The organism is Streptomyces sp. NBC_01317 (genome assembly GCF_035961655.1).
Lineage (GTDB): Bacteria > Actinomycetota > Actinomycetes > Streptomycetales > Streptomycetaceae > Streptomyces.
In genome coordinates this window covers 6,284,230-6,462,500 of sequence record NZ_CP108393.1, presented here as the reverse complement: position 1 = coordinate 6,462,500, position 178,271 = coordinate 6,284,230, and the positions used below count along the sequence as shown (strand labels likewise).

Annotated in this window: 167 protein-coding genes, 4 pseudogenes and 1 riboswitch (1 of these 172 running past the window's edge); of the genes and pseudogenes, 56 read left to right on the top strand and 115 right to left on the bottom strand. The window is 71.4% G+C overall.

The features are described from left to right. Positions 1-455 precede the first annotated feature (455 nt). A complete protein-coding gene (locus OG349_RS28145; protein ID WP_327237246.1) occupies positions 456-1,097 on the bottom strand; it encodes a DNA-3-methyladenine glycosylase in 642 nt (213 codons plus the stop codon). 78 nt (positions 1,098-1,175) lie between these two features. Between OG349_RS28145 and OG349_RS28140 the strand changes: the two genes are divergently transcribed. The 3 genes from OG349_RS28140 to OG349_RS28130 all read left to right on the top strand — a co-directional run bounded on the left by OG349_RS28140 (position 1,176) and on the right by OG349_RS28130 (position 3,217). Beyond that, complete coding sequence (locus OG349_RS28140; RefSeq protein ID WP_161309471.1) at positions 1,176-1,958, top strand: sporulation protein; 783 nt, start codon at positions 1,176-1,178, stop codon at positions 1,956-1,958. Positions 1,959-2,022: 64 nt separating this feature from the next. Further along, the gene (locus OG349_RS28135) at positions 2,023-2,562 is read left to right on the top strand and encodes a YbhB/YbcL family Raf kinase inhibitor-like protein (protein WP_327237245.1); all 540 of its coding nucleotides are present in this window, start codon (positions 2,023-2,025) and stop codon (positions 2,560-2,562) included. A 142-nt stretch (positions 2,563-2,704) separates the two neighbouring features. Then, positions 2,705-3,217, top strand: a complete 513-nt coding sequence (locus tag OG349_RS28130; RefSeq protein ID WP_327237244.1) for an HNH endonuclease — start codon at positions 2,705-2,707, stop codon at positions 3,215-3,217. Between the two features lie 20 nt (positions 3,218-3,237). On the opposite strand, the gene OG349_RS28125 is transcribed toward OG349_RS28130, so the two are convergent. From OG349_RS28125 to OG349_RS28110, 4 genes are all read right to left on the bottom strand, one after another. Then, positions 3,238-4,005: a sulfite exporter TauE/SafE family protein gene (locus OG349_RS28125; protein ID WP_327238757.1), complete on the bottom strand. Its 768-nt coding sequence runs from the start codon at positions 4,003-4,005 to the stop codon at positions 3,238-3,240. A gap of 62 nt (positions 4,006-4,067) precedes the next feature. Next, positions 4,068-5,000, bottom strand: a complete 933-nt coding sequence (locus OG349_RS28120) for an SPFH domain-containing protein (protein ID WP_327237243.1) — start codon at positions 4,998-5,000, stop codon at positions 4,068-4,070. Positions 5,001-5,085: 85 nt separating this feature from the next. After that, positions 5,086-5,514, bottom strand: coding sequence for an NfeD family protein (locus OG349_RS28115; RefSeq protein WP_161309466.1), 429 nt, complete (start codon positions 5,512-5,514; stop codon positions 5,086-5,088). Positions 5,515-5,596: 82 nt separating this feature from the next. Beyond that, positions 5,597-6,388 carry an ABC transporter ATP-binding protein gene (locus OG349_RS28110; RefSeq protein WP_327237242.1) on the bottom strand — a complete coding sequence of 264 codons (792 nt, stop codon included), beginning with the start codon at positions 6,386-6,388 and terminating at the stop codon, positions 5,597-5,599. Positions 6,389-6,513: 125 nt separating this feature from the next. Here OG349_RS28110 and OG349_RS28105 point away from each other — a divergent pair, with 125 nt between their 5' ends. Beyond that, entirely contained in the window at positions 6,514-7,311 is a 798-nt protein-coding gene (locus tag OG349_RS28105) for a hypothetical protein (RefSeq protein WP_327237241.1), read from the top strand. 173 nt (positions 7,312-7,484) lie between these two features. Here OG349_RS28105 and OG349_RS28100 read toward each other — a convergent pair whose 3' ends face one another. The 4 genes from OG349_RS28100 to OG349_RS28085 all read right to left on the bottom strand — a co-directional run bounded on the left by OG349_RS28100 (position 7,485) and on the right by OG349_RS28085 (position 9,978). Continuing rightward, a complete protein-coding gene (locus OG349_RS28100; protein ID WP_161309463.1) occupies positions 7,485-7,739 on the bottom strand; it encodes a chaplin in 255 nt (84 codons plus the stop codon). A gap of 59 nt (positions 7,740-7,798) precedes the next feature. After that, entirely contained in the window at positions 7,799-8,044 is a 246-nt protein-coding gene (locus OG349_RS28095) for a chaplin (RefSeq protein ID WP_327237240.1), read from the bottom strand. A gap of 151 nt (positions 8,045-8,195) precedes the next feature. Then, positions 8,196-8,840: a response regulator transcription factor gene (locus OG349_RS28090; protein ID WP_327237239.1), complete on the bottom strand. Its 645-nt coding sequence runs from the start codon at positions 8,838-8,840 to the stop codon at positions 8,196-8,198. Then, positions 8,833-9,978 carry a GAF domain-containing sensor histidine kinase gene (locus OG349_RS28085; RefSeq protein ID WP_327237238.1) on the bottom strand — a complete coding sequence of 382 codons (1,146 nt, stop codon included), beginning with the start codon at positions 9,976-9,978 and terminating at the stop codon, positions 8,833-8,835. The genes OG349_RS28090 and OG349_RS28085 overlap by 8 nt, the downstream gene beginning before the upstream one ends. A gap of 447 nt (positions 9,979-10,425) precedes the next feature. On the opposite strand from OG349_RS28085, the gene OG349_RS28080 reads away from it, so the two are divergent. After that, on the top strand, positions 10,426-11,250 hold the full coding sequence (locus tag OG349_RS28080; RefSeq protein ID WP_327237237.1) for a transglycosylase SLT domain-containing protein: 825 nt from the start codon (positions 10,426-10,428) through the stop codon (positions 11,248-11,250). Positions 11,251-11,358: 108 nt separating this feature from the next. Here the strand turns inward: OG349_RS28080 and OG349_RS28075 are convergent, their stop codons facing one another. Next, entirely contained in the window at positions 11,359-13,911 is a 2,553-nt protein-coding gene (locus tag OG349_RS28075) for an ABC transporter ATP-binding protein/permease (RefSeq protein ID WP_327237236.1), read from the bottom strand. A 266-nt stretch (positions 13,912-14,177) separates the two neighbouring features. Between OG349_RS28075 and serB the strand changes: the two genes are divergently transcribed. Beyond that, positions 14,178-15,473: a phosphoserine phosphatase SerB gene (serB, locus tag OG349_RS28070; protein ID WP_327237235.1), complete on the top strand. Its 1,296-nt coding sequence runs from the start codon at positions 14,178-14,180 to the stop codon at positions 15,471-15,473. A gap of 44 nt (positions 15,474-15,517) precedes the next feature. Here serB and OG349_RS28065 read toward each other — a convergent pair whose 3' ends face one another. From OG349_RS28065 to OG349_RS28050, 4 genes are all read right to left on the bottom strand, one after another. Continuing rightward, positions 15,518-16,036 (bottom strand): SixA phosphatase family protein, encoded by a 519-nt coding sequence (locus OG349_RS28065; RefSeq protein WP_327237234.1) that lies wholly within the window; start codon positions 16,034-16,036, stop codon positions 15,518-15,520. Between the two features lie 118 nt (positions 16,037-16,154). Continuing rightward, the gene (locus OG349_RS28060; protein WP_327237233.1) at positions 16,155-16,361 is read right to left on the bottom strand and encodes a hypothetical protein; all 207 of its coding nucleotides are present in this window, start codon (positions 16,359-16,361) and stop codon (positions 16,155-16,157) included. A gap of 172 nt (positions 16,362-16,533) precedes the next feature. Then, positions 16,534-16,650, bottom strand: coding sequence for an SGM_5486 family transporter-associated protein (locus OG349_RS28055; protein ID WP_327237232.1), 117 nt, complete (start codon positions 16,648-16,650; stop codon positions 16,534-16,536). A 4-nt stretch (positions 16,651-16,654) separates the two neighbouring features. After that, complete coding sequence (locus tag OG349_RS28050) at positions 16,655-17,932, bottom strand: CynX/NimT family MFS transporter (protein ID WP_327237231.1); 1,278 nt, start codon at positions 17,930-17,932, stop codon at positions 16,655-16,657. Positions 17,933-18,016: 84 nt separating this feature from the next. Between OG349_RS28050 and OG349_RS28045 the strand changes: the two genes are divergently transcribed. Continuing rightward, entirely contained in the window at positions 18,017-18,691 is a 675-nt protein-coding gene (locus OG349_RS28045; protein WP_327237230.1) for a FadR/GntR family transcriptional regulator, read from the top strand. 27 nt (positions 18,692-18,718) lie between these two features. Here the strand turns inward: OG349_RS28045 and OG349_RS28040 are convergent, their stop codons facing one another. From OG349_RS28040 to fabG, 3 genes are all read right to left on the bottom strand, one after another. After that, a complete protein-coding gene (locus OG349_RS28040) occupies positions 18,719-19,153 on the bottom strand; it encodes a hypothetical protein (RefSeq protein ID WP_327237229.1) in 435 nt (144 codons plus the stop codon). Between the two features lie 194 nt (positions 19,154-19,347). Further along, on the bottom strand, positions 19,348-20,118 hold the full coding sequence (fabI, locus tag OG349_RS28035; protein ID WP_327237228.1) for an enoyl-ACP reductase FabI: 771 nt from the start codon (positions 20,116-20,118) through the stop codon (positions 19,348-19,350). Between the two features lie 4 nt (positions 20,119-20,122). Continuing rightward, entirely contained in the window at positions 20,123-20,842 is a 720-nt protein-coding gene (gene fabG, locus OG349_RS28030; protein WP_327237227.1) for a 3-oxoacyl-[acyl-carrier-protein] reductase, read from the bottom strand. 249 nt (positions 20,843-21,091) lie between these two features. Here fabG and OG349_RS28025 point away from each other — a divergent pair, with 249 nt between their 5' ends. The 5 genes from OG349_RS28025 to OG349_RS28005 all read left to right on the top strand — a co-directional run bounded on the left by OG349_RS28025 (position 21,092) and on the right by OG349_RS28005 (position 26,459). Next, positions 21,092-22,615: a TldD/PmbA family protein gene (locus OG349_RS28025; protein ID WP_327237226.1), complete on the top strand. Its 1,524-nt coding sequence runs from the start codon at positions 21,092-21,094 to the stop codon at positions 22,613-22,615. Further along, positions 22,612-24,039 carry a metallopeptidase TldD-related protein gene (locus OG349_RS28020; protein ID WP_327237225.1) on the top strand — a complete coding sequence of 476 codons (1,428 nt, stop codon included), beginning with the start codon at positions 22,612-22,614 and terminating at the stop codon, positions 24,037-24,039. Before OG349_RS28025 ends, OG349_RS28020 begins: the two co-directional genes overlap by 4 nt. A gap of 72 nt (positions 24,040-24,111) precedes the next feature. Then, positions 24,112-25,380: a tyrosine--tRNA ligase gene (gene tyrS, locus OG349_RS28015; protein WP_327237224.1), complete on the top strand. Its 1,269-nt coding sequence runs from the start codon at positions 24,112-24,114 to the stop codon at positions 25,378-25,380. Between the two features lie 188 nt (positions 25,381-25,568). Beyond that, positions 25,569-25,910 carry a DUF3099 domain-containing protein gene (locus OG349_RS28010; protein WP_327237223.1) on the top strand — a complete coding sequence of 114 codons (342 nt, stop codon included), beginning with the start codon at positions 25,569-25,571 and terminating at the stop codon, positions 25,908-25,910. 261 nt (positions 25,911-26,171) lie between these two features. Next, a complete protein-coding gene (locus OG349_RS28005) occupies positions 26,172-26,459 on the top strand; it encodes a hypothetical protein (RefSeq protein WP_327237222.1) in 288 nt (95 codons plus the stop codon). Here OG349_RS28005 and moaA read toward each other — a convergent pair. The 3 genes from moaA to OG349_RS27990 form a co-directional block, all read right to left on the bottom strand. Beyond that, the gene (gene moaA, locus OG349_RS28000) at positions 26,442-27,431 is read right to left on the bottom strand and encodes a GTP 3',8-cyclase MoaA (protein WP_327237221.1); all 990 of its coding nucleotides are present in this window, start codon (positions 27,429-27,431) and stop codon (positions 26,442-26,444) included. The two genes, OG349_RS28005 and moaA, sit on opposite strands and share 18 nt — an antisense overlap. 221 nt (positions 27,432-27,652) lie before the next feature. Next, entirely contained in the window at positions 27,653-29,284 is a 1,632-nt protein-coding gene (locus OG349_RS27995; protein ID WP_327237220.1) for a solute symporter family protein, read from the bottom strand. Further along, positions 29,281-29,673, bottom strand: a complete 393-nt coding sequence (locus OG349_RS27990; protein WP_327237219.1) for a DUF485 domain-containing protein — start codon at positions 29,671-29,673, stop codon at positions 29,281-29,283. The genes OG349_RS27995 and OG349_RS27990 overlap by 4 nt, the downstream gene beginning before the upstream one ends. Positions 29,674-29,959: 286 nt before the next feature. On the opposite strand from OG349_RS27990, the gene OG349_RS27985 reads away from it, so the two are divergent. Continuing rightward, complete coding sequence (locus OG349_RS27985) at positions 29,960-31,498, top strand: S8 family peptidase (RefSeq protein WP_327237218.1); 1,539 nt, start codon at positions 29,960-29,962, stop codon at positions 31,496-31,498. Between the two features lie 93 nt (positions 31,499-31,591). On the opposite strand, the pseudogene OG349_RS27980 reads toward OG349_RS27985, so the two are convergent. Further along, positions 31,592-32,518 (bottom strand): annotated as a pseudogene (locus OG349_RS27980) (zinc-binding dehydrogenase); the annotation flags it as partial. A 19-nt stretch (positions 32,519-32,537) separates the two neighbouring features. Continuing rightward, positions 32,538-33,254 (bottom strand): VIT1/CCC1 transporter family protein, encoded by a 717-nt coding sequence (locus OG349_RS27975; protein WP_327237217.1) that lies wholly within the window; start codon positions 33,252-33,254, stop codon positions 32,538-32,540. A gap of 131 nt (positions 33,255-33,385) precedes the next feature. Here OG349_RS27975 and OG349_RS27970 point away from each other — a divergent pair, with 131 nt between their 5' ends. The 4 genes from OG349_RS27970 (at position 33,386) to OG349_RS27955 (ending at position 37,924) form a co-directional block, all read left to right on the top strand. Continuing rightward, positions 33,386-34,393 (top strand): DEDDh family exonuclease, encoded by a 1,008-nt coding sequence (locus OG349_RS27970; RefSeq protein ID WP_327237216.1) that lies wholly within the window; start codon positions 33,386-33,388, stop codon positions 34,391-34,393. 78 nt (positions 34,394-34,471) lie between these two features. Next, positions 34,472-35,287, top strand: a complete 816-nt coding sequence (locus OG349_RS27965) for an SURF1 family cytochrome oxidase biogenesis protein (protein WP_327238756.1) — start codon at positions 34,472-34,474, stop codon at positions 35,285-35,287. 91 nt (positions 35,288-35,378) lie between these two features. Beyond that, positions 35,379-37,163 carry a glycoside hydrolase family 15 protein gene (locus OG349_RS27960; RefSeq protein ID WP_327237215.1) on the top strand — a complete coding sequence of 595 codons (1,785 nt, stop codon included), beginning with the start codon at positions 35,379-35,381 and terminating at the stop codon, positions 37,161-37,163. 5 nt (positions 37,164-37,168) lie between these two features. Further along, positions 37,169-37,924: an SDR family oxidoreductase gene (locus tag OG349_RS27955; protein WP_327237214.1), complete on the top strand. Its 756-nt coding sequence runs from the start codon at positions 37,169-37,171 to the stop codon at positions 37,922-37,924. A 163-nt stretch (positions 37,925-38,087) separates the two neighbouring features. Here OG349_RS27955 and OG349_RS27950 read toward each other — a convergent pair whose 3' ends face one another. The 10 genes from OG349_RS27950 to OG349_RS27905 form a co-directional block, all read right to left on the bottom strand. Further along, positions 38,088-39,332 (bottom strand): cytochrome P450, encoded by a 1,245-nt coding sequence (locus OG349_RS27950; RefSeq protein WP_327237213.1) that lies wholly within the window; start codon positions 39,330-39,332, stop codon positions 38,088-38,090. After that, on the bottom strand, positions 39,329-39,946 hold the full coding sequence (locus tag OG349_RS27945) for a GTP-binding protein (protein ID WP_442806324.1): 618 nt from the start codon (positions 39,944-39,946) through the stop codon (positions 39,329-39,331). The genes OG349_RS27950 and OG349_RS27945 overlap by 4 nt, the downstream gene beginning before the upstream one ends. Next, the gene (locus OG349_RS27940; protein ID WP_327237212.1) at positions 39,915-40,280 is read right to left on the bottom strand and encodes a DUF742 domain-containing protein; all 366 of its coding nucleotides are present in this window, start codon (positions 40,278-40,280) and stop codon (positions 39,915-39,917) included. The genes OG349_RS27945 and OG349_RS27940 overlap by 32 nt, the downstream gene beginning before the upstream one ends. After that, positions 40,277-40,735: a roadblock/LC7 domain-containing protein gene (locus OG349_RS27935; RefSeq protein ID WP_237530489.1), complete on the bottom strand. Its 459-nt coding sequence runs from the start codon at positions 40,733-40,735 to the stop codon at positions 40,277-40,279. The genes OG349_RS27940 and OG349_RS27935 overlap by 4 nt, the downstream gene beginning before the upstream one ends. After that, entirely contained in the window at positions 40,732-42,105 is a 1,374-nt protein-coding gene (locus OG349_RS27930; RefSeq protein ID WP_327237211.1) for an ATP-binding protein, read from the bottom strand. Before OG349_RS27930 ends, OG349_RS27935 begins: the two co-directional genes overlap by 4 nt. A 270-nt stretch (positions 42,106-42,375) precedes the next feature. Further along, positions 42,376-42,954, bottom strand: a complete 579-nt coding sequence (gene amaP / locus OG349_RS27925) for an alkaline shock response membrane anchor protein AmaP (RefSeq protein WP_327238754.1) — start codon at positions 42,952-42,954, stop codon at positions 42,376-42,378. 172 nt (positions 42,955-43,126) lie between these two features. Then, positions 43,127-43,891 carry a DUF6286 domain-containing protein gene (locus OG349_RS27920; RefSeq protein WP_327237210.1) on the bottom strand — a complete coding sequence of 255 codons (765 nt, stop codon included), beginning with the start codon at positions 43,889-43,891 and terminating at the stop codon, positions 43,127-43,129. After that, the gene (locus tag OG349_RS27915; RefSeq protein WP_327237209.1) at positions 43,888-44,235 is read right to left on the bottom strand and encodes a hypothetical protein; all 348 of its coding nucleotides are present in this window, start codon (positions 44,233-44,235) and stop codon (positions 43,888-43,890) included. Before OG349_RS27915 ends, OG349_RS27920 begins: the two co-directional genes overlap by 4 nt. A 6-nt stretch (positions 44,236-44,241) precedes the next feature. Next, positions 44,242-44,433, bottom strand: a complete 192-nt coding sequence (locus OG349_RS27910; RefSeq protein ID WP_161308280.1) for a hypothetical protein — start codon at positions 44,431-44,433, stop codon at positions 44,242-44,244. 41 nt (positions 44,434-44,474) lie between these two features. After that, complete coding sequence (locus tag OG349_RS27905) at positions 44,475-44,972, bottom strand: Asp23/Gls24 family envelope stress response protein (RefSeq protein WP_327237208.1); 498 nt, start codon at positions 44,970-44,972, stop codon at positions 44,475-44,477. Positions 44,973-45,065: 93 nt separating this feature from the next. Between OG349_RS27905 and OG349_RS27900 the strand changes: the two genes are divergently transcribed. After that, the gene (locus tag OG349_RS27900) at positions 45,066-45,848 is read left to right on the top strand and encodes a hypothetical protein (protein ID WP_327237207.1); all 783 of its coding nucleotides are present in this window, start codon (positions 45,066-45,068) and stop codon (positions 45,846-45,848) included. Positions 45,849-45,937: 89 nt separating this feature from the next. Here OG349_RS27900 and OG349_RS27895 read toward each other — a convergent pair whose 3' ends face one another. The 6 genes from OG349_RS27895 to OG349_RS27870 form a co-directional block, all read right to left on the bottom strand. Further along, entirely contained in the window at positions 45,938-46,729 is a 792-nt protein-coding gene (locus OG349_RS27895; protein WP_327237206.1) for an enoyl-CoA hydratase/isomerase family protein, read from the bottom strand. 128 nt (positions 46,730-46,857) lie between these two features. Continuing rightward, entirely contained in the window at positions 46,858-47,079 is a 222-nt protein-coding gene (locus OG349_RS27890) for a helix-turn-helix domain-containing protein (protein ID WP_208298717.1), read from the bottom strand. A gap of 399 nt (positions 47,080-47,478) precedes the next feature. Further along, positions 47,479-49,077 (bottom strand): ribosomal protection-like ABC-F family protein, encoded by a 1,599-nt coding sequence (abc-f, locus tag OG349_RS27885; protein ID WP_161309822.1) that lies wholly within the window; start codon positions 49,075-49,077, stop codon positions 47,479-47,481. 189 nt (positions 49,078-49,266) lie between these two features. Beyond that, on the bottom strand, positions 49,267-50,658 hold the full coding sequence (locus tag OG349_RS27880; RefSeq protein ID WP_327237205.1) for a hypothetical protein: 1,392 nt from the start codon (positions 50,656-50,658) through the stop codon (positions 49,267-49,269). Between the two features lie 271 nt (positions 50,659-50,929). Further along, positions 50,930-52,057: an alpha/beta hydrolase gene (locus tag OG349_RS27875; protein ID WP_327237204.1), complete on the bottom strand. Its 1,128-nt coding sequence runs from the start codon at positions 52,055-52,057 to the stop codon at positions 50,930-50,932. Positions 52,058-52,158: 101 nt separating this feature from the next. After that, positions 52,159-52,821 (bottom strand): class II aldolase/adducin family protein, encoded by a 663-nt coding sequence (locus OG349_RS27870; RefSeq protein WP_327237203.1) that lies wholly within the window; start codon positions 52,819-52,821, stop codon positions 52,159-52,161. Between the two features lie 168 nt (positions 52,822-52,989). Here OG349_RS27870 and OG349_RS27865 point away from each other — a divergent pair, with 168 nt between their 5' ends. From OG349_RS27865 to OG349_RS27835, 7 genes are all read left to right on the top strand, one after another. Next, positions 52,990-54,261 (top strand): inorganic phosphate transporter, encoded by a 1,272-nt coding sequence (locus tag OG349_RS27865; RefSeq protein WP_327237202.1) that lies wholly within the window; start codon positions 52,990-52,992, stop codon positions 54,259-54,261. 27 nt (positions 54,262-54,288) lie between these two features. Continuing rightward, on the top strand, positions 54,289-54,525 hold the full coding sequence (locus OG349_RS27860; RefSeq protein ID WP_327237201.1) for a hypothetical protein: 237 nt from the start codon (positions 54,289-54,291) through the stop codon (positions 54,523-54,525). Between the two features lie 95 nt (positions 54,526-54,620). After that, positions 54,621-54,779: riboswitch (cobalamin riboswitch) on the top strand. Between the two features lie 35 nt (positions 54,780-54,814). Beyond that, positions 54,815-56,068 carry a cobalamin biosynthesis protein gene (locus OG349_RS27855; protein WP_327237200.1) on the top strand — a complete coding sequence of 418 codons (1,254 nt, stop codon included), beginning with the start codon at positions 54,815-54,817 and terminating at the stop codon, positions 56,066-56,068. Between the two features lie 11 nt (positions 56,069-56,079). Next, a complete protein-coding gene (locus OG349_RS27850) occupies positions 56,080-57,609 on the top strand; it encodes a cobyric acid synthase (protein WP_327238753.1) in 1,530 nt (509 codons plus the stop codon). Between the two features lie 247 nt (positions 57,610-57,856). Further along, entirely contained in the window at positions 57,857-59,845 is a 1,989-nt protein-coding gene (locus tag OG349_RS27845) for a putative cobaltochelatase (RefSeq protein WP_327237199.1), read from the top strand. Continuing rightward, positions 59,845-60,444 carry a cob(I)yrinic acid a,c-diamide adenosyltransferase gene (gene cobO / locus OG349_RS27840; protein ID WP_161309302.1) on the top strand — a complete coding sequence of 200 codons (600 nt, stop codon included), beginning with the start codon at positions 59,845-59,847 and terminating at the stop codon, positions 60,442-60,444. The genes OG349_RS27845 and cobO overlap by 1 nt, the downstream gene beginning before the upstream one ends. Further along, positions 60,438-61,805: a cobyrinate a,c-diamide synthase gene (locus OG349_RS27835; protein ID WP_327237198.1), complete on the top strand. Its 1,368-nt coding sequence runs from the start codon at positions 60,438-60,440 to the stop codon at positions 61,803-61,805. Before cobO ends, OG349_RS27835 begins: the two co-directional genes overlap by 7 nt. Before the next feature lie 8 nt (positions 61,806-61,813). Here the strand turns inward: OG349_RS27835 and OG349_RS27830 are convergent, their stop codons facing one another. Continuing rightward, a complete protein-coding gene (locus OG349_RS27830; RefSeq protein WP_327237197.1) occupies positions 61,814-62,578 on the bottom strand; it encodes a ZIP family metal transporter in 765 nt (254 codons plus the stop codon). A gap of 51 nt (positions 62,579-62,629) precedes the next feature. Here OG349_RS27830 and OG349_RS27825 point away from each other — a divergent pair. Together OG349_RS27825 and cobC are read left to right on the top strand one after the other, a co-directional pair. Next, positions 62,630-63,010 (top strand): annotated as a pseudogene (locus tag OG349_RS27825) (cobalamin biosynthesis protein); the annotation flags it as partial. 177 nt (positions 63,011-63,187) lie between these two features. Further along, positions 63,188-64,249: an Rv2231c family pyridoxal phosphate-dependent protein CobC gene (cobC, locus tag OG349_RS27820; RefSeq protein ID WP_327237196.1), complete on the top strand. Its 1,062-nt coding sequence runs from the start codon at positions 63,188-63,190 to the stop codon at positions 64,247-64,249. 802 nt (positions 64,250-65,051) lie between these two features. On the opposite strand, the gene OG349_RS27815 is transcribed toward cobC, so the two are convergent. Further along, positions 65,052-65,495, bottom strand: a complete 444-nt coding sequence (locus OG349_RS27815; RefSeq protein ID WP_327237195.1) for a MarR family winged helix-turn-helix transcriptional regulator — start codon at positions 65,493-65,495, stop codon at positions 65,052-65,054. 280 nt (positions 65,496-65,775) lie between these two features. Between OG349_RS27815 and OG349_RS27810 the strand changes: the two genes are divergently transcribed. Next, positions 65,776-66,843, top strand: a complete 1,068-nt coding sequence (locus tag OG349_RS27810) for an alkene reductase (RefSeq protein ID WP_327237194.1) — start codon at positions 65,776-65,778, stop codon at positions 66,841-66,843. A 58-nt stretch (positions 66,844-66,901) separates the two neighbouring features. On the opposite strand, the pseudogene OG349_RS27805 reads toward OG349_RS27810, so the two are convergent. After that, a pseudogene (locus OG349_RS27805) lies at positions 66,902-68,000 on the bottom strand (pyridoxal-phosphate-dependent aminotransferase family protein). Positions 68,001-68,101: 101 nt separating this feature from the next. On the opposite strand from OG349_RS27805, the gene OG349_RS27800 reads away from it, so the two are divergent. Next, complete coding sequence (locus OG349_RS27800) at positions 68,102-69,193, top strand: amidohydrolase family protein (RefSeq protein WP_327237193.1); 1,092 nt, start codon at positions 68,102-68,104, stop codon at positions 69,191-69,193. A 307-nt stretch (positions 69,194-69,500) separates the two neighbouring features. Next, positions 69,501-70,406, top strand: a complete 906-nt coding sequence (locus tag OG349_RS27795) for an SCO1860 family LAETG-anchored protein (protein ID WP_327237192.1) — start codon at positions 69,501-69,503, stop codon at positions 70,404-70,406. 767 nt (positions 70,407-71,173) lie between these two features. Here the strand turns inward: OG349_RS27795 and OG349_RS27790 are convergent. The 7 genes from OG349_RS27790 to OG349_RS27760 form a co-directional block, all read right to left on the bottom strand. Beyond that, a complete protein-coding gene (locus OG349_RS27790; RefSeq protein WP_327237191.1) occupies positions 71,174-72,232 on the bottom strand; it encodes an aminotransferase class V-fold PLP-dependent enzyme in 1,059 nt (352 codons plus the stop codon). A gap of 93 nt (positions 72,233-72,325) precedes the next feature. After that, positions 72,326-73,063, bottom strand: coding sequence for a DsbA family oxidoreductase (locus OG349_RS27785; RefSeq protein ID WP_327237190.1), 738 nt, complete (start codon positions 73,061-73,063; stop codon positions 72,326-72,328). 163 nt (positions 73,064-73,226) lie between these two features. Next, positions 73,227-73,943: an alpha/beta fold hydrolase gene (locus OG349_RS27780; protein WP_327237189.1), complete on the bottom strand. Its 717-nt coding sequence runs from the start codon at positions 73,941-73,943 to the stop codon at positions 73,227-73,229. Positions 73,944-73,990: 47 nt separating this feature from the next. Then, positions 73,991-74,623 (bottom strand): TetR/AcrR family transcriptional regulator, encoded by a 633-nt coding sequence (locus OG349_RS27775; protein ID WP_327237188.1) that lies wholly within the window; start codon positions 74,621-74,623, stop codon positions 73,991-73,993. Between the two features lie 175 nt (positions 74,624-74,798). Beyond that, positions 74,799-75,659, bottom strand: coding sequence for an SDR family NAD(P)-dependent oxidoreductase (locus OG349_RS27770; RefSeq protein WP_327237187.1), 861 nt, complete (start codon positions 75,657-75,659; stop codon positions 74,799-74,801). A 115-nt stretch (positions 75,660-75,774) separates the two neighbouring features. Next, the gene (locus tag OG349_RS27765; RefSeq protein ID WP_327237186.1) at positions 75,775-76,005 is read right to left on the bottom strand and encodes a DUF397 domain-containing protein; all 231 of its coding nucleotides are present in this window, start codon (positions 76,003-76,005) and stop codon (positions 75,775-75,777) included. Further along, positions 76,002-76,835, bottom strand: a complete 834-nt coding sequence (locus OG349_RS27760; RefSeq protein ID WP_327237185.1) for a helix-turn-helix domain-containing protein — start codon at positions 76,833-76,835, stop codon at positions 76,002-76,004. The genes OG349_RS27765 and OG349_RS27760 overlap by 4 nt, the downstream gene beginning before the upstream one ends. Positions 76,836-76,963: 128 nt before the next feature. Between OG349_RS27760 and OG349_RS27755 the strand changes: the two genes are divergently transcribed. Beyond that, positions 76,964-77,521 (top strand): YdeI/OmpD-associated family protein, encoded by a 558-nt coding sequence (locus OG349_RS27755; protein ID WP_327237184.1) that lies wholly within the window; start codon positions 76,964-76,966, stop codon positions 77,519-77,521. Here the strand turns inward: OG349_RS27755 and OG349_RS27750 are convergent. Both OG349_RS27750 and OG349_RS27745 read right to left on the bottom strand, forming a co-directional pair. Next, positions 77,512-78,015, bottom strand: coding sequence for a GNAT family N-acetyltransferase (locus OG349_RS27750; protein ID WP_327237183.1), 504 nt, complete (start codon positions 78,013-78,015; stop codon positions 77,512-77,514). The two genes, OG349_RS27755 and OG349_RS27750, sit on opposite strands and share 10 nt — an antisense overlap. Positions 78,016-78,294: 279 nt before the next feature. Beyond that, positions 78,295-79,830: an aldehyde dehydrogenase (NADP(+)) gene (locus tag OG349_RS27745; protein ID WP_327237182.1), complete on the bottom strand. Its 1,536-nt coding sequence runs from the start codon at positions 79,828-79,830 to the stop codon at positions 78,295-78,297. A gap of 170 nt (positions 79,831-80,000) precedes the next feature. Between OG349_RS27745 and OG349_RS27740 the strand changes: the two genes are divergently transcribed. Both OG349_RS27740 and OG349_RS27735 read left to right on the top strand, forming a co-directional pair. After that, a complete protein-coding gene (locus OG349_RS27740) occupies positions 80,001-80,771 on the top strand; it encodes an IclR family transcriptional regulator (RefSeq protein WP_161312948.1) in 771 nt (256 codons plus the stop codon). A gap of 111 nt (positions 80,772-80,882) precedes the next feature. Next, entirely contained in the window at positions 80,883-82,331 is a 1,449-nt protein-coding gene (locus tag OG349_RS27735; protein ID WP_327237181.1) for a penicillin-binding transpeptidase domain-containing protein, read from the top strand. Between the two features lie 59 nt (positions 82,332-82,390). Here the strand turns inward: OG349_RS27735 and OG349_RS27730 are convergent, their stop codons facing one another. From OG349_RS27730 to OG349_RS27720, 3 genes are all read right to left on the bottom strand, one after another. Beyond that, the gene (locus tag OG349_RS27730; RefSeq protein WP_327237180.1) at positions 82,391-83,968 is read right to left on the bottom strand and encodes an amidase; all 1,578 of its coding nucleotides are present in this window, start codon (positions 83,966-83,968) and stop codon (positions 82,391-82,393) included. Next, positions 83,965-84,267 (bottom strand): hypothetical protein, encoded by a 303-nt coding sequence (locus tag OG349_RS27725; RefSeq protein ID WP_327237179.1) that lies wholly within the window; start codon positions 84,265-84,267, stop codon positions 83,965-83,967. The genes OG349_RS27730 and OG349_RS27725 overlap by 4 nt, the downstream gene beginning before the upstream one ends. A 166-nt stretch (positions 84,268-84,433) precedes the next feature. Beyond that, positions 84,434-85,858: an NCS2 family permease gene (locus tag OG349_RS27720; RefSeq protein WP_327237178.1), complete on the bottom strand. Its 1,425-nt coding sequence runs from the start codon at positions 85,856-85,858 to the stop codon at positions 84,434-84,436. Positions 85,859-86,053: 195 nt separating this feature from the next. Between OG349_RS27720 and OG349_RS27715 the strand changes: the two genes are divergently transcribed. Then, the gene (locus OG349_RS27715; RefSeq protein ID WP_327237177.1) at positions 86,054-87,271 is read left to right on the top strand and encodes an MFS transporter; all 1,218 of its coding nucleotides are present in this window, start codon (positions 86,054-86,056) and stop codon (positions 87,269-87,271) included. A 688-nt stretch (positions 87,272-87,959) separates the two neighbouring features. Here the strand turns inward: OG349_RS27715 and OG349_RS27710 are convergent. Next, the gene (locus OG349_RS27710; RefSeq protein ID WP_327237176.1) at positions 87,960-88,739 is read right to left on the bottom strand and encodes an SDR family NAD(P)-dependent oxidoreductase; all 780 of its coding nucleotides are present in this window, start codon (positions 88,737-88,739) and stop codon (positions 87,960-87,962) included. A 99-nt stretch (positions 88,740-88,838) separates the two neighbouring features. On the opposite strand from OG349_RS27710, the gene OG349_RS27705 reads away from it, so the two are divergent. Together OG349_RS27705 and OG349_RS27700 are read left to right on the top strand one after the other, a co-directional pair. Beyond that, the gene (locus OG349_RS27705; protein WP_327238752.1) at positions 88,839-90,257 is read left to right on the top strand and encodes an alkaline phosphatase PhoX; all 1,419 of its coding nucleotides are present in this window, start codon (positions 88,839-88,841) and stop codon (positions 90,255-90,257) included. 119 nt (positions 90,258-90,376) lie between these two features. Then, positions 90,377-90,604 (top strand): hypothetical protein, encoded by a 228-nt coding sequence (locus OG349_RS27700; RefSeq protein ID WP_161311713.1) that lies wholly within the window; start codon positions 90,377-90,379, stop codon positions 90,602-90,604. A 112-nt stretch (positions 90,605-90,716) separates the two neighbouring features. On the opposite strand, the gene OG349_RS27695 is transcribed toward OG349_RS27700, so the two are convergent. The 3 genes from OG349_RS27695 to OG349_RS27685 form a co-directional block, all read right to left on the bottom strand. Further along, positions 90,717-91,913: a TerD family protein gene (locus tag OG349_RS27695; protein ID WP_327238751.1), complete on the bottom strand. Its 1,197-nt coding sequence runs from the start codon at positions 91,911-91,913 to the stop codon at positions 90,717-90,719. 44 nt (positions 91,914-91,957) lie between these two features. Then, positions 91,958-92,182 carry a hypothetical protein gene (locus OG349_RS27690; RefSeq protein ID WP_327237175.1) on the bottom strand — a complete coding sequence of 75 codons (225 nt, stop codon included), beginning with the start codon at positions 92,180-92,182 and terminating at the stop codon, positions 91,958-91,960. A gap of 82 nt (positions 92,183-92,264) precedes the next feature. Further along, positions 92,265-93,074: an NAD-dependent epimerase/dehydratase family protein gene (locus tag OG349_RS27685; protein WP_327237174.1), complete on the bottom strand. Its 810-nt coding sequence runs from the start codon at positions 93,072-93,074 to the stop codon at positions 92,265-92,267. Positions 93,075-93,340: 266 nt separating this feature from the next. On the opposite strand from OG349_RS27685, the gene OG349_RS27680 reads away from it, so the two are divergent. Both OG349_RS27680 and OG349_RS27675 read left to right on the top strand, forming a co-directional pair. Continuing rightward, entirely contained in the window at positions 93,341-94,324 is a 984-nt protein-coding gene (locus tag OG349_RS27680) for a 5-dehydro-4-deoxyglucarate dehydratase (RefSeq protein ID WP_327237173.1), read from the top strand. Next, entirely contained in the window at positions 94,321-95,535 is a 1,215-nt protein-coding gene (locus OG349_RS27675; protein WP_327237172.1) for a hypothetical protein, read from the top strand. Before OG349_RS27680 ends, OG349_RS27675 begins: the two co-directional genes overlap by 4 nt. A gap of 525 nt (positions 95,536-96,060) precedes the next feature. On the opposite strand, the gene OG349_RS27670 is transcribed toward OG349_RS27675, so the two are convergent. The 3 genes from OG349_RS27670 to OG349_RS27660 form a co-directional block, all read right to left on the bottom strand. Then, positions 96,061-97,566 carry a hypothetical protein gene (locus OG349_RS27670; RefSeq protein WP_327237171.1) on the bottom strand — a complete coding sequence of 502 codons (1,506 nt, stop codon included), beginning with the start codon at positions 97,564-97,566 and terminating at the stop codon, positions 96,061-96,063. A 300-nt stretch (positions 97,567-97,866) separates the two neighbouring features. Continuing rightward, entirely contained in the window at positions 97,867-98,442 is a 576-nt protein-coding gene (locus tag OG349_RS27665) for an SMI1/KNR4 family protein (RefSeq protein WP_442806323.1), read from the bottom strand. Positions 98,443-98,491: 49 nt separating this feature from the next. Then, on the bottom strand, positions 98,492-99,172 hold the full coding sequence (locus tag OG349_RS27660; RefSeq protein ID WP_327237170.1) for a hypothetical protein: 681 nt from the start codon (positions 99,170-99,172) through the stop codon (positions 98,492-98,494). Between the two features lie 143 nt (positions 99,173-99,315). On the opposite strand from OG349_RS27660, the gene dapA reads away from it, so the two are divergent. After that, positions 99,316-100,215, top strand: a complete 900-nt coding sequence (gene dapA, locus OG349_RS27655; RefSeq protein ID WP_327237169.1) for a 4-hydroxy-tetrahydrodipicolinate synthase — start codon at positions 99,316-99,318, stop codon at positions 100,213-100,215. A 69-nt stretch (positions 100,216-100,284) separates the two neighbouring features. Here dapA and dapD read toward each other — a convergent pair whose 3' ends face one another. The 4 genes from dapD to OG349_RS27635 form a co-directional block, all read right to left on the bottom strand. Then, positions 100,285-101,283: a 2,3,4,5-tetrahydropyridine-2,6-dicarboxylate N-succinyltransferase gene (gene dapD, locus OG349_RS27650; RefSeq protein WP_327237168.1), complete on the bottom strand. Its 999-nt coding sequence runs from the start codon at positions 101,281-101,283 to the stop codon at positions 100,285-100,287. A 102-nt stretch (positions 101,284-101,385) separates the two neighbouring features. Next, positions 101,386-101,589 (bottom strand): hypothetical protein, encoded by a 204-nt coding sequence (locus OG349_RS27645; RefSeq protein WP_327237167.1) that lies wholly within the window; start codon positions 101,587-101,589, stop codon positions 101,386-101,388. 83 nt (positions 101,590-101,672) lie between these two features. Next, the gene (locus OG349_RS27640; RefSeq protein WP_327237166.1) at positions 101,673-102,209 is read right to left on the bottom strand and encodes a TetR/AcrR family transcriptional regulator; all 537 of its coding nucleotides are present in this window, start codon (positions 102,207-102,209) and stop codon (positions 101,673-101,675) included. Between the two features lie 28 nt (positions 102,210-102,237). Continuing rightward, entirely contained in the window at positions 102,238-102,558 is a 321-nt protein-coding gene (locus OG349_RS27635) for a DMT family transporter (RefSeq protein ID WP_161310765.1), read from the bottom strand. A 106-nt stretch (positions 102,559-102,664) separates the two neighbouring features. Here OG349_RS27635 and OG349_RS27630 point away from each other — a divergent pair, with 106 nt between their 5' ends. Beyond that, positions 102,665-102,853, top strand: a complete 189-nt coding sequence (locus tag OG349_RS27630) for a hypothetical protein (protein WP_327237164.1) — start codon at positions 102,665-102,667, stop codon at positions 102,851-102,853. A 191-nt stretch (positions 102,854-103,044) separates the two neighbouring features. On the opposite strand, the gene OG349_RS27625 is transcribed toward OG349_RS27630, so the two are convergent. From OG349_RS27625 to OG349_RS27590, 8 genes are all read right to left on the bottom strand, one after another. After that, complete coding sequence (locus tag OG349_RS27625) at positions 103,045-103,383, bottom strand: metal-sulfur cluster assembly factor (RefSeq protein ID WP_161310764.1); 339 nt, start codon at positions 103,381-103,383, stop codon at positions 103,045-103,047. Next, positions 103,380-103,880, bottom strand: coding sequence for a Fe-S cluster assembly sulfur transfer protein SufU (gene sufU / locus OG349_RS27620; protein ID WP_327237163.1), 501 nt, complete (start codon positions 103,878-103,880; stop codon positions 103,380-103,382). The genes OG349_RS27625 and sufU overlap by 4 nt, the downstream gene beginning before the upstream one ends. A gap of 10 nt (positions 103,881-103,890) precedes the next feature. After that, the gene (locus OG349_RS27615; protein ID WP_442806322.1) at positions 103,891-105,177 is read right to left on the bottom strand and encodes a cysteine desulfurase; all 1,287 of its coding nucleotides are present in this window, start codon (positions 105,175-105,177) and stop codon (positions 103,891-103,893) included. Beyond that, entirely contained in the window at positions 105,174-105,938 is a 765-nt protein-coding gene (sufC, locus tag OG349_RS27610) for a Fe-S cluster assembly ATPase SufC (RefSeq protein WP_327237162.1), read from the bottom strand. Before sufC ends, OG349_RS27615 begins: the two co-directional genes overlap by 4 nt. A gap of 6 nt (positions 105,939-105,944) precedes the next feature. Next, a complete protein-coding gene (locus OG349_RS27605) occupies positions 105,945-106,268 on the bottom strand; it encodes a non-heme iron oxygenase ferredoxin subunit (protein ID WP_161310761.1) in 324 nt (107 codons plus the stop codon). A gap of 2 nt (positions 106,269-106,270) precedes the next feature. Continuing rightward, a complete protein-coding gene (sufD, locus tag OG349_RS27600) occupies positions 106,271-107,452 on the bottom strand; it encodes a Fe-S cluster assembly protein SufD (protein ID WP_327237161.1) in 1,182 nt (393 codons plus the stop codon). A gap of 85 nt (positions 107,453-107,537) precedes the next feature. Next, the gene (sufB, locus tag OG349_RS27595; protein WP_161310759.1) at positions 107,538-108,959 is read right to left on the bottom strand and encodes a Fe-S cluster assembly protein SufB; all 1,422 of its coding nucleotides are present in this window, start codon (positions 108,957-108,959) and stop codon (positions 107,538-107,540) included. After that, positions 108,956-109,756: a helix-turn-helix transcriptional regulator gene (locus OG349_RS27590; RefSeq protein WP_327237159.1), complete on the bottom strand. Its 801-nt coding sequence runs from the start codon at positions 109,754-109,756 to the stop codon at positions 108,956-108,958. Before OG349_RS27590 ends, sufB begins: the two co-directional genes overlap by 4 nt. A 178-nt stretch (positions 109,757-109,934) precedes the next feature. Here OG349_RS27590 and OG349_RS27585 point away from each other — a divergent pair, with 178 nt between their 5' ends. The 3 genes from OG349_RS27585 (at position 109,935) to OG349_RS27575 (ending at position 112,732) form a co-directional block, all read left to right on the top strand. Next, positions 109,935-110,870, top strand: coding sequence for an ABC transporter ATP-binding protein (locus OG349_RS27585; protein ID WP_327237158.1), 936 nt, complete (start codon positions 109,935-109,937; stop codon positions 110,868-110,870). Continuing rightward, positions 110,867-111,670 carry an ABC transporter permease gene (locus tag OG349_RS27580; protein ID WP_327237157.1) on the top strand — a complete coding sequence of 268 codons (804 nt, stop codon included), beginning with the start codon at positions 110,867-110,869 and terminating at the stop codon, positions 111,668-111,670. The genes OG349_RS27585 and OG349_RS27580 overlap by 4 nt, the downstream gene beginning before the upstream one ends. A gap of 90 nt (positions 111,671-111,760) precedes the next feature. Further along, positions 111,761-112,732 carry a COX15/CtaA family protein gene (locus tag OG349_RS27575; protein ID WP_327237156.1) on the top strand — a complete coding sequence of 324 codons (972 nt, stop codon included), beginning with the start codon at positions 111,761-111,763 and terminating at the stop codon, positions 112,730-112,732. Here the strand turns inward: OG349_RS27575 and OG349_RS27570 are convergent. From OG349_RS27570 to OG349_RS27560, 3 genes are all read right to left on the bottom strand, one after another. Next, a complete protein-coding gene (locus OG349_RS27570) occupies positions 112,709-113,836 on the bottom strand; it encodes an amidohydrolase (protein WP_327237155.1) in 1,128 nt (375 codons plus the stop codon). The genes OG349_RS27575 and OG349_RS27570 overlap by 24 nt on opposite strands. Positions 113,837-113,912: 76 nt before the next feature. Further along, the gene (locus tag OG349_RS27565) at positions 113,913-114,278 is read right to left on the bottom strand and encodes a hypothetical protein (RefSeq protein ID WP_327237154.1); all 366 of its coding nucleotides are present in this window, start codon (positions 114,276-114,278) and stop codon (positions 113,913-113,915) included. 81 nt (positions 114,279-114,359) lie between these two features. After that, positions 114,360-115,307, bottom strand: a complete 948-nt coding sequence (locus tag OG349_RS27560; protein WP_327237153.1) for a heme o synthase — start codon at positions 115,305-115,307, stop codon at positions 114,360-114,362. Positions 115,308-115,602: 295 nt separating this feature from the next. Here OG349_RS27560 and tkt point away from each other — a divergent pair, with 295 nt between their 5' ends. The 5 genes from tkt to pgl are packed head-to-tail and all read left to right on the top strand — an operon-like array spanning position 115,603 to position 122,152. Further along, positions 115,603-117,678 (top strand): transketolase, encoded by a 2,076-nt coding sequence (gene tkt, locus OG349_RS27555; protein ID WP_327237152.1) that lies wholly within the window; start codon positions 115,603-115,605, stop codon positions 117,676-117,678. Between the two features lie 34 nt (positions 117,679-117,712). After that, positions 117,713-118,831: a transaldolase gene (tal, locus tag OG349_RS27550; protein ID WP_327237151.1), complete on the top strand. Its 1,119-nt coding sequence runs from the start codon at positions 117,713-117,715 to the stop codon at positions 118,829-118,831. Between the two features lie 5 nt (positions 118,832-118,836). Beyond that, positions 118,837-120,369, top strand: a complete 1,533-nt coding sequence (zwf, locus tag OG349_RS27545; RefSeq protein ID WP_161308958.1) for a glucose-6-phosphate dehydrogenase — start codon at positions 118,837-118,839, stop codon at positions 120,367-120,369. Beyond that, positions 120,366-121,373, top strand: coding sequence for a glucose-6-phosphate dehydrogenase assembly protein OpcA (opcA, locus tag OG349_RS27540; protein WP_327237150.1), 1,008 nt, complete (start codon positions 120,366-120,368; stop codon positions 121,371-121,373). Before zwf ends, opcA begins: the two co-directional genes overlap by 4 nt. Next, complete coding sequence (gene pgl, locus OG349_RS27535) at positions 121,370-122,152, top strand: 6-phosphogluconolactonase (protein ID WP_327237149.1); 783 nt, start codon at positions 121,370-121,372, stop codon at positions 122,150-122,152. Before opcA ends, pgl begins: the two co-directional genes overlap by 4 nt. Before the next feature lie 79 nt (positions 122,153-122,231). On the opposite strand, the gene OG349_RS27530 is transcribed toward pgl, so the two are convergent. The 16 genes from OG349_RS27530 to OG349_RS27455 form a co-directional block, all read right to left on the bottom strand. Beyond that, positions 122,232-123,071 (bottom strand): poly-gamma-glutamate hydrolase family protein, encoded by an 840-nt coding sequence (locus tag OG349_RS27530; RefSeq protein WP_327237148.1) that lies wholly within the window; start codon positions 123,069-123,071, stop codon positions 122,232-122,234. A gap of 31 nt (positions 123,072-123,102) precedes the next feature. Then, positions 123,103-124,704 (bottom strand): PH domain-containing protein, encoded by a 1,602-nt coding sequence (locus OG349_RS27525; RefSeq protein WP_327237147.1) that lies wholly within the window; start codon positions 124,702-124,704, stop codon positions 123,103-123,105. Then, positions 124,701-125,219 (bottom strand): PH domain-containing protein, encoded by a 519-nt coding sequence (locus OG349_RS27520; RefSeq protein WP_327237146.1) that lies wholly within the window; start codon positions 125,217-125,219, stop codon positions 124,701-124,703. Before OG349_RS27520 ends, OG349_RS27525 begins: the two co-directional genes overlap by 4 nt. Positions 125,220-125,222: 3 nt before the next feature. Then, positions 125,223-126,875: a glucose-6-phosphate isomerase gene (gene pgi, locus OG349_RS27515; protein ID WP_327237145.1), complete on the bottom strand. Its 1,653-nt coding sequence runs from the start codon at positions 126,873-126,875 to the stop codon at positions 125,223-125,225. A gap of 57 nt (positions 126,876-126,932) precedes the next feature. Beyond that, complete coding sequence (locus tag OG349_RS27510) at positions 126,933-128,183, bottom strand: MFS transporter (protein WP_442806321.1); 1,251 nt, start codon at positions 128,181-128,183, stop codon at positions 126,933-126,935. A 168-nt stretch (positions 128,184-128,351) separates the two neighbouring features. Further along, complete coding sequence (locus OG349_RS27505) at positions 128,352-128,687, bottom strand: RNA polymerase-binding protein RbpA (RefSeq protein ID WP_078615979.1); 336 nt, start codon at positions 128,685-128,687, stop codon at positions 128,352-128,354. Between the two features lie 203 nt (positions 128,688-128,890). Next, on the bottom strand, positions 128,891-129,121 hold the full coding sequence (gene secG / locus OG349_RS27500; protein ID WP_327238748.1) for a preprotein translocase subunit SecG: 231 nt from the start codon (positions 129,119-129,121) through the stop codon (positions 128,891-128,893). A 125-nt stretch (positions 129,122-129,246) separates the two neighbouring features. Next, positions 129,247-130,050, bottom strand: a complete 804-nt coding sequence (tpiA, locus tag OG349_RS27495) for a triose-phosphate isomerase (protein ID WP_327237143.1) — start codon at positions 130,048-130,050, stop codon at positions 129,247-129,249. Between the two features lie 7 nt (positions 130,051-130,057). Continuing rightward, the gene (locus OG349_RS27490; RefSeq protein ID WP_327237142.1) at positions 130,058-131,269 is read right to left on the bottom strand and encodes a phosphoglycerate kinase; all 1,212 of its coding nucleotides are present in this window, start codon (positions 131,267-131,269) and stop codon (positions 130,058-130,060) included. A 114-nt stretch (positions 131,270-131,383) separates the two neighbouring features. Then, entirely contained in the window at positions 131,384-132,388 is a 1,005-nt protein-coding gene (gene gap / locus OG349_RS27485) for a type I glyceraldehyde-3-phosphate dehydrogenase (RefSeq protein ID WP_327237141.1), read from the bottom strand. Positions 132,389-132,599: 211 nt separating this feature from the next. Continuing rightward, positions 132,600-135,551, bottom strand: a complete 2,952-nt coding sequence (locus OG349_RS27480) for a M14 family metallopeptidase (protein WP_327237140.1) — start codon at positions 135,549-135,551, stop codon at positions 132,600-132,602. A 176-nt stretch (positions 135,552-135,727) separates the two neighbouring features. Beyond that, positions 135,728-136,717: a DNA-binding protein WhiA gene (gene whiA, locus OG349_RS27475; RefSeq protein ID WP_041990916.1), complete on the bottom strand. Its 990-nt coding sequence runs from the start codon at positions 136,715-136,717 to the stop codon at positions 135,728-135,730. After that, positions 136,708-137,742, bottom strand: coding sequence for a gluconeogenesis factor YvcK family protein (locus tag OG349_RS27470; protein WP_442806320.1), 1,035 nt, complete (start codon positions 137,740-137,742; stop codon positions 136,708-136,710). Before OG349_RS27470 ends, whiA begins: the two co-directional genes overlap by 10 nt. Beyond that, positions 137,739-138,677 carry an RNase adapter RapZ gene (gene rapZ, locus OG349_RS27465; RefSeq protein ID WP_327237139.1) on the bottom strand — a complete coding sequence of 313 codons (939 nt, stop codon included), beginning with the start codon at positions 138,675-138,677 and terminating at the stop codon, positions 137,739-137,741. The genes OG349_RS27470 and rapZ overlap by 4 nt, the downstream gene beginning before the upstream one ends. Further along, positions 138,670-140,715 (bottom strand): excinuclease ABC subunit UvrC, encoded by a 2,046-nt coding sequence (gene uvrC / locus OG349_RS27460; protein ID WP_327237138.1) that lies wholly within the window; start codon positions 140,713-140,715, stop codon positions 138,670-138,672. Before uvrC ends, rapZ begins: the two co-directional genes overlap by 8 nt. 75 nt (positions 140,716-140,790) lie before the next feature. Continuing rightward, positions 140,791-141,210, bottom strand: coding sequence for a Rieske (2Fe-2S) protein (locus tag OG349_RS27455; protein WP_327237137.1), 420 nt, complete (start codon positions 141,208-141,210; stop codon positions 140,791-140,793). 181 nt (positions 141,211-141,391) lie between these two features. On the opposite strand from OG349_RS27455, the gene OG349_RS27450 reads away from it, so the two are divergent. Then, a complete protein-coding gene (locus tag OG349_RS27450) occupies positions 141,392-142,303 on the top strand; it encodes a carbohydrate kinase family protein (protein WP_327237136.1) in 912 nt (303 codons plus the stop codon). Positions 142,304-143,070: 767 nt separating this feature from the next. Here OG349_RS27450 and uvrA read toward each other — a convergent pair. After that, positions 143,071-145,977, bottom strand: a complete 2,907-nt coding sequence (gene uvrA, locus OG349_RS27445; protein ID WP_327237135.1) for an excinuclease ABC subunit UvrA — start codon at positions 145,975-145,977, stop codon at positions 143,071-143,073. Between the two features lie 251 nt (positions 145,978-146,228). Between uvrA and OG349_RS27440 the strand changes: the two genes are divergently transcribed. Both OG349_RS27440 and OG349_RS27435 read left to right on the top strand, forming a co-directional pair. After that, entirely contained in the window at positions 146,229-146,924 is a 696-nt protein-coding gene (locus OG349_RS27440; protein ID WP_327237134.1) for a maleylpyruvate isomerase family mycothiol-dependent enzyme, read from the top strand. Positions 146,925-146,934: 10 nt separating this feature from the next. After that, positions 146,935-147,588: an MBL fold metallo-hydrolase gene (locus OG349_RS27435; protein WP_327237133.1), complete on the top strand. Its 654-nt coding sequence runs from the start codon at positions 146,935-146,937 to the stop codon at positions 147,586-147,588. Positions 147,589-147,612: 24 nt separating this feature from the next. Here OG349_RS27435 and OG349_RS27430 read toward each other — a convergent pair whose 3' ends face one another. From OG349_RS27430 to OG349_RS27405, 6 genes are all read right to left on the bottom strand, one after another. After that, positions 147,613-148,560, bottom strand: a complete 948-nt coding sequence (locus OG349_RS27430) for a cytochrome c oxidase assembly protein (RefSeq protein ID WP_327237132.1) — start codon at positions 148,558-148,560, stop codon at positions 147,613-147,615. 89 nt (positions 148,561-148,649) lie between these two features. Next, positions 148,650-149,645 carry a TerC family protein gene (locus tag OG349_RS27425; protein ID WP_327237131.1) on the bottom strand — a complete coding sequence of 332 codons (996 nt, stop codon included), beginning with the start codon at positions 149,643-149,645 and terminating at the stop codon, positions 148,650-148,652. A 225-nt stretch (positions 149,646-149,870) separates the two neighbouring features. Next, entirely contained in the window at positions 149,871-151,793 is a 1,923-nt protein-coding gene (locus tag OG349_RS27420; protein WP_327238746.1) for a TerD family protein, read from the bottom strand. Positions 151,794-151,974: 181 nt separating this feature from the next. Beyond that, positions 151,975-152,541: a TerD family protein gene (locus OG349_RS27415; RefSeq protein WP_161312108.1), complete on the bottom strand. Its 567-nt coding sequence runs from the start codon at positions 152,539-152,541 to the stop codon at positions 151,975-151,977. Positions 152,542-152,736: 195 nt separating this feature from the next. Then, on the bottom strand, positions 152,737-154,884 hold the full coding sequence (gene uvrB / locus OG349_RS27410) for an excinuclease ABC subunit UvrB (RefSeq protein WP_327237130.1): 2,148 nt from the start codon (positions 154,882-154,884) through the stop codon (positions 152,737-152,739). Between the two features lie 83 nt (positions 154,885-154,967). Further along, positions 154,968-155,897 (bottom strand): MHYT domain-containing protein, encoded by a 930-nt coding sequence (locus tag OG349_RS27405; protein WP_327237129.1) that lies wholly within the window; start codon positions 155,895-155,897, stop codon positions 154,968-154,970. Positions 155,898-156,180: 283 nt separating this feature from the next. Here OG349_RS27405 and OG349_RS27400 point away from each other — a divergent pair, with 283 nt between their 5' ends. The 4 genes from OG349_RS27400 (at position 156,181) to OG349_RS27385 (ending at position 160,499) form a co-directional block, all read left to right on the top strand. After that, positions 156,181-157,152 (top strand): glycerophosphodiester phosphodiesterase, encoded by a 972-nt coding sequence (locus OG349_RS27400; protein WP_327237128.1) that lies wholly within the window; start codon positions 156,181-156,183, stop codon positions 157,150-157,152. 137 nt (positions 157,153-157,289) lie between these two features. Further along, the gene (fdhA, locus tag OG349_RS27395) at positions 157,290-158,519 is read left to right on the top strand and encodes a formaldehyde dehydrogenase, glutathione-independent (protein ID WP_327237127.1); all 1,230 of its coding nucleotides are present in this window, start codon (positions 157,290-157,292) and stop codon (positions 158,517-158,519) included. A 112-nt stretch (positions 158,520-158,631) separates the two neighbouring features. After that, positions 158,632-159,540: a pseudouridine-5'-phosphate glycosidase gene (locus tag OG349_RS27390; RefSeq protein ID WP_327237126.1), complete on the top strand. Its 909-nt coding sequence runs from the start codon at positions 158,632-158,634 to the stop codon at positions 159,538-159,540. A 68-nt stretch (positions 159,541-159,608) separates the two neighbouring features. Beyond that, on the top strand, positions 159,609-160,499 hold the full coding sequence (locus tag OG349_RS27385; RefSeq protein WP_442806319.1) for a carbohydrate kinase family protein: 891 nt from the start codon (positions 159,609-159,611) through the stop codon (positions 160,497-160,499). A 285-nt stretch (positions 160,500-160,784) separates the two neighbouring features. Here the strand turns inward: OG349_RS27385 and OG349_RS27380 are convergent, their stop codons facing one another. The 3 genes from OG349_RS27380 to OG349_RS27370 all read right to left on the bottom strand — a co-directional run bounded on the left by OG349_RS27380 (position 160,785) and on the right by OG349_RS27370 (position 162,824). Further along, positions 160,785-161,423 carry a uridine kinase gene (locus tag OG349_RS27380; RefSeq protein WP_327237125.1) on the bottom strand — a complete coding sequence of 213 codons (639 nt, stop codon included), beginning with the start codon at positions 161,421-161,423 and terminating at the stop codon, positions 160,785-160,787. A 29-nt stretch (positions 161,424-161,452) separates the two neighbouring features. Beyond that, positions 161,453-161,968, bottom strand: coding sequence for a cupin domain-containing protein (locus OG349_RS27375; protein WP_327237124.1), 516 nt, complete (start codon positions 161,966-161,968; stop codon positions 161,453-161,455). A gap of 154 nt (positions 161,969-162,122) precedes the next feature. Continuing rightward, positions 162,123-162,824 (bottom strand): winged helix-turn-helix transcriptional regulator, encoded by a 702-nt coding sequence (locus OG349_RS27370; protein WP_327237123.1) that lies wholly within the window; start codon positions 162,822-162,824, stop codon positions 162,123-162,125. 87 nt (positions 162,825-162,911) lie between these two features. Between OG349_RS27370 and OG349_RS27365 the strand changes: the two genes are divergently transcribed. After that, on the top strand, positions 162,912-164,123 hold the full coding sequence (locus tag OG349_RS27365) for a pyridoxal phosphate-dependent aminotransferase (RefSeq protein ID WP_327237122.1): 1,212 nt from the start codon (positions 162,912-162,914) through the stop codon (positions 164,121-164,123). 437 nt (positions 164,124-164,560) lie between these two features. Here the strand turns inward: OG349_RS27365 and OG349_RS27360 are convergent, their stop codons facing one another. From OG349_RS27360 to OG349_RS27295, 14 genes and pseudogenes are all read right to left on the bottom strand, one after another. Then, positions 164,561-165,292: a DUF7873 family protein gene (locus OG349_RS27360; protein WP_161313156.1), complete on the bottom strand. Its 732-nt coding sequence runs from the start codon at positions 165,290-165,292 to the stop codon at positions 164,561-164,563. Between the two features lie 60 nt (positions 165,293-165,352). Continuing rightward, positions 165,353-166,093 carry a TetR/AcrR family transcriptional regulator gene (locus OG349_RS27355; RefSeq protein WP_327237121.1) on the bottom strand — a complete coding sequence of 247 codons (741 nt, stop codon included), beginning with the start codon at positions 166,091-166,093 and terminating at the stop codon, positions 165,353-165,355. Positions 166,094-166,153: 60 nt separating this feature from the next. Further along, entirely contained in the window at positions 166,154-166,900 is a 747-nt protein-coding gene (locus OG349_RS27350; protein ID WP_327237120.1) for a hypothetical protein, read from the bottom strand. Between the two features lie 37 nt (positions 166,901-166,937). Beyond that, complete coding sequence (locus OG349_RS27345) at positions 166,938-168,083, bottom strand: hypothetical protein (protein ID WP_327237119.1); 1,146 nt, start codon at positions 168,081-168,083, stop codon at positions 166,938-166,940. A 294-nt stretch (positions 168,084-168,377) separates the two neighbouring features. Then, positions 168,378-169,478, bottom strand: coding sequence for an MBL fold metallo-hydrolase (locus tag OG349_RS27340; protein ID WP_327237118.1), 1,101 nt, complete (start codon positions 169,476-169,478; stop codon positions 168,378-168,380). Positions 169,479-169,625: 147 nt separating this feature from the next. Next, positions 169,626-170,024: a YciI family protein gene (locus OG349_RS27335; protein ID WP_327237117.1), complete on the bottom strand. Its 399-nt coding sequence runs from the start codon at positions 170,022-170,024 to the stop codon at positions 169,626-169,628. Positions 170,025-170,056: 32 nt separating this feature from the next. Next, positions 170,057-170,353 (bottom strand): putative quinol monooxygenase, encoded by a 297-nt coding sequence (locus OG349_RS27330; protein WP_327237116.1) that lies wholly within the window; start codon positions 170,351-170,353, stop codon positions 170,057-170,059. A gap of 149 nt (positions 170,354-170,502) precedes the next feature. Continuing rightward, positions 170,503-170,783, bottom strand: a pseudogene (locus OG349_RS27325) (IS5/IS1182 family transposase); the annotation flags it as partial. Between the two features lie 105 nt (positions 170,784-170,888). Continuing rightward, positions 170,889-171,473, bottom strand: coding sequence for a TetR/AcrR family transcriptional regulator (locus tag OG349_RS27320; protein WP_327237115.1), 585 nt, complete (start codon positions 171,471-171,473; stop codon positions 170,889-170,891). 74 nt (positions 171,474-171,547) lie between these two features. Further along, positions 171,548-172,414, bottom strand: coding sequence for an SDR family NAD(P)-dependent oxidoreductase (locus OG349_RS27315; RefSeq protein ID WP_327237114.1), 867 nt, complete (start codon positions 172,412-172,414; stop codon positions 171,548-171,550). Positions 172,415-172,529: 115 nt separating this feature from the next. Beyond that, complete coding sequence (locus tag OG349_RS27310) at positions 172,530-172,988, bottom strand: hypothetical protein (RefSeq protein ID WP_327237113.1); 459 nt, start codon at positions 172,986-172,988, stop codon at positions 172,530-172,532. 44 nt (positions 172,989-173,032) lie between these two features. Further along, positions 173,033-174,298 carry an SWIM zinc finger family protein gene (locus OG349_RS27305; protein ID WP_327237112.1) on the bottom strand — a complete coding sequence of 422 codons (1,266 nt, stop codon included), beginning with the start codon at positions 174,296-174,298 and terminating at the stop codon, positions 173,033-173,035. After that, positions 174,295-177,513 carry a DEAD/DEAH box helicase gene (locus OG349_RS27300; protein ID WP_327237111.1) on the bottom strand — a complete coding sequence of 1,073 codons (3,219 nt, stop codon included), beginning with the start codon at positions 177,511-177,513 and terminating at the stop codon, positions 174,295-174,297. The genes OG349_RS27305 and OG349_RS27300 overlap by 4 nt, the downstream gene beginning before the upstream one ends. Positions 177,514-177,636: 123 nt before the next feature. After that, positions 177,637-178,271 carry the final stretch of a carboxylesterase/lipase family protein gene (locus OG349_RS27295; RefSeq protein WP_327237110.1) on the bottom strand. Its footprint extends 832 nt past the window's final position, so the window shows 635 of its 1,467 coding nt (coding positions 833-1,467); its start codon lies beyond the right edge, outside the window — the gene reads right to left on this strand; the stop codon is at positions 177,637-177,639.

Sequence of the window (178,271 nt, the reverse complement as noted above, 5' to 3'; positions counted from 1 at the left end):
AGCGTCCTCGCTGTGTTTCATTCAAAGGAACCACCAACCCACCAACCACAAGGGTTGAGTAGGCCGGGGTATCAACATATCTGGCGTTGACTTTTGGCACGCTGTTGAGTTCTCAAGGAACGGACGCTTCCTTCGGTCCCGTCTCCGGGGCCCTCCGGGCGCTTCCCTTCGGCATTTCGTGTTTCCAACCTTACCAGATTCATTTGGCTGTTCTTGCCGCTTGAATTCCGGTGGCCTTTGGATGGGCCTTTGTTTCTTTGCCTCTCGGCTGTCCACTACTTTAACCGATTCCCCGTCCGGCTCATAATCGAGCCGCAGGGTCAGAATTTCGGCATGCCGAAATCCATACCCGTTGGGGTTGGATCGTAGGTAGAGGATGGCCGCTCCGGGGGCTGCTGAACAGCAGGACCCGTGTCAAGCGGCTCGGGCTACGTTAGGCGGATGAACGGGACGAGTCAAGTTCGTCTGCGCCGCGGCACGTGGGCGCGGTAAGGGCTGACCGAGGGGTCCCCGTCGATCCAGAAGCGCCACGGGTGGACCGCGCCGTCGCCGCCGACCCCGGTGCGGGGGCCGCTGCGGACCAGGTCATCCGCCACGGGGGTGCCCGCCAGGATCGCCAGGTCGGCGTCGACGTCGTCGCACACGTCCGTACCGTTCAGGGCGCGGTCGACGCTCAGGGCTGTGGCCAGCCGGGCCGGGCCTTTGGCCAGTTCTCTGTCATGACGGGCCGAGAGTCGACGTTTGCGGGTGAGTTCAGCACCGACAGTGACCTGTCCCGCCCGGAGCAGGACCCCGCTCGCGGTGCCTTCGGGGCCGCACACCAGGTTGAGGCAGTGCCACATCCCGTACGTGAAGTAGACGTACGCGTGTCCGGGCGGACCGAACATCACATCATTACGGGCCGTGCGCCCGCGGAAGGCGTGCGAGCCCGGGTCGATCGCGCCCGCGTACGCCTCCACCTCGGTGAGGAGCAGTTCCATCGTCCCGTCGTCGGTGTTCCGTACCAGCGTGCGGCCGAGCAGATCGGGCGCCACCTCCAGGACCGGGCGGTCGAAGAAGTCCCGTGGCAGCGGCGTACGGTCGGGGGTCTCGATCATGACGTCCGAGGGTACCCGTGGAACCGGCTACGGTCGTCGCGCGTATGTAGGGGTCAGGACTAGGAGGAGTGAACACACATGGGTTTCAAGAAGCTGCTCGCGAGCATGGGCGCCGGCGGTGCGTCCGTCGAGACGGAACTGACCGAGTCGAACGTCGTCCCCGGTGGGGTCGTCCAGGGCGAGGTACGGCTCCAGGGCGGTTCGGTGAACCAGCAGATCCAGGGCCTGAACGTCGGTCTCCAGGCGCGGGTCGAGGTCGAGGGGAACGACCAGGAGATCAAGCAGGACATCGAGTTCACCAAGCAGAGCATCGGCGGTGCCTTCGAGGTGCAGGCCGGGGCGACACACGTGGTGCCGTTCGGTCTGGAGATCCCCTGGGAGACCCCGATCACGATCATCGACGGGCAGCCGCTGCGCGGCATGAACATCGGGGTGACCACGGAGCTGGACATCGCGCGGGCGCTGGACTCCGGTGACCTGGACCCGATCAACGTGCACCCGCTGCCGGCGCAGCAGGCGATCCTCGACGCCTTCATCCAGCTGGGCTTCCGTTTCAAGGCGGCGGACATGGAGCGGGGTCACATCCGGGGGACGCGCCAGCGGCTGCCGTTCTACCAGGAGATCGAGTTCTTCGCGCCGTCGCAGTACCGCGGGCTGAACCAGGTCGAGCTGTCGTTCGTCGCGGACGACCGTGAGATGGACGTGATCCTGGAGATGGACAAGAAGCCGGGTCTCTTCGGCGAGGGCAGTGACTCGTTCCGGGCGTTCAAGGTCGGTCTCGGGGACTTCCAGGGCACGGACTGGTCGGCGTACCTCAACCAGTGGCTCGCCGAGGTGGGTGGCCGTCGCAACTGGTTCTAGTCCGAGACCTAAGCTCGGGATCGCAAGGCAGATCAGCCGGAACAGCGTATTCGGAGGTTCGAACGTGACCGAGGCAAAGAGGGCTCCGCTTCCTCATGACTTCCATCCGGAGGTGCCGTCGTTCAGCGTGGTGAGCGACGACGTCGCACCGGGCGCGGTGTTGAAGGACGCCCAGGTCTACGCCGCGGGGAACGTGTCGCCGCAGCTGCGGTGGGCGGGTTTCCCGGCGGAGACCAAGAGTTTCGCCGTGACGTGCTTCGATCCCGACGCGCCGACCGGCAGTGGGTTCTGGCACTGGGTGCTGTTCGACATCCCGGCCTCGGTCACCGAGCTGCCGGCGGGTGCGGCCAGTGGGGGTTTCGAGGGGCTGCCGAAGGGCGCCGTGCATGCCCGTAACGACTACGGGACGAAGAATTTCGGTGGCGCGGCGCCGCCCGCCGGGGATCCGGCGCACCGTTATGTGTTCACCGTGTACGCGGTGGACACGGAGGTGCTGGGGGCCGACGAGGACGCGTCTCCGGCGTTTGTCGGTTTCAATCTGCGATTCCACACGCTGGCTCGCGCGCAGCTCATCGGGGAGTACGCGGCCCCTGACGCAAGCTGACCGTTAGCCTGTTGTTTGCCCTGCCCTGGTCTTGGAGAGATCAGGGCAGGGCATTTTTTATTGTGTTGTCCCTCTCGGCGTGCCCGGCCAGAGTTGATCCAAGCCCGCCGGACGGCGGGCCGGCACACGGGAGGTGGGCGGGATGCGGGACACGCTGGTACTGAATGCGAGCTTCGAGCCGCTGTCGACGGTGACTCTCAACCGTGCGGTGGTGCTGGTGCTCCAGGACAAGGCCGTGGTCGAGCAGGCCCATCCCGGTCTCCGTGTGCGGGCGGCCACGGTGGTGCTGCCGGTGCCCCGGGTGATCAGGCTCTGCCGGTACGTACGGGTGCCCTTCCGAAGACAGGCACCGTGGTCCAGACGGGGTGTGCTGATACGGGACCAGCACCGGTGCGCGTACTGCGGCCGGCGCGCGACGACGGTGGACCATGTGGTGCCGAGGTCGCGGGGCGGTGCGGACAGCTGGCTGAATACGGTCGCTTCGTGCGCCGAGGACAACCATCGCAAGGCGGACCGTACGCCGGAGCAGGCGGGGATGCCGCTGCTGCGGCAGCCGTTCGTGCCGTCCCCGGCGGACGCGATGCTGCTCTCGCTGCGGGCGGGCGAGCGGACGGAGCTGCCGGGCTGGCTGGCCGGCGTGCAGCCCGCGGCGTAGGGCCTGCCTGTCCGATGGGGTCAGCGCAGGATCAGCTGGACCAGCGCGCATCCGCCGACGGCCACGATGATTCCCCGCATGAGCGCGGGTGACAGGCGGCGTCCTGCCTTCGCGCCGAGCTGGCCCCCGAGGGCCGAGCCGACCGCGATGAGCAGGACCGCCGTCCAGTCGAAGTCGGCGACGAAGAGGAAGAAGAGCGCGGCGACGCTGTTCACGACGGCCGCGAGGATGTTCTTCACGGCGTTGAGCCGTTGCATGGTGTCGTCGAGCAGCATGCCCATCAGGGAGAGGTAGATGATTCCCTGGGCCGCGGTGAAGTAGCCGCCGTAGACGCTGGCGAGCAGCAGTCCGGTGAAGAGGAGCGGGCCGCCGTCCTGGCGGATGAGGGTGCCCTTCTCGGCGCGGCGTTTCTGGACGGCGGCGGAGAGCCTGGGCTGGAGGATGACCAGCAGCAGGGCGAGGGTGACGAGGACGGGCACGATCGTCTCGAACGCCGTGGACGGCAGGAGCAGCAGGAGTACGGCTCCGGTGAGGCCGCCGACGAGAGCGGCGGCGCTCAGGCGCAGGATGCGGCGGCGCTGTCCGGCGAGTTCGGCGCGGTAGCCGATGGCTCCGCTGATCGAGCCGGATATGAGGCCCAGCGCGTTGGAGACGGTGGCGGTCACGGGTGGCAGGCCGGTGGCGAGCAGGACCGGGAAGGTGATCAGGGTGCCCGATCCGACGATGGTGTTGATGGTGCCGGCGCAGATGCCCGCGACGAGAACGGCGAGCATCTCCCAGATGGTCACGGTGTAGCGGCCCTCCATGATCGGTGCATAACGCACCGATCATGCACGAAGGGGGGCGTGGGTCATTCCACCGGGGGGGCCTGTTTGCGTTCCTTGCCGGTGTTGAAGCCGGGTCCGCCGCCGGAGCCGAAGTTGTCGAAGGCTCCGCTGAGTCCCTTGAGGGCGTCGCCGATCTCGCTGGGCACGATCCAGAGCTTGTTGGCGTCGCCCTCGGCGATCTTGGGGAGCATCTGGAGGTACTGGTAGGCGAGGAGTTTCTGGTCGGGGTCGCCGGCGTGGATGGACTCGAAGACCGTACGGATCGCCTGGGCCTCGCCCTCGGCGCGCAGGGCGGCGGCCTTGGCCTCACCTTCGGCGCGGAGGATCGCGGACTGCTTCTCGCCCTCGGCGGTGAGGATCTGGGACTGGCGGATGCCCTCGGCGGTGAGGATCGCGGCGCGCTTGTCGCGGTCGGCGCGCATCTGCTTCTCCATCGAGTCCTGGATGGAGGTCGGGGGCTCGATGGCCTTCAGCTCGACGCGGTTGACGCGGATGCCCCACTTGCCGGTGGCTTCGTCGAGGACGCCGCGCAGGGCCGCGTTGATCTCCTCGCGGGAGGTGAGGGTGCGCTCCAGGTCCATGCCGCCGATGATGTTGCGCAGCGTGGTGACGGTGAGTTGTTCGATCGCCTGGATGTAGCTGGCGACCTCGTAGGTCGCGGCGCGGGCGTCGGTCACCTGGTAGTAGATGACGGTGTCGATGTTGACGACCAGGTTGTCCTGGGTGATCACCGGCTGGGGCGGGAAGGGCACGACCTGTTCGCGGAGGTCGATGCGGTTGCGGATGGAGTCGATGAACGGGACGACGATGTTGAGACCCGCGTTGAGCGTGCGGGTGTAACGGCCGAACCGTTCGACGATGGCGGCGCTTGCCTGCGGGATGACCTGGATCGTCTTGATCAGGGCGATGAATACAAGCACCACCAGGATGACCAGGACGATGATGATTGATGGCATCGCGTTCCTCGGGCCCTTCGCTGCCGGATGTTCCGATGATCGAGTTTGTCAGACCAGGGGTGTGCGTGGGGGGTGTTCGGCCGGTCTACATGACGACGGCCGTCGCGCCGTCGATGTCGACGACGTCCACCTGCTGTCCCGGTTCGAACGACTGGCCCGCGTCGAGGGTCCGTGCGGACCAGACCTCACCGGCCAGTTTGACGCGGCCTCCGTTGCCGTCCACCCGTTCCAGGACGACGGCTTGACGGCCTTTCAGCGCGTCGATGCCGCTCGCGTGCACCGGGCGGCGCGCGTTCTGCCGCGCCGCGAGGGGCCGTACGACGGCGATGAGTGCCACCGACACCGCGGCGAAGACCAGGACTTGGGCCACGACCCCGCCGCCGAGGGACGCGACGATCGCTCCGGCGACGGCTCCGGCGGAGAACATGCCGAACTCCGGCATCGCCGTCAGGACGAGCGGAATGCCCAGGCCGACCGCGCCGATCAGCCACCACACCCATGCGTCGATTTCCACTTGTGCATGGTAGGTCCGGCGAACCCCCTCCGGACAGGGGCGATATCAGGTCATCCGGTCGACAGACGCCTTGCGGGGGTGGTCACTTGAGCGGGAGGCCCTGCGCGGTCCAGCGGTCCCCGGTGCGCTCCACGACGAGCGGGAGGCCGAAGCAGAGGGAGAGGTTACGGGAGGACAGCTCGGTCTCCATGGGTCCCGCGGCGAGCACCTTGCCCTGGCGGATCATGAGGACGTGCGTGAAGCCGGGGGCGATCTCCTCGACATGGTGGGTGACCATGATCATGGAAGGCGCGTACGGGTCGCGGGCGAGGCGGCCGAGGCGCCGTACGAGATCCTCGCGGCCTCCGAGGTCCAGTCCCGCGGCGGGCTCGTCGAGGAGCAGCAGCTCGGGGTCGGTCATCATGGCGCGGGCGATGAGGGTGCGCTTGCGCTCGCCCTCGGAGAGCGTGCCGAACCTGCGGTCCAGGAACTCCGTCATGCCGAGGCGGTCGAGGAAGGCGCGGGCGCGCTGCTCGTCGACCTCGTCGTACTGCTCCTGCCAGGTGGCGGTCATGCCGTACGCGGCCGTGAGGACGGTCTCCAGGACCGTCTGGCGCTTGGGCAGCTTCTCCGACATGGCGACACCGGCGATGCCGATGCGCGGTCGGAGGTCGAAGACGTCGACCTTGCCGAGGGTCTCGCCGAGGATCCGGGCGCTGCCGGTGGTCGGGAAGAGGTAGCTGGACGCGAGGTTGAGCAGGGTGGTCTTGCCGGCGCCGTTCGGCCCGAGGATCACCCAGCGCTCGCCCTCCTTGACCGACCAGGAGACATCGTCCACCAGAGCGCGTCCGTCGCGGACCACGGATACGTCCACCAGCTCCAGTACATCGCTCATGAGCGCGTTGTCTCCCCATGCAATCGTCTCGAGTTCCGGGTGCGCCTGTGGGCGCGGTTCCCAGGGAAAACCTACGCCACCTATGGAGTGGTCCGGCCCTGAGGTCCGTTCCCTAGGCTGGGGCCATGCTTTCGCAACCACGCTCAGGATTGCTGGCCGCATGGGGAAACGCCCTCTTGGCCGGGTTTGTGTCGCCGGACGACGCCGTGCACGCCATCGTCGGCGAGGACGCTGTGCACCGGGTGGAGGGGCTGCCGGGCGAGGCGGGGCCTGTCGGGCTCACGCTGGCGCTGGGGCGGCTGCGGACGCTCGGGGTGACCGGGTACCGGGTCGCGCTGCCCGCGCCGGGCCATCCGCTGGGGCTCAGCGGCCCCCCGGACTTCAACGCCCGCGCGCTGGAGGCGGAGGAGGCGGTGGTCGCCACGGGCGCGCCGTACGGTCTGGTGCCCGAGGTGACCGCGGTGGGCCCGGCCGGGGACCAGCACGTCGAGGTGGTCTGGCACTGTCTGCCGGTACGGGAGGCGCCCCCGGCGGACGTGCCGTCGCTCGGGGAGGCGGAGCGGGAGCTGGCGGAGGCCCTGCGGGAGGCGACGGACGTGCTGTCGCGGCTGGACGTGGCGGCGTCGGGGCCGATGGCGGAGGCGGCGCTGGACGCGTACCGGGCGCGTGCGGAGCGGGGCCGGGAGGTGCTGGCTCCCGGGTATCCGCCGCGCGCGGTGCGGGTGCTGGAGCTGGCGCAGCGGGTGGGGCTGCTGGTGGCGCTGGCATACGAGCACGGGGACGGCGGCGCCGTGAGCGCGTCGGAGATGTCGGCGCGGGGCGCGGCGCTGCGGCCGGTGGAGCGGGTGGCGCGGCGGGCGCAGGTGGCCTCGTACAACGCGTATGTGGAGGAGCGGGAGCGGGGACTGCCGCCTGTGGTCTGAATCACGTGGGCGGGGGCCGGGCCGGAGACGTACGGACGAACCACACCGAGTCTCGTACGTGGCGCGTGTCACGTACGAGACCCCGGGACCGCCGGGGGATGACGGCGGGTCTCGGGGCCTCGTACGTACGTCACACGCGGGGCGTCAGCACGTCACACGCGGGCGTGGGTGGTTCAGCGGTTCACGGAGTGGTTGCCGAACGCCGGGTTCAGCAGGCCGATCACGTTCACGGTGTTGCCGGTCAGGTTGACCGGGACGTGCACCGGGACCTGGACCGCGTTGCCGGAGGCGATGCCCGGGGAGTGCTGGGCCAGGCCGTCGGCCTGCGCGCCGGAGCCGCCACCGGTGGCGAACGCCGCGCCGGCGGAGGCACTCGCGGCGAGACCGGCGGTGACGATGACCAGGGCGGCCTTCTTGGCGACCTTCATGGGGTGTTCCTCAATCGAGAATCGGTAAGGGTGTGAAAGGGCGGAGCGGCGGGGCGCGGTCAGTGGTTGACGGCGGCGTTGCCGAAGGCCGGGTTCAGTACGCCGATGACGTTGACGCTGTTGCCGACGGCGTTGACCGGGACGTGCACGGGGGCCTGGATCAGGTTGCCGGAGGCGATGCCCGGGGACTTGAGGGCGGCGCCCTCGGCCTGCGCGCCGCCGTGGGCGGACGCGACGCCGGACGCGGCGGCGACGATGCCACCGGCGACGAGGGTGAGGGTGGCGGCCTTCTTCAGGTTCTTCATATCGGGTTTCCTCCTCGGGGCGGCCGCGGCGGTGCGCCGCGGCATGCCATGGAGAACGCCCGGGGGACGATCAGGATGCGCCGTGTGGGTGACATACACCCGACGGTATGAATCTCAGACCGGACGACGAGGATGCCCGTGGGCCGTCCGATCAGCCGGTAATCCCATGTCGGACCGCCCAGAGGGCGGCCTGGGTGCGGTCCGCGAGATCCAGTTTCATCAGGATGTTCGAGACGTGTGTCTTGACGGTCTTCTCGGAGAGCACCAGGGCGCGGGCGATCTCCCGGTTGGAGCGCCCGTCGGCGATGAGGGTGAGCACTTCGCGTTCCCGCTCGGTGAGGGTGGTCCCCCGGCCCTGGCCGCCGCCGGGGTTGTCCTGGGCCAGCAGGGCGCCCGCCACCTCGGGCTGGAGCAGGACGTGCCCCGCGTGTACGGAGCGGATCGCGCCGGCCAGCGCCTCGGGGTCGACGTCCTTGTACACGTAGCCGGACGCGCCGGCGCGCAGGGCGGGGACGACGGTGCGCTGTTCGGTGAAGCTGGTGACGATCAGCACCCTGGCCGGGTTCTGGAGGTCCCGGAGGGTGCGCAGGGCCTCGATGCCGTCGGTGCCGGGCATCTTGATGTCCATCAGGACGACGTCGGGCCGCAGTTCCTCGGCGCGGGCGACCCCCTCGGCGCCGTCGGACGCCTCCCCCACGACCTCGATGTCGTCCTGGACCTCCAGGAACGTCCGCAGGCCGCGGCGGACCACCTGGTGGTCGTCCACCAGCAGGACACGAATGGTCTTGTCACCCACCGGGCACCTCCATCTCGATCGTGGTGCCCCGTCCGGGCGCCGACCGCACGCTGAGTCTGCCGCCGACGCCACCGGCCCGGTCGCGCATCGAGACCAGCCCCAGGTGCCGGCCGGCCCGGCGGACCGCGCGCGGGTCGAAGCCCGTGCCGTTGTCCGTGACGCTGAGGACCACGCCGGGGTCCCGGCGGGCGAGGGTGACGTCGACCCGGTCGGCGCCGGAGTGCCGCAGCGCGTTGTGCAGGGCCTCCTGGGCGACCCGCAGCAGCGCTTCCTCCTGGGCGGCGGGCAGGGCCCGTACGGAGAAGCTGCCGAAGGTGACCCGGGCGGAGTGGGCGCGGTCCAGGACGTGGATCTGGGTACGGAGGGTGTGGACGAGGCCGTCCTCGTCGAGGGCGGCGGGCCGCAGCTCGACGACGGCGGCGCGCAGCTCCTCGGCGGCCTCGGCGGCGAGTGCGGTGACCTGCTGGAGTTCGTCCTTGGCGCGGGCCGGGTCACGGTCGACCAGGGCGGCGGCGGCCTGGGCGGTCAGGCGCAGGGAGAAGAGTTTCTGGCTGACGGCGTCGTGGAGTTCGTGGGCGAGGCGTGAGCGTTCCTCGGCGATGGTCAGCTCGCGGCTGCGTTCGTGGAGCCGGGCGTTGGTGAGGGCGATGGCGGCGTGCTGGGCGAGTATGCCGAGGAGTTCCTCGTCCTCCTCGGTGAAGCCGCAGCCCCCGCCGGGCCTGGGGCAGCGCTTGTTGGCGAGGAAGAGCGCGGCGAGGGTCTCGTCGCCGTCCCTGACGGGCAGCCCCAGGAAGTCGGACATGTCGGGGTGGGAGGCGGGCCAGCCCTCGAAGCGGGGGTCCTGGCGTACGTCGGTCAGGCGCTGGGGCGTCCGGTCCCTGAGCATCGCGGCGAGGATGCCGTGCTGGCGCGGGAGCGGCCCGATGGCCTTCCACTGGTCGTCGCTCACGCCGTCGACCACGAACTGGGCGAAGCCGCCGTGGTCGTCGGGGACGCCGAGCGCCGCGTACTCGGCGTCCAGCAGTTCGCGGGCGGAGGCGACGATCGTCTTGAGGACGTCCCGTACCTCCAGGTGCCGGCTCATCGCCAGCAACGCGGTGCTCACCGCCGCGAGGCCGGATCTGGGTCGGTGGCTCATGGCTTCACCGTACCGGCGGGCCGGCCCCGTGTGATGAGGCCTAAGAGGGGGGTGACCAGGGCGTACGGCCTAGGCCGGAAGACCCTGGCGGGCCGGGCACGGACACGGGCGGGAGAGCGGCGGAGACCGGAAACGACCGCCGCGAGACCGCTCACCGTATGCATTGCTTGAGCAACGCGGGGTGAGGCCACCCTGCCCCCGATGTGAGCCCTCACATAGGACGTACGTCACTTACGAAGACCTCTAGTCGACAAATAAGGGGGCTGTGAGCTTGCTACATGGGGAAAACGCACCATTCGCCCCCCTCCCCGTCCCACTACCCGGGGTCGTACGTCACACCTTTGCCACAGCATTTTGCGGCCGCTAAGAATTGCGTCCGTCGCCGCCGAGCAGGCTGTCGGCCACCCGGCCCCCGCGACTCCCCGCTATTCGAAGAGGTACGTCTCTATGTTCTCGTCACGCACCCCTGGCCTTGACCGTCTCAACCGGGCGCACAAGGCTTCGATCGCCGGCGTCGCCGCCGCCGGAGTCGCCGCCATCACCCTCACGCTCGTTCCGGGCGCCTCGGCCGACTCCAAGCCCTCGCAGGCGGTCACCGCCTCGCAGGCCGCCTTCACGGCGACCCCGGACACCGCTGCCCAGGCCGCGTCGCTGCACGCGAGCGTCTTCAAGCAGCAGGCCTCCGCCGAGAACACGGCGAAGGTCCAGGCCGCGACGAAGGTCAAGGCCGCCGCGCAGGAGAAGGCCGACAAGGCCGAGAAGGCGAAGAAGGCCGCCGAGGCCAAGGCGAAGGCCGAGAAGAAGGCCGAGCAGAAGGCCAAGGCGGAGAAGGCCGCGAAGGCCAAGGCCAAGGCCGCCGCCGACGCCAAGAAGCGCGTGAAGGCCGCCGACGACGCGAAGAAGCGTGCCAAGGCCGCCGCCAGCCGGTCCGCCGCGCGCACCCCGGTCTACGCGAACAACCTGGACGGCTGGATCAAGGAATCGCTGTCCATCATGAAGAAGCACGGCATCCCGGGCTCGTACGAGGGACTGCACCGCAACATCATGCGCGAGTCGAGCGGGAACCCGAACGCGATCAACAACTGGGACATCAACGCCCAGAACGGCATCCCGTCGAAGGGCCTGCTCCAGGTCATCCCCCCGACCTTCGCCACGTACCACGTCAACGGCACGTCGAAGAACATCTACGACCCCGTCGCCAACATCGTCGCCGCGGCCAACTACGCCGCCGACAGGTACGGCTCGATGGACAACGTCAACAGCGCCTACTGAGCGCGGTAGGCATCTGAGCGCCGTGGACACCGGTCACCCACGCCGGAGGGCGGCACCCCTGTGCGGGGTGCCGCCCTCCGGCGCGGTGCTCTCACATCCGTACGACCGCTACTTCCGCATGACCTCCGGCTCGTGGCGGCGCAGCAGGCGCGCGACCACGAAGCCGCAGAGCACACCGATCACGACCAGCACGATCATGTCGACGGACCACTGGGCGGCGGTGTGCTGCCACAGCGGGTCCAGGTCGCCGGGCTTCTCCGGGTCCCACGGCGCCATCAGGTGCGACAGGTCGAGCGTCGAGCCCGCCGCGCCCAGGGCCCAGCGGGACGGCATCAGCCAGGCGAACTGTTCCAGTCCGGGCTTGCCGAAGATCTGGAAGAGGGTGCCGGTGAAGACGAGCTGCACGATCGCGAACATCACGAGCAGCGGCATGGTCTTCTCGGCGGTCTTGACCAGCGCGGAGATGACCAGTCCGAGCATCATCGCGGTGAAGCCCATGGCGATGATCGCGAGGCAGATCTCGACGGCCGGGTGGGTGATCACGCCCTTCTCGGGGAGTTCACGGACCGGCAGGGCGATGGCGCAGATGATGACGGCCTGGAAAGCCGTGATCACCCCCAGCACGATCACCTTGGACATCAGGTAGGCCGAACGGGACAGGCCGGTGGCCCGTTCCCGTTCGTAGATGACCCGTTCCTTGATCAGTTCTCGTACGGAGTTGGCCGAGCCGGCGAAGCACATCCCGACCACGAGGATCATCATGATGATCCCGGCGGTGCTGTTGAAGCGGGAGGGCGGTGTGGGCGGTACGAGGCCGAACTTGGCCGGTATGACGGCGCTCACCCCGCCGAGGATCGCCGGCAGCAGCACCATCAGGCCCATGAAGCCCCGGTCGGACGCGATCACCGACACATAGCGCCGGACCAGGGTCCACAGCTGGGACCCCCAGCTCTGCGGCTTCGGCGGGCGCATCTGCTGCGCGGAGGGCATGGCCACGGACTGCGCGGCGATGGCGTCGATGTCGGCGGCGTACATCTGGTAGTGCTGCGAGCCGCGCCAGCGGCCCGCCCAGTCGTACTCGCGGTAGTTCTCGAAGGCCGAGAAGACGTCGGCCCACGAGGTGTAGCCGAAGAAGTTGAGCGCCTCCTCGGGCGGGCCGAAGTACGCCACCGAGCCGCCGGGGGCCATGACGAGGAGCTTGTCGCAGATCGCCAGCTCGGCGACGGAGTGCGTGACCACCAGGACCGTACGGCCGTCGTCGGCGAGGTCGCGCAGGAGCTTCATCACATCGCGGTCCATGCCCGGGTCGAGGCCGGAGGTCGGCTCGTCCAGGAAGATCAGCGAGGGCTTGGTGAGCAGTTCCAGGGCGACCGAGACCCGCTTGCGCTGGCCGCCGGAGAGCGCGGTGATCTTCTTGTCCTTGTGGATGTCGAGCTTCAGCTCGCCCAGCACCTCGTCGATCCTGGCCTCGCGCTCGGCGGGCTTGGTGTCGCCGGGGAAGCGGAGCTTCGCCGCGTACCTGAGCGCCTTCCTGACGGTCAGTTCCTTGTGCAGGATGTCGTCCTGCGGGACCAGGCCGATGCGCTGGCGCAGCTCGGCGAACTGCTTGTACAGGTTCCGGTTGTCGTAGAGGACGTCGCCCTCGTTGGCCGGGCGATAGCCGGTGAGCGCCTTGAGCAGCGTGGACTTTCCGGAGCCGGACGGGCCGATGACCGCGATGAGCGACTTCTCCGGGACCCCGAAGGAGACGTCCTTGAGGATCTGCTTGCCGCCGTCGACCGTCACGGTGAGGTGGCGGGCCGAGAAGGAGACCTCACCGGTGTCGACGAACTCTTCGAGCCGGTCGCCGACGAGGCGGAAGGTCGAGTGGCCGACGCCGACGATGTCGTGGGGGCCGATGGGCACGGTGCCGGACTTGGCTATCGGCTGGCCGTTGACGTACGTGCCGTTGTGGGATCCGAGGTCGCGGATCTCGTAGCGGCCGTCGGGGGTGGCGGTGAACTCGGCGTGGTGGCGGGAGACCTGGAGGTCGGAGACGACCAGTTCGTTCTCCAGCGCGCGGCCGATGCGCATGACACGGCCGAGGGAGAGCTGGTGGAACGTGGTCGGGTTGCGGTCACCGTAGAACGGCGAGGCTCCCTCGCCCGGCGCCTGCCCCTGCCCCTGCCCCTGCCCCTGCCCCTGCCCCGCGAACGGGCCGCCGGGACCGCCCTGTTGGGGCACCTGCGGCTGCTGGGGCTGCTGGGGCTGCTGGGGCTGCTGCCAGCCCTGCTGGGGAACGGCCGGCCGCACCGGTGCCTGCGCCGCCTGCTGCTGGTACGGCGCCTGCTGCGGCGCGGCCGCCTGCGGGCTGTAGGCGGCGGCGGAGAGGCTCAGCCGGGGCCCGTCCGTCGCGTTGCCGAGATGCACGGCGGAACCGGCCGCGATATCCGTCTGATGGACCCGCTGCCCTCGTACGTACGTACCGTTGGTGCTTCCGTGATCTTCGATGACCCAGCCCCGGCCCCCCCAGCTGATGGTGGCGTGACGCCACGAGACCCGGGCGTCGTCGACTACGAGGTCGCCCTGCGGATCACGTCCCAGGGTGTACGACCTGGCCGGATCGAGCGCCCAGGTCCTTCCGTTCAATTCCAGTACGAGTTCGTGCACTCCATGCCCCACTAGTTGTCCCCCGAAGTTCCCCCATCGCTGGGGAGTCTAGGGATGGCGAACATCGGGGGGAACTATTTCAGGCGGGCTGCCTCCCGTGAAAACCGGGCCTCTTGAATACCCAGGTACGAAGGGGTCCATGCGGCCGGCTCCGTGACGCTTGTGATCATGGAATGTGTCCGCCGTGATCACGGGAGGTGTCCGCCGGGTGACCATGCTGTCCGCTGTACGGGACACCCGGCCGGTCCCGGGTCCGCGCCCGCTACGGTGGGATCACCATGAGCGCACCGCAGCCCCGCCAGATCCCTGAGACCCCTGATGTCCCGACCGACGTCCCGGCCGAGGTCCCGGTCACCGAGGTCCCGGTCACCGAGGTCCCGACCCTTCTCGTCAAGATCTTCGGGAAGGACCGCCCCGGGATCACCGCGGGGCTCTTCGACACCCTCGCCGCCTACGCCGTCGATGTCATCGACATCGAGCAGGTCGTCACCCGTGGCCGTATCGTCCTGTGCGCGCTGATCACCGCGCCGGCGGCGGGCGGCGCCACCGAGGGCGAGCTGCGGGCCACCGTCCACAGCTGGACGGAGTCCCTCAAGCTCCAGGCCGAGATCATCTCCGGCAAGGGCGACAACCGGCCGCGCGGCAGCGGCCGTTCGCACGTCACCGTGCTCGGCAACCCGCTCACCGCGGAGTCGACGGCCGCCATAGCGGCGAGCATCACCTCGACCGGCGGCAACATCGACCGTATCTTCCGGCTCGCCAAGTACCCCGTCACAGCGGTGGAGTTCGCGGTGTCCGGTGTGGAGACCGCGCCGCTGCGCACCGCGCTGGCGACCTCGGCGGCGGGGATCGGGGTGGATGTCGCGGTCGTCTCGGCCGGGCTGGCCCGCCGGGCCCAGCGCCTGGTGGTGATGGACGTCGACTCGACGCTGATCCAGGACGAGGTCATCGAACTCTTCGCGGCGCACGCGGGCTGTGAGGCGGAGGTCGCCGAGGTGACCGCCCGTGCCATGGCGGGAGAGCTGGACTTCGAGCAGTCCCTGCACGCGCGGGTGGCGCTGCTGGCCGGGCTCGACGCGTCGGTGGTGGACAAGGTACGGGCGGAGGTACGGCTCACTCCCGGGGCCCGCACCCTGATCCGTACGCTCAAACGGCTCGGCTACCAAGTGGGCGTCGTGTCCGGCGGGTTCACCCAGGTCACCGACGCGCTCAAGGACCGTCTCGGGCTGGACTTCGCCGCCGCCAACACCCTGGAGATCGTGGACGGGAAGCTCACCGGGCGGGTGACCGGGGAGATCGTGGACCGCGCGGGCAAGGCCAGGCTGCTGCGGCGGTTCGCCGCCGAGGCCGGGGTGCCGCTGGCGCAGACGGTGGCGATCGGGGACGGCGCCAACGATCTCGACATGCTGAACGCGGCCGGGCTCGGAGTGGCCTTCAACGCGAAGCCGGTGGTCCGCAAGGCGGCGCACGCGGCGGTGAACGTACCGTTCCTGGACACCGTCCTCTATCTGCTGGGGATCACCCGCGAAGAGGTCGAGGAGGCGTCGGAGGACGACGACCGCTCACAGGAGTGAGAGCCACTCCTGTGAGCCGGACAGTCCTTGGGCGTGAATACGGCTCAGTCGTGCGGGGCCCAGAACTCCTGGAGCGTGCCCACTCCCAGCTCCACCGACTTCCAGCCCCGGTCGATCCCGATGACGGCGAAGGCGGCCGTCGGGAACCCGCTGCGGGTCATCCGGGCGATGTCGTCGCCCGAGTCCGGGCCGGCCATCGCGTCGGCGAGGGCGTGCATGCTCGGGTTGTGGCCGACGAGGAGCAGGTTGTCCACGTCGTCGGGAGTCTCGTTGATCAGGGCGAGCAGCTCGCCGAGGGTCGCGTCGTACAGCCGGTCCTCGTAGACGGTCCTCGGACGCTGCGGCAGCTCGTGCACGGCCAGCTTCCAGGTCTCACGGGTCCGCGCCGCGGTGGAGCAGAGGGCGAGATCGATGGCGATACCGGTCTCGGCGAGGCGGCGGCCCGCGACGGAGGAATCCGCACGGCCCCGGTCGGCGAGTGGCCTCTCGTGGTCGGCCACCTCCGGCCAGTCGGCCTTGGCGTGCCGGAGTAGGACGATCCTGCGGGACGTATCGGCGCTCATGCCATCCAGCTTCGCATGAAATGCGCCCGCGGGCGCAGGGTGTTGGAACGGGCCCCCGGCACGGGTGAACAGTGCTAGGGCGTGACCGCGCGCTCTGGCGTACGCCCTGGGACAGGCCCTAGCGCGCGAGCACCTGGCGCATCAGGTCCAGGATCCGGGCGATCCCCGGGTCGGTGGTCGCGGCCTGCGCCTGGCCGGGGCCCGCCATCAGGACGAGCAGGACGGCGAAGGCGACGGCGGGCAGGGCCAGGGCCCACCACGGGAGCCGGACCGCGAGGGCGTCCGCGGGCGTGGGGCGGGTGCGGGGGTACGTTCTGGCCGGCATGTCCGCCTCCGTGGGTCCGTGGTGTCCGACACCTCAGAACCTACGGATCGCGGGCGCTCCGGCCCATCCGGTGACCCACCCACTCACCCCTGACCCTGGCCCCCTAGGGGAAGGTGGTGCCAGCCCCACCACAGAAACGGGCAGAGCGGGCAGAGCGGGCAGGGGCCCTCCGTCACGGGCTGGCGATCGAGGCGATGATGCCGATGATCACCAGGATGCCGATGATCGTGCCGAACACGATGAGCAGCTTCTGCTGGCCGTTCTGGGGATTCGGGTCAAGGACTGGCATGCGCTCAGTCTCGCATCCTGGTTTCGTCCTCTATCGTCCGGTCCCGCCCGGCGATGACACCCGCCACCATCTGCGGCACGAGGAACCCGCCCATGATCGCCAGCGGCAGCCCCCACCCGCCGGTGTTCTGGTAGAGCACCCCGATCAGCAGCGGGCCGGGGATCGACATCAGATAGCCCGTGGACTGCGCGAAGGCGGAGAGCCGTACGACTCCGGCGCCGCTCCTCGACCGCATGCCGATCATGGTGAGGGCGAGCGGGAACGAGCAGTTCGAGATGCCGAGGAGCACGGCCCAGAGCCAGGCGCCGGACGCGGGGGCGAGGGAGAGGCCCGCGTAGGCCGTCAGACCGCACAGGCCCAGCGCCACGGCGATCGGGCCCTGGTTCCTCAGCCGGGTGGCGAGCCGGGGGATCACGAAGGCGAGCGGGACGCCCATCACCATCGTCACGGCGAGCAGCAGCCCCGCCGTGCCCGCGGAGAGGCCGGCGTCCCGGAAGACCTGCGGCATCCAGCCCATGGTGATGTACGCGCCGGAGGCCTGGATGCCGAAGTAGCAGGCGAGCGCCCAGGCGGTACGGCTCCGGACGAGGCTCAGCCCGCGCGCCCCGGGGGTGCCCGCCGGGGAGACGGTGGCAGCGCCGCTGCGGTCCCGTACGAGAGCGGTCCAGGGCAGCACCGCGAGGGCGGCGAGCACGGCCCAGACCCCGAGCCCCACGCGCCAACTGCCGCCGAGCGCCTCGGTCATGGGGACGGTCGCGGCGGCGGCGAAGGCGGTGCCGAGCGCGAGGGCCATCGAGTAGAGGCCGGTCATGGTGCCGACGCGGTCGGGGAAGTACCGCTTGACGATCACCGGCATCAGGACGTTGCTGACCGCGATGCCCATGAGCGCGAGGGCGCTCGCCGCCAGGAAGGCGGGCGTACCGGACGTGAAGGGCCGGATCAGCAGCCCCGCCGTGATGGCCGCCATGCCGGCGCAGACGACCGCGCCGGGGCCGAAGCGGCGGGCCAGGCGGGGCGCCGTGAAACCGAAGACGGCGAAGCAGAAAGGCGGTACGGAGGTGAGGACACCGGCCACCGTGCCGCTCATGCGCAGCCCGCCCCGTACGTCCTCCAGCAGGGGGCCCAGGCTGGTGATGGCGGGACGGAGGTTGAGAGCGGCGAGGACCAGTCCGGTCACGACAACCGGTATCACCCACGCGACGGGGCGTGGTGCCGGAGCGTCGCCGGGCACACTCGGGGTGGTGGCGGGCAGCCGGGTGTCGGTCCGGGTCTCGTCAGGCATGGGGCCATCATAGAATCATGGGATGATTGGTTGTCCAATCTCCTTCCGGTCAGAAATCTCCTTCCAGACAGAGTTGGGAGCACCATGGCGCTGACCTCTCCCCGGCGTTCCGCCCTCTCGGACCAGGTGATCACCGAGTTGCGGAACCAGATCACCTCGGGCGCGTGGCCGGTGGGATCCCGTATCCCCACCGAACCCGAGCTGGTCGAGCAGCTGGGCGTGGCACGCAACACCGTCCGTGAGGCGGTCCGTGCCCTGGCGCACAACGGCCTGCTGGACATCCGGCAGGGCTCGGGGACGTACGTCGTCGCGACGAGCGAGCTGGCGGGCGTGATGCGGCGCAGGTTCGCGGACGCCGACCACCGGCACATCGCCGAGCTGCGCTCCACGCTGGAGTCGTCGGCCGCCCGGCTCGCGGCGGAGCGCCGTACGGCCAAGGACCTGCGCCTGCTGGACACGCTGCTGGCGCGGCGCGAGGAGGCCTGGGCGGCGGGTGACGCGGAGCGGTTCGTCACGGCGGACGCGACGCTGCACCTGGCGGTGGTGTCGGCCTCGCACAACGACGTGATGGTCACGCTCTACGCGGACCTGGGGCATCTGCTGCGGGACCGGCTGCGGACGGATGTGGGGGCGGTGCTGCGGCCGGAGAACCACATGGACCACGCGCGGCTGGTGACCGCGATCCGGGCGGGGGACGGGGAGGCGGCGGGCGCGGAGGCGGCGAGCCACGCGCTGCACTGCTTGGTCGAGCGGGTCTGAACGGGCTCCGAACGGGCCCTCGCGTCCTCAGCTCACGCTCTCATGGCTGACCCACACCGACCTGACCTCTTTCCAGCAGCGGTCCGAGAGCTGGACGTAACCGGCCGGGTGGATCTCCGCCGGGGCGCTGTCGACGTCGATGTCCCACCAGCGGGCGCATTCGACGTGCAGGCGGACGCGGTCGGTCTCCGGGTACGGGTTGTGGCAGAAGGCGGTGGCGCGGGAGCCCGTGATCCGCGTACGGCAGGCCGCCCGGTCCCGGTCCCGGCCCTTCTCGCGGTCCCGGCCCTTCTCGCGGTCGCGGCCCTTCTCCCGGTCGTGATCGGGGCCGGGCCGCGCCGTCGCGGCGGGCGGCACGGCGGGCGGCGCGGGGCGCTCCCGTACCTCCGAGAAGACCGTCAGCCCCAGCGGGATCAGCGGGGCGGCCAGGAACGCGACCAGCACACGACGCACTCTGCGCATCGCCGTACCTCCTCCCCCGCCACGACTGTCACAACCGGAGCGATCTGGTCCGTTCCGCCCAGTGTGCGGGGAAGTGCCGCTCTTTTCGACTCGGACGGACACGCTCCGTGACATACGGAAGCCGCGTGGCCGTCCCGGGGGACGATCACGCGGCTTCCGTAGGAGGTGGCGCGGAAGGAGGTGGTGCGGAAGGGTCAGGCGCCCATCATGTGCACGCCGCCGTCGACGTGGACGATCTCCCCCGTCGTCCTTGGGAAGAAGTCCGACAGCAGAGCGACGACGCCCCGGCCCGCCGGCTCCGGGTCGGACATGTCCCACTTCATCGGAGCCCGGTGGTTCCACACGTCCGCGAGCGACTCGAAGCCCGGGATGGACTTGGCGGCCATCGACTTGAGCGGGCCGGCCGAGATCAGGTTGCAGCGGACGTTCCGCTCGCCCAGGTCACGGGCGAGGTAGCGGCTGGTGGACTCCAGCGCGGCCTTCGCCACGCCCATCCAGTCGTACTTCGGCCAGGCGACCTGAGCGTCGAAGGTGAGGCCGACGACCGAGCCGCCGTGCTCCATCAGCGGCAGGCAGGCCATGGTCAGGGACTTGAGCGAGTACGCGGAGACCTGGACGGCCGTCGCGACGTCCTCCCACTGGGCCTCCAGGAAGTTGAACGCGGCCTGCGGGCCGAAGGCGATCGAGTGCACGATGCCGTCGAGGCGCGCGTCGGCGCCCTGGTGCTCGCGGATCCGGTCCGCCAGACCGTCCAGGTGCTCCTGGTTGGTCACGTCCAGCTCGATGACCGGGGCCGGCTCGGGCAGTCGCTTGGCGATGCGCTCGACGAGGCTCAGCCGGCCGAAACCGGTGAGGACGACCTCGGCGCCCTGCTGCTGCGCCACCTTGGCGGCGTGGAAGGCGATGGAGGACTCGGTGAGGACCCCCGTGACGAGGATGCGCTTGCCGGCCAGGATTCCACTCATGTGATCAGTGACCCATGCCCAATCCGCCGTCAACGGGAATGACGGCTCCAGTGATGTACGAGGCGTCGTCGGAGGTGAGGAACCGCACCACTGCGGCGATCTCCTCCGGCTGCGCGTAACGGCCGAGCGGGACCTGCGAGACGATGCCCGCGCGCTGCGCGTCGGTGAGCACGCGTGTCATGTCGCTCTCCGTGAAGCCGGGGGCGACGACGTTGAAGGTGATGTTCCGCGAGCCGAGTTCGCGGGCGAGCGAGCGGGCGAAGCCCACCAGGCCGGCCTTGGACGCGGCGTAGTTCGCCTGTCCCGCCTGGCCGGTCAGCCCGACCACCGAGGAGATCAGGACGACCCGGCCCTTCTTGGCGCGGAGCATGGCGCGGTTGGCCCGCTTCACGACGCGGAACGTGCCGGTGAGGTTGGTGTCGAGGACGGACGTGAAGTCGTCCTCGGACATCCGCATCAGCAACTGGTCCTTGGTGATGCCGGCGTTGGCCACCAGCACCTCCACGGGACCGTGCTTCTCCTCGATCTCCTTGTAGGCCTGCTCCACCTGTTCGGTGTCGGTGATGTCGCAGCGAACGGCCAGGCAGCCCAGGTCCGTCAGGGCCTGCGGCGGCTCGCCGGAGCGGTAGGTGTAAGCGACCTTGTCGCCGTTGTCCGCGAAGGCGCGGGCGGTGGCGAGGCCGATGCCCCGGTTTCCTCCGGTGACGAGAACCGAGCGGCTCATCGGATCACCCTTTCCTCAGCGGTCTGGTCTGCCGAAAACCTATCGGTACTGCCCTGCTCGCGGAGAATCGCCTCTGACAGTGCCGGACGGCCAACCCTGTTGGTTCCCTACAGAACCCCGGGCCGGGCGCGAGCGAATTCCCGTGGCGCGCCGGGTCCGATGGGGCGTAGTACGGGTGTCCGTAACCAGACCGGTGACGCGTGATTCACTGCCGGTAACGTGCCGAGTGTGAGTTGAGGAGAGGCCGCCGTGCCCCATGATGTAGATCAGACGTTCTTGGCGTTGCCCTTGCGGGCACTCGCCGACGCCGCGCTCGCGAGGGCGCGCGCGCTCGGTGCCGACCACGCGGATTTCCGCTTCGAGCGGGTGCGCGGCGCGGCGCGGCGGCTGCGGGACGCCAGGCCCGCCGGTTCTTCGGACAGTACGGACCTCGGGTACGCGGTCCGGGTCGTGCACGGCGGGGCCTGGGGGTTCGCCTCCGGGGTCGACCTGACGATGGACGCGGCGGCGCGGGTCGCCGGGCAGGCCGTGGCCATGGCCAAGCTCTCCGCGAAGGTGATCGCGGCGGCCGGGTCCGACGAGCGGGTGGAGCTGGCCGAGGAGCCGGTGCACGCGGAGAAGACCTGGGTGTCGGCGTACGAGATCGACCCGTTCGACGTACCGGACGAGGAGAAGAGCGGGCTGCTCGCGGAGTGGAGCGCGCGGCTGCTGCGGGCGGAGGGCGTGGCGCATGTGGACGCGTCGCTGCTCACCGTCCACGAGAACAAGTTCTACGCGGACACCTCCGGCACGGTCACCACGCAGCAGCGGGTCAGGCTGCACCCGCAGCTGACCGCCGTCGCGGTCGACTCGGACTCCGGCGAGTTCGACTCCATGCGGACGATCGCGCCGCCGGCCGGGCGGGGCTGGGAGTATCTGACGGGAACGGGCTGGGACTGGGACGCCGAGCTGGAGCGCGTCCCGGGGCTGCTCGCCGAGAAGATGCGGGCGCCGAGCGTCGAGGCGGGCACGTACGACCTGGTGGTCGACCCGTCCAACCTGTGGCTGACGATCCACGAGTCGATCGGCCACGCCACGGAGCTGGACCGGGCGCTGGGGTACGAGGCGGCGTACGCGGGCACCTCGTTCGCCACCTTCGACCAGCTCGGGAAGCTGGCGTACGGCTCGTCGGTGATGAACGTGACCGGCGACAGGACCGCGGAGCACGGGCTCGCCACCATCGGGTACGACGACGAGGGTGTCGAGGCCCAGTCGTGGGACCTGGTGAAGGACGGCACGCTCGTCGGGTACCAGCTGGACCGCAGGATCGCGAAGCTGACGGGTCTGGGCCGGTCCAACGGGTGCGCGTACGCGGACTCGCCGGGCCATGTGCCGGTGCAGCGGATGGCGAACGTGTCGCTGCGGCCCGATCCGGGCGGGCTCGCCACGGAGGATCTGATCGGCGGGGTGGAGCGCGGGATCTACGTGGTCGGCGACCGGTCGTGGTCGATCGACATGCAGCGCCACAACTTCCAGTTCACCGGGCAGCGCTTCTTCCGTATCGAGAACGGCAAGCTCGCGGGCCAGTTGCGCGACGTCGCCTACCAGGCGACCACCACGGACTTCTGGGGGTCCATGGAGGCCGTCGGCGGCCCGCAGACGTATGTCCTGGGCGGTGCCTTCAACTGCGGCAAGGCCCAGCCGGGCCAGGTCGCGGCGGTCTCGCACGGCTGCCCGTCCGCGCTCTTCCGCGGAGTGAACATCCTCAACACGACGCAGGAGGCGGGCCGATGAGCGGCGCGAAGAGCGGGACGACGACGGGCCGTACGGCCAGGCCGCACGAGATCGTCGAGCGCGCGCTGGAGCTGTCCACCGCCGACGGCTGTGTGGTCATCGCCGACGAGCAGTCGTCGGCGAACCTCCGCTGGGCGGGCAACGCGCTGACCACCAACGGGGTCACCCGGGGCCGTACGCTCACCGTCATCGCGACGGTCGACGGCGCGCAGGGCACCGCGTCCGGGGTGGTGTCGCGGTCCGCGGTCACCGCCGACGACCTGGAGCCGCTGGTACGGGCCGCCGAGGCGGCCGCCCGGGGCGCCGGGCCCGCCGAGGACGCCCGGCCGCTGGCGGCGGGCGGTCCGGTGTCCGGGGACTTCACGGACGCGCCGGCGGAGACGACCTCCGCCGTCTTCACGGACTTCGCGCCGGCGCTCGGCGAGTCCTTCGCCCGCGCCCGGGCCGGCGGCCGTGAGTTGTACGGCTTCGCCAACCACGAGGTGACGTCGACGTACCTGGGCACGTCCACGGGGGTACGGCTGCGCCACGACCAGCCGAGCGGCACGCTGGAGCTGAACGCCAAGTCGCCCGACCGCACCCGCTCCGCCTGGGCGGGCCGGGCCACCCGCGACTTCAAGGACGTCGACCCGGCGGTTCTCGACGCGGAGCTGGCCCAGCGCCTGGCGTGGGCCGAGCGGAAGATCGACCTGCCCGCCGGGCGGTACGAGACGCTGCTGCCGCCCAGCGCCGTGGCCGACCTGCTGATCTACCAGCTGTGGTCCTCCGCGGCCCGCGACGCCGCGGAGGGCCGTACGGTCTTCTCCCGCCCCGGCGGCGGCACCCGTGTCGGCGAGACGCTCTCCGAGCTGCCGCTGACGCTGCGCAGCGCGCCCGGTGAACCGGGTCTGGAGTGCGCGCCGTTCGTGATCGCCCACTCCTCGGGGGACGACGCGTCCGTCTTCGACAACGGTCTGCCGCTGACGGCGACCGACTGGGTACGGGAGGGCAAGCTGGAGCACCTGCTCACCACCCGGCACAGCGCGGAGCTGACCGGCCTGCCCGTCGCGCCCAGCATCGGCAACCTGGTCCTGGACGGGGGCGGCGAGCGGACACTGGAGGAGATGGTCGCGGCCACCGGGCACGACGGCCCGGGTCTGCTCCTGACGTGCCTCTGGTACATCCGGGAGGTCGACCCGGCGACGCTGCTGCTCACCGGCCTCACCAGGGACGGGGTGTATCTCGTGGAGAAGGGCGAGGTCGTCGGCGAGGTGAACAACTTCCGGTTCAACGAGTCGCCGGTCGACCTGCTGTCGCGGGCCACCGAGGCCGGGATCACGGAGAAGACGCTGCCGCGCGAGTGGGGCGACTGGTTCACCCGGGCCGCGATGCCCGCCCTGCGCGTCCCCGACTTCAACATGAGCTCGGTCAGCCGCGGGGTGTGACCGATCTAGACTGACCGCTGCCGGATCCGCTCATCACCTGTACCCATCACCTGTTCGAGGAGAGAAGAGACCGTGACGGACATCGTCGACGAGCTCCAGTGGCGCGGGCTGTTCGCCCAGTCCACCGATGAGGACGCCTTGCGCAAGGCGCTCGCGGACGGTCCCGTCACGTTCTATTGCGGCTTCGACCCGACCGCCGCCAGCCTGCACGTGGGACACCTCGTGCAGGTACTCACCGTGCGCCGGCTCCAGCAGGCCGGGCACCGGCCGCTGGCGCTGGTGGGCGGGGCCACCGGACAGATCGGCGACCCCCGGCCGACCGCCGAGCGGACGCTGAACGATCCGGAGACGGTCGCGGGGTGGGTGGGGCGGCTGCGGTCGCAGATCGAGCCGTTCCTGTCCTTCGAGGGGCCGAACGCGGCCACGATGGTCAACAACCTGGACTGGACCGCGGGCCTGTCCGCGATCGAGTTCCTGCGGGACATCGGCAAGCACTTCCGGGTCAACCGGATGCTCGCCAAGGAGTCCATCGCCCGGCGGCTGGAGTCCGACGAGGGCATCAGCTACACCGAGTTCAGCTACCAGCTGCTCCAGTCCATGGACTTCCTGGAGCTGTACCGGCGCTACGGCTGTGTCCTCCAGCAGGGTGGCAGCGACCAGTGGGGCAACCTCACCGCCGGTCTCGACCTGATCCACCGCCTGGAGCCGGGTGCCACCGTGCACGCGCTGGCCACGCCCCTGATGACCAAGGCGGACGGCACCAAGTTCGGCAAGACCGAGGGCGGGGCCGTCTGGCTGGACCCCGAAATGACGACGCCGTACGCCTTCTACCAGTTCTGGCTGAACGTGGACGACCGTGACATCTCCACGTACAGCAGGATTCTCAGCTTCAAGGACCGCGCGGAGCTGGAGGAGCTGGAGCGGGCCACCGCGGAGCGGCCGCAGGCGCGGGCCGCGCAGCGCGCGCTGGCGGAGGAGCTGACGACGCTGGTGCACGGCGCCGACCAGTGCGCGGCGGTCGTCGCCGCGTCCCGGGCGCTCTTCGGCCAGGGCGAGCTGACCGACCTCGACGAGGCGACGCTGGGCGCCGCGCTCTCCGAGGTGCCCCACGCGCGGTTCTCCGAACTGGGCCCGGTGGTCGACCTGTTCACCGAGGCGGGGCTCGCGCCGAGCAAGTCGGCGGCGCGGCGCACGGTCAAGGAGGGCGGGGCGTACGTGAACAACGTCAAGGTCACGGACGCGGAGAGCGTGCCCGCGGTGGGCGACCTGCTGCACGGCCGCTGGCTGGTGCTGCGCCGGGGCAAGAAGAATCTGGCCGCGATCGAGGTCACGGCCGGCTGACACGCGTCGGGCGGCACTCGCCGGCCGGCACGCACCGGCTGACACGCGGGGGCGCCTGCGTCACAGGGCGGGGCACATCGGCCAGGATGGCCGGTGCCCCGCCCTCGTGCGTGCGGGTGGCCCGGCGTACCGTGGATGCGGTCCGGTCCGGGGTAGGGACCGGCGTGGGAATCGGGTGGTGAAGTGTGATGCGGAAGCGGAGCAGCACCGAGGTCTTCCGGATCACCGGGGCCAGGCAGAGTCTCGCCGACGACGTACGCGGCCGGCAGCGCCGCTACATCATCTCCATGTCCGTCAGGACCCTGTCGGTGATCCTGACCGTCGTCCTGTGGAACGTCGAGCGGCCGGTCGCCCTCGTCACCCTGGTCCTCGGCGTGCTGCTGCCGTACGTGGCCGTGGTGATCGCCAACGCGGGCCGGGAGAACGCTCCCTCGCTGCCCTCGACGTTCGTCCCGGCACCGGTACGGCCGGCGATCGCGCCCGCGCCGGCGCCGGTGGCGACGGAATCCGCACGCCCGACCGGTGAGTAGACCCGTCGGTAGAACCGGTGGGTAACAGCTCACTCCGGGGGCGGGAAGCGGAGCGCAAAGCTCAAGAAAAGCTCAGATCAATCGTGAAGTTCCGGTGCACCGGACCCCGTTGCCCGTGACATACTTCGTAGGCGCTCCGCATCCCCCGTCGGAGCGACGGACCGACGCCGGGCAGCTCCCCCCGTGGCTGCTCGGCGTCGCCTTTTCGGGCTGCCGGACGTGCCTTTCGGGCAGTGTGACCACAGCGCCTAGGGTGGATGGGTGAACTCCCCCGACGCTCCCGATGTCCCGCCCCGTACCACGGATCCCGCCACGGATGCCGCACCGGTGTGCTCCGCCAAGGCGTGCCGTACCCCCGCCGTGTGGGTGCTCGCCTGGAACAACCCGAAGCTGCACACGCCGGAGCGCCGTAAGACCTGGCTGGCCTGCGAGGAGCATCGCGAGCACCTGTCCTCGTTCCTCGGTGTGCGGGGGTTCCTCAAGGACGTGGTGACACTGGCGGAGTGGGAGCGGGGGTCGGCCGCCGGGGGCTCAGCCGCCGATCGCTGACATCGGCCGGTCGGGCTGGAGGAAGGCCGGGTCGTCCAGGCCGGAGCCGGGCTTCTTGCCCCACATGGCGCCCTTCCAGAGCGCGGCGATCTCGTCGTCCGGGGCGTCGGAGCGCAGGGCCGCCCGCAGGTCCGTCTCCTCCTGGGCGAAGAGGCAGTTGCGGACCTGTCCGTCGGCGGTGAGCCTGGTGCGGTCACAGGCGTGGCAGAACGGGCGAGTGACGGAGCCGATGACCCCGACGCGGTGCGGGCCGCCGTCCACGGTCCAGCGCTCGGCGGGGGCGGAGCCGCGCTCGGTGCCGCCCTCCTCGGTGAGGGTGAAGCGCGTACGGAGCGAGGTCAGGATGTCACCGGCCGTTATCATGCCGTCGCGCTTCCAGCCGTGCTGGGCGTCGAGGGGCATCTGCTCGATGAAGCGCAGCTCGTAGTCGTGCGCGACGGCCCAGGCGAGCAGCTCGGGGGCCTCGTCGTCGTTGAGGCCCGGCATCAGCACTGTATTGATCTTGACGGGGGTCAGTCCCGCCTCGTGGGCCGCGCTCAGGCCGTCCAGCACGTCCTGGTGCCGGTCGCGGCGGGTGAGGGTCTTGAAGACGTCGGGACGCAGGGTGTCGAGCGACACGTTGACCCGGTCCAGGCCCGCGCTCCTGAGGGCGGCGGCGGTGCGCTTGAGGCCGATGCCGTTGGTGGTCACGGACATGCGGGGGCGCGGTTCCAGCGCGGCGCAGCGCTCCACGATCCCCACCAGTCCCGGCCTGAGCAGCGGCTCCCCGCCGGTGAAGCGGACCTCGGTGACACCGAGGTCGGTCACGGCGATACGGATGAGCCGGACGATCTCGTCGTCGCTGAGCAGCTCGGACTTGCCGAGCCACTGGAGGCCCTCCTCCGGCATGCAGTACGTGCACCGGAGGTTGCACTTGTCCGTCAGCGAGACGCGCAGGTCGGTGGCCACCCGGCCATAGGTGTCGATGAGCACGTGGGGCCCCCTTGCCTCGGGACCGCGATGCGGCCGTCCCGTTCCGTCGCGAACCGTGTATGCAATCCGACAGGTCGAGCCTACGTCAGACCACCGACAACAGCAGATTCCCAGGGGTCACGGGAGACGCCGCGGCCGCGTCGCGGAGTTCCGCGCCGCGGCCGCGGGGAGGCCCGCCCACCCGGTGCGGGGTGTCCGGACGGGGTGAGGGACGTGCGGGATCAGTGCGCCCCGGTGCCGGTCAGGGACTTGACCTCCAGCTCCGCGTACTTGCCCGTGTCCGGCTCCTCCTTGGAGACGAGCGTGCCCACCCAGCCGAGCAGGAAGCCCAGCGGGATGGAGATCAGGCCGGGGTTCTCCAGCGGGAAGAAGTGGAAGTCCACGCCGGGGAACATCGAGGTGGGCTTGCCCGAGACGACCGGTGAGAACAGCACCAGCAGGACGGACGAGGCCAGGCCGCCGTAGATCGACCAGAGGGCGCCCGCGGTCGTGAACCTCTTCCAGAAGAGGCTGTAGAGCAGGGTCGGCAGGTTCGCGGAGGCGGCCACGGCGAACGCGAGCGCGACCAGTCCGGCCACGTTCAGGTCGCGGGCGAGGGCGCCCAGCGCGATGGAGACGATCCCGATGGCGACGGTGGCCCAGCGGGCCGCCCGTACCTCTTCCTTCTCGGTCGCCTGGCCGCGGCGGATCACGTTGGCGTAGATGTCGTGCGCGAACGACGACGAGGACGCCAGGGTGAGGCCCGCGACCACCGCGAGGATGGTGGCGAAGGCCACCGCGGAGATGACGGCGAGCAGGATGGCGCCGCCGGTCGAGCCGGCTCCGCCACCGATCTCCAGGGCGGCGAGCGGGGCCGCCGTGTTGCCCGCCTTGTTGGAGGCGATGATGTCGCCGGGCTTGAGCAGGGCGGCGGCGCCGAAGCCGAGGACGATGGTCATCAGGTAGAAGGCGCCGATGATGCCGATCGCCCAGATCACCGACTTACGGGCGGCCTTGGCGGTGGGCACGGTGTAGAAGCGGATCAGGATGTGCGGCAGGCCCGCGGTGCCGAGCACCAGGGCGATGCCCAGCGAGAGGAAGTCCAGCTTGGAGACCTCCGTGGCCCCGTACTTGAGCCCCGGCTCCAGGAAGGCGGAGCCCTTGCCGCTGTTGGAGGCGGCCGTGCCCAGCAGGTCGGAGACGTTGAAGTGGAACTTCAGCAGGATCAGGAAGGTGATCAGGATGGTGCCCGCGATCAGCAGGACCGCCTTGACCATCTGGACCCAGGTGGTGCCCTTCATCCCGCCGATGGTGACGTACACGATCATCAGCAGGCCGACCAGCGCGACGATGGCGATCTTGCCCGCGTCGCTGGTGATGCCGAGCAGCAGGGAGACCAGCACGCCCGCGCCGGCCATCTGCGCGAGCAGGTAGAAGATCGAGACGACGATGGTCGAGGCGCCCGCGGCGGTACGGACCGGGCGCTGACGCATGCGGTACGCGAGGACGTCGCCCATCGTGTACCGGCCGGAGTTGCGCAGCGGTTCCGCGACGAGCAGCAGCGCGACGAGCCAGGCGACCAGGAAGCCGATCGAGTAGAGGAAGCCGTCGTAGCCGAAGAGGGCGATGGCGCCGGCGATACCGAGGAAGGACGCGGCGGACATGTAGTCGCCGGAGACCGCGAGCCCGTTCTGGAATCCGGTGAACTGGCGCCCGCCCGCGTAGAAGTCGGAGGCGCTCTTGGTCTGGCGGCCGGCCCAGACGGTGATGACGAGGGTCGCGACGACGAACAGAGCGAAGAGCGTGATGATCAGCGGCCGGTGTTCGCTGGCGTCCGAGGTGGCCGCGAGCTGGAGCGGGAGTGGGTGGCTCATGCGTCCGCCTCCATACGGGACTTGATGACGTCCGCCTTCGGGTCGAGCTTCTGCGCCGCGTACCGCGCGTAGAACCAGGCGATCAGGAACGTCGTCAGGAACTGGGCGAGGCCGAGGACGAGCGCGACGTTGATGTTGCCGAAGAGCTTGGTGCCCATGAAGCCGCCCGCGTAGTTGGACAGCAGGACGTACAGCAGGTACCAGGCGATGAAGGCGACGGTCAGCGGGAACGCGAAGGAGCGGTAGGTGCGGCGCAGTTCGCCGAACTCGGCGCTCTCCTGCACCTCGGCGTACTGGGCGGTGGTGGGCTGGTGCGCGGGCCGGTCCTGGGTGGGCCGGGCGGGGCTGGTGTCCGTTCCGCCCGGGGGCGGCGGTGCATCGGAAGCCACGGAATCTCCTCGTGACGGGGGCACGGTGGGGACTGACATGAGGGACCTCGCACGGGTAGGCGTGTGATGTTGCGCGTCCCTCTGACAACGGCACGGAAGGCGTGGCGAAGCGGTTCAACGGGGCGGATTTTCTTGTTGAACGGGGCGGATTTTCTTCTTGACCGGTGGCTCGCCGTCCCTGAAGTCATTGATACGCGGGGGTGGTCGACGGTAGTTTTCGCTGATCATGCACCTGTCCACGCGCGTCATGCGCGTGGGCGGCTCTCACGGATGATGTGGAGAACCCATGGCTCATCTGGGATCCAGACGCAGACGCGTACTCGCGCTGCCCGCAGGTCTGGCGCTCACCGCTTCGCTCGGTTTCCTCCCGAGCGCCACGGCGACGGCCGCCCCGGCGGCACCGGCCGCCCCGGCGCCGGTCGTCACGGACGGCCCCAAGCTGTCGTACGTCGTCAACACGCACGGCGGGCGTTCCACGCTCAAGTCGGTGGAGAAGGCCATCGGCCGGGCCGGTGGCACGGTCGTGACCTCCTACGACCGCATAGGCGTCATAGTCGCGTCCTCGCAGAACCCCGACTTCGCGAAGTCCGTGCGCAAGGTCAGGGGCGTCGACTCGGCCGGTGCCACCCGCACCGCGCCGCTGCCGGCGCAGTCCACCACGGACGAGGGCGCGCCCCGCGCGCTCACCTCCGCGGAGCTCGCCGCGGCGACCTCGGACAAGACCGCCGCGCAGGACCCGCTGGAGCCGTTGCAGTGGGACCTGCCCGCCATCAAGGCGGACAAGGCGCACGAGAAGACCCTCGGCAGCCGGAAGGTCACGGTCGCCGTCATCGACACGGGCGTCGACGACACGCACCCCGACCTCGCGCCGAACTTCGACCGCGCCGCGTCGGTCAACTGCGTGACGGGCAAGCCCGACACGACGGACGGCGCCTGGCGTCCGCAGGCCGGGGAGAGCTCGCACGGCACGCACGTGGCGGGTGAGATCGCGGCCGCGAAGAACGGCATCGGCATGACGGGGGTCGCCCCGGGCGTGAAGGTGGCCGGCATCAAGGTCTCGACGCCGGCCGGGTTCTTCTACACCGAGGCGGTCGTCTGTGGCTTCGTCTGGGCCGCCGACCACGGTGTCGACGTGACCAACAACAGCTATTACACCGACCCGTGGTACTTCAACTGCAAGAACGACCCGGACCAGAAGGCGCTCGTCGACGCCATCACCCGGGCCTCGAAGTACGCGGAGAGCAAGGGCGCGGTCAACGTGGCGGCGGCGGGCAACGAGGCGTACGACCTCGCGTCCGACTCGATCACCGACTCGTCCAGCCCGAACGACACCATCCCCGGCGACCGGGTGATCGACCCGTCCGAGTGCCTGGACATACCGACCCAGCTCCCGGGTGTCGTGACGGTCGCGGCCACGGGTTCGAAGGCGGGCAAGTCCTCGTACTCGAACTACGGTCTGGGCATCATCGACATCGCGGCGCCGGGCGGCGACCGTTACCAGGTCCCGGACGCGCCGGCCACCAGCGGCTCCATCCTGGGCACGCTGCCGGGCGGCTCGTGGGGCTACCTGTCCGGTACGTCGATGGCCTCCCCGCACGTCGCGGGTGTGGCGGCGCTCCTGAAGTCGACCTACCCGCACGCCTCGGCCGCGGTGATCAAGTCGCTGCTGATCGCCCAGGCCGACGACACGGCCTGCCCGGCGGCGTACGACTACAACAACGACGGCAGGATCGACGCGACCTGCACCGGGAGCAAGCGGTACAACAGCTTCTACGGTGCCGGTATCACCAACGCGCTGGACGCGGTGAGCCGCTTCAAGCACTGACATCCGGTCATCCGCACGGATGAGAGCCACACCTCACGACGCGGGCCGTCCCTCCGGGGGCGGCCCGCGGTCGTCGCTCACCGCGGGACCGGGTCACATCGTGATGAGCACCTTGACTGCCGTACGGGTGTCCATGGCCTTGTAGCCCTCCGCCACGTCGTCCAGAGACACCGTCAGGTCGAAGACGGGCGACGGGTCGAGGGAACCGTCCAGCACGTCGGGCAGCAGCTCGGGGAGGTACGCGCCGACCGGCGCGAGGCCGCCGCGCAGGGCGATGTTCCGGTCGAACATGTGCCGCAGGTCCAGGCCCGTACCGCTGCCGTGGGGCGCGCCGACATAGCCGATCGCCCCGCCGTCGCGGGTGATCCTCAGGGCCGTACGCATCGACTGCTCGGTACCGACCGCCTCGACGACGGCGTGGGCGCCCTGACCCCGGGTCAGCTCGCGTACGGCCGCCACGGCCGCGTCGCCGCGCTCCGCGACCACGTCGGTGGCGCCGAAGGTCCTGGCGAGGTCCGTACGGGCCTGGTGGCGGCCCAGCGCGATGATGCGCCCGGCGCCCAGCCGCCGGGCGGCCAGCACCGCGCACAGCCCCACGGCGCCGTCCCCGACGACGGCGACCGTGCTGCCGGGCCGCACCCCGGCGCCGACCGCCGCGTGGTGTCCGGTGCCCATCACGTCGGAGAGGGCGAGCAGCGCGGTCAGCAGCCGGCCGTCGGAGAGCGCGTCGGCCGGGAGTCCGACGAGCGTGCCGTCGGCGAAGGGCACGCGGACGGCCTCGCCCTGGCCGCCGTCGGTGCCGTCCCCGCCCCAGAAGCCGCCGCGCACGCAGGACGTGGGCAGCCCTTCGTGGCAGAAGTCACAGGTCCCGTCTGCCCACATGAAGGGCGCGACGACCAGATCACCGGCCGCGAAGCCCGCCACCCCGGAGCCGGTCTCCTCGACGACCCCGAGGAACTCGTGCCCGATGCGTGCGCCGGCCTCCCGGGGCGACTCACCCCGGTAGGGCCACAGGTCGCTGTCGCCGGAAGGGAGCGCCTCACACGCCCGCCGCCCCGAGCAGCGCGCCCGCGCCGTACGTCACCCCCATGGCCACCGCTCCCCCGCCCATGTTCCGCAGCACCGCGCGTGTCCTCGGGGCCGCGCCCAGCTTCGCGCTGCCCCAGCCCGTCAGGGCGAGGGCCACCAGGACCGCCAGGACCGTGACCGGCACCCGGAACGCCGTCGGGAGCAGGACGATCACGAGGAGCGGCAGCAGGGCGCCCGCCGTGAACGACAGGAAGCTCGCCCCCGCCGCGTGCCACGGGTTGGTCAGGGCGTCGGGGTTGATGCCCAGCTCCTCGCTCGCGTGGGCGCGCAGCGCGTCACGCGCCGTCAGCTGCTCCGCCGCCTCGCGCGCCACCTCCGCCGACAGGCCGCGCTCCGCCAACAGCCCGGTCAGCTCTTCGAGTTCGGCCTCCGGCTGCTCCCGCAGCTCGCGGCGTTCCACGGCCAGCGCGGCCCGCTCCGAGTCGCGCTGGGTGGAGACCGACACGTACTCCCCCGTCGCCATCGACATCGACCCGGCCAACAGGCCCGCCAGACCCGCCGTCAGCAGCGTGCCCCTGGCGTCGGTGGCGCCGGCCACGCCGACCACCAGGCCCGCGGTCGAGACGATCCCGTCGTTGGCGCCGAGGACGGCCGCGCGCAGCCAGTTGAGGCGGGTGCCGAGGGCGTCGCCGTGGGGCTCGGCGTGGGCGGTGGTGGAGTCGGTCATCCGGCGAGAGTCTCACCCGGGCCGTCACCGGCGCGACAGCGACCCGCACTTGACGGACCGCCCGGCGGCGGGGCGCGCGTCTTCGCGGGCCGCCCGGGCGAGCACACTGTCAGTCGCGGCCCGTATTCTCTGTGACCATGCTCGACGACCAGACGACAGCGACGATGTGGCCGGCCGCCTACCCGCAGGGGTACGCGGTCGTCGACGTGGAGACCACCGGCCTCGCCCGCGACGACCGGATAGTGTCCGCCGCCGTCTACCGCCTGGACGTCCGGGGCGAGGTCGAGGACCACTGGTACACACTCGTCAACCCGGAGCGCGATCCGGGACCCGTCTGGATCCATGGACTGACGAGCGACGTCCTGGAGAGCGCCCCGCTCTTCCCGGACATCGCCGCCGAGTTCGCCGAGCGCCTGGAGGGCCGGGTGCTGGTGGCGCACAACGCGATCTTCGACTGGTCGATGATCGCCCGGGAGTACGCCCGCGCGGGCGGCGCGGCGCCCACCCGCCAGCGGCTGTGCACGATCGCGCTGTCCAAGGAACTGGCCCTGCCCCTGCCCAACCACAAACTGGAGTCGCTGGCCGCGCACTTCGGCGTGGTGCAGCAGCGCGCGCACCACGCGCTGGACGACGCGCGGGTGCTGGCCGAGGCGTTCCGGCCGAGTCTGCACGCGGCGGCGCGGGACGGCGTACGGCTGCCGCTCCTCGAATGCCTGCCGCTCACGGAGTGGTCGGACACACCCGCGCGCCCCCGGATCGGCCACCAGTCGTCGTACCGTCCGGCGGGCCAGTCGACCTGGCGGCCCTCGCGGAAGCGCCCGTCCTGCCCGTATCCGAACCCGGGGCGTTACGAGACGGGCAAGTCGCTCGTGCAGGGGATGCGCGTGGCGTTCTCGGGCGACACGTCCGTGGACCGTGAACTGCTGGAGGACCGGGCGGTGGAGGCGGGGCTGCACGTCGCGACGAGTGTGTCCCGGCTGACCAGCCTGCTGGTGACCAACGACCCGGAGTCCTCGACGTCCAAGACCGTCAAGGCGGTGTCGTACGGCACACCGGTCATCGACGAGGCCGCCTTCACCCAGCTGCTGCGGGACGTCACGCCCGCCGGTGGTGACGCCCCCGCTTCCACGGAGAGGTGACGGGTCCGTACGCGCCCACGGGTGACCGATTCGTACCCGCCGTCCGGCGCCCGGCCCCCGGCGGGTACCGTCGAAGGCGTGTACCGCTTCCTGTTCACCCGGCAGTGGGTGATTCTCGCCCTGCTCTCGCTCGCCCTCATCCCGACGATGATCGAGCTGGGTTTCTGGCAGCTTCACCGGCACGAGCACAAGGTCGCCCAGAACACGCTGATCTCGGACAACCTCAAGGCGAAGCCCGTCCCGGTCACCGAGCTGACCTCCCCCGGGCACACCGTCCCGTACTCCGACTACTGGCGCCGGGTCACCGCCACGGGCCGCTTCGACACCGCCCACGAGGTGGTCGTCCGCCGCCGTACGTCCAGTGACGAACAGGTCGGCTACCACGTCCTGATCCCGCTCGTCCTCGACGACGGCCGCGCGCTGATCGTCAACCGGGGCTGGATCCCGTCCGGCGACGACCAGCGGGCCTTCCCGAAGATCCCGGCCCCGCCCTCGGGCGAGGTCACGATCACGGGCCGGCTCAAGGCCGACGAGACGACGAAGGGCAGCGGCATCCGCGACCTGCGGGACCTGCCGCCCCGCCAGGTCATGCTGATCAACAGCGAGGAACAGGCCGCGTACCTGGACCGCACGGTCCTCGGCGGTTACGTCGAGCTGACCTCACCGGTCCCGGCCGGCCGCTCCCCCCAGCAGATCCCGGACCCCGACGACGGCTCGATCGGCCCGCACATGGCGTACGCGGTCCAGTGGTGGCTGTTCGCCGCCGGGGTGCCGGTCGGCTTCGTGGTACTCGTACGCCGGGAGAAGCGCGACCGCGCGGCGGCGGCCGACGCGGACTCCGGGTCGGACGCGGAACAGCAGGGCGCCCCCGAGCCGTCCCCGGCGTCCGTCTGAGGCGCGAAGATCCGTCCGACCCGCGAAGATTCGGACGGACAGGGCCTCCGGGCAGGGCCTAACCCCCCGTTGACGTGGGAACAGGCCCAGAGTGACTCCACGCATCGAGGACTACGCGCTCATCGGCGATCTCCAGACCGCCGCCCTGGTCGGCAGGAACGGCTCCATCGACTGGCTGTGCCTTCCTCGCTTCGACTCGGCGGCCTGCTTCGCGGCGCTGCTCGGCGACGAGGACAACGGCCACTGGCGGATCGCCCCCAAGGACGCCGGTGACAGCACCCGGCGTTCGTACGTGGGCGACACGCTCGTCCTGGAGTCCGTCTGGGAGACGCGTACCGGCTCGGTGAAGGTCACCGACTTCATGCCGCAGCGCGACACCGCACCCGACATCGTGCGGATCGTGGAGGGCCTCAGCGGCTCGGTGGAGATGCGGTCCACCCTGCGGCTGCGCTTCGACTACGGCTCGGTCGTGCCCTGGATGCGGCGCTCGGACGGCCACCGGGTCGCCGTCGCGGGGCCGGACTCCGTGTGGCTGCGCAGCGAGCCGCACGTCAAGACGTGGGGCCAGCACTTCACCACCTTCTCGTCGTTCACCGTCGGCGCCGGCGAGCAGGTGGCGTTCGTCCTCACCTGGCATCCCTCCCACAAGGAGCGCCCCGAGCGGATCGATCCGTACGAGGCGCTGGAACAGAGCCTGGAGGACTGGCGCGAGTGGTCCGCGCGCTGCCGGTACGACGGGCCGCACCGGGACGCCGTCATGCGCTCACTGATCACCCTCAAGGCGCTCATCTACGCCCCGACGGGCGGGATCATCGCCGCGCCCACCACCTCGCTGCCCGAGGAGATCGGCGGGGTACGGAACTGGGACTACCGCTACTGCTGGCTGCGCGACTCGACGCTGGTGCTGGGCGCCCTGCTGTCGGCCGGCTACCTGGACGAGGCGGCGGCCTGGCGCGACTGGCTGCTGCGCGCGGTCGCCGGCGATCCGGCGGACCTCCAGATCATGTACGGGGTCGGGGGCGAGCGCCGGCTGCCGGAGACCGAACTGTCCTGGCTGCGGGGGTACGAGGGGTCCTCCCCCGTCCGTACCGGCAACGAGGCCGTCGAGCAGCTCCAGCTCGACGTGTACGGCGAGGTCATGGACTCCCTGCACCTGGCGCGCGCCTCGGGTCTGCCCGCGACCTCGCACGCGTGGAAGCTCCAGCTCAGCCTGCTCGGGTTCCTGGAGTCGCGGTGGCGCGAACCGGACGAGGGGCTGTGGGAGGTGCGCGGCCCCCGCAGGCACTTCGTGCACTCGAAGGTGATGGCCTGGGTGGCCGCCGACCGTGCCGTACGGACCCTGGAGGACGACCCGTCGCTGCCCGGGGACGTGGCGCGGTGGCGGGCGATGCGGGACGAGGTGCACGACGAGGTCTGCGCGAAGGGGTACGACCCGGTACGGAACACCTTCACGCAGTCGTACGGCTCCGCGGAGCTGGACGCGGCGGCGCTGCTGATCCCGCAGGTCGGCTTCCTGCCGGCGGACGATCCCCGGGTCGTGGGCACGGTCGACGCGGTCAGGGAGGAGCTGATGCAGGGCGGGTTCGTCCGGCGCTACAGCACCGAGGGCCCGCTGGTGGACGGACTGCCGGGCGGCGAGGGCACGTTCCTCGTCTGCTCGTTCTGGCTGGCCGACGCGCTGCGGATGACCGGGCGCCACGACGAGGCGGAGGAGTTGTTCGCCCGGCTGCTGGAGCTGCGCAACGACGTGGGGCTGCTGTCGGAGGAGTACGACCCGGTGGCGGGGCGCCAACTGGGCAACTTCCCGCAGGCGTTCAGTCACATCGGGCTGGTGGGGACCGCCGTGCTGCTGGCCAAGGACGGCACGGCGCGATAGGGCGCATGGATCTTGGGCTGAAGGACCGCGTCTATGTTGTCACCGGTGCCTCACGGGGCCTTGGCCGCGCGGCGGCGGAGGCGCTGGTCGCGGACGGCGCGCGGGTGGTGATCACCGGGCGGGACGCGGCGGGGGTGGCCGGGGCGGCGCGGGAGCTGGGCCCCGGCGCGCACGGGGTGGCCGCCGACAACGCGGACCCGGAGGTGGCGGGGCGGCTGACGGCCGCCGCCCGGGAGCGGTTCGGGCGGTTCGACGGGATGCTGATCAGTGTCGGCGGTCCGCCGGCCGGGACGGCCACGGGCCACACGGACGAGCAGTGGCGGACGGCGTTCGAGTCGGTGTTCCTCGGGGCGGTACGGCTGGCGCGGGCCGCGGCGGCGGAGCTGGGTGAGGGCGGGGTGATCGGGCTGGTGCTGTCCGGGTCGGTCCACGAGCCGATACCGGGCCTGACGCTGTCGAACGGGCTGCGGCCGGGGCTTGCGGGCTTCGCGAAGTCCCTGGCGGCGGAGGTGGGTCCGCGGGGGATACGGGTGCTGGGCCTGCTGCCGTCCCGCATCGACACGGACCGCGTCCGCGAACTGGACGCCCTGTCGGGCGACGCGGAGGCCGCGCGGGCGCGGCAGGAGGCCCGTATCCCGCTGCGGCGGTACGGGACGCCGGCGGAGTTCGGCAGAACGGCGGCGTTTCTGCTCTCGCCCGCGGCGTCGTACCTGACGGGGGTGATGGTGCCGGTGGACGGGGGTGCGCGGCACGGCTTCTAGGTGCGGGCGCGTTTCGCGGCCTCCGGCCGCACCGTGTCCTCAATCGCCGGACGGGCTTGACAGGCCCGTCGGCGCTCGGGGACGCAGCCGCCGGCGCCTCGGGGTGGGCTATTCAGCCCGTCCGGCGATTGAGGACACCCCGCAGCTGCCCGCGCCTCAAGGGCTACGCCGACGCCGGGGACGTCCACGGGGTGGTTCCCTCCTGGTCCGGGTGGATCGGGGTGAAGCGGACCGGTAGGCGGGTGAGGGCGCGGAGGAAGCCTGTGGGGCGCCAGACGATCTCCGCGGCGGGGACGGCCAGTTCCAGCGTGGGGAGCCACGACGTGAGGCGTTCCACGGCCGTCACCGCGATCTGCACGCTCGGGTCCTTCGCCGGACAGGCATGCGGCCCCGCCGAGAACGCCAGATGCGAACGGCCCCCGTTCCCCGCCTCCTCGGGCCGCTCGGGCGCCAGCCCGTCGTTGATCGCCGCGAAGGAGATCAGGACCAGGCTGTGCGCCGGGACCGGCACCCCCGCCAGCACGGTGTCCTGACGGGGGTAGTGGGCCCCGTAGTTGGCCACCGGCGCCTGCTTCCAGAGCACGACCCGCAGCGCGTCGTGCACGGTCAGCGCCCCGTCCGTGAGCGTGCTGTAGTACCGGTCCTCGGTCAGCATGCGGTGCAGGCTGTTGGCGATCAGCCCGCTCGTGGGCTCGTAGGCCGCGCCGACGAAGAGGAGCAGCTCCTCCACGACCTCCTGCGTGGTGAGCCGCGCCGGATGGGACAGCAGCCAGGACGTCAGATCCTGGCCCGGCTCGCGCACCCGGAGGTCGACCAGCTCGCCGATGTAGCCGAGATAGGCGTCCCAGGCGACCTTGGCCTGCTCCTGGTGCGCGCTCGTGAACGCGGCGATCGAGGTGGCGAGCCGCGTGCTCTCCCGGTCGGGAACGCCGAACATCTCGTTGAACAGCAGGACCGGCAGCCCCATCGCGAACTCCGCGACCAGATCGCACTCCCCCCGCGCCGCGAACCCCTGGATGAGCCGGTCGGCGCTGCGCCGCACCATGCCGCGCAGCACGTGCGGCTCGAAGCGGCCGAGGCTGTCGGAGACCGCGCCCCGGTACCGGGCGTGTTCCTCGCCGTCGGTGAACATCGGGCTGCGCTGGTAGCCCAGCATGGACAGCAGCGGCGAGTCGGCGGGCATGTGGGACGTCTGCCAGGGACGCGGGTCCTTGGACCAGAGGCCGGTGCCGTACAGGACCTCCAGCGCGGTGTCGAAATCCGTGACCAGCATGGCCGGGACCCCGGGGGCGAACTCGACCGGCACCACCTTGCCCTCGGCGCGCAGCCGCCGGTAGATCCCGTAGGCGTCGGCGGCGAACTCGGGGCCGTACAGCCGGGTCAGGTCGGACGTCAGCGGGGTGGTCACACCATCTCCAGCGGGGACAGGACGTGTTGGGTCATCGTGATCAGCGCGTCCAGGCACGCGTCGCGGTCCCGCGCGTCGAGCCCGACGACCGGGGTGCCCGGCGGCAGGTCGAGCGCCACGCGCACGTCGTCCGGCGAGTGGACCGGTGACGCGGGGAAGCGGTTGACGCCGACGACGTACGGCAGCCCCGCCGCCTCCACCATGTCCATCACCTCGAACGCGGCGTCCAGCCTGCCGGTGTCGACCAGCACCAGGATGCCCAGCGCGCCCCGGACGATGTCGTCCCACAGGACGCGGAACCGCTTCTGCCCGGGGCTGCCGAACAGGTACAGGACGAGGCGGTCGTCCAGCGTGAGCCGGCCGAAGTCGGTGCCGACCGTGGTGTGGGTCTTGGCGTCGACCCCGTCCAGGTCGTCGACCAGCGCGCCGGCCTGTGTCATCAGCTCTTCGGTGTGCCGGCTCTGGATCTCGGACACGGCGCTGACGAAGGTGGTCTTGCCGACCGCGAACGGTCCGGCGACCACCACCTTGAGCATCAGGGCGTTCTCGGGCAGGCGGGCCGGGGGCGGGCTGTGCGGGGCCTCACGGAGAGGACTTGGCCCGGCGAAGTCCATCGAGCACCTTTCTCAGCATCTCGGGGTCGTGCTGCGCCGCGAGGGGCGCGGGCGGGCGGGCCTTGAGGCATCCCGCCGCGATGAGGTCCGCCAGCACGACCTTCGACAGCGAGACGGGCAGCCGCAGGTACGAGGCGGTCTCCACCAGGGACAGGGCACCGGCCCTGAGCAGTTCCATGGCCTCGCGCTGCTTGTCGCTCAGGCCGCGCGGGAGTTCGCCGCCGACGCGGTGGAGGAGGGTGATCCGTTCGAGCGCGCAGCGTTCGGCCCTGGCCCGGCCGCCGGTCTCGACGTAGGGCCGTACGAGCGGCCTCGACGCCCGTTCCGGAGTCATGACACCGCACCCACAGCGCCGCTCCCGTGCTGGCGTGCCGGGGTGCTCATGGCGCGGCCCAGTTTCTTCACCTGGACCTGTACCTCGTGCGCCACGACGCCCAGGTCGACGTCGGTGTCGGTGTAGACGGCGATCACCGCGTTCCGGCCGGCGCCGGTGAGGAACACGTAGCCGTGGTGGCCCTCGACGACCACCTGCCGTACGTCCTCCGGGCCGTCGGAGCCCGCGAAGGCGCCGAGGAGGCCGCGGGAGGAGGAGATGATGCCGGCGAGCATGGCCGACGCGCCCTCCGCGTCCACCCGGGGCAGGTTCGTGGAGCGCCCCTGGACCAGGCCGTCGGAGGCGAGGACCACACCGTGCCGTACGTGCGGGATGTCCATCAGCGGTTCGAGCACCCACGACATCGGTTCGTCCGTCGTCCGGAGCTTCGGCTCACGGCGTCCATCGATCATCATGGCTGTCCTTCTTCGGAGGGGTGGTCGGGCTGGTCCGGGGCGGCGCGGCCGGCCGCCGTGCCGGACTGGACCGCGGCCCACCGGCTCTGGTTCTCCGCCGGGCTGGGATCCGGCGCACCGGGCGCGTCGGGGACGCCGCCGGCCGCGCCGGCCGCCGCCCGGGCGCGCATCCCCCTGCGCTGGGGCAGACCGCCCGGGCCCGTCGCGGGGGTGTACGCGGAAACATGCACGGGAAGCGGCTCCTCGTCGCCCAGGATCGGAACGCGTGGGGAGGGCACGTTGGGTGACACCGTGTTCGGCGCCACCGAGTCCTCCTTGACCATGATCAGCAGTGACTCCGGTACGAGGACGGCGGCGCGCAGCCCGTTGCTGTACGGGGCCCGCTCCAGGACGGTGCGCAGGCCGTACTGCCGGGCGATGGCACCGGCCACCGGCAGGCCGATGCCGGGCGGTTCGCCCTCCAGCTCGGTGAAGAGCAGCGCCAGATCACCGGCGGCGAGCCCGTTGGCCCGCGCCAGCTCGTCCGCCTCCATGCCCAGTCCCCAGTCGGTGATGAAGAAGGTGCAGCCGCTCGCGCCGTGTTTCACCTCCACCTCGATGTCGATGTTGCTCGGGGAGTGGCTGAGCGCGTTGTCGAGCAGCTCGGCGAGGACCATGGCCAGCGGTTCGACGGCGCGGGCCACCACCCCCAGCCGGCCGCGGACGTGGTAGCTGGGCGTCGCGATCCGCTGGTAGCCGACGACCCGCCCGGCGGCGCTCTTGACGATGCCCTGCACCGGCGAGTCCCCCCGGGCCAGCCCCGGCCACCTCCCGCACATCACGGCCAGGCCCTGGACGAGCCGGAGGTTCAGCTCGTTGAGCTCGTCCAGGCGCACCAGGTCCTCGGCCACGTCCGGATGGTCGTACCGCTCCTGCATGCCCTGGAGGAAGGTCTGCTGCCGGTAGTGGAGCGCCTGGAGCTTGCCCATGACGCCCCGCATCACGGCCTTGGCCGCGTCGTCGCCCCGTACCCGCTCGTCCACGACCAGCTGCCGCACCTGGTCGAGCACCTGGCCGAGCGACACATCGATCTCGGAGCCGGCCAGCTGTTCGTCGCGCAGCCCGGGGACCACCACGTGGGGGTGCGCGGTGGCCATCGCCAGCTCGGGCAGCCGGGTGGCGGCCGTGTGGCGCACCTCGGCGACGACCGACCGCACCAGGTCGTCCTTCCCGGCCAGCTCCGCGCCCAGCCGGGCGATCTCGCCCTCCAGCGCGGCCACCCGGTCCTGCTGGAGTCTCTCGCCGTACGCCAGCCGCGCGTCGAACACGGACTGCGCGTCGGCCAGGGCGCTCTCGGCCCGCCGTCTCTGCCGCCACCACGGAACGGGCATCACTCACACCGCCGTGGACCGGCAGTGGCACCACTTGCCATAGCTGTAACCCCGTCACATCACTGTCGTCGCCGTTTCACTGTTGTCGCGCGGATCACCGCCGCCGCACGGATCACCGGCCGAAACGGGCCACAGAGAATCCGGCCGCCGCTCCGGGCCGCCGTATAGCCCTATCGGTGATCCATAGGACCAGTCAACGGGAGAATCAGAAACCATGGGACGAATGGGGCTACAGAGACACCAGATGCGTCACCGATCGACCACTCTCCGTCAATTCACTCTCTCGGGGCGATGCTTGGCGGCCCGCAGCCTGACCTCCGCCGGCAGCGCCTCCAGCCCGGCGGAGCCGCGCGCGTGGGCCAGCGCCTCGCCCGTCAGGCGGTTCATCGCGCCGCCGGGATCGGCGTGCGGCTCCAGCAGGAGCTGGACCCGCGCGGCGGGCGCCGTACGACGGCCCGTCAACCTGGCGCGCGCACCTGCCACTCCATCGAGGGACCCCGCCTCGCTCTCCAGCACCCCTTCGAGTGCCCGCCCGCGCAGCAGCGCGCCTTCACCGTCGCCGCTCTCGACGAGAATTTCGGCCAGCCGCGCCCGCCGGAACTGTGCCAGCAGCCAGCACAGCGTCAGGACCACGATGACCGCCAGGGCGGCGATGATCACCGGCCACCACCAGCCGTCGTCGCGGTAGCGCTGCCGGTTGTGACGGGTCAGCAGGACGTCGTGCGGTCCGCTGTACGGCCACCAGCCGGGCACCGACCAGCCCTGCCCCTGGGCGACCACCACACCCCCGGCGAGGAGCAGCACCAGGCCGAGGAGACCGAGCAGGACCCGGTTGACGATCCGGAACACCCCGCCGGTACGGCCGGGCTTGGACGCGCCCCCGTGGCCGTGGCCGGCCTTCTTCTCGCTCTGCTCGTGCTTCGCCTTCTTGGCCTGCCTCGACCGCCACTGCTTCTGTTCCTTCTGCTCCTTCTTCGCCTGACGGTCCGTCCCGCGCTTCTCGCCGCGCCGGCTCATCCGGTCACCCCTTCTTCTTGGGCCTGCGGACCCGTACCGACAGGGCGAGCGGCCTGGCGAGACCCAGGTCCCCCAGGCCGGCGCCGAGGGCGCTGTCCAGATCGGCCCGTACGTCGTCCAGTTCACGGAAGTGGGACAGCGCGCGGACCCGTGCCTTGCGCCGGCGCACCCGGACCCGCGCGGACCGTACGCCCGAGACCTCCATGGCCCGGTCGCGCAGGACGAGCGCGGCGGCGGACCGGTCGAGGCCGGCCCGTACGTGGCCGAAGTCGCGGCGCATCGGGAGCAGGGCGCGGAGGCCCGGGGTCAGGGCGAGGAGGATCAGCCAGACGCCGAGTGCCATCGCCACACAGGCCGAGAGCATGAGCCACGTCTCGTCGAGCGGCTGTTCGGCCAGTTCCTCGGCCAGTCTGCGGCGCCAGTACATCGCGTGGTGCCCGGCCCGTACCGCCGCGACGTCGTACAGCACCAGGCCGGCGGCGCCCAGGATGATCGCGGCGGCCACGGCGGCGGGGATCCGGCGCGCGGACCAGAAGCGGCCCGCTTTGCCACCGGAGACGGTGGCGCCGTCCGGGGAGGGGGGTCTCGGCTCGTGGCTCGCGGCCGCGGCGGACCCGCCGGCCGGCGGGACACCGTCTCCCTCCCCGTGCTTGGCGAGGTCGACGCCGCCGTCCCGGCCGTGTCGCCCGTGTCGCCCGTGTCGCGCGTCCGACACGTGGGACCCGCCGGGCTCGTGCGACTCGTGCGACTCGTCGGATGGTCCGCTCATCGGATCCTCCCCCGGTCGGCGCCCCGCGTGTGCACGGAGTGCAGGCGTTCGACCTGGACCACCACCTCGGCCACCTCCACACCCGCCAGCCCGTGCACCCGCTGGGCGACCCGCTGCCGTACGGCGCCGCAGCGGGCGCCGATGTCGGAGGGGTAGTCCAGCTCCAGTCCGACCCGCACCCGCGCGGCGCCGTGATGCACCGTCACCGAGGCGTGCGGTGCCTCCCCGCCTTCCGGTACGCGGTCGAGCGCCTCCCTCGCGGCGCGCGCGGCGATCTTCGCCACGACGCGGTCCGCGATCGTCGTCACTCCGCGCTCGGCGGCCACCACCTGGTCACCGGCCACGCGGGATCACCGCCGCCGGCCGTCGCGGTCGCGACTGCGGAAGAAGTCGCCGGGCTCCAGATCGCCGTCCGCGAACTTCCCGGCGACAAACCCGGCCGCGCCCAGCACGGCCACCACCACAAACGCTCCGAAACCGCCGAAATATCCGGCGAACCCGAGCGCGATACCGGCCAACACACCGACCATCGCCATGCTCATCGTGCGCTCCTTCTCCGCTTCGCGTCCGTCTCCCCCACCCCTTACTGGACTCGGGTGTCCGAGTCGTCGTCGTCCTCTTCGTCGGGCAGCTTGACGTCGCTGACCGCGATGTTGACCTCGACGACCTCCAGGCCCGTCATCCGCTCCACGGCGGAGATGACGTTCTCCCGCACCACCCGGGCGACCTCGGTGATCGACACGCCGTAGTCGACGACGATCTCCAGGTCGAGGGCGGCCTGCACCTCGCCGACCTCGGCCTTCACGCCCCGGCTGACGGACTTGGACGACCCGGTGCCGGGCACCCGGTCGCGGACGGCGCCGAAGGTGCGGGACATCCCGCTGCCCATGGCGTGCACGCCGACCACGTCACGGGCCGCGAGACCGGCGATCTTCTCCACCACGCCGTCGGCGATGGTGGTACGGCCGCGCGAGCCGGGGGCGCCGCCGCCGCGCTTGCCCGCGGAGACCCTGCGCCCCTCGTCTCCCACCCCCTCCCTGACGGAAGACTCGGACTGATTACGGGATGCGGTGTCTGACATCGCCATTCGCCCTTTCCGCTCGGTGATCGACTCCTTTGCACACATTAGGGGTGCTTGGGCCGTTACGCACCGTACATACGGCAGGCTGGGGACATGACGACAGCGCACAGCAGGGACGGCCAGGGCCCTTCGGACACCTCGGACCGGGGCACCGACGGCCAGGGCTCCCCCGGATGGACGGCCGCGGTGCGGCAGCGGCTGGGTCTGGGCCGGCTGCTCCCTTCGGGCGGTCCGTCCGAGGGCATCTGGGTGACGGAGCAGGCGGCGACGGCGGAGCTGCGGCGCGCGGCGGTGGGGGTGCCGGGCGCGTCGCTGGGCGGGTTGTGGCTCTCCCCGGCCGACCGGGACGGGCCGGGGCTGCCCGTGGTGCCCCCGGCGCCGGGTGCGGCCGTATCCGTACCGCTGCGGATCGACGGGGAGTTCACGGCGACGACGGGTGAGCCGCTGATGGTGGTGGCGCAGCGGTTGCGCGAGGTGCTGGCCGGGGCGGCGGAGGAGCGGCTGGGGCTGGACGTGGCGGAGGTCGACCTGCGGATCACGGGCCTGGTGGAGCCGGCCGCCGGGCCGGGGGCGGAGGCCGTCAGAAAGTCGGCGGCCACTGGGCCGGTCGGGGGACGGGCCGCTCCGGCGAAGGGCGAGGCGGCGCGGGCGGCGGCCGGGGTGCCGGGGGTCGCGTACCTGACCGGGACCCTGGGCACGGCGGTGACCGTCACCTGGGACCAGGTACGGGTGGAGGTGGCGACGGCACCGGGCCACCACGCGCCGACGGTGGCACGAGCGGTCCGCGAGGCGGTGACCGCGACGGGGACGTCGCCGGTGACGGTGCTGGTCACGGCGGTGGAGGCGCAGGCCGACCACGGGCCGGCCGAGGACTGAGGGGCGTGCCCGGGGGCGCGGGGCCGTACGGGAGGCGGGGCTTCCCGTACGGTCCGGGGCCACCCGTCAGGGGCAGCAGGGGCGCGTCGTCAGTCCGACAGGCCCGCCAGGTCGCGGAGGCGGCGCGCCTGTGCGGCGCGCTCGGCGGCGCGCTGTTCGTCGAAGGTGCGGCCCGCCGCGCCGGCCAGCAGCGCCTTCGTCTCGATCACCGCGTCGCGCGGAGCCGCCAGCAGCGCGGCCGCCAGGTCCTTCACCGCCGCGTCCAGCTCGTCCGTACCGACCACGAGGTTGGCGAGCCCGGTGCGCTCGGCCTCCGCCGCCTGGACGAAGCGGCCCGTCGCGCAGATCTCCAGCGCGCGGGCGTATCCCACCAGTGCCACCAGCGGATGCGTACCGGTGAGGTCGGGGACGATGCCGAGGCCGGTCTCGCGCATGGCGAACTGGACGTCGGGCGTCACCACCCGGAGATCGCACGCCAGGGCGAGCTGGAAGCCCGCCCCGATGGCATGCCCCTGGACCGCCGCGATCGACACGAGGTCGTTGCGCCGCAGCCAGGTGAATCCGTCCTGGTACCCGGCGATCGCCGCGTCGAGAGCCTCGTCGGACTCGCGCGCGAGATCGAGGAAAGTAGGCTCCCCGTCGAACCCCTCGGGGGTGAACGCCTGCCGGTCGAGCCCGGCGGAGAAGGAGACTCCCTCACCGCGCAGGATGACAACCCGCACACTGCCCGGCAACGACCGTCCGGCTTCCGACAACGCCCGCCACAGAGCGGGAGACTGAGCGTTGCGTTTGGCCGGGTTGGTCAACGTCACCGTGGCGACCGCGTCCTCGACGGTGAGCCGTACGCCGTCCTTGTCGAGTACTGGATCGAGCGAAGTCATGGGGGCGCCTCCGGTTCGGGCAGTCAGCCGTTCGAGCTAAGTGACTGCACAGTAACCACCAGGCCGACGTCGCGGTCGGCCGGGTGGCCACCACCGAACCGGTGGCCGGGAGGAGCCACGTTCGGTCGTCAGGCCGCAGCGGCCTTCTTGCCTCGCGTCGCTCCGCCGCGTCCCCGGAGTGTGACTCCGGACTCGCTGAGCATCCGGTGGACGAATCCGTAGGAGCGGCCTGTTTCTTCGGCCAGCGCCCGGATGCTCGCACCGTTGTCGTATTTCTTCTTCAGGTCTGCCGCGAGCTTGTCGCGCGCGGCGCCGGTTACCCGGCTGCCCTTCTTCAGAGTCTCGGCCACCCGTGCCTCCTCGTGGGAAGTGCGCTCTGGACTTCTCATGATCACCCCTTGGCGCCGTCCTGGCCACCCATTCGGCAAGGTCCGTGCGACGAGCTTTGGCGCGCTTCGGGGGCCGCGTACGTCAGGGACGCCGAGTTCTGACTGAATTCCGGACAGGGCCGCAGCCGCTCTTGACCCGCTCTTTAACCGAAGGCGCAGGTCAGAAGCCTGATGTCGGAAAATGGCCAGAGCGGGGTCGGGTACGGTCCGGTCCGTCTCACGACGCGCCGGAGTACGAGACCGTCTCACTCAGATGAAGGATCACCGCTGAGCCGAATGATCCATCGGGAGTGGATCACCGGATGTGGATCACCGGGCGCGGCCCCGGACGGGAACCGCGCCTCACGTGGCCGGGGAGCCTCAGGCGAGCGCCACGAGGTCCGCGTAGTCGGCGCCCCAGAGGTCCTCGACCCCGTCGGGCAGCAGGATGATCCGCTCGGGCTCCAGCGCGTGGACGGCACCCTCGTCGTGTGTGACGAGGATGACGGCGCCCTTGTACGTACGGAGGGCCCCGAGGATCTCCTCGCGGCTGGCCGGGTCGAGGTTGTTCGTCGGCTCGTCGAGGAGCAGCACGTTGGCCGCCGAGACGACGAGGGTGGCCAGCGCGAGACGGGTCTTCTCGCCGCCGGACAGGACCCCGGCGGGCTTGTCGACGTCGTCCCCGGAGAAGAGGAAGGAACCGAGCGTCTTGCGGACCTCGACCAGGTCCAGGTCGGGCGCGGAGGAGCGCATGTTCTCCAGGACGGAGCGCTCGGGGTCCAGGGTCTCGTGCTCCTGCGCGTAATACCCCAGCTTGAGGCCGTGGCCCGGGGTGACCGCTCCGGTGTCCGGCTTCTCGACCCCGGCCAGCAGCCGCAGCAGCGTCGTCTTGCCCGCGCCGTTGAGGCCGAGGATGACCACCCGGGAGCCCTTGTCGATGGCGAGGTCGACGTCGGTGAAGATCTCCAGCGAGCCGTACGACTTGGACAGGCCCTCCGCCGTCAGCGGGGTCTTGCCGCAGGGCGCGGGCTCGGGGAAGCGGAGCTTGGCGACCTTGTCGGACTGGCGTACCTGCTCAAGACCGGACAGCAGCCGCTCGGCGCGGCGGGCCATGTTCTGCGCGGCGACGGTCTTGGTGGCCTTCGCGCGCATCTTGTCGGCCTGGGAGTTCAGGGTCGCGGCCTTCTTCTCGGCGTTGGCCCGCTCGCGCTTGCGGCGCTTCTCGTCCGACTCGCGCTGCTGCTGGTAGAGCTTCCAGCCCATGTTGTAGACGTCGATCTGGGCGCGGTTGGCGTCCAGGTAGAAGACCTTGTTGACCACCGTCTCGACCAGCTCGACATCGTGGGAGATCACGATGAAGCCGCCGCGGTAGCTTTTGAGGTAGTCGCGCAGCCAGACGATGGAGTCCGCGTCCAGGTGGTTCGTGGGCTCGTCGAGAAGGAGGGTGTCCGCGTCGGAGAAGAGGATGCGGGCCAGCTCGATCCGGCGGCGCTGACCGCCGGAGAGGGTGTGGAGGGGCTGGCCGAGCACCCGGTCGGGCAGGCCCAGCGCGGCGGCGATGGTGGCGGCCTCGGCCTCGGCGGCGTACCCGCCCTTGGTGAGGAACTCCGTCTCCAGGCGCTCGTACTTCCGCATGGCCTTCTCGCGGGTGGCGCCCTGGCCGTTGGCCATCCGCTCCTCGTTCTCCCGCATCTTCCTCAGGACGGAGTCGAGGTCGCGGGCGGACAGGACGCGGTCGCGGGCGAGGACGTCCAGGTCGCCGGTGCGCGGGTCCTGCGGGAGGTAGCCGACCTCACCGGAGCGGGTGATGGACCCGGCGGCCGGGATCCCCTCGCCGGCGAGGCACTTGGTGAGGGTGGTCTTGCCCGCGCCGTTGCGCCCGACGAGACCGATGCGGTCCCCCTTGGCGATACGGAACGAGGCGGACTCGATGAGGACGCGGGCTCCGGCGCGCAGTTCTACACCGGTTGCGGTGATCACGGAAAGACTCCAAGGCGGTATGGACGGCGGAAGAGGGCAGGCGGAGGAGAGTCTTCGACGCCGGCTAATGCACAAGGAGAAGTGCCATAGCCACCAGTCTAGCGGGGCCACGCAACTGCTTTGTCTGGGCGGGGTTCGGGCGGGGGCGCCCCGCCGCACGGGCGGGGGCGCCACCTTGGCGTTGGGGGCTCACGCGCCCCCGGTGTGCACCTGGAACGCGGCCCGGCGCACGGCCTTGGCGAGGGCCGGGTCCGGGTGGGCCGCGGCGAGGGCGACCAGGACCTGGACCGTACGGGGATGGCCGATCGCCCTGACCTCCCTGAGCAGGGCGGGCACCGTGCCCTGCACGGCGGACTCCAGGTGCCGTACCAGCAGGTCGGTCTCCCCGTGGTCCGCGACGGCCGCCGCGGTGTCGACCCAGAGCCAGGTCGCCTCCTCACGGGTCAGGACGTCGGCGGCGTCGTCGGGGTCGGCGCCTTCGTACTCCGCCAGCCAGAGGAGCGCGTACGGCCGCAGGGAGGTGTCGTTCACCACGGCCCGTACGGACGGCTCGGCGGGTGCTCCGACGACCCGCAGCGCCTCGAAGGCGAGCCCGCGCAGCAGCGCGTCCTCACCGCGGGCGACGGCGAGCAGTTCGGTGATGGCGCTCCCGACGGTGCGCGCGGCGAGCCAGGCGCGGTATTCGGCGCGCGCCGGCCCCGGGGTGAGCCGGGCGCAGCCGCGGAGCATGTCCTGGGCGTGCTGCTCGATGTTGCCCGCGGGGCTCTGCGCGGCGACGCAGATCTGCTCCAGCTTGACCCAGACCGCCCAGTTGCCGAGGGGGGTGAGGGTGGCCTGCCCCTTGCCCAGCGTCAGCGCGCCGACGGCGGCCAGGCCCTCCAGGGCCCAGTCGAGGAGCGGAGGCAGCAGCGCCTCGGCGGAGGCCTCCGGAGCGCCGGTGGCATCGGAGACGTCCGGAGCGTCCGTGGTGTCGGGGGCCGCTTCCATCCCCTCGTCCGCCGGGACGGCCGTGCCGGACGCTTCCGCGCCCTCGGGGCCGTACGGCACCTCCGGTACCTCGCAGCGCTCCTCGTGGAGTTCCGCGACGCGCTGCTGGAGCAGGTCCAGCAGCGCCGGGGCGGTCACGGGGCCGGCGGACAGCTGCAACAGGGAGAGCACCTGCGGGACGGCCTCGACCACCTCGGCGACGGTCGCCGGGGCGACGTCGTCGGGGGCGGGGTGGACGAGGGACCAGGCGTCGAAGAGCGCCACCCAGCCGCGCAGGACGGCACTGTCGTCGCGGTCCCAGGCCTGGAGCCGCCAGCCGGGGCGCACGGTCCCGCCGTGCAGCTCGACCAGCCCGGCCAGCCGGGCGCGGTCCCAGCTCGCCCGGACCTGTTCCGCCGTCAGGTCCAGCGCGGCCGAGGCCCGTTCCTGGGTGTGCGCGGCGAGATGACCCGCTCCGGGGTCACGGTCGGCGGCCGCCCAGCGGGCGATCCGTACGGCGTCGGCGAGGACGGCCCTCGCCTGACGGGCCAGCTCCGCCGGTGGCGGAGTGCCCTCGGGCGGCCGGGGTGCGGGGCGGCTGCGCCCGTCGGTCACAGCCCGTCGTGCCGTGGTCAACGGCCTCGGGGTGACAAGTCGGAGTCTGGAGTTGCGCGCCAATTGCTCATCAGGCTTTCGGGACGTCACGGGGGCAGTCTTCCCGGTGACTGCCCGAAAGCCCAAACGGAACCTCTTCCCTCGCTCCTGACCCGGTGAAGGGAGCCCCTCCCACAAGGTCAACGGAGTGGTACGGATGGGGTGAAAGCGCGCTTCCGGAGTCCCGGCGGACGGTGCGCGGGGGTGGCGGTGCGTCCGCCGCGGCCGTCCGTCACATCAGGGGGACGAGGAAGCGGCGGAGGGTTTCCTCGTAGTCCTCGGGATCGGCGTTCCACATCGCGCCGTGCGGGGCGTGCGCCACGGGGTGGAGGGAGATCAGTTCCGGCCGGTGGGCGGCGAGGGCGCGGGCCGGTTCCCACGGCGTGAGGAGGTCGCCGGGGCCGTGGAAGATCAGGGTCGGGACCCGCAGGTTCCGGGGGTCGGCGGCCCGGCGCAGCCGGTTCCCGTGCAGTCCGGTGCTCCCCTGGGCCGCCCTGACGGCGAGCGGCATCAGCGCCGCCGGGACCCGGCGGGCCGAGGCGAGCGCCCGCAGCGTGGACTCCCAGTCGAGCACCGGCGAGTCCAGCACCAGGCCGGAGATCCGGGCGGTGAGCGTGGAGTCCGCGGCGGCGCGCAGCGCCATGGAGGCGCCGGTGGACCAGCCGTACAGGATCACCCGCTCGGCGCCGTACCGGACGGCGTAGCGGATCGCGGCGTCGAGGTCGCGCCATTCGGAGTCGCCGAGGTGCCCGAGGCCGTCCGGGGAGCGGGGCGCGCCCGCGTCGCCCCGGTAGGCGAGGTCGAGCACCGGGAAGCGCTGGCCGGCGAGGAACGGCAGGAGGTTCAGCGGGTGCTCGCGGGTGGTGCCCAGGCCGTGGGTGGTGATCACCCAGGTCTCGCGTTCCCCCGGTACGAACCACGCGGGCAGCGCGCCCAGTTCGCCGGGGATCTCGACATCCTTGTGGTCGAGCCCGAGGGCCGTGGTGGGGTCGCCGCTGTACAGCTGGGGGGTGAGCCGCACACGCGCGCCTCGGGAGAGCGTGCCGCGGCTGACGCGTTCCAGCCGCCGTACGACGGTGTCGGCGTCGCGCGCCTCCCCGTCGAGGACGGGCCCGACCACCGCGTGCAGGCCGGGGGCCTCAAGACCGTACGTACCGGGCCGTACGGAGGCGAGGCAGCGGGTCAGGGTGACGTGTCCGGCGGCCGTGGCGTGCACGGTCAGCCAGGGGTCTCCGGGCAGGGGGCGCCCGGGCGATGCCTTGAGCGCGGCATCGCTGGCGTACCGGCCGGCCGCCACCGCGGCCGCGCCGACACCGATGAATGTGGAGACGGCCGCTGCCGTCACAGTTGCCGGGCGCATTTCCTCAGTGTCGGTACGGCGGCGGCGGACGGCCACCGGACGTGGGCCGTCAGGGCTGCGGGCGGTGGCGGCCGCCGGTTCGCGGGCACCCCCCGTGGGTCTCAGGGCTTCTGGCCGTAGCCCTTGAGCTTCTCGCCGACCTCGGCGACCTGGGACTCGGAGAGCAGGGCCGGGGTGCGGCCGGGGACCGAGGACGCCGTGAGCCAGACGCGGCACATCCACTCCAGCTGGGCCGTGCGGTCGTACGCCCGGTCCAGGGAGTCGCCGTAGGTGACGGTGCCGTGGTTCCTGAGCAGGCAGCCCGTACGGTCGCGCAGGGCGTCGCGCATGTGCGCGGCCAGTTCGGGTGTGCCGTACGTGGCGTAGGGGGCGACCCGCACCGGGCCGCCGAGGGCCGCCGCCATGTAGTGGATCAGCGGCAGTTCGGTGACGAGGGTCGAGACGGCGGCGGCGTGGACGGCGTGCGTGTGGACCACGGCGGAGGCGTCCGTGGTGCGGTAGATCTCCAGGTGGAGCGGCAGTTCGCTCGTCGGGCCGAGCCGGCCGGAGACCTGGCGTCCGGAGAGGTCGACGGCGACCAGGTCGCCGGGTGTGAGGCGGTCGTACGGCACCCCGCTCGGGGTGACGAGGACCTCGTCCCCGACCCGTACGGAGACATTGCCCGACGTCCCCACGACGAGCCCTTCCGCGGTGGTCCTGCGCGCGGTCGCCACCAGCTCGGCCCAGGCCCGGTGGCGCGCGTCCGCAGGCAGATGATCAGTCATATGGCGATCTTGCCAGCCCGGGCGGAAAAAGGGCAGGTCGGACAACACATCAGGCGCTCGGAGAGCCGTTCAGGAGAGACACTCCGAGTACCTCCCTAGTTAACCTTCCGTTCACCCTGCATCCTTACGTTCACCGTGGCCACCGACGTCGAACGATTGCCTGGGTAAATGGAACACTTCACGCTGCTGCTCGCGATCGTGATCGTGACGGCTCTCGTGTTCGATTTCACGAACGGTTTCCACGACACCGCCAACGCGATGGCGACGACCATCTCGACCGGCGCCCTGAAGCCCAAGACCGCGGTGGCGATGTCCGCCGTCCTGAATCTCGTCGGCGCGTTCCTGTCCGTGGAGGTCGCCAAGACGATCTCCGGCGGACTCATCAACGAATCGGGCATCCGTACCGAAGTGATCTTCGCGGCGCTGGTCGGCGCGATCATCTGGAATCTCTTCACCTGGCTGCTGGGGCTCCCGTCGAGCTCCTCCCACGCCCTGTTCGGCGGCCTCATCGGCGCCACCCTGATGTCCGTCGGCACCTCCGGTGTCAACGGCGGCGTCGTCATCACCAAGGTCCTGATCCCGGCGCTCGCCGCCCCGCTCGTCGCGGGGCTCGCGGCCATGCTCGCCACCCGGCTGACGTACCGCGTCAGCGCCCGTACGGACGAGAAGGCGACGGCCAAGGGCTTCCGGGCCGGGCAGATCGCCTCCGCCGGGCTGGTCTCCCTCGCCCACGGCACCAACGACGCGCAGAAGACCATGGGCGTCATCACGCTGGCGCTGGTCACCGGCGGGGTCCTCTCCCCCGGCTCCAACCCGCCTCTGTGGGTCATCGTCTCGGCGGGCACGGCGATCGCGCTCGGCACGTACCTCGGTGGCTGGCGCATCATCAAAACCATGGGCACCGGCCTCACCGACCTGCGCCCGCAGCAGGGCTTCGCCGCCCAGACCAGCGCCGCGACGGTCATCCTGGCCTCCTCGCACCTCGGCTTCTCGCTCTCCACCACGCAGTCCTGCTCCGGTGCCGTGATGGGCGCGGGCCTGGGCCGCAAGGGCGGGGTCGTGCGCTGGTCGACGGCGACCCGGATGTTCATCGCCTGGGGGCTGACGCTGCCCGCCGCGGGGCTGGTGGCCGCCGGGGCGGAGTTCCTGACCGGGCACGGGACGTGGGGTGTCACCGTCGTGGCGATCCTGCTCGTCGCCGTCTCCGGTGCGATCTGGCTCGCGTCGCGCCGCCGTCCGGTGGACCACACGCATGTGACCGGGGCGGATGTGGTGCCGGTGAATGTGGGGGTGGACATCGCCGCCTCCGGTCCGACAGTGGCGGGCCTCGCGTCCGTGGACGCCGCTACCGCCGGTCTGACGACCACCATCCCGGGGCCCGTCGCCCTGCCCATCCCGCCCGCCGTCGCCGGCGAGTCGGCGCGAACCGCCACGGTCTGAACCGCCACGGTCTAAGGAAGCGATCACATGAAAATCGACTGGGCAGCCCTCGGCTCCGTGTTCGGCGTCAGCCTCGTGTCCACCATCGGTCTGGTGGGCCTGTTCACCCTCGGCATCGTGGCCCTGGCCAAGCAGGAGTCGGCGGCCTCGGAGTCCGGCGGGTCGGCGGGGGGCTCCGTGGCCCTGGCGCGCACCGGCGCCTACGCGTGCTTCGCGCTGTGCGCGGCGGCCGTGGCGTACGGCATCTACCTGATCGTGGCCTGACCGTACGTACCGCGCTCGGCCCGGGGGCCTGCCCCCGGGCCTTTCGTGTGGGGCTTCGCACACTGCCCCGCCGCAGGTCAAGGGCGGGTTGACGGGCGTTCTCGCAGCGTGGTGGACTGCCGGGGCCAATTACGGCGGCAGCAGAGGAAGCCGGTGCGAATCCGGCGCGGTCCCGCCACTGTCACCGGGCACGGTGTCCCTCCGGGGAAACGTCCCCGGGAGCCAGGAACTCTCGCCGCCGCGTTTTCCGTCGAGCCGGGGCGCGGACCCTGAGTGAGGACACGTCGCCATGCCTGGCCGCGCCTGCGTCCGTGCCGCCGCTTCTGTCGCTTCTGTCGCCGCCACCAGCCCCGCCGTTTCGGTCACTTCCGCAGCGGGGGCCTCTGGTCGGCCGGCCCGGTCGGCCGGCTGGGACGCCGCGTGGGTCCACGCGTACGGGGCCGCGGGCGGGCTGCTCGCCGACCTTCTGCTGGGCGATCCGCGCCGGGGCCATCCGGTCGCGGCGTTCGGACGGGCCGCGGGGGGCGTGGAGCGCGCCCTGTGGCGGGACCACCGTGGCTGGGGCGCGTTGCACACGCTGGTCTGCGCGGGCGGGGCGGTGGGCCTGGGCGCGGTGGTGGCACGCGGGGCGCGGGGACGTGGGGCGCGAGGGCGTGCGGGTGCCGGGACGGCGGGAGTTGCCGGGACGGCGGAACGTACCGGAGCAGCCGGAGGTGCCGGGCTCGCGGGCCGGCGGGTCGCCTCGGTCGCGCTGACCGCCGCCGCCACCTGGTCCGTCGTCGGCGGTACGTCACTGGCGCGCGAGGCGCGTGCCATCGGCCGGGCGCTCTCCGCCGGGGACGTCGAACTGGCCCGGGAGCGGCTGCCGCACCTGTGCGGCCGTGACCCGCAGTCCCTCGACGCCCAGCAGATCGCGCGGGCCGTCGTGGAGTCCGTCGCCGAGAACACCTCCGACGCGGTGGTGGGCGCGCTCGTGTGGGGCGCCCTGGCCGGGGTCCCCGGGCTGGCCGGGTTCCGGGCCGTGAACACACTGGACGCCATGGTGGGGCACAAGTCCCCGAAATACCGCCGGTTCGGCTGGGCCTCGGCCCGTCTCGACGACGTGGCGGGCGCGCCAGGCGCCCGGCTGACCGCCGCGCTGGCCGTCGTCGCGGGCGGCGATCCGCGCGGGGCGTGGCGGGCGTGGCGCGACGACGCGCGCAAGCACCCGAGCCCCAACGCGGGCCCGGTGGAGGCCTCGTTCGCGGGGGCGCTGGGCGTACGGCTGGGCGGAACGCTCGCGTACGGCGGCCGGGTCGAACACCGCCCGGTACTGAACGGCGGCGGCCGGCCCGTGGAGATCGCCGACATCGAACGGGCCGTGCGGTTGTCCCGGCGGGTGAGCGGATTGGCGCTGGCGGTGTGCGTGGCGGGGCGGTTCGCGTACGCGGCGGTTTCCGGAACGGGTGCGGGGGCCGACCGGGGCGTCGGCGCGGGCGCCCTTGACGGTGCGGGTCTCGGCTCGGGCGCCGGTGACGGTGCGGGTGTGGGGAGGCCGTTGTGAGGCGGGACGGGGTGGGGGGTGGGGTGCTCATCGCCGGGACCACCTCCGACGCGGGCAAGAGCGTCGTCACCGCGGGCGTCTGCCGGTGGCTCGTGCGGCAAGGTGTCAACGTCGCGCCCTTCAAGGGCCAGAACATGTCCCTCAACTCGTTCGTGACGCGCGAAGGCGCCGAGATCGGCCGGGCCCAGGCCATGCAGGCGCAGGCCGCCCGTATCGAGCCGACCGCGCTGATGAACCCCGTACTGCTGAAGCCCGGCAGCGACCGGAGCAGTCAAGTGGTCCTCATGGGGCGCCCGGTGGGCGAGATGAGCGCCAGGGGCTACCACGGGGGCCGCCAGGAAGCGCTGCTGGGGACCGTACTGGAGTGCCTCGCCGAGCTGCGCCGTACGTACGACGCCGTGATCTGCGAAGGCGCCGGCAGCCCCGCCGAGATCAACCTCCGCCGCACCGACATCGTGAACATGGGCATCGCCCGCGCCGCCCGCCTGCCGGTCGTCGTGGTCGGGGACATCGACCGGGGCGGGGTCTTCGCCTCGTTCTTCGGGACGACGGCGCTGCTGAGCGCCGAGGACCAGGCGCTGGTCGCGGGGTACGTCGTCAACAAGTTCCGGGGCGATGTGTCCTTGCTGGAACCGGGGTTGGAGATGCTGCGCGGGCTGACCGGGCGGGCGACCCTCGGTGTGCTGCCGTGGCGGCCCGGCCTCGGCATCGACGAGGAGGACGGGCTGCGGGTGTCGCTCCGCGGGTCGGTACGGGAGTCCGCGGCGTCCGTTCCGTACGGCGAGGACGTCCTGCGCGTCGCGGTGTGCGCCGTACCGCTGATGTCGAACTTCACCGACGTGGACGCGTTGGCGGCGGAGCCGGGTGTGGTGGTGCGGTTCGTGGACCGGGCGGAGGAACTGGCCGACGCGGACCTGGTCGTCATACCCGGCACCCGCGGCACCGTGCGCGCCCTGGCCTGGCTGCGGGAGCGCGGGCTCGCGGACGCGGTGGCGCGGCGGGCGGCGTCGGGTCGCCCGGTGCTGGGCATCTGCGGCGGCTACCAGGTGCTCGGCGAGCTGATCGACGACGAGGTGGAGTCGCGGGCCGGGATTGTGGCGGGGCTGGGACTGCTGCCGGTACGGGTGCGGTTCGCGCGCGAGAAGACGCTGGGGCGGCCGGTGGGCGTCGCCCTCGGTGAGCCTGTGGAGGGGTACGAGATCCACCACGGGGTCGCGGAGGTCGGCGGCGGCCCGGCGTTCGTCTCCGACGGGGGCGGGGTGGCGCTGGACGGGTGCCGGGTGGGTTCTGTGCGGGGGACGCACTGGCACGGGGTGCTGGAGAACGACGCGTTCCGGCGGCGGTTCCTCGTGGAGGTCGCGCGGGAGGCGGGGCGGCGGTTCGTACCGGCGCCGGACACGAGCTTCGGGGCACTGCGGGAGGAACAGCTCGATCTGCTGGGGGACCTGGTGGAGGAGCACGCGGACACGGATGCGTTGTGGCGGCTGATCGAGGGGGGCGCTCCTGGGGGGCTGCCGTTCATTCCGCCGGGTGCGCCGTGACGCCGTCCGGCGGGGGCGCGTTGTCGGGGGCGCGTTGGGCTCGGGTACGTCGCCGGGGGCGGGGGCCGGGGCCTACGGAGGCACGGGTGTCCGGACTGCTATCCTCACCGCGCTTCGCGCGAGTTGCGACGCTTTACGTCCGGACACCCATGCCTCCTCCGACCCCGACCCCCTCGCGCCGGTGGGGGTTGAGCAGCCACCTGCCGCCGGTAGTCCGACACGTACTGACCGCACTCCAAGGAGCCCCATGAGTACCCCTTTCCCGTTTACCGCTGTCGTCGGAATGGACGATCTACGGCTCGCGCTGCTGTTGAACGCCGTCAGTCCGGCGGTGGGTGGTGTGCTGGTTCGGGGTGAGAAGGGCACCGCCAAGAGCACTGCCGTGCGGGCGCTCTCCGCGTTGATGCCCGAGGTTGAGGTGGTGGGTGGGTGCCGGTTCAGTTGTGATCCCGCCCTGCCTGATCCGTTGTGTCCTGATGGGCCCCATGAGGTGGGGCCGGGTGCTCTGCGGCCCGCGCGGATGGTTGAGTTGCCCGTCGGGGCCTCGGAGGACCGGCTTGTGGGGGCGCTCGACATCGAGCGGGCCCTGTCGGAGGGCGTGAAGGCCTTTGAGCCGGGGCTTCTTGCCGATGCCCATCGTGGGGTGTTGTACGTGGATGAGGTGAATCTGCTCCACGATCACCTGGTCGACCTCCTGTTGGACGCCGCCGCCATGGGCGCCTCGTACGTCGAGCGTGAAGGGGTTTCCGTACGGCATGCCGCGCGGTTTCTGCTCGTCGGGACGATGAACCCCGAAGAGGGCGAGCTGCGGCCGCAGTTGCTCGACCGGTTCGGGCTGACCGTGGAGGTCGCCGCGTCGCGGGAGCCCGAGACGCGGGTCGAGGTCGTACGGCGGCGGCTCGCCTACGACGACGATCCGGCCGGATTCGCGGGGCGTTGGGCCGAGGAAGAGAGTGCGCTGCGGGAGCGGATCGTTGCCGCGCGGGCGCTGCTGTCGGACGTACGGCTCGGGGACGCGGCCTTGTTGCAGATCGCCGCCACCTGCGCCGCCTTCGAGGTGGACGGGATGCGCGCCGACATCGTGATGGCGCGGACCGCGACGGCGCTGGCCGCGTGGGCCGGGCGTACGGACGTGCTCGCCGAGGACGTCCGGCAGGCCGCGCTGCTCGCGTTGCCGCACCGGCGGCGGCGCAATCCGTTCGACGCGCCCGGACTTGATCAGGACAAGCTCGACGACACGTTGGAGGAGTTCAAGGGCGAGGACGACGATCCCGATCCCGATGGGCCCGGGGGCGGGCCTGCGCCTGAGGGTGGGCCCGACGCGCCGGAGGACTCGGGGTCCGAGGAGGGCGACGACGCGCCCGCCGCGTCGCCGCGGCCCGGGGGCGGGGGTGGCGAGCAGGCCGCCGTGCGGGCCGGTGAGCCGTACCGTACAAAAATGCTCAGCGTTCCCGGCCTCGGGGAAGGGGCCGCCGGGCGCCGCTCGCGGGCACGCACCGAGCACGGCAGGACCACCGGGTCACGCCGGCCCCGGGGTGCGCTGACCAAGCTGCATCTCGCCGCGACCGTGCAGGCCGCCGCCCCGCACCAGCGGGCGCGTGGTCGCAGCGGGGCCGGTCTGGTCATACGCAAGGACGATCTGCGGCAGGCCACTCGGGAGGGGCGCGAGGGCAATCTGGTGCTCTTCGTGGTCGACGCCTCCGGGTCCATGGCCGCCAAGCGGCGGATGAGCGCGGTGAAGGGCGCGGTGCTCTCGCTGCTGCTCGACGCGTACCAGCGGCGCGACAAGGTCGGGCTGGTGACCTTCCGGGGCAACGACGCCGAGGTGGCACTGCCCCCGACGTCGTCCGTGGACGCCGCGGCGGCGCGGCTGGAGTCGCTGCCCACCGGGGGCCGGACGCCCCTGGCCGCGGGGCTGTTGAAGGCCCACGACGTGCTGCGGGTGGAGCGGCTGCGGGATCCCGCGCGCCGGCCGCTGCTCGTCGTGGTGACCGACGGACGGGCGACGGGCGGCGCGGATCCGGTCGCGCTCGCGGCGCGCGCCGCGCGGCTGCACGCGTCGGAGGGGACCGCGTCGGTGGTCGTGGACTGCGAGTCGGGGATCGTACGGCTCGGGCTCGCCGGGACACTCGCCGGCGATCTGGGAGGCACGTGCATCACGCTGGACGATCTGCGGGCCGACAGCATCGCCGGCCTGGTCAGGGACGTACAGGGCAACCGACGGAGGGCCGCGTAATGCCGCAGGGACAGCCGGAGACCGTACCGGACGACGGGCTCACCACCCGTCAGCGCCGCAACCGCCCGCTCGTCCTCGTCCACACCGGGGTGGGCAAGGGCAAGTCGACGGCGGCGTTCGGGCTGGCGCTGCGCGCGTGGACGCAGGGGTGGCCGATCGGGGTGTTCCAGTTCGTGAAGTCGGCGAAGTGGAAGGTCGGCGAGGAGCAGGCGCTCAAGGTGCTGGGGGCGAGCGGCGAGGGCGGTTCGGTCGCCTGGCACAAGATGGGCGAGGGCTGGTCGTGGGTGCAGCGCGACAGCCAGTTGTCCAACGAGGAGGCGGCGCGGGAGGGTTGGGAACAGGTCAAGCGCGACCTGGCGGCGGAGACCCACAAGCTGTACGTGCTGGACGAGTTCATGTACCCGCTGCACTGGGGGTGGGTGGACACGGACGAGGTGATCGAGGTGCTGCGTACCCGGCCCGGCACCCAGCATGTGGTCGTCACCGGCCGCAACGCCCCGGAGAAACTGGTGGAGTTCGCGGACCTCGTCACGGAGATGACGAAGGTCAAGCACCCGATGGACGCGGGGCAGAAGGGCCAGAGGGGCATCGAGTGGTGAGTGTCCCCCGGCTGGTGATCGCCGCGCCGTCGTCGGGCAGCGGGAAGACCACGGTCGCGACCGGGCTGATGGCGGCCTTCTCGGAGCGTGGACTCGCCGTGTCCCCCCACAAGGTGGGGCCCGACTACATCGACCCCGGCTATCACACGCTCGCGGTCTCGGCGGGCGGTCCCGGGCGGCCGGGGCGCAACCTCGACGCGTACATGAGTGGTACGGCCCTGATCGGGCCGCTCTTCGCGCACGGCGCGGCGGGGTGCGATCTCGCCATCGTGGAGGGGGTGATGGGCCTCTACGACGGCGCGTCCGGGCAGGGCGAACTCGCCTCCACCGCCCAGGTGTCGAAGCTCTTGCGCGCGCCGGTGGTGCTGGTCGTGGACGCCTCGTCGCAGTCGCGATCGGTGGCGGCGCTGGTGCACGGCTTCGCGTCCTGGGACCCGGAGGTGCGGATCGGCGGGGTGATCCTCAACAAGGTCGCCTCGGACCGGCACGAACTGCTGTTGCGTGAGGCGCTGGACGAGTCGGGCGTACCGGTCATGGGGGTGCTGCGGCGGACCGAACACGTCACCACGCCTTCCCGCCACTTGGGTCTGGTGCCCGTCGCCGAGCGCCACGCGGACGCGGTGGGATCGATGCGGGAGTTGGCCGGGCGGGTGCGCGACGGGTGTGACCTGGAGGCGCTGCTGGCCCTGGCGCGCAGCGCGCCCGCGCTGGACGTGACCCCGTGGTCCCCGGAGGTCGAACCGGTCGGCTCCCGGCTCTCCCGGCCGGTGGTGGCGGTGGCCGCCGGGTCCGCGTTCACGTTCTCGTACGCCGAACACACCGAACTGCTCACGGCGGCCGGCGCGGACGTCGTGCCCTTCGATCCACTGCGGGACGAACAACTGCCGGACGGCACGCGGGGGTTGGTGATCGGTGGCGGCTTCCCCGAGGTGTACGCGCCGGAGCTGTCCGCCAACGAGCGGCTGCGCAAGGCGGTTTCGGAACTGGCGCACTCCGGGGCGCCGGTGGCGGCCGAGTGCGCGGGGCTGCTGTATCTCGCACGGTCCCTGGACGGGAAGCCGATGTGCGGGGTGCTGGACGCCGACGGGCGGATGTCGGGGCGGCTGACGCTCGGCTACCGGGAGGCGGTGGCCGTCGGTGACAGTGCGCTGGCGGTGGCGGGGACGCGCGTACGGGGGCACGAGTTCCACCGCACGGTGCTGGAGCCGGGCGCGGGCGCGGCGCCCGCCTGGGGGGTGGTGCACCCGGAGCGGCGCCTCGAAGGCTTCGTACAGCGGGGGGTGCATGCCAGCTATCTGCACACGCACTGGGCCGCGACACCCCTGATGGCCCGGCGGTTCGTGGAGCGGTGTGCCGGATGACGTGCCCGTCAGCCGGCGATGCCCACCACCAGCCAGATGAACGCCGCGCCCGCGATCGTGCACAGCACCGTGGAGCGCGCCGGGTGGTCGTGGTGCGCCTCGGGGAGGATCTCGGCGGCGGCCAGGTAGAGCAGGGCGCCGCCGAAGAACCCGAGATAGCTGCCGAGCAGTTCCTCGGGGAGTGTGAACAGCAGCGTCGACGCGGCGCCGACCACCGGCGCGACGGCGTCCGCGACGAGCATCGTGAGCGCCTTGCGGCGGTCGTTCCCGTACAGGCTGGTCAGGGTGTACGTGTTGAACCCGTCCGCGAAGTCGTGGGCGACGACGGCGAGCGCGACGGCCGCGCCCATGCCCCCGCCGACCTGGAAGGCCGCGCCGAGCGCGATACCGTCCATCAGGCTGTGGCCGACCATCGCGGCGGCGGCCGTCAGCCCGACCTGCGGCACGCGGGCGTGGGCATGGCTGTCGTGGCCGTCGAGCGCCTCGCTCTCCTTCGGGTCCGCGCCGTGCGACGCCTGGCGGACGGCCAGCAGCCGTTCGACCAGATGGGCGACGAGGAAGCCGCCCACGAACAGCAGCAGGGCCTGCGGTACGCCGAAGATCTCCTCGCCCGCCGCGCGCATCGCCTCCGGCAGGAGGTCGAGCCCGACCACCCCCAGCATCAGCCCGCCCGCCAGGCCCAGCACGAGGTGCCGGCGGTCGGTGACGCGTTGTGCCGTCCAGCCTCCGAAGAGGGTCATGAGGAACGCGCCGAGCGCGACGAAGACCGCCATGGGCCCCTGCTTAGCCGATCGGGCCCCTCCCGCGCACATCCGGGGTCCCCGCTGGTCGTCGGCGTCGGGGCCCGCGCGGGCGTCCCCGCCGGGGAAATGCTCGGCCTGATCGAGGAAACCCTGCGGGAGGCGGGGCTCGTGGCGGACGACGTCGTAGAACTGGCGACCGTCGACACCCGCGCCGGTGAGACGGGAATCACGGCCGCCGCCGCGCGGCTCGGAGTGCCGGTACGGGGGTACCCGGCGGCCTTCCTCGCGGGAGTCGCCGTACCGAATCCGTCCCCGGCGGCGCTCGCCGCCCTCGGGACGCCGTCCGTCGCGGAGGCCGCGGCGCTGGCCCGTGGCGGCGAGCTCCTCGTACCGAAACGGACCTCACGGCCCCCCGGCCGGGCCGCCTCCGCCACCTGCGCGGTCGCCCGCCACCCGGGCCGGGTGTAACGGATGGGCCTGGACACGGCGCAGGTGTAGACGGTAGACAACAGCGGCCACGCGGTACACCGCGGGGCGCGTCGTGACGCCCCGGTGACCCCGGGGCATTCGGAAGGAGCCCGGTGACCCCCATAACCGCCGACCCCCCTCTGTACGACTACGAGCGGGCCTGTGGCAGCCATGTCTACGCGCGCTGATACGCATGACCTCGGGCATCACGGCGACGCCGAGGTACGGGACTGCTCCGGCGCGCTCATCGACCTCGCGGTCAACGTCCGTACCGGCACTCCCCCGGCCTGGCTGCGCGCCCGGATCGCGGACTCGATCAGCGGCCTCGCCGCGTACCCCGACGGGCGGGCGGCCCGCGCGGCGGTCGCGGCGCGGCACGGGCTGCCGGCGGAGCGGGTGCTGCTGACGGCGGGGGCGGCGGAGGCGTTCGTCCTGCTGGCGCGGGCGCTGCGGGTCGCGCGGCCGGTGGTCGTGCACCCCCAGTTCACCGAGCCGGAGGCGGCGCTGCGGGACGCGGGGCACACCGTACGGCGGGTGCTGCTCCGCGCGTCGGACGGCTTCCGGCTCGATCCGGCGGCGGTGCCGGAGGACGCGGATCTGGTCGTCCTGGGCAACCCCACGAACCCGACGTCCGTCCTGCACCCGGCGGCGGCGATCGCCTCGCTCGCCCGGCCGGGGCGGACGCTGGTGGTGGACGAGGCGTTCATGGACGCGGTGCCGGGTGAACCGCAGGCCCTGTCCGGCCGCGTCGACGTGCCCGGCTTGGTGGTGATCCGCAGCCTCACGAAGACCTGGGGCCTGGCGGGCCTGCGCATCGGGTACGTCCTGGCCGCGCCGGAGACCATCGCCGCGCTGGAGCGGGCGCAGCCGCTGTGGCCGGTGTCGACGCCGGCGCTGGCGGCGGCGGAGGCGTGCGTGTCGCCGGCGGCGCTGGCGGAGGCGGAGTCGGCGGCGTGCCTCATCGCCCTGGACCGCCGCCACTTGCTCGCGGGGCTCGCGGAGTTCGAGGAGGTACGGGTGGTCCCCGGGGCGTCGGGTCCCTTTGTCCTCCTCCACATGGCCCGGGCGGACGCGGTCCGGACCCGGCTGCGGTCACTGGGGTTCGCTGCGCGGCGGGGGGACACGTTTCCGGGGCTGGACGGGAGGTGGCTGCGGGTGGCGGTGCGGGACAGGGCGACGACGAACCATTTCTTGCAGGCGCTCGACCAGGCGCTTGTTGCCGTGGGCCCGTAGCGGTGGGGGCGTAGCGGTGGGGGCGTAGCGCTCCTTTGTCCTCAGGCGCCGGACGGGCTTTGTTTGTGCGTCTGCCCGGTGCGGGCGGGTGCGGCTTACTGATTGTCCTCAATCGCCGGACGGGCTTGATTTTGCCCGCTGCGGCCCGGTGGCCTGGGTGCGGGTTGTCGCCGGGGGCCGGGCAGGGGTCGTGTCCTGCACTGCATGTTTTACGTCGCGTTCGGGGACTTGTTCAGTTCACCGGTAGCCACGCGACACAAAACACGCTCTACGTTCCGGACACGACCCCTGCCCGTCCCCCTTCCACGCCCGCGTCCAAGACAACCCCCGGCCCGTCCGGCCTTGGAGACCACCGGGGCCACTTCCAGCCCGTCCGGCGATTGAGGACATCAGTAAGCCGCGCTCGCGTACCGGGCAGAGGCCACACTCCAGCCCGTCCGGCGCTTGAGGACATTGGTAAGCGGCACCGTCCACCGGGCAGAGGCGAGGCTCCCCGGACCGGCGGGGTCGTTCAGCTCACCCTCGGCGTGAGGGGGGTGGGGTCGGAGGAGGTGCGTGTGTCCGGACGTAAAGCGTGTTTTGTGGCGCATGACTACCGGTGAACTATGCGAGTCCCTGAGGCGCCGTAAAACATGCAGTCCGGACATACGTACCTCCGCAGGCCCCGCCCCCCGCCACCACGACACACCCAGCCCGTCCGGCGATTGAGGACATCAGTAAGCCGCGCCCGCGCACCGGGCAGACGCCACGAACAAGCCCGTCCGGCGATTGAGGACAAACAAATAGGCGCAACGGACACCCGCTACGCGTCACCGCACTCCGACGCCTGCCGGCACAAATTCGCCTCCACCTTCGACAGCAGCCGCGCCAACTCCCCCCGCTCCCCCTCATCCAGCCCCGCCAACGTGTGCTCCTCCAGCTCCCCCCACGCGTCCTTCACCTCGGACCGCAGCGCGCAGCTGTCCCGCGTCGACTCGACCAGGACCGCCCGCCGGTCCAGCGGGTCGGACGTCCGCGTCACATACCCCGCCTGGTCCAGGCGCTGGAGCATCTTCGTGACCGTCGACGGATCCACGTCCATCGCCTTGATCAGCTCGGCCTGGCGGACAGGACCCGCGTTCCACAGGTGCATCATCAGGAACTCCTGCCCCGGGTAGAGCCCGGTCCGCTGGAGCAGCTTGCCCGCCGCGATGCGGTGCAGGCGAGCGATCCGGGACAGAGCGTTGCTCACAGGGCTGCCGCGCATCCCGCTCGGAGCGTCATGCACCCCAGGCGGGGTGTCGCGTGCCTCACGCGGAGCGTCATGCGCCCCACGCGGAGCGACACGCGTCCCGCCCGGGGCAACACGCCTCCCACCAGGCACGTCACCGGTCCAACCGGGCGCTTCGCCCGGACACGCGGGGTCGTCGGAAGTCATGCCACCAAGTTTAGCTTGGTCGGCCAAGGAATGAGCTAGAGTGACTCGCGGTTGTTTACTTGGCCGACCACATACCGTGCCGCCGGCCCACCGTGCCTTTGGAGTCACCATGACCACCGCGTTCGACCCGATCGACCTCTCGGGTACGCAGCTCGCCAACCGCATCGCCCTGGCGCCCATGACCCGGAGCCGTTCCTACGGTCCCAGCCACGCGCCCACCGACGTTGTCGCCGAGTACTACGCCCAGCGGGCCTCGGCCGGTCTGGTGATCACCGAGGGGATCCAGCCGTCCGTCATCGGGCAGGGGTACCCGGACACTCCCGGCCTGCACAGCGAGGAGCAGATCGCCGGCTGGCGCAAGGTCACCGACGCCGTGCACGCCAAGGGCGGCACGATCTTCGCGCAGGTCATGCACTCCGGCCGGATCGGCCACCCCGACCTGCTGCCCGACGACCTGGTCCCGGTCGCCCCCTCCCCGATCGCCGCGAAGGGGCAGGTCTACCTCCACGACGGTCCGAAGGACTTCGTCACGCCCCGCGAGCTGACGTCCGACGAGATACGGGCGACGATCGGCGACTTCGCCGCGGCGGCCCGTAACGCGATCGACGCCGGCTTCGACGGCGTGGAGCTGCACGGCGCCAACGGTTACCTGATCCACCAGTTCCTGTCGGACACCACCAACGCGCGCACCGACGAGTGGGGCGGTTCCGTCGAGGGCCGTACGCGCTTCGCGGTCGAGGTGGCCCGCGCCGTCGTCGCCGAGATCGGCGCCGAGCGCACCGCGATCCGCATCTCGCCCGGAAACCCCCTCAACGACATCGGCGCGGAGGGCGAACTGGAGGCCACGTACACGTCGTTGGTCCAGCAGTTCGAGACGCTGGGTCTCGCGTACGTCCATGTGGTCGAGTACAGCCGTGAGTTGACGCTCGTCCTGCGCAAGCACTTCTCCGGGACGCTCGTCCTCAACGCCAAGACCGACGGGCCCACCAGCGCCGAGGAGCTCAAGCTGATCGAGGACGGCGTCGCCGACCTCATCTCCTTCGGCCAGCTCTTCCTCGCCAACCCGGACCTCCCGGCGCGGCTCAAGGCCGGCGGCCCGTACAACACCCCTGACCCGTCCACATTCTTCGGCGGTACGGAGAAGGGCTTCACGGACTACCCCGCACTGGCGGGCTGAGTCCCGACGGGAGGGGGCGGGGCCGGGTTCTCGTGACCGGCCCCGCCCTCTCCCGTACTCACCAGGACTCCTCGACCGCCCTCGCCGCCGCCTCCACGCACACCGTGACCCCGCTCTCCCCGAGCGCCGCGCCCAGGGCGAGGAGCGAGGTCCGTACGGCGTCCTCCGTCGCGTCGGGGCCGTAGTGGTTCACACGGACCATCTCCGACGCGAGCGCGCCGCCCCCCCGCGACCAACGGCAGCGAGGCGTCCGAGGCGAGCGCCTTCGCCACCACCCCGGACGCGTCGACCCCGGCCGGGACCCGGATCGTGGTGGCCACCGGAGCCGCCGCCGCGTCCGCGCCCACAAACGGCTCGACCCCGCCGCCCAGCGCCCGCGCACCCGCGCGTGCCGCCCGCGCGGCGGAAGCGTGCCGGGCCGTCACCGCGGCGAGACCGTCCTCCTCGATACGTTCCACCGACGCCTCCAGCGCCAGCATCTCCAGCTGGGCGGGCGCGTGCGGCAGCGCGCGGCGGCCGCTGTCGATCCAGCGCTCCTTCCAGTCGAGGAGCGAGAGGTACGAGCGCCGCGGCGCCCGCGGATTCGCGGCGAACCGCTCCCACGCGCGCTCGCTCACCGACACGACCGAGACCCCGGCGGGCCCGCCCATCGCCTTCTGCGCGCCGATCACGCACAGATCCACGCCCCAGGCGTCCGGAAGCAGCGGTTCGGCGGCCACCGACGCGACCGCGTCGAGCATGAAGAGCGCGCCGTGCGCCCGTACGACCTCTCCGATCTCCGCGACCGGGTTGGTGTTGCCGGTCGCCGCCTCGGCGTGCACCAGCGACACGAAGTCGGTCTCCGGGTGCGCGGCGAGCGCCTGCTCGACCTGCGCCGCGGTGACCGCCGTGTCGAAGGGCACCTCCAGGTCCACGACCTTCGCGCCGCAGTCGCGCAGCCAGTTCCCGAAGGTCTGGCCGTAGGGCCCCGTCACCACGTTCAGCGCGGTCGAACCGGGCCGGGCGCCGCCGCGTATACAGGCCTCCAGAGGGAGCAGGGCCTCGCCCTGCATGATCACGACGTCGTTGTCCGTCGCGAGGAGGGCGGCGACCCGCCGCTCGATGGTGGCGAAGTGCGCGGCGGTCAGCGGGGCGAGGCCCAGCAGCGGATGTGTCACGGGGGGCTCTCTCGGCAGGGGGTGCGGAGGTTCTGTTCGTCCCCACCGAGGATACTCACCGCTCTGTGAGACCCCCTGATCGTCCTCGTACAGTGCTGCCCATGAGTGATCACGCGGTGCTGCGGGTGAAGGGGCGGGTGCTCGTCGGCCCCGAGGAGGTCAGGGACGAACTGTGGGTGGTCGGCGGCCGGATCACCTACACCCGGCCGCCGGGCGCCCGCGAGGTCCGTACGGTCACGGGCTGGGCCCTCCCCGGCCTGGTCGACGCCCACTGCCATGTCGGGCTCGACCACCACGGCGCGGTCGACGCGGCGACCAGCGAGAAGCAGGCGCTCGGCGACCGCGATGCCGGGACTCTGCTGCTCAGGGACGCCGGGTCACCGGCGGACACCCGCTGGATCGACGACCGGGAGGATCTGCCCAAGATCATCCGGGCCGGCCGCCACATCGCGAGGACCCGGCGCTACATCCGTAACTTCGCGTACGAGATCGAGCCCGAGGACCTCGTCGCGTACGTCTCCCGGGAAGCGCGGCGGGGGGACGGCTGGGTCAAGCTCGTCGGCGACTGGATCGACCGCGAGGAGGGCGATCTCGCCGCCTGCTGGCCGCGCGAGGCGGTGGTGGCCGCGATCGCCGAGGCGCACCGGCTGGGCGCGCGCGTCACGGCGCACTGCTTCGCCGAGGTCGCGCTGCGCGAACTGGTCGAGGCGGGCATCGACTGCGTCGAGCACGCGACGGGGCTGACGGAGGACACCATTCCGCTCTTCGCCGAGCACGGGGTCGCGATCGTCCCGACCCTGGTCAACATCGCCACGTTCCCGCGGCTCGCGGCGGGCGGCGCGGAGAAGTTCCCGCGCTGGTCGGCGCACCTGAACCGGCTGTACGAGCGGCGCTACGACACCGTCCGCGCGGCGTACGACGCCGGCATCCCCGTCTTCGTCGGTACGGACGCGGGCGGCGCCCTCGCCCACGGCCTCGCGGCGGCGGAGGTCGCCGAACTCGTCACGGCCGGCATCCCACCGCTGGACGCGCTCTCCGCGACGACCTGGGCGGCCCGCCGCTGGCTCGGGCGCCCGGCCCTGGACGAGGGGGCGCCCGCGGATCTTGTGGTGTACGACGAGGATCCGCGCGCGGACGTACGGGTGCTGGCGGCTCCGCGGGTGATCGTGCTGAACGGGCGGGTGGTCGGCTGACGCGCCGCAGGATCGCCGGGTTGACTCAGCGTGACGCGCGGCCCGCCGTCTCGTTGAACCACCTCACATGTTCCACGCTCCGGTACGACCGGCGCACCACCCTGACCGCGTCATTCGCGGCACTCCGGGGAACGCGTGCGCCAGCGGAATCGAACCCGTAGTCGGAAACCCCCCTTTGGGGTGAACTCACCCCAGGTGTCCGCCGGTTCACTCTCAGTGCGTAAAGATTCCGGTGTCTCAGTCGCCGCCGCCGCGTGTCCCCGTGTCGGTGGCCGGCGACACCATGTCTCTTGTGGGGGTTCCACCCTTGAACAGCAACACCACCTTCCGCGTGCCCGCTCGCCGTCGCGCCGCCGCCGTGGCGGTCGCCGCCGCCGCGTTGACGGCGGGCCCGGCCTTCCTGGCCGCGCCCGCGCGGGCCACGGACGTCACCGAGGGCGACGGCCGGGCGACCGCGGTGGTCCTGCGGACCGGGCTCGACGTGTCCCTGCTCAACAAGACCGTCGATGTTCCGCTGCGGGCCGCGCTCAACGACGTACAGGCGCCGGCCGACGCGGACAGGTCCACGTTGACCGTGGAGCTGGACGGGGTCGACCGGGGCAGGCCGTTCACCGTCCTGCGCGCGGACGTGGCGACGTCGCGGGCCACGGTGGACGACCGCGGGGCGGAGGGGTACGCGAACCTCGCCCGCGCGAAGGTGCACGTCCCCGGGCTGCCGTTGCTCTCGCTGATCGAGATCCAGCAGGTCACGTCCAAGGCGGTCTGCGAGACCGGGAAGCGGCCGGTGGCCGAGTCCGAGCTGCTGGGCGACGTGACGGTGCTGGGCAAGCGTGTGTCGCTGTCCGCGGGCGGCCCGACGCGGGTCGAGGTCCCGGGCGTCGGGAACGTGACGCTCGACCTATCGAAGACGACGACCACGTCGCGGACGGCGGCGGCGGTGGCGCTTCGGCTTCGCGTGTCGGTGAACCCGCTGAACCTGAACGTGGCGGATGTGCGGGGTGAGGTGACGTTGGCGGAGGCGACGTGTGCGAGTCCTTCGGCCTTGAGGTCCACGCCATCGCCGTCGGCGCCTGATGTGAAGCCGCAGACGGTGGCGCCGGAGCGGTTGGCGGAGACGGGTGGGGGTGGGGCGGTGTATGTGGCGGGGGGAGCGGTGGTGCTCCTCGCACTTGGCGGCGGCCTCGCGTTTACGCGGCGGCGTCCTCGTTCCTAGCCTCTGCCACGGTGTCCGTTGCGCTTACTGATGTCCTCAATCGCCGGACGGGCTTGGGTTGGCCTCTGCCCGGTGCGCGGGCGCGGCTTACTGATTGTCCTCAATCGCCGGACAGGCTTGGGTTTGTCGTGGTGACGGGGGCCGGGGCCTCCGGAGGTACGTATGTCCGGACTGCATGTTTTACGGCGCCTCAGGAACCCCGAACATTCACGGTAGCCATGCGCCACAAAACACGCTTTACGTCCGGACACACGCACCTCCTCCGACCCCACCCCCCTCACGCCGACGGGAGACGCAACGACCCCCCGCTGCGGGGTGGGTCAGTTTCCCCCGGTGGACGGTGCCGCCTACCAACGTCCTCAATCGCCGGACGGGCTGGATGGTGCCCCTGCGCGGTGCGCGAGCGCGGCTCACCGATGTCCTCAAGCGCCGGACCGGCTTAAAGACCGGGGCGGGCCTGCTTGTTTTGGCGCGGGCCTGGAAGGGGGACGGGCAGGGGTCGTGTCCGGAACGTAAAGCGTGTTTTGTGTCGCATGACTACCGTGAATGTCCAAAGTCCCCGAACGCGACGTAAAACATGCAGTGCAGGACACGACCCCTGCCCGGCCCCCGGCAACAACCCGCAGACAAAGCCCCGGCCCGCAGCGGGCACCACCAAGCCCGTCCGGCGATTGAGGACAAGCAGTAACCCGCACCCGCCCGCACCGGGCAGACGCACAAACCAAGCCCGTCCGGCGACTGAGGACAAAAGCCGGCCGCCAGGCCCATCAACCCCCGAGGACCTCAAGCGCAAGGGCCACGTCGGCAGACGAGTTGTACAGATGGAACGCCACCCGCAAGTTCCCCCCACGCGCAGCCACCACCACCCCCGCCCCCAAAAGCGACGCCTGCCTCTCCCCCAACCCCGGCACCGCCACAATCGCGGACGCCCCGCCACCCCCCGCCCCCACCGGCGAGAACCCCAACCCCGCCACCCCGTCCCGAAAGAGCGAAGCCAGCGACACCGCGTGCGCGTGAATCGCCTCGATCCCCGTCGCCTCCAGCAGCGCCAAGGACCGCGCGGCAGCGTGATACGCGAGGAAGGACGGCGGCGCGTCCAACCGCCGTGCCGTGGTCGCGAACCGCTCGACCGGGCCGTACGTGCTCTCCCACGGGGACTCCGCCGCCACCCACCCCGCGTACAGCGGCGGCAACAAACCCTGCGCCTCCTCCGTCACCGTCAGGAACGACACGCCTCGCGGGCTGAGCAGGAACTTGAAGCCACCGGTCACGGTGTAGTCGAAGGCGCCCGCGTCCAGCGGCAGCCACCCCGCCGCCTGGCTCAAGTCGGCGAGCGTGCGGGCCCCGTGCGCGGAAGCCGCCGCGAGGATCGCCGCAGTGTCGGCCAGCCGGCCGTCCACCGACTGGACCACGGAGAAGGCGACCAGCGCCGTGCCGGGCCGTACGGACTCCGCGAGGGCGTCCAGCGGTACGTACCGCAGCTTGAGGTCGCCACGGATGGTGAACGGGGTGATGACGGAGCTGAACTCCCCCTCGGGGAACAGCACTTCCGCCCCGGCCGGCAACGACGCCGCGACCAGCGCGACATGTGCCGCGACCGACCCGCCGAGGGCGACCCGGCCGGGGTCGACCCCGGCGATCCGGGCGAAGGAGGCGCGGGCGGACTCGGCGGACTCGTAGCCGTCCGACCCGTCGTAGGAGCCCGTGGCGCTCTTGGCGGCGAGGTCCCGTACGGCCTCGACGGAGCTACGGGGCAGCAGTCCGGCGGTCGATGTGTTCAGGTACGTCGTCTCGGGCGCGAACTCGGCGCCCCCCAGGGTGGTCATGAACCCACCCTGGGTCCGCCACCACCCCGGGTCAATCGCGTATCGGTGAAGGAAACACCCCAGAGTTGCTTATGGATAGCCCCTGACCAGGGCTTATGCGCGCGCACCCGCGTGCGGCCCGGCGTGCGGGACCGCACATCCGTCGGGCCCGCAGGCCTCCGCGTCGCCCGTGTTCTGACCGATCTCGGTGATGACCCGGCCCCGCCACGCCTGTTCCAGTGCCTGGGTGAACACCTCGGCGGGCTGCCCGCCGGAGACTCCGTACCGCCGGTCGAGCACAAAGAACGGCACCCCGTTCGCGCCCAGTTCGGCCGCCTCACGCTCGTCGGCCCGTACGTCGTCGGCGTAGGCGTCCGCGTCGGCGAGCACGGCCCGCGCCTCCGCCTCGTCGAGACCGGCCTCGACCGCGAGCGCGACAAGGGTCTCGGAGTCGAAGACGGACCGCTCCTCGGCGAAGTTCGCCCGGTAGGCGAGGCTCAGCAGCTCGTCCTGGCGCCCGCGCGCCTTGGCGAGATGGAGCAGCCGGTGGATGTCGAAGGTGCTGCCGTGGTCACGCCCGTCGATCCGGTACTCAAGGCCCTCGGAGCGCGCGTTGGACGCGACGTTCTCCTCCATGGAACGAGCCTCTTCACGGGTACGCCCGTACTTGGTGGCCAGCATGTCGACCACCAGAGCGGTGTCCCCCTTGGCCCGCCCGGGATCCAGCTCGAACGACCGGTGCACCACCTCGACGTCGTCCCGGTGCGCGAACGCCGCCAACCCCTTCTCAAAGCGGGCCTTCCCGACATAACACCACGGGCAGGCGATGTCACTCCAGATCTCGACGCGCATCTCTCAGCTTCTCCCCAGGCCCACGGCCCATAGTCCCGACGCACACGGAGGCCCCCTCCGCCGCTACGGCAACGACCGAAGCCCGCCCCTCATTCCCCCGACCCACCGAGCCGACCGCCCCGAGCGCTTCCCGGCTCCCGGGGCGAGGTTCGCGGCCGGAGTGTCAGCCGTTCAGGATCGCCTTGGCGATCTCGTCGGGGTGAGTCAGCAGGCCCTCGTGGGTCCCGGGGACCATGACGGGTTCCAGCCCGAGCCGCGCCGCGAACTCGGCGCCCGGGAGGGGAAGCGCACGGTCGTCCTCGCCGAGGAGGTAGACCGCGGGAATGCCAAGTTCGGTCACGCCGGGGACGTCGAGTGCGTCGAGGAAGTAGTTGCCGGGCAGCGGCGTCAACAGCTCCGCGACCAGACGCTGGGCTCCCTCGTCGGCGCCCTGCATGAAGATGCCCTGGACGAACTCCAGTGTCGGCGGGATGGAGTGGGTCGGGGAGGCTTGGATCAGGCTCCGCAGCCATGCCGCGGCTTCCGGCGGGTTGTCGTCCAGCAGCGACCTGCCGCGCAGGGGAACTTGCGCGGCGTAGAAGACGGCCCGGGAGACCCTGCCCGACAGGCGGTGCGCCGCACCGGCCAGCGGATATCCGCCCCAGCTGTGGGCGACCAGGGTCACGTCGGTGAGACCCAGCCGCTCCACCTCGGACACCACATGGTCCACGGCGTCCTGGAGCCTGATCCCCGAGGGATCGTCGCCGTCTCCCGTGCCGGGAAGGGTGAGGCAGACGGCGCGGTGCCCGGCGGCCCGCAGCCGCTCGGCGACCGGGCGCCAGGACCACGCACCGTGCCACGCACCAGGGATCAGAACATACGTCGAAGCTATGTCACTCATGGCAAATCCTTACTCGGTGGAAAGTTCGTTCGTGAGCCCGGTCGGCCTTACCCGGCGGGGCGGCGGTAGGCGCCGTACCACCAGATCCGTCCGAGTTCGCGGGCCAGTGCGGCATCACCGCTCCCGTCGTCCACGCTGATGTGACGGGCCATGGCCTGCGCTCCGCCCCAGACGATGACCCGGCTCGCGGCCACGGCATCGAGGTCGGCCGGTGTGGCGCCCACGTGCTGCTGCTGGAGGAGCGTCGCGAGTACGGCCTCGTCGAACCCCTCCAGGTCGGCGGTGTAGAAGTCCCGTACCGCCGAGTCGTACGTCGCGACCTCGCGCACCGCGGAAAGCACCGGGTGGTGTGCCCGGTGGAGGGCGAGCACGTCCTCGAAGAACCGCGTGTACCGGTCCGCACCGTCCTCGCCCGCCCCCGGGTCCCACTGCTGGGCCAGGGCCAGGGAGGCGTCCCTGACCTTTTCCGCCAGCCGCTTGAGGATGTCCGGCTTCCCCGGGAAGTACGCGTAGAACGTGGCCCGGGACACCCCGGCCTCCCCGATGATGCGCTGCACGCTGAGGTCCGTGAAGGACTCACCCGCGTCGAGGAGCCTTTCCACGGCCGAGAGCAGCTTGGCTTCCGTCGCCGCGGACCGGCGCTCATGATCATGGTTTTGCCGCCGCGTCACGGACGTCATGGGTCGCCTCCCGAGAGGGGTTCCGGACGGCGGTCCGACTGGCGTGGGGCCGGCCTGTCCGTTCACTCCCCCACACTATACCCGATGTTCATACAGACTGTATGGCGATCTGCATGTAACCCGCATCTTCTCCCCTGCGCGCATGGCGCGCGGGCGCGCCCGGAAGATGGTCGAGCTACGAGGGGGCCACGCCCTGGAACGCGGCGGCCATCGCCGCACGCTGTGCGCGCATCACCTCGTACGGCTGGCCCAGCGTCTGTCCGCCGTCGAGTACGAGGTTGTGCCCGTTGACGAAGGCCGACGCCGGTCCCGCCAGGTAGAGCACCGCGGCCGCGACCTCCTCGGGCAGTCCTGGACGACTCGCCGGGATGGTCCGCCCCAGACGCGGTGCGATCTTCGCCGAGAGGGCGTCGATGGCTTCCTGGGAGTCCGCGGCCTTGTCACCGAGGCCGGCCACCTTGCCGAAGATCCCGGTCAGGACCAGGCCCGGGGAGACGCTGTTGACCCGTACCCCGTACGGCGCCAGTTCGACGGCCGCCCAGGCGCTCAACTGGAGGAGGGCCGCCTTGGACACGGAGTAGTCCACCCCGGTGAGCACCGTGCGGAACCCGGCGACGCTGGAGAGGTTGACGATGCTGCCGGAGCCTCGCTCCCGCATCCCGGGGGACAGGTGTTTCATCATCAGCAGCGGTCCGCAGACGTTCACGTCGTAGGCCTGGCGAAACCGCTCGACGTCCGTCTCCGCGATGCTGCCCAGGGTGGCGGGGGCGCCGGCGCAGTTCACCAGAACGTCGACCCTGCCGTACCGCTCCTCGACGGCGGAGGACAGCTGCTCGACGTCCTCTTCCCTGGTCACGTCGGCACGCTGGAACGACGCCTCGCCGCCCAGCTCCGCCGCGAGCGCCTCCCCCCGGTCCGACCGCCGCCCGACCAGTACGACACGAGCCCCCTCCGCGGCGAACCTGCGCGCGATCGCCGCACCGATGCCACTCGTCGCCCCGGTCACCACGGCGACCGCGTTGTTGAGCTCGTTCATCACCACGCACCCTCATTACCGTGGGCATGCACATATGACCGTGATGGTCACTCAAGCACACATAAGGTCCCATTTCGGCACAAGGCTGGCGCTCGCGGCGGGGCTTCCGCCGTTCCTACCAAGCACCCCCGCCGAGCTCTCCAGCCCGAACGGCCCGAACGAAGGCGGAGAAGGCCGCGGACCGGAGCAGGAGGGCGGGACCGGCGGGGTCCTTGCTGTCCCGCACCGGGACAGCTCCTGAGGTCGCGGCATACTCCGGTGCCCACTCCACGCAGGAGCCGCCGTCCCCGTTGCTGTAGCTGGACTTGGTCCACTGCGCGCTCGTGAGGTCCTTGCTGCTGCTCATGAGGGAAGTGCCTCCATGGCCGATCGGATGTGTGCCGCCGTATCGCGGGGCGACAGGGCATAAGCCCTCATCAGATCGTAGTCTCGGCGGCGAGTTCTGACGATTTCCTCGTCCTCCACCAACGTGCCCGAGGTCAGGCCCTCTTCGTAGACCACCGACGACTTGTCGCCCATCGTCATCAGTTGCAGCATGCCGCCACCCAGCAACGCGTGCCCACCATGCGCGAAGGGCAGCAGTTGAATCGTGGTCGTCGGGGTGTCCACCAGGTCGTGCAGGCGCGCGAGTTGCTGCCGCATGACCGCAGGACCGCCGACGGTACGGCGTATCACCGACTCGTCCAGAATTACGGACAGGTCCGGCCCCGAATCGGCCGTCAGCAACGCCTGCCTGCTCAACCTCGCTGCCACCTTCTCCTCGATCTGCTCCGCCGTGGCCCGTGGGTTGGTGACCCGGAAGAGTGCGCGGGCGTAGTCCTCCGTCTGGAAGAGCCCTGGCACAACGTGACCTGCGTACTCGTCGATGATCCGCGCCCGCGCCTCCAACTCCATGAGGCGCCGGTATCGGTCCGGGTGGATCTCGTACTTCGCCAACCCGTACAGCTTCTCGAACAACCCGTCCGTCCCGAACGCCGCGTCCAGGCGTCCCGGGAGGTCCGGGGGAATCATCGCGTCCGCCGTTTCGTAGCGGGCCAGTGAGCTCTTCGCGTATCTCAGGACCCCCGCAAGGCTCTCCAGGCTCATGCCGGCCAGTTCGCGGTGGCGGCGCATTTCGGAGCCGAACAGGTGGCGGGCCGAGCGGTCCGGTGTCAGTTCGCGTGGGCGTGGTGCCATGTGGCTGCAACCCCTTGGTGCCGAGGGTCGGTTGGAGGTCGGGCGGTATCCGATGTTACGCGCTGCTATCGCTTCGTGACGGAAAATGCCTGTGCTTGACTGGCGTTGTGGCTGAGGAACCGGAAAGTGTGTCGTTCGAGAGCGCCGAGGCGTTCGAGGTGTGGCTGGTCGCGCATCACGCGTCCGCCGACGGGATTTGGCTCAAGCTGAGGAAGAAGACGCCCGGGGTCGCGACGTTCGACTACGCGCAGGCGCTCGACGTGGCCCTCTGCCACGGGTGGATCGACGGGCAGAAGCGGAAAGCCGCCGAGGACACCCACTGGTTGCAGCGGTTCACGCCCCGGCGGGCCCGCAGCAAGTGGTCGAAGATCAACCGTGACAAGGTCGAGGCGCTGATCGCGTCCGGCCGCATGCGGGACGCCGGGCTCGCCGAGGTGGCGCGGGCCAAGGCCGACGGGCGGTGGGAGGCCGCGTACGACGGGCCCAGGACCATCTCCGTACCGGACGATCTCGCCGCCGCCCTCGCGGCGGAGCCCGTGGCGGCCGAGTTCTTCGCCACGCTCGACAGCCGTAACCGCTTCTCCGTCCTCCACCAGGTCCATGACGCCAAGCGGCCCGAGACCCGCGCCCGGCGCATCGCGAAGTACGTGGCGATGCTCGCGGAGCGGAAGAAGGTCTACCCCTGACGCAGATCCTGGTCCTGGCCTACCTCCAGGCGCAGGATCAAGTGCGTGTCGTCGCGCGGGTTCTCCGGGTCCGGGTGCCAACCGTGCGCCGCGTAGAACGCCTGCGCGCGCTTGTTGTGTTCGAAGACCTCCAGGCGCGCCGTGGCCACCCCGTCCCGCCGCCAGGCCGCCACGCACGCCTCGTGCAGCGCGGCACCGATTCCCCGCCGCCAGTGGGCGGGAGCGACGTGGAGCTGGGTGAGGGTCGTCACGCCGTCGACCGTGCGATACGCGGCCACGCCCACCGGCCGGCCCTCGTGCTCCGCGCACAGCACCGCCGCGCCCGGCTCCTCGCGGCTCAAGGCGGTGGCCCAGTTGGCGCGCGTACGGGCACGCTCGGCCGGTCCTTCGAACTCCTCGTCCGGGACATGGCCCCGGTAGTACGTGGCCCGCGCCTCCGCGTGGAACGCGGTGATCGGGTCGAGGTCGGCGGGGACGGCTCGTCTGATGACCATGGTGACGGAGACGTGGGGGCGGGCGGCCCGGTTGCACTCCCGTGAAGCGAAGGCGCCGGTTGGCGACGGTGCCGGTCGAGCGAAAGGCCCGGTCCGCGACCGGCGTACGGACCGCCGCGAGCCGCGTACGGGCGACCGGGCGGCGGCCCGCCTGCCCGCCGGCCGCCGGCCGCCCGCCCGCCTCGGGCACGCCCGCCGGACCGGTCGCGATGACCGTACGCCCGGGTGACCGTACGCCCGGAAGAGCCGTACCACCCACAGACCCGCACCCGCCCGGCCTCAGCGCCGCGGCACGTCATCCACCCGCCGCGGCAGCCCCAGCGCGTTCTCGTCCCGCAGCTCCGGCGGCAGCAGCGCCGCCGGCGTCGACTGGTACGAGACCGGGCGCAGCCAGCGTTCGATCGCCGTCGCGCCCACCGACGTGGAGGTGGATGTGGTCGCCGGGTACGGGCCCCCGTGCTGCTGGGCCGGAGCCACCGCCACGCCCGTCGGCCAGCCGTTGACCAGGACGCGGCCCGCCAGCGGGACCAGCTCGGCCAGCAGTTCGGCGGCGCCGGGCGCCGTGCCCTCGCCCTCCGCGTCCGACAGCTGGAGCGTCGCCGTGAGGTTGCCCGGCAGCCGGGACAGGACCGCGCCGATCTCGTCCGCCGACGTGTAGCGCGCGACCACCGTCACCGGGCCGAAGCACTCCTCCAGCAGGAGGTCGTGCGGGCCGCCCTCCGCCGTGAGCAGTTCCGCAGGTACGGTCAGGAAGCCCGCGCTCACGGTGTGCTCGCCGCCCGCGCCCGGCGTGATCGGGGCGTCGACGCCGGGGAGCGCGGCCCGTTCCCGTACCCCCGCGACAAACGCGTCCCGCATCCGGTGGTCCAGCATCACGCCGGGCTCGGTCTCGCTGACGGCGCTGGTGAGGGTCTTCAGCAGGCTGTCCCCCGCCGCGCCCGCCGGCGCGAGGACGAAGCCCGGCTTGGTGCAGAACTGCCCCGCGCCCAGCGTCATCGAACCGGCCAGCCCGGCGCCGATCTGCTCCGCCCGCTCGGCCGCCGCGGCCTCGGTGATCACCACAGGGTTGAGGGAGCCCAGCTCGCCGTAGAAGGGGATCGGCGCGGGCCGGGCCGCCGCCGCGTCGAAGAGGGCGCGGCCGCCGCGGATCGAGCCGGTGAAGCCCGCCGCCGACACCAGCGGGTGCCTGACCAGCTCGACGCCCGCCTCGAAGCCGTGCACGACGATCAGGACGTCCTCGTCCAGGCCGACCCGGACCGCCGCCCTGCGCAGCACGGACGCGCACAGCTCGGAGGTGGCGGGGTGGTCGGGGTGCGCCTTGACGACCACCGGGCAGCCGGCCGCCAGCGCGCTCGCGGTGTCGCCCCCGGGAACGGAGAAGGCGAGCGGGAAGTTGCTCGCCGAGTAGACGGCGACGACGCCCAGCGGCACCTTCCAGCGGCGCAGGTCGGGCCACGGCGGGGTGCGGGTCGCGTCGGCGTGGTCGATGCGGATGTCGAGGAAGGCGCCCTCGTCCACCACCCCGGCGAAGGCGCGCAACTGGGCGGTCGTACGGGCGAGTTCGCCCCGCAACCGGACCGGTCCGAGGGCCGTCTCGGCGTCCGCCGCCTCGATGACGTGCTCGACCGCCTCGTCCAGGAGGTCGGCGGCGGTACGGAGGAGGGCGGCGCGGACGGTACGGTCGGCGAGCCCCGCCCCGGCGGCCCGTGCCCGGCGCACCGCGGAGTCGACCTCCTCGGCCGTCGCCTCGTCGGCAACCTGCTCGCGTGGGTTCCCCGTTCGGGGGTCGACACTCCAGACTGGTGCTGCTGTCACGACGGCTTCCTTCCCGGCCTTGCGAACCTCTGCCATCCACCAGGAGTTGTTCGGTATTCTGAACACAGTTCCTGATAGTGAATCCACAGGGACTCTATTTCCGGGCGTTCTGTGTGGTCAAGAGCGGTCCGTCGGGCCGGAAGCCTGTCGGGCCGGAAGGGCGAGAGACGATGTCGGCTGCGGAATCCGGTGGGGCACAAGTCAAGTCGGCGGTCAGGACGGTGGAGCTGCTCGAATACTTCGCCGGACGGCCCGGCATGCACTCCCTCGCCGCCGTCCAGGAAGCGGTCGGCTACCCCAAGTCCAGCCTCTACATGCTGCTGCGCACGCTGGTCGAGCTGGGCTGGGTGGAGACGGACGCGACGGGGACGCGGTACGGGATCGGCGTGCGGGCCCTGCTGGTCGGCACGTCGTACATCGACGGGGACGAGGTCGTCGCCGCGGCCCGCCCCACGCTGGACCGGCTCTCCGACGACACCACCGAGACCATCCACCTGGCGCGCCTGGACGGGACGAACGTGGTGTATCTCGCCACCCGCCAGTCCCAGCACTACCTGCGCCCCTTCACCCGCGTCGGCCGCCGGCTCCCCGCGCACTCGACGTCGCTCGGCAAGGCGCTGCTCGCCACCCACAGCGACGAGCAGGTCCGCAAGATGCTGCCCGAGACGCTGCCCGCGCTGACCGAGCACACGATCACCGACCGCGAGAAGCTGATCGAGGACCTGCGCCTCATCCGGGAGCAGGGCTACTCGGTGGACCGCGAGGAGAACACCCTCGGGCTGCGCTGCTTCGGCATCGCGATCCCGTACCGCACCCCGGCGCGGGACGCGATCAGCTGCTCGGTGCCGGTGGCGCGGCTGACCCCGGGGCACGAGCAGCTGATCAAGGACGCGCTGTTCGACGCCCGCGACCGGCTGACGCTCGCGACACGGCGGCTCTGACGATTTCAGCCGATCTGCCGGCCCGGCGGTCTCCCGCCACGACATGAAGAGTTCCTGAGAACGGCGGCCCGGGGGAACGCGGGCCGCCGTTCCGCTCGTCTCCCGTACGGGATGAACAAGACGATCAGACGCGCCTCGGTGTTCTGCCTGCTGCTGGTCCTCGCACTCCTCGTGCGGGTCACCTGGCTCCAGGCGTACGACGCCCGCGCCCTCGCGGACAGCAAGTACAACCAGCGGAACGCCATCGCGCGGTACGCGCAGCCGCTGGGTGACATCGTCGTGGCCGGTTCGCCGGTCACCGGGTCCCGGCGGACCGCCGGCGGCGATCTCGCCTACGAGCGGACGTACACGGACGGCGAGCTCTACGCCGCCGTCACCGGTTTCAGCTCGCAGGTGTACGGCTCCACCCAGCTGGAGGGCATCTACGGCGACGTCCTCGACGGCAAGGACCCCCGCCTGGGCAACCCGCTCGACGCGCTCACCGGCGAGCGGACCGAGCCCGGTGACGTGCTGACGACGATCGAGCCCGGCGTGCAGAAGGCCGCGTACGACGCCCTCGGCGACAAGAAGGGCGCGGCGGTCGCGCTCGACCCGAAGACCGGGCGCGTGCTGGCGGTCGTCTCGACCCCGTCGTATGACCCCTCGACCATCAGCGGGACGACGGACGGCACAGCCTGGCAGCAACTGAGCGCGGACAAGGACATGCCGATGCTCAACCGCGCGCTGCGGCAGCCCCTGCCGCCCGGGTCGACGTTCAAGCTGGTCGTGGCGTCGGCGGCGCTGGAGGACGGGCTGTACGGCTCCGTCGACGTGCCGACGGACAGCCCGGACCCGTACACCCTGCCGGACACGACCACCGTGCTGCGCAACGAGAGCGCGTCCGACCCCTGCGAGAACGCCTCGATCAGAAACGCGCTGCGCTACTCGTGCAACACGGTCTTCGCGAAGATGGCCGACGACCTGGGGCAGGACAAGGTCGCGGCGATGGCGAAGAAGTACGGCTTCGACAACGCGGCGCAGGACATGCCGGTGCGGGCGGCGAAGAGCGTCTACCCGACCGGCATGGACCGGGCGCAGACGGGCCTGTCGGGCATCGGCCAGTTCGATGTGACCGCGACCCCGCTCCAGATGGCGATGGTGTCGTCGGCGCTGGCGAACGACGGGCTGCTCGCGGCCCCGCACCTGGTGTCGAAGGTCGTGAACGGCGACGGCGACACCCTCCAGTCGTACCAGGACGGGGACACGACCCGTATCGTCTCCTCCTCGACGGCGCAGCAGCTGCGCAGCGCGATGCGGACGGTGGTCGAGTCGGGTACGGGCACGAACGCGCGCGTGCCGGGCGCGGAGGTGGGCGGCAAGACCGGTACGGCGCAGCACGGTGTCGACAACAGCCAGACGCCGTATGCCTGGTTCACGTCCTACGCGAAGGACGGCGCGACCGGGAACGAGGTGGCGGTCGCGGTGGTCGTGGAGGACTCGGACGCGGCGCGCGCGGAGGTCAGCGGCAACGGCCTGGCGGCGCCGGTGGCGCAGAAGATGATGGCGGCGGCCTTAAAATAGCCTGCGGGTCGCACGCACCACCGATCGGGGGTGGTACGACCCGCAGGCCGGCGCTCACCTCACGCGCTCTGCGCCGCCGCCTCCTCCGCGCTCAACCGGGGGCGCGGTGCGGCCGCCAGGCGCTTGCCCGCGGCGGCCGGTGACGGGTCGGCCGGGCGGCGGGTGTGCCAGTCGGTCACCGCCTGGTAGGCCGACGCGACCTCCAGCAGCCGGTCCTCCTCGTACGGCTGACCGCCGAGGATGACGCCGGACGGTATCCCCGCCACGAACCCGGCGGGAAAGGCGATTTCGGGCAGCCCGAGGATGTCGAAGGGCACGGGACCCGTCTGGAGCAGGACGTCGCAGCGGGCCATGACCCCATCGAGCACTTCACGCAGCAGATGGTTCTTGGCCCGCTGCGCGGTGATCCACTCGTCGCCGGACAGCATCAGCCCCTGGAGCCAACTGAGCAGCGAGACGCCGAACTTGGTGGGGTCCTCCTGGAGCCAGTGCCGGAACGGCTCGGTGCGCTCGGAGAGCCGGGCGTCGTTGAACGTGCCGGTGAGCAGTCCCCAGTCGGCGGGGTACGTGACGTCGACCAGCGTCACCCCCGGGATGGCGTCGAGCGTGGTGAGGAACGCCCGGCGCACGTCGGCGGCGCTGTTCAGGAAGTCGGCGGGCACCCCGATCCGGGTCGCGCGGCGCAGCTTCACCTTGCCCCGGGACAGGACCGGGGTGGCGGCCCGTACGAGATCCGGCAGGCGCGGCAGTCCGAGGGTGCGCGGGTCGGCCGGGTCGGGTCCTGCCATCACGGAGAGCATGAGCGCGGCGTCCATGGCGTCGCGCGCCAGGGGCCCGGGGTGGTCGCGGGTGTACGAAAGCGGGATGACGCCGTGCGCGGAGACGCGGCCCATCGTGGGCTTGAGGCCGGTGAGGTTCTGCCGGTTGGAGGGCTGGACGATGGATCCGCCGGTCTGGGTGCCGATGGACGACGAGGCCATCCGCCCGGCGACGGAGCAGGCGGGCCCGGTGGACGAACCGCCGGGATCGGTGGCGGGGTTGTCGGGGGTCCAGGCGTTGACGGTGGTGACGGTCCCGTTGGGGGTGGTCGCCCGGGTGGTGGCGAGCGGGCCCATCTGCCCCTTGCCCAGGACGATTCCGCCGGCGGCGGTGAGCCGGGCGACGGCGGTGGCGTCGTGGTCGGGGACGAAGTCCTCGAAGATGAGGGAGTTGCAGCGGGTCGGCACCCCGCGCGTGAAGTAGTTGTCCTTGACGCAGAGCGGGATACCGCTCAACACGCCTCGTCTGCCCTCGCGGTCGGCCTTGCGCGCGGCGGTGAGCGCGGTCGCGCCGGTCACCACGGCGTACGCCTGGTACGTGGAGTCGAAGGCCTCTATCCGGTCGAGGTACGCCTCCACGAGCGTCGCGGACTTCAGCTTGCGCCGGCGCATCAGGACGGCGGCCTCGGCGAGCGTCGCCTCGGTCGGATCGCGGCGCGCGGCGTCCCGTACGTGGATGTCGGGGAGGTACGGCGCGGCCCCGGCGGCGGTGGCCGGGCTCGCGGCGGCCGGCGCGGCCAGGGCCGTACCCCCGACGACGGCGCCGGTCGCGGCGGCCGAACCGGCCAGGAAGACACGGCGGTTGAGGGTGCGGCTCATCGTCCGTCCGCCTTTCCGGTCCAGGCTTCCGTGATCGACGGGTAGAGCAGCGGCGGCGAGGCCTGCTGGGCGTACTCAGGCGCGGGCGTGCCCGTCACGGGCGGCGACCAGCCGCCGATGGCGGCCGGCGTCGACGCGACGAAGGACCGCAGGGAGTTCAGGACCTGGGCGCGGGTGGGGACACCGGTCGCGGGGTCGGACTGCTCGGGCAGCAGGGTGAGGTCGAAGCCGGCCAGGGCGAGCCTGGTCCTGACGTAGGCGTCCAACTGCTCCTGGGTGGGCGGCTGTAGCTGGCTCAAGGGGAACCTCCGGGGTCACCGGGCCGTGCGAGGAAGTGCGGGGGGTGCAGTGCGCGACTCCATCACCCGTCGATGACTGCCTCGTTGAGCACACGCTTCACGTGCGTTACGGAGAACGCTCATGACCTGCACGGCCGTTACCTGCCGCCTCACCCAGTCGGGCCGGTCAGCCGATCCACTGCTCGATCGGGTCGATCGCGAAGTAGACGACGAACAGGGCGGCGGTGGCCCAGAGCAGCCAGTGCACCTCACGCGCCCTGCCCAGCACCGTCTTGATGACGACGTACGCGACGAAGCCGGCGCCGATGCCGTTGGTGATGGAGTACGTGAACGGCATGACGGCGATCGTCAGGAAGGCCGGGACGGCGATCTCGTACTTCTCCCAGTCGATGTGCCGGACCTGCGACATCAGCAGGAAGCCCACCACGATGAGCGCGGGCGCCGCCGCCTGCGCGGGGACGACCAGCGCGAGTGGCGCGAGGAAGAGCGAGAGGCCGAACAGGGCGCCGGTGACGACGGAGGCGAAGCCGGTACGGGCGCCTTCGCCGACGCCCGCGGCCGATTCGATGTACGCGGTGTTGGAGGAGGCGGAGGCCGCGCCGCCCGCGACCGCCGCCGCGCCGTCGATGAGCAGGACGCGGCCGAGGTGCGGGACCTTGCCGTTCTCGTCGAGGAGCCCGGCCTCGTTGGAGACGCCGACGACGGTGCCCATGGTGTCGAAGAAGTCGCTGAGGATGAGGGTGAAGACCAGCAGGACGAGGGTGACCACGCCGATCTGCTGGAAGGCGCCGAAGAGGCTGAAGGAGCCGATGAGCCCGAAGTCCGGTGCGGCGACGAGGTCGTCGGGGACGGACGGCACGGTGAGCCCCCACGCGGCGGGCTTGATGTCGGCGATCTCGTTGATGAGGACGGCGACGAGGGTCGTCACGACGATGCCGAGGAGGATCGCGCCCTTCACCTTGCGGGCCACGAGCGCGAGGGTGAGGAGCACCCCGAGGCAGAAGACCAGGACGGGCCAGCCCGAGAGGTGGCCGGTGGCGCCGAGTTGCACGGGTACGGAGCCGGTGTCACCGGGGATCCGGGTGACGAAGCCCGCGTCGATGAAGCCGATGAACGCGATGAAGAGCCCGATGCCGACGCTGATGGCCTGCTTGAGGGACTGCGGGATGGCGTTCATGACGGCCTCGCGCAGCCCGGTGACGACCAGGACGCAGATCAGCAGCCCTTCCAGCACCACCAGGCCCATCGCGTCGGGCCAGCTCATCAGCGGGGCGAGCTGGAAGGCGACCACGGCGTTGAGGCCGAGGCCGGCCGCGATGGCGAGCGGCAGATTGCCGCCGAGCCCCATGATCGCGGTCATGACGGCGGCGACCAGCGCAGTGGCGGTGACCAGTTGGGGCCCGGAGAGGTGGGCGCCGAACTTGTCCTCGGCGCTGCCGAGGATGATCGGGTTGAGCACGAGGATGTAGGCCATCGTGAAGAACGTGGCGAAGCCGCCGCGTATCTCCCGGGCGTAGGTCGAACCCCGCTCGCTGATCTTGAAGTACCGGTCCACGGCACTGCCGTTCTCGTGTGCTGCCTGGCCTGACATGGGGCTCCTCGCCGGGGTCGGACGGTCGCGGGGGGTAGGGGGGATTGTCCACCTGTCAGGGACGGTTCAGGTTTTCAGGGTGTTAAGCGTTGTCCGGCGCGACATCTTTCCGAGGCCCTTCCGCGTCCTTTCTGAGGCCCGGGATAGGGCGGTTGCCCCATGCCGGGCCCCCTCCTCAGCCACCACCCTGACGCCATGCGACGTAAAGGAAAACGTGCTGGCGGGGTACTGCGGGACCGCAACGCGGGGCTGTACCTGGCCGGGGTGGTGGTGTCCGGATTCGGCACCTCGGCGATGTGGCTGACCGCCGGGATCTGGGTCAAGTCCCTGACCGGCTCGGACAGTCTGGCGGCGCTGACCGTCTTCGCGATGTGGGCGCCGACGCTGGTGGGGCCGGTGCTGGGCGGGATCGCCGACCGGGTGCGGCGGCGGCCGCTGCTGATCGTCTGCAACCTGGGGATGGCGCTCCTGCTGACGGCACTCCTCGCCGTCGGCTCGGCGGACCGGATCTGGATCCTCTTCGCCGTGCTGTTCGTGTACGGGATGACCGGGGTGGTCATGGACGCGGCGGAGACGGCGCTGATCGCCGGGGTGGTCGACCAGCGGCTGCTGGGCGGGTTCAACGGCCTGCGGACGACGGCCAACGAGGGCATGAAGCTCCTGGCTCCGCTGGCGGGCGCGGCACTGTACGCGCGGTTCGGCGGGGGTACGGTGGCCCTCCTGGACGCGGCGACGTTCGCCTTGGCGGCGGGGCTGTTCGCGCGGATGCGGGTGCGGGAGTCTCCTGTTTCCCCGCCCGTTCCTTCGCGCGGGGGCGGCCGGCGGTCCGCGACGGCGGAGGGGATACGGCGGCTCCGGGACACCCCGGCCGTAGGCCCCCTCGTGCTGGCCGCGGCGGTGACGATGCTGCTGGCGGGGCTCAACGGCGCGGTGATCTACGCGGTGGTAGACGAGGGCCTCGGCCGCTCCCCCGCGTACGTGGGCGTGCTGTACGCGGTGCAGGGCGCCGGTTCCGTCCTGATCGGCCTCCTGGCGGGCCCACTGCTCCGCCGGCTCCCGGAACGGGTGTTCGCGGCGGCGGGGATCGCGGTGTTCGCGGTGTCCCTGGGGCTACGGGCCCTCCCGCACGACGCGGCGGTCCTGGCGAGCGCGGCGGGGGTGGGGGCGGGGCTGCCGTGCGTCTTGATCGCGGCGATGACCGCGGTGCAGCGGGAGGTTCCGGGGGCGGTGTTGGGCCGCGTGTCCGCGACCGCGACGACGCTGATCTACGCACCGAACGCGGTGGCGCTGGCGCTGGGCGCGGGCCTGGTGGCGGTCGTGGACGTGGGCGCGCTGCTCCTCGCGGCCTGCGTGGTGGGTCTGGCGACGGCGTGGGCTGTTGTCCGCCGCCAGGTGGTGGGCGCGGCACACTGATTGTCCTCAAGCGCCGGACGGGCTTGGGTTGGCCTCTGCCCGGGGCGCGGGCGCGGCTCACTGATGTCCTCAAGCGCCGGACGGGCTGGGTGTGTCGTGGTGACGGGGGGTGGGGCCTGCGGAGGTACGTATGTCCGGACTGCATGTTTTACGGCGCGTTCGGGGACCCCGGACATTCACGGTAGCCATGCGCCACAAAACACGCTTTACGTCCGGACACACGCACCTCCTCCGACCCCACCCCCCTCACGCCGAGGGAGAGCCGAACGACCCCCCGCTGCGGGGAGCTCCTGGCGCCCGGTGGGCGAACGCGGCTTACTGATGTCCTCAAACGCCGGACGGGCTGGATGGTGGCCTCTGCCCGGTACGCGAGTGCGGGTTACCGATGTCCTCAAACGCCGGACGGGCTGGATGGTGCCCCGGTGGTCTCCAAGGCCGGACGGGCCGGGGGTTGTCTTGACGCGGGCCTGGAAGGGGGACGGGCAGGGGTCGTGTCCGGAACGTAAAGCGTGTTTTGTGTCGCGTGACTACCGTGAATGTCCGAAGTCCCCGAACGCGACGTAAAACATGCAGTGCAGGACACGACCCCTGCCCGGCCCCCGGCAACCGGCCCGCGCATAGAAGCCGGCCCGCAGCGGGCACAACCAAGCCCGTCCGGCGATTGAGGACAATCAGTAACCCGCACCCCTCACCGGAGGTGCGACGCTCCGTTGAGGTCCAGGACCGTTCCCGACGACCACTCCGCCCCCGCCGACGCCAACCAGAAAACCGCCCCCGCCACCTCCCTGACCGTCCCCACCCGCCCGAACGGACTCTGCGCCCGGATCCCCTCCCCCTCCGGCCCCGACAACCGCCCCGCCACCCGCTCTGTCTCGAAGAAGCCGGGCGCCACCGACGCCACCCCGATGCCGTACGGGGCCAGGGACACCGCCAGGGACTGCCCCATCGCATGCACCGCCGCCTTCGTCGCGCCGTAGGCGGGGTGGTCCGGCTCACCCCGGTACGCCCCGCGTGAGCCGATGTTCACGATCCGGCCCGCCACCCCCCGGTCGATCATGTTCCGCGCCGCCCGATGGCTGAGCAGCGCCGTGGCGAGGACGTTCACGGACAGGTGGCGCTGCCAGATCTCCGTCCACTCCTCGTACGACGTCGTCGGGAGCGGATGCCGTTCGTTGACCGCCGCGTTGTTGACCAGGACGTCGATCCCGCCCAAGGCGTCCGCCGCCTCGTCCGCGACCCGTGCCGCCTCCGCCGGGTCCGAGAGGTCGCCGCCGACCAGCACGTGGCCCGTACCGGACAGGGACTCCAGCGTGAGCCGGGCATCGGCGAGGCGGGTCCCGTGGTGGACGGCGACCACGTCGCCATTGGCGGCGAAGGCCTGGGTCACCGCGCGGCCGAGCCCCCGCGAGGCCCCGCTGACGAGCACACGGCGACCGGTCGCGGGCAGAGACGTCACCGGCAGGTTCATGGACGCGGGCCTTTCGGACGTCGGACGCTGTTCAACCGCTGTTTATACGCGCACGCGACCGTGTTCTCCCACACCCCCACGCCCCAGGAGGCCACCGCGATGCCGCTGACCCGCAGGGAATTCTCCGGGAAGTCCGTCCTCACCGGCGCCGGCCTCGTCCTCACGGGCGCCGCCGGAGCCCTCGCGACCGCCCCCGGCGCCCTCGCCGCCGAGGACGCGCCGGAGGTGTCCTGCGGACCCGCGCCGCAGCCGGGGTACGGGCCGCTGCTCCCCGACCCCGCCGGGATGCTCGCGCTGCCGGAGGGGTTCTCGTACCGCGTCCTCACCCACAGCGGGGTCACCCGGCTGGAGACCGGCGAGTTCACGCCGTCGGACCACGACGGCACCGCCACGTTCGACGGCCCGCGCGGTACGACGCTGCTGGTCAACAACCACGAGCTGGACGGCCCGCGCTCCGACCACCCGTACCCCGTGCCGCTGGCCGAGGGGCTGGTGTACGACCCGGCGGCGGCCGGCGGCTGCACCGTCGTGGAGACGCACCGCGACGGCCGTACCGCCGAGTGGGTCGGCATCGCCGGCACCTCCACGAACTGCGCGGGCGGCCGGACCTCTTGGGGCACGTGGCTGACGTGCGAGGAGAACGCCGACCGGGCCGGCCAGAACGGGATGACCAAGGACCACGGCTTTGTCTTCGAGGTGGACCCGTACGACCGCGGGGCCAACCGCGACCCCCGGCCGGTCAAGGCGTTCGGCCGGTTCGAGCACGAGGCCGTCGTGGTCGACCCGCGCACCGGGCACGCCTATCTGACGGAGGACGCGGACGGCCCCAACGGACTGCTCTACCGCTGGGTCCCGCCGAAGGGCTTCGCGCACGGCCGGGGCAGGCTCCGTCACCTCGCCGACGACGCGGGGGTCCTCCAGGCTCCGCGCTGCTTCGACGCGGGCGGGCGCTTCGTGGACGACCTCTCGCGCGCGACCAAGATCGGCACGGTCTACGGCGTGGACTGGCTGGAGGTGCCCGACCGGCAGGCGCGGACCGTCGAGGTGCGGGAGCAGTTCGACGACGGGGACGTAACCCGCGCCAGGAAGCTGGAGGGCATGTGGTGGGCGGACGGGGGCGCGTACGTCGTCTCCTCGTACGCCCGCGACGAGAGCCCCGGCCGCCCGCACGACGGGCAGGTCTGGTTCTACGATCCCCGGCGCCGCACGCTCACCCTCAAGGTGCTGCTGGGGGTCAACACGGACCCGGACCGGGACGGGGCCTTCGACGGCCCGGACAACATCACCGTCTCGCCGTACGGCGGGCTGATCCTCGCGGAGGACGGCGAGGGGGTCCAGCATCTCTTCGGGGCGACGGAGAGCGGGGTCACGTACCCCCTCGCGCGCAACGACCTCAACGACAGCGAATTCACGGGTGTCGTGTTCTCTCCGGACGGCGCCGTCCTGTACGCCAACATCCAGGAGCCGGGGATCATGCTGGCCGTCACCGGCCCCTGGCGGCGTTCGCCCCGGCGCTGACCGGGCGGCCCGCGCGGGGCTCCGGGGACCCCCGGCAGGGCCCTGGAACGGGTGATCCGGCGGGCCGGTCGGCGGTCGGGCATGGCGCGGCGGGGCCCCTTGGGCGCATACTCCAAGTAATGACAAAGTCAGCCGGATCCCGGCGCCACCTGCCGTCCAGTCCCTTCAACCGCCAAGGCCCGGCCTCACCCCCGCCCGAGCAGTTCGATGTCGGAGACCGCGTCTCCCACGACCAGTTCGGGCTGGGAAGAGTCATCGGAGTCGAGGGCGAACACGCCGTGCTCATCGATTTCTCGGGGCGCCAGGGAAGGATCCTGACCCCCTTTTCCAAACTGACCAAGCTCTGAAGCGGAGCCTGGAGAAGGCCGAGCCCCCGGGCCGCCACCGGTCGTCGAGACCGTGGCGGCCCGCTGGGCGTTCCGGACGCCGTCCTGAGGGTCCCGGGACGGCCTCCCGGGCTCAGAGGATCTTCGCCGCGGGCTTCACCATGCCGCGGACCGTACGGGACTTCACGAACTCCCCGAGGCCGGTCATCTCCCACTCGCCGGAGAACTGCTTGATCAGCTTGGCCATCATCACGCCGGTCTGCGGCTCGGCCCCGGTCAGGTCGAAGCGCACCAGTTCCTCGTCGGTGGCCGCGTCGATCAGCCGGCAGTAGGCCTTGGCCACCTCGTTGAACTTCTGGCCCGTGAACGAGTTCACGGTGAAGACCAGGCCGGTCGCCTCGGCGGGCAGCCTGCCGAGGTCGACGACGATCACCTCGTCGTCCCCCGCGCCCTCTCCGGTGAGGTTGTCCCCGGAGTGCTTGATCGCCCCGTTGAGGATGGACAGCCGGCCGAAGTAGCAGCTGTCCAGGTGCTTGCGGTCCGGGCCGTAGGCGATGACGGAGGCGTCGAGGTCGATGTCCTTGCCGCCGTACGCGGGCTCCCAGCCGAGGCCCATCTTGACCTTGCTGAGCAGCGGGCGGCCGCCCTTGACCAGGGAGACGGTCTGGTTCTTCTGGAGGCTGACGCGGCCCTTGTCGAGGTTGATCTTGCCGGAGCCGGGCGCGGAGGGCGCCGGGGCCTGCGGTGCGGGCGGGGCCGCGGGGGCGGGGGGCGCGGACACGCGCGGGTCGGCCGCGCGCGCGGGCGGGGCCTGCGCGGGGGCGGGCGCGGCGGCGGGCTCCTCCACGGAGACGCCGAAGTCGGTGGCGATCCCGGCCAGCCCGTTCGCGTACCCCTGCCCGACGGCGCGGACCTTCCAGGCGCCGTTGCGCAGGTAGACCTCGACGATCACCAGCGCGGTCTCGGCGCCGAGCTGCGGGGGTGTGAAGGTGGCGAGCACGCTGCCGTCGGCCGCGTCGCGGACCGTCGCCGTGGGCTCGATGCCCTGGAAGCTCTGCCCCGCCGCGTCCGGGCTCGCCGTGACGACGATCTTCTCGATGCCGGCCGGCACGGAGCCGGTGTCGACGACGATGGCGTCCGGGGCCGTACCGCCGCCGGAGCGGTAGCTCACGCCGGGGCCCGCGGGCTGGTTGTAGAAGATGAAGTCGTCGTCGGAGCGCACCTTGCCGTCGGCGGTGAGCAGCAGGCCCGATACGTCGAGCCGCACCGGAGCGGTGACGTCCACCGCCACGTGGGCGGTGGGAAGAGGGATGTTCGAGCCGGGGGTCATAGCTGTCATGCCGTCGTAACGAGCGACCCGGCTTTGCCGTTCCCTTACCTACGCCGATTGCGCGAATGTTCGCGCGCGACGCGTTCGTTCCCGAACTTGTACGCGCCCGTCCAGCGGGCCATGACGAGCTGGGCGTCGCCCTGTTCCGCCTCGGCCAGGAACTTCTCCGCCCGGGCGCCGCGCAGCGTCGCGGCGGCGCGCCCGCGGTGGGTGATGACGACCGTGCCGTCACCCCGTCGCTCGTAGCTGAATCCGAAGGGCCTGGGCATACCGCCATGGTGCCCGTAGGGCACGTCACTGTCGCCCGGTTTTCGGGGGGGGCCGCCTCCCCCGGCGGGGCCGCCGCCGGCGTCAGTGGGGCCATTGGGGCGGGTGCGTCGTGAAGTGCCCGCCCAGGTGCGCGTGGTCCGGGTTGGCCGGGTCCAGTTCGCCCTGTTCGGCGATGAGCTTGGCGGCGTACGGCTCCGAGTCGTCCTGGGGGTCGTACCCCAGCGCCCGCGCGCCGGACAGGTCCCACCACAGCCGGGTGTTGGCGGAGGAGCCGTACACGACGGTGTGGCCGACGTCCTCGGCGGTGAGCGCGGCGTGGAAGAGCCGGGCGCCGTCGGCGGGGCTCATCCATACGGACAGCATCCGTACGGAGGCCGGCTCGGCGAAGCAGGAGCCGATCCGGACGGAGACGGTCTCCATGCCGTGCAGGTCCCAGTAGAGCTGCGCGAGGTCCTCGCCGAAGCACTTGGACAGGCCGTAGTACGTGTCGGGCCGGCGCGGGGTGTCGACGGGAATCAGCGGGTCGTCGCCCTGGGGGCGCGGGGTGAAGCCGACCGCGTGGTTGCTGGAGGCGAAGACCGTGCGCGGGATCCCGGCCGCGCGGGCCGCCTCGTACAGGTTGTACGTCCCCTCGATGTTGGCCTTGAGGATCTTGTCGAAGGAGGCTTCCAGGGAGATGCCCGCGAGGTGGATGATCGCGTCGACGCCGTCCACGGCCTCCCGCAGCGCGTCCTTGTCCGCCAGATCGGCCGTGAGGGCGTCCGGCTCGCCCTCGACGGGCCGGGAGTCGAAGAGGCGCAGTTCGTAGCCGTACGCGGGCAGCAGGCCCCGCATCAGGGTGCCGAGGCCGCCGGCGGCGCCGGTGAGCAGGACGGTGCGGGGTGCGGGCATGGGCGCGGTCTCCTCGGCGGTACGGTCGGCGGCCTGTCACCGGACTCAGATCCGTAGACGGTATTCACATGCATGGACACGCTAAGGAGTGCCCCTCCGTACCGTCAAGTCTTGCGTGGCGGGGAGTGATCCGCCTCCTGGTTGCTGTTTCCTGTCTTGACCTGCGCCGCGCGGCTGCCCTAGCGTGGTCGTGTTCAGAGATATGGACATCGATCAGAATTGTGCACGGGCGGTGAGCGCCCGGTGCACGGCCCAGGGAGCGCCCCGTGACCTCAGCCCCGCTCGCCGCCCGACTCACCCGAGTGGAGGGGCCGCTGTTCTTCCCCGTCACCGCGTACGGTCCCGACGGCACACTCGACCTCGACGCGTTCCGCGCGCACGTCAGAGGGGGCGTCGACGCGGGAGCCGCGGCGGTGTTCGCCTGCTGCGGCACGGGCGAGTTCCACGCCCTCACCCCCGGGGAGTTCCGCGACTGCGTCGCCGCCGCCGTGGAGGAGACCGCCGGGGAGGTGCCCGTCGTGGCCGGCGCGGGCTACGGCACCGCCCTCGCGATCCAGTACGCGAAGCTCGCCGAGGAGGCCGGCGCGGACGGGCTGCTCGCCATGCCGCCCTACCTGGTCGTCGCCGACCAGGAGGGCCTGCTGCGCCACTACACCGAGCTGGCCGGGGCCACCTCGCTGGAGACCATCGTCTACCAGCGGGACAACGCCGTCTTCACCCCCGAGACCGCCGTCGCGCTGGCGCAGGTGGACGGCATCATCGGCCTCAAGGACGGCTTCGGGGACCTCGACCTGATGCAGCGGATCGTCAGCACCGTCCGCCGCGAGCTGCCCGGACGGGAGTTCCTCTACTTCAACGGGCTGCCCACCGCCGAACTCACCGGCCTGGCCTACCGGGGCATCGGCATCACCTTGTACTCCTCCGCCGTCTTCGCCTTCGCCCCCGACATCGCCCTCGCCTTCCACCGGGCGCTGAACAGCGGCGACGACGTGACGGCCAACCGGCTCCTCGACGGCTTCTACGTACCGCTCGTCGAACTGCGCAACCAGGGGCGGGGGTACGCCGTCTCGCTGGTCAAGGCGGGGGTACGGCTCGGCGGGCTCGACGTCGGCGAGGTGCGGCCGCCGCTGAGCGAGCCACTGGGGCTGCACGTCAAGGAACTGGCGGCGCTCATCGAGCGGGGCCGCGCGCTGCTGGCGGACGGCGCCCCCGGCACCGGGACCGACGCCGTTTCGGGGGGCGACGCGTGAAGACCTCCGTGTTCCTCTACCCCTGGGACGTGGTGGGCGACCCGGACGCCGCACGCCGGATCGCGGACCTCGGCGTCCAGCAGGTCACGCTGGCCTCCGCGTACCACTCCACCCGCGCGCTGACCCCGCGCCACCCGCGCCACCGGATCGTCACGGCCGAACACGCCTCGGTCCTCTACCCCGTGGACGAGGCCCGCTGGGCGGGGCACGAGCTGCGGCCGTACGCCGCGGGGGCCTGGGCGCCCGGCGACGCGTACGGCGAGGCGGCGGCGGCGCTCGCCGACGCGGGGCTGGAGGTGCACAGTTGGGTGGTCCTCGCGCACAACTCCCGCCTGGGCGCGGAGCGTCCCGACACGTCCGTGGTCAACGCGTACGGGGACCGCTACCCCTGGGCGCCCTGCATCGCGCGGCCCGCCGTCGCGGCGTACCTGGTCGCGCTGGCGGCGGAGGCGGCGGTACGGCCCGGGGCGGGCGGTACGGAGCTGGAGTCGTGCGGGTGGTACGGGCTGGCGCATCTGCACGCGCACGACAAGATCGGGGGCGTCGGCCTGGACGAGGCGGCGCAGTACCTGATGTCGCTGTGCTTCTGCGACGTGTGCGGGGCGGGGTACGCGGAGTCGGGCGTTTCGCCGGAGGCCCTGGCGGCGGCGGTGCGGGGGGCGCTTCGGCCCGTGTGGGCCGGTTCTGTTGTGGGCGCCACCGAGGCCGGTGTGGCGGGCATCGAAAAGCTCCTCGGCGCGGAGCTGGCGGCCGTCACCTTCGCGTGGCGTGGCGGAGTGGCCCGTACGCTCCAGGAGTCGGCGGTCGCGGCGGTGCGGGCGGCCGCTCGGGCCGCGGGGCGCCCGGACTTCCAGGTGCTGCTGCACGCGGATCCCGTCCCGTACCACACGGGCGCGAACGCCGGGGTGGACCCGGCGCACGTCCTGGGCGTGGCGGACGGGGTGGTCCTGCCGTGCACGGGCGGTGCGGCGGCCCGCTTGCTCCCGGCGTTCACGCCCCACGCCGTGGGGTCGTCCGTACTGGCGGCGAACTTCACTGTCGTGAGCGGGATGGGGGGCGCGCCGGGGTCGTTGGAGCGGGACGCTTCGCTGGCGCTGACCTTGGGCGCGACGGAGCTTCGCCTGTACCACGGGGGGCTGGCGTCCGCGGAGGACCTCGCGGCGGTGTCCTCGGCCTTGTCCGTGTTGTCCTCAATCGCCGGACGGGCTTGATTGGTGCGTCTGCCCGGTGCGCTCGGGTGCGGGTTACTGATTGTCCTCAATCGCCGGACGGGCTTGATTGTGCCCGCTGCGGCCCGGTGGCCTGGGTGCGGGTTGTCGCCGGGGGCCGGGCAGGGGTCGTGTCCTGCACTGCATGTTTTACGTCGCGTTCGGGACCTTGTTCAGTTCACCGGTAGCCACGCGACACAAAACACGCTCTACGTTCCGGACACGACCCCTGCCCGTCCCCCTTCCACGCCCGCCTCACTACCCGGCCCACCCCAGGCGGGGGGTCGTTCACGTTCCCGGCGGCGTGAGGGGGGTGGGGTCGGAGGAGGTGCGTGTGTCCGGACGTAAAGCGTGTTTTGTGGCGCATGACTACCGGTGAACCAAACAAGTCCCTGAGGCGCCGTAAAACATGCAGTCCGGACATACGTACCTCCGCAGGCCCCACCCCCCGCCACCACGACAAACCCAGCCCGTCCGGCGATTGAGGACATCAGTAAGCGCAACCGGTCACCGGGCGAAAGGCAAAGATCAGGCCCGCGACCTCGCGCGAAACGCCGCCTTGCGCGCCTCCTTCGACACCCCCCGGTCCCGATGCAACCGCCCCATCGCTTCAAGGACGTCCGCCGTAGCCGGATGCTCCACCCGCCACGCCGCGTCGAAGAACCCACTGTGCTGCCCCACCAGCCCCTCCACGAGCTCCTGGAGCTCGTCCGGCTCCCCCTCCGCCGACAACTGCGCGGCAATCGTGTCGATGGCGAGCCAGAAGATCATCGACTCCGGCGGCGCCGGCACCTCCCCCGCCCCCAGCTCCGCGAGCCACACGCGGGCGAGGCCGCCCAGTTCCGGGGAGTCCAGGACCTCCCGCACCGCGGGCTCCGCCTCCGCGCCGACCAGGGAGAGCGCCTGCTGGCAGTGGAGGCGGCGCAGCGGCGCCCCCGGGTCCGTGCCGCGGGCCGCCATGAGCAGGTCGCGCGCCGCGTCGGCGGGGGCGCGGCGGGCCAGCCACTGTTCGGTCTCCGCGCGCGCCGACAGCTCGGGGAAGTGCGCGATCCCGTCCAGCAGCGCGCGGGCGTCCTTGTCGGCGAGGTCGCCGACCGCCGGCGCGTCCACGCCGGCCTCCAGCATGCGGGACCTGATCCCGTAGAGGCCGAGGGGCGTCAGCCGGACCAGGCCGTACCGGGAGACGTCGTCCTCGTCGACGGGCAGGGCCGATTCGGCTCCCTCCGCGTCCTCGACCATGAGGGCCTCGTCCACGGGGGTGTACGTGACGAGCCCGATCGGCTCCAGCAGCTGGAACTGGTCGTCCAGCCGCATCATCGCCTCGGAGACCTGTTCCAGGATGTCGTCGGTCGGCTCGCCCATGTCGTCGGGGACGATCATCGACGCGGCGAGCACGGGCAGCGGTACGGCCCCCTCGGCCGCGCCGCCGTCCGCGACGGTGAGCAGGTAGAGGTTGCCGAGGACGCCCTCCAGGAACTCCGCCTCCGCCTCCGGGTCCCAGTCGAGCGCGTCGAAGTCGATCTCGCCGTCGTCGTCGATGACGGCGGCCAGGTCGTCCAGGATGGGCGCGGTCGCGTCGGCGAAGACCACGTCGAGGGCCTCCACCCACAGCGGCAGGATGTCCTGCGGGGCCCCGGAGGTGATCAGCCCGAGCTGCGCGCCCGCGCTGACGCGGCCGGTCTCGTCACCCTCCGCGGAGGCCCCCTCGGAGGCCCTCTCGCCTGAGGCCTCCGCGTCCTCCACCGCCACCAGCCCCGTGTCGACGGCCACACGCCACGCCTCGCTGGCGTACGCCTCGCCGTCCCCCTCCTCCAGGTCGTCGCCGAGTTCGCCGAGTTCGAGCCCGAGCACCTCCGCCGCGGCCGGCAGCTGTTCGTCGACGAGTTCGCCGCCGGCGCCGACCCGTGTGCCGGGTCCCGCCCAGCGGGCGAGGCGTACGGCGCGGGCGAGCAGCGGCGCGGCGAGCGCGTCCCGCGCCAGCTCCGCGTCCGAGGGCAGCCGCACCGGCGGCAGGGAGGTGCGATCTCCGGGCATCTGGTGGTTCTCCTCGCGGCGTACACGGTCGGGGCGGGGCCCCCGGCGCGGCGTACACGGTCGGGGGCGGCCCCCAGCGTAGACGTATCCGGCCCCTCGCCACCGGCTCACCGGGCGCCCCGGCCGATCCTGGGGGCCGGCACCCCGGAGTGGTGTTCTCGGGAGCGGTGGCCACGCGCGTTCCCGGTGATGGCCTGTCGGCGCGCACCCCCTGACGCGCGCCCTCATCACCCGGTCCGACCCTGAAGTCCGACCGTGACGTGCGGTGGAACTCAACGCTCCCGAGGCGGTAATGGTCGGTCAGACCACGACGTCGTACCAGGGCCGGCGGGTGGTGGACCAGAGTCCGACCCAGCCGGCGAATCCGTCACCCGCGGCCGTGGCCCCGAACACCGCCCCGAACGGTGCCGCGCCCACGTCGCTGATGTTCCAGAGCCGGCCCCGCTGCGGGCCGGTGACGACAAGATGCCAGTACATGCCGCAGCCGTCCGTGCCCAGCACCACGCTGCCGTGGTTGCTGACCGCGTCGATCAGCGGCTCTATCTCCTCGTACGGGCGTGGGTCGTCCTCCCACACCCAGGCCTCGGTCAGCGGGAAGGGCTCGGCGAGCACCCGCTGGGTCTCGTCGGGGCCCCAGTCGGCGGGCAGCGCCGCCAGCGGTATGAGCCCGTCGATGTCGGGTGGTCCCTCGCTGCATCCGTCGCATATCTCCGCGACCAGCGTGCGGTACGGCTCCGGGAGGACGATGTCGTGGTCGCGCTCGAAGGCGCGGACCCCGTCCCAGCCCAGCGGTGGCAGACAGTGCTCCGCCGGGAAAGCCGCGCGTAGCGCGTCCAGTTCGCCCCTGTCGGCGTGTTCGTTGTCCATACTCTCCATGTTCTCCATTGGACCAGTGCGGGACAGTTGTGGACCATCGGCGCACCGGTCAGCCCGACGCCCCTTCCGGCACCGAGTTGTTCGGTGCCCCGTCGCCCACGGGCGGCAGATCGCCCCGCTCCACGGGCGCGGTCGGGAGGTTCTTGGGCAGCAGCGCGTCCAGCTCCGCGTCGTTCGCGGGGCGGGCGGCGGCCGCGGCGCGGCGCAGGGTGTCGCGGTCCACGGTGTCGCGCCGGGCGGTGAGGCGTACGACGTGGCCGGCCTCGGGCCGTGCGTATTCGTGGAGTTGGCCGGATGTGCGGTACCAGGCCGAGCCGTCCTTCTCGCACGCGACGGGTTCGCGCGTCCCGTCGACGGGGGTGCCCGGGCAGGTGCTCGCGGTCAGCGTGCCGCGTTCCACGGCCAGTTCGATCCGGGTGCCGCCCTGCGGGGTGACGTACACGCTGTGGAAGCCGTCGTCACCGAGGACGCCGACGGACTGCGGGGCGACGGCGAAGCCGGGGACGTCGGTCACCCGGATCAGCTCGATCGCGGACTGCGTGTACCGCGCCCGCGCCTCCAGTCCGGCCCGGTCGGCGGCGGGGGCGGTCGTCGGCGCGGTGGGGTCCGCGGACGCGTCGGGCTTGCCGCCGTCGTCCGCCGTGCCCGCCTTCTCCGTACCGCAGCCGGCCGACGCGAGTGCGAGGGTCAGTGCCAGCAGGAGCAGTGGAGCGCGGAGCGAACGAGTCATGCCGTGCATCCTGCCCCATTCCGAACACGTTATCGATCCCCATTCGACGCCAATGTCGGACAGCCGTCCGTTCAGTGTTACTTCATCGTGGACGCAAGAAAATCTAAGTGGACCTTCACGGTGGAACGGCGGACACTGCGCACATGACCACTCCGCGTCCGTTCGGCCGCGCTCTGTGCGCGATGATCACCCCGTTCACCGCCACCGGCGCCCTGGACCTGGACGGCGCCCGCGAACTCGCGGCGCGTCTGGTGGCCGAAGGATGCGACGGACTGGTCCTGAACGGCACCACCGGGGAGTCCCCCACCACCACGGACGCGGAGAAGACCGCGCTCGTCCGGGTCGTGTGCGAGGAGGTCGGCGACCGCGCCCATGTGGTGGCGGGGGTGGGCAGCGCCGACACAGCGCACACCGTCGCGCTGGCGCGTGAGGCCGAACAGGCGGGCGCGGACGGCCTGTTGGTCGTGACGCCGTACTACAGCCGCCCTCCGCAGGCCGCCGTGAAGGCGCACTTCCTGCGGGTCGCGGACGCGACGGGCCTGCCGCTCATGCTGTACGACATCCCGGGCCGCACGGGCATCCGTATCGAGCCCGCCACGATGCTGGCGCTCGCCGCCCATCCCCGGGTGGTGGCGGTGAAGGACTGCGCGTACGACCTGCTCGGCAGCTCCCTGGCGATCGCCCGGACCTCACTCGCGTACTACTCGGGCTGCGAGGAGCTGAACCTGCCGCTGTACGCGGTCGGCGGCGCCGGATACGTCAGTACGGTGGCGGGTGTCGCGCCCCGGCAGATGCGGGCGGTGCTCGACGCGTACGACTCCGGCGCCCACGCCGAGGCCGTACGGCTCAACCAACTCACCCTGCCGCTGGTCGAGTCGATGATGGCGTCCGGCCTGCCGGGCACCGTCACCGCGAAGGCGCTCCTCGACGGCCTGGGGCTGCCGGCGGGCCCGGTCCGCGAACCGCTGCTGCCCGCCGGCCGGGAGACGGCCGACGGGCTGCTGGCCACGTACGGGGAGTTGCTGCACGCGGTGCGGGGCTGAACCCTCCGCGGTACGGCTCCGGAGACCGTACGAACTCAGCCGGTGGTACGAACTCCGCCGCGCACCGCGTCAGTTGTGCTGGTGCAGGATGTCGTTGAGGCCGCCCCAGACCGCGTTGTTCGGCCGGACCTCGACCGTGCCCGTGACCGAGTTCCGGCGGAAGAGCATGTTGCTCGCGCCGGACAGCTCGCGCGCCTTGACGATCTGTCCGTCGGGCAGCGTGACGCGCGTACCGGCCGTGACGTACAGCCCCGCCTCGACCACACACTCGTCGCCGAGCGCGATGCCGATGCCCGCCTCCGCGCCGATCAGGCAGCGCTCGCCGATGACGATGCGCTCCTTGCCGCCGCCGGAGAGCGTGCCCATCGTGGAGGCGCCGCCGCCGATGTCGGTGCCGTCACCGATGACCACTCCGGCGGAGATCCGCCCCTCGATCATGGACGTGCCGAGCGTGCCCGCGTTGAAGTTGACGAAGCCCTCGTGCATGACGGTCGTCCCGGCGGCGAGGTGCGCGCCGAGGCGCACCCGGTCGGCGTCGGCGATCCGGACGCCCTTGGGCGCCACGTAGTCGGTCATGCGGGGGAACTTGTCCACCGAGGTCACCTGGAGGTGCAGCCCCTCCGCGCGGGCGTTGAGCCGCGCCGCCTCCAGCCCGTCCACGGGGACCGGGCCGAGCGAGGTCCAGGCGACGTTGGCGAGCACGCCGAACAGCCCGTCGAGACTCTGGCCGTGCGGCGGGACCAGGCGGTGGGAGAGCAGGTGGAGGCGGAGGTACGCGTCGTGCGCGTCGAGCGGCTTGTCGTCGAGCGAGGCGATGACCGTACGGACGGCGACCACCTCGACCCCGCGGCGCGGGTCGGGTCCGACGGCCTTGGCCGCGCCTTCCCCGAGCAGTTCCGCGGCGCGCGCGGCGGACAGCCGCTCCGTGCCGGCCGGGCCCGGCTCGGCGAGGAGTTCGGGCGCGGGGAACCAGGTGTCGAGGACGGTCCCGTCCTCGGTGAGCGTGGCGAGCCCGGCGGCGGCGGCGCCGGTGGTACGGGGGGAAGGGGAGGAAGACGTGTCGGTCATGCCCTGAACCTAACCGTCCCGGGCCCGCTCGGGCCAACCGGTCCCAGCCCGACCGGCCCGTCACAGCCCGACCGCCCCGTCACGGCACAGGGTGCGTCGGCGTCAGCTCAGCCTGTTGCCCTCGGCGCCGCCCGCCGGGTGGTCGACGTCGTCCTCGGCGCTCGGCAGTTCGCGGTGGCCCTCGGAGTGGTGGTTGACCCAGCCGCAGACCCCGCAGCTGTAGCGGCCGTCCAGCCCGGCGATCAGCGTGCCGCACTGCCTGCACTCGGCGTAGGTGATCTCGGGACCCGAGGGAGGGATGCTCACCGGCCCAACCTACCGCCGGGACAGCACACCGGGACCGGCGCACCCGAAGGATCGCGGACGGACCGGCGCAGGATCAGGGGATGTCAGGGGATGAGCCGCCCCAGCATCTCGCGCGCGTACGCCGCGTCGTACACCGCGTCCGTGAGCAGCACCTGAAGGCAGATCCCGTCGATCAGCGCGACCAGCGCCCGCGCCGTGACGGGGTCGGTGCGCCGCGCCAGGATCTCGGCGACCGCGTCGGCCCACTCGGCGGCGACCGGCCGCAATACGGGCCTGCGCAGGGCCGCGAGGTAGAGGTCGAACTCCAGCTCCACGCCCGTACGGTCCCCGGCGAGCCACTCCCCGATGATCCTGGCCAGCTCCGCCGCCATGTCGGACGCCGGGTCGGCGAGGGCCTCGCTGTCCCGTACGGCCGCCGCGAAGCCTTCGTTGACCTGCCGCAGGGCGGCGGCCAGCATCTCGTCCAGGGAGGCGAAGTGGTACGTCGTGGAGCCGAGGGGCACGTCGGCCTCGGCGGCCACGGTCCGGTGGCTGAGCCCGGCGATCCCGCTGTTCCCGACCACCCGCAGCGCGGCGTCGGTGATGCGCTGGCGCCGGTCGGGGTCGTAGCGGCGGCTCATCGTCGGGCACCTCCGGGGTGGCGGCTCATCAGTGGGCTCCTCCGAGGTTGAGGACAACCACCCCGGCGATCACCAGGGCGAGCCCGGCGATCTTGACGGGCCCCGCCGACTCGTTCATGAAGATCATGCCGATGGCGGCGATCGCGGCGGTGCCGGTGCCGGCCCAGATCGCGTAGGCCGTGCCGATGGAAAGGGTCTTGAGCGTCTGCGCGAGCAGGCTGAAGGCGATCAGGTAGCCGGCCACGGTCAGCAGCGAGGGCCAGAGCCTGGTGAATCCCTCGCTGTACTTCATGGCCGTCGTACCGGCCACCTCCGCCGCTATCGCCCCGGCGAGCAGTCCATATCCCATGCGTACGAGTGTACACATCGATGCGTACGAGCGTACACACCGTCGCCCGTTGCCCGACCCGCTACGGCGTGGCGTTCGAACGTGAGCGCGAGGCGGGGACCGGACAGTGGCCTGCGCGGCGTACGGCCCGGCGGCGCTGGTGGTCGGCGTGGCGGTGGGCATCGCCGTGGCCGGCGCGGGCCTGTCCACCGTCGGCGACCTGAACGCGGAGTGGACCGGTCCGCCGGGCCGCTGGTCGCGGTGCGCGGTGTCGGCGCCGTCGCCCTGGTGGCGGTGCCGGCGGCGACCGCGCTGACCACGGCCGCCCTGCCCGGCGGTCGTCCAGTACGCCGTCCTGGGCCGCCCGGTCACCTTCCGCCCGCTCTGGCCCCAGGCGTCCGCCCGCGTCCCCGGGCCGCGTACCTGTCCGAAGCCCCCCGGACCTACACGAGGGCCCCCGACCGGACAGGTCGGGGGCCCTCGGAAGCACTGCGCCAGTGATACGCCTCAGACGTTGAAGCCCAGCGCGCGCAGCTGCTCGCGGCCGTCGTCCGTGATCTTGTCCGGGCCCCACGGCGGCATCCAGACCCAGTTGATCTTGAGTTCGCTGACGATGCCGTCCGTCGCCGACTTCGCCTGGTCCTCGATCACGTCGGTCAGCGGGCAGGCCGCCGACGTCAGGGTCATGTCCAGGGTGGCGATGTTGGCGTCGTCGATGTGGATGCCGTAGATCAGTCCGAGGTTGACGACGTCGATGCCCAGTTCGGGGTCGACCACGTCGTACAGGGCCTCGCGGACCTCCTCCTCGGAGGCGGGGGTCATGGTCACGGTCTCGTTGTCGCTCATGCCGTCTCCTTCGTCGGGCGGTCGTTCGGGCCGTCGTCCTGGCCACCGGCCGGGGCGGCCGCGAGGGCCTTGGCCGTCGCGTCCTTCCAGGCCATCCAGCTCAGCAGGGCGCACTTGACGCGTGCCGGGTACTTCGAGACGCCGACGAACGCGACCGCGTCCTCCAGCACCTCTTCCATCGCGTCGTCCGGTTCCAGCTGGCCCTTGGACTGCATCAGCTCCAGGAAGGTGCCCTGGATCTTCTGCGCCTCGGCCAGCTCCTTGCCGACGAGGAGGTCGTTCAGTACGGAGGCGCTGGCCTGGCTGATGGAGCAGCCCTGGCCCTCGTACGAGACGTCCGCGATCAGCGAGCCCTCGTACCGCACCCGCAGGGTGATCTCGTCACCACAGGTCGGATTGACATGGTGCACCTCGGCGTCGCCGTCCCGCAGACCGCGCCCGTGGGGGTGCTTGTAGTGGTCCAGGATGACGTCCTGGTACATCGAATCCAGCTTCACGGCTCAGTCCTCATCCGAAGAAGTTACGGACGTGCTCCAGCCCTTCGACCAGAGCGTCGACCTCGGCGGGTGTGGAGTACAGATAGAAAGACGCCCGCGTGGTCGCCGGAATTCCGTACCGCAGGCAGACCGGCCGCGCGCAGTGGTGGCCGACCCGGACCGCGATGCCCTGTTCGTCGAGCACCTGCCCCACGTCGTGGGGGTGGATGTCTCCCAGGGTGAAGGAGATCGCGGCGCCGCGCTCCTCGGCCGTGGCCGGGCCGATGATCCGCAGGTCGGGCACCTCCAGCAGGCGCCGCACCGCGTACTCGGTGATCGCCTGCTCGTGGGCGTGGATCTTGTCCATACCGATCGCGGAGAGGTAGTCCACGGCCGCGCCGAGGCCGACGGCCTGGGCGATCGGGGGCGTACCCGCCTCGAACTTGTGCGGCGCGGGGGCGTACGTGGACGAGTGCATCGACACGGTCTCGATCATCTCGCCGCCGCCCAGGAACGGCGGGAGGTCCTCCAGCAGCTCCTGGCGGCCCCAGAGGACGCCGATGCCGGTGGGACCGCACATCTTGTGGCCGGTGAAGGCCACGAAGTCGGCCTGGAGGGCCTGGACGTCCACCGGCATGTGCGGCGCGGCCTGCGAGGCGTCGATCAGGACCAGGGCGCCGACCTGCTGCGCCCGCCGGACGATCGCCTCGACCGGGTTGACCGTACCGAGGATGTTGGACACCAGCACGAAGGAGACGATCTTCGTCTTCTCGGTGATGATCTCGTCGATGTTCGAGAGGTCGAGCCGGCCGTCGTCGGTGAGGCCGAACCACTTCAGCTTCGCGCCGGTGCGCTGTGAGAGCAGCTGCCACGGCACGATGTTGGAGTGGTGCTCCATCTCCGTGATGACGATCTCGGTCTCGTGGTCCACCCGGTAGGGCTCGTCGGCCCAGCCGAGCATGTTGGCCACGAGGTTGAGCGACTCCGAGGCGTTCTTGGTGAAGATGACCTCGTCGCGGCTGGGCGCGTTGATGAAGGCGGCGACCTTGTCGCGCGCGCCCTCGTACAGCGCCGTGGCCTCCTCGGCGAGCACATGCACGCCACGGTGGACATTGGCGTTGTGCTGCTCGTAGTACTCGTTGAGGGCGTCGAGCACCTGGCGCGGCTTCTGGGACGTCGCCGCGTTGTCCAGGTAAACGATCTTCTTCCCGTCATGGACCACACGATCCAGCAGGGGGAAGTCCTTGCGGATCGCCTCGTCGAGCAGCCGGCTCGACGGCGTGCTCGTCGGTGTGAGGAGGCCCGGCAGCTGTGTCACGCGGTGACGCCACCCTTCGTGTACGCCTCGTAGCCCTCGTTCTCCAGCTTGTCGGCCAGCTCCGCGCCGCCGGACTCGGCGATACGGCCCTGGGCGAAGACATGCACGAAGTCGGGCTTGATGTAGCGGAGAATCCGCGTGTAGTGCGTGATCAGCAGGGTGCCGACCTCGCCGGTCTCCTTGACGCGGTTGACGCCTTCGGAGACGACCCGCAGGGCGTCCACGTCGAGGCCGGAGTCGGTCTCGTCGAGGATCGCGATGTGCGGCTTGAGCAGTTCGAGCTGGAGGATCTCGTGGCGCTTCTTCTCGCCGCCGGAGAAGCCCTCGTTGACGTTGCGCTCGGCGAAGGCCGGGTCCATCTGGAGGCGTTCCATGGTCTCCCGGACCTCCTTCACCCAGGTGCGCAGCTTGGGGGCCTCGCCGCGGATCGCGGTGGCCGACGTCCGCAGGAAGTTCGACACGGAGACGCCGGGGACCTCGACGGGGTACTGCATGGCGAGGAAGAGGCCGGCGCGGGCGCGCTCGTCGACGGTCATCGCGAGGACGTCCTCGCCGTCGAGGGTCACCGTGCCGCCGGTGATCGTGTACTTGGGGTGGCCCGCCAGCGAGTACGCGAGGGTCGACTTGCCGGAGCCGTTGGGGCCCATGATGGCGTGCGTCTCGCCCTGCTTGACGGTCAGGTCGACGCCCTTGAGGATCTCGCGGGGGCCGCCCTCCGCCTCGACGGTGACGTGCAGGTCGGTGATTTCAAGCGTAGCCATAGGGGCTCAGGACTCCTGGGTGACGGAGACGAGCACATCGTCCCCTTGGATCTGTACGGGGTATACGGGGACGGGGCGCGTCGCGGGAAGACTCGACGGCTTGCCGGTACGGAGGTCGAAGCTGGAGCCGTGCAGCCAGCACTCGATCATGCAGTCCTCGACCTCGCCCTCCGAGAGCGACACGTTCGCGTGCGAGCAGATGTCGTTGATCGCGAACACCTCGCCCTCGGTGAGGACGACGGCGACGGGCGTGCCGTCGAGTTCCACCCGCTTCGGGGTGTCCTCCTCCAGCTCGCCGAGGCCGCACACGCGGACGAAGGTGGTCGGCACGCTCACAGCGCCGCCTCCAGCTCCGTCTCGATCTTCGTGAGCAGGCGCTCCTCGACGTCGGGCAGTCCGATCTGCTGGACCAGCTCGGCGAAGAAGCCACGGACGACGAGGCGGCGTGCCTCGGCCTGCGGGATGCCGCGTGACATCAAATAGAAGAGCTGTTCGTCGTCGAACCGGCCGGTCGCCGAGGCGTGTCCGGCGCCGGCGATCTCGCCGGTCTCGATCTCCAGGTTCGGCACGGAGTCGACCCGGGCGCCGTCCGTGAGGACGAGGTTGCGGTTCATCTCGTACGTGTCGGTGCCTTCGGCCATGACGCGGATGAGCACGTCGCCGATCCAGACGGCGTGGGCGTCCTGGCCCTGGAGCGCGCCCTTGTAGGCGGCGTTGGACTTGCAGTTCGGCGCGTTGTGGTCGACCAGGAGGCGGTGCTCCTGGTGCTGGCCTCGGTCGGTGAAGTAGAGGCCGAACAGTTCGGCCTCGCCGCCGGGGCCCGCGTACTGGACGCGCGGGTGGAGCCGTACGAGATCGCCGCCGAAGGTGACGATGATCGACTTGAAGGAGGCGTCCCGGCCGACCAGCGCGTTGTGCTGGGCGACGTGGACGGCCTTGTCGTCCCAGTCCTGGACGGAGACGACGGTGAGCTTCGCGCCGTCGCCGATCAGGTAGTCGACGTTCCCGGCGAGGACCGCGTCGCCGGTGTGGTCGATGACCACGACGGCCTCGGCGAACGCGCCGAGCTCGATGACCTGGTGCGCGTAGGCGGTGCCGCCCTCGCCGTGGACGTCGATCCTGATCGGTTCGGCCAGGACGGTCTCCTTGGCCACCGAGACGACCGAGGCCTTCTCGAAGGAGGAGTACGCCTGGGCGGCGATCCGGTCCACCGGCGTACCGGCCTTGCCGATGCGCGCGTCGTCGCGGCCGACGGTCTCGACGGTGACGCCGTCAGGGGCGGTCACCTCGACCGTGACGCTGCCGTCCGTGGCGACGGCGGTGCCGTCGTGCAGACCACGCAGCCGTTCCAGCGGCGTGAACCGCCACTCCTCCTCACGGCCGTGAGGGACGGGGAAGTCCGCCACGTCGAAGGAGGGGGGCGCGCTCATGCGCGTGGCGACGGTCGACTCGGCGGCCACCGCGATCGAACCGGCGGTGGTGGAGCCCGCCGGAATGTTCTGAGCCTCAGCCATGGCTGTCGTGGTGCTCACTCTCTGCCTCTGGGACGGGGGAACGAGGGGGCCGGGCGGATCGCCGCCCGGCCTGGTGGCGGGTCCGTCAGCCGACGGAGCCCTCCATCTGGAGCTCGATCAGCCGGTTGAGTTCCAGCGCGTACTCCATCGGCAGTTCCTTGGCGATGGGCTCGACGAATCCGCGCACGATCATCGCCATCGCCTCGAACTCGGAGAGGCCGCGGCTCATCAGGTAGAAGAGCTGGTCCTCGGAGACCTTGGAGACGGTCGCCTCGTGGCCCATGGACACGTCGTCCTCGCGGACGTCCACGTACGGGTACGTGTCGGAGCGCGAGATGGTGTCGACCAGCAGCGCGTCGCACAGCACGTTGGACTTGGAGCCGTGGGCGCCCTCGCCGATCTCGATGAGACCGCGGTAGGACGTACGGCCGCCGCCGCGCGCCACCGACTTGGAGACGATGTTCGACGAGGTGTTGGGGGCCATGTGGACCATCTTGGCGCCGGCGTCCTGGTGCTGGCCCTCGCCCGCGAAGGCGATGGACAGGGTCTCGCCCTTGGCGTGCTCGCCCATCAGGTACACGGCCGGGTACTTCATGGTGACCTTGGAGCCGATGTTGCCGTCGACCCACTCCATGGTCGCGCCCTCGTACGCCACGGCGCGCTTGGTGACGAGGTTGTAGACGTTGTTCGACCAGTTCTGGATGGTCGTGTAGCGGCAGCGGCCGCCCTTCTTGACGATGATCTCGACCACGGCGCTGTGCAGCGAGTCCGAGGAGTAGATCGGGGCCGTACAGCCCTCGACGTAGTGGACGTACGCGTCCTCGTCGACGATGATCAGCGTCCGCTCGAACTGGCCCATGTTCTCCGTGTTGATACGGAAGTAGGCCTGGAGCGGGATGTCGACGTGCACGCCCTTCGGGACGTAGATGAACGATCCGCCGGACCACACGGCCGAGTTCAGCGACGCGAACTTGTTGTCGCCGACCGGGATGACCGTCCCGAAGTACTCCTGGAACAGCTCCGGGTTCTCCCTGAGCGCGGTGTCGGTGTCCTTGAAGATGACACCCTTCTCCTCCAGGTCCTCACGGATCTGGTGGTAGACGACCTCCGACTCGTACTGCGCGGCGACACCGGCGACGAGGCGCTGCTTCTCCGCCTCGGGGATGCCGAGCTTGTCGTACGTGTTCTTGATGTCCTCGGGCAGGTCCTCCCAGGACTCCGCCTGCTTCTCCGTGGACCGCACGAAGTACTTGATGTTGTCGAAGTGGATGCCGGAGAGGTCGGAACCCCAGCTCGGCATCGGCTTCTTGCCGAAGAGCTTGAGGCCCTTGAGCCGGAGCTTGAGCATCCACTCCGGCTCGTTCTTCTTCTGGGAGATGTCGCGCACGACAGCCTCGGACAGACCGCGCTTCGCGGCGGCGCCGGCGGCGTCCGAGTCGGCCCAGCCGAATTCGTACGTGCCCAGGCCATCGAGTTCGGGGTGGGCGGTCTCCGTGGGGAGCGTCATGCGGGGTTCCTCCCGGCTTTGCTTTCGGATGCTTGATCGGTTGTCTCGGGGGACGCGGCCTGCGGTGCACCGGTCGGCGCTCCACCGGTCTGCGGGGACGCGGTGGCTCGGGGGATGAACGTCGTGCAGACCCCGTCGCCGTGGGCGATCGTGGCCAGCCGCTGTACATGCGTACCGAGCAGCTGGGAGAAAAATTCCGTCTCCGCCTCGCACAGCTGGGGGTACTGCTCCGCGACGTGCGCGACCGGGCAGTGGTGCTGGCAGAGCTGCTCGCCCTGCTGGTTCGCCGCGCCGCGCGCCGTGGCAGCGTACCCGTCGGCGCTCAGGGCCTTGGCCAGCGCCTCCGTACGTCCGCCGGGCCCTGCTGCCTCGACCACGTCGGCGTACCGCCCGGCCTCGGCCTGTGCGGCGATCCGGGCGCGGGCGAACGCGGCGACGGCCGCCTCGCCCCGCTCCCCGCCGCCGGCCGCGGTGGAGATCCAGCCCAGCGCCTCGGCGGCGAGTTTGTCGTACGACTGGTCGAAGGCGTCCCGGCCGCAGTCGGTCAGGGCGAACACCTTGGCGGGCCTGCCGCGACCGCGCGAGCCGTAGACCCGCTGGTCACGCGCCTCCACGACGGAGTCGGCGGCGAGGGCGTCGAGATGACGGCGGACCGCCGCCTGGGTGAGCCCCAGCCGCCCCGCCAGATCGGAGACCGTGGACGGGCCGTGGTCCAGGATGGAGCGCGCGACGCGGTTGCGCGTGGAGCGCTCGCCGGTCGCGAGTTCCTCCTGCGGAGCCTCGCCCAGGTATTTCACAACGCCATTGTTGCGTAATTCCCTCGGCACTGACAACTACTGTCCAGAACCGGGCGCGGTGGAATTGATCACTTAGGGTTACCTAAGAAAGGGCTTTTCGGCCGGTCCGGGCGGTTCCGGCGGTCGCATTTCGGCCCCGGGCACCCAGGGCCGTCCGGGGCTGCCTAGACTCCCCGACATGCACAGCGTCGCCGGTGAACCCGTGGTCGAGATCCGGGGCCTGATCAAACGGTACGGCGGAAAGACCGCGGTCGACGGCCTGGACCTGCGGATCGGGGCCGGTACGGTCACCGCGGTCCTCGGCCCCAACGGAGCCGGCAAGACCACCACCGTCGAGATCTGCGAGGGCTACCGGCGGCCGGACGCCGGGACGGTACGGGTCCTCGGGCTCGACCCTGTCGCCGACGCGGCGCGGCTACGCCCCCGCATCGGCGTGATGCTCCAGTCCGGCGGCGTCTACTCGGGCGCGCGGGCGGAGGAGATGCTCCGCCACATGGCCCGGCTGCACGCCCACCCGCTGGATGTGGACGCGCTCATCGAGCGCCTGGGCCTCGGCGACTGCGGCCGTACGGCCTACCGGCGCCTGTCCGGCGGCCAGCAGCAGCGCCTCGCCGTGGCCCTGGCCGTCGTGGGCCGCCCCGAGCTGGTCTTCCTGGACGAACCGACCGCCGGGCTCGACCCGCAGGCCCGCCGCTCCACCTGGGACCTGGTCCGCGAGCTGCGCGCCGACGGGGTCGGGGTCGTGCTCACCACCCACTTCATGGACGAGGCCGAACAGCTCGCCGACGACGTCGTGATCGTCGACGCGGGCCGGGTGATCGCCCAGGGCAGCCCCGAGGACCTGTGCCGGGGCGGCGCCGAGAACACCCTGCGCTTCACCGGCCGCCCGGGGCTCGACCTCGGCTCGCTGCTCAAGGCCCTGCCCGACGGCACGGCGGCCGCCGAGCTGACGCCGGGCGCGTACCGCATCGGCGGCACGATCGACCCGCAGCTGCTCGCCACGGTCACCTCCTGGTGCGCGCAGCACGGCGTGATGGCGTCGGGGATCGCCGTGGAGCGGCACACGCTGGAGGACGTCTTCCTCGAACTGACCGGCAAGGAGCTGCGTCCATGAGCACCGGTACGAGCCCGGGGACCGGCCTGCGCGCGGGCGGGTCCACCTACGCCCCGGCGCCCGGCGCGGCCCCGCTGGGACGCATGATCGCCGCGCAGACGGCGTTCGAGACGAAGCTGCTGCTGCGCAACGGCGAGCAGCTGCTGCTGACCGTGATCATCCCCTCGCTCCTCCTGGTGCTGTTCTCGACGGTCGACGTCGTGGACACCGGCGCGGGCGAGGCCGTGGACTTCCTGGCGCCCGGCGTCCTGGCGCTGGCCGTGATGTCGACGGCGTTCACCGGCCAGGCCATCGCGACGGGCTTCGAGCGGCGGTACGGAGTGCTCAAGCGCCTCGCCGCGTCACCGCTGCCGCGCTGGGCCCTGATGACCGCCAAGACGCTGTCCGTCCTGGTCACCGAGGTGCTCCAGGTCGTCCTGCTGACGGTGATCGCGTTCGCGCTGGGGTGGTCGCCGCACGGCAGCCCGCTGGTGGTCCTGCTGCTGCTCGTGCTCGGCACGGCGGCCTTCTCGGGCCTCGGCCTGCTGATGGCGGGCACGCTCAGGGCGGAGGCGACGCTGGCGGCGGCGAACCTGGTCTTCCTGCTGCTGCTGGTGGGCGGCGGGGTGATCGTGCCGCTGGACAGGTTCCCGGACGGGGCGCAGACGGTGCTCGGGCTGCTGCCGATCTCGGCCCTCTCGGACGGCCTGCGGGACGTGCTCCAGCACGGCGCCACGACCCCGTGGGGGGACCTCGGGATCCTGGCGGTGTGGGCGGCGGCCGGGCTGGGCGCGGCGGGCACGTTCTTCCGCTGGGAGTGAGCGTCCCGGCCGGCGCGGGCCTGGCCGTCCGCCCCGCGCCCGCCTGGGCCGTACCCCCCTCGTGAAAACCCGCACAAGCTCCCGCCTACGATGGTTGGCGTGTTGACCCCCCTCGCCTACATCGCCCGGCGCTGGACGCCTTCGCCCCGTACGCTCCAGCGCGCCGCCCTCGGCGCCGTGTTGATGAGCGTGGTGATCGTCGTCACCGGAGGCGCGGTACGGCTGACCGGTTCCGGGCTCGGCTGCGACACCTGGCCCAAGTGCACCGACAACAGCCTCGTCGCCACCCCCGAGCAGGGAATCCACGGCGCGATCGAGTTCAGCAACCGCATGCTGACGTACGTCCTGTGCGCGGCCGTCGGCTGGGCGATCATCGCGGCGCGCTCCGCCAAGCCCCGGCGGCGCGGGCTCTCCCGCCTCGCCTGGTCGCAGTTCTGGATCGTGATGGGCAACGCCGTCCTCGGCGGGGTCACCGTCCTCGCGGGCCTCAACCCGTGGACGGTGGCCGGGCATCTGCTGCTGGCCATGACGCTCCTGACCGTCACCACGGTGACCTGGCTGCGGACCCGCGAGGGTGACGGCACGCCCCGCCCGCGCGTCCCCGGCCCGGTACGGAAGCTGTCCTGGGCACTCACCGCCTCCACGGTCGTCCTGGTCGTGGCGGGCACGGTCGTGACCGGTTCCGGGCCGCACGCGGGCGACAGCAGCGACGTACCGCGGATGCCGTTCGACTGGACGACCACCGCCCATGTCCACACCGCCGCCGCCTGGGTCGTCTGCGCGCTCGCCGTCGCCCTGTGGCTGGTGCTGCGCGTGGTGGACGCCCCGGCGGACACCCGGGTGATCGCCCGCAACCTGCTGCTGGTGCTGCTCGCGCAGGGCGGCATCGGCTATGTGCAGTACTTCACGGACGTGCCCGCCGTGCTGGTCGGCGTCCACATGCTCGGGTCGTGCCTGGTGTGGGTCGGGGTCGTCCGGGTCGCGATGAGCCTGCGCGAACGGCCGGTGACCACCGCGGAGATCCCCGCGCAGCCCGACTCACGGCTGTCCGCGGCCGTCTGACAGACCGTAGAGCCGGCGGGCGTTGCCCGCCGCGATCATCCCGGCGACCCGCTGCGCGTCGGTGAGCGACCACGCCCCGTCGGCGACCCAGCCGCCCAGGACCCGGACCAGCGCCTCCCGGAACACCCGGGCGCCCACGACGTGCAGTTCGGGCAGGGCCCGCGCCCCGCTGGAGAACAACAGCTTCCCGAACGGCGCCAGTTCCAGGATCTCCGCCAGTACGGCCGCCGCCCGGGCGCCCGTGTGCGCGAGGGCCGGGCCGAGGTCGGCGTACACATGCGGGAAGACGCCGGTCAGCTGCGCCGCGTGCCGGTGGTACGGGTAGGCGCCCAGGAGCACCAGCGCGGTGCCGAGCCCGGCCGTGGCGCTCGCGAAGGCGGTGACCAGCGCCGGGTCGGCGCCGCCCGCCGGGGCGCGGGCGTCGCGCGCGCCGGTGTGCAGTTGGAGCGGCAGCCCGGAGCCGAGGGCGAGCCAGAGCAGGTGCCGCAGCAGCACCGGGTCGTCCAGCGGTCCCCCGGGGTCCCGTACCGCGAGCCAGCGGCCCGCCGCCGCCCGGACCTCGGCGTGCCCGGGCGGCTCGGGGGCCAGGGCGAGCCCGTGCCGTACCCCCGCCACGGACGTGAAGGCGACCGCCGTGGCGGCGGCGTCGTGGACGGCCCGGTCGAGCCGGGTCAGGAGGTCGGCGACCCCGCAGGAGGTGTCGGCGACCCGCTCGGCGAGGGGTTCCAGCCGGACGATCTCCCGGGCGTCGGCGGCCCCGGCGGCGGCGATCTCCCCCGGTCCTGTCAGATCGCCGCCGGGCAGGCCGGTGTCCACCAGGTAGGTGGTGACCCCGGTGGAGCGCAGCAGCCGTCTGCCGGACTCCAGGACGCCCAGCTCCCGGCGGCGCGCGAGGTAGTGCGCGGGCGGGCAGTGCGGTTCGAGGTCGAGGAGCGGCGGGCACCAGCGCCGTACGGCGAAACCGGCCTGGGTGTCGAAGAAGGTGGTGCCCGGGGCGGCGGGTCCCACCCGGCCGCCGAGCTGGGCCTCGAAGGTGCCGAGGCCCAGCTCCGTGCGGAGGACGCCGTGGCAGTACTGGTCCACGAGGGACAGTGTTTCGATCATCGGGGTTCCCGTCGTGGACCGTACTCCTACCGTCCTAACGGGTGAGGGGCGATCCGGTCGCGGCCCCGGGCCCGGCTCAGCTGTTCGCGCGTCCGCCGACCTGGATGCCCGCCATGCGGGACCACTCGTACCGTCCGGTGCGCACCTTCGCGGCGAACTCGCCGTCGAAGGATTCGTGCAGGGTGAGTCCGGCCTTCTGGGCGGCGCTCAGCGCGACGCCGTGCGAGGGGGCGACGAGGTCGCCCCAGCCGCCGTCCCCGCCGACGAGCACGATGCGGGTGCCCGCCTGTCCGAGGTACGCGAGCCGGCCCTCGGCGCCGCCGTGCTTCCTGGCGAACGCGCCGATGTGCTTGGCCAGGCGCGCGGCGCGCCGCTCGTCGCGGGCGCCGCCCCGTCCGGTCTCTGCTCCGGTGTCTGCCGTGTCGTCGTCTGTCTCTGCCATGGCCCCGATGCTACCGATGGGTAACGAATCGGGCTACCGCAGGACCGGCCTACCGCGGGACCGGCCTACCGCGGGATCGGCCTACCGCAGGAAGGGGTCGACCGCCACGGCGACGAACAAGAGGGAAACATAGGTGATCGACCAGTGGAACAGCCGCATCTCCTTGAGCTTCGCGCCCGTCACCCCGGACTTCGCCCGCGACTGGAGGCCGTGGGCCTCCCAGAGCCAGTAGCCGCCGGACACCAGCGCCACCGACGTGTAGAACCAGCCGGTGTAGCCCAGCGGCGTCAGCAGCAGCGAGACGGCGACCATCACCCAGCTGTAGGCGACGATCTGGCGGGCCACCACCCGGTTGGACGCGACGACCGGGAGCATCGGGACGCCCACGCGCGCGTAGTCGTCCTTCACCTTCATGGACAGCGGCCAGTAGTGCGGAGGCGTCCAGAAGAAGATGACGAGGAAGAGGATGACCGCGGCCCAGGAGACCGAGTCGGTCACCGCCGACCAGCCGATCAGCACCGGCATGCAGCCCGCGATGCCGCCCCAGACGATGTTCTGCGAGGTACGGCGTTTGAGGATCATCGTGTAGACGACGACGTAGAAGAGCAGCGCGCCCAGCGAGAGCGCCGCCGACAGCCAGTTGACCAGCAGCCCGAACCACAGCGTCGAGACGACGGCCAGCGTGAAGCCGAAGGCCAGGCACTCGCGCGGCGAGACCATGCCGGTGACCAGGGGACGCTGCGACGTACGGTCCATCAGCGCGTCGATGTCCCGGTCGATGTACATGTTCAGCGCGTTGGCACCGCCCGCGGAGAGATATCCGCCGACACACGTGGTGACCACGAGCCAGAGATCCGGCACCCCTTGGGTGGCCAGGAACATCACCGGGACCGTGGTGATGAGCAGCAGCTCGATGATCCTCGGCTTCGTCAGCGCCACGAACGCCAGGACGCGGGCTCTGAGCGGCCGGCGGCCCCCCGGGATCGGAGTCTGGACGACCCCTGCGGGTCGGGACTCGACGGCTGTCACGTACACCCCTGACAGAGAAACCCAGCAAGCTCCGGGCGTGAAGACCCGGTAAAGGCTTGCGCGTACCACGTCACTCTAGACGTTGCCCAGATGCCGTTCTTCGCGGGGGTGGGGTCGTGTTGGGGGCGCTCCGCCGCCCCCTTTCGCCGCGCCGGGAGGCGAAGTGTCCGCACGCGTCGCACTCTGGAAAGGCACTCGAAAAGATGGGTGTTTGTCGCGAGGGTAGGCTCGGCAGCGAACCGGTGCGCCCTCAGAGCACCGGGATTCGACAGCTGGAGAGGAGCCCTGACTCAGGGTGAGCACCAAGCCGACCACCACAGACGTCGAGTGGACCGATCTGGACCGTCGGGCAGTCGACACCGCCCGCGTCCTCGCCATGGATTCCGTACAGAAGGTCGGCAACGGCCATCCCGGTACGGCCATGAGCCTGGCGCCCGCTGCCTATCTCTTGTTCCAGAAACTCATGCGGCACGACCCGGCCGACGCCCAGTGGACCGGTCGTGACCGGTTCGTCCTCTCGCCGGGGCACACCTCCCTGACCCTCTACATCCAGCTCTTCCTCGCCGGGTACGGCCTGGACCTGGCCGACCTGGAGGCCTTCCGGACCTGGGGTTCGAGGACCCCCGGCCACCCGGAGTACGGCCACACCGTCGGCGTCGAGACCACGACGGGCCCGCTCGGACAGGGCGTGGCGAACGCGGTGGGCATGGCGATGGCCGCCCGCTACGAGCGCGGACTGTACGACCCGGAGGCGGCGGCCGGCACCTCCCCGTTCGACCACACCATCTGGGTGATCGTCGGCGACGGCTGCCTCCAGGAGGGTGTCTCCGCGGAGGCGTCCTCGCTGGCCGGCCACCAGAAGCTGGGCAATCTCGTCGTGCTGTGGGACGACAACCACATCTCCATCGAGGGCGACACGGAGACGGCCGTCTCCGAGGACACCCTCAAGCGGTACGAGGCGTACGGCTGGCACGTGCAGCGCGTCGACCAGCTGCCGAACGGCGACCTGGACCCGCGAGGCCTGTACGAGGCGCTGAGGGCGGCGCAGGCCGAGACCGGGCGCCCGTCGTTCATCGCGGCCCGTTCGATCATCGCCTGGCCCGCCCCGAACGCGCAGAACACCGAGGCCGCGCACGGCTCGGCACTGGGCGGCGACGAGGTCGCGGCCACGAAGCGCGTGCTCGGCTTCGACCCGGAGAAGTCCTTCGTCGTCGACGACGAGGTGCTCGCGCACACGCGCGAGGCCCTCGACCGCGGCCGCGAGACGCGCGCCGAGTGGGACAAGCTGTTCGCCGCGTGGCGTACGGCCAACCCCGAGCGCGCCGCGACGTTCGACCGGGTCCGCGCCGGCGAGCTGCCCACCGGCTGGGAGGAAGTACTGCCGGTCTTCGAGACCGGCAAGTCCCTTGCCACGCGCGCCGCTTCGGGCAAGGTGCTCCAGGCCCTCGGGGAGGTCGTCCCCGAGCTGTGGGGCGGCTCGGCCGACCTCGCGGGCTCGAACAACACCACCATCGACAAGACGTCGTCGTTCCTCCCGGAGGGCAACCCCCTGCCGGAGGCGGACCCGTACGGCCGCACGGTGCACTACGGCATCCGCGAGCACTCCATGGGCGCGACGATGAACGGCATCGCGCTGCACGGCAACACCCGTATCTACGGCGGCACCTTCCTGGTGTTCTCCGACTACATGCGGCCGGCCGTCCGGCTCGCCGCGCTGATGCGCGTGCCGGTCACCTATGTATGGACGCACGACTCGATCGGCCTGGGCGAGGACGGCCCGACGCACCAGCCGGTCGAGCACCTGTCCGTCCTGCGGGCCATCCCGGGTCTCAACATCGTCCGTCCCGCCGACGCCAACGAGACGGCGATCGCGTGGGCGGAGATCCTCAAGCGGCACCCCAAGCGCGCGCCGCACGGTCTGGCGCTGACACGCCAGGGTGTGCCGACGTACGAGGCCGACGCCGATGCGGCCAAGGGCGGTTACGTCCGCTTCGAGGCCGAGGGCGGCCCCGCGCGGGTCGTGCTGATCGGTACGGGCTCCGAGCTCCAGCTGGCTGTCGAGGCCCGTGAGCTGCTCCAGGCGGACGGCATCCCCACGCGGGTCGTGTCGATGCCGTCGGTGGAGTGGTTCGACGAGCAGGACCAGGCCTACCGGGACGCCGTACTGCCGCCGTCCGTGAAGGCGCGCGTGGCGGTCGAGGCCGGGATCGGGCTCACCTGGCACCGTTTTGTGGGCGACGCGGGGCGCATCGTGTCGCTGGAGCATTTCGGGGCATCCGCGGACGCGAAGGTGCTGTTCCGCGAGTTCGGCTTCACCGCCGAGGCGGTCGCCACCGCTGCCCGGGAATCACTGGAAGCCTCCGCGCGCTGACGCCGTTATACGAACCGTAGGAGATGTATTTCTCATGACAGACGCACTCAAGCGCCTCTCCGACGAAGGCGTCGCGATCTGGCTCGACGACCTGTCGCGCAAGCGCATCACGTCCGGCAATCTCGCCGAACTCATCGACCAGCAGCACGTGGTGGGTGTCACCACCAACCCGTCGATCTTCCAGAAGGCGATCTCGGAGGGCGACGGGTACGACACCCAGCTGACCGAGCTGGCCGCCCGCAAGGTCACGGTCGAAGAGGCCATCCGCATGATCACGACGGCGGACGTCCGCGACGCCGCCGACATCCTGCGCCCGGTCTTCGACCGGACGGACGGCCAGGACGGCCGGGTCTCCATCGAGGTGGACCCGCGCCTGGCCCACAACACGACCGCGACCACCGCCGAGGCCAAGCAGCTGGCGTGGCTGGTGGACCGGCCGAACACGCTCATCAAGATCCCGGCGACCGAGGCCGGCCTGCCGGCGATCACCGAGACCATCGGCCGGGGCATCAGCGTCAACGTCACGCTGATCTTCTCGCTGGAGCGCTACCGCAAGGTCATGGACGCCTACCTGTCGGGTCTGGAGAAGGCGAAGGCCTCGGGCCTGGACCTCTCGAAGATCCACTCGGTGGCGTCCTTCTTCGTGTCCCGCGTGGACACCGAGATCGACAAGCGGCTCGACGCGCTCGGCACGGACGAGGCGAAGGCGGCGCGCGGCAAGGCCGCCCTCGCCAACGCCCGGCTGGCCTACGAGGCGTACGAGGAGGTCTTCTCCTCCGACCGCTGGGCGGCCCTGGACCGCGCGCAGGCCAACAAGCAGCGTCCGCTGTGGGCCTCGACGGGCGTCAAGGACCCGGCGTACAAGCCGACCCTGTACGTCGACGAGCTGGTCGCGCCGAACACGGTGAACACCATGCCGGAGGCCACGCTGGACGCCACCGCGGACAGCGGGCAGATCACCGGTGACACGGTGCGCGGCACGTACGACCAGGCACGCGCGGACCTCGATGCCGTCGAGAAGCTGGGGATCTCGTACGACGAGGTCGTCCAGCTGCTGGAGGACGAGGGCGTCGAGAAGTTCGAGAGCGCCTGGACCGACCTGCTCAAGTCGACCGAGGCCGAGCTCAAGCGCCTCGCCCCTTCGGAGGGCTGATCTCCTTGACCGCAACCCACGGAGCGAATCCGCTCCGTGACGCCGCGGACCGACGGCTCCCGCTCATCGCGGGGCCGTCGGGCCTGGTCATCTTTGGCGTCACGGGCGATTTGTCCCGCAAAAAGCTGATGCCCGCCATCTATGACCTCGCCAACCGCGGGCTGCTGCCGCCGGGCTTCTCGCTCGTCGGCTTCGCGCGCCGCGAATGGCAGGACGAGGACTTCGCGCAGGAGGTCCACGACGCCGTCAAGGAACACGCGCGCACGCCGTTCCGCGAGGAGGTCTGGCAGCAGCTCGTCCAGGGGATGCGCTTCGTCCAGGGCAACTTCGACGACGACGAGGCGTTCGAGAACCTCAAGGCGACGATCGACGACCTCGACAAGAAGCAGGGGACGGGCGGCAACTTCGCCTTCTACCTCTCCGTACCGCCGAAGTTCTTCCCGCAGGTCGTCCAGCAGCTCAAGAAGCACGGGCTGGCCGACCAGAAGAAGGGCTCCTGGCGCCGCGCGGTCATCGAGAAGCCGTTCGGGCACGACCTCAAGTCCGCGCAGGCCCTCAACAAGGTCGTGCACGAGGTCTTCCCGTCCAACGAGGTCTTCCGGATCGACCACTACCTCGGCAAGGAGACCGTCCAGAACATCCTGGCGCTCCGCTTCGCCAACACCCTGTTCGAGCCGATCTGGAACCGGTCGTACGTCGACCACGTCCAGATCACGATGGCCGAGGACATCGGGATCGGCGGCCGGGCCGGGTACTACGACGGCATCGGCGCGGCCCGGGACGTCATCCAGAACCACCTGCTCCAGCTGCTCGCGCTGACCGCGATGGAGGAGCCCGCCTCCTTCGACGCGGACGCGCTGGCGGCGGAGAAGACCAAGGTCCTCGGCGCCGTACGGCTGCCGGCCGACCTCGGCGCGGACACGGTGCGCGGGCAGTACGCGTCCGGGTGGCAGGGCGGCGAGAAGGCCGTCGGCTACCTCCAGGAAGACGGCATCGACCCCAAGTCGAAGACCGACACCTACGCCGCCGTGAAGGTGGAGATCGACAACCGCCGCTGGGCGGGCGTCCCCTTCTACCTCCGTACCGGCAAGCGCCTCGGCCGCCGGGTCACCGAGATCGCGGTGGTGTTCCAGCGGGCCCCGCACTCCCCCTTCGACCACACGGCCACGGAAGAGCTGGGGCAGAACGCCCTGGTCATCCGCGTCCAGCCGGACGAGGGCGTGACCATGCGCTTCGGCTCGAAGGTGCCCGGCACGGCGATGGAGGTGCGGGACGTCTCGATGGACTTCGCGTACGGCGAGTCCTTCACGGAGTCCAGCCCCGAGGCGTACGAGCGGCTCATCCTCGATGTGCTGCTCGGCGACTCGAACCTCTTCCCGCGCACGGAGGAGGTCGAGCTGTCCTGGAAGATCCTCGACCCGATCGAGCAGTACTGGGACGCGCACGGCAAGCCCGCGCAGTACGAGTCCGGGACCTGGGGTCCGGTCGAGGCGGACGAAATGCTCGCACGACACGGACGGAGCTGGCGTCGGCCATGAAGATCGACCTTACGGACACCACGTCCAGCAAGATCAACAAGGCGCTGGTGCAGGGGCGCAGGGCGATCGGCACCCCCGCCGTCGGCATGGTCCTGACGCTGGTCCTCGTCACCGACGAGGAGAACGCGTACGACGCGCTCAAGGCCGCCAACGACGCGTCCCGTGAGCACCCCTCGCGCAAGCTCGTCATCATCAAGCGGGTCTCGCGCTCGGCGCGCGACCGCGCCAAGCCGCGCCTGGACGCCGAGGTGCGGGTGGGCGTCGACGCCGGCACCGGCGAGACGGTCGTCCTGCGGCTGTACGGCGAGGTCATCGACCACGCCCAGTCGGTGGTCCTGCCGCTGCTGCTGCCGGACGCGCCCGTCGTCGTGTGGTGGGCGGTCAACGCGCCCCTCAACCCGGCGAAGGACCCGCTGGGCACCCTGGCCCAGCGCCGGGTGACGGACACGTACGCGGCGGAGCACCCGATCGAGGAGCTCAAGTCCCGCGCCGCCGTCTACACCCCCGGCGACACGGACCTCGCGTGGGCCAGGATCACCCCGTGGCGCTCCATGCTCGCGGCGGCCCTGGACCAGGTCGAGTGCGCGGTCACCGGGGTCGAGGTGGAGGGCGAGGAGCTGAACGCGAGCGGTGAGCTGCTCGGCATGTGGCTCGCCGACCGGCTGCACGTACCGGTCAAGCGCACGGTCTCGGCCGGTCCCGGCCTGACGTCCGTCAGGATGGAGACCGACTGCGGGCCGATCACGCTCACGCGCCTGGACGGCACGCTCGCGACGCTGTCCATCGACGGCCAGCCGGACCGGGCGGTGGCGCTCAACCGGCGTGACACGTCGGAGCTGATCGCGGAGGAGCTGCGCCGGCTCGACCCGGACGAGATCTACGCGTCGGCCCTGCGGTACGGCGTGGAGAAGCTCGGGGACGCGTCGGGGCAGGCGGTCCCCACCCCGGAGGCACCGGCCGCCCCCGCGAAACGGGCCGCGGCGAAGAAGGCGGCCTCGAAGTGAGCGCCCCGCACCTGGTCGTCCACCGGGACAAGGAGCTGATGGCGCAGGCCACGGCGGCCCGGCTGATCACGAGGATCGTGGACGCCCAGGCCTCCCGCGGCTCTGCCTCGGTGGTGCTCACGGGCGGGCGCAACGGCAACGGCCTGCTGGCCGCGCTGTCGGCGGCGCCCGCGCGGGACGCGGTCGACTGGTCGCGTCTCGACCTGTGGTGGGGCGACGAGCGCTTCCTGCCGGAGGGCGACCCGGAGCGCAACATCACCCAGGCCCGTGAGGCGCTGCTCGACTCGGTTCCGCTGGACCCCGCCCGGGTGCACGCGATGCCGGCGTCGGACGGCCCGTACGGCAACGACGTGGAGGCGGCGGCCGCCGCGTACGCGACCGAACTGGCCGCGGCCTCCCGCCCGGAGGACCACGCCCAGGTACCGTCCTTCGATGTCCTGATGCTGGGGGTGGGCCCCGACACGCACGTGGCGTCGCTCTTCCCCGAGCTGCCCGGGGTACGGGAGACGGAGCGCACGGTCGTCGCCGTGCACGGCGCTCCCAAGCCTCCGCCGCTGCGCATCTCCCTCACCCTGCCCGCGATCCGCGCGGCGCACGAGGTGTGGCTGCTGGCGGCGGGCGGGGACAAGGCGGGGGCGGCGGAGATCGCCCTGTCGGGCGCGGGCGAGATCCAGGCCCCGGCGGCGGGCGCGTACGGCAGGAGCCGCACGCTGTGGCTCCTGGACGCGGACGCGGCGTCGAAGCTGCCGAGGGACCTGTATCCCCCGTCGGTGGCCTGACGTCCTGTCACCACCCCGACGCGAAGGCCCGGTTGCGCCGCGAGGCGGACCGGGCCTTCTGCGTCGCCACTGCGCCGCGTCAGAGGATGACCTGGTCCGCGCCCGCCTCCAGCCGCGTGACGGCGGTGCGGACGGCGGCGGTGAAGGCGTCGAAGATCTCGTTGGTGGAGCCCGCCCGCCCGGCCCGGGTGAAGGTGCCGAACATGCTCCTCCGCAGGTCGGTGGTGAGTTCCAGCTGTCCGCCCTTGCCCAGCAGGGTGCGGTTGCACAGGTTCTCCGGGTCCACCCCGGCGAGGTCCGGTACGGCCGACCCGTCGATCGTCTGGAACCCGGCCGCCCGCAGCTCGTCGTGCAGGTACTGCTTGAACGTGGCGTTGCGCCCGCCCACGACCACGGCCTCGGGCCGGGAGACGGGCGCGCCGGCCTGGTCGGGCCTACAGCCGTGCAGGGACACCACGTTGAGGCTGCCGGCCGCCAGGGACAGGGCGACGCGGTCGTCGATGTGGGACGAGGTGATGTGCAGATCCCCGTTGCCGGCGTCGAGCAGCCCCTCGAACATCCAGTAGTCGTGGAGCGCGCCCCCGCCCGGCAGGGGGGCGAGGGTGGCGGGGTGGTATCCGGCGATCGCGAGGCACAACTCCGAGGTCCCGGTCTCGATCCCGCCCCCGTGCGGCGCCATCACGACGGTGCGGCCGTACGGGAACACCGAGCCGAGGCTGCTGTCGACCCGCTCGTGGCGCCGGTAACGGCGGGCGAAGTCGGTCCCTTCCCTTCCCGCGAGCCGGGTGTAGAGGTCGGTGGAGGAGGCGTAGTGGTCCTCCACCGCCACGACGGCCCGCGCCTGCCCGGCCGTCACGGACCCGCTCACGGCGGCGGTGGCGAGAGCGGCAAGTACCGTACGGCGGCTGGTTGCTGTCATACGGTCATGTTCGCGTCCCGCGGACCGTACGTCACTCGGATTCCAGGAACGGTTCCAGCAGGCCGGGGACGGCGTGGGCCGCGAAGGGGAGGGCTTCGGCCTGTGACGCGTCCTTGAGGGAGTACGCGCCTTCTCCGGCGGCTGTGGTCGCCGTCAGGGTGATCAGGCCGGCCCTGCGCTGGAAGTACGACTGGCTGATCGTCCAGCCGATCACACCGCCCCGCTGGAGGGCAACCGTCGTGCGGCGGAGTGTTCCCGAGCGGGCCACCAGGTAGGCGCCGGTGGTGGCGTGGCCCAGGTTGCGGGCCGCGTCCAGGGCCAGGAGGACGGCCAGGGGGAGCAGGACGGCCGTGGCCGCCGCCGCCACGTACAGCAGCACCTTCGTCAGGAGGAGGCCGAGGACCGCGAGGAGCGTGGCCGGCAGCAGGACCGCCGCCAGGGCGCGGCGCAGTCTGCGGGAGCGGGCCGCCCTCGGGTGGGGGATCAGCCGGGCCGTGTGCGTGGGGGACGCGGGCTCCCGGAGGACCTGTGCCGCCAGTGCGTGGACGAAGGAGGTGGGCGCGGCGGGCAGGAGGGTCTTGTGGTCGGCGTGTTTGTCCTCGTCGTCGTGGACGAGGCCGGTGGCGACGGCGTCCAGCCGGGCCGCGCCGACGAGCCGTACGCCGATCGGTTCGACCAGCTCGACGCCGCGCAGCCGCCGTTCCTCGATGGAGACGGACCGGGAGGTGAGCAGCCCTCTGCGGACGCGCAGGGTGCCGCCGGGCTCCCTTTCCAGCCGGTAGTTCCACCACATCTCGACCCACAGGCCGAGGGTGCCCACGATGCCGGCCAGCCCCGCCGCCGCGACCAGCGCGGCGGCCGACCAGAGCAGCGGGGTGTCCCGCAGGCGGTCCGCCACCCAGTCGATCACCTGGGTCTGGGCGCCGAACCAGTCGCTGACCTGGAGGAGACCGCCGGCGGCCGTGCCGCCGAGCAGGGGCGCGAGGAAGGAGACCGGGGCGTATCTGATCCAGCCGGGGTCGAGGACCGCCAGCGTGCCCTCGCGGTGCGGTCCGGGCTCCCCGGGGGTCCGGTCGAGCAGTTCCCTGCGGAGCCGCTCCCCCTCGGCCCTGCGGACCGCGTCGAGCTCCAGGGTGGATTCGTTGCCGGTGTGCTCGCCGGTGCCGATCCTGACCTTGACGAGGCCGAAGGACCGCAGCAGGAGGCTGGCGGTGAGGTCGACGCCGCGTATGCGTTCGCGGGCCAGGGACCGGCGTTTGACCAGGAAGAGGCCGGTGTGGAGTTCGGCCCGCTCGGGGCCGATGCGGTAGCGGGTACGGCGCCAGCGGACGTACTCGCCGCCGGTGCCGCACGCGGTCAGGGCTCCGGTGCCGGCGAGGACCCAGGCCAGTGCTTCGCCCAGGGGCATGCCGCCCGTCATCCCGACAGCGGTCGGCACCCCGGCACCGAGGGCGATGCCCGCGAGGACGGTCGCGGTGACGAGGAGGCTGCGCCGGTCCAGCCGCCGCCACCCCTCGGGGCCCTCTGCCGGGGCGGCCCGTTCCGTGCCGCTGACGGCTTCCCCGGCGGTGACCGCACCGGCAGCGGCGGGGTCCTCGCCGGGACCGGCTGCCGCCGCCTCCGTCTCGCTCATGTGGCGTCGCCGGGCGTGGCCCCGGTGATCCGTGTCAGACGCTCGGCCAGGTCCGCGGCCAGCCGGTGGTCCAGCCCCGCGAGGTGTACGGCGCCCTTGGCGGACGCGGTCGTGACGATGACCGTGGAGAGCCGGAACAGCTGCTCCAGCGGGCCGCGCACGGTGTCCACGGTCTGGATCCGGGACATCGGCGCGATCCGCCACTCCTGCCGGAAGAAGCCCGTGCGGACGTAGACCGCCTCGTCGGTCACCTCCCAGCGGTGCACCCGGAACCACCACACGGGCAGGAACACCGCACCGAGGAGACCGAGCACCGCGAGGGCGGCGGCGGCCGTGAGCAGCCAGGTCCGCGCGGGGGCGATGAGCGCCCCCAGCACGGCGAGCGGCACGACGGGGACGACGGTGAGCAGCAACACGCGCGTGCGCCACCAGGCGACGACGCGGGGGTCGAGCGTGTCGCGGGGCGGCCGCAGGTGCCGTACCACCTGCGGCCCGCCTATCCCGGGTGCGCTCATCTCTCAGCGGCCGCGCAGGGTGCGGTAGGTGGCGACCAGCGCCGCCGTCGACGAGTCGAGGTGGTCACCGGCCTCGTCACCCGTCAGGACCGGTTCGATCTTCTTGGCGAGGACCTTGCCGAGCTCGACGCCCCACTGGTCGAACGAGTCGATGTTCCAGATCGCACCCTGGACGAAGACCTTGTGCTCGTACAGGGCGATCAGCTGGCCCAGGACGGAGGGGGTCAGCTCGTCGGCGAGGATCGTGGTGGTGGGGTGGTTCCCCCGGAAGGTCTTGTGCGGCACCAGCTCCTCGGGCACCCCCTCGGCCCGTACCTCTTCGGGGGTCTTGCCGAACGCCAGCGCCTGCGTCTGCGCGAAGAAGTTGGCCATCAGCAGGTCGTGCTGGGCGACCAGACCCGGCGCCAGGTCCCCGACGGGCCGGGCGAAGCCGATGAAGTCCGCCGGGATGATCTTCGTACCCTGGTGGATCAACTGGTAGTACGCGTGCTGGCCGTTGGTGCCGGGCGTGCCCCAGACCACCGGGCCCGTCTGCCAGTCGACGGGGTTGCCGTCGCGGTCCACGGACTTGCCGTTGGACTCCATGTCCAACTGCTGGAGGTACGCGGTGAACTTGGACAGGTAGTGGCTGTACGGCAGGACCGCGTGAGACTGCGCGTCGAAGAACGCGCCGTACCAGACGCCCAACAGACCCAGCAGCAGCGGCGCGTTGGACTCCGGCGGGGCGGTGCGGAAGTGCTCGTCCACGAGGTGGAAGCCGTCGAGCATCTCGCGGAAGCGGCCGGGGCCGATCGCGATCATCAGGGAGAGGCCGATGGCGGAGTCGTACGAGTACCGCCCGCCGACCCAGTCCCAGAACTCGAACATGTTGGCCGTGTCGATGCCGAAGTCGGCGACCTTCTCGCTGTTCGTGGAGAGCGCCACGAAGTGCTTGGCGACGGCCTCCTGGCCGGCCCTCAACTCGGTCAGCAGCCAGTCGCGGGCCGATGTGGCGTTGGTGATGGTCTCGATGGTGGTGAAGGTCTTGGAGGCGACGATGAAGAGCGTCTCGGCCGCGTCCAGATCCCGTACGGCCTCGTGCAGGTCGGCGCCGTCCACGTTCGACACGAAGCGGACCGTGAGGCCGCGGTCCGTGAAGGACTTGAGGGCTTCGTACGCCATCGCGGGGCCGAGGTCGGAGCCGCCGATGCCGATGTTGACGACGTTCTTGATGGGCCGGCCCGTGTGGCCGGTCCACTCGCCTCCCCTGATCCGGTCGGAGAAGGCGGCCATCTTGTCGAGGACCGCGTGCACGGCCGGTACGACGTTCCCCCCGTCGACCTCGACCACGGCGTCCCGGGGCGCGCGCAGCGCGGTGTGCAGGACCGCGCGGTCCTCGGTGGTGTTGATCTTCTCGCCGCGGAACATGGCGTCCCGCAGCTCGCTCACCCCGGTGGCCGCGGCCAGCTCGCGCAGCAGCGCCAGCGTCTCGTCCGTCACCAGGTGCTTCGAGTAGTCCAGGCGGAGATCGCCGACCCGGAGGGTGTAGTCGGTGCCGCGCGCCGGTGCCGCGGCGAACAGCTCCCGCAGACCCGTCTGGCCCAACTGCTCCCGGTGCTTGCCCAATGCGGCCCACTCGGGCGTGCGATTGAGCCTGCTGCGGCTTGCTGCGTTCATTCGGACATCAGCCCACTTCTGCTCGTGCCTGCGTGCTGCCCCTGCTGCCCCTCCAACCTAATTGATCAGACGGGCCAGCGACGCGACGGCCGGTACGAAGAGCGCGGCGGCCACCAGGGCGGGTGTGTTGAGCCCCCATCCGGCCGCCGCGGCGCCGCCGAGCAGCGCGCCGAGCGGGGCTCCGGCGACGGCGAGCGTACGGAAGGCGGCGCTGATGCGGCCCAGCGCGGGAGCCGGGCTCCGCTCCTGCACGAGCGTGGTCTGGTTCACGTTCCACACCATGCCGCACAGGCCGAAGACCGCGAGGCAGACCACGGCCACCCACAGCTCCCGCACCGTGGCCAGGGCGACCAGGACCCCGGTCTGGACGGTGCCGGCCAGGAGGACGGCCCGTATCCGCCCCGTCCGCTCGGCGAGCCGCCGGGCGAGCAGCCCGCCCAGCACACTCCCCGCCCCGTACCCGGCGACCGCGAGCGCGTACCCGGCGTCGCCCGCGTCCAGCCAGCCCGTGACGTGCAGGACGAGGGTGGCGATCAGGGCGCCCATCCCGATGTTGCAGAGGGTCGTGGCCACGCACAGCCCGCGCAGGGTCCGGTCGTGCCACAGGACACGCAGCCCCTCGGCCATCTCGGCGCGCAGGGTGGAGCCGGCCTTGCGCGCGGGCCGTACCGCCGGTTCGGCCCGCAGCGAGGCGATCAGCAGCGCGGCCACGCCGTAGGTCGCCGCGTCGGCCGCGTACGGCAGGGAGGCGCCGCCCAGCAGCAGCACCGGCACCAGGGGCGCGGCGAGGAACGTGCCGGCGATCTGCTGTCCGGTCATCAGCCGGGCGTTCGCGCTCCCCAGCGCCCCGGGCGGCACGAGGGAGGGCAGCAGGGCCGTCGCCGCGTTGTCGAAGAGCGTCTGGAAGGTGGTGAGCACGAACGCGAGGGTGATCAGCAGGGCGACGGAGGCGTGGCCCAGGGCGACGGCCACCGCGAAGGCCGCCATCAGGACGCCCCGGAGCAGGTCGACGCCCCACATGGCCCGCCGCTGGTCGACCCGGTCGGCGACGGCCCCGCCGAGCAGCCCGAACAGCAGCCACGGCAGGTAGCCGCAGGCGGTCACCGACGCGATCAGCAGCGGGTCGTCGGTGAGCGTGGTGGCGAGGAGGGGCATCGCGGCCGTCCGCAGCGCGTCCCCGAACCGGGAGACGACCGCGGCGGACCACAGCCGCCCGAACCCGCCGCGCCACGCGGGCGCCCGTACCTCCGCCGCCTCCGCCGTTCCGACAGCCGACACCCCGTCCCCCTCCGGCTCCACGGCCCGCATCCGCCGCTTCGAGAAATCCGATGCTGAGAACCGTAGACGGAGGCACTGACAACGGGGCCGGCAAAGGCGGCCGGGGAAACAGGCCGGGAAACAGCTCGGCCGGGCCACCTGACACAGGTGACCCGGCCGGACCGGATTGTCTTGAACTCGCGGCTCTCGGGACAGGCCCTAGATCTCGCCGCGCAGCTTGGCGAGCGCCTCCGCGAGGATCGCCTCGCCGTCCGCGTCGCTCCGCCGCTCACGTACGTAGGCGAGGTGCGTCTTGTACGGCTCGGTGCGCGGCGGGTCCGGCGGGTTGTCCCGGTCCTGGCCGGCCGGGAAACCGCAGCGCGGGCAGTCCCACGTCTCCGGAACCTGCGCGTCACTGGCGAAGCTCGGCACCGTCTCGTGCCCGTTGGAGCACCAGAAGGAGATGCGCAGGCGTGGCGCGGACTCGCCACGCTCGGCCTCGCCCATCGGCCCCGCTCCGACCCGGCTTCCCCGGATCGCGTTGCCACTTGCCACGGTCGTAACTCCCTGCGTGATGGTGCCGCGAAGCATCGATAGGCAGCTCCCGCTGCCGGGTGGCGCCCCAGTCTACGTAAGACCGGCCGGCGATCGCCGGTCGGTCTCAGGCCCAACGCGCGTCCAGAGAGGGGAGTTACCCCTGCCGCGGGGCGCGGAAGCTCATGATAGGCCGCGCCCGCGGCGCCGTACCGTACGTGCGGTCAGCTGTCCAGCTTGAGCAGCAGGCCAAGTACGATAATGCTCGCGAACCACAGCAGACCGACAACCACGGTGATGCGGTCGAGGTTACGCTCCGCGACCGAGGACCCACCGACGGACGACTGCATTCCGCCACCGAACATGTCGGAGAGGCCGCCGCCCTTCCCCTTGTGCATCAGCACCAGCAGCATCAGCAGCAGGCTGAAGATGATGAGGGCGATCGAGAACCCCATAACCACGGCTGGACCAACTTCCTCGGACTGACAGGACTGAATTCGGACTGGTCAAGGACTGCGGGGGCCGGATGGCTGGCCACCCGGCCCCCGCAAGGGTACGACGGATCCGTGCTACCGCATACTCACTGGTCGCGGAACCTGACGATCTTGACGAACTCCTCGGCGTCCAGCGCCGCGCCGCCGACCAGTGCGCCGTCCACATCGGGCTGGGCCATGATCGCGGCCACGTTGCCGGACTTCACCGAGCCGCCGTACTGGATGCGGACCTTGCCGGCCAGCTCCTGGGAGTACAGCTCGGCCAGCCGGCCGCGGATCGCCCCGCAGACCTCCTGGGCGTCCTCGGGGGTGGCGACCTCGCCGGTGCCGATCGCCCAGACCGGCTCGTACGCGATCACGATCGTCTCGGCCTGCTCGGCCGGGACGTCCTTGAGGCCGCCGTCGAGCTGCGCCAGCGTGTACGCGACCTGGTCACCGGCCTTGCGGATGTCCAGGCCCTCGCCGACGCACAGGATCGGGGTCAGGCCGTGCCGGAACGCGGCCTTCACCTTGGCGTTGCACTGCTCGTCCGTCTCGGCGTGGTACTGCCGGCGCTCGGAGTGCCCCACAGCGACGTAGGTGCACTTGAGCTTGGCGAGCATCGGGCCCGAGATCTCGCCGGTGTAGGCGCCTGAGTCGTGCGCGGAGATGTCCTGGGCGCCGTACTTGATCTTGAGCTTGTCCCCGTCGACGAGGGTCTGTACGGACCGCAGGTCGGTGAAGGGGGGCAGGACGGCGACCTCGACGGCGTCGTAGTCCTTGTCCGCCAGGGCGAAGGCGAGCTTCTGGGTGTGGGCGATGGCCTCAAGGTGGTTGAGGTTCATCTTCCAGTTGCCCGCCATCAGCGGAAGGCGGCCTGCTGTTTCGGATGAAGCGGTCGAAGCGGTCATGGAACGGTCAGTCCTCCAGTGCGGCGAGGCCGGGAAGCGTCTTGCCTTCGAGGTATTCGAGGCTCGCGCCGCCACCGGTCGAGATATGGCCGAATGCGTTCTCGTCGAAGCCCAGGATCCGGACGGCGGCGGCGGAGTCGCCACCGCCGACGACGGTGAAGGCCGACGAGTCGAGGAGGGCCTGGGCGACGGCCCTGGTGCCCTCCGCGTAGTCGGGATGTTCGAAGACGCCCATCGGCCCGTTCCAGAAGACGGTGGCCGCGTCGGCGAGCTTGGCGGCGTAGAGCGCGCAGGTCTCGGGCCCGTTGTCCAGGCCCATCTTCCCGGCGGGCATGGCGTCGGCCGCGACCGTCTCGGGGTGCGCGGGCGCCTTCGTCTTGAGGTCGGGGAACTGCTCGGCGACCAGGAAGTCGACGGGGAGCACGAACTCCACGCCGCGCTCCTCGGCGCGCTTGAGGTAGCCCTGGACAGCCGGGATCTGGTCCTCCTGGAGCAGCGAGGAGCCGACCTCGTGGCCCTGGGCCTTGAGGAAGGTGAACGCCATGCCGCCGCCGATGAGGATGCGGTCGGCCTTCTCCAGCAGGTGGTCGATGACCCCGAGCTTGTCGGAGACCTTGGCGCCGCCGAGGACGACGGCGTACGGGCGGGCGACGTCCTCGGTGAGCTTCTTGAGGACACCGACCTCGGTGGCGATGAGGCCGCCCGCGGCGTGCGGGAGGCGGGCCGGGAGGTCCACGACGGAGGCGTGCTTGCGGTGTACGGCTCCGAAGCCGTCGCCCACGTACAGGTCGGCGAGGCCGGCCAGCTGGTCGGCGAAGGCGCCGCGCTCGGCGTCGTCCTTCGAGGTCTCGCCGGGGTTGAAGCGGAGGTTCTCGATCACGGCGACCTGGCCGTCGGCGAGGCCCGCGACGACGGCCCGGGCGGAGTCGCCGACCGTGTCGGTCGCGAAGGCCACGTCCGTACCGAGGAGTTCCCCGAGGCGGGCGGCGGCGGGGGCGAGCGAGAAGGCGGGGTCGGGCGCGCCCTTGGGGCGGCCGAGGTGGGACGCGACGATCACGCGCGCGCCGGCGTCGGCGAGCCGGGCGATCGTCGGCTGGACGGCGCGGATGCGGCCGTCGTCGGTGATCGTCGTGCCGTCGAGCGGCACGTTGAGGTCGGCGCGGACGAATACCCGCTTGCCGCCGACCCCTTCGGTGAGAAGTTCGTCGATCGTCTTCATCCGGTGCTGGACTCCTTGGAACGTCTGGTCGGTTTCCGGGCGGGCCGCACAGCCCGACAGGGCTCGGTGGGCGCAGCGTGCGCCCACCGAGCCCTGTCGTTCACGTCGTGTCGCCTAGAGCTGCGCGCCGACGAACTCGGTCAGGTCGACCAGGCGGTTGGAGTAGCCCCACTCGTTGTCGTACCAGCCGATGACCTTCACGCTCTTGCCCTGGACCATGGTCAGGGAGGAGTCGAAGGTGCAGGAGGCGGGCCAGTTGACGATGTCCGAGGAGACGATGGCGTCCTCGGTGTAGTCGAGGATGCCCTTGAGCTGGCCCTCGGCCGCCTTCTGGAAGGCTGCGTTGACCTCGTCCTTGGTCACCTCGCGCTCCAGCTCGATGACCAGGTCGGTGACCGAGCCGGTCGGGACCGGGACGCGCATCGCGATGCCGTCGAGCTTGCCCGCCAGTTCCGGGATCACCAGCGCGGTGGCCTTGGCGGCACCGGTGGTGGTCGGAATGATGTTCTCCGCGGCGGCACGGGCGCGGCGGAGGTCGCTGTGCGGGAAGTCCAGGATCCGCTGGTCGTTCGTGTACGCGTGGACCGTCGTCATCATGCCCTTGACGATGCCGAAGTTCTCCAGGAGAACCTTGGCCATCGGCGCCACACAGTTGGTGGTGCAGGAGGCGTTGGAGATGACGTGGTGGTCGGCCGCGACGTACTTGTTCTCGTTGACGCCCATCACGATGGTGATGTCCTCGTCCTTGGCCGGAGCCGAGATGAGGACCTTCTTGGCGCCGCCCGCGAGGTGCTTCGCCGCGTCGGCCTTCTTGGTGAAGATGCCGGTCGACTCGATGACGATGTCGACGCCCAGCTCACCCCAGGGGATGTCGGCCGGGTTGCGCTCGGAGAGCACCTTGATGGTGTGTCCGTCGACCGTGATGGTGTCGGCGGTGTGGGTCACCTGTGCCTTCAGGCGCCCCAGGATGGTGTCGTACTTCAGCAAGTGCGCGGTGGTCGCAGTGTCACCCAGGTCGTTGACAGCCACGATCTCGATGTCTGCACCCTGCTCCAGCAGCGCGCGGAAGTAGTTACGACCGATGCGGCCAAAGCCGTTGATGCCTACGCGGATCGTCACGAACCGATCTCCTCGTTGGTACGCCGGTTTTCGACGCCGGCGAGTTGTATGGGATGTCCCCGACCGCTTATGACCCTACCTTCCTGAGGAGGGCGGAGTGACATCGAGCTGCCGCGAAGTCGACAACGGCCCGTACCCGCGGGTAGCGGGCACGGGCCGTCGACGCCGGGGTGACCGGGTGGCGAACCACCGGTGACCCCGGCGTTGCGGATCAGTGGCGCAGGCTGCGCAGTGCCTTGCCGAGGATCGCCGCACGCTGTCCGGCGTCCTGTACGTGCTCCAGGCCGAAGCCCAGCAGCACGGTGTCACGGGTGGTCACGGCGGAGTAGGCCTTGAAAAGCTCCTGGACGCGCGTCCAGTCGCCGTCCACGGCCGGGCTGCCCGCCGGGGCTCCCGGGGTGGTCCAGGCGCCGAGAGAGGTCTCGAAGCCCTCGGCCTGCTGCTCGGCGCCGCCGACGACCAGGCGCGTGTTGTCCGCGAAGAGGCCGCGGCCGCCCGTGCTGGGGTCGGTGATGTAGCTGAGCGAGAGGTCGACCTTCTTCCCGGCGTAGGCGCTCAGGTCGAAGGCGACCTGCTTCCAGCCGTTGGAGGTGCCGGTGAAGCTGTTCCAGGCGCCGGTGGTGCCGGTCGCCTCGCAGCCCGCGTCCCCGAGGGTGAGGTAGTGCTCCAGGAAGGGGTGTCCGGCGACGAAGAACCCGGCCTCGCACTCGTCGGGGACCGCGGCGGTGGTGGCGCCGCCGGCCTCGGGGAGGGTGGTCCAGTCCTCGGCGCCGGTGGTGTGCGCCTCCAGGACGGCGTGGTCGTAGCCCGGCTCGGTGTTCCAGTTCAGCGCGAGACGCAGTTCGGGCTTGTCGGCCGCGGTGACCCCGGTGAGGTCGACGGTCCGGCTCAGGCGCCGCCAGTCGTCGTCCTCGTGGGTGGCCGCCGCCATCCAGGCGCCCTGGTAGGGGGCGTACGGGTTGACGATGCCCGCGTACGTGCCGGCCTGCGCGCTCCGGAACTGGGGGAAGGTCTCCGGGTCCAGGGTCTCGGAGGTGATGTTGTAGACCCCGGCGGCGTTCAGCGGGTTGCCGGGTGCGGCCGCCAGCGGTCCCGCCGCGCCCGCGAGGGCGCCGGCGCCGGTGAAGCCGGTGGCGCCGCCCAGGGACGTACGACCGTACGCGCCCAGGTAGTACTGGCTGAAGTCGTTGGTCTGGGCGCGGCCGACCGTGGCGTTGCCGCCGGCCAGCTCGCCGGCCTCGACCAGCTTGCCGCCCTCGTTGAGGAAGTCCCTGACAGCCAGCTGGGTGTCGCCGGTCGGGGCGGTGGCCCCGGTGTAGTGGACGGCGGTGGAGAAGTGGGCGAGGACCCCCAGCGGGTGCGGGGCGCCCTGGGTGGGGACGTCCCAGACGACGGCGGTACGGCCGTTGGCCCGGAGGGCGTCGACGTACGCGGCGGCGTTCTGGGCGGATCCGGCGCCCTCGGCGATCACGATCGTGTCGGCGCGGGGGCGCTCGGCGACGGTGTAGGTGAAGTGCTCACTGGCCGTGGACCGGCCGGCCTTGGTGCGGCCGGTGAACCAGACCTCGACCGTGTCGCCCGGGTCGGCGTCCTCGATCTCGGCGCGGTACTCGTCGAAGTGGAGGTTGTCGTCGCCGCCGTAGGTCTCGCCGCCCTTCCAGGCCTTGAGGTCCTCGTCGTGCGTACGGCCGCCGTTGATCCGGTAGTTGAGCTCCTTGTCCCGGACGGACTTGCGGACGGTGACGGCGACTTCCTGGTCCTCACCGCGCGCGTACGAGGTGGTGAAGGGGTCCAGGGTGAAGTCGGGGGCCGTCAGGCCGACCGAGGAGACCGGCTGGTCGGGGTGGACGGCGGTCTCGGCGACGGAGAGCGCGAAGGGGATGTTCTTGGCGAACTCGCCCTGGATCAGCTTCTCGTCGTCGGGGAAGTTGAAGCCGGACTGGCAGTCCCTGGCCTCCCACGCGTCGGCCGGGTCGATCGCCGAGGCGGTCTGGCAGGTCGTCATCTCCGGGGTGAACATCATCGTGCCGTTGACGTTCGCCGCGTGCCCGTCGGCCTCACCGTTGGTGGTGTACAGCTCGGAGGAGACCTGCGGGTAGTAGCCGGGGACCGCGGAGTTCTCGGGCGTGCCGGCGAGGGCCTCGTAGAGCACGTCGTCGGGGGTGGGGGTGGCGACCTGCCAGCCCACGCCGTAGAGGAGCAGCTCGGCCGCCGAGTGGTAGTTGATGCCGTAGTCGAAGCCGATGCTCTTCTGGAAGCGGTCGATCGCCTTCGTCTCGGGCTCGGAGTTGGGGCCCGCGCCGCGGTAGGTCTCGCCGGTGGGGCGGGGCGACGAACCCTCGTCGTCGTAGCCCCACTTGAAGGCGAAGTTGCGGTTGAGGTCGACGCCGTCGCCGGCGGTGATCGTCCCGTCGCCGTCGACGTCCCGCAGGTTCTTGCGCCACAGCCGGTCGCCGTCGGGGCTGAACGTGTAGTCGTAGCCGTCCGGGTTGGCGGTGGGGACGAACCACAGCTCGGTGGAGTCGACGATCTTGGTGATCCGCCGGTCCTTGCCGTAGTTGTCGAGGTAGTAGTGCATCAGCCGGCGCGTCATCTCGGGAGTGATCCACTCCCGGGCGTGCTGGTTGGACATGTAGAGCACGGACGGCTTGGCGCCGTCCTTCGTCTTCTTCGCGCCCTTGCTGATCTTGATCGCGAGGATGTCCTGGCCCTGGACGGTCTTGCCGATGGAGACGACCTTGGTGAGGCCGGGGTTGGCCTGCCCGGTCTTGACGATCTCTTCCTTCAGGTTGCCCTTGCCGCTGTACGGGCGGAAGACGCCGTCGCCGGCGGCCTGGATCCTGGCCTCGGCCTTCTGGGCGACCTTGCGCTCGGTGACGTCGACACCCTGCTGCTCCAGGCCGCGCGCCTGCGCGTCGGTGAGGAACAGCTCGACCTTCGCCGTGCCCTTCTCCGGTGCCAGCTCGCCCAGTTCACGCGAGTCCTGGCCGGCGGCTATGAGCAGCGGCACCTGCTCCTTGGTGACCTGTGCGTCGAACACCTTCACGGCGTCCGCGCCGGCGTCCGCGCCCGGTGTCGTCTGTGCCTCGGCGAGCGGCGCCAGTGTCACTCCGCCCACCAGCAGCGCGCCCGCCGCGAGGATCGATCTCGCTCTGCGTCTCATGTGCCCCCCTTGCCGTTGTCCGTCACGTACGTGACCAGACGTCAGGTTGACCATGCTCCATGATCATGTCAAGGGCACATCCGGCCGTCGCGGGGTACGTGCTGCGGACACCTAAAAACGGGCGCGGCCGGCCTCGTGAGAAGGCCGGCCGCACCCGGTGGTACGTGGCGGGGGTCTCAGCCGACGAGACCGTCGGCCATCTCCTCGCTGAGCGTCGACTCCGTACCCGGAATGCCCAGGTCCTGCGCCCGCTTGTCGGCCATGGCGAGCAGCCGGCGGATCCGGCCCGCGACCGCGTCCTTGGTCAGCGGCGGGTCGGCGAGCGCGCCCAGCTCCTCCAGCGACGCCTGCTTGTGCTCCATACGGAGCCGGCCGGCGGCGGCGAGATGCTCGGGCACCTCCTCGCCGAGGATCTCCAGGGCGCGTCCCACCCGGGCCCCCGCGGCGACGGCGGCGCGGGCGGAGCGGCGCAGGTTGGCGTCGTCGAAGTTGGCGAGGCGGTTGGCCGTGGCCCGGACCTCGCGGCGCATCCGCCGCTCCTCCCAGGCCAGCACCGACTCGTGCGCGCCGAGCCGGGTCAGCAGGGCGCCGATCGCGTCCCCGTCCCGTACGACCACCCGGTCCACGCCCCGTACCTCACGGGCCTTGGCGGCGATCTGGAGCCGGCGGGCCGCGCCGACCAGGGCGAGGGCGGCCTCGGGGCCCGGGCAGGTCACCTCCAGCGAGGAGGAGCGGCCGGGCTCGGTGAGCGAGCCGTGCGCGAGGAACGCCCCGCGCCAGGCCGCCTCGGCGTCACACGTGGCACCGGAGACGACCTGCGGGGGCAGGCCGCGGATCGGGCGCCCCCGGCCGTCGACCAGACCGGTCTGCCGGGCCAGCTGGTCACCACCGGTGATCACCCGTACGACGTAACGGCTGCCTCTGCGCAGACCGCCGGGGGCCATCACCACCAGCTCCGAGTTGTGCCCGAAGATCTCCAGGATGTCCTTGCGGAGGCGGCGCGCGGCGATGCTGGTGTCCAGCTCCGCCTCGATCACGATGCGGCCGCTCACCAGGTGCAGCCCGCCCGCGAACCGAAGAATCGCCGAGACCTCAGCCTTCCTACAACACGTCCGGGTGACGGGGAGGCGGGCGATCTCGTCCTTCACCGCTGGCGTCATCGCCATGGGCCGATCCTTCCATGCATCCGAAAAATACGGTCGTACGCGGCTGCCAACAGCTCCGGATCGTGCTTCGGGGAACTGTCGGTCGCTGCCACCGGCGCCAGCTCGACCGCGGCACCGAACCGTTTGGCGGCATCGGCGAGTGACTCGCAGTCAGGCACGGCGGCCTCATCGGCGAGCACCACGTCCAGGGCGAGTTTAGGGGCGTGTCGCCCCAAAACCTCCAAATGACGCTGCGGTGAGAAGCCATCGGTTTCACCGGGTTGTGGTGCGAGATTCAACGACAGGACCCGGCGGGCCTTCGTCTCGACCAGGGCGTCGAGCAGCTCGGGCACCAGCAGGTGCGGGATGACCGAGGAGAACCAGGAGCCGGGGCCGAGCACCACCCAGTCGGCGTCCAGCACCGCCGCGACGGCCTCGGGCACCGCCGGCGGGTCGTTCGGCACCAGGTGCACGTACTGCACCTCACCGCGCGTGAGCGCGACCGTGGCCTGGCCGCGCACGGTGTCGACGTCATCCGGACGGGCCGGGTCGTGCCCCCGTACGAGCGCCTGGAGCTCCAGCGGCACCGCGGACATGGGCAGCACCCGGCCGTGCGCGCCGAGCAGCTTGCCGACCAGGTCCAGGGCCTGCACATGGTCGCCCAGCTGCTCCCACAGGGCGACGATCAGCAGATTGCCGACGGCGTGGTCGTGGAGATCGCCCCGGGAGACGAATCGGTGCTGGATGACGCGGGCCCACGTCTGGCCCCAGTCGTCGTCACCGCAGAGCGCCGCCAGCGCCTTGCGCAGGTCGCCCGGCGGCAGGACACCCAGCTCGTCGCGGAGCCGGCCGCTGGAGCCGCCGTCGTCGGCGACCGTGACGACGGCGGTCAGGTCGCCGGTGATCCGGCGCAGGGCCGCCAGCGAGGCGGACAGGCCCCTGCCGCCGCCGAGGGCGACGACCTTGGGCTGGGCACCGCGAGCCCGCGACGCCGGCGCGGGGGTGCCCCTGCGCAGGCGCCGCATGCGGAAGGTGCGTCCGGTCACTCGCGCCCCATGTCCCGGTGGACGACGACGGTCTCGACACCTTCGGCGGCGAGGCGGGCGGCGAGCTTCTCGGACATGGCCACGGAACGGTGCTTGCCGCCCGTACAGCCGACCGCGACGGTCACGTACCGCTTGCCCTCGCGGCGGTACCCGGCGGCGATCAGCTGGAGCAGCTCGGTGTAGCGGTCGAGGAACTCCTTGGCGCCCGGCTGGTTGAAGACGTACGCGGACACCTCCTCGTTGAGGCCCGTGAACGGCCGCAGCTCCGGGACCCAGTGCGGGTTCGGCAGGAAGCGGCAGTCCACCACCAGATCCGCGTCCACCGGCAGGCCGTACTTGTAGCCGAACGACATCACCGTCGCCCGCAGCTCCGGCTTCTCGTCCCCGGCGAACCCGGCGTCCAGCTTCGCGCGCAGCTCGTGCACGTTGAGGCTGGAGGTGTCGATCACCAGGTCGGCGTCGCCGCGCAGCTCGCGCAGCAGGTCACGCTCGGCCTCGATGCCGTCCACGATCCGCCCGTCCCCCTGGAGGGGGTGCGGGCGGCGGACGGACTCGAAGCGGCGGACCAGCGCCTCGTCGGACGACTCCAGGAAGACGATCCGCCGGTTGACGCCCTTGGCGTCGAGATCCGCCAGGGACTCGCGGAGGTTGTCGAAGAACCGCCGGCCGCGGACGTCCACGACCACCGCGATCCTGGCCACGTTGCCCTGCGAGCGCGCGCCCAGCTCCACCATGGTGGGGATCAGCGCGGGCGGCAGGTTGTCGACGACGAACCAGCCGAGGTCCTCCAGGCACTTCGCCGCGGTGCTGCGCCCCGCGCCCGACATGCCGGAGATGATCACCAGCTCGGGGATGGCCGCCTCGACGGCATCACCGGCCTCCTTCGTGGTGCCCGTACTCACGTGCTCCGCTCCGTCCCGGTCGTGCTCAGTCATGCGTGCTGCCCCCGTCGTCATCCATGATCTCTCCTGTTGCCGTGTTCACGGCGGGTGCGGCCGGGGCCGCCTGGGCGAGGGCCACGGCAACGGCCTCGGCCGTCTTGCGGCCGAGCCCCGGGACCTCGCAGATCTGCTCGATTGTCGCCTGCCGCAGCCGCTTCACCGAGCCGAAATGCTTGATGAGCGCCTGCTTCCGCGTCTCACCGAGACCGGGGACGTCGTCCAGCGGGCTGGTCCTGATGCGTTTGGCCCGCTTCGCCCGCTGATAGGTGATCGCGAAGCGGTGCGCCTCGTCGCGCACGCGCTGGAGGAGGTAGAGCCCCTCGCTGGAGCGGGGCAGGACCACCGGATCGTCGTCGTCTGGCAGCCAGACCTCTTCGAGGCGCTTGGCGAGCCCGCAGACGGCCACGTCGTCGATGCCCAGCTCGTCCAGGGCCCGCTTGGCCGCCGCGACCTGCGGCTGCCCGCCGTCGACCACGACCAGCTGGGGCGGGTACGCGAAACGCTTGGGGCGGCCGTCGTCCTCGGGCGCGGCGGGGACCCCGCCCGCCGCGTCGGTCCCGCCCGCGAGGTCCTGCTCCGTCCACTCCCCCGTCTTCTCCTTCTCCAGGAGGTAGCGGCGGAAGCGGCGGGCGATCACCTCGTGCATCGACCGGACGTCGTCCTGTCCCTCGCCGTGCCAGACCTGGGTGTCCCCGACCCGGCCCTTGATCTGGAAGCGGCGGTATTCGCTCTTACGGGCGAGGCCGTCCTCGAAGACCACCATGGAGGCGACGACGTCGTCCCCCTGGAGGTGGGAGATGTCGAAGCACTCGATCCGCAGCGGCACACTGTCCAGGTCCAGGGCCCGCGCGATCTCCTCCAGGGCCCGCGAGCGGGTCGTGAGATCGCTGGCCCGCCTGGTCTTGTGCAGGACGAGCGCCTGCTGGGCGTTGCGCTCGACCGTCGCCATCAGGTCCTTCTTGTCGCCCCGCTGCGGGATCCGCAGGGACACCAGCGAACCGCGCCGCTCGCTCAGCCACTGGGTGACGGCCGCCGTCGCCGCGTCGTCGCCGGGCAGCGCCGGGACCAGGACCTCTTTCGGTACGGAGTCGCCGGTCTCCTCCCCGTACAGCTGCTGGAGCGCGTGCTCGACCAGGCCCGCCGTACCGACCTCCTCGACCTTGTCCGTGACCCAGCCGCGCTGGCCGCGCACCCGGCCGCCGCGGACGTGGAAGATCTGCACGGCGGCCTCCAGCTCGTCCTCGGCCACCGCGATCAGGTCGGCGTCGGTGGCGTCGGCGAGCACGACGGCGTTCTTCTCCATCGCCCGGCGCAGGGCCCCTATGTCGTCGCGCAGCCGGCCCGCCTTCTCGTACTCCATGTCCTCGGCGGCGACCGCCATCTGCCGCTCCAGGCGGCGGATGTACGCGCCGGTGCGGCCGGCCATGAAGTCGCAGAACTCCTCGGCCAGTTCACGGTGTTCCTCGGGGGTGACCCGGCCGACGCAGGGCGCGGAGCACTTGCCGATGTAGCCGAGCAGGCAGGGGCGGCCCGTGCGCTCCGCGTTCTTGAACACCCCGGCGGAGCACGTCCGTACGGGAAACACCCGGAGCATCAGGTCGACCGTCTCGCGGATCGCCCAGGCGTGTCCGTACGGACCGAAGTACCGCACGCCCTTGCGCTTGGCGCCGCGCATCACCTGGACGCGCGGGAACTCCTCGTTGAGGGTGACCGCGAGGTACGGATAGCTCTTGTCGTCGCGGTACTTGACGTTGAAGCGGGGGTCGAACTCCTTGATCCAGGAGTACTCCAGCTGGAGCGCCTCGACCTCGGTGGAGACGACGGTCCACTCGACGGAGGCGGCGGTGGTGACCATCGTGCGGGTACGGGGGTGCAGGCCGGCCAGGTCCTGGAAGTAGCTGGACAGGCGCGGGCGCAGGCTTTTCGCCTTCCCGACGTAGATCACCCGGTGGTGTTCGTCGCGGAATTTGTAGACCCCCGGCGAGTCGGGGATCTGTCCCGGCTTGGGGCGGTAGCTGGAGGGGTCGGGCATGCTGTCCACCCTACTTGCGAGGACGGACAGCGCGGGACGCGCGCGATGCCGGAGCGGGTGGCCCTTGGTGCCGCGTCAGGCTTCCGGGCCCGCCACCAGGTTGTCGCCCTCCAGCGTGACGGGGACCTTCGGCAGCGGGACCGTTGCGGGGCCGTGGACCGCCTCGCCGGTGGTGACGTCGAAGCGGCTGCCGTGACACGGGCAGTCACCGATCGTGCCTTCGAGCTTCTCCAGGAGGCAGCCCGCGTGGGTGCACTGGGCGCTGAACCCCTTGTATTCGCCCTTCGCCGGGCAGTACACGATCACCCGCTGCTCGCGGTAGAGCTTCGCGCCGCCGACGGGCACCTCGGACGCGGCGCCGAGCGGCTCGGGGGCGGTGGGGGTGGGCGTCTGGGCGTGGCCCAGCTTCGACTCGGTGGAGCAGGCCGCGACCCCCAGTCCGGCGGCGCCGACGAGCGCGGCGCCCTTCAGCACGGTGCGGCGGGGGGCGGGCATGGTGTCTCCACAGGTCGGGGTGGTACGGGGCCCGCGGTACGGGCGGGGTGGCATACGTGACGATACCGGCGTGGTCCTGGGCGCCGGGCCGGGGGGCCGCGGCCTCCTGTCCGCCGCCTCCACGCTGCCGCCTCCACGCCGCCGTCGCCGCGCACGGCGGGTATGCGTTACGTTCGGATCTGTGATCGTCGTCGCCGGAGAAGCCCTGATCGACCTGGTGCCGCAGCACGCCGCCGTTGCTGCCGCCGGGGACCGTACGGACCGCACCGCGCCGACGGCGCTGCTGCCGCGCCTCGGTGGCGGGCCGTTCAACACGGCCGTCGCGCTCGGGCGGCTCGGGTCGCCCGCGGCCTTCTGCTCCCGGATCTCGACGGACGTCTTCGGGGACATGCTGATGGAGGGGCTGAGGTCGTCGGGCGTCGACACGTCCCTGGTGCAGCGGGGCCACGAGCCCACGACCCTCGCCGTCGCGGCGCTCGGCCCGGACGGGTCCGCGGGCTACGGCTTCTACGCGGAGGGCAGCGCCGACCGGTTGTTCGAACTGCCGCACGCGCTGCCGCCCGAGGTCCGGGCTCTTGCCCTGGGCACGTGCTCACTGGTGCTGGAGCCGGGCGCGAGCGCGTACGAGGCGCTGCTGCGGCGGGAGTCTGCGCGCGGGGTCTTCACGCTGCTCGACCCGAACATCCGGCCGGGGGTGATCCCGGACCCCGACGCGTACCGGACCCGGTTCACCGGCTGGCTGCCGTCCGTCACGCTGCTGAAGCTCTCCCAGGACGACGCGGCGTGGCTGGGCGGCGTCCCGGCGGAGTGGACGGCGCGGGGGCCGGCGGCGGTGGTACTGACGCGCGGCGCGGAGGGGTCGACCGTGTGGACGGCGGACGGCACGGAGGTGTCGGTGCCGGCGGCGGCGGTGTCCGTGGTGGACACGATCGGGGCGGGTGACGCGGTGAACGCGGCGGTGTTGCACGCGCTTGCTGCCCGTGATGCGTTGTCCCCTCCGGGGCTGGTGGCGTTGGGGGCCTCGGGTTGGCGCGAGGTCCTCGACTTCGCGTCGCAGGCGGCGGCGGAGGCGTGCGGACGCGCTGGCGCGTAGCGCCCGGTTTTTGGTCGCGCTTACTGCTTGTCCTCAGGCGCCGGACGGGCGTTCTGGGGCCGGTGGGCCGCGCGTCTGGGTGACCGGGTTGCGGTTCGTGTTGTCCTCAATCGCCGGACGGGCTTGGTTGTGCCCGCTGCGGGCCGGTTGCGTATGCGCGGGTTGTTGCCGGGGGCCGGGCAGGGGTCGTGTCCTGCACTGCATGTTTTACGTCGCGTTCGGGGTCTTGTTTGGTTTACCGGTAGTCACGCGACACAAAACACGCTCTACGTTCCGGACACGACCCCTGCCCGTCCCCCTTCCACGCCCGCGCCAAAACAACCCGGCCCGCTCCGGTCTTTAAGCCTGTCCGGCGCTTGAGGACATCCTTGACCCGCACCGACGGCACCACCCGGACGCAACCCAAGCCCGTCCGGCGATTGAGGACGCAGTAACCGCCACCCGCGCACCGCGCAGGGGCACACTCCAGCCCGTCCGGCGATTGAGGACATCGGTAAGCCGCGCCCGAGCACCGGGCGGAGGCGAGGCTCCCCGGGCCGGCGGGGTCGTTCGGCTCACCCTCGGCGTGAGGGGGGTGGGGTCGGAGGAGGTGCGTGTGTCCGGACGTAAAGCGTGTTTTGTGGCGCATGGCCCCGGTGAGCTAAACGAGTCCCTGAGGCGCCGTAAAACATGCAGTCCGGACATACGTACCTCCGCAGGCCCCACCCCCCGCCACCACGACAAACCCAGCCCGTCCGGCGATTGAGGACACCGTGACCGCGGCGCGGTCAGCGAGAGGCGGGCTTACGGATGCGGCGCGCCGGCTTCTTGGGCGCCGCGTCAAGGATTTGGTTCGGGTCAAGGATCTCGCGGAGGAACTTGCCCGTGTGGCTCGACGCCTCCCCCGCCACCCGCTCCGGCGTCCCCTCCGCGACCACCAGACCGCCTCCGTTCCCGCCCTCCGGGCCCATGTCGATCACCCAGTCCGCCGTCTTGATGACGTCCAGGTTGTGCTCGATCACGATCACCGTGTTGCCCTTGTCGACCAGCCCGGACAGCACCTTGATCAGCTTGCTGATGTCCTCGAAGTGCAGCCCGGTCGTCGGCTCGTCCAGGACGTAGACCGTGCGGCCCGTGGAGCGCTTCTGGAGCTCGCTGGAGAGCTTGACGCGCTGCGCCTCGCCGCCCGAGAGGGTCGGCGCGGACTGGCCCAGGCGGACATACCCGAGGCCCACCTCGTTGAGCGTCCTGAGGTGGCGCGAGATCGCCGGGACCGCCTCGAAGAAGTCCAGCGCCTCCTCGATCGGCATGTCGAGGACCTCGGCGATGGACTTGCCCTTGTAGTGGACCTCCAGCGTCTCCCGGTTGTAGCGCGCCCCGTGGCAGACCTCGCAGGGGACGTACACGTCCGGCAGGAAGTTCATCTCGATCTTGATCGTGCCGTCGCCGGAGCAGTTCTCGCAGCGGCCGCCCTTCACGTTGAAGGAGAAGCGCCCTTGGAGATAGCCGCGGACCTTCGCCTCCATCGTGTCCGCGAAGAGCTTGCGGACGTGGTCGAAGACGCCGGTGTACGTGGCCGGGTTGGACCGGGGCGTGCGGCCGATGGGCGACTGGTCGACGTGGACGACCTTGTCGACCAGGTCGTCGCCGTCGACCCGGGTGTGCCGCCCGGGCACGGACTTCGCGCCGTTCAGCTCCCGGGCCAGGTGGGTGTAGAGGATGTCGTTGACCAGGGTCGACTTCCCGGAGCCCGAGACCCCGGTGACGGCCGTGAGCACGCCCAGCGGGAAGGACACGTCGATGTCCTGGAGGTTGTTCTCGCGGGCGCCCTGCACCGTGAGCTGCCGGCTGCCGTCCACGGGCCGCCGGATCTCCGGGGTGGGGATGGACCGCTTCCCGGACAGGTACTGGCCGGTCAGCGACTCCTTGTTGGTCAGCAGCCCCTTCAACGGCCCCGAGTGCACCACCTTCCCGCCGTGCTCGCCGGCCCCCGGGCCGATGTCGACCACCCAGTCGGCGACCTTGATGGTGTCCTCGTCGTGTTCCACGACGATCAGGGTGTTGCCCATGTCCCGCAGCCGGACCAGGGTCTCGATCAGCCGGTGGTTGTCCCGCTGGTGGAGGCCGATGGAGGGCTCGTCCAGGACGTAGAGCACCCCGACCAGGCCGGAGCCGATCTGGGTGGCGAGCCGGATGCGCTGGGCCTCGCCGCCGGACAGGGTGCCCGCCGCGCGGTTCAGCGACAGGTAGTCCAGGCCGACGTCGACCAGGAACCGCAGCCGTTCGTTGACCTCCTTGAGCACCCGCTCGGCGATCTTCTTGTCGCGCGCGTTCAGCTTGAGGCGGCCCAGGAACTCGGCGCAGTCGCTGATCGACAGCGCCGCGATGTCGGCGATGGACTTGTCCATGACCGTGACCGCGAGGACGATCGGCTTGAGGCGCGTGCCCTCACAGGTCGGGCAGGGCACCTCGCGCATGTACCCCTCGAAGCGCTCCCTGCTGGAGTCCGTCTCGGACTCGCTGTGCCGCCGCTTGACGAAGGAGACCGCGCCCTCGAAGGCGGGGGTGGTGTACGCGCGCTCCCGCCCGTACCTGTTCCGGTACCGGACCTCGACCTGCGTCTTGTGGCCGTACAGCAGGGCCTTCTTGGCGCGCGCGGGCAGCCCGGCCCACGGGATGTCCGTACGGAAGCCGAGGGCCTGCGCGAGCCCGCCGATCAGCCGGCCGAAGTACTCCTTGGTGTGGCCGTGGGACCAGGGGTGGATCGCGCCCTCGTCCAGGGACTTGTCCTCGTCCGGGACGATCAGCTCCGGGTCGACCTCCATGCGCGTACCGATGCCGCTGCACTCGGGGCACGCGCCGAAGGGCGAGTTGAAGGAGAAGGAGCGGGGCTCCAGCTCCTCGAAGGACAGGTCGTCGTACGGGCAGTAGAGGTGCTCGGAGAACATCCGCTCGCGCTCGGGGTCGTCCTCGGGGAGGTCCACGAAGTCGAGCACGACCATGCCGCCGGAGAGGCCCAGCGCGGTCTCGACCGAGTCGGTCAGCCGGCGCTTGGCGCTGTCCTTCACCGTGAGGCGGTCGACGACCACCTCGATGGTGTGCTTCTCCTGCTTCTTGAGCGTGGGGGGCTCGGTGAGCTGGATCGTCCGGCCGTCGACCCGCGCGCGGCTGTACCCCTTCGTCTGGAGATCGGCGAAGAGGTCCACGAACTCGCCCTTGCGCTCGCGGACGAGCGGCGAGAGGACCTGGAAGCGGCTGCCCTCGGGCAGCTCCAGGACGCGGTCCACGATGGCCTGCGGCGACTGGCGGGAGATCGGCCGGCCGCACTCGGGGCAGTGCGGCTTCCCGATCCGGGCGAAGAGCAGCCGGAGGTAGTCGTACACCTCGGTGATCGTGCCGACCGTCGAGCGCGGGTTGCGCGAGGTCGACTTCTGGTCGATCGAGACGGCCGGGGACAGCCCCTCGATGAAGTCGACGTCCGGCTTGTCCATCTGACCGAGGAACTGCCGGGCGTACGAGGACAGCGACTCCACGTACCGGCGCTGCCCCTCGGCGAAGATCGTGTCGAACGCGAGGGAGGACTTGCCCGACCCGGAGAGCCCGGTGAAGACGATGAGGGAGTCACGGGGGAGGTCGAGCGAGACGTTCTTGAGATTGTGCTCGCGCGCGCCACGGACGATGAGACGGTCGGCCACGCCGGTCCGCACCTTTCTGAGGAGAGAAGCAGGGGCGCGCCCCTCTTCCGGGCTTCGGGGCCCGGAGGGGTCGCGCCAGAGCGATGGGGTGCACGGGGAGCCCTGCTTTCGGGTGCCCGCGCGGTTCTGCCTACATGCCAGGATGCCTCTTCCGAGCTTATAGCACGTGCATTCGATTTACGGCCGTTCTCCGCCGCCTTCACCCGATCGAGTGGCAGCGCTGTCCCGGGGCGCTCGCTATCGTCGGCGTCATGACCGATCACGTACGGGACCTGGCCTCTCTGCGGGAGGCGGACGAGCGGCTCCTCCACGCAGCCGCCTCACTGGACAACGCCGCCCTCGCCGCGCCGTCACGGCTGCCGGGCTGGAGCCGGGGGCACGTACTGGCCCACCTCGCGCGGAACGCGGACGCTCTGGTCAACGTCCTCGAAGGCCGGCCCATGTACGCCGACGGCGCCACCCGGGACGCGGACATCGAGCGGGACGCGCCCAGGGCCCTCGACGTCCACCTCGCCGATGTACGTAACGCCGCGGCCCGCTTCCATCATTCCGCGGCCGTCCCGGCCGACTGGACCCGTACCGTCACCCTGCGCAACGGGGTCACCGACGCCGCGGCGCGGGTGCCCTTCCGGCGCTGGATCGAGGTCGAGCTGCACCACGTCGACCTGGGGGTCGGCCGGATGCTCGAAGACCTCTCCGAGGAGTTCACCGAACGGGAGATCGGCTTCCTCGCGGACCGCTTCTCGGGGAACGCCGCCGTCCCGCCGCTGACCCTCGCCACCCCCGGGGGGCGCACCTGGCGCACGGGCCGCGCGCCCGCCGACGGCGACGAGGCGGCGGTCGTCACGGGGGCCGCGCCGGACCTGATGGGGTGGCTCGCAGGGCGCCGGGACGGGTCCGCACTGGAGTTCGTGAGCGGCCCCCTTCCCGTACTGCCCCCGCTATAGGCTGAGCCGTATGACGTACAGCGGAGCGGTGAAGGTCGGCGGACCTGCGGATGTGCACGAATTGCCCGACCTGGTGATCTCCAAGGTCGAGGTCGGCCCGATGGGCAACAATTCCTATCTGCTGCGCTGCCGGGCCACGGGTGAGCAACTGCTGATCGACGCGGCGGCCGACGCGGGCACGCTGCTGACACTGATCGGCGACGACTCCATCGCGTCCGTCGCCACCACCCACCGCCACCAGGACCACTGGCAGGCGCTCGCGGAGGTCGTGGCGGCCACCGGAGCCCGTACGTACGCGGGGCGGTACGACGCCGAGGCCATCCCCGTGCCCACCGACGTCCTGGTCGAGGACGGGGACACGATCCGGGTCGGGGCGGTCGTCCTGACCGCCGTGCACCTGGTGGGGCACACGCCGGGTTCGATCGCGCTGGTCTACGACGACCCGCACGGCCACCCGCACGTCTTCACCGGCGACTGCCTCTTCCCCGGCGGTCCGGGGCGCACCGGCAATCCCACAGACTTCGGGACGCTGATGGACGGCCTCGAATCGAAGATCTTCGCGGCGCTGCCCGACGAGGCCTGGATCTACCCCGGTCACGGCAACGACTCGACCCTCGGCGCCGAGCGCCCGCACCTGCCGGACTGGCGCGCGCGGGGCTGGTAGCCCGCGTCGGTACGGCGGTCCCGGTCAGCGGCCCTCACGCATGCGCCGGCCGACCTCGCCGTCCTCCGTCTCCCACCAGGGGCGTACGAGATCCGGTCCCGGTCCGTCCGCCCCGGCGGGCGTGGCCGCCGGGGCCGGCTCGCGGTCCAGGCGGGCGTCCAGGTCCCGGGCCTTCGCGCGGTCCGCGCGCCACCACTCGGCGAAGACCGCGATCAGGAACGGCACCGCGACCAGTTCCGCGAGGCTCAGCATCAGCCCGCCGCCGAGCCGCTGGTCCTGCCGCACACCGGGCCCCCAGGTCCGCCCCTGGGCCGCGTACCAGCGTCCGGCGACCGACGTACCGCTGGTCATGACGACGATGCCGGGGACCGAGTCGAACAGCCCGTCCAGGAAGACCAGCGCGGCCCGGACGGGGTGGGTGCACCAGCGGGGCAGCAGGTCGCGGCCGGTGAGCATGGGCAGGACGAACAGACAGCCGGTGAACAGCAGTTGGGCCTGCATCAGCCGGCGGACCGCGTCGCTGTGCAGTGAGGCCGCGAAGTACGGCGTGAAGTAGACGGTCAGCTCCGAGGCGAGCACCACGAGCGAGCTGACCAGGGGGAACGTCAGCACCTTCGCCGGCGGTGAGGTCACCGCCCGGTACAGCGGCCCGTCGGGGGCGGCCAGGCCCAGGGGGTCGCCTAGGGCCAGGCCGAGGGGTGCGAGGAGGTCCAGCAGGATGTTCTGCACGGCCGCCGGCCAGAACAGCACCCGGTCGTAGACCGCGAGGGACGACATCGTCGCGACCACGATCGTGCCGAGCCCGAGCACCACGAAGGCGCCGGTCCGGGCGACGGGCCAGCTCCTCCCCGCGCGCCGGCGCCGTACCACTCCGGTGCCGTACGTCCCTCCCAGGAGGGCCACGGCGGCCAGGGCCACCGGGTCCGGCCGCCACGAGGACAGGCCCCGGGCGAGCGTCAGCTCGGGCAGCACGGCGCGCCTTCTTCCCTTTTCGCCCCCGGCGTACGAATTCCGCCGCCCACGGTAGACCGGGGGCGGCGGAAGCTCGGAGGCGGGTCGGGTCAGGCCTCGATGCTGTCCTTGTCCGAGTCGGCGGCCTCCGCCGCGTCCCGCTCGGTCTGCTTCTTGGAGGCGATGAGGCTGGTGATCGTGGTGATGATCAGGACACCGCAGATGACCGCCAGGGACACCGGGATGGAGATCTCCGGGACACCGACGCCCTGTTCGTGCAGCGCGTGCAGCACCAGCTTCACCCCGATGAAGCCCAGGATGACCGACAGGCCGTAGCTGAGGTGGACCAGCTTCTTGAGCAGTCCGCCGATCAGGAAGTACAGCTGCCGCAGTCCCATCAGGGCGAAGGCGTTGGCGGTGAACACGATGTACGGGTCCTGGGTCAGGCCGAAGATCGCGGGGATGGAGTCCAGCGCGAACAGCACGTCGGTGGTGCCGATGGCGAGCATGACCACCATCAGCGGGGTCAGCACCCGCTTGCCGTTCTTCCGGATGAAGAGCTTCGTGCCGTGGTACTTGTCGGCGACACCGAAGCGCTGCTCGATCGACTTGAGCAGGCGGTTCTCCTCGAACTCCTCCTCCTCGTCGTCCGAGCGCGCCTCCTGGATGAGCTTCCAGGCGGTGTAGATCAGGAACGCGCCGAAGATGAAGAACACCCACGAGAAGCTGGCGATGATCGCGGCCCCGGCGGCGATGAAGATCGCGCGCAGCACCAGGGCGATCAGCACACCGATCAGCAGCACCCGCTGCTGGAGGTGGGTGGGCACCGAGAACTTCGCCATGATCAGGACGAAGACGAAGAGGTTGTCGACGCTGAGCGACTTCTCGGTGATGAAGCCCGCGAAGAACTCGCCGGAGGCCTGGCCCGTACCGAACACCATCAGGCCGAGGCCGAACAGCGCGGCGAGGGCGATCCAGACACCCGTCCAGATGCCCGCCTCCTTCATCGACACGTCATGGGGCTTGCGCCCGATGAAGAAGTCGACCGCGATCAAGGCGGACAGACCAAGAATGGTCGTTGTCCACAGGATCCATGACACGTCCACTGCGCCTCCGGCGTCGTACGGCTACAAGATCAGCGTCGTCGCTGCCGGAGGTCTCCTCCACCCGGACGGCCACCGCCGCTCCTCGGGCCGACGCCCCGGGACCGATTGCGGTCCGTATTGACGGGTACGTCGCGATACGGGAGTACTCCCCTCCGATACCCAGAAGAGTACAGGAAAGACCAAGGAAAGGTAAAGAGAAAGGTAAAGGGAGCCCAAGAGCGCAGGTCAGCGCCGCCATGCGCGACGGGCCGCCGCCACCTGTTCGAGCGCCTGGGCCACCACGCGGCTGCCCGGCGGAACCGTCGGGGGCTCGTACGTCCAGGCGTGTCCGACCCAGGGGTCGGCGAGGTGGCTGTCCGGGATCGGGGTGATCCGGAGCAGGGACCGCCAGAGGGGGTCGAGCACCGGTCCGTACGCGTCGGCGTCCTCGCGGTCCGCGACCATCAGCAGGTGCACACCGACCGATGGGCCCTCGTCGGCGAGGTAGCGCAGTTGCGTCACGGCCCGGTCGTCGAAGCCGTGCGGGAAGTCGTTGACGATCAGCAGCTGCTCGGCGGTGTCGAGGTCCGGCGGCAGCGACTCGGCCGCGCCGCCGCGCACGGCCATCTGGACGAGGTCGACGCGCTGGGTGAGCTTCGTGAGGACCGCCGCGACTCCGGCGGCGCCCGCGGCGGGCGGGCCGTCGAGGACGCCCGAGGAGGTCAGCGGGGCCAGCGCGGCGGCTCCCGATCCGGCGGGGTCGATCACGTGGACGGTGAACTCACCGGGCGGGTAGACGGCCAGCAGGCGCCCGGCGTGGATGACCGCGGTGTCCATGGCCAGCCGGCGCAGCTGGTCCTCGTCCATCATCATGGCGCCCTCGGAGCTGAGCCGGCCGCTGTCGACCCACAGCCCGCGCTCCAGCGGCAGCCGGACGAGCATCGGGATGCGCAGGTCGGGGCGCTCGGGCAGGTGGACGTCCCCGAGGCGCAGCGCCATGGGGATCTCCATCGGGACGCGGTAGGCGTGCCAGACGGGGTTGTCCCAGCCCGCGTAGGCCGCCGGGAGGGCCGGCTCGACGACCTCGGTCTCGGCGGCGAGCTGGGCGAGGTCGCGGTCGAGGACCTCACGCGCGCGGGCGGCCAGCTCGTCGTGTTTGGCGCGGGCCGCCTCCCGGGCGGTGTCGCCCGCGCGGCCGATGCGGTTGCGGGGGTCGGACAGGACGCGGTCCAGTTCCTGTTCCATCCGGGACTCGGCGAAGTCGATCGCGCTGCGGTAGGCGGCGACGGCGCGGGCCAGGTCCTCGAACATGCCCCAGACCTGGTTGTAGAGGCGCTCGTCCATGGACCAGCCCGTCGCGTCGCCCGCGACGGGGCGCGGGGGCTGCCCCGGTGCGGTGGGCGGGGCGGCCGGGGGCGGCGGGGTCGGGGGTGTGGACGTACGGCGGCCGGGGTGCGTGTAGTTGACCGCTCCGTCCGCGCCGGTGGGCGGGACCGGCTGCTGGTGCGGTACGGGGCCGGGCGGGGCCGGCGCGGTCACGGGCTCGGGCGCCGGTGCCTCGGGCCGGACACGGGTCCCGTCGGGCGATCCTGGCAGGGGGGCCTGGACGGCGTTGGCCAGGTGGCGGGCGACCGCGTCCTGGATGGTGGCGGCGAACGCCCGCGCCTCCGGGAGGCCCTGGTCGCCGAACAGCTCGGCGAGGCCGCCCGCGTACCCCTGGCCCACGGCGCGGACCTTCCAGGCGCCCTGGCGGCGGTAGAGCTCCAGGGCGACGACGGCGGACTCGGCGTCGAGTGCGGTGAGGGTGAAGCTGGCGATCTCGGTGCCGTCGGTGGAGGTGACGGCGGCGAAGGGCGCGGCGGTGCTGCCGAAGCGTTCGGGGCCGCCGACGCCTTCGGGCAGCGCGAACAGCACGTGGACCAGGTGGGCCCGCTCGGGCACGGCCTCCAGGTCGACGTGGTAGCGCAGTCCGGCGGCGGCCTGGCGGGAGACCTCGACGCCGGGGAGCGTCGGCGAGCCGGGGTGGGCGATCCACTCGGTGCCCGGTACGGTGCCCGCGGCGTCGGCGAGGGTGACGCAGGCCAGGACCGGCGCGCCGGCCGTCACCCGTATCTCCAGTCGGGTCTGCGGCAGGGGGTGGTTCTGTCCCCGGACCAGCTCGGCCGTCATCGCCTCTGTCCCCTCGTCGGTCTCGTGCGGTGCGCGTGGTGCGGTGCGGGAGGTGCGGTGTCCGTGTGCGGTGCTTGTGGTGCGTGGCAACGGTGCAGCTCCCGGCGGCCGTGGCCTGCCTCCGGGAGCTGCGTGTGCCGGTACGTGCCGCGCGTGTGGTGCCCGGCCGTGCGTGTCGTGTCTACAGGTGCGGCAGGATCGACGGCATCAGGTCCTGGAACGTGCGGCCGTTGGCCGGATTCCCGAGGGCCGTCATCTTCCACCCGGCGCCGTCGCGGTGCACCTTCGCCATGATCTGCGCGGTGTACTGCCCGCCGCCGTCCAGCGTGTAGCGGGCCAGCTCCTGGCCGTTGGTCTCGTCGACGATGCGGCAGAAGGCGTTCTGCACCTCCTGGAACGTCTGTCCGGTGAACGAGTTCACCGTGAAGACGATCTGGTCGATGTGGACCGGGATCCGCTCCAGGTCCACCAGGATGGCCTCGTCGTCCCCGCCCTGGCCGGCGCCGCCGACAAGGTTGTCTCCGGTGTGCTTCACCGAGCCGTCGTCGCTGACCAGGTGGCGGAAGAAGACCACGTCGACCGGCTGCTTGTCGGCGAACAGCACCGCCGAGGCGTCCAGGTCGATCTCACGGGTGCGGGAGCCGAACAGGCCCCGGCGCGGCGCGGCCTGCCAGCCGAGCCCCATGCGCACCGCGGTCAGGGTGCCCCCGCCCCGCTTCTCCAGGCTGATGGCCTGACCCTTGGTCAGGTTGACCCCAGGGCCCCCGGGCGCACTGCCCTTGGATACGTCCACCACGCGCTGTCCCCTCTCGAATGGTTCCCCCGCAACCGTCCGTGTGCGGTTGCGCAGCACCCTACGCAGTCACGTCGTCGCGGCAGGAGACTTGGGCCGTTTTTGTGTCGGTCTTGCAACACATCGCACCGCCCGTCCCCCGCCGGGCCGTCAGACCTGTCCCGCCTCCCTCATCTGCCGCAACTCCTTCTTCAGCTCGCCCACTTCGTCGCGCAGCCGGGCGGCGACCTCGAACTGGAGCTCCGCCGCCGCGGCCCGCATCCGGTCGGTCATCTCCTGGATGATCCCGGCGAGTTCCTCGGCGGGGCGGTCGGTGAGCACCGCGCCCCGGTCGGCCGCCTTGCCGCCCTTGCCCCCCTTGGCGGCCTTCGTGGCCGCGCCGCCGAGCGCAGGCACGGGCGTCTTGGCCGCCCTGCCGTCCTTCCCCTGCCGGTAGCCCGTGCCGAGCAGGGCCTCCGTGTCGATCTCCTCGCGGGCGATCGTGGCGACGATGTCGTTGATCTTCTTGCGCAGGGGCTGCGGGTCGAGCCCGCGCTCGGTGTTGTACGCGACCTGCTTCTCGCGGCGGCGGTTGGTCTCGTCGATGGCCTGGGCCATCGCGGGGGTGATCGTGTCCGCGTACATGTGGACCTGTCCCGACACGTTGCGCGCCGCCCGCCCGATCGTCTGGATGAGTGACGTGCCGGACCGGAGGAAGCCCTGCTTGTCGGCGTCGAGGATCGCGACCAGCGACACCTCGGGCAGGTCGAGCCCCTCCCGGAGGAGGTTGATGCCGACGAGGACGTCGTACTCCCCCGAGCGCAGCTCGCGCAGCAGCTCGACGCGGCGCAGGGTGTCGACGTCGCTGTGCAGGTAGCGGACCTGGATGCCCAGTTCCAGGAAGTACTCCGTGAGGTCCTCGGCCATCTTCTTGGTGAGGGTGGTGACCAGGACGCGTTCGTCCTTCTCCGTGCGCTTGCGGATCTCGTGCACCAGGTCGTCGATCTGGCCCTCGGTGGGCTTGACCACGACCTCCGGGTCGATGAGGCCGGTGGGGCGGATGATCTGCTCCACGAAGCCGTCGCCGCGCGACAGCTCGTACTTCCCCGGGGTGGCGGAGAGGTAGACGGTCTGGCCGATCCGCTTCTGGAACTCCTCCCACTTGAGCGGGCGGTTGTCCAGGGCGGACGGCAGCCGGAAGCCGTGGTCGACGAGGGTCCGCTTGCGGGACGCGTCCCCCTCGTACATCGCGCCGATCTGCGGCACGGTCACGTGCGACTCGTCGATGACGAGCAGGAAGTCCTCGGGGAAGTAGTCGAGGAGCGTGTTGGGCGCGGTGCCGGGGCCGCGGTCGTCGAAGTGCATCGAGTAGTTCTCGATCCCCGAGCAGGAGCCGATCTGGCGCATCATCTCGATGTCGTACGTCGTCCGCATGCGCAAGCGCTGGGACTCCAGGAGCTTGCCCTGCTTGTCCAGCTCGGCGAGCCGGGTCTCCAGCTCGCGCTCGATGCCGTTGACCGCCTTCTCCATGCGCTCCGGTCCCGCCACGTAGTGGCTGGCCGGGAAGACGTACAGCTCGTTGTCCTCGCTGATGACCTCGCCGGTCAGCGGGTGGAGGGTGGTCAGCGCCTCGATCTCGTCGCCGAACATCTCGATGCGGACGGCCAGCTCCTCGTACACCGGGAAGATCTCGATGGTGTCGCCGCGCACACGGAAGGTGCCGCGCGCGAACGCGACGTCGTTGCGCGTGTACTGGATCTCGACGAAGCGGCGGAGCAGCTGGTCGCGGTCGATCGAGGCGCCGACCTTGAGGGGCACCATCCGGTCCACGTACTCCTGCGGCGTACCGAGGCCGTAGATGCAGGAGACCGAGGCGACCACGATCACGTCACGGCGGGTGAGCAGGGAGTTCGTCGCGGAGTGGCGCAGCCTCTCGACCTCCTCGTTGATCGAGGAGTCCTTTTCGATGTACGTGTCCGACTGCGGGACGTACGCCTCGGGCTGGTAGTAGTCGTAGTACGAGACGAAGTACTCGACCGCGTTGTTCGGCAGCAGCTCGCGGAACTCGTTCGCCAGCTGGGCGGCCAGGGTCTTGTTCGGAGCCATCACCAGCGTGGGCCTCTGGAGCTTCTCGATCATCCAGGCCGTGGTCGCCGACTTGCCGGTGCCGGTCGCGCCGAGGAGGACGACGTCCTTCTCGCCGGCGCGGACGCGCTTCTCCAGGTCGGCGATGGCCGTCGGCTGGTCGCCGCTGGGCTGGTAGGAACTGACGACCTCGAAAGGCGCCACCGTACGTTCGATCTGGGAAACAGGCCGCATGGATCCACCGTACGGCCCCGCACTGACAGTCGGCGTCGCGGCGCCTGTGACCTGCGGTGACGGGCTCCGGAGCCGCCGCCCGGTCACCAGTCGTGGAAGTCCGGGGAGCCGCCCCGGGAGGTCCGGGCGGCCGTCCGGTCGGCCCGGTCGCCCCCGGGGCCCCAGGGGGCGGTCCTGGACGGGCCCCGGTTCGGCCGGCGCGGGCGCATCCGCTGGCGGGGGACACCGACGTGCCCGCACGGTCCGGCCGGGGCGGACCCGGACCGTCCTGGGCCCTGCCGGTCGGGCGCGGCCCGGCGCGGCTCGCTCAGGACGACGACGGCCGTGACCAGCAGGACGAGCCCGGGGACGATCAGCAGGACGGCGAGGAAGCCCGTCGGCGAGGTGCTCTCGGAGCCGTGGCCGGTCCCGCCCACCCGGACCCGCAGCGCGGCCATCGCGGCGTAGTGCATCCCGGTCGCCGCGCCGCCCATCACCGCTCCGGCGACCAGAACGGGCGCGAGCCCCCGGTGGGAGACGACGAGCCACAGGGCGGCGGTCGCGCCGACGACGGCGATCAGGACGGAGAGGGCCACGGTCGTGGTGTCGTACTCGAGACGGCCCGGCAGCCGGACGGCGTCCATGCCGAGGTAGTGGGTGGTGGCGAGGGAGAGGCCGGTGACGCTACCGCCGGTGACCAGGGCCAACGGGGTGGACCCGCGGTAGCCGACGACGAAGATCCCGGCGGCGGCCATCACACTTCCCACGATCGGACAGGCGAGCGTCGTGAACCTGTCGTAGTCGATCGGCATCCCTTCGACGGCGAAGCCGGTCATCGTGATGAGGTACATGCCCCAGACGCCGGAGCCGAGGGCGGCGGCGCCCAGGGCGAGTCTGCCCGGCTTCCAGGGACGCGGGGTGCGCAGGGACCGCGCGGCGCAGAGCAGGCCGAGAACGCCGCCGAGGCAGGCCACCAGAAGGCCCGCCACGGGCGTGCCGGGACCGTGGCTGAATCCGTCGATCGTGCCCTGCATAGCGGTATGCCCCTTCGCGCCGTGTGCGCCATGTGCTCCATGTGCGGAAGCGCTGGTTCGGGGCGAGGGTAGGACGGCGGGGGCCGTAAGCAAACAGTTACCCGGAGTTTTGTCGACATTGAGCCGGAAACGGCGAAAAAAGCGGTCGGGAAAGGGCTTTCCCTCGCCATGGCTTCCCATGGCGTCCTGATCTCGCCCGCTCCCCGTCGGCCGAGGGCTGTCACCCTCGGGCCCACCGCGATCGCCGGCATCGGTACCAGGGATCCCAGGACGAGGAGTACAGGTGGACGCACGGACCTCACGGACCTCAGTGACGACGGCCGCGCTGCTGGGCGCCGCGGCGCTGCTCCTGCCGGGGTGCGCGGCGGCGGCCACGACACCACACGCGGGGACGGCCACGACACCACACGCGGGCGCGCAGAAGGGCGCGTCCACGGACGTGCCCCTCGTCATCGCGCACCGCGGCGCGTCCGCCTACGCGCCGGAGAACACGCTCGCCGCCGTCGACGCCGCGGCCGACCTGGGCATCGACTGGGTGGAGAACGACGTCCAGCGGACGAAGGACGGGGAGTTGGTGGTCGTCCACGACACCACGCTCAGCCGGACGACCGACGTGGAGCGGGTCTTCCCCGGCCGCTCTCCGTGGAAGGTCAAGGACTTCACCGCCGCCGAGATCGCCCGGCTGGACGCCGGGAGCCGGCTCGGCGCGCGCTGGGAGGGCGTCCGGGTGCCCACCCTCAAGGAGTATCTGAACGCCGTGGAGAAGAACCGGCAGAACCTGCTCCTGGAGATCAAGGGCCCCGAGCTCTACCCGGGGATCGAGGCGGACATCCTGCGCGTGCTGCGACAGGAGGGCTGGCTGGACGACGCGCACGTGGAGGACAGGCTGGTCGTCCAGAGCTTCGGCGCGGCGAGCCTCCGCGCGGTGCACGAGCAGCGGGCCGACCTCACGACGGGCTTCCTGGGGACGCCCGCGGTGGTCGACCTGCCGTCGTACGCGGCGTTCGCGGACCAGATCAATCCGACGTACACCGCGCTCACCGGTGACTACGTGGCCGCGGTGCACCGCCTGAAGGGCCCGCACGGCAAGCCGCTGCGGGTCAGCACCTGGACGGTGGACGAGGCCGCGGACGCGGTGCGGGTCGCGGGGCTCGGGGTGGACGGGATCATCACCAACAGGCCGGACGTGGTGCGGGACGCGGTGGGCCGAGGGGGCGCGGAGCCTCCCCGGAGCCGTATGCGTACCACGCGGTAACTCGCAACTTTTACTCCTGTTTGCCCGCTTTTCGTACCGGACCTAGGCTGAATGGAGATGCGACAAACGGGCGATTTCGCGCGCGGTTGGCGCGTTGCCCGCCGGGACGCGGACAGCCGAAGGGACGGCGAACAGGCATGGCCGAGGGAAACGCGGGACTCACGTATCTCAAGCCGGGTGAGGTGGAGGTCAGGAACACCGAATACCCGACACTCGAACTCAAGGACGGCCCGGGGGTGGACCCCGCGAACGCCGGACGGAAATGCCGGCACGGCGTCATCCTGAAAGTACTCGCGACGAACATATGCGGCAGCGACCAGCACATGGTGCGCGGGCGTACGACCGCCCCGGAGGGGTTGATCCTGGGGCACGAGATCACCGGTGAGGTCGTGGAGCGCGGCCCCGACGTCGAATTCATCCACGTCGGTGACGTGGTGTCGGTGCCCTTCAACATCGCCTGCGGACGGTGTCGTAACTGTAAGGAAGGCCAGACCGGCATCTGTCTGAACGTCAACCCGACCCGGGCCGGCGGAGCTTACGGCTACGTCGACATGGGTGGCTGGGTCGGCGGGCAGGCCCGGTACGTGATGGTGCCGTACGCGGACTTCAACCTGCTGCGCTTCCCCGACCCGGAGGCAGCCCGCGAGAAGCTGCTCGACCTGACGATGCTCACCGACATCCTGCCGACCGGCTACCACGGAGCGGTGACGGCGGGCGTGGGCGCGGGCTCGACCGTGTACATCGCGGGGGCGGGTCCCGTCGGACTCGCGTCCGCGGCCGCGTGTCAGCTGCTCGGCGCCGCGGTGGCCATCGTCGCGGACTTCAACACCGAACGCCTGGCGCAGGCCCGCAGCTTCGGCTGCGAGACGATCGACCTCGCCCAGGGCGGGGTCGAGGAGCAGGTCGCCCAGATCCTGGGCGTTCCCGAGGTGGACTCGGCGATCGACGCGGTCGGGTTCGAGGCCAAGTCCCACGGCCGGGGCTCCGACGACGCGCCGGCCACCGTACTCAACTCGCTGATGGGCGTGGTCAGGGCGGGTGGCGCGCTCGGCATCCCGGGCCTGTACGTCACCGAGGACCCCCGGGGGATCGACTCGGACGCGCAGTCCGGCACGCTGCGGGTCAGGCTGGGGCTCGGCTGGGCGAAGAGCCACACCTTCTCGACCGGTCAGACGCCGGTGATGAAGTACCACCGGGCGCTGGCGATGGCGATCATGTACGACCGTATCCACATCGCCGAGGCGGTCAACGCGACGGTCCTCCCGCTGGAGGACGCGCCGGAGGGGTACGAGGAGTTCGACCAGGGCGTGAGCCGGAAGTACGTGCTGAACCCGAACGGGGCGCTGGACCACGCGCAGGCCGCCTGAGCGGCTGGGGCGCGTCCGGGTGAGTGGGCGCGTCCGGGTGAGAAGGGGCTGATGGGGCCCGTGCGACGTCGTGGACGTTTGCGCGGGCCCGTCGCGTGCCAGGGATGGGGTCATGTCAGACACCACAACGCACCTGTCCCCCGAGGTACGGGACGCGCTCGCGGAGCGCCGTCCCGTCGTCGCGCTGGAATCGACGATCATCGCGCACGGGCTGCCGCGCCCGCGCAATCTGGCGGTGGCGGAAGAGCTTGAGGAGCTTGTACGGTCCGGCGGCGCCGTGCCCGCGACGGTGGCCGTGCTGGACGGGCGGGCCCATGTGGGCCTGAACAAGACCCAGTTGGAGCGGGTCGCCGGGGACAGCTCCGTACGGAAGCTGGGCGATCGTGACCTGGCGCCGGCGCTCGCGGCGGGGGCGAGCGGGGCGACGACGGTCTCCGCGACGGCGTTCCTCGCGGCGCGGGCGGGGATCCGGGTGTTCGCGACGGGCGGGCTCGGCGGGGTCCACCGGGGGTGGACCGAGACGCAGGACGAGTCGGCGGACCTGCGGCTGCTGGCGCGGACCCGGATCACGGTGGTCTGCGCGGGCGTGAAGTCGATCCTCGACGTGCCGGCGACGCTGCAACGGCTGGAGACGCTGGGCGTCGGCATCCTCGGGTACGGGACGGCGTACTTCCCCGGCTTCTACCTGTCGTCCTCGGGCGAGCCCGTCGACTGGACGGTCCGTACGCCCGGCGAGGTGGCGGCGGTGATGCGCGCGCAGGACGCGCTCGGCGGGCCGGATTCGGCGATCGTGGTCGCCAACCCCGTACCGGAGTCGGAGCAGTTGGACCCGGAGCTGCACGACAGGGTGCTGGCGGAGGCCCTCGACGCGGCCCGGGAGTCGGGGGTGACGGGCCAGGCCGTCACGCCGTTCCTGCTGGAACGCCTGGTGCGCGGGACGGGGGGCGCGTCGCTGGAGGCGAACCTGGCGGCGGTACGGGGGAATGTGCGGCTGGCGGCGGGGATCGCGGGGGCGTGGTGAGGGGGCGGGACCCCGGCCCCGGCGGTGGGTCAGGGTCCGGGTCCGTACCCGGTTCGGATGGTGGGCTGTTGGTGGTCGGGGACGTGGCCACCGATGTGGTGGCCCGCCACCGGTCACCGCTCGCGCGTGGCACGGACACGACGGCCGACATCCGTCTCCTGCCGGGCGGCGCGGGGGCTAACGCGGCCTGTTGGGCGGCCCGTTGGGGGTGTGCGGACGTACGGCTGCTGGCCCGGGTGGGGACGGACGCGCGGGCGTGGCACGAGGCGTCGCTGCGGGACGCGGGCGTGCGGGCGCGGCTCGTCGTGGACGACGAGGTGCCGACCGCCACGGTCATCTCGCTGGTGGACGCCTCCGCGGAACGGACCTTCCTCACGGACAGCGGGGCGTCGGTGCGGCTGTCCGCCGACGACTGGTCGCCGTCGCTGCTGGACGGGGTCGGCCGACTGCATCTGTCGGGTTATCTGTACTTCTCCGAGACCGGGCGGGAGGCCGCCGCGGCGGCGCTGGCCTCGGCGCGGGAGCGCGGCATCGCGGTGAGCGTGGACCCGGCGTCGGTGGCGTTCATCGAGGAGCTGGGCGTGGAGCGCCTCCTGGCGGAGATCGAGGGCGCGGAAACGCTTCTCCCCAACGCGGACGAGGCCAGGCTCCTCACCGGCCTGGCGGACGCCAAGAAGGCCGCGGCCGCGCTGAGCCGGCCGGGAAGGGTGGCGGTGGTGACCCTGGGCGAGGCGGGCGCGGTGGTGGCCGAGGCGGGCGAGGTGACGGCCCGCGTGCCCCCGGTCGCGGCCCGGCCCGTCGACTCGACGGGAGCGGGCGACGCCTTCACGGGCGCGTACCTCGCGGCCCGCCTGACGGGCGCGGACCCCCCGGAGGCGGCGAAGGAGGGCTGCCGGGCGGGCGCGGCGGCGGTGACCCGGGCGGGGGGCCGACCGGGGGCGGGGCGGGAGGAGGGCTGAGGCCTCCGCGGAGGGGCGCCCTTCGCCCACAAGGCGGGGGCCACGTGGCGCGGGTATCCGTCCCGGGCCCCACCACGTGGACGCGGCCGCACGGCGTGGACGCGTCACGCGAATGCGGGTGGGGGCGCTTCGGGCGGCCCCACCGACATCGCGGGGGGGGGCCGCACCGGGCGCGATGCGCGGGGGCGCGGCCACGAGGGCCGGTGTTTCGCCCGCCCTCGCGGGCACTGCGCGGACGTGGGCCCCTGGTGCGCCGCACCGGTGTGGCGGCGGGCCCTTCAGGGGTTAGGGGAGGCCTCCCCAGGCCGGGTGGCGGGGGTCGTCGGCTCGTACTACTACGTCGGCCGTTTCGGCGGGGGTGACCTCCTTCTCGTACCGCTCGAAGGCGGGGAGGGTCCAGCGTTCGGGCTCGTTCGTGCGGCGGTGGAGGGCGTTCGGGGACAGGCTCAGGTGCACCGTCAGGTCGAACGTGAACCAGTGGCCCAGCAGGAACGGACCGTGCGTCACCAGTACGCCGCCGGGCGGGAGTTCGAGGGGCGCGCTGCGGGTCGCGCGGTCCGTGGCGGGGTCCCAGAGGTCGGGCAGGACGCGTCCGCTGCCGCCCGGGTCCAGCGGGCCGAAGACCTCGCGCCAGAGCGCGCCCGTGTCGAACCACCCGTGGTAGTACGTGTCGGGGTCCTCGCGGCCGAACTCGTACCGCAGCGACGCCGGGCGCAGGAAGCCCGCCGTGTCGATCACGAGGACCGACCGGCCGCGCAGCCTCAGCGCGTCGGCCAGCGCGGCGGCGGGGGCGCCGGTCCCCGCGGCCGGCGCGCCGTCGACGGCGACGCGCAGCCAGGGGCCGCCGTCGGCGGGTGCCGTCTCCAGCAGCCGCTCGGCGAGGGCGTCGGTCAGCCGGTCCCAGGTGATCGCTTCGAGTCGCACCCGTTCATCATCGGTCACTCACGCGGCGATCACTCGTGCGCGCAGGTCGGCGGGTCCGCGTCCTCGGACAGCGCGCTGCCGGCCGGCAGCAGGTAGGTGAGGTAGAGGACCACCGGCTCGCTGCCCAGGTTGCGGCCTATGTGGCGGTGGAGCGCCCCCGACGGCTCGACGAACGATCTCCCGGCGGGCGTCACCTCGACCGAGCAGTCGTCCAGGGTCCTGGTCAGCGTGCCGGACTGCACGACGACGATGAGCTGGCCCCGGTGGTAGTGCCAGCCGGTGGAGCCGCCCGGCGCGACGGTGATGGTCCGTACGACCACGTCCGTACGCCCTTTGGCCTTCACCTTGAGGGTGGAGTCCGAGGTGCCCTGGGCCAGGATCGTGCCCGTCACCCCGCTGCCCGGGGTGGCGAGCGCGGCGGACGGCACCACCGCGAGCGCCGCCACGGACGCGGTGACGAGCGCCGCCCTGCCGGAACCTACCGCCCGGAACCGCCGGCCCAGCCGCCCGGTCCCCGCCGCGCGCCGCCTGTTCCAAGCCCTCATCGTTCCTCCAACTCACGTGTGGACGGGCGGAGTTGCAGGTGAAGTGCACACCCGATCCGCCGACGACCGCGCCAAATCGGTCACGCTACTCGATCCCCGTGCCCGGTTCGCCCACTTCCGCGACTTCTCCTGACGCCGCGTCACACACGCGTCTTCACACGCCCCGCAGCGCCTTCGCCAGGGGGCTGTCGCCCGCCACCTCGATCCGCCCGTCCCGCACCCCGTCGGCGAGCGCGAGCGTCCCCGCGCCCACCGCGCGGCACGTGTCGGCGTCCAGGACGAGGCAGGCATCGGGGGCGTCGGCGGGGCCGTCGCCGTACGTGACCCCGCTGGAGCCCGAAGAGCCCGAAGGGTCGGACGGGTCCAACGGCCCACCCCTCAGCCGGACATGGAACACCCCCTCGTCCAGCCGCACCTCCACCACCCCCTCCGCGCCCGCCCCCGCCCCGCACGCGGCGAGCACCGGCATCAGCGGTACGGCGAACCAGTGCGCCCGTACGGCGTCGGTGGGGCGGCGCTCCGCCAGGGCCGGGGCGCCCCACCGCGCCAGCGCCGTGAGCACCGGCAGCAACCCCCGCCCCCGCTCGGTGAGTTCGTACACGACCGCGGCCGACGGCGGGGGCAGCTTGCGGCGCGTGGCCAGTTCGTCGCGCTCCATGTCCTTGAGCCGGGACGCGAGCACGTCCGTGCTGACGCCCGGCAGATCGGCATGCAGATCGGTGTAGCGGCGGGGACCCGCCAGCAGTTCACGGACGATCAGCAGGGTCCAGCGGTCACCCACGGCGTCGAGCGCACGGGCGGCGGAACAGTACTGGTCGTAGCTTCGGCGGCGTGGCATGCGTCGCAGTCTAGACATGTTGTTGGACTTTCCAAGCTCACACTTGGTAAAACCAAGTATCGCAAGAATGGCAAGAAGGTCGAACGAGGTCTGGGAGCCCACCGCATGGAATTCCGGCAGTCGAGCAAGCTCAGCGAGGTCTGTTACGAGATCCGCGGCCCGGTCATCGAGCAGGCCGACGCCCTGGAGGAGGCAGGCCACAGCGTCCTGCGCCTCAACACCGGCAACCCCGCGGCCTTCGGCTTCGAGGCGCCGGAGGAGATCGTCCAGGACATGATCAGGATGCTGCCGCAGGCCCACGGCTACACGGACTCGCGCGGGATCCTCTCCGCCCGCCGCGCCGTCGCCCAGCGCTACCAGACCCTGGGGCTGGCCGAGGTGACCGTCGACGACGTCTTCCTCGGCAACGGCGTGTCCGAACTGGTCTCCATGGCGGTGCAGGCGCTGCTGGAGGACGGGGACGAAGTCCTCATCCCCGCACCGGACTTCCCGCTCTGGACCGCCGCGACGACCCTGGCCGGGGGCCGGGCGGTGCACTACCTCTGCGACGAGTCCGCGGAGTGGTACCCGGACCTGGAGGACATGGCGTCGAAGATCACCGACCGTACCAAGGCCGTCGTGATCATCAACCCCAACAACCCCACCGGCGCGGTCTATCCGCGCGAGATCGTCGAAGGCATCCTCGATCTCGCGCGCCGCCACCAGCTGATGGTGTTCGCCGACGAGATCTACGACCGGATCCTCTACGACGACGCGGTGCACCACTGCGCCGCCGTCCTCGCCCCCGACCTGGTCGTCCTCACCTTCTGCGGGCTGTCGAAGACGTATCGCGTGGCGGGTTTCCGCTCCGGCTGGCTCGTCGTCTCGGGTCCCAGGCAGCACGCCCGCAGCTATCTGGAGGGGCTGACCATGCTGGCGTCGATGCGGCTGTGCCCCAACGCGCCCGCGCAGTACGCCATCCAGGCCGCGCTCGGCGGCCGGCAGTCCATCCACGAGCTGACGGCTCCCGGCGGCCGGCTGCGCGAACAGCGCGACCGGGCCTGGGAGAAGCTCAACGAGATCCCCGGCGTCTCGTGCGTCAAACCGAAGGGCGCGCTGTACGCGTTCCCGCGCCTCGACCCCAAGGTGCACAAGATCCACGACGACGAACGCTTCGTCCTGGACCTGCTGTTGCGCGAGAAGATCCAGGTGGTGCAGGGCACGGGCTTCAACTGGCCCCGCCCGGACCACTTCCGGATCCTGACCCTGCCGTACGCCGACGATCTCGACGCCGCGATCAGCCGCATCGGCCGTTTCCTGGGCGGCTACCGGCAGTGAACTCCGGGCCCGCCGGGCCTCGGTGGGGAGAACCGCGGAACGGGAGCGGGCTCGGGAGCGTAGCCGGCTCCCGAGCCCTGAGATTGCCACCATGTCGCACACCGGCACACTTGAGGACCCAGGTCAGCATGATGTCGTCGCGTCCTGCCTTTGGACCACCGCGCATCGAGCTGCGCAGACCGGAATTGAACCGGCATTTCGACGTCCGGGGCCTGAGTCCGGTCGATCCGGCGATCGGTGGCGAATGCTGAGTCTGGAGCAATAGTCTGAGATTGATCGCGGTCGCCTCTGCCAGTTGGGCCACCGAGGCAGGAAGCGCCTCGGGGAGGAGTCGAACCTCCACCGGAACCGCGCCTTTCACGACAAGCCTCAGTTTCAGCTTGCGCTCCTCGCGCACCCCGGCCGGTGTCTGTGCGCCGGTCGGGGAATCAATGAGGCTACCCGAACAGGTAGCCGAACACAGCGTCACCCACCCGCTGGTCGGTGACCTCGGCGCCGTTGGCCTCCTCGCGGGCGAACTTCACGGCCTGCTGGAGCTTCTCCACCCGGTCGAGCAGCTCGTTGACCCGGCGGGCCGGCAGGGCGCCGCTGAATTTGGTCGTGGTCCAGTAACCGACCGGGATGTCCTCGTAGTACACCTCGACCTGCGCCGGGTGCTTCTCCGTGGCCTCGGCCTTCACGTGGTTGCGCGGGACCTTCTTCGTACGGAGCGTCCGTACCGCCTCGGTCTTCCACGCGTCCGTCGACGGGTCCTGGCTCCAGGCCTCCGACGCGTCCAGCACCGGCAGCTTGCGGACGAAGGTGTTGAGGTCCGTCAGCTGCTTCTCCAGGAAGAGGAGGTACGAGACGGGCACGGCGGCCACCAACACCCGCCCGTCCACGGTGACATCGGCGCGGGCCTCGCAGTTCGCCCAGTCCTTGGTGGCGGTCACGTCGAACAGCCGCGTCAGCGACTTCGCGGTGTCGCGCAGTACGTCCTCGGCCTGGACCTGGACCCGGGTCGACTCGGGCGGAAGCTGCTCGCCCTCCTCGTCCTTCGCCTGGTACGTACGGGAGATGCCGACGAGCAACGCCGGCTTCTGGAGGCCGTGATGAGCCGCCGTCAGGTCCTGGTGCGCCTTGGCCTTGACGCCTTTCTCGACCGCGATGATCTGATTGAGTTTCGCCACGACGCAGACGCTAGCAACGAGTTGACTCTCCATCGAACGATTATTCGCCCGCGGGTGTCGTCAGGCACCTCCGGCGTGAGGTGCGGAAAGCGCTGCGGCAGCGCGGTGAGACGCCGCGTCCGGCTCGGTCGCGTAGGTTCGGATGTGGGCCAGGACGGCATCGAGACCGGTGCGCAGGGGGGTGGTGTCGCGGCGGGTCTGGGTGAGGAGAAGTCCGCCCTGGAGTGCGACGAGCAGGGCGAGGGCGAGGGCATCGGTGTCGGTGTCGGGGCGCAGATCGCCCCGGGCGCGCATGCGGGCCAGGCCGTCGCGGATCGGAGCCTCCCAACGTTCGAAGCTGTCGACGAGGTCCGCTCGCGCGTGGGGGTCGTTGTCGGCCAACTCGGCCGCGATCGATCCGATGGGGCAGCCGCCGACACAGTTGCGCTGCTCTTGCAGGTCGACCAGCAGATCACGCCAGCGACAAAGGGTGTCAAAGCTGTCGAGTTCGCCGAGGAAAGGCTGCTGCGCGGCCAGGATGCCGTCGGTCTGGTGAGCGATCACGGCCCGGATCAGCTCGTCCTTGTCGGTGAAGTAGTGATACATCTGCGACGCGCCGACACCCGCCTGCCGCTGAATGTCCTCGATGCCGGTGCGGGCCACGCCATGGGCGAACACCAGCTCGGCGGCGGCGGAGACGATGCGAGCCCGGGTCGCCAGACCCTTCGCCGTGAATTTCCGGGCCGGCGCCGCCCCGGCTTCGACGCCCGCGCCCGTCGCCCCTGTACCGCCTGTCCGGCCTTCGACTGCCACATGCTCCATACACACAGCATATACCCACTTTGGAGTCGACACTACAGAAGTGTCGGGACGCCGGCCGCCTCAGCGCACCGCCCGAGCGGACGAGGGCGCGACGCCGCCGCGCGGAGTGAAGTTGATCATCCCGGCCCGCGGTGGCCCACCCGCACCCAGGTCATGGTCCAGGGCCTCGCCCAACCTGTTGCCACAAACGTCTTCGAGACGTTCGGAGACGACGAGGCGGTGTTCCCCGGTGCGCCACGGGTGACTCGGGACGAGCCGTGCCGCAGTTCCGTCCGGTGCGAGTGACACACGCGTCCGGACGACCTCTCCCGAAGGGGCCAGGACTCCGATCTCGTCCTCGCCAAGGGCGGCGTCCATCACCCTGTCGAAGTGCACGACGACGGGATCGCGACTCCCCGCCGTCGGGGAGACGAGGCGCCAGAGGGTCTCGTCGACCGCCTCCAGAACCGGATCGCCCACACGGAACGTATGGCGCGCTGTTTGCCCGAGCGCCGTGACAACAAGGCTGTACGTCCGCCCGACGACAAGCGCCGGCTCGTGGGACGGGTCCCCTCCCATACCGCGTTTGATCCTTCCTGGCTCCATCAGGACCGTCAGGCGGCGCCCGTCGACGGACCAGAGCTCGTACGGCAGGACGAGGAAGGGGTCACGCACCACCTGTTCCTCCTCGTTCAGCAGGCAGAGGTAGTCACGGTCGAAGTGCGCCTCTCCCGACCTCGGAAAATGTACGTAGAAACGCAAGGTGTTGGCGGGGAGGACCTTGGCTTGAGGAGAAATGCGGATCGGCATCTCGGGGGAAGTTCGCATCTGCGCCTCCGGCGCGCTCAGGGACCGAACCCGGCGTTCACGCCGCCCGCTTCGACGAGCCCTCGACGCCCGGGAAGTCCATCTCCACCCAGATCTTGTCCAGCCGCGCAGGGAGCGGGGCGACCGGCAGGGTCTCAAGCGTCAGATCGCCGGTGTCCGCGTAGCGGGTCAGCGAGACAAGGAAGCGGTCGCTGAACAGATCCGCCCGCAGCGACGATCCGACGAACAGCACCTGCTTGCCGACCGGCCCGGCCGGCATGAAAGGGGATTGGTCCAGCATCGGGCCCTGGGCCGGGCGGTTCTCGGGGGTGAAACCTTCGGCGGAGCGGATCCCGGAGAGCGGGACCACCACGGGGCCGCGGCTGACATTGGTGATGAACAGCTTGTCCTCCTCCCCGTCACGGTAGGCGACCATGCTGATGGGCTGGCCGTTGCCCATGTCGCCGATCGTCTTGCCCCTCGCCTTCGCGCCGTGCGTCAGCTCCGAGACCGGAATGGTGACGAGCGGGCTGCAGGCGTAGGCGGCGATGAGCGTGTCCTCGCCGTCGATGGTGGCGAACTGCATGGTCCGGATCGGCGCACGCGTTTCGTACTGGCCGTGGGCGAGGTGGTAGATCTCCAGTTGGGTCTCACTGGCGGCCCCGGTGAACGGGTAGGGGATCCGCCGCAGCGTGGAGGAGAACTCCTGGTTCGAGACGCCGGCGACGAACACCTCTCCGGCGTGGAACTTCAGGTCCACGATCGTCATGGACCGGAGCGGCGTACGCGCCTTCTCGTCGTAGACGGCCGCCGGCGGCACCGGGAAGAAGCCGGCCCGCGACGTGAAGGTCTTGTCCTCGTCGGGAACGTCGGACAGCTGGTGCACCGTCACTTTCGACGATGAGAGGTCGAAGGGGCGGACCTCGCCGGCGAGCGAGACGCTCACGACCGCGGCCTCCAGGCGATCGCCGTTGCGCACGCCGACCGCCAGGTACGGCTCGCGCGTCACAGGATGCACGGCCATCCCGTTCATCACCAGGCTTTTCACCGTTACGCCCAGCGCCGCGGCGATCTTCTCGTCGATCGACTCGAAGAGGAAGGGATCGAGCGAGGCCGGCGCCGTGCCCCGTTCCGTCTCGAACGCGAAGACGGCCCCGAGCTTGCTGTCGCCCAGGAAGAGGACCCCGTCGGGGCTGAAGGTCAAGACTCCCGCTGATTGCGGGGTTACGTGGTCAATCGTGTTCACAATGACCTCCTCGCCGCTCTCGGCGGCGTATCACACCGAGCATGTTTTGCAGGGCTCACTCCATTCTACGACTCTAGATTGGAGTGTCAACTACAAAAATCACGGTGACCTTTGGTGAATTTTTCGGGCATTACGTCGCATCAAGGTCACGTTCGCCCGGCTGACAGCCGTCGGCTGAACCAGGACAGTGGTGGGCAACTGCCCCGTCGTGGCCGGGGGACATGGCGCCGGTGCGCTCACGGCGGCATGGTTCTACGGACGGACGCCGAACGGGCCGAGAACTCCGCTGTTGATGCGCAGCGATTCGAGCATGACGAAGGCGTTGTCGGTGGTGAAGACATCGGCGGCGGCCAGGGTGCCGCTGTATTTGGCCGTGACAGGGGCGGCCGCTTGTCGGGCGACGGCGTCGAGGTAGGTCTTGAAGATGGCCCAGGAGTTGCCGCTGGGCCCGTACTTCTGGAAGAAGGGAGTGGGGTCGAGCGACGCCGAAGCCGCGCGGACCTCGGCTTCGAGGTCCGCGACGTACCGCTGCTGGATGAGGGCGTCGTCCCGGACACCGAGACGGCCGAGGTGGCCGCCGACGAGCGTCTTCCACGGGTAGCCCAGGGCGGTGTCGTGCGCTTTGATCCAGGCTGGGATGTCCTCGGACATGGCGAGGTTCCCGAACGGTGCCCAGCCGGGGAACAGTACGTCCACGACCATCAACGTCGCCTGGTTGGGGGCGTGGATGAAGATGTTGTCCGGCGTGTGGTTCGGGCCGTGGTGGGCGAGCTCAAGTCTTTCGCCGCCCACCTTCACTACATAGCTGTCTTCGAACGTGTGCGTGGGCACAGGCCGGTTGGGGTCGGCTGCGATGCGCAGCAACCGGCGGGTCTCGCTGTGACCGATGCGTATCACGTCCTTGCCGAAGATGGAGGAGGCCCCGATGTGGTCGGCGTGGGAATGCGAGTAGATCAGATGAGTGACCTTGGAGGGCTTTCCGTTGGCACGGGTCACCTGCTCGATGGCCCGCAGCAGGTTGTGGCCGAGGGTGGGCGGTGCGTCGACCAGGACCACGCCCTCCCGGGTGGTGAGGAACATGGCCTGGTAGAAGGAGTCGGTGACCCAGTAGAGGTTTCCCTTGATCGCGCCGACGAAGTAGCCGGCCTCGTTGAGCGCGGGCCCGACCGATGCGGCGGGAACGGGTGCGTAGTCGGGCAGTCCGGGGGCTTCCGCGGCCACCGCGTCGGCGGGCAGTGCCCCACCGAGGAGCATCGCTCCGGCGGGTATGGCGGCGGTCGTCGCCGCACGCCTCAGGAACGTACGCCGGTTCGACGCTGCTATCTCAGTGGTGTCGGCGGATTCAACGCTCATGATCTTCCTTAGGTGTATCTGCGAACGGGTGGTGCCCTGCACAAGGGGCTGGGCGAGGCTGTCGCGGGTGTTCGCGGCGGGGGTCGGCAGGGCCCGACCGGGCGACGATCAGGTGGCGCGTCATGCACCCGGCATCTGCCTTGGGAGTCAGCTGATCCGGGGCCGGCCACCCGAGTAGAAAAGCCGGACGTTATAAGTGCCCTCGTTCAGCAGCCAGGGGTGGACAATGAATCGCCGCGCCCCGCTCTGGTGCATCGGATCGCTCTCGGCGATCCCAACCGCCTCTTCGCGGGAGGACGCGCGGTAGACGAAGAGGCCCTCGCCGTTCCACTGCTCCTCGGCATCGTCGGCCAACGGCCCGGCGGCGAACATGATCCCGTCATTTTCCATGCGGGTCTGGTAGGCCACGTGGGGATCCAGATGCTCGAGTACCGGGCCGAGGCCGTTGGTCGGTTCGGAAATCACCACGTAGAGCCGGAGTGCCAGCAGGTCGTGTTCCTGGGACCAGGACACGAGGTCATTCCAAGGCATGCGATGTTCGGTCATACAATCCTCCAGCTGATATTGGATTCCGTCGACTACTTGAAGGCGACGACGTCGACCGTGCGGATGTCCGGCGCGGAGGCGAGCAGGTCGGTAGCGACCTGGCCGATGGCTCGTGGCATCTGTCCCGCGAGGTGGGCGTCGCGAGCTTCGTCGGTCTCGAAGGTGTCGAACATGCCGTAGTTACTGTCGTCGATCTTGAATGCGTACCACGTGACGGTGCCCTGCTCGGCCAGCACCAGTTCACGGCCTTCTTGCAAAAACGCGGCCAGCTCATCACCCTTGCCAGGCTTTGCTTCGAGGAGAGCGAGAACTCCGAGTCGGATTTCCATTGTCGGTTTCCTGTTCTGGTGAGCTACGGCATGGTGGCCGCACAGTAACCCGCCCCCGCCGAACTCGACGGCTTTGACGCCCTCGATCCCCGACGCGACCTCCCTCATTACCCCGAAAGGTCAGCACGACTATCTTGGCGGCTGCCCAGGATCGCGGTTTTGTCGTATCGAGTGTCCAGGCCGCGCAATTGCTTCAAGCGGTTGACGCATGCGCTCGACGGTGCGCTGTTTATACGGCTCGCGGTCGAAAGCGGCTGGTCTGCCGCCGCGGCTGCCGTGTCTGCGCAGGTGCGCGCGGATGGCGCGGGAGGGGTACGCCTGGTAGGCCAGGACAACGTCCGGCCGGGTGCGGCGCCCCCCGCGGGCAGGGAACGCGCAGGCGGCCCATCACTTCGGCGAAAGCCGGGGCGTCGCCGGCCCGCCCGGCGGTCGGCATCAGGACGCGTGTCCCCAGGAAGCCGACCCGGTGAAGCCGAAGAGCGGAGACGGCCAGAACGCAGGTACTCAGCGGCCGTTCAGGCCGTTCGCTCGTGCCCTACGACCGAGCGATGGCCGCGTCGACCAGAACCTCGGCCGCGGCCCTCGCCTCATCGGCCAGCGACGGGTCGTGCTCGACATCGGCGCCGAGCCCCGATCCGTCGAAGAGCATGTGCAACTGTCGGGCCAGGGAGACCGGATTCGCGACCCCGGCGTCGCGGGCCAGATCGGTGAACATTCCCCGGACCCACGCCCGGTACCTGGCGTTCGCCTCCTGGGCCGCACTTCCGGGAAGCGCCTCCGCGGCGGCCTTCATGAAGGCGCAGCCATGAAAGTCCGGACTGCCGAAAACCGTTCCCAGCGTGGTGAAAACGCTCAGGATACGGTCGCGAGGAGTCGCTTCCGCCTCCATCTCACCCATGATCCGCTCGACGGTGGAGGTGTGCTGTAGCTCCAGGTAGGCCCGGATCAGCTCGTCCTTGCTCCCGAACGTCTTGTACAGGCTGGCCTTGGCCACCCCGGCCTGTTCGATCACCCGGTCGATCCCGACCGTTTGGATGCCCTCTTCGTAGAACAGCCGATTCGCCGCCGTGAGCAGTCGTTCACGCGCCGACGGCTTCGGCGCCGAGTCAACATCGCTCATCCGTCAGCATCCTTTCGGCTGGACCATTCCGCCACGACAGGCAGACCGGTCTGACCATCTCCTGGCGAGGCTAGTCAGATGACCATTCCACCGTCAACCGCGAGGTTCGCGCCGTAGATGTAGGAGGCCTCGTCGGAGGCGAGGAAGGCGACGGCAGCGGCTACTTCCGCAGTCGTGCCGACGCGGTCGGCCGGGGACCCGTTGGGGAAGTCATGGACGGCGTCGCCGAAGGCCTTGGTGCTGCCTTCGGTAAGGATCGCGCCGAGGCTGACGGTGTTGACCCGGACGCCGCTGATGCCGTATTCGGCCGCCCACGACTTGGTGAGCAGATTCACCGCTGCCTTGGAGGAGCCGTAGGCGGCCGGCCCCACCGCGCCCTTCTCGGCGAAGGCCGTGGTGATGTTGATGATGACGCCGTGCCCCCGCTCGGCCATCAACGGAGCCAGTTCCGCGACCAGGAAAAAGGGAACCTTGACGTTGAGGTTGTACATCGCGTCGAAGTCGGCCTCCGTGACGCCGGCGGTCGGTCCGAGAATGTAGACGCCCGCGTTGTTGACGAGGATGTCGATCTCACCGGCCAGGGCCACCGCCTCGGCGGCGAGAGTCTTGGCGCTGGCGGCATCGCGCAGGTCAGCGACGAGGAAGTCGGCCTCGCCGCCCGCGGCCCGGATCTCGGCGACGGCCTTCTCGCCGCGCTCCACGTTGCGGCCGGTGATCAGGACCCGGGCGCCGGAAGCGGCCAGGGTGCCGGCGATGTCTCGGCCGATGCCCTGGGTCGATCCGGTAATGAGGGCGGTCTTGCCGGTGGAATTGCTCATGGCAATACTCTTTCCATCCTGATAGTCAGACCGGTCGGTCTCCTGAGAACAACGGTAGACCAACAGGTCTGTTCGGTCAATGGAGAGACGGTCCGTCCGAAGGGGGAAAGATGCACGGCGCACGGGACGCGTCCTTCGGGCCCACCCCGGACGCGACCGCACGAGGTGTGACATCACCTTGCGGACGGTGCGGGCGGGTCGGGACCGGGAACGGCGAGGACTCTCTCCGGAGCCTGGATCAGAGTGCCGGCCCGGACGAGTGCCGCGTGCCGAGGTCGAGGCGGCCGATGTCGCGGGCCTGGACCAGCGGGCCGTGCACCGTGCCGCCGCTCACCGTGTTGTGTACGTCGCCGCTCTGCCGGTCCGGCCGCGCGGGGTCCAACTCCGCCAGCAGCGCGCGCAGTTCGGCCGCCGCCTCCGGGTCGGCGAGGAGAGTGCGGCGCAGACGGTTGCGCCATTCGGTGCGCAGGTCCTCGGCGGTCCTGGCCGCCGTCTCCTCGCTGTCCGCGCCCCGGGCCTCGGTCAGTTCGGCCCGGCCGCTCTCCAGGTCCGCCTCGACCGCTTCGGCCGTCGCCGCTCCCCTGCCGGTGAGGAAGCCGGTCACCCGGTCGCGTACCGAGGTCCAGCCGTCCGTCGCCATCTGCTGGACGAGCGCCGTCGCCCCCGCCGTCGCCAGCGCCAGTAACTCCGCTTCCATCAGGCCCCCTTCGCGCACACTCCGCTACGAAGGAAGACTACCCGTCACCGGCCGAGCAGGGTGGTGAGCGCACCCACGGGATCGGTGTCCGGGGTACCTCGGGGCCACCAGTCCTCACGGTCGCGGTCCGACTCGTAGCCGTACCAGAGACCGTCGCGGCCGAAGCGCAGTTGGAGAGACGAGGTGGAGAGGCGATTGCGCCAGGGTCGGAAGTGGGGGTGGTCGGCGGCGGCGAGGGCCGGGCGGGCGCGGTCGAAGGGGCCGGCCGGCGGGTCCCAGGGCTCTTCCAGGGCGGCGAGGCCCGCGAGACCGCCCTGGCGCCAGGCCGCGACCGCGCGGGCCAGGTCGGTGGGGGTGTGGTCCGTCCCGGCGCCGAGGTCGCGGTAGAGGGCGCGGGTGGAGGCGGTCAGCCCCGAGCCCGGGTGCGCGGCGGCCAGCCGTACCGCGTCCTGCCAGGGGGTGAGCGCGCCGACCGGGTCGAGACCGGTGGTGAGGAACGTGTGCGCGCGGGCCGCCGCCTCCGAGGCGAGGAGGTCGAGCGCGAGCGGGTCGGGGGCGCCCGGGGCCTGCGGGTAGGCGGGCGGGCGCCCGGGGCGGTCCGGGGTGGGGAACGGCGGCGGGAGCGCGGGGAGCGTACGGGCGGCGAGGGCGGTGGCCGCCGGGACCATGGGCATCGGCGGCGCCGCGGCGGTCCGCTCGGCGGCCGAGCGGGTCGCGTTGCGGCGGGTCAGGTCGGCCAGGACCTCCAGCTCGCCGCGCCCGCGCATCAGGAACAGGACGAAGGGGTCCTTGTCCAGGAGTCGGGCCGTCTGGTAGCAGAGGGCGGCCGCGTGTTTGCACGGGTAGCCGTCGTCCGGGCAGGAGCAGTCCGGGGTGAGGTCGCCCCCGGCCGGGAGCAGGTCGGCCGTGGCCGCGAGGGCGTGGGGCATCTCCTTGTCGAGGAGGGCCGCGATGTGGTCGGGGCGGGCCGCCGCCGCGTCGAGGAGGTCTTCCCAATCCCCGTCGTCCAGGGTGCGCAGCCGGATTTCCGTACGGTACGGGCGGGGCCTGGAACCGCGTACGTAGGCGGTGACACGGCCGGGGGTGACGGTGATCGCGTCGACGTGGCCGCCGCCCGCGTACACCCGGCCGCGGCTCAGGCGGGCCGGGTCCAGGGCGGTGTCCTCCATCGACTCCACCCAGGCGTTGCCCCACCAGGTGGTCGCGAACCCGCTCTCGAAGGCACGCGCGGCCGCGTCGCCGGGGCGCGGGGGCAGCGCGGGGAACGTACGGCGGCGGTCGTCCTGGCGCACGGCGCGCGGGGCCGTCATGACTGCCGCCGCAGGGACACCAGATCGGCCAGCTCCCGGTCGGTCAGCTCGGTCAGGGCCGCCTCGCCCGAGCCGAGGACCGCGTCGGCCAGGGCGCGCTTGGCCTGGAGCATCTCGGCGATCCGGTCCTCGACCGTGCCCTCCGCGATCAGCCGGTGGACCTGCACGTGCTGGGTCTGGCCGATGCGGTACGCGCGGTCCGTGGCCTGCTCCTCCACGGCGGGGTTCCACCAGCGGTCGAAGTGGACGACATGGCCGGCGCGGGTGAGGTTGAGGCCGGTGCCCGCGGCCTTGAGGGAGAGGACGAAGACCGGTGTCTCGCCCGACTGGAAGCGGTCCACCATGCGCTCGCGCTCCGCCACCGGTGTGCCGCCGTGCAGCAGTTGGGAGGGGATCGCGCGGGAGGTGAGGTGCGCGGAGAGCAGCCGGGCCATGGACACGTACTGGGTGAAGATCAGGACGGAGCCGTCCTCCGCGAGGATCGTGTCGAGCAGTTCGTCCAGGAGGGCGAGCTTCCCGGAGCGGCCGGTCAGCCGGGCCGTGTCCTCTTTCAGATACTGCGCGGGGTGGTTGCAGATCTGCTTGAGCGCGGTGAGCAGCTTCATGACCAGGCCGCGGCGGGCGATGCCTTCGGCGTTCTCGATGGCACCCATCGTCTCTCGGACGACGGCTTCGTAGAGGGAGGCCTGCTCCCGGGTGAGGGCTACGGGGTGGTCGCTCTCCGTCTTGGGCGGCAGCTCGGGGACGATGCCCGGGTCGGACTTCTTCCTGCGCAGCAGGAACGGCCGCACCAGCCGGGCCAGTCGCTCCACGGCCTGTTCGTTGTCGGCGTCCTTGATGTCGGCGCTGCGCGCGTTCTCCACGTTCTCCACGATGCGGGCGTGCCGGGAGCGGAAGGCCTTGAGCGGGCCGAGCAGACCGGGGGTCGTCCAGTCGAGGAGGGCCCACAGTTCGGAGAGGTTGTTCTCCACGGGGGTGCCGGTGAGCGCGATCCTGGCGGGCGAGGGGATCGTACGGAGCGCCTTGGCGGTGGAGGAGAAGGGGTTCTTGACGTGCTGGGCCTCGTCGGCGACGACCATCCCCCAGTCGTGCGCGGCCAGTTCGCCCGCGCTGGAGCGCATCGTGCCGTAGGTGGTGAGGACGAAGCCGTCCCCGGCCTCGTCCAGGGAGCGTCCCGCGCCGTGGAAGCGGTGCACGGCCACCCCGGGGGCGAAGCGGGTGATCTCCCGCTGCCAGTTGCCGAGGAGTGAGGCCGGGCAGACGACCAGGGTCGGGGTGGGGCGGGCCCGGTGCAGGTGCAGGGCGATGACGGTGATCGTCTTGCCGAGGCCCATGTCGTCGGCGAGGCAGCCGCCGAGACCGAGCGAGGTCATCAGGTCCAGCCAGGCGAGGCCGCGCAGTTGGTAGTCGCGCAGGGTGGCGTCGAGGGCCGGGGGCTGGGGCACGGCCGCCGGGCCCGCGACCAGCCGGTCGCGCAGCACGGCCAGGGCGCCCGTCGGGACGGCCTCCACCGTCTCACCGTCGACCTCCGCCGTGCCGGTGAGGGCGATCGCCAGGGCGTCGACGGGCTCCAGGAGGCCCAGCTCCCGCTTGCGCGCCTTGCGCACGAGCGCGGGGTCGATCACCACCCACTGGTCGCGCAGCCGCACGATCGGGCGCGTGGACTCGGCGAGCACGTCCATCTCCCTCTCGGTGAGGGGATCGCCGTCGAGCGCCACCTGCCAGTTGAACGTGAGCAGCTCCGCGCTGTCGAAGAACGGGGTGCCGTCCGTGGCGGACCCGGGCGCGGCGCGGACCACCGCCGACGCGGTGAGCGAGCGCACCAGCTCCCGGGGCCAGTGCACGGCGACCCCGGCCGCGGCGAGGCGGGCGGCGGCGGGGCCGAGCAGGTCGTACAGCTCGTCCTCGGAGAGCGACAGCGCGTCGGGGACGTCCCGCTCCAGCAGCCGCCCGAGCGGGGTCCAGACACGCGCGGCCCGGCGCAGGGCGAGCATCGCGTCGACCCGGGCCCGGGGGCCGAAGCTGGCGTCCCCGTCGCCCGCCCAGAGGCGGCCGGCGTCGAGGACCAGGGTGGGGTCGGCCAGGCTGTGGACCTGGACGAGGGCGGCGCCGGCCCGGCGGGTGATCCGGGACTCCTCGTCGCCGCCGCGCCCCCCGCGCCCGCCGCGCCGGCCGAAAGCATCGCCCGGCGGGCGGTCGGAGGCGGCGGCCCGGTCCGCCGAGGTGTCCGCCTCCTCCCCCGCTCCGGTCGTGTCGAACAGGTCGTACGCGGACAGGTCGAGCCGCAGCGAGACCCGCACACCCGCGTCCATGCCCGCCGCCGCCTCGGCGGCCCACGTCCTCGCGCCCGGCAGATGCTGCGCGGCCCGGGCGGCGAAGGGCTTGCCCGCCGCGAACGCCGCCGCGGGCGTACGGGGCAGCGCGTCCGCCACGGCGTCCAGGAACGCCCGCACCAGCGCCTCGGGCTCCGGCAGGCTCAGCTCCCCCGGGTCCGCCCCCGGGCCTGGAGCCGGGCCCGGCGCCATCCCCGCGACCGGTACGGCGTACGCCTCCGGCGGCATCGCGGCGGCGATCGCCCTGAGCTGCGCGATGTCGTCCGCGTCGAGCGGGCCGGCCCGCCAGGCGTCGTGGTCGGAAGCGGTGAGACCGGGCAGCAGCCTGCCGCGCGCGGCCAGCTGGAGCGCGTGCAGCGCGGCGGCTCCCCAGCACGCCGAGGCGGGATGGGCGGTCCTGTCCCGCCGGGCACGGACCAGCAGCGGTACGGCGTCGGCGACCGGCATCAGCAGGGCGGGGACCGTCCGGGCCTCGACCCCGCCGCGCTCCCCGAGCCGTACGACCGTGATCTCGCCGCGTTCCGCGCGGCCCGCGATCTCGTCGCCCTGCGTCCGCCCCCGCGTGTCAGCCCGGGTCCGGCCCCGCATGACCGTGGTCTCGCCGCCGGGGCGCGGCGGCGTCACGCCCTCGTCCGGCCAGGCCGGCAGCTCCCCCTCCGGGGCCCAGAAGGCGACTCGTCCCTCGCGCGGCAGCCCGGCGGGCAGGAAAAGGGCCGCGCAGCGCGTGAGACCGGGGGGTACGGAGGAGGACAGGGCGGCGGACGACGACGGGAGGGGCCCCGCACCGGATGCGGCAGCCGTACCAGAAGGGACACCAGCACCGGCACCCGGCAGGGGTGCGCGGGCGGCCGGTCGTACGGCGGTCCGAGTGACGCGCTCCATGGTCCCCACTCCCTCCCACCCCACGATCCGACGGCGAGATCCGACTGACTGCGAGTCTAGGCGGGGGGTCTGACAACCGGCCGCCGAGCGGCTTCTCCGCAGGTCAGTAAGGGTCAGCAAAGATCAGCGCAGCCCTTCCCAGATCTCCCTGGTCGCCGCCCCCGGATCCCGGACCGGCCCGGCCACCGCCGCGCCCTCGGCCCCGAACACCATCGTCGTCCTGGTCTCCCGGTCGTACGGCAGCCAGCCCGGATCGCCCGTCCTCGCGAACTCCACCCACGCCCCGTGCATCGCGTCGGCAACACTCTGCGGCGCGTCCTCGCCCAGCATCGGGGCGTACACCGGGTCGCGCAGCCGGTCGAACACGAAGCCCAGTTCCGCGGAGTGGCAGGCGCCCAGCCGGCCGTCGAAGCGCGGGGATCGCCAGGCGAACTCGTACACGTACGAGCCCGGGACCGCCTCCGCGAGCCGGATCGCCGGGATCCGGTAGAACCAGTCCGTCACCAGCGCGTCGTACAGCTCGCCGGGAGTCGCCCCGGCCCGCCCCTCCCCGTACAGGGCCAGTGCCGGGCCCGGATCGAGGCCGTACGCGCGTGCGGTCGCGCGCAGCCTGGCCCACGTCAGCAGCTCCAGGCGTCCTGACGGCACCAGGAAGAGCCGGTACTCCTCGCGGTTGCTGCCGACCAGCAGGTCCACCCCGCAGCCCGGCCCCGGCAGGATCCGCCGGGGCCGTACTGGCTCGAACGGCATCATGTTGA

What these genes read in the sequence shown, in the direction of transcription:
- OG349_RS27765 (WP_327237186.1), bottom strand. Translation starts at nt 76,005, where the DNA reads ATGAGCAGCAGCAAGGACCTCACGAGCGCGCAGTGGACCAAGTCCAGC.
- OG349_RS27845 (WP_327237199.1), top strand. Translation starts at nt 57,857, where the DNA reads ATGAGTACCCCTTTCCCGTTTACCGCTGTCGTCGGAATGGACGATCTA.
- OG349_RS27815 (WP_327237195.1), bottom strand. Translation starts at nt 65,495, where the DNA reads ATGCGCGGCAGCCCTGTGAGCAACGCTCTGTCCCGGATCGCTCGCCTG.
- OG349_RS27440 (WP_327237134.1), top strand. Translation starts at nt 146,229, where the DNA reads ATGACCGATCACGTACGGGACCTGGCCTCTCTGCGGGAGGCGGACGAG.
- OG349_RS27780 (WP_327237189.1), bottom strand. Translation starts at nt 73,943, where the DNA reads ATGAGTGACATAGCTTCGACGTATGTTCTGATCCCTGGTGCGTGGCAC.
- dapA (WP_327237169.1), top strand. Translation starts at nt 99,316, where the DNA reads ATGACCACTCCGCGTCCGTTCGGCCGCGCTCTGTGCGCGATGATCACC.
- uvrC (WP_327237138.1), bottom strand. Translation starts at nt 140,715, where the DNA reads ATGCCCGACCCCTCCAGCTACCGCCCCAAGCCGGGACAGATCCCCGAC.
- OG349_RS28080 (WP_327237237.1), top strand. Translation starts at nt 10,426, where the DNA reads ATGTTCTCGTCACGCACCCCTGGCCTTGACCGTCTCAACCGGGCGCAC.
- OG349_RS27935 (WP_237530489.1), bottom strand. Translation starts at nt 40,735, where the DNA reads ATGATGATCGATGGACGCCGTGAGCCGAAGCTCCGGACGACGGACGAA.
- OG349_RS27405 (WP_327237129.1), bottom strand. Translation starts at nt 155,897, where the DNA reads ATGCAGGGCACGATCGACGGATTCAGCCACGGTCCCGGCACGCCCGTG.
- OG349_RS27435 (WP_327237133.1), top strand. Translation starts at nt 146,935, where the DNA reads ATGACGTACAGCGGAGCGGTGAAGGTCGGCGGACCTGCGGATGTGCAC.
- cobO (WP_161309302.1), top strand. Translation starts at nt 59,845, where the DNA reads ATGCCGCAGGGACAGCCGGAGACCGTACCGGACGACGGGCTCACCACC.
- OG349_RS27855 (WP_327237200.1), top strand. Translation starts at nt 54,815, where the DNA reads ATGCCTGGCCGCGCCTGCGTCCGTGCCGCCGCTTCTGTCGCTTCTGTC.
- OG349_RS27710 (WP_327237176.1), bottom strand. Translation starts at nt 88,739, where the DNA reads ATGAACCTGCCGGTGACGTCTCTGCCCGCGACCGGTCGCCGTGTGCTC.
- OG349_RS27330 (WP_327237116.1), bottom strand. Translation starts at nt 170,353, where the DNA reads ATGGAAATCCGACTCGGAGTTCTCGCTCTCCTCGAAGCAAAGCCTGGC.
- OG349_RS27930 (WP_327237211.1), bottom strand. Translation starts at nt 42,105, where the DNA reads ATGCCCGTTCCGTGGTGGCGGCAGAGACGGCGGGCCGAGAGCGCCCTG.
- OG349_RS27585 (WP_327237158.1), top strand. Translation starts at nt 109,935, where the DNA reads ATGCACAGCGTCGCCGGTGAACCCGTGGTCGAGATCCGGGGCCTGATC.
- whiA (WP_041990916.1), bottom strand. Translation starts at nt 136,717, where the DNA reads ATGGCGATGACGCCAGCGGTGAAGGACGAGATCGCCCGCCTCCCCGTC.
- OG349_RS27945 (WP_442806324.1), bottom strand. Translation starts at nt 39,946, where the DNA reads ATGGACTTCGCCGGGCCAAGTCCTCTCCGTGAGGCCCCGCACAGCCCG.
- OG349_RS27365 (WP_327237122.1), top strand. Translation starts at nt 162,912, where the DNA reads ATGGAATTCCGGCAGTCGAGCAAGCTCAGCGAGGTCTGTTACGAGATC.
- OG349_RS27670 (WP_327237171.1), bottom strand. Translation starts at nt 97,566, where the DNA reads ATGCCCGGAGATCGCACCTCCCTGCCGCCGGTGCGGCTGCCCTCGGAC.
- OG349_RS28010 (WP_327237223.1), top strand. Translation starts at nt 25,569, where the DNA reads ATGCGGAAGCGGAGCAGCACCGAGGTCTTCCGGATCACCGGGGCCAGG.
- OG349_RS27800 (WP_327237193.1), top strand. Translation starts at nt 68,102, where the DNA reads ATGAGTGATCACGCGGTGCTGCGGGTGAAGGGGCGGGTGCTCGTCGGC.
- OG349_RS28140 (WP_161309471.1), top strand. Translation starts at nt 1,176, where the DNA reads ATGGGTTTCAAGAAGCTGCTCGCGAGCATGGGCGCCGGCGGTGCGTCC.
- OG349_RS27640 (WP_327237166.1), bottom strand. Translation starts at nt 102,209, where the DNA reads ATGAGCCGCCGCTACGACCCCGACCGGCGCCAGCGCATCACCGACGCC.
- OG349_RS27695 (WP_327238751.1), bottom strand. Translation starts at nt 91,913, where the DNA reads ATGACCCCCGGCTCGAACATCCCTCTTCCCACCGCCCACGTGGCGGTG.
- tal (WP_327237151.1), top strand. Translation starts at nt 117,713, where the DNA reads ATGACAGACGCACTCAAGCGCCTCTCCGACGAAGGCGTCGCGATCTGG.
- OG349_RS27875 (WP_327237204.1), bottom strand. Translation starts at nt 52,057, where the DNA reads ATGCGCCCGGCAACTGTGACGGCAGCGGCCGTCTCCACATTCATCGGT.
- OG349_RS28120 (WP_327237243.1), bottom strand. Translation starts at nt 5,000, where the DNA reads ATGCCATCAATCATCATCGTCCTGGTCATCCTGGTGGTGCTTGTATTC.
- pgi (WP_327237145.1), bottom strand. Translation starts at nt 126,875, where the DNA reads ATGAACGCAGCAAGCCGCAGCAGGCTCAATCGCACGCCCGAGTGGGCC.
- OG349_RS27320 (WP_327237115.1), bottom strand. Translation starts at nt 171,473, where the DNA reads ATGAGCGATGTTGACTCGGCGCCGAAGCCGTCGGCGCGTGAACGACTG.
- OG349_RS27530 (WP_327237148.1), bottom strand. Translation starts at nt 123,071, where the DNA reads ATGACAGCAACCAGCCGCCGTACGGTACTTGCCGCTCTCGCCACCGCC.
- OG349_RS27335 (WP_327237117.1), bottom strand. Translation starts at nt 170,024, where the DNA reads ATGACCGAACATCGCATGCCTTGGAATGACCTCGTGTCCTGGTCCCAG.
- OG349_RS27995 (WP_327237220.1), bottom strand. Translation starts at nt 29,284, where the DNA reads ATGAGCCACCCACTCCCGCTCCAGCTCGCGGCCACCTCGGACGCCAGC.
- OG349_RS28095 (WP_327237240.1), bottom strand. Translation starts at nt 8,044, where the DNA reads ATGAAGAACCTGAAGAAGGCCGCCACCCTCACCCTCGTCGCCGGTGGC.
- OG349_RS27520 (WP_327237146.1), bottom strand. Translation starts at nt 125,219, where the DNA reads ATGAGCGCACCCGGGATAGGCGGGCCGCAGGTGGTACGGCACCTGCGG.
- OG349_RS27510 (WP_442806321.1), bottom strand. Translation starts at nt 128,183, where the DNA reads ATGCGGGCCGTGGAGCCGGAGGGGGACGGGGTGTCGGCTGTCGGAACG.
- OG349_RS27810 (WP_327237194.1), top strand. Translation starts at nt 65,776, where the DNA reads ATGACCACCGCGTTCGACCCGATCGACCTCTCGGGTACGCAGCTCGCC.
- OG349_RS27350 (WP_327237120.1), bottom strand. Translation starts at nt 166,900, where the DNA reads ATGCGAACTTCCCCCGAGATGCCGATCCGCATTTCTCCTCAAGCCAAG.
- serB (WP_327237235.1), top strand. Translation starts at nt 14,178, where the DNA reads ATGAGCGCACCGCAGCCCCGCCAGATCCCTGAGACCCCTGATGTCCCG.
- OG349_RS28060 (WP_327237233.1), bottom strand. Translation starts at nt 16,361, where the DNA reads ATGCCGGCCAGAACGTACCCCCGCACCCGCCCCACGCCCGCGGACGCC.
- OG349_RS27940 (WP_327237212.1), bottom strand. Translation starts at nt 40,280, where the DNA reads ATGACTCCGGAACGGGCGTCGAGGCCGCTCGTACGGCCCTACGTCGAG.
- sufB (WP_161310759.1), bottom strand. Translation starts at nt 108,959, where the DNA reads ATGACGCTCCCCACGGAGACCGCCCACCCCGAACTCGATGGCCTGGGC.
- OG349_RS27690 (WP_327237175.1), bottom strand. Translation starts at nt 92,182, where the DNA reads ATGCCCAGGCCCTTCGGATTCAGCTACGAGCGACGGGGTGACGGCACG.
- tpiA (WP_327237143.1), bottom strand. Translation starts at nt 130,050, where the DNA reads ATGACCGCTTCGACCGCTTCATCCGAAACAGCAGGCCGCCTTCCGCTG.
- OG349_RS27900 (WP_327237207.1), top strand. Translation starts at nt 45,066, where the DNA reads ATGACGACAGCGCACAGCAGGGACGGCCAGGGCCCTTCGGACACCTCG.
- OG349_RS28145 (WP_327237246.1), bottom strand. Translation starts at nt 1,097, where the DNA reads ATGATCGAGACCCCCGACCGTACGCCGCTGCCACGGGACTTCTTCGAC.
- OG349_RS27775 (WP_327237188.1), bottom strand. Translation starts at nt 74,623, where the DNA reads ATGACGTCCGTGACGCGGCGGCAAAACCATGATCATGAGCGCCGGTCC.
- OG349_RS27760 (WP_327237185.1), bottom strand. Translation starts at nt 76,835, where the DNA reads ATGGCACCACGCCCACGCGAACTGACACCGGACCGCTCGGCCCGCCAC.
- OG349_RS27830 (WP_327237197.1), bottom strand. Translation starts at nt 62,578, where the DNA reads ATGGCGGTCTTCGTCGCGCTCGGCGCGTTCCTCATGACCCTCTTCGGA.
- cobC (WP_327237196.1), top strand. Translation starts at nt 63,188, where the DNA reads ATGTCTACGCGCGCTGATACGCATGACCTCGGGCATCACGGCGACGCC.
- OG349_RS27975 (WP_327237217.1), bottom strand. Translation starts at nt 33,254, where the DNA reads ATGACCGACTCCACCACCGCCCACGCCGAGCCCCACGGCGACGCCCTC.
- OG349_RS27905 (WP_327237208.1), bottom strand. Translation starts at nt 44,972, where the DNA reads ATGTCAGACACCGCATCCCGTAATCAGTCCGAGTCTTCCGTCAGGGAG.
- OG349_RS27865 (WP_327237202.1), top strand. Translation starts at nt 52,990, where the DNA reads ATGGAACACTTCACGCTGCTGCTCGCGATCGTGATCGTGACGGCTCTC.
- OG349_RS27665 (WP_442806323.1), bottom strand. Translation starts at nt 98,442, where the DNA reads ATGGAGAGTATGGACAACGAACACGCCGACAGGGGCGAACTGGACGCG.
- OG349_RS27580 (WP_327237157.1), top strand. Translation starts at nt 110,867, where the DNA reads ATGAGCACCGGTACGAGCCCGGGGACCGGCCTGCGCGCGGGCGGGTCC.
- OG349_RS27455 (WP_327237137.1), bottom strand. Translation starts at nt 141,210, where the DNA reads ATGCCCGCCCCCCGCCGCACCGTGCTGAAGGGCGCCGCGCTCGTCGGC.
- OG349_RS27635 (WP_161310765.1), bottom strand. Translation starts at nt 102,558, where the DNA reads ATGGGATATGGACTGCTCGCCGGGGCGATAGCGGCGGAGGTGGCCGGT.
- OG349_RS28105 (WP_327237241.1), top strand. Translation starts at nt 6,514, where the DNA reads ATGCTTTCGCAACCACGCTCAGGATTGCTGGCCGCATGGGGAAACGCC.
- sufC (WP_327237162.1), bottom strand. Translation starts at nt 105,938, where the DNA reads ATGGCTACGCTTGAAATCACCGACCTGCACGTCACCGTCGAGGCGGAG.
- OG349_RS27570 (WP_327237155.1), bottom strand. Translation starts at nt 113,836, where the DNA reads ATGATCGAAACACTGTCCCTCGTGGACCAGTACTGCCACGGCGTCCTC.
- OG349_RS27955 (WP_327237214.1), top strand. Translation starts at nt 37,169, where the DNA reads ATGGATCTTGGGCTGAAGGACCGCGTCTATGTTGTCACCGGTGCCTCA.
- OG349_RS27525 (WP_327237147.1), bottom strand. Translation starts at nt 124,704, where the DNA reads ATGAGCGAGACGGAGGCGGCGGCAGCCGGTCCCGGCGAGGACCCCGCC.
- OG349_RS27870 (WP_327237203.1), bottom strand. Translation starts at nt 52,821, where the DNA reads ATGACTGATCATCTGCCTGCGGACGCGCGCCACCGGGCCTGGGCCGAG.
- OG349_RS27660 (WP_327237170.1), bottom strand. Translation starts at nt 99,172, where the DNA reads ATGACTCGTTCGCTCCGCGCTCCACTGCTCCTGCTGGCACTGACCCTC.
- fabI (WP_327237228.1), bottom strand. Translation starts at nt 20,118, where the DNA reads ATGAGTGGAATCCTGGCCGGCAAGCGCATCCTCGTCACGGGGGTCCTC.
- OG349_RS27575 (WP_327237156.1), top strand. Translation starts at nt 111,761, where the DNA reads ATGGTTGGCGTGTTGACCCCCCTCGCCTACATCGCCCGGCGCTGGACG.
- opcA (WP_327237150.1), top strand. Translation starts at nt 120,366, where the DNA reads ATGAAGATCGACCTTACGGACACCACGTCCAGCAAGATCAACAAGGCG.
- OG349_RS28020 (WP_327237225.1), top strand. Translation starts at nt 22,612, where the DNA reads ATGAGCGGCGCGAAGAGCGGGACGACGACGGGCCGTACGGCCAGGCCG.
- fabG (WP_327237227.1), bottom strand. Translation starts at nt 20,842, where the DNA reads ATGAGCCGCTCGGTTCTCGTCACCGGAGGAAACCGGGGCATCGGCCTC.
- OG349_RS27985 (WP_327237218.1), top strand. Translation starts at nt 29,960, where the DNA reads ATGGCTCATCTGGGATCCAGACGCAGACGCGTACTCGCGCTGCCCGCA.
- OG349_RS28130 (WP_327237244.1), top strand. Translation starts at nt 2,705, where the DNA reads ATGCGGGACACGCTGGTACTGAATGCGAGCTTCGAGCCGCTGTCGACG.
- OG349_RS28040 (WP_327237229.1), bottom strand. Translation starts at nt 19,153, where the DNA reads ATGCGCAGAGTGCGTCGTGTGCTGGTCGCGTTCCTGGCCGCCCCGCTG.
- OG349_RS27390 (WP_327237126.1), top strand. Translation starts at nt 158,632, where the DNA reads ATGTCAGACACCACAACGCACCTGTCCCCCGAGGTACGGGACGCGCTC.
- OG349_RS27705 (WP_327238752.1), top strand. Translation starts at nt 88,839, where the DNA reads ATGCCGCTGACCCGCAGGGAATTCTCCGGGAAGTCCGTCCTCACCGGC.
- OG349_RS27860 (WP_327237201.1), top strand. Translation starts at nt 54,289, where the DNA reads ATGAAAATCGACTGGGCAGCCCTCGGCTCCGTGTTCGGCGTCAGCCTC.
- OG349_RS27310 (WP_327237113.1), bottom strand. Translation starts at nt 172,988, where the DNA reads ATGGAAGCGGAGTTACTGGCGCTGGCGACGGCGGGGGCGACGGCGCTC.
- OG349_RS27790 (WP_327237191.1), bottom strand. Translation starts at nt 72,232, where the DNA reads ATGACCACCCTGGGGGGCGCCGAGTTCGCGCCCGAGACGACGTACCTG.
- OG349_RS27920 (WP_327237210.1), bottom strand. Translation starts at nt 43,891, where the DNA reads ATGAGCGGACCATCCGACGAGTCGCACGAGTCGCACGAGCCCGGCGGG.
- secG (WP_327238748.1), bottom strand. Translation starts at nt 129,121, where the DNA reads ATGGGGTTCTCGATCGCCCTCATCATCTTCAGCCTGCTGCTGATGCTG.
- OG349_RS27685 (WP_327237174.1), bottom strand. Translation starts at nt 93,074, where the DNA reads ATGCCCGCACCCCGCACCGTCCTGCTCACCGGCGCCGCCGGCGGCCTC.
- OG349_RS27735 (WP_327237181.1), top strand. Translation starts at nt 80,883, where the DNA reads ATGAACAAGACGATCAGACGCGCCTCGGTGTTCTGCCTGCTGCTGGTC.
- OG349_RS28055 (WP_327237232.1), bottom strand. Translation starts at nt 16,650, where the DNA reads ATGCCAGTCCTTGACCCGAATCCCCAGAACGGCCAGCAGAAGCTGCTC.
- OG349_RS28050 (WP_327237231.1), bottom strand. Translation starts at nt 17,932, where the DNA reads ATGCCTGACGAGACCCGGACCGACACCCGGCTGCCCGCCACCACCCCG.
- OG349_RS27565 (WP_327237154.1), bottom strand. Translation starts at nt 114,278, where the DNA reads ATGGCAGAGACAGACGACGACACGGCAGACACCGGAGCAGAGACCGGA.
- OG349_RS27730 (WP_327237180.1), bottom strand. Translation starts at nt 83,968, where the DNA reads ATGAGCCGCACCCTCAACCGCCGTGTCTTCCTGGCCGGTTCGGCCGCC.
- OG349_RS27715 (WP_327237177.1), top strand. Translation starts at nt 86,054, where the DNA reads ATGCGACGTAAAGGAAAACGTGCTGGCGGGGTACTGCGGGACCGCAAC.
- OG349_RS28110 (WP_327237242.1), bottom strand. Translation starts at nt 6,388, where the DNA reads ATGAGCGATGTACTGGAGCTGGTGGACGTATCCGTGGTCCGCGACGGA.
- OG349_RS27305 (WP_327237112.1), bottom strand. Translation starts at nt 174,298, where the DNA reads ATGACGGCCCCGCGCGCCGTGCGCCAGGACGACCGCCGCCGTACGTTC.
- sufD (WP_327237161.1), bottom strand. Translation starts at nt 107,452, where the DNA reads ATGGCTGAGGCTCAGAACATTCCGGCGGGCTCCACCACCGCCGGTTCG.
- OG349_RS27785 (WP_327237190.1), bottom strand. Translation starts at nt 73,063, where the DNA reads ATGCGCGTCGAGATCTGGAGTGACATCGCCTGCCCGTGGTGTTATGTC.
- OG349_RS27770 (WP_327237187.1), bottom strand. Translation starts at nt 75,659, where the DNA reads ATGAACGAGCTCAACAACGCGGTCGCCGTGGTGACCGGGGCGACGAGT.
- OG349_RS27340 (WP_327237118.1), bottom strand. Translation starts at nt 169,478, where the DNA reads ATGAGCGTTGAATCCGCCGACACCACTGAGATAGCAGCGTCGAACCGG.
- OG349_RS27490 (WP_327237142.1), bottom strand. Translation starts at nt 131,269, where the DNA reads ATGAAGACGATCGACGAACTTCTCACCGAAGGGGTCGGCGGCAAGCGG.
- OG349_RS27720 (WP_327237178.1), bottom strand. Translation starts at nt 85,858, where the DNA reads ATGTCAGGCCAGGCAGCACACGAGAACGGCAGTGCCGTGGACCGGTAC.
- OG349_RS28100 (WP_161309463.1), bottom strand. Translation starts at nt 7,739, where the DNA reads ATGAAGGTCGCCAAGAAGGCCGCCCTGGTCATCGTCACCGCCGGTCTC.
- OG349_RS27480 (WP_327237140.1), bottom strand. Translation starts at nt 135,551, where the DNA reads ATGAGACGCAGAGCGAGATCGATCCTCGCGGCGGGCGCGCTGCTGGTG.
- OG349_RS27625 (WP_161310764.1), bottom strand. Translation starts at nt 103,383, where the DNA reads ATGAGCGACAACGAGACCGTGACCATGACCCCCGCCTCCGAGGAGGAG.
- OG349_RS27895 (WP_327237206.1), bottom strand. Translation starts at nt 46,729, where the DNA reads ATGACTTCGCTCGATCCAGTACTCGACAAGGACGGCGTACGGCTCACC.
- rapZ (WP_327237139.1), bottom strand. Translation starts at nt 138,677, where the DNA reads ATGACTGAGCACGACCGGGACGGAGCGGAGCACGTGAGTACGGGCACC.
- OG349_RS27740 (WP_161312948.1), top strand. Translation starts at nt 80,001, where the DNA reads ATGTCGGCTGCGGAATCCGGTGGGGCACAAGTCAAGTCGGCGGTCAGG.
- OG349_RS27375 (WP_327237124.1), bottom strand. Translation starts at nt 161,968, where the DNA reads ATGAGGGCTTGGAACAGGCGGCGCGCGGCGGGGACCGGGCGGCTGGGC.
- OG349_RS27420 (WP_327238746.1), bottom strand. Translation starts at nt 151,793, where the DNA reads ATGACGGCCGAGCTGGTCCGGGGACAGAACCACCCCCTGCCGCAGACC.
- OG349_RS28085 (WP_327237238.1), bottom strand. Translation starts at nt 9,978, where the DNA reads ATGAGCCACCGACCCAGATCCGGCCTCGCGGCGGTGAGCACCGCGTTG.
- OG349_RS27910 (WP_161308280.1), bottom strand. Translation starts at nt 44,433, where the DNA reads ATGAGCATGGCGATGGTCGGTGTGTTGGCCGGTATCGCGCTCGGGTTC.
- OG349_RS27370 (WP_327237123.1), bottom strand. Translation starts at nt 162,824, where the DNA reads ATGTCTAGACTGCGACGCATGCCACGCCGCCGAAGCTACGACCAGTAC.
- OG349_RS27300 (WP_327237111.1), bottom strand. Translation starts at nt 177,513, where the DNA reads ATGGAGCGCGTCACTCGGACCGCCGTACGACCGGCCGCCCGCGCACCC.
- uvrB (WP_327237130.1), bottom strand. Translation starts at nt 154,884, where the DNA reads ATGCGGCCTGTTTCCCAGATCGAACGTACGGTGGCGCCTTTCGAGGTC.
- OG349_RS28065 (WP_327237234.1), bottom strand. Translation starts at nt 16,036, where the DNA reads ATGAGCGCCGATACGTCCCGCAGGATCGTCCTACTCCGGCACGCCAAG.
- OG349_RS27355 (WP_327237121.1), bottom strand. Translation starts at nt 166,093, where the DNA reads ATGGAGCATGTGGCAGTCGAAGGCCGGACAGGCGGTACAGGGGCGACG.
- dapD (WP_327237168.1), bottom strand. Translation starts at nt 101,283, where the DNA reads ATGACCGACACGTCTTCCTCCCCTTCCCCCCGTACCACCGGCGCCGCC.
- OG349_RS28045 (WP_327237230.1), top strand. Translation starts at nt 18,017, where the DNA reads ATGGCGCTGACCTCTCCCCGGCGTTCCGCCCTCTCGGACCAGGTGATC.
- OG349_RS27700 (WP_161311713.1), top strand. Translation starts at nt 90,377, where the DNA reads ATGACAAAGTCAGCCGGATCCCGGCGCCACCTGCCGTCCAGTCCCTTC.
- fdhA (WP_327237127.1), top strand. Translation starts at nt 157,290, where the DNA reads ATGGCCGAGGGAAACGCGGGACTCACGTATCTCAAGCCGGGTGAGGTG.
- OG349_RS27750 (WP_327237183.1), bottom strand. Translation starts at nt 78,015, where the DNA reads ATGGTCATCAGACGAGCCGTCCCCGCCGACCTCGACCCGATCACCGCG.